Below are 229,472 nucleotides of genomic sequence, written 5' to 3'. Positions count from 1 at the left end.
CGTGCACCTGGGCCCAGCTCAGGACCACCGATGCGAAGGCCTCGTTGATCTCGACCACGTCGATGTCGCCGAGGCTCATGCCCGACCGCTCGAGCACCCGCTCGGTGGCTTGCACGGGGCCGTCGAGGTGGTAGTACGGTTCGGCGCCGACCAGCGCCTGGCTGACGAACCGGGCGCGCGGGGTGAGGCCGAGGGCCTTGGCGCGGTCGGAGTCCATGATGAGGACCGCGGCGGCGCCGTCGGAGATCTGCGAGGAGTTGCCGGCGGTGTGGATGCCGCCGTCCATGACGGGTTTGAGGCCGCTCAGCGATTCGAGGGTGGTGTCGCGCAGCCCCTGATCGCGGTCGACCTCCAGCGTCTCACCGGTGAGCTCGCCCTCCTTGGTGCGCTCGGGGGCGGTCACGGTGAGGACCTCGCGGTCGAAGCGCCCCTCGTCCCAGGCGCGCTTGGCGTTGGTCTGCGACCGCAGGCCGAGGGCGTCGACGTCGGCGCGCGTGATGCCGCGACGCTCGGCGATCCGCTCGGCGGCGGTGAACTGGTCGGGCATGTCGATGCTCCACGACTCGGGGCGCCGCGGGCCGGCGTGTGTGCCGACGTTGGCGCCCAGCGGCACATGCGACATGCACTCCACGCCGCAGGCGACGCCGACGTCGATGGTGCCGGTGGCGATGAGTCCGGCGACCAGGTGGTTGGCCTGCTGGGCCGAGCCGCACTGGCAGTCGATGGTGGTGGCGCCGGTCTGCCATGGGAGTCCGGCGTGCAGCCAGGCGGTGCGGGTGACGTTGTTGCCCTGCTCGCCGACCTGCATCACGGCGCCGCCGACGACCTGCTCCACGAGTTCGGCGTCGATTCCGGCGCGTTCGATCACGCCCCGCTGGGCGGTGCCCAGGATCTCCGCCGCGTGCAGGCCCGAGAGCCAGCCGTTGCGCTTGCCGATCGGAGTCCGGACGGCCTCCACGATCACCGGTACACCCATGCCACTTCCCTTCGACGAACGAGTCTCCATCAAACTAGAACAAGTTCTTGTTCACGTCTATCCAGTGTGGCAGAGTGTGACGTACGCAAATTGTAACGGGTTCTCGTTCGGCGGGAACTTGTTCACCGTTGAGAATCGAGGTGATGACGTGACTCAGGCGCAGAGTGTCGACGCGTCCGGCACGTGTCCATTCATGCACCAGGAAGGCTGGGACTTCACAGACCCGGACCTTCTGCTCGAGGGGATTCCCGTCAAGGAGTTCGCCGAACTCCGCAAGACGGCCCCCGTCTGGTGGAACGCCCAAGCTCCCGGAAAGGGCGGCGGCTTCCACGACGGCGGCTACTGGGTGATCTCCCGCCACGAACACATCCGTGAGATCTCGAAGAACGCCGACGACTGGTCGGCGGCCGAGAACGGTGTGATCATGCGCTTCGAGGACGACATGACCGCCGAGCAGATCGACGTCACCAAGTCGCTGCTCATCAACCACGACCCGCCGGACCACACCCGTCTCCGCAAGGTCGTCTCGCGTGCCTTCACCCCGAAGGCCGTGCACGCCCTGGAGGAGAAGCTCGACGCCGCGGCCCGCCGCATCGTCTCGGAGGCCGCCGCCACCGGATCGGGAGACTTCGTCCACCAGGTCGCCGTCGACCTGCCGCTCGAAGCCATCGCCGACCTGCTCGGCGTCCCCGCCGAGGATCGGACCAAGCTCTTCAACTGGTCCAACTCGATGATGAACGCCGACGACCCGGAGTTCACCGAGGACCCGCAGGTCGCGTCGATGGAGATCCTCGGATACGGCTACAACATGGCCGAAGAACGCCGCAAGTGCCCCGCCGACGACATCATCACCACGCTCATCGAGGCGGACGTCGACGGACACGGGCTCACCGAGGCCGAATTCGGCTTCTTCTTCATCCTGCTGACCGTCGCGGGCAACGAGACCACCCGCAACGCGATCACCCACGGCATGAACGCCTTCCTGGAGCACCCCGATCAGTGGGAACTGTTCAAGAAGGAGCGTCCGGCCACCGCGGTCGACGAGATCGTCCGCTGGGCGACCCCGGTGAACTGCTTCCAGCGCACGGCCAAGAACGACACGCAGATCGGCGGCGTCGACATCAAGAAGGGCCAGCGCGTCGGCATGTTCTACGGGTCGGCGAACTTCGACGAGGACGTGTTCGAGAACCCGTTCGAGTTCGACATCATGCGCGACCCGAACCCGCACGTCGGATTCGGCGGCAACGGCACCCACTTCTGCATCGGCGCCAACCTGGCCCGCATGGAGATCAGCCTGATGTTCAACGCCCTCGCCGACCTCGTGCCCGACATCACCAAGCTCGAGGCGCCGCGTCGACTGCGCCACGGCTGGATCAACGGCATCAAGGAACTCCAGGTGAACTACGGGAGCAAGGCGTGAGCGAGTCCCCGGCGTACCTGAACATCGATCGGGAGAACCACCCGGCCGTCTTGGCCGGGCGTCGATCCCGGGAAGCGGTCGAGGCGCGTGACAAGCAGGCGTGGCTCGACAACTTCGCGGCCGACGGATCCGTCGAGGATCCCGTCGGACCGTCGATGTTCGACGAAGAGGGCAAGGGTCACCGGGGCGCCGACGAACTGTCGGAGTTCTGGGACAAGACCATCGCGAACACCGAGAAGATCGACTTCCAGTTCGGCAAGGAGATCATCTGCGGTGACGAGGTGGCCTACATCGGCACGATCGTCACCCACATCGGCGGCCACATCAGCGAAGCCGAGGGCGTCTTCACCTACCGGGCCGACGCCGCCGGCGACCTCGCCGCACTCCGCGCGTTCTGGGAGGTCGAAGCGACGATGAAGTCGCTGCGCAAGGCCTGACCGGCAGGCATTGAGCCCGCGCATCACGCAACACGACAGCGCCGAAGAGACTCGTTCTCTTCGGCGCTGTCGTGTTGTCGCGGTCCCCGGCGATCACACGGCTAGCATGCGATCATGCGACGATTCCTCCTGCTCTCGGCCGGAGCGGCAGCCTGTGCCGCGGTACTCGTCGGCTGCGGCGCGGAATCGAGTCGGTCGGCGACACCCGCGACGCCCTCCGTCTCCTCCGGAGACGGCCCCGAATCGTCTGCTGCGCCGTCTTCTGCTGCGCCTTCTTCGTCGGTGCCATCGCCTGTGTCGTCAACGCAGTCGCCGACCAACCCGCCGGCGACCTCGATGCGTGCCGGGCCGCCCGCCGCTCGCGTCGCACCCGGCGAGCCGGTCAGCGGCGACGGCTACCTGCGTCCCGGAACGGCCGCCGAGTTCCAGTTCTCGGCGGGGTCGGGCAAGTGGCAGTGTGTGATCCGTGCTGCCGAAGCGGGCTGCACCGGAGAGGTGCCGGCCGGCGCCGATAGTGCGCTGCTGCCGCAGAAGCCGGACAGTGTCCGCGTTACCGCGGAAGGCATCGCGAGTTTCGAACCTGGCGGTGCCGCCGCATTCGGGTCACGTGATGCACAGAAACGACCGACCGCAGGCAAGGATCTGCCTGCCGGCCGGTCGATTCGCAACGGTCAGTTCATCTGTGCAGCAGTCCCCGCCGACGGGATCCAGTGCGAGACCATCTCGGGCGCGGACGGCTTCCTCATGTACCCGATGCGGTCGTGGCTCTGGTAGTAGCCCGCATCAGAGCTTGTCGGCCCCGGTCAGGTGTCGGACCCGGTCAGGTGTCGGCCCCGGTCACGGCTTGTCGACGCCCAGCAGCCACATCGAGAAGTACTGCGAGCCGCCGCCGTAGGCGTGCCCGAAGGCCTTCCGGACGTCGGGCACCTGGTGATCGCCGCCCTTGCCCATCACCTGGATCGCGGCCTCGGCACAGCGGATCATCCCGGAGGCGCCGATCGGATTGGACGACAGCACCCCGCCCGACGCGTTCACCGGCAGCTTGCCGCCGATCTCCGTCTCCCCGGCCTCGGTGAGCTTCCAGCCCTCGTACTCCGGTGTGAAACCGAGATTCTCCAGCCACATCGGCTCGAACCACGAGAACGGAACATAGATCTCCGCGGTGTCGACCTCCTCGAGCGGGTTCGTGATCCCGGCGTCGCGCCACAGCGCCGCCGACGCGTCCCGGCCGGCCTGCGGACTGACCACATTGCGATGCGAATACGACAACGGCTCGGTGCGCATCGCCGTCGCCTGCACCCAGGCGACCGACCGGCCCTCGGCGACCGCGTCGTCCGCGGTCCCCTCGTCGCCGAGCACCACCGCGCACGCGCCGTCGGACGACGGGCACGTCTCATCGAAGCGAATCGGATCCCACAGCATCTGCGAGGCCATCACGCTCTCGACGGTGATGTCGGGCTGATGCAGGTGGGCGAGTGGATTCTTGGCGCCGTTTCGGCGGTCCTTGGCCGCGACCATCGCGCCGATGTGCGCCGGTGCGCCCGAATTGTTGATGTACGCGCGCACATGCGGAGCGAAGAAGCCGCCGGCACCGGCACCGACCGGCATCGTGAACGGAACCGGAATCGACAGCGCCCACATGGCGTTCGACTCCGACTGCTTCTCCCACGACACCGCCAACACGCGACCGTGGACGCCGCTGCTCACCATCGAGCTGCCGACGATCGCCGTCGAGGCACCCACCGACCCGGCGGTGTGGACACGCAGCAGCGGTTTGCCGACGGCGCCGATCGCCTCCGCCATCGCCAACTCCGGCATCATCGACCCCTCGAACATGTCGGGGGCCTTACCGATGACGACGGCGTCGATGTCGGCCATCGCCAGCCCGGAATCCGCCAACGCGCGGTCGATGGCTTCGCGGACCATGCCCGCCATCGTCACGTCACCCCGTTTGGCGACGTACTTCGTCTGCCCCGTCCCGAGGACGGCGACGCGATTGCGGCTCATCAGTTCTCTCCTCCTGCGAGTGCGACGACCATGTTCTGCTGCAGCAGCGGGCCGGCGGTGGCGTGCGCGACGGCCGTCTCGGCGCGACCGGCGAGAATCTCGTGCGCCGCATATCCGATCCGCTGCAGACCCGCGGTGAACAGGGCGTTGGCCGCGAGAGCCCCGCCGGACGGATTGATGCGCGTGCGCTCGCCGAGACCGATCTCCCGCGCGACGATCAGTTCCTGATGCGTGTACGGGGCATGGATCTCGGCGACGTCGACATCCCGCGAGCGGTCCCCGAACGCGGTCGCCGCAGCCGTCGCCGTCGACTCCGAGCGGGTGAGGTCGCGGGCGCCGAAGTTCGGCGTCTCGATCCGGTGGTCCCAGCCGGTGATCCACGCGGGGTTCTCGACGAGTTCGCGAGCACGGTCCTCGGAAGCCAGGATCACCGCAGCCCCCGCGTCGGCGTACGGCGCGATGTCGTGGGCCCGCAGCGGATCCGCGACGTAGTCGGCCGCCAGCAGCTCATCGACCCCGACGCCGGAGCTCCGAGCGGCGACCGCCGCCATGTCGGCCTCGGTCCACGCGCCCGAATCCAGACCGGCACGCGCCTGCAGGCCGGCGAGCGACCGGGCGTCGGGCCACAGGGGAGCGACGTTGTAGGTGTCGGTCTGCATCGCCTGGACACGATCGGAGTCGCCCGCCGAGGCCTTGCCGAAGCCATAGGCCAGTGCCACGTCGACCTCGCCGGTCGCGATCTTGATCCACGCCTCGTACAGCGCCCACGCGCCGTCCATCTCGACATGCGACTCGTTGATCGGCGGCACGGCGCCGATCGCGTCGATCGCGGAGATGAACGAGAACGCACGGCCCGCCAGATAGTCCGACGAGCCGCTGCACCAGAAGTCGATGTCGGTGCGGTCGATGCCCAGATCGGTGTAGAGCCGCTGGAAACAGGGGACCAGCATCTCCACACCGTTGGTGGTGCCCGACGTCTCGGGGACGTTGGCGCTGTGCGTGAAACCCACGACGGCGATGCGTGGGAGGGATGACGTACTCATGTGCGGTGAAAATCCTTCCGAGGGCGGAGGCCCGAGGCGTCAGAGGTGGTTCCGGTACGACTCGAAGTCGGCATCGGGTTCGCCGTTCGGGGCGAAATGGCTGACGTTGCGCATCGTGTGATCCCACTCGGACTCCGGCCGCCACACGGCCTTCACCCGCATGCCCATGCGGACCTCCTCGGCGGGCACGTCGAGGATCAGGTGCAGGAACGGGATGTCCGCGCCGTCGAGCAGGATGTAGGCGGCCACATACGGCGGTTTGATCTGCTGGCCCAGGAACGGCACGTTGACGATGCAGAACGTGGTGACCGTGCCCGTGTGGGCGAGTTCCACGCGCTCGACGGTCGGGCTGCCGTCCGACGGACTCACATAGCGCGGCGGGAAGTACACCTCACCGGTCTGGACGCGGCCGCCGATGAACTTCCCGGCCTTGAGCCCCTCCAGGTACCAGGTCTCCGACTCGGTGGCCGAATGCATGATCGTCGTCGTGATCGGCGTCTCGGTGATGACGTTCCCGGCGTCGTCGACCGTCATCTCGCCCTCGGGTGCGGGGGCGGCCGACGGCGTGTCGCCGAGGCTGAAGTGCGCGATGTCGGTGATGACGCCGGTGCGCACGGTGTTCCACACCGCGTGCACGCGCGCGCCGACCGACATCTCGTCGGGACTCGCGGCGTCGACGGCGTGCAGCAGGGACGTGTCCGCGCCGTCGAGCCGGATGAGCGCGTAGGCGAACGGCCGCTGGAGCGGTTGCCCGTCGAGCGGTGTCGGCTGCCACGACCAGCTGGTCACGGTGCCCACCGTCGCGACCTCGACGATCTCGGTGGTGGGAGCGCCGCCGGCGGGATCGAACTCCGCGGGCGGCGTCGTCACGCGACCGTCCGATCCGCGACTGCCGACGATGCGGCCGTCGCGGAGGGCCAGCGCGAATTGGGAGAGGACGGGGCCCAGCGATCTCGTGTACGCGAATGTGTTGGTCAGCGGCGCCGACAGGATTCGTGACTCGGGTGCGGGCACCTGCACTTCGGGGACCGGATGAGTTGCACTAGTGGACACGCATCAAATAGAACATGTTCTAGTTACCCTTGGCAAGGGAACCACGAAAGGTGTCGGAATGAAACTGGGTCTGCAACTGGGCTATTGGAGCGCGCAACCGCCCTCCGGCGTCCCCGAACTCCTGCGAGCGGCCGAAGAGTCGGGCTTCGACTCGGCGTTCACCGCCGAATCATGGGGCTCGGACACCTACACCCCCCTCGCCTGGTGGGGAGCATCGACCACCACCCTGCGTCTCGGCACCGCGGTCTCGCAGCTCTCGGCGCGACCGCCGACGACCCTCGCGATGGCCGCCCTCACCCTCGACCACCTCTCCGGCGGACGCCACATCATCGGCCTCGGCGTCTCGGGACCGCAGGTCGTCGAGGGCTGGTACGGGCAGAGCTTCGCCCGGCCGCTGGCCCGCACCCGCGAATACGTCCGCATCGTCCGCGACGTCCTCGCCCGCGACGGCGCCGTCCACAGCGACGGCCCCCACTACCGACTGCCGCTCACCGCCGCCGACGGCGGCACCGGACTCGGCAAGGCCCTCAAACCGATCACCCACCCGCTGCGCGCCGACATCCCCGTCTGGCTCGGCGCCGAGGGCCCCAAGAACGTCGCCCAGACCGCCGAGATCGCCGACGGCTGGCTCGCGATCTTCTACACCCCGCGACTGGCCGGCATGTACGACGAATGGCTCGACGAGGGGTTCGCCCGCGACGGTGCGCGGCGCACGCGCGACGACTTCGAGATCGCGGCGACCGTCCAGTGCGTCATCACCGACGACGTGCCCGCCGCCATCGACCGATACCGGCCGTCGACCGCCCTGTACGTCGGCGGAATGGGCGCACAGGAGAAGAACTTCCACGCCGACCTGTACCGCCGCATGGGATACGGCGAAGCAGTCGACGACATCGGCCGCCTGTTCCGCGCCGGCCGGCGGGAGGAGGCCGTCGCCGCGGTCCCCGACGAGATGGTCCGCGAGACCATGCTGGCCGGCACCGCCGACGACGTTCGTGACCAGATCCGCCAGTGGGAGACCGCGGGCGTCACGACGCTCATGGTCACGGCGCGTGACGTCGACACCGTCCGACAGCTGGGCGACCTCGTCTGACGCCGGCGACCCGCCCGTCACCTGCGACCCCGCCCGTCACCTGCGGCGCCGACGATGGTCCCCGCGCGCGATCAGCTGCGCGAGGAGCGGCTCGACGACCTCCCACCGGTAGACCACCTGCGCGAAGGTGAGGCGCACGGGCGCGTAGCCGACCAGGCGGGCGCGCAGATCGCGGAGCCGGTCCGACTCGAAGGTCTCCGGATCGGAGTGATAGGCGTAGCCGTCGACCTCGACGATGAGGGCGTCGCCGATCAGGAGGTCCACCCGGCCGACGCCGTCGATGTACGCCTGCGGTCGGACCCGGAGGCGTGGACGTCGGGAGGTGAGGCGTACCCGCACCATCGTCTCGGTCCCCGATTCGGCACGACCGTCGCACCGCCCCAACGCGTCGACGATCCGGCGCGGAGCGTCCGAGAACAGGTCCGCCAGCTCGGCGGGAGTCACCAGGCGCAGGTGCAGCACCGAGTCGCAGACGACGATGAAGTCCTCGGTCGGCAGGCAGACCGCCGCGTGGCGCAACGCGGTCGGAATCCCGTCGACGGCACCGTCCTCGGCGGGCTGCCGGCCGAGGCACCGGCACCAGTCGCGGCGGGTGCGGCTGCGGGCGTCGTTGCCGCGGATGTGCAGGCGACGGCTCGGCGGCACCCAGACCCCGTGGGCGTCCAACGCCGATGCGCAGCTCACCACGCCGCCGGCGGCGACGGCCCGTACCACGCGGGGATCGGCGGCCCGCGTCGCGTACCACCCGTGCCGCAGCCGGATCAGACGTCCGTCGCGGATCGCCTCGTCGATCTCCCGGCGCGATGCCTGTTCGCGCAGCTGCCCCCAGCGATAGACCCCCGTGTCCATGCGGCCATGATGGCCGGATCGGCGTCGGGTCGGGTGAGTTCGCGCCGGCGTCGACGCATCTGTGGATAACGCTGCGAGCATTACCAACGCGTATATGAGTTCAATCGCGCCATAGGTGCTCTCACCGGCGTATACGCGTTGGTAATGCGCGCTGTCACTCGCCGGTGAAGGCCGGCTTCTCCTTGTTCGCGAAGGCGCGCGGACCGATCTTGGCGTCCTTGGACTGGAAGACGGCGGCGCCGAGCTCGGCGTCGATCCTGAACGCCTCCTCCTCGTGCATGCCCTCGCTGTCGCGGATGGTCTTGAGGATCGCCTGGACCGCGAGCGGGCCGTTGGCCGCGATCTTCTCGGCGATCTCGAGTGCGGCGTCGAGCGCCGTGCCGTCGGGGACCACGTGGCCGATGAGCCCGTACTCCTTGGCCTCGGGCGCGGTCACGTGTCTGCCGGTCAGCAGGATGTCGGCGGCGATCGTGTACGGGATCTGCCGGACGAGGCGGACGGCGCTGCCGCCCAGCGGGAACAGGCCCCAGCGGGCCTCGGAGACACCGAACTTGGCGCTCTCACCCGCCACGCGGATGTCGGTGCCCTGCAGGATCTCGGTGCCGCCCGCGATCGCCGGGCCCTCGACCGCCGCGATGAGCGGCTTCGTCAGCCGGCGGCCCTTGAGCAGTGCGGGGAGACGAGTGAGGTCCCAGCCGCCCTTGGCGAAGGAGTCGCCGGGGGCCGAGGAGTTCATCGCCTTGAGGTCGGCGCCAGCGCAGAAGTAGCCGCCCGCCCCGGTGAGGATCGCCACGCGGATGTCGGGGTCGGAGTCGACCCGATCCCACGCCTCCTCCATGATCCGCATCATCGGCCCCGACAGGGCGTTTCGCGCCTCGGGGCGGTTCATCGTCACGATCAGCACATGGCCGCGCTTCTCGACCAGGCATTCGGGCGCAGCAGAATCCGGCGCAGAAGTATCGGGTGCAGGGGTATCAGACACGGGGCTATCGGACACGCGGGGTCTCCTCATTCGCGAAGTTCTTGCCGGGAACAGTAACACGTTCTAGTTTTAGGGTATGGCCTTCACAATCGGCGACCTCTTCGAGCATGCCGTCGACCTCATGCCCGACCGCGTGGCACTCGAGTCCGGAGACCGTTCCCGCACCTACGCGCAGCTGGAGGCGCGAGCCAACGCGCTGGCGCACGCTCTCGGTGAGCTCGGTGTGCGGCCGGGCGACGGAGTGGGTCTGTACAGCAGGAACACGATCGAGTCCGTCGAGGCGATGCTCGCGATCTTCAAGGCTCGCGCGGTGATGGTGAACATCAACTACCGGTACGTGGAAGCCGAACTGGAGCACATCGTCACCGACTCCGGGATGCGCGTGCTCATCCACGAGGCGCAGTACACGCCGCGTGTGCTGAACGTGTTCTCGAAATCGCCGGCGGCCGTGACGCACCGGATCGTCGTCGACGACGAGAGCGGGGCGAGCGCGGGCGACGCGACGTCGACCGTCGGCGTCACCGGATTCGAGGACGCGATCGCCGCGGCGTCGCCGGACCGCGACTTCGAGGAGCGCACCGACGACGACCTGTACCTGCTCTACACCGGCGGCACCACTGGGAAGCCGAAGGGCGTCGTGTGGCGGCAGGAGGACGTCTGGCGCGTCCTCGGCGGCGGCATCGACTGGTACACGGGCCGGCCGATCGACGACGAGTGGGAGCATGCGCGCGTCGGCGCGGAGGCCGGACAGCTCGTCCGCTTCGCCATCCCGCCGTTCATCCACGGCGGCAGCCAGTGGGCGGTGTTCCAGTCGCTGTTCGCCGGCGGCAAGGCCGTCGTCTACCCGGAGTTCGATCCGTGTGAGGTGTGGCGCGCCGTGGAACGTCACGGCGTGAACGTCGTGTTCATCACCGGCGACGCGATGGGCCGGCCGATGATCGACGAGTTGGAGGCCGGCGACTACGACACGTCGACCGTGGTGTCGGTGGCGTCGTCGGCCGCCCTGTTCTCGCCCGCCGTGAAGGATCGCTACCTCGACTGCCTGCCCGATGCGGTGATCGTCGACGCCATCGGGTCGTCGGAGACCGGATTCGGCGGGATGGGGATGGCCGTCAAGGGACGCAGTCGGATGGGGGCGCCGACGGTGAAGGCCGACCCCGACACGCATGTGCTCGACGACGACGGCCGTCCGGTGGAGCCGGGGTCGCCGGTGATCGGTCGGCTCGCGCGGTCGGGACACATCCCCCTGCGCTACCACAACGATCCGGTCAAGAGCGCCGAGACGTTCGTGACCTACCACGGCGTGCGCTATTCGATGCCCGGAGATCAGGCGCGGGTGGAGGCCGACGGCACCATCACGATGCTCGGCCGGGGGTCGGTGTCGATCAACACCGGTGGCGAGAAGGTCTATCCCGAGGAGGTCGAGGCGGCGCTCAAAGGTCATCCCGACGTGACCGACGCGGTGGTGGTCGGTGTGCCCGACGACCGCTTCGGCCAGCGGGTGGCCGCAGTGATCGCGACCCGCGCCGGCCGGCGGCCGACGATCGACGATCTCGGCGCCGTGGTGCGCCGCGAACTCGCCGGTTACAAGGTGCCGCGCAGTGTGTGGTTCGTCGACGAGATGCGGCGGTCGCCCGCGGGCAAGCCCGACTACCGCTGGGCCGCCGAGATCACGGCCGCGTCGAGTCCCCATTCGACGACCTGACCCGACAGCACTCCCGAGACGACAGCACTCCCGAGACGACAGCGATCCCGAGGCGACAGCCTGCAGTACACGAACCCCGGACGATCCGGGGAGGACAGGACGAGGACATCCATGAAGACAGCACTGTGCGACAAGTTCGGGATCGAGTACCCGATCTTCGGTTTCACACCGAGTGAGGAGGTGGCGGCCGCGATCAGCCGCGCGGGCGGACTGGGCGTCCTGGGCTGCGTCCGATTCAACGAGCCCGACGAGCTCGACGGCGTCCTGGAGTGGATGCACGAGAACACCGACGGCAAACCCTTCGGCGTCGACGTCGTGATGCCGGCCAAGATCCCCACCGAGGGGTCCAAGACCGATCTGGACACGATGATTCCGCCGGAGCATCGCGCCTTCGTGGAACGCACGCTCGACGACCTCGGGGTGCCGCCGCTGCCCGACGGCGGCGACCGCGTCAACACCGGTGTCCTCGGCTGGCTGCACTCGGTGGCGCGTTCGCATGTCGACATCGCGATGGAGCACACCCGCAAGTACGGGCAGATCAAGTTGATCGCCAATGCGCTGGGGTCGCCGCCCGAGGACGTCATCGGCATCGCGCACGACAACGGTGTCGCGGTCGCGGCGCTGGCGGGGGCGAAGGAGCACGCCCTGCACCACATCGAGTCGGGCGTCGACATCGTCATCGCCCAGGGATACGAGGGCGGCGGACACACGGGCGAGGTCACGTCGATGGTGCTGTGGCCCGAACTGGTCGACGCCGTCGGCGAGGCGCCGGTGCTCGCCGCGGGCGGTGTGGGCGACGGCCGGCAGATCGCCGCCGCCGTGGCGCTCGGCGCCCAGGGCGTGTGGATGGGCACCTACTGGCTCACTGCGGCCGAGTACAACCTCGGCGCGCACCGGGAGGGGGAGCCGTCGACGGTGCAGCAGGCACTGCTGTCGGCGACCTCGCGCGACACGGTCCGGCGGCGGATCTACTCGGGTAAGCCGGCACGGCTGCTCAAGACGGCGTGGACCGACGCGTGGGACGCCGCCGACGCGCCCGACCCGCTGCCGATGCCGCTGCAGAACCTGCTGGTCGGGGAGGCGCACGCGCGGATCTCGGCGTCCGACGACCCGCGGGTCGTCGCGATGCCCGCCGGGCAGATCGTCGGACGCTGCAATTCGATCACCCCGGTCCAAGAGCTGGTCGACGGGCTGGTCGCGGACTACCGGGCGGCGGTCGAACGGATGAACGCCACCCTGCGGTGAGTCGCCGCGGCGACCTGGACCCCGCCCCTACCGCGGCGAGGTCCAGGTCGGTGCGCCGAGGGATGCGCTGAGCGCCGCCCGCGCGGTCTTGAACGTGGCGGTCTGCGGCAGGGCGTCGACCACCCACACCCGGGTGGGACGCTGTTTGACGCCGAGATCGGGCTGGGCGTCGAGGAAGGCCTCGAACGCCGCACGGTCCAGCCCCGACACCGCCGGTTCAGAGACCGCCGGTTCAGAGACTGCGGGATCAGAGACCGCCGGTTCAGAGACGACGAGGGCCGCGCCGACCTCGTCGCCGATGTCGACGGGGACGCCGAACACCGCGACCTCGTCGATCGCGGGGTGCCGGAGCAGGATCTGCTCGATCGGCCGGGTGCCGAGGTTCTCACCGTCCACGCGCAGCCAGTCGCCGGTGCGGCCGGCGAAATACAGGTAGCCCTCGTCATCGACCCACCCGAGGTCGCCGGTCCGGTACACGCCGCCCCGCATGCGTTCGGCGGTCGCCGCGTCGTCGCCGTAATAGCCGTCGAAGAGACCGGGCCCCGAGGTGTTGACGATCTCGCCGACGGTGCCCGGCGGGACGGGCTCGAGCGTGTCGGGATCGACGACGGCCACCGGATCGCGGAGCGGCCCCAGGGCTGCGTCGGGAGTGTCGGGGGTGCGGGTGACCGAGACGCCCGCCTCGGTGGAGCCGTAACCGTCGACGACGCGGGCACCGAACCGACGGAGGAACTCCGCGCGGTCGGCGGCCGAGGCCTCGTTGCCGTACATGATCCGCAGACCCAGCTCGGCGTCGTCGGGACGCTCGGGGGTCGCGAGGATGTAGTGCAGGGGTTTGCCGACGTAGTTGGCATAGGTGACGCCGTAGCGCCGCACATCGTCGCCGAATCCGCTCGCGGAGAACTTCTCGCGGAGCACGAAGGACGCCCCGGCCGCGGCCGCCACCGACCACCCCGCGATGAGCGCGTTGGAATGGAACATCGGCATGGAGATGTGGGCGACGTCGTCGGCGCCGAGCCCGAACCGGTCGGCGAGCATCACTCCCGGGGCCGCGAACTTCCGCTGACTGCACTGCACGGCCTTCGGGTCGCCGGTGGTTCCCGAGGTGAAGATCAGCATCAGCAGATCGTCGGGCGCCACGGCGTCCGCGCGGGCGTCGACGGCCGCCTCGCGATCGATCATCGCCGCCCATTCGGGGCCGTCGACGTCGACGACCGGGACGGGCGAGCCCGCCAGCGCATCGCCGGCAGCCCTCGAGGCGAGCACCAACTGGCAGTCCGAGCGGCGGACGTCGGCGAGCAGTGCGTCGCCGCGCCGAGTGTCGTTGAGACCGACGAGGACGAAGCCGCCCAGTGCCGCCGCGCAGAACAGGAAGCTGAACTCGGGCACGTTGGGCAGCAGCACCCCGACGTGCGGCGGGCGGTCCGGGTCGAGTCGGTCGCGCAGTGCCGCGGACCGTCGGCGGGCCTCGGCGATGTGGTCGCGCCAGGAGACGAACCGGTCGCCGAAGTGCAGTCCGCGGTCGGTCACGTCGGCCAGCGGCGCCAGCAGTTCGGCGACGGTGCGGGCGTCGGTGACGGCGGGCGCGGGGCTCACGGGGGCACGCGAGGTCACCGGATCACACGCCGTGGAGGCCGACGCCGAGTTCGTCGAGCACCGCGGGCGCGCTGCCCAGGGTGAACTCGTTCTGCTTGGCGCGCAGGAAGTAGCGGTGGACCGGGTGGCTGGTGTCGAGGCCGACGCCGCCGTGCACGTGCACCGTCGTGTGCCCGACCCGGTGGCCGGCTTCGGCGGCCCAGAACTTCGCCACCTGGACGGCGGCGTGCCGCTCGTCGGCGTCGGCGGGGGAGTGACCCGACAGCAGCCACGCCGCCTGGGTGACGGTGAGGGCGAGCGCCTGGGCGTCGATGTATCCGTCGGCGAGACGCTGGGCGACGGCCTGGAACGAGCCGATCGGCCGCGAGAACTGTTCGCGTTCGCGCGCGTACTGCGCGGTAGCCGCGAGCGCGGCGTCGACCACACCCGACTGTTCGGCGGCCACCCCGAGCCGCAGCAGGTCGAGGGCCTCGGCGACGGTCGCGGCGCCGCCGCCCAGGATCTCGTCGGCGCCGACGTCGACGGCCGAGAACTCGACGGTGTGGATGGGGGTCAGGCCGGTCGCGGGGGTCTCGGTGATCTCGACGCCGGCGCGGTCGGCGGGGACGGCGACCACGACGACCCCGTCGGGGCCGGCGGCGACGGTCAGCAGCACGTCGGCGGCCGCGGCGTAGGGGACGTTCACCTTCGTGCCGTCGAGCCGGAAGGCGTCGGCCGCATCGGTGGCCGGGGCGGTGGTCGACAGGGCGGTGGCGGGATCGGCCGGATCGTAGCGCCCGTCCTCTTCGACGGCGGCGGTGAGCACGGTCGATCCGGCGACCGCGCCGGCGAGGAGTCGGTCGCGCAGGGCCGCGGTGGCGTGAGCGGCCAGCAGCGGCACACCGGCGACGGCGTGCGGACCGTACGGGATGCGGGCCAGCGCGCGGCCGAACTCGGCGGCGACGGCGGTGGTCTCGATGGTCGTCAGGTCGGCGCCGTCCACGGATTCCGGCGCCGCCAGTCCGAGGAGTCCGGCGGCCGCGGCCTCCGACCACAGGGTGTCGTCGATCGGCGCCCGCTCGGTCTCCAGGGCGGCGACGCGGTCGGCGGGGGAGATGCGCGCGGTGATGTCGGCGGTGAGGCCCGCGAGATCGGTCGCCGCTTCGGTGGGGGTGAAATCCATGTCGTGATGTCCTTATTTCCGTGCCGCTGAATCTCTGGGCCGCTGTGGTTCTGTGCTGCTGTGGCTCTGGGGCCGTTCAGCGGCGGGCGGGTGGCAGCTTCAGCGCCAGCATGCCGATGATGTCGCGTTGGATCTCGTTGGTGCCGCCGCCGAAGGTCAGGATCAGCGAGGTGCGGGCGAACCGCTCCACGCGGCCGGCGAGGTGGGCTCCGGGGCTGTTCTGACGGAGCGTGGCTGCGGGGCCGACGACCTCCATGAGCAGGCGGTACGCCTCGGTCGCGAACTCGGTGCCGAAGACCTTGGTCGCCGATGCGTCGGCGGGCGACGGGGATCCGCCCGAGGCCGCGATGGATGCGATCTTCCAGTTCACGAGCTTGAGGAATTCGACTTTGGCGTGCACGCGGGCGAGGTTGGCGCGGACCCACGGCTCGTCGATCGGGCGTCGTCCCCCGACCCGCGTCTCGGCGAATTCGACGGTCTCGCGCAGTGCGGTCTGGATGGGGGCCGCGCTGCACAGGGCGACGCGTTCGTGGTTGAGCTGGTTGGTGACCAGCCCCCAGCCGCTGCCCTCCTCGCCGACCCGGTTCGCGACCGGTACGCGCACGTCCTGGTAGTAGGTGGCGCTGGTGTCGACGCCCGACATGGTGTGCACGGGCGTGTACGAGAAGCCGTCGGCGGTGGTCGGGACGATGAGCATCGAGATGCTCTGGTGTTTCTTGGCCTCGGGGTCGAGGTCGGTTCGGCAGGCGAGCCAGACGTAGTCGGCGTAGGGGATCAGCGAGGTCCACATCTTCTGCCCGTTGACGACGTACTCGTCGCCCTCGCGGACGGCGGAGGTCCGCAGCGATGCGAGGTCGGTGCCGGCGCCGGGCTCGGAGTAGCCGATGGAGAAGTGCAGGTCGCCGGCGGCGATCCGCGGCAGGAAGAAGTTCTTCTGCTCGTCGGACCCATAGTGCATGATCGTCGGCGCCACCGAGTTGATGGTGAGGAACGGGACCGGAGCTCCGGCGATCGCAGCCTCGTCGGTGAAGATCAACTGGTCCATCATCGATCGGTCGGCGCCGCCGTATTCGGTCGGCCAGCCGAGGGCCAGCCATCCGTCGCGTCCCATCTGGCGGACCACGTCCCGGTAGGCGTCGCCCTCGCCGAGTTCGCCGTCTCCGCCGGTCAGGGCCGCACGACGTTCGGGTGTCATGAGTGCGGTGAAGTAGTCGCGCAACTCGCGACGGAGTGCCTCCTGCGCATCGGTGTAGGCGATCTGCATCTGTTCTCCTCGGCCCTGTGCTTCCCTAGTATTGAAACACGTTCTAACGTGTAGGCGATGGACCCGTCAATCTGTCCGGGCCCCGAGCGGAGGAGGAACTCATGCGCATCTCATGCGATTACGATCTGTGCGAGTCGAATGCCGTCTGCGTCGGCATGGCGCCCGATGTCTTCGAACTCGACGACGACGATAACCTGCTGATTCTGCAGGACGATGTCGACGAGGCGCGTCGCGAGGAGATGCGGCAGGTCGTCGCGAGCTGTCCGCGGTCGGCGTTGTCGATCGTCGACGAGTGAGCACGAGTTCTTCCCGATCGCTATCGCGGTCGGGAAGAACTATGTTAGAACAAGTTCTACTTATTGACGGAAGGGAAGACACGTGGGTCAGTCGCTGGACGGACGGGTAGCCGTCGTCACCGGTGCGGGAGCAGGTCTGGGCAGGGCCGAGGCCATCGGACTCGCACGCGACGGGGCGAAGGTCATCGTCAACGATCTCCAGAGCGCTCTGGACGCCAGCGACGTCATCGACGAGATCGCCGGACTCGGCGGCACCGCCGTCCCCGTGGCCGGCGACATCGCCGACTCGGCGACCGCCGCCGAGATCATGCGCGTGGCCACCGGCGACCTCGGCGGCCTCCACGTCGTCATGAGCAACGCGGGCATCACCCGCGACGCCATGCTGTTCAACATGACCGACGACCAGTGGGATCTGGTTCAGCGGGTCCACCTGCGCGGCCACTTCCTGCTCAACCGCAATGCCGCCGCCCACTGGCGCGCCGAGTCCAAGGAGGCCGGCGCCCCGGTCTTCGGTCGACTCATCAACACCTCGTCGGAGGCCGCGCTGCTCGGCGGGGCCGGGCAGGCCAACTACTCCGCCGCCAAAGCCGGCATCTCGATGCTCACCGTGTCGGCGTCGCGCGCCCTGGCGCGCTACGGAGCGACCGCCAACGCGATCTGCCCGCGAGCCCGCACCGCGATGACCGCCGAGGTGTTCGGCGAAGCGCCCGACGACGCGGTCGACCCCCTGTCGCCCGATCACGTCGTGACGCTCGTCCGCTACCTCGCGAGCCCCGAGGCGCAGAACGTCTCCGGCCAGATCTTCGTGGTCTACGGGCCGAAGGTGAGCCTCATGGCCGCTCCCAAGGTCCGCGAGGTGTTCGCCGCAGACGGCGACCAGTGGTCCCCGGAGGAGCTGGGGGAGACGCTGTCGGCCTACTTCCAGTCGCCCGAGGACATCGGATCGTTCTCGGCGTCGGATCTGATGGACTGACGGATCCCATGAACTGACCGATCATTTTGTACCGAGTACCCACGTGAACCGACTGCACAGGGGTATGAAGATTCTGCCCGGTGATTACCCGGGGCGCAGTCGCCAGTACGTGATACGTTGCCAAGCACACAAGCGGGAGGAGGGGTTTTGTCGAGTAAGCTCGCTGCCCCGATGAACGGTGTGGGTGAATTCGTCTCCCTGGGAGTCGAATCCGCCCGCGAGCTGTTCCGACGACCCTTCCAGTGGCGTGAGACCATCGAGCAGTCGTGGGCCATCGCCCGCGTCTCCCTGGTCCCCACCCTCCTCGTCGCGATCCCGTTCACCGTCCTGGTGAGCTTCACCCTGAACATCCTGCTGCGCGAGATCGGCGCACAGGATCTCTCCGGCGCCGGTGCGGCGCTGGGCACGATCACCCAGATCGGCCCCATCGTCACGGTCCTCATCGTGGCCGGTGCGGGCGCCACCGCCATCTGCGCCGACCTCGGCGCACGCACCATCCGCGAGGAGATCGACGCGCTTGAGGTGCTCGGCATCAACCCGGTGCACCGGCTCGTCGTCCCGCGCGTGGTCGCCTCCACGGGTGTCGCGCTGCTGCTCAACAGCCTCGTGTGCACGATCGGCATCGCCGGCGGCTTCGTCTTCTCGGTCTACCTGCAAGACGTCAACCCCGGCGCGTTCATCGCGAACCTGACCCTCCTCACCGGACTCGGCGAGCTCGTGATCTCCATGATCAAGGCGGCACTGTTCGGTCTGTTCGCCGGACTCGTCGGCTGCTACCGGGGACTGCACGTGAAGGGCGGGGCCAAGGGCGTCGGGGACGCCGTCAACGAGACCGTCGTCTACTCGTTCATGGCGCTGTTCGTCGTGAACGTGGTGGTCACCGCGGTCGGTCTCAAGGCGACGATGGGATAACGCGATGGTCCTGCCAGGTACGACACGACTCCTCACCGCCCGCGTGGCGCTCAAACGCGCCGGCGAGGACTGGAACAAGATCGGCGATCAGGCCCTGTTCTACTGGGACGCCGTCGCATCGATCCCGCGCGCGCTCCGCCTCTACAAGAAGGAGACGCTGCGGCTCATCGCCGAGATCTCGATGGGCACCGGCGCCCTGGCGATGATCGGCGGCACGGTCGTGGTCGTCGGCTTCCTGACGCTGTTCACCGGCGGCACCATCGCCGTCCAGGGCTTCAACTCGCTGGCCAACATCGGCGTCGAGGCCCTCACCGGCTTCTTCTCGGCGTTCATCAACGTGCGCATCGCGGTCCCGGTGATCGCGGGCATCGCCCTGGCCGCCACCATCGGCGCCGGCGCCACCGCTCAACTCGGCGCCATGCGCGTCAGCGAGGAGATCGACGCCCTCGAGGTCATGGCGATCTCGTCGGTGCCGTACCTGGTGAGCACCCGCATCATCGCGGGCCTCGTCGCGATCATCCCGCTGTACTCGCTGGCCGCGCTCGCCTCGTTCCTGGCGAGCCGGTTCGCCACGGTCGTCCTCTACGGCCAGTCGTCCGGCGTCTACGACCACTACTTCTCGACGTTCCTCATCCCGTCGGACATCCTGTGGTCGTTCGTCCAGGCGATCTGCATGGCCGTGGCGGTCATGCTCATCCACACCTACTACGGCTTCAACGCATCCGGCGGCCCCGTGGGCGTCGGCGTCGCGGTCGGCAACGCGGTCCGCGCGTCGCTGGTCGTCGTCGTCGTGATCACCCTGCTCACGTCGCTCGCGATCTACGGGGCCGACGGCAACTTCAATCTGGCGGGCTGATCGGATGGCACAGAAGAAGTCGCGCGGGCGCGGACACGCCGACGGGATCCGGAAGCTGGCCGCCGTCATCATGGTCGGCGTTCTGGCCGGCATCGTCGCGCTCGCCTCGGGGCAGTTCCTCGGCTGGTTCGCCGACACCACCACGGTCACCCTCGTCGCCCCGCGCGCGGGTTTGGTGATGAACCCCGACGCCCGCGTGAAACTCCGCGGCGTCGAGGTCGGCCGCGTCGCGTCGGTGAAGAACGACGGCGACCACGCCCGACTGACCCTCGACATCCGCAGCGGCGACCTGTCGCGGATCCCGTCGAACGTGACGGCCGACATCAAGTCGAACACCGTCTTCGGCGCCAAGGCCGTCAACCTGGTGATCCCCGACGAGGGGCCGAAGGGCACCATGCGGGCCGGCGACGAGATCGGCACCGACCACGTGGTGGTCGAGCTCAACACCGTCTACCAGCAGCTGGTCACGGTGCTCGCCCGGATGGAACCGGAGAAGCTCAACATCACGATCGGTGCGATCGACCAGGCGCTCTCGGGCAAGGGCAAACAGATCGGCGACTCGCTGGTCAAACTCACCGACATCCTCGGCAAGACGAACCCGCACCTCCCCGAGCTCAACAAGCTGCTCCGCGAAGCCGCGGGCGCCACCGACGTGTACGCCGACGCGATGCCCGACCTCATGCGGGTGATCGACAATTCGACCGTCGTCGGCGAGACGCTCGTGGACAACGCCGCGAACCTCGACGCCCTGCTGATCAACGTGACCGGGATGGCGAACACCGCCAACGGCGTGCTGGCGCCGTCGAAGAAGAAGCTGATCTCCACGCTCAGCGACCTGAACCCGGTCACCAAACTCCTCGGCCGCCAGGCCCCCGGACTGCGCTGCTTCATCACCGGCGCCTCCGACGCCACCGACATCTCGACCCCGCTGCTCGGCGGACGGAACGGGAACCTGCTCCTCGACGCGGGCCTGATCCCCGGTCAGGATCCGTACAGCTTCCCCGAGGACCTCCCCGAGGTCCGCGGCGACGGACCGCCGACCTGCCAGGCCGGGCTCTCGGACATCCAGTCCAAGGAGCACATCAAGTTCTACGTCGTCGACAACGCGCCCAAGCCGTACCAGCCGCGGACCACCGCGAAGGCCGACCCGCGCAAGATCTTCAACCTGCTCTTCGGAGGTACCCCACGTGGATAGTCGCGCACGCGCGTTCCGCGCAACCATCATCAAGCTGGGGAGCTTCGTCGTCGCCATGATCCTGGTGCTCACCGGGCTGGTGCTGGTGTTCAGCAAGTACCAGGGCGGCAGCTCGGATCAGTACTCGGCGATCTTCACCAGCGCATCGTCGATGAAGGGCGGCTCGCCGGTCAAGATCGCAGGCGTTGAGGTCGGCTCGGTGAAGTCGGTCGAGGTCACCGGCGACAACAAGGCCCGTGTGACGTTCACCGTCGACGAGACCTACCGGCTCCCCGAGTCGACCGAGGCGATGGTCCGTTACGAGAACCTCACCGGCGACCGCTACCTGGAGATCTCACCGGGGACCGGCGACTTCACGAAGACCCTCGCCGCCGGCGACGAGATCCCCGACTCGCGGACCTCGCCCGCCCTCGACCTCGACAAACTCCTCGGCGGCTTCAAGCCGCTGCTGCGCACGCTCGACGCCGACGAGGTGAACGAGCTGTCGTCGGCACTCGTCGCCGCGTTCCAGGGGCAGGGCGCCGGGCTCAACAACCTGCTGGCGAGCACCGCGAAGTTCACCGACACCCTCGCCGACCGCGACGAGCTGATCGGGTCGGTCATCGACAACCTCAACGCCACGCTCGGCACCCTGGAAGCCGATCACAAGGGTCTCGATCAGAGCGTCGACCGCATGCAGCAGCTGATCTCGGGACTGTCCGGCGACCGCACCGTGCTGGGCGACGCCGTCACCGAGGCGTCGAAGGCCACCACCGGACTGGCCGGACTGCTGGAGAAGACGCGGCCCGACATCAAGGGCGCGGTGACGGCCCTCGGCCGGACCAGCGAGCAGGCGCTCAAGGCCGAGCCCTTCATCCGCAACCTGCTGGGCCGCCTGCCGGGCGACTTCAAGAAGCTCTCGAACCTCGGCAGCTACGGCGCATGGCTGCAGATCTACTTCTGCCGCATCCGACTGCTCCTGCCCGGACCGGGCAACAGCCAGTACTACTTCACCGCCATCGATGCGACGGGTGACGCGACGACCGCCGGAGGGAGGTGCTCGAATGACTGACATCGCCGGCGGCGCGCCGAAGAAGCCGCGCCGACACCGCGCCGGACGGCCCAAATACCAGGTCGGCATCATCGGTGTGCTCATCACCGCGATGGTGGTCGTCGTCGCGATGAACATGGACCGCATCCCGTTTCTCAGCGAGGTCAGCACCTACAGCGCCGATTTCGACGACACCGGCGGACTCGAACTCGGCGACAACGTGATGGTCGCCGGCGTCACCGTCGGCGCGGTGGAGGGCATCGCGCTCGCCGACACCGGCGACGGCACCAAGGCGCGGGTGACCTTCCGACTCAACGACACCATCGAGCTCGGCGACCGTTCGCGCGTCTCCATCAAGAGCGAGACCGTGCTGGGGCGCCGCAACCTGACCGTCACGCCGCTCGGTGCCGAACGCATCAAGCCGGGCGGACACATCCCGGTGGAGAACTCGACGTCGCCGTACACGCTGACCGACGTCCTCGACGATGCGACGCAGACGTTGAAGGACACCGACACCGACGAGATCAACAAGGCGCTCGAGACGCTGTCGGACACCTTCTCCAAGACGCCGAAGAACATCCGCGGCGCAGTCGACGGCGTGGCCCGGCTGTCGAAGTCGATCGCCGACCGCGACCAGGCGCTCAACGACCTGCTCGGCAAGGCGCAGGGCGTCACCGAGATCGTCGGTGAGCGCAGCAAGCAGATCCGCACCATGCTGATCGACGCGAACATGCTGCTCGGCGAGATGAACGTGCGCCGCGAGGCGATCCGCCAGCTGATCACGGGGACCAAGAACGTCACGGCCGAGCTCACCGGTTTCGTGGAGGACAACAACGAACAGCTCCGTCCGGTCCTGGACAAATTCGGTCGGGTGCTCGACATCCTGAACGACAACGAGGAGAACTTCGGCAAGGCGATCGACAACCTCGGCCCGTACGCGAACATCCTCGGTGAGGCCGTGAGCTCCGGCCCGTACTTCTCGTCGCTGGTCGGCCTGCCGACGTTCGGCGACTACATGGGCACCTTCATGCGGATCCTCAAGAAGAAGTACCCGGAGGCGGCACGGTACTTCTACGAGTTCTCCGGCAACCCGATGTTCCCGAAGAACTGGGGTCCCGCACCGGACCTCGGCTCGCCGGATGTGAAACGACCGCCGCCGGAGCGCAAGTACCCGCCGCCGTCGGTGCCGTCGAAGCCGACCGGCCAGTACAAGGCGCCGAAGCCGAGCAAGGGACAGGGAGGCTGACATGCGGATCTCACGTGGCATCGTCGCCGCCGTCGCCGGCGTCGTCGTGGTCTGCCTCCTCGTGGTGGGCGGATTCTTCATCGTCCAGAAGGCCACCACCAACACGGTGGTCGCCTACTTCAAGTCGGTCACCGGCCTCTACCCGGGCGACGCCGTCCGGGTGATCGGGGTCCGCGTCGGCAAAGTGGAGTCCATCGACACCCGCCGCTCGGACGTCAAGGTGTCGATGCGCATCGACTCGGGCGTCGACATCCCGGAGGATGCGCGCGCAGTGATCGTGGCGCAGTCGCTGGTCTCGGGCCGGTTCATCCAGTTGACCCCGGTGTACTCCGAGGGCGACAAGCTGCCCGACGGGGGAGCGATCCCGATGGAGAACACCGCCGTCCCGATGGAGTGGGACGATGTGAAGAAGCAGCTCGACGAGCTGTCGGACGCCGTGGGCCCCAAGGGCGACGGCGGACCGATGGGGGCCGACAAGGGCACCGCGGCGCGAGCTCTCGACGTCGCCCACGACAACCTCGACGGCAACGGGCGCGCGATGGCCGAGTCGATCAAGCAGATGTCGGCGGTCATGGGCACCCTCTCGGACAACCGCAACGACGTCTTCGCGACCATCAAGAGCCTCCAGAAGCTCACCGAGCAGCTCTCGACGAGCCATGAGCAGCTGGTGCAGTTCAACGGTCGGATGGCCAGCGTCAGCAGCGTGCTGTCGGGCAGCGCCGACGATCTCGGTGACGCGATGACGAACCTCAACGAGGCCATCGGCGAACTCGAGGGGTTCCTCGACGCCAACTCGACGGCGGTCTCCGACACCGTCGAGAAGCTCGCGCAGATGACCTCGACGCTCAAACGCAAGGACGAGCAGCTCCGCGGCCTCCTGCACTCGGCGCCCAACCAGCTGGCCAACTTCTTCAACATCTACAACCCGCTCACCGGATCGCTCGACGGCGTGTTCGGCCTCGGCATGGGCAACAACCTCATCACCATGCTGTGCGGGTCGATGGCGTCGACGAAGCGTCCCGGCGACACCGAGAAGGACATCGAGGAGTGCGTCGACCTGCTGGCGCCGATCATGAAGGACATCGCGGTGAACTACCCGCCGTTCATGTCGAATCCGGTGATCGGCAAGGTGGCCGATCCCAGTCAGATCACCTACCAGAATCAGGACGTGAAGCGCAGGGCACAGCAGGGGGTCCGCGATCGGGACGCCGCGAGCCGCGCGGCGGTCGGCGATCCCCTCAAGCGTCTCCTCGTCCCGTTCGGAGGTGAGGGCTAGTGAGGTTCAAGCGTGTCGTCGCGACCCTCGGTGTCGCGACCCTCCTGGTGATCCCGGTCGCCGGATGCAGCGGTGACGTGATCTCGTCGATGTCGTCCATCGGCGCGCAGGGCACCGGCTCGGACGCCTTCGAGATCACCGCGGTCATCCCGTCGGCGGCCGGACTGGTGCGGAACGCGCCGGTGATGATGCACGACACCACGGTCGGCAGCATCGGCGACATCCGGATCAAGGACTGGAAGGCCGAGGTCGTGATGCGCCTCAACGCCGCCACCGAGGTCCCCGAGGGCTCCCACGCGATGGTCGGCATGACCAGCGTTCTGGGGTCGTCGCACATCGCGATCGTCCCGCCCGAGCATCCGGCCGGCGGACTGCTGGGCGACGGAGGGCGGCTGGCCGCCCCGGAGTGCCCGGAACAGGAGAACATCGCGCAGCCGAAGGGCAAGCGGATCGCGGACGTCAACGCGGCCCAACAGGTGGACGCGTGCATGTACCCGACCACCGAGCAGGTCCTCAGCTCGCTGTCGGTGGTGCTCAACGGCGGCGGCATCTCGCAGGTCGGCGATGTGACCCACGAGCTGAGCGAGGTGTTCGGCGGCAACGGGGACACGCTCAAGAAGCTCGTCCCGCGACTCAACACCCTCGTCGCCGACCTCAGCTCGCAGACCGACCACATCATCGCGGCCACCGAGGGTCTCGATCGGCTGTCGGCGACGATGAACGCACAGACGCCCACCATCGAGCGGGCGCTTAAGGCGGGGCCGGAGATCCTGCAGCTGCTGGTCGACCAGCGTGACAACCTCACCCGAGCGATGAAGAGCGTCGGCGAACTGTCGTCGACGGCCAACGACATCCTCGACGCGAACCGTGCCGACATCGAGACCATCATGCCCAACATGCGCAAGCTGATGGAGCAGCTGTCGATGACGGGTCCGGCGCTGAGCAACTCGCTGCGGATCCTGTTGACGTTCCCGTTCATCGAGGAGCTGATTCCGACGGTCGTGAAGGGCGACTACGTGAACTCCGATCTGGTGCTCGACCTCACGGCGGGTCGTCTGGCGAAGACGATGGGCGTGTCGGTCGGCATGAAGGGGCCGGAGAAGGTCGTCGGCAAGGCCGCGGGCGGATCCAAGCACGGCGGCGATCCGTTCAAGGATCCGCTGACGCGGGGCACTCAGCGGAAGCAGAGCAACCCGAGCAACCCGACGCTGGAGGACCTCCTGCCGAATCTGCAAGGCGGCAAGTGACATGAAGATCACCCGTTTCGTCCGGATGCAGCTCATCGTGTTCAGCATCGTCACGGTGGTGTCGATGGTGGCGATGGCCGTGTTCTACATCCGCATCCCGCAGATGGTGGGCATCGGCAGCTACACCGTGAACCTGCAGCTGCCGGCCAGCGGCGGTCTCTACGAGAACGCCAACGTGAGCTACCGGGGTGTGGACGTCGGCAAGGTCTCCGGGGTCCGGCTGACGCCCGACGGCGTCTCGGCGAGCCTGCGGATCAACTCGTCGACGACGATCCCGAAGGATTCGGCGGCCTCGGTCCGCAGCGTGTCGGCCGTGGGTGAGCAGTTCGTCGAGTTCACGCCGCCGGAGAATCCGTCGGACGACGATCTCGTCGACGGATCGACGGTGCAGACCAAGGACATCCCGGTCGAGATCTCCAAGATGCTCGATCAGGCCGACGCCCTGTTGAACGCGGTGAGCGACACCAAGCTCCGCGAGGTGATGGACGAGGCGTTCACGGTCTTCAACGGCAACGGTGACGAACTGCAGCGCCTCATGGATTCGATGACGCTGTTCGTCGGCTCCCTCGACAAAAACGTCGACTCGGTGATCGATCTGGTCCGTCAGGCCGGACCGATCCTGGAGACGCAGACCCGGACGGCCGGCGAGATCCGGTCGTGGACGTCGAGTCTGACGAAGGTCACCGATCAGCTGCGGGCGAGCCGACCGGACATCACCGACATCCTGGCCGACGGTCCGGGGGTGGCGGCGCAGAGCCAGCAGCTGTTCGAGGATCTGAACCAGTCGCTTCCGCTCGCGATCTCGAACCTCCAGGTCGCCGCGCGGACCCAGTCGGTGTATCTGCCGAATCTGCAGCAGATCATCGTCCTGTACCCGCGGGTGCTGTCGGCGCTGATCACGGCCATCAACACGGGTTCCAACCGGCACGGTCCGAATGTGAACTTCACGCTCGGCTTCCAGGATCCGCCGACGTGTACGGTCGGGTTCATGCCGACCGACGAGTGGCGGTTCCCGTCGGAGCAGGATGCGCGGGATCTCCCCTCCGGTCTGCTCTGCCGACTGCCGCAGGATGCGCAGGCTTCGGTGCGCGGCGCCCGCAACTTCCCGTGTGTGGAGTTCCCGGGCCGTCGCGCCCCGACACCCGCCGAATGTCGGACCGGGTTCGTCCCGTCGAAGCGCGACAACGTCGCCCTGCCGAACGGGTTCCCCGGCACGGATCTGCCCAAGCAGCCGGCGGGCGAGGTGGTCCCCGGAACGCCGTCGGACTACGACAGTTCGCCTGCGGTCTACGCGACCACCTACGATCCGGAGACCGGCCGGTTCGTCGGACCGGACGGCAAGACGTACACGACCGATGCCAACACGAAGTCGCGGGGTCAGAACAAGAAATGGTACGACCTGATCACGAAGACGGTGGAGTCCTGAACGAGGACGAGACCGCACCGGCGCGCCCGGAGGTCCGCCGCAGCAGTCCTCTCGGCCGCGTGAGGCGACCGAAGAAGACGCAGGCGAAGTCCGAAGCGGACGCACCGGAGCCCGACGAGACCGAGACCGACGAGAGCGAGCCCGACGAGGGCGGGACCGATCAGACCGGGGCAGATCAGACCGGGGCAGATCAGACCGACACGGCCCAGACCGACACCGCCGAGACCGACACGGGCGAGACCGACACGGGCGAGTCTGGGACCGGTGAGTCCGGGCCCGACCCGGAGGAGCTCTCGGCGAACGCGGGATACCGCGAGCGCCGCCGCGCCAACGCGGTGGTCCGCCGGTCCGCCGGGCGGGGCTCGCTGACGCCGGGCGGGGCCGTCGCCGTGGTGGCCTCCGCACTGGGTGTGCTCGTGCTCGTGGCCGGCATCGTGCTGTCGGTGGTGTTCGTCGTCCAGTACGACCGCATCCAGGACAAGGAGCGGCTGCGGGCCGAGTACTCGTCGTTCGCCCAGCAGATGGTGGTGTCGATGACGACGCTGACGTCGTCGAACGCCGATCAGCTCGAGAAGAACCTCACCGACAAGACGAGCGGTCGGGCACGACAGATGTTCGAGGAGAACATGAAGGCCATCACCGAGATGGCGCGGCGCGACGATTCGGTGAGCACCACGACGATCGTCAGCGACGCGGTCTCGAAGGCCGACGACAACGAGGGCTCCGTGCTGGTGGTGTTCGCCTGGGAGGAGCACCCGCGGGACGATCCGAAGAACACGCAGTTCGAGACGTTCCGTGCACGTGTGGACATCACGCGGATCAACGGTGAGCTGAAGATGACGTACTTCGATTGGGTGGCGTGATGAAGAAGCTGGCGAAGTGGCTGGTCCCACTGTTCGGCATCCTGGTCATCGCGTCGGTGGCGACGGCCGTGGTCCTGGGGGTGCGGATGGTCAACGCGAAGGCCGCCGAGAACGCGCGCGACGACGCGAAGAGCGCCGCGGAGTCGATCGTCACCGACATGTTCGGATGGAATCCGAAGAACATCGACTCTCACGTGACCGCGACGATGAACCGGCTTCGCGGAGCGGCCAAGAAGGAATACGAGAAGAACGTCATCGAGGGTCGCGTCGTCGAGGGCATCAAACGCAACGGTGTCAACACGGCGATCACGATCCAGGGTTCGGGCGTGGTGACGAACACCAAGGACACCGCGAAGGTGCTCCTGTTCATCAACCAGTCGTCGACGCAGCACGACGTGTCCGAGGTGCAGCTGACCAAGAGCCGGCTGCTGCTGACGATGAGCAAGGACGACGGCGAGTGGGTCGTCGAGGGGCTCGACGTGCTGGAGGACGATTCACTGCAGAAGAAGCTGCAGGAGGTCGATGAGAAGCCGTCGAACGCGGTGCCGATCCCCTCGGAGGGCAAGCCCCGACCCAGCGAGGAACCCCAGCCCAGCGAGGAGCCCCAGCCCAGCGAGGAGCCCCAGCCGGGTACTCCCTGACTCCGGCTGCTGACTCCGGCCCCGAACTCCGAACAGCAGTCCGCCCCGCGAACCGATCGGTTCGCGGGGCGGACTGCTCGGGTGTGCCGACTGCGGGTCGGTCGGGAAGGGTCGGTCGGGAAGGGCCGGTCAGGAAGGGCCGGTCAGGAGGTGTAGCCCATCGGCATCAGGATGGCCTTGTGCTCGAGGTAGCTCTCGAGGCCCTCGCGGCCGTTCTCCCGGCCGATGCCCGACTTCTTGTATCCGCCGAAGGGGGACGACGGGTCGATCGCGTACCAGTTGATGCCCATCGTGCCGGTGCGGATCTGCTTGGCCACCTCGACGCCCTTGTCGACGTCGGCGGTCCACACCGAACCGGCCAACCCGTAGTCGGAGTCGTTGGCGATGGCGATCGCCTCATCGAGGGTGTCGTAGGCGATCACGCTGATGACGGGGCCGAAGATCTCCTCGCGCGCGATCGTCATGTCGTTGGTGACGCCGGTGAAGATCGTCGGTCCGACGAAGTTGCCGGTGCCGACCTCGGGTGCGGGCACCTCGAGGACGGCGGTGGCGCCTTCGGCCTTGCCCTTCTCGATGTATCCGGTGACCTTCTCGTGCTGTTTGGCGTTGATGATCGGCCCGACCTTGGTGTCGGGGTCGTCGGGCATCCCCGGGGTGAACGTGGATGCGACGGCGACCATCGCCTCGACGACCTCGTCCTGCTTGTCGCGCGGCACCAGGACGCGGGTCTGCGCCACGCACGCCTGACCGGAGTTGAGGATGCCGGAGAACACGAGCATCGGCGCGCTGGCCGCGATGTCGGCGTCGTCGAGGACGATGGCGGCCGATTTGCCGCCGAGTTCCAGCGAGCACCGTTTGAGCTGGTCGCCGCAGCGGGCGGCGATGGTGCGGCCGGCCGCGGTGGATCCGGTGAACGTGATCTTGTCGACGTCGGGGTGGTCGACGAGCGCCTGTCCGGTCTCGACGCCGCCGGGGACGATGGAGATGACGCCCTCGGGCACACCGGCCTCGGTGAAGATCTCCGCGAGGAGGTTCGCGTTCAGCGGGGTCTCCGGGGCGGGTTTGAGGACGATCGAGCAACCGGCGGCCAGCGCGGGCCCGAACTTGTTGCAGAACAGGAAGAGCGGGACGTTCCACGCGATGATCGCGCCGACCACGCCGACGGGTTCGCGGACCACGAGGGTCTCGCCGAACAGTCCGGTCCGCTTCTCCTCCCACGTGTACTCGTCGGCGGCGTCGGCGTAGGCGCTCAGGCAGCCGGTGCCCGCGAGCTGCTGGAGGGTCGCGACGTCGCCCGGGGTGGCCCCCATCTCGGCGGAGACCAGTGCGCCGATCTCGTCGCCGCGTTCGTTGATGAGGTCGGCGGCCCGGCGGATCACCGCAGCTCGCTGAGCCGGCGGGGTGTTGCGCCAGACCCCGGAGTCGAACGATTCGCGGGCCGCGCGGACGGCGGCGTCGACGTCGGTGGCGTCCGCGGACGGCACCGATCCCACCTTGTCGCCGGTGGCAGGCGAGTGGACCTCCAGCACCTGCGTGGAGTGCGGGTCGACCCACTTGCCGCCGATGTACAGCGCGGTGGTCTCGATGGGCTCGGGCATACGTGCTCCTCGTCTCGGTGAAGTCTCTCCACCGATGCTAGAACACGTTCTAGAAACTGGCGAGGATTCTCGCCTAGTCGGCGGCCTTCGGCGGCACGTCGAGAACCACCTCGAACTCGAGGAGTTCGGCCCCCGACGCCACCGGCTTCTTCGAGCTCTTGTGCGCGGCACGGGCGTCGCCGCCGGCCCACGCCTCGTAGCTCGCATCGTCGTCCCAGTGGGTGACGACGAAGTACCGGTCATCGCCCTTCACCGGACGCAGCAACTGGAAGCCGCGGAAACCCGCGGCCTCGTCGACCACACCCGCGCGGGCGGCGAAGCGCTTCTCGAGTTCGGGGCCCGCCTCGGCGGGAACGGACAGGGCGTTGATCTTCACGACAGCCATACCGCCCACACTACTGTCGACGGGCGACGATCGTTAGGGTCGAACAGCGTGAGCGCAGACATCCGACCGGGCGGCGTGGGCCTGCTCGACTACGGCGGCGCCGGCCGCGGCGCCGGGGGCGCCGGCGCCATCATCCTGCTGCACGGGCTGATGGGCCGCGGGCGGACGTGGCGCAGACAGATCCCCTGGCTGCGCCGATACGGCCGCGTCTTCACCTTCGACGCCGCATTCCATCAGGGCGTGGACCACCGCTCCGCGCCGGCGGCCGACGAGCTGTCCACCGAACGATTCGTCGCCGACGTCGCCGAACTCATCACCTGGATCGACCGCGGCCCGGCCGTCCTCATCGGGCACTCGATGGGCGGACTGCACGCCTGGTGCACGGCCGCCGCCTACCCCGAGCTCGTGGAGGCCGTCGTCGTGGAGGACATGGCCCCCGACTTCCGGGGCCGCACCACCGGCGACTGGACCCCCTGGTTCGAGACCTGGCCCGACCGCTTCGCCGACGAGGGTGAAGCCCTCGCGATGTTCGGCGACGTGGCCGGCCGCTACTTCTACGAAGCCTTCGACGACGGCCGACTGCACGGGAGCCTCGAGGTCTGGCAGGCGATCGCCGACGAATGGGGACGCCGCGACTTCTGGGCCGAATGGGACGCCGTCGCGTCGCCGACGCTGCTGCTCGAAGCCGAGTACGGGGTGACCCCCGAGGGCCAGATGGCGCAGATGGCGAGCCGCGGCCGCCAGGCGGACCGCCCCGAGTCGGCGTACCTCCGGGTGGCCGGTGCCGGACACCTGCTGCACGACGACGTCCCCGACGTGTACCGCGGCGCCGTGGAGGCCTTCCTCAGCTCTCTCCGGCGAGGGTGAACAGGCCGTCGTCGGTCACCTCGACCAGGCCGTCGACCAGCAGGGAGTCCAGTGCTCGCGCCCGCTGCCCGGGATCGCGCTCCCACGCGAGATCGAGGGCGGCGCGCTCCACCGGCCCCGACGTGTCCCGCAGCACGTCGAGGAGCCGTCCCCGCGCCTGGCGGTCGGTGCCCTCGTAGCGTGCGGTGCGCCGCGGCGGACCGTCATGCGCCGGCCTCCCGCGACGCACCCACTCGCAGGAGGGCTCCAAGGGGCACTGCTCGCAGCGCGCCACGCGCGCCGTGCAGACCAGCGCCCCGAGCTCCATCAGCGCGGCGCTGAACCGCGGCGCGGTCGCCGCGTACGCACCGTCGGCGTCGCGCGGGAGCAGTGCTTCGGCGTCGGCGAGATCCCGCCGCGCCGGGTTCGCCGGCTCGGCGCGGCCGTGCACCGATCGCGCGATCACCCGACGCACGTTGACGTCGACGACGGGCACCGGGCGACCGTAGGCGAAGCAGGCGACTGCGCGCGCCGTGTACTCACCGATCCCCGGCAACCCGAGCAGCACGTCGACGTCGTCGGGCACGGTGTCGTCGAACTCCTCGGCCAACACCCGCGCGCATTCGTGCAGCCGCAGCGCCCGCCGCGGATAGCCGAGCCTGCCCCAGGCGCGGACCACCTCGCCCGGAGTCTCGGCGGCGAGCGCCGACGGCGTCGGCCACCGGGCCATCCACCGCGTCCACGGCTCGACGACCCGGGAGACCGGGGTCTGCTGCGACATGATCTCGCTGACCAGGATGTGCCATCCCGAGAGACCCGGCTCACGCCACGGCAGGTCGCGTTCGGCGGACCCGAACCATTCCAGGAGTGTGACCGGTGGCATAGTGACTTTCATGGAGAACTTAACACCAGCGCAGGCATGGCAAGTGATCAAAGACGGCAACGCACGGTTCGTGGCCGGTGAACCTCAGCATCCGCACCAGGATATCGCCGAACGCACCGCGCTGGTGGGCGGCCAGTCCCCGCACGTCGTGCTCTTCGGCTGCGGCGACTCCCGACTCGCCGCCGAGATCATCTTCGACCAGGGCCTCGGCGACATGTTCGTCGTCCGCACGGCCGGCCACGTCCTCGACGAAGCGGTCATGGGCACGATCGAGTTCGGCCCCGACGTCCTCGACGTCCCGCTCATCGTCGTACTCGGCCACAGCAGCTGCGGCGCCGTCGGCGCCACCATGGAGGCCCTCGACAACAACACCCTGCCCAACGGATACGTCCGGGCCATCGTCGAGAAGGTGACCCCGAGCATCCTCGCGGGCCGCTCCGAGGGCATCAGCGACTACTACGGATTCGTCGGACGGCACGTCAAGGAGACCGTCCACCTGCTCATGCAGCGCAGCCGCGTGATCGCCGAGCGCGTCGAGGCAGGCACCCTCGCCGTCGTCGGCCTCACCTACAAGCTCGAAGACGGCCGCGTCGAACTCGTCGACGCCGTCGGCGACATCGGTGACGCGACCCTCAACTGACCCGAAACGATCCCTGATCGGGCCGGAATCCCGGCAGAACAGCAGGTAATCGCCGACACGCCGCGTCGCCCGGACCCTCCGCGGGGTCGGGCGACGATACCGTTGAGGGCGTGATCGAACCACAAGGACCACTGCCCCCCGAGGTGTACTGGCGCCGACGTCTGCTCGCCGGCGCCGTTGTCGTGGCGGCGGTCATTGCGGTCATCATCTTGATCGTCGCGTTGAGCGGACGGTCGGGCGACGACTCCGACACCCAGAGCGCCGCCGCGACCTCCAGCACCCAGAAACCCGCCGGCCCCGCGAACCCGTCCGACCCGGCGCAGCCGAGCGAGTCCGCGCCGAGCAGTGAGGCGCCCAGCGGCGGCGGTGACCACGGCGGCGGCGGTGACCCGAGTGCGCCGCCCGCCCCGCCGTCGACTCCGGCGCCCGCCGACGGCGGCGGCCCGGCCACCTGTGCCGACCAGAGCCTGTCGGTGGTCCTCTACACCGACAAGCCCACCTACAGCGTCGGCGACAACCCGGTGTTCACGATCGTCACCACCAACGGCGGCCTCGCCGAGTGCTCGCGAGACGTCGGCAAGGCGGCGCAGAACGTGATCGTCCGGACACTCGACGGCAGCCGCACCCTGTGGGCCGCGCAGGACTGCGCACCCGACCCGACGGTCGACGTCCAGGTGCTGCAGCCCGGTCAGCAGGTCAGCGACACGATCACGTGGTCGGGCACCACCAGCAGTCCCAAGTGCAAGAAGAAGCGCGTCCAGGTGGTCCCGGGCGGCTACCAGGCCACCGCGAAGGTCGGGGAGCGCGAGTCGGCGCCGATCACCTTCAACATCGTCGCGCCCGCCGAGCCCGGCGGCCAGTAGACGACTGAGGCGGCACTAGTCGAACCGCTCCAGGCTGCTCTCGGCCAGGCGGGACAGTCCTTCGCGGATGTGGCGGGCCCAGATGCTCCCGATCCCCTCCACGGACTGCAGGTCGGCCGCACTGCTGGCGAGCAGCGACTGCAGCGTCCCGAAGTTCCGGACCAGCCGGTCGATGTGCCCGAACTGGAGACGGGAGATGCGGGCCAGGAGCCGGTAGCCGCGCGGACTCATCGCAGTGTCCTGCGAGTCGAGCGACGTCGGGTACCCGAAGGCCCCCGCGACCATCGTGAGGTCGAGCAGTTCGGCGTCCGACAGGGACTCCACCGCTTCGAGGATCTGCCGCACCTGTTCGGTGCTCGCCGGCTCGGGGCTCGCGTGGTAGTCGCGAACCAGCAGTTCGCGCATCGTGTCGTTGTCGCTGATGAGCTCCTCCAACTGGAGCGCGACCTGGCGGCCGTTGACACCGAGTTCGAGGACGTACTCGGCGATCTCCACCGAGACGCGGCGCACCATCTCCATCCGCTGAGCGGCGCTCATCGCATCGCGGAGCAGCACGTAGTCCTCGATCTCGGCGCGTGAGAGCTGGCTGCTCACCTCGTCCAGGCGCGACTTGTAGCGTTCGAGCGTCGCCAACGCCACATTGGCGCGCGACAGGATCGCATCCGGATTCTCCACCACCCGCCGCTGGCCCGCCACGTAGACGCTGACGATCGACATCGACGAGCTCACCGAGATCACCGGGACGTCGGTCTGGATGGCGGTGCGCTCGGCGGCACGATGCCGGGTGCCGGACTCCTCGGTGGGGATCGACGGATCCGGCACCAGTTGAACGTTGGCCCGGACGATCCGCGTTCCGTCGGCGGACAGGACCACCGCACCGTCCATCTTCGCCAGCTCCCGCAGTCGCGTCGGCGCGAATTCCACATCGAGATGGAAACCGCCGTCGCAGATCCGCTCGGTGTCCTCGTCGTAGCCCAGGACGATGAGGGCGCCGGTGCCGCCGCGGAGGATTCGTTCGAGACCGTCGCGCAGCGCCGTCCCCGGTGCCACGCGGCGCAGGGCCGAACGAACCCGCTCGGCCCGCGCCGGGTCGAGCAGGGCAATCTCCTTCATGGCGGTCCTCACCTCGCTCGGGGGCGCCGAGCGGTAGCCGATCTGGTCCCGACTAGCGTAGCTGTCCGTGAAGACCTCATTCGTGCTGCCCGACGACCTGGAGCCCCTGACCCGCCACCCGAAGGCGACGCCGCCCGGCCGACGCATCGACCTGCACCACAGCATGTGCTACGGCTGCGGCAGGGACGTCCCGGCCGGGCTGCACATCGACGTCTTCGCGGGCGAAGGGCTCACCGTGGACGCCCGGATGGACGTGGTCGACCGCATGCAGGGCGGACCCGGCGTGATCCACGGCGGCGTCCTGGCGGCGGCGTTCGACGAGGTCATGGGCACCTCGCCGCTCATCACGGGCCTCCCCGTCGTGACCGTGCACCTGGAGATCGACTTCGCCGCACCCATCCCCCTCGGCAGCACCCTCCAGTTCCACGGCGAGGTGCTCGGCCGCCAACGCCGCAAGGTCTACACCCGCGCCGTCGCCCACTTCGGCGATCGCGACCAGCCGGTCGCGGCGGCCCACGCGGTCTTCGTCGTGATCGATCTCAAGGAGCACTTCGCCGACTACCTCGACAAGCGTGTGATGCCCTCCGACGTCTGAGCCGGATCCGCGCCGTCGCACCGGTCAGGTCAGAACACGGCAGGGCAGAACACGGCAGGTCAGAACGGGGTGCGGGTGGGGACCGGTGCGAGGCGTGACAGTGCGGCCCGCTGCGCCTCGGCGAGGTCGGAGACCCGGCTGATGCGCAGACCGCGCGGCAGCTCCTCGTCGGTGCCGGCGGGGATGATCACATGCCGGAAACCCAGGCGCGCGGCCTCGGCGACCCGCCGGGCGATCGACGGCACCCTGCGGACCTCACCGGCCAGACCGACCTCGCCGATCGCCACCGTGGTCGACGGGATCGGCTTGTCCTGGTCGGAGGAGAACACGGCCAGAAAGATCGCCAGGTCCGCGGCGGGCTCGGTGACCCGCATCCCGCCGACCGTCGACGCGTACACCTCCTTGGTGCCTGCCGCCACACCGGCGTGCTTCTCGGCCACGGCGAGCATCATCGCCACCCGCGCCGAGTCGAGTCCGGAGACGGCGCGCCGCGGCGAGCTCATCTGCGTGGTGTTGAGGAGCGCCTGGATCTGGCCGACCATCGCGCGCCGACCGTCCATCGCGACGAGGGTCGCGCTGCCCGCGACCTCCGACGGGTGCTGGTGGACGAAGATCCCGGACGGGTCGGGCACCTCGTGGATCCCGTCGGATCGCTGCTCGAAACAACCGACCTCGTCGGCCGGGCCGAACCGGTTCTTGATGCCGCGGACCATGCGCAGCGACGAATGCCGGTCGCCCTCGAACGCGAGGACGACGTCCACCAGATGCTCCAGTGACCGGGGGCCGGCGACATTCCCGTCCTTGGTGACGTGGCCGACGAGGATCACCGCGACCCCGCTGGACTTGGCCAACGACACCAGGGCCGTGGTGACCGCGCGGATCTGAGTGACGCCGCCGGTCACACCGTCTGTGCCCGAGGCGACCATCGTCTGTACGGAGTCGACGATCAACAGTGTCGGCGAGACGGCCTCCACGTGGCCGAGGACCGTCGCCAGATCGGTCTCCGCGGCGAGGTAGATGTTCTCGTCGACGGCGTCGGTGCGTTCGGCCCGCAGGCGAACCTGTCCGGCCGACTCCTCGCCCGTCACGTACAGCGCGGTGCGGTCCTGTGCGGCCCAGTGCTTCACGGTCTCGAGCAGCAGCGTGGACTTTCCGACGCCGGGTTCACCGGCCAGCAGGATCACCGACCCCGGGACGACACCGCGACCCAGGACGCGGTCGAACTCGCCGATCCCGGTGGGCTCGGCGCCCGCCGTGGCCGCCGACACCTCGGTGATGCGTGTCGCCGGATGCGACGGCGCCACCGATGCGGTCCCCGTGGATCGGGTCGCAGCGGCGGGCGCCGACTCGGCGATGGTCCCCCATTCACCGCAGTCGGGGCAGCGCCCGAACCACTTGGGGACCTGATGCCCGCACGCTGAACAGCGGAAGACCGCTTTCGGTTTAGCCACGGGTCAACTGTAGGCAGCGCCTACGACACCGGTGCCCGATCAGTGGCCGCCGATCAGTGCTCGCCGTCGGCCTGCATGTCGCGGACGACGTCCTGGCGATCGTCGAGGGTGCCGCCGTCGACGGGAGTCCCGACCGTGGTCTTCACGGTGTCGAGCGGCTTGCCCCCCAGGTCGAGAACGGTGAACTCGAAGGTGACCGGGACGGTCAGACCGGCCGCGACGGTGTCACCGGCGCCAGTGAGCTGGACGTCGAAGCGCGCGATGTCGTCGTCGTCGGGGTCGACGTTCGACGGGACGCCGGCGGTCAGGGCCTGTCCGGGGCCGATCCGACGCGGGTCGGCCGAGGCCTTCTGTCCGTCGGCGGGCTTCGGGTCGGTCACCTGGATGCTGCCGGTGGGGACGCTGATCCGGTCGAGCCGGACCATGCGGCTCGGGCTGTCGTTGGCGATCGTGAACGACAGCTTGAAGGGGCCGCCGTCGCCGAAGATCTTGTCGGCCTTGTCGACCGGGTACAGCACGTGCACGTTGCGAACCGCGATGGTGCCGTTGGAGACCTGCTCGCCGTTGAACTGCGACGGCGCCAACTTGATGGTTCCGCTCGCCCCGTTGACGGCGGGTTCCTGGTTGGCGGTCTGCGAGATCTTGCCCGCACCGCAGGCCGTGGTGCCCAGCGCGATGGCGACTCCGAAAGCGCCGACGGCAGCGGCCGAGGCCAGACGGCGGGTGGACCGATTGAGCACTGACACCATTTCCTCCGGGTGGTCGTCGCATTGTCCGCGCGTCGGTGCGGACTCCTCACTACGCAGCGTAGTGGGCGGTGCCGAGAAACGGTTCCCCGGGTCGCCCGATCGCCTCGATAAGCGTAACGCCGTCGCGGCCTCGCCGGGCCGGGCAACGGTACTTCCGTAGCAGGCCGCTATGCGGGCCAATACCCGCGTTCACCTGCTGGCGTCCCGTTGACCTGCACCGTTGGTTAAAGCCCGTGGTGAGCCCCGTGTTAGACTGGTTACATTCGAAAGGGGCAGTGGACATTGAATTTCAAAGTTGGCGACACCGTCGTGTATCCCCATCACGGTGCTGCTCGAGTCGAAGACATCGTCGTGCGGAGCATCAAGGGTGAAGACGTCGAGTACCTGGTTCTCAAGGTTTCCGACGGTGACATGACGGTACAGATCCCGTCCAGCAAGCTCGATTACGTGGGCGTGCGCGACGTGGTCGGCCAGGAGGGCCTGGATCAGGTCTTCGAGGTGCTTCGCGCACCGCACACCGAGGAGCCCACCAACTGGGCCCGTCGTTTCAAGGCCAATCAGGAGAAGCTGATCTCCGGCGACATCATCAAGGTGGCGGAGATCGTCCGCGACCTGTGGCGTCGCGAGCAGGACCGCGGGCTGTCCGCGGGTGAGAAGCGCATGCTGACCCGCGCCCGGCGCGTGCTGGTGGACGAACTGTCCCTCGCTCAGCACACGAACGACGAGAAGGCCGACAGCATGCTCGACGAGATCCTCGCGACCGCTTCCTGACGCTCAAGAGCAGACGCTGAAGAACTCCCATCGCGTAGCCGCGCTGATCCCGGCAGCGGGATCGGGCACTCGCCTCGGCGAGTCGATCCCGAAGGCGTTCGTCGACATCGACGGCGTCACCCTGCTGGAGCTCAGCGCGGCTGCTGCGCGTTCGTCGGGGGTCGTCGACCGGCTCGTGGTGATCGTCCCAGCCGAACTCGAATCCCGTGCAGCGCAACTGGTTCCCGACGCCGACGTGGTCGTCGGGGGCGCCGAGCGGAGTGACTCGGTGCGCGCCGGACTGGCTGCGGCCGCCGACGCCGACCTGATCCTGGTGCACGACGCCGCCCGCGCGTTGACGCCGCCGACGCTGTTCGCCGAGGTGGTCGACGCGCTGTCCGCCGGCCATCCGGCCGTGGTCCCCGGCATCCCGGTGGCCGACACCCTCAAACACGTCGACGCCGACGGCACCGTCCTGGACACCCCCGACCGGGCGCCGCTGCGCGCGGTCCAGACCCCGCAGGGTTTCGACGCCGCCCTGCTGCGCCGCGCCCACGCCGGCGGCGGTGACGCCACCGACGACGCCGGCCTCGTGGAGGCGATGGGCGTGCCGGTGCGGGTTATCGCCGGCGACCACCTGGCGTTCAAGATCACCACCCCGTTCGACCTGACCACCGCCCGACTCCTTCAGGAGGCACGACGATGACATCAGAAGTAAGAGCGGCGACATCAAGAGCTGCGACATCAAGAGCTGCGACATCAAGAGCTGCGACATCAAGCGAGGCGTCATCGAGGCAGGTCGGGCCGGTGGGACTGCGGACCGGCATCGGCACCGACGTGCACCCGATCGAACCCGGCCGTGACTGCTGGATGGTCGGGCTGCTGTTCGACGGCGCCGACGGCTGCTCGGGGCATTCGGACGGCGACGTCGGCGTCCACGCACTCTGCGATGCACTGCTCTCGGCCGCCGGTCTCGGCGACGTCGGCGCCGTGTTCGGGGTCGGTCGACCCGAGTGGGACGGGGTCACCGGCGCGACCATGCTGACGCACGTCGTCGGTCTCGTCGACGCCGCCGGCCTGACCCCGGTCAACGCCGCCGTGCAGGTGATCGGCAACCGGCCGCGGATCGGACCGCGTCGCGACGAGGCGCAGCGCGTCCTGTCCGAACTGCTGGGCGCACCGGTGTCGGTCTCGGGCACCACGAGCGACGGACTCGGCCTCACCGGCCGCGGTGAGGGGATCGCGGCCGTGGCCACGGCACTCCTGTGGCTCAAGTAGAATCGCAGGCCGTGACTCTTCGCCTGTACGACTCCGCCACCCGCGAGGTACGCGACTTCGTTCCCCTGCGACCCGGAACGGCGTCGGTGTACCTCTGCGGCGCCACGGTGCAGGGAGTCCCGCACATCGGGCACGTCCGCAGCGGCATCGCCTTCGACGTGTTGCGCCGGTGGCTCGAACACCGCGGCCTGGACGTCCTGTTCGTCCGCAATGTGACCGACATCGACGACAAGATCCTGACCAAGGCCGCCGACGCCGGCCGGCCGTGGTGGGAGTGGGCCGCGACCCACGAACGCGAGTTCACCCGCGCCTACGACCGGCTGGGTGTGCTGCCGCCGTCGGCCGAACCGCGCGCCACCGGCTTCATCACCCAGATGGTCCAGTACATGGAACGGCTCATCGAGCGGGGTCACGCCTACACCGCCGACGGCAACGTGTACTTCGACGTCCGGAGCCTCCCGGAGTACGGCTCGCTGTCGGGTCACCGCCTCGACGACGTCCACCAGGGCGAGAGCGCGGGCACCGGAAAACGCGATCCCCGCGACTTCACCCTGTGGAAGGCCGCGAAACCCGGCGAACCGTCGTGGCCGACACCGTGGGGCGACGGCCGACCCGGCTGGCATCTCGAATGCTCGGCGATGTCGACCACGCTCCTCGGGGCCGAATTCGACATCCACTGCGGCGGAATGGATCTGATCTTCCCGCATCACGAGAACGAGATCGCGCAGAGCCGCGGCGCCGGCGACGGTTTCGCTCGGTACTGGCTGCACAACGGCTGGGTGACGATGAGCGGCGAGAAGATGAGCAAGTCGCTCGGGAACGTCGTCGCGATCCCGGCCATGCTGCAGCGGGTCCGCGCCGTCGAACTGCGCTACTACCTCGGCAGCGCGCACTACCGGTCGATGCTCGAGTACTCCGACGAGGCGCTCGTCGAAGCCGCCGCCGGCTACCGCCGCGTGGAGTCGTTCGTGCACCGCGTGGCCGAGCGGGTCGGGGACGTGACCGTCGGCGAGGTGACCGACGATTTCGCCGCCGCCCTCGACGATGATCTCGGGGTGCCCGCCGCGCTGGCCGCGGTGCACAACGCCGTGCGTGAAGGGAACACCGAACTCGAAGCGGGACACGGGGACCGGGCCCGGGAGATCGCGGGGCGCGTCCGCGCGATGACCGGCATCCTCGGCACCGATCCGCTCGATGCACAGTGGGCCGAGGCCGGCGCGGGCGACGCCGCCGACGCCGCCCTCGACGTCTTGGTGCGGGCCGAGCTCGACCGCCGTGCCGCCGCCCGCGCCGACAAGAACTGGACCGTGGCCGACGAGGTCCGCGATCGACTGGAGGCCGCGGGCATCGAGGTCACCGACACCCCCGACGGAGCGCAGTGGGCGCTCGCAGCGAAGGAACACTGATGGCCGGGAACTCACAGCGGCGGGGCGCCGTCCGTAAATCCGGAAGCAAGAAGGGGCAGACCGTCGGTTCCGGCGGCCAGCGTCGGCGCGGCCTCGAAGGTCGCGGCGCCACCCCGAAGGCCGCCGACCGCGTCTATCACCCGGCCCACAAGAAGTCCAAGGAGAAGGCCAAGTCGGCGCCCGGTGCTCGGCGCAGTCACCGAAAGTCCGAGGACGGCCCGGAGTACGTGGTCGGCCGCAACCCGGTGGTCGAATGCCTGCGCGCGGAGGTGCCCGCCACCGCGTTGTACGTGATGTCGACCGTCGGCGCCGACGAGCGCGTCAAGGAGGCCGTGCACACCGCGGGCGACCGCGGGATCGCGATCCTGGAGGCCTCCCGCGCCGAACTCGACCGCATGGCCCCCAACGGGCTGCATCAGGGGTTGGCCCTCCAGGTCCCCGAATACGAGTACGCGCACCCCGACGACCTGATGGCCGACGCGCTGGCGTCGCCGAACCCGCCGCTGCTCGTGGCGCTCGACAACATCACCGATCCGCGGAATCTGGGTGCCGTGATCCGCAGTGTCGCCGCGTTCGGCGGCCACGGGGTGCTGATCCCGCAGCGGCGCAGCGCGGGGATGACGGCCGTCGCCTGGCGGACCAGCGCGGGCGCCGCCGCCCGCCTTCCGGTCGCGACGGCACCGAACCTCACCCGCACCCTGGTCTCCTGGGGCAAGCAGGGAGCACAGATCGTCGGCCTCGACGCCGACGGCGACGTCTCACTCGACGACTACGACGGCACCGGCCCCACCGTGATCGTCGTCGGTTCGGAGGGCAAGGGCCTCTCGCGGCTGGTGCGGGAGAACTGCGACTCCGTCCTGTCGATCCCGATCGCCGGCCGGGTGGAGAGCCTCAACGCCTCCGTCGCGGCGGGCGTGGTGCTCGCCGAGTTCGCTCGGCAGCGTCGCACTCAAAAATAGGGTCGAACTCAAGAATAGGGTCGAACTCAAAAATAGGGTCGAACTCGATAAAAGGGGTCGAACTCAATAGAAGGAGTCGGCCTTGCTCTGGGACGATTCGCCGGACGTCGATCGGTGCCGGGATCGGCTAACGGTAGACGTTGATCGAGGAGAAACTCCCGTCTACGCCGCATCCACTCGCTTCGCGCAGTCGGTAATCCGCCATGAGGCCCCCGGATTCGAGGTCGCCGGTGATCTCCGGTGAGAGGGCCGACCTGGGGATGATCCCGTACACGATCCGGTCTTCCGACAAGTCGATGCAGACCGCAGTGACTATCGAATCACCGGCTCGGGAGATGTCGTCGAACTTCCGTTTGCTTCCGTCTGTGCTGTAGGCCCGGGGAGGCTTCGCCGACAGATTGGCGGGGAGGGTGTTGTCGACGCTCGGCTGACCTATCTCGTCATCGACAGCGGCCAAGCTCTTTCCGAGAAGGTCGTCGATCGACAGTTCGCGGGTCGGGCGTTGAGGTGTGACCGATATCGACTCGGCTTCAGGACCTGGATCCTCCGGCCCGGATGCCACAAGGGGAGACACGCCGATTCTCCAAACCAAGGCCGAGAACAGTATCAATAGGATGACGATCCCGGCCGTCCAGCGCTTCGGGTGACTGTTCATCGGGGGCTGCTCTCGGATCACGGCGACGTCGTGCTTGGCTCGCACGTTAATGGCGGTAGTGAGTCCGTCGTCCGGTACGGTTTGGTGGTGGTGGGCTGAAAAGCAGTGTTTTAGTTTGGTATTGCTGGCGCCAGAATCTCTGCAACAGAACGGGTTCGGGTGCAGGCGTCCCAGTCCTTTGGAGTATCGGATGGGACGGAATACATCACAGACGCGGTGCCGTATGTTGTTCCCCACCGTATTGTGCAGCCGGGATGGCGCAGCCCTGAGTCGTAGTAGTATTGGATGGCGGTGCGCGACGCGATGACGATCGTGCTCGGATTATCGTCCTGCTTGGCCTCGACGGTCTCCTGGAATGAGGTTATGCTGGTTGATACGCTGAAGGATCCGTCCCAGGGTGTGACTCCTTCTGAGTAGCCGCAGAACCGCCACCACTCGGTGTCGATTAACTTGCCCTCGGGTTCGAGGTCTGCACGTTCGACAACGCTTTTGGGGATATCGCAGGGGTTCGGTATCTGGTCGCTGGTGAGCGGGTTTCTGTTGGCGGGGACGATGCTTGTCCCTTCCGGCCCGAGCATTGCTTCTCGCTCGTTCGCTACGGGGTGGCCGGCGGTGCTGCATCCGGCCGTCGTGACGATGCTTAAGAGTGCTGCCACGAACAGCATTCTTCGGCGGTTGGTGGAACTGGTCATCGACGGTCCTCCCGGATCATGGCGACGTTTTTTGATTAGGGTGTTGATGGCCGTTATGAGGCTGTCGTTCGTTACAGTTCTGTTGAGATCCGCTTGGAAGTCGGCCGTCTGAACCGCACCGGGTCTGATGGAGACCCGAGGATATCGGATTCCAACCAGCGCCTGCTCGGCCGGTTTCGTAGTGTAGAACGTTTCTTCGAACTCTGCTGGTGGTACGTCGACGGGGTAGCCGTGCAGGCGGTTGTGGTTGTGCCAGTGGACCCGACTCGGCGTGGCGAGTTCGGACTCCTCGACCGCCCTCCAGGGCCGTCCTTCACGCGCGGGCCCACGGATCAGTTCGGCCGCGTAGTAGCCGTTCACGGTCGCAGCGAGCGTTACCGTACGAATCACTCACGTACGTTGAAGCAGACGTGTGTTGAAACAGACGTGGGTTGAAGCAGACGTGGGCCACCCCGTCCCGGTCGACACGAACGTCAGGGCGGTGACCCATGGCTGATTCGATCCCTTCGATTTGCATCAGCCGCGCGATCTGGTCTCGGCGGATCTCATGACCAGTGTGGCGGGCGGCCTTCCGGATCTGCCAGGTGCCGTAGACCCGGAAGTCGTCCTCCCGCGCCTGCCGCACGAACAGCCTGTTCGCAGCGTCGCGATGGGCACGGGCCGACAGCTGACCACATCGTCGCAGTTGGCATCGACAACCGTGCCGTGCTCGGTGTCCACCCCCCGGGGTCCGCTGATCGATGTACCCGATTCTGTCGTTCAGGTTCCGTTCACTATCGTGTAAGGAATGTCTGGAGGGAACTCGGTGCGCTCGGCGTGGGCGCGAGTGCGCACGGGCGAGCGGGTCGAGTTCTCGGGCGCCGTCTGGGCGGGGCTCGTCGGCGTCCTCGTCGCGTTCATCCTCCTCATCGAACTCGTCGCGAACCTCAACGACATCCACGGTCCGCTCTACCTCCTCGGCCGCGACTTCATCGGCCGCCCGCGCATCGGCGAGATCAAGATGGCGGGCCTGCTGCTGGCGCTGATCTGCATGCCGTCCCGATTGCGCCTCCCCGTCCTCGGTTCGGCGGTGGCGCTCGAACTGATCTGGAACTCGCAACGCTGGATCGTCGGTCATCCGGGAACCATCGGCAACGGCATCCTGTTCGTCCTCGTCGGCACGGCCGCCTTCGCCGCCTGGCGACTCCACGGCGCAGAACGCGCCACCACACTGAAGGCCGTCGGACTGGGCATGCTCCTGATCACGATGGGGCGCGTCGGCGACGTATGGCTGGTGCTGTCGACCAAAGCGAGCCCCGAAGTCCTCGACGAGTACGTCGAACTCGCCGACCGGGCCCTCGGCAGCCCGGCGTGGGCATTCGGCACCGTGGTCTCCGACCACGCGTGGATGGCCGAGATCCTGTCCAAGGTGTACGTGTACCTGCCCGTCGGCGCCGCCATCATCGCGTTCTTCCAACTGCGCAACAGTGCCCGCGACGGCTTCCCACGACACCACATCATCCGGACGTTCCTCCTCATCGGCCTCATCGGTCCGGTGGTGTACTTCCTGTTCCCCGTCGTCGGCCCGACGTACGCGTTCGGCCACGAGATGGTCGGCGCCGGCTGGCAAGACGTGTGGCCGCTGCAACTACCGGTCATCGGCGACCCGGAGTCGCTGTACTTCAACCAGATCATCGCCCGAAACTGCATGCCGAGTCTGCACACCGCGTGGGCCATGTCGATCTTCCTGCACGGGTGGCGCGGATCTCGGGCAGCCAAGGTGTTCGGCACCGTGTGGCTGTTCTGCACGATCTCGGCGACCCTCGGCTTCGGCTTCCACTATGCGATCGACGTCCTGGCCGGCATCATCTTCACCCTCACCCTCGAGGCCGCGTTGACCCGACCCGAACTCGGGTGGGGCCGCCACCGGGTGTCGGTGATCGCCTTCGGCGCCGCCGCGTTCACCGGGATGCTGCTGGCGACGCGCTACCTCGCGGTCGAGATGTCCACCAGCGGTGTCCTCGGCGGCGTCTCGCTGATCGTCGTCGTGCTGGCGATGGCGGGAGCGTTCCTGACGATCGAACTGCATCCGGGGCGCGGCGAGTTCGCCGGACCTCCGCTGGACGTCGGCGACCGGCGCAGCCCACGGGAACTCGTTCACGACGCCACTCGGACGGCGGGACAGGCGTTGGCGGCCGTCTCCCGCGAGGCCGAGAAGACCACCCACCGCAAGTAGCATGGATCGCGTGGCAGACAGAGCGCGCGTCATCGATCTCAACGCCGATCTCGGTGAGGGCGTCGGCGACGACTCCGCGATGATCGACCTCGTCACCAGCGCCAACATCGCCTGCGGATTCCACGCGGGAACCCCCGCCGACCTGGCTGCGACATGCCGCGACGCCGTCGCCGCCGACGTCCGGATCGGCGCCCAGGTGTCGTACCCCGACCGCGCCGGATTCGGCAGGCGCTTCATGGACGTCGCACCCGCCGACCTGGTGGCCGACGTCCTCTATCAGATCGGTGCGCTCGCGGCGCTCGCCGAAGCCGCCGGCGGACGTGTGACGTACGTGAAGCCGCACGGTGCGCTCTACAACGCGATCGTCCACCACGAGCGGCAGGCCGACGCGGTCGTCGAGGCCGCGAGAACGGCGGGGCTCGGGCTGATGTGCCTGCCGGGGTCGGAGGCGATGGGCCGCGCCCGACGGGCCGGGGTGCCGGTGATCGCCGAGGCGTTCGCCGATCGCGGCTACACGCCGCAGGCCACCCTGGTGCCGCGGGGTGAGCCCGGCGCACTGCTCACCGATCCCGACGAGATCGCACGCCGAGTGGTGCGCCTGGTCGAGACGGGCGTGATCGACGCCGTCGACGGGACCCCGATCGAGATCGACGCCGACTCGGTGTGCCTGCACGGCGACACCCCGGGCGCGGTCGAACACGCCCGACGCGTACGGGAAGCGCTGGTCGAAGCGGACGTCCGCGTCCGCGCCGCACCGTGAATCGCCGGGCCGCCGGGGTCGTCGCCGGTTTCGGCGCCTACGGCATCTGGGGTCTGTTCCCACTGTTCTTCGACGCCCTCCGCCCGGCGGGCCCGTGGGAGATCCTCGCGCACCGCATCCTGTGGACGCTCGTCGTGTGCGGCGGCCTGCTGCTGGTGATGCGCGACTGGGCGTGGATCGCTCCGCTGCGCCGCCAACCGAGACTCGTCGCCGGCGTCACCGCGGCCGCGCTGCTCATCGCGACCAACTGGGTGGTGTACGTCGCCGCCGTGACATCCGGCCACACCAGCGACGCGGCACTCGGATACTTCCTCAACCCGATCGCGACCGTCGGACTGGGCGTCGTCGTCCTGGGCGAACGGCTGCGACCCCTCCAGTGGGCCGCCGTCGGAGTCGGACTCGTCGCGGCCGTCTACCTGGCGGTGGCGGGCGGCTCATTCCCCACGGTGTCGGTGACCCTCGCGGGGTCCTTCGCCCTGTACGGGCTCGTGAAGAACAAGGTCGGCGCCCACCTCCCGGCCCTGCACGGACTCACCCTCGAGACGGCGGTCCTCGCTCCGGCAGCCGCCGTGGTCCTGGTGATCGTCGGCGTCACCCCCGCGGGACTGGCCTTCGCCGCCCACGGGGCCGGCCACACCTGGCTGCTGGTCTCGTCGGGCGTGGTGACAGCTGTTCCGCTGCTGCTCTTCGCGACAGCAGCACGGCGAATACCGCTGGTGACCGTGGGTCTCATTCAATTCATCACGCCCATCCTGCAGCTGCTGTGCGCGGTGCTGCTCCTCGGCGAACACCTCCCGCCGCAGCGGTGGATCGGGTTCGGCATCGTCTGGGTGGCGTTGCTCGTGCTGACCGCAGACAGTCTCCTGGCGGCACGCGCTCGCCGAACCGGGGGCTCGCGGACCCTGACCGCGAAATAGGGGCGGGCATTAGGGTCGGGGAATGGCAGTAGCGAATACCGTGGTGCAGACCGCGGACGGAGTGGTCGACGGCAAGCGTGGGCGGGGCGGCCGCCGCGGCACGATCTCGTGGCGCGGCATCCCCTTCGCCGAACCCCCGGTGGGGAAGTACCGGTGGCGTGCACCGAGGCCCGTCGAACCGTGGCCGGGCGTCCGCGAATGCCACGACTACGGGTATGCGCCGATCCAGGAGAAACTGTTCACCGCCCGCGGTGCCGGACGGTTCCAGCCGCGTAGCGAGGACTGCCTGACGCTCAACGTGTTCGCGCCCGAGTCGGCCTCGACGACCCCGCGCCCCGTGCTGGTGTTCATCTACGGGGGCGCCTACATTCTGGGCGGCACGTCGACCCCGATCTACGACGGCTCGTATCTGGCGCGGGCGCGCGACGTCATCGTCGTGACGCTGAACTACCGATTCGGGCCGTTCGGCTTCCTCGACCTGAGCTCGTACTCCACCCCGGAGCGCCAGTTCGATGCGAATCCCGGACTCCGCGACATGGTCGCCGGACTCGAATGGGTGCAACGCAACATCGCCGCATTCGGCGGCGACCCCAACCGCGTCACCGTCTTCGGTGAGAGCGCGGGCGGGTCGGCCGTCACCGCACTGCTGGCGACACCGGCCGCCGAAGGATTGTTCTCGGGGGCGATCGCGCAGAGCCCGGCCCTCGATCTGGCGGTCGGTAAGGATAACGCCGACCTGTTCGCCGACGAGTTCGTGCGACTTCTCATGGATCCGACTAGGCGTCGGGGTGCGGAGCGTGACGAGGAGCCGCTCGATCCGGAGACGGTGGCCCGCGTGGTCGACGGTGCCGGACCCCTCGACCTGCTGCGGACGGGAAACAAGATGATGGGCTTCGCGCGCGGCGCCCAGACCTCGGATCCGATGCCGTTCGCCCCCGTCGCCGACGGCGACTATCTGCCGCTCCTCCCGATGGAGGCGGCCCGACTCGGGCGGACCCACGCGGTCCCCACGATCATCGGCAACAACCGCGACGAGGGTGAACTGTTCGCCAGGTTCTGGAACATCCTGCCCGACGCTGGCACGTACCTGGTCGGTGTCGACGATCAGGAGACGGTCGAGGAACTCGAACGCCTCTACCCGGGCCGCGGTGACCGGGTCCGGCTCTCGGCCGACGCGACGTTCTGGATTCCGACGACGATGTTCGCCGGCTATCACAGCGCCCACGCGCCGACCTACGTCTACCGCTACGACTATGCGCCGACACTGTTGAAGGTCGGCGGCATCGGCGCGACTCACGCCACCGAGCTGTTCGCGGTGTTCGGGATCTACCGCGACCCGATCGGCGCCGGCCTCGCCGCAGCCGGCAGCTGGCGGTCGACCAAGCGGATCACCGCGACCATCCAGGGACTGTGGAGCTGGTTCGCGCGCAGCGGTGAACCGTCGCCGTCGTGGCCTCGATACACCACCGACAACCGGGCGGTGATGGTGATCGACGATCCGACGCGCGTCGAGATCGACCCCGACGGCGTCAAGCGCCGTGCCTGGGAACGAGTGCACCGCGAAGTGCGCGCCGGCGTCGGACGGGTGCCCGGTGCCGGCATCACCGGCGGTTCCGGCGCCGGAAGTCGGGGATGAGACGAGGCGCCGCCGCCGGGACCGTGGTCGCCGCCGTGACCCTGGTCGCCATGACCGTTGCGGCGTGCGGCACCGACGCGGCCGACGATGTGACCGCACCGACGACGCGGGCATCGGCCTCAGAGTCCGTCCCACCCACGTCGAATCCAGCGGCTTCCAGTGCGACCCCCTCGACTACGCCGGTGCTTCCGCCGCCGTACATCGCGTCCTTGTCGTGGGTGCAGACGGAGGTCGGGCCGAGCCTGCAGATCGTGCCGACGCGCAACGGCCGTGACGTCTCGTCGCCGACGGCGGGCGATGAGGCGTGGCGCGAAGTCCTCGACCGCGAACCCGGGGCCGACACCCCGGGGATGAAGGAACAGTTCGACTGTCACTGGACGTTCGCCCGCCTCATCGATCCCGAGAAACCCAGTTGGAACCTGGAACCCGACCGTCCAGTGGTCTCGCCCGATGAGATGATCGCGACCAGATGCAACCCGGGAGGTCCCGAGGAGTGACCCGGTGGCGCCAGGCGGCCGGGTTCAGAAGGGCGGGGCGGGTCAGAAGGGCGGCAGGTCGTCGTCGGTCGAATGGAGTGCGGCGAGTGCTTGGTCGGTTTCGCGGTGGCGGCGGTTGATCGCCCGTTGTTGCATCCGGTATCGGTGTTTGGCCTCGAGGCGGGTGCGTGTGCGTTTTGGTGCGTTCTCGGCGTGTCCGGTTGTTCGGCGTGTCGCGTTGGCGGGATCGCCGTCCGGGTCGTCCGTGGTCGGGTCGCTGTGATCGCAGGGTAGGAGTCCGAGTTCGGGGAGCAGCCAGGTGTTGGCGGCCTGGCGGCGGATGGTGATGCCTTCGGGGGTGGTGATCTCGGTCCAGACGATGCCGTGGGCGTCGGTGATCTGGTCGTCGAGCCAGCCGCGGGTGTGGGTTTTCAGTCCGTGGTGGAAGCGGCACTTGGGGTTGAGGTTGCATGCACACGTCGGCCCACCCGAACCCGGATCGGCATGGTTGTACTCGGTGACATGATCCAGATCGCACCGCCACGCCGGTCGATCACACCCGACCCACGAACACGTGCCGAACAGGCCCCGCACCGCCGTGTCTAAGACGGCGGTGGGTCGGTACGGGTTGCCGCGTTGCGCGGTGCGGTCCAGGAGCCGACTGAGGTCGAGGTCTCGGGTGACCGCGTCGGGGCGTTTCGCTAAGTCTCGGGCGTGGGCGGCGGAGATGGGTCCGTAGCCGTCCAGGAGTGCCGGTGTGTCGACGGTGCCGTCGAGGGTTTCTTGGCGGACCACGACGTGCAGGACGATGCTCGCACACCGCGCCGCCACATCGTGATCGGAGAGCTCAGCGGCACAATCGGGGCGTTCGCACGCGCAGACGAACGGGGTGCCGGTCAGGCGGGCGACGGCCGCATCAGCGCGTCGTTCTCCTTTGGTGCGCGGATCGTGGCGGCACACTCCGGCGATGACCGCATCGATGGTGTCCTTGCACAACACCGCATCTTCGGTGGAGGTGGTGATGATCAGGTCGGAGACCGTATCGGTCACCGGTGCGACGAGGACCTTTTTCTGGGCGCGGGTGTCTTCGCGGGTGGTGGTGACCGCGTCGGGGTCGTGTGCGGCCACGATGTGGGCGATGGTGTTCTCCACCCGCCGTGCGGTGAGCCCGCCGATGATCGTGAGGCGGCGAGCGGCTTCGGTGTCGATGAACGCCAGGAGATCGGGATCCTCGATGAGGGCGGTTTGTTCGATGGCGCGGCGGAACCAGAACGGTGTCAGGACCCCGTCGCGCAGGAGGCGGCCGATGGCCGGGATGCGGTCGAAGCAGGCGAGGGACTCATCGACGAAGCGTTCGGCGGTGCACTGCCGCACTCCGGCCACCACCGCGTAGGAGGCGGCGACCTGACACAGCGGATCATAAAGCCGCGTGAACACATCACCGCCCCCGTCCCCGGCGGCATCGGCAGCGGTGTTGGCGTCGGCGGCAGCATTCGCCTCGGCGATCCGGTCGCTGGCCAGGTCGTAGATGGCCCGATACCGGTGCCAGAGGACCAGGCCGTGGAAGGAGTCGGCGCGGGCGGCGAAGAGCATCATCGCCGCATCATCACGCCCAGCATCTCCGGCACCCTCGGCGCCCTGACCGCCCCCGGCTTCTGCCCCATCCTCGGGGTCCGCTGCGCGGCCGGCCGCTCCGGCGGGTCGGGGGAGTCGGATCACCAACTCCTCATCGGTGACCGTCACCGACGGTTCCGCCAACTCGCCGGGCCCACGCAATGCCGGACCGGGACCGGGGTTGCCCGGTCCGGGCGGAAAGATCATCGTCGCGGTCATGGCGTCCTCCCCGAAACTTCCGATCACGTTGGCCGTGATCTCGAACTCGAACCATCTCGAACTCATGTTCGATGATACTCGCGGGGTCGGACAATTCGGGTTCTGTTCGCGATCGGCTGACGCGAGCCCGGTGCGGCCGGTCGCTAATCCCGCGCGCGCAACCCGATGATGCGGCAGACCACGTAGATTGCGAACGAGATGGTGGTCACCAGGACCGAGACGGGGAGTTCGGGAGCCAGCGAGGCGATGAGCCCGCCGACTGCCGAGACCTCCGCGAACACCACCGACAGGATCAAGACGGTCGTGGGGTTCGCCGAGAGCCGAGCGGCCGCAGCGGCCGGGGTGATGAGCAGGCTCATCACCAGCAGCGCGCCGATGATCTGCACCCCCTGCGCCGCCGCCAGCCCGACGAGGATCGCGAACACCACCGCGATGGCGCGGACCGGGACACCCGAGGCCGCCGCCACCCGCGGATCGAGGCTCGCGAACAGCAGGGGACGATAGATCGCGGCGAACACGACGAGGATCACCGCAGCGGTGATCGAGACGGCGATCAGCCCCTCGCGGCCCACGCTGACGACCTGGCCGGTGAGAAGAGAGAAGCCCGTCCCGACGCGGCCGTACAAGCTCAGGAACAGCACGCCGAGACCGAGGCCGAAGGCCATCACGGCGCCGATCACCGAATCGCGTTCACGCGCCCGGTTGCCGAGTACACCGAAGACCGCGGCGGCCAGGACGGCGCCGACGATCCCGCCGACGTTGACGCTCACGCCCGCGAGCAGCGCGGCTGAGGCGCCGGTGAACGACAGTTCGGCGGCGCCGTGCACGGCGAAGCTCATCTGCCGCGCGACGATCATCGGGCCGAGTACGCCGCCGATGAGGCCGAGCAGAGCCAAGGCGATGAGCGACTCCTGAACGAAGCCGCGCGAAAGCAGGTCGGCGGTCTGCGAGTAGTTCCAGAAATCACCGAGATCGGCCGCGAGGACCACGGCACCGTCGGTCACAGGTCGTCTCCGGCCACCGCGAACCCGGCATCGGTGCCGAGCGCGTCACCCGGGTAGGGGTGCGTGTCGCAGTGGTGGTCGTCCTCGCCGCCGAGGACGACGAGACGACCGCCGATCCGCAACACCTCGACCGGACTGCCGTACAGCTCGGTGAGGGTGCGCGAGGTCATCACCTCCTCGACCGCGCCGATGCGGAACGAGCCGCCGGCCAGGTACAGCACGCGGTCGACGAAAGGGAGGACGGGATTGAGTTCGTGGGTGACGAACAGTATCGCGGTCGCGCTGCGTGCGCGGCGGGCGTCGAGGAGGTCGACGACGCGGCGTTGACTCGACAGGTCGAGGCTCGCCAGCGGCTCGTCGCACAAGAGGACGGACGGGTCGCGGGTGAGGGCCTGGGCGATCCGCAGACGCTGCTGCTCACCACCCGACAGCAGTCCCAGCGGACTGTCGGCGAACTGCTCGGCACCCACCTGCGCGATCGCCGAGTCGACGAGCGCGCGCCGACGTCCGCGCCCGCGGAACCCGAGGCCCCAGGAGGCGCCGTCGACGCCGAATCCGACCAGGTCGCGGCCGCGAAGCATCATCGAATCGGAGTCCTCCGCATGCTGCTGGGGCACGTAGCCGATGTCGCCGCGATGCTCGACGGTCCCGGTCGACAACGCCGTCTGACGCAGGATGGCCCGCAGCAGCGAGGTCTTGCCCGACCCGTTCGGCCCGAGCACCGCGATGAACTCGCCGGGATGGACGTCCAGGTCGAGGCCGCCCCACAGGGCGCGGCCGCCGAGGTCGAGGCGCGCATCACGCAGACTCACCACCGGTGTGCTCATTTCTCGAGCGCCTCGGCGAGTTCGCGGATCTGGCCGCCCTGCCACGCCAGGTAGTCGGTGACCCCCTCGGGGAGGGTCTCGCTGAAGCGGACGACGGGGACCGATGCGCGCCGGGCGGTCGCCATCATCTCGCGGGTGACGGGGTCGACGGCCTGCGTGTTGTAGATCATCGCCGCGGCGCGATGCGAGGTGAGCAGATCCTCGAACGTCGCGCGGTCGGCGGCCGACGGCGACCGGCCCTCCTCCACGGCGTCGACGAAACCCGCGGGGGCGGCGTCGACGAGGCCGGCGTCGCTCAGGAGTGCGGCCGCCAGCGGCTCGGTGGAGACCACGCGGGTGTCGCGGTGCCGGTCGGCGATCCCGGTGAGCTGCGCGCGCAGGCCGTCGATGCCGCGAACGAACTCGTCACTGCGATCGGTGTAGTAGTCGGTGTGCTTCGGGGCGACCTCGCCCAGTTCGCGCGCCACCGCCCGGGCGGTCTCGGCGACGGCCTGCAGGTCGTAGAAGACGTGCTCGTTGCCGCGGTCGGCGTCCGACCGGACATCGGCGGCGACCACCCGCGCGCCACGGGCGTCGGCGGCCGCGGTCTCCATGAACTGGTCGTAGTGGCCGCCGTTGAGGACCAGAACGTTGGCGTCCTGCACGCGGGCGGTGTCGGCACTCGACGCCTCGTACTCGTGGGGGTCGCCGTCCGGCGACGAGTAGAGGGCCTCGACGTCGGCATGCTCGCCGCCGACGGCGTCGGCGACGGCGGCCCACACATCGGTCGACGCCACCACGACGGGGGTGTCGGTGGGGGCGGGCCCGTCGGCCCCGCTGCACGCGGTCGCGACGATCGCCGTCGTGGCGGCCAGGGTGGCCAGGAGTGCGCGGTGTGCGGGGCTCGGGTTCGGCATGGCGGAGCCACTCTCTCGGAGACGATGGAATCGGCGATAACGACAATCGAGGATAATGAAAACCGTTACCGGGAGAGTGTAAAACAGCGCATTCCGCATTGTCGAAACAATGCCCACCTGCGCATACGTCGGACGTCACCGGACAGGCCGACGGCGTGCCGTCGAACTACCGGAACGCTGCGGGCGGCGCCACCAGATAGGGGATCGCGGCGACGTCGGAGTCGAGAGTCGTCACCTTCCAGCCGCTGCTCGTCCGCGTCACGCTCGCGCCGACCGCGTGGACCTCCGGCAGCTTCGCGTGGGTCACGGCCGCGAGGACTGTCGCATCACGTCCCGCCCTGCGGTATTCGACGGGCACGTGCAGGGTGGACGGGCCCCGCCGCGCTCGGTTGACCCGAAGCTCCGCGGCCATCGGCTCTGCGGGCCCGAGGGAGTCGCGGTGTGCGACGCCCGCCGTGCACGCACGGATGCGGTCGACGTCGGCGGCGTCGATTGCGCGGAACAGCTTCTGCACCGCCGCCACCGGCGTCGCGGCCCGACACGACCCCGCCGCCGCGGCCGCGTCACCCGCCGCGAACCCCGATGCGATGCCCGCTCCCGTCACCAGCGTCGCGCCGACGGCCACGGCCCTGGCGATCCGCCTCCCCGCAGCGATCCGCCTCCCCGCAGCATGCCGGCGCCCGACGGTCCCGATGATGATCCCCATGTCTTTCCCCCTGAGTCGTATGTCCCGAAGTCGTATGTCCTGAGCCGTGCGATCCGCGCTGCCGCAGCGGGCATGACCGAATCAGACGATATGCACTGAGTGACTCTTCTCCGCCGACGATGAGTTGTCAACGGTCGTCGCCCGCCCGCCCCCCGCCCGCCCGCCCCCCGTCGCCCGCCCCCCGTCGCCCGCCCCTCGTCGCCCGCCCCTCGTCGCACTGACGCGACATTCATTACTGTGGACGCATGACCGTACGCCCAGTGCCGAGGCGCATCGCGCTGATCTCGGTGCACACGTCCCCGCTGGCGCAGCCGGGAACCGGTGACGCGGGCGGGATGAACGTCTACGTCTGGCAGACCGCGACCCGGTTGGCTCGCCGCGGCATCGGGGTGGAGATCTTCACCAGGGCCACGGCGTCGACCGACGTCCCGGTCGTCGAGGCGGCCCCCGGGGTCACGGTGCGCAATGTGGTGGCCGGCCCGTTCGACGGTCTCGACAAGCGTGACCTCCCCGGTCAGCTGTGTGCCTTCTCGGCGAACGTCCTGCGCGCCGAGGCGGCACAGGAGCCCGGCTACTACGACCTGATCCACTCGCACTACTGGCTGTCCGGGCAGGTCGGCTGGCTGGCCCGCGACCGCTGGGGCGTGCCGCTCGTGCACACCGCGCACACTCTCGCCGCCGTCAAGAACGCCTCCCTGGCCGCCGGCGACGCCGCCGAGCCGATGCTCCGGGTGGTGGGCGAGCAGCAGGTCGTCGACGAGGCCGACCGGCTGATCGCGAACACCGCCACCGAGGCCGACGCGCTGGCGGACCTGTATGGCGCCGACCCGACCCGCATCGACGTCGTGATGCCGGGTGCCGACCTCGACCGCTATCTCCCGGGCGACCGCGCCGCCGCCCGCACCGAACTGGGCCTCGACCCCGACGACGTCCTGGTGACGTTCGTCGGTCGGATCCAGCCGTTGAAGGCGCCCGACGTCCTGCTGTCGGCGATGGCGCCGCTGCTGACCGGCGACTCCGCCGGGAGGCTGCGCGTCCTGGTGGTCGGCGGGCCGTCCGGCAACGGTCTGGCGCGCCCGACGTCGCTGATCGACCTGGCCCGCGACCTCGGGATCGCCGACCGCGTCGACTTCCTGCCCCCGCAGCCGCCGGAACGGCTCGTGCACGTGTACCGCGCCGCCGACCTGGTGGCGGTGCCGAGCTACTCGGAGAGCTTCGGGCTGGTGGCGGTGGAAGCCCAGGCGTGCGGGACGCCGGTGGTCGCCGCGCACGTCGGCGGACTCGGCGTCGCCGTCGACCACGGCCGGACCGGGCTGCTGGTGGACAGTCACGAACTCCCGGCGTGGACCGAGGCCCTCGGCTCCCTGCTGGCCGACCCGGACCGGCGAGCGCGGATGGGGGCGGCGGCCGCGGTCCACGCACAGCGCTTCTCCTGGGAGCACACCGTCGACGCGCTGCTCGAGAGCTACGCCCGCGCGATCACCGCAAGTGACGAGAGCACCGGACCCGATGAGGGGCGCTTCGCGATGCGCCGCTGGAGGAACAGAACGAGGATGATGGCGTGAACCCCGACGAGACGATCGACGCACTGGCCGCGGCCCTGGACGAGACCGGAATCGACTACGCGAGGAAGTCGACCGGCGGTGCGAAGTCGGAGCACTTCGTCTTGGAGTTGCCCGGTGAACGCAAACTCAAGACGACGGTCCTGCTGACGGCCGGCGGTCACGGTGTGCGGGTGGAGGCGTTCGTGTGCCGTCGGCCCGACGAGAACATCGAAGCCGTCTACCGGTATCTGCTGAAGCGGAACCGGCGCCTGTATGCGGTCGCCTACACCCTCGACAACATCGGCGACATCTACCTGATCGGGCGGATCTCGCTGGACGCCCTGACGCGCGCCGAGGTCGACCGGGTGCTCGGTCAGGTCCTCGAGGCGGCGGACGGCGACTTCAACCAGATCCTCGAGATCGGTTTCCTCACGTCGATCAGACGCGAGTGGGCGTGGCGGCGGGCGCGGGGCGAGTCGATGCGCAACCTGGAGGCGTTCGCGCACCTCATCGACGAGGATGATCTGCCGGAGATCGCACCCCTGGACGATCCGGACGCCGAGCCGGTCTGGTCGGTCGACGACGCCGGTTCGCGACCGTCGTAGGGGCCGACGCAGGGACCCGCGCAGGGACCGTCGCGGGGGTCGTCGGCGCGGGGTCGGGTACGGTGAGCCCGGAACGACCGTGACAATGGTCGTTGACACTGTTCCTTGACTCCGAAGGTGATCATGAGCTTCTCCTCCCCGTACCCCGACGTCGTCGTCCCCAACGTCAGCGTCTACGAGTACCTGTTCGGCTCCCTGACGGAGACCGACCTCGACCGCACCGCGCTCATCGACTCCACTTCGGGCGCCACCACCACCTACCGGCAGCTGGTCGGCCAGATCGACGCCGCCGCGGGCGCGGTCGCCGCGCGCGGACTCGGCGTCGGCGACGTCGTGGCGATCCTCTCGCCCAACATCCCGGCCTTCGCGACCGTCTTCCACGGTGTGCTGCGCGCCGGCGCCACCGCGACCACGCTCAACGCCCTGTTCACGGCGCCCGAGGTGGCCAAGCAGCTCGTCGACTCCGAGGCGCGGCTCCTCATCACGATCACCGCCCTCGCCCCCGCGGCACTCGAAGCGGCACGCGAGGTCGGTCTCGCCGACGACGCCGTGGTGATCCTCGACGGCGACGGTCTGGCCGCCGACGGGCACCCGAACGCCGCCGACTTCCTCGGCGGCGGTCACCGCGCCCCCGACGTCGACTTCGACCCGGCCACCCACATCGCCGTGCTGCCCTACAGCTCGGGCACCACGGGCAACCCCAAGGGGGTGAAGCTCAGCCACCGCAACCTGGTCGCCAACGTCGCCCAGATCGAGCCGCTCAACGGGATGACGTCCGACGACGTCGTGCTCGCCGTGCTGCCCTTCTTCCACATCTACGGGATGACCGTCCTGCTCAACGCAGCCCTCAGGGCCCGCGCATCCCTGCTGGTGATGCCGCGGTTCGACCTCATCGCATTCCTCGAGAGCGTGCAGCGGCACAGGATCACGTACGCGTTCATCGCCCCGCCGGTGGCCGTGGCCCTCGCCAAGCACCCGATCATCGACGAGTACGACCTGTCGTCGATCCACACGATGCTCTCGGGCGCCGCGCCGCTCGACGAGGAACTGGGCAACGCCGTCGCCCAGCGCCTCGACCTGCACATGCTGCAGGGCTTCGGGATGAGCGAGCTGTCGCCGGTGAGCCACATCATCCCGTTCGACGGCGGTGTCGGCACCCGCGGGGTGCGGGCCCCGCTGTCGTCGGTGGGCTGGGCCGTCCCGAACACCGAGAACCGGATCGTCGACCCGGCGACCGGCGCCGACGTCGACATCCCCGCCGACGGCGTCTCGGCGCCCGGCGAGCTGTGGGTGCGCGGACCCAACGTGATGGTCGGCTACCTGAACAACGACGCGGCGACCGCCGAGACCATCGTCGACGGCGACTGGCTGCGCACCGGTGACATGGCGACCGTCGACGCGACCGGCTGCGTCACGATCGTCGACCGCCTCAAGGAGCTCATTAAGTACAAGGGCTACCAGGTGCCGCCGGCCGAGCTGGAGGCCCTGCTGCTGACGCACCCGCAGATCGCCGACGCGGCGGTGATCGGCGTCAACGACGCCGACGGCGAGGAGATCCCGAAGGCGTACGTCGTCGCCCAGGACGGTGCAGAACTCAGCGAGGACGATGTCATCGCGTTCACCGCCGAGCGGGTCGCGCCGTACAAGAAGGTCCGCGCCGTCGAGTTCATCGACGCGATCCCGAAGTCGTCGGCGGGCAAGATCCTCCGGAAGGATCTGCGCCGGTAGACGCACGTGTCGGCCGCCGCCGACCCCTGTGGGAAGATGTCTCGCATGAGCAACGGCACCCTCATCCTGATGCGCCACGGCGAGAGCGAATGGAACGCGTCGAACCAGTTCACCGGCTGGGTCGACGTCGCACTGACCGAGAAGGGGCGGGCCGAGGCGGTTCGCGCCGGTGAGCTGCTCGTGGAGCACGACCTGCTGCCCGACGTCCTCTACACGTCGCTGCTGCGTCGGGCCATCGTGACGGCGGAGATCGCGCTCGAGACCGCCGACCGGCACTGGATCCCGGTGGTCCGCGACTGGCGGCTCAACGAGCGGCACTACGGCGCGCTCCAGGGGCTCGACAAGGCGGAGACGAAGGCGAAGTACGGCGACGAGCAGTTCATGCTGTGGCGGCGCAGCTACGACACCCCGCCGCCTGCCATCGAGGCGAACGCCGAATTCAGCCAGGTCGGCGATCCGCGCTACGCGGACATCGACGTGCCGCTCACCGAGTGCCTGCTGGACGTCGTGACCCGGTTGATCCCGTACTACCACGAGGCGATCGAGGCGGACCTGCGTGCGGGCAAGACCGTGCTGGTCGCCGCGCACGGCAACTCGCTGCGTGCGCTCGTCAAGTACCTCGACGAGATCTCCGACGCGGACATCGCGCAGCTCAACATCCCGACCGGGAACCCGCTGCGCTACGACCTCGACGAGAACCTCCGGCCGGTGACGCCCGGCGGCGTCTACCTCGACCCGGAGGCGGCGGCCGCGGGTGCGGCAGCCGTTGCGGCGCAGGGAAACAAGTAGTGCGCACTCCTGTGGCCTGAGATACATTGGAGTCATGGCTGACGCGACTCTCGAGGTGACCCATCTGACGGAGCAGGAGCGCTACCGAGCGGACCTGTCCGAGGCTGAGGACGGCCCCGTGGAGGCCGGTTACATCGACTACACGCAGGACGGCGACCGCATCGCGCTCACCCACACCGTGATCTACGAACGTTTCGGCGGCCGCGGTCTGGCCGCGCAACTGGTGAAGTCGGTCCTCGACGACGTCCGGGCCGCCGGACGCACCGTGGTGCCGGTGTGCACCTACGTCCAGAAGTACATCGAGAAGCATCCCGAGTACTCCGACATCGTCGCGAGCTGAGACGCGAGCGTCGGCCGCAGTTCCACTTGACCGCAGTTCACTCGACCGCAGTTCACCTGACCGCAACCCAGGCGAACCGGATGTGAACGCACTCCCAACTGTGGCGGCCCGCGCTGCGAACTCTCGGCGACCATCGTAGGATTCGGGTGTGTCAGTGACAGTTGGGGGAGCAGAGCGGCGGGAGTGCCGAGCGCGGTGAGTCCTGGATCGATAGACCCGACCCGGCCGCGATCGTCGAGCATCGACGATCTGGTCTATGTGGGCAACGCCGACTCGCGGTCGGACCTGCTGGCACTCCTCATCGCATACACCGAGACCGGTGCGATCGTCGTCGACGAATTCCACACCATCGTCCTCTACAACAAGCGCGCCGTGGAACTCGGCATGCTCCGCGACACCCTCTCGGACGGCGTCGCCGAGGCGGTCACCGAGGTCTTCGTCACCGGTATCGACCGCCATTTCGACTTCGTGCCGCCGCATTCGTCGCTGGGCTTCCTCTCGACCGGCCGCACCGCGCCCCGCGCCGTCGAGAACGTGCGATGCGTCGCGCGGCTCGCCGAGTACGGCGGGGCCCGGTACTCGCTGGTGTACGGCGACGACGACTCGACGAACCAGCGCGTGGAGGCGACCCGCCGGGACTTCGCCGCCAACGTGTCCCATGAGCTCAAGACGCCCCTGGGGGCGATCAGCCTGATGGCCGAGGCGATGCTCGAATCGCGCGACGACCCCGAAGCCGTCGAGCACTTCGGCCGCCGCGTCCTCAAGGAGGCGACGCGGATGGGGTCGCTGGTCAACGAGCTGATCGGACTCTCGCGACTGCAGGAGGGGCGCATCCCCGACTTCCAGGAGATCGACGTCGACGGCGTCGTCGAAGACGCCGTCTCCTCGGCGGGCGTCTCCGCGGAGGTCGCCGAGATCGACCTGGTGACCGACGAGCCGAGCGGACTGCACATCCTCGGCGACCGGACCCTCCTGCTCACCGCGCTGTCGAACCTGCTGGTCAATGCGATCAACCACTCGCCGACGGGCGAGGTGGTCTCGGTCAGCCGCAAGACGGTGACCGTCGACGAGCAGGAGATGGTGGCGATCGCCGTCACCGACCGCGGCATCGGCATCGCACCCGCCGACCAGCAGCGGGTCTTCGAACGCTTCTTCCGCGTCGACAAGGCGCGGTCGCGAGCCACCGGCGGGACCGGACTCGGTCTGGCCATCGTCAAACACGTCGCCGCCAGCCACGGCGGTCACATCGGGCTGTGGAGTCGCCCCGGAACCGGGTCGACCTTCAGCCTGTACATCCCCATCGACTCGCCGTCGCACCACGACACGGAGTCGACGAACCAAGAGGAATCCACGAGTTGACGCACGTACTGATTGTCGAAGACGAAGAGTCGCTGGCCGATCCGCTGGCCTTCCTGCTCCGCAAGGAGGGCTTCGAGGCGAGCATCGTCAACGACGGCTCGCAGGCGCTGGCGACGTTCGAGCGCGTGAACCCCGACATCGTCCTTCTCGACCTCATGCTGCCGGGCGTCTCCGGCACGGAGATCTGCAAGTCGATCCGCGCCAAGTCGCAGGTCCCGGTGATCATGGTGACGGCACGCGACAGTGAGATCGACAAGGTCGTCGGGCTCGAGCTCGGTGCCGACGACTACGTCACCAAGCCGTACTCGGCGCGTGAGCTGATCGCTCGGATCCGGGCGGTCCTGCGTCGCGGCGGTGTGGTGGCCGACGACGAGGACGCCGCCATCGGCGTGGTCGAGGTCGGTCCGGTCCGGATGGACGTGCAGCGGCACACGGTCACCGTCGCGGGCGACGATGTGACGCTGCCCCTCAAGGAGTTCGACCTCCTGGAGTATCTGCTGCGGAACTCCGGCCGCGTGCTCACGCGCAGTCAGCTCATCGACCGGGTGTGGGGCGCCGACTACGTCGGCGACACCAAGACGCTCGACGTGCACGTCAAGCGACTCCGTTCGAAGGTCGAACCCGATCCGTCGCAGCCGCGGCATCTCATCACGGTCCGCGGACTCGGCTACAAGTTCGAGCCCTGAGAAGTTCGAGCCCTGAGCTCAGAGCTGCTCGTATTTGATGTCGGTGGCACGCCGCTCGGTGGCCGCCGCCGTCGCCGGGTGAACGGCCACCAGACCGAGGTCGGCGCGCAGGCGGCACGCCTCGGCGAGGAGCTCGTAGGCGGGTTCGCCGATCAGCGCGATCAGCTCGGGCCGGTACGACTCGTAGACGCGGCGCGCACCGGTGTGCGCGTCCGGTGAGCCGGAGCAGTACCAGTCGAGGTCGTGGCCGCCCTCGCCCCAGCCGCGGCGATCGAACTCGGTGAGCGTGGTCCGCAGGACCTCGCTGCCGTCGGGGCGTTCGACGTCCTCCTGCTCGCGGCGCAGGGGGAGCTGCCAGCACACCTCCGGCTTCACGGTGAGCGGTTCGATGCCGCGCCGCAGAGCCATCGAGTGCAGGGCGCAACCCCGGCCGGCCGCGAATCCGGGGCGGTTGAGGAAGATGCACGCGCCGTCGTGCAGTCGGGTCTTGAGCGCCGGCTCAGAGCCGGAGTCCCCCGCCGCGTCCCCTGCCGAATCCCCTGTGTCGGGGTCGTCGACCTCCTCCAGGTATCCGCCCGCGCCCAACGGGTCGTCGGCCGAGCCCTCGGCGTGGAACTGCCAGTCGTCGGCGGTCAGCTGCGCGACGCCGGCGGCGAGGTTCTCGCGGTCGGCGTCGTCACTGAGGTACGCACCGTGGGTGCAGCAGCCGTCCGATTCGCGGCCCGCGATGATCCCGCGACACGCCGGAGTGCCGAACACGCAGTTCCAGCGGGACAGCAGCCAGGTGAGGTCCGCGCGGATGATGTGCTCGGGGTCGTCGGGATCGGTGAACTCGTACCACTCGCGGGGAAAGTCCAGCGGTACCTCGGGGGCGGGGGTGTCCCGTCTCGTCACGGTCCACCTCCTCTCTCGTCGGGCGCCCGTTCTCACCGGTACACGGTAGCCCCGCTCGCGTCGCGCGGGTTCGCACAGTACGTTTGATCGGGTGCGACTAGGAGTGCTCGATGTGGGCAGCAATACCGTGCATCTGCTGGTGGTCGACGCGCACCGGGGCGGCCATCCGAGCCCGATGAGCTCCACCAAGGCGGTGTTGCGGCTCGCCGAGGAGATCGACGACACCGGCCGGATGCGGCAGTCGGGAGCCGACGCGTTGACCGCGACGGTGGAGGACTTCACGCGGATCGCGGTGGCGTCCGGATGCCAGCAGGTGATGGCCTTCGCAACTTCCGCGGTACGCGACGCGACCAACTGTGACGATGTGTTGGCGCAGGTCGAGGCGGCATCGGGGACCGAGATCCAGGTGCTCGAAGGCGTTGACGAGGCGCGTTTGACGTCGTTGGCGGTCCGCCGCTGGTACGGCTGGAGCGCCGGCCGCATCATGTCGTTCGACATCGGCGGCGGCAGCCTGGAGATGACCAACGGGGTCGACGAGGAGCCCGAGGTGGCGCTCTCGCTGCCGCTCGGCGCCGGTCGTCTCACCCGCGAGTGGCTGCCCGGCGACCCCCCGAGCAAGAGGCACGTCTCGGTGCTCCGCGACTGGCTCGACGCCGAGCTCAAACCCGTCGCCAAACAGTTGCGGGCGCCGGGGAAGCCGGATCTCGCGGTCGGGTCGTCGAAGACGTTCCGGTCGTTGGCTCGACTCACCGGCGCCGCCCCGTCGGGGGCGGGACCGCGGGTGCGTCGGACCGTCACCGCCAACGGTGTGCGCCAGCTGATCGCCTTCATCTCGCGGATGACGGCGTCGGACCGGGCCGACCTGGAGGGGGTGAGCGCCGACCGCGCCGGTCAGATCGTGGCGGGTGCGCTCGTCGCGGAGGCGGCGATGCGAGCGACCGGAGTCGATACACTGGAGATCTGTCCGTGGGCTCTGCGGGAGGGCGTCATCCTTCGGCGCCTGGACGCCGAGCCGGCCGGGGCCATGGTGACCACCGGCTGATCAGCCGACCAACAGGGGTGCCGAGGGAATATGGCGAAGGATTCCGACTCGCGGGGACGCCGCATCAGCGTGTCCGAGCTGATCGCGCGCGCCGACGAGTCGTCGGCGTTCCCCAAGGCGTCGCCGCTCGATGTGGAGCGCCCCGCCGGGTCCGACGGCCGAGGCGCCGACACCCGCGACACTCCGCGGCGTTCGCGTCGGCGGGCGGTGGGTGCGAGCGGGATGCCCGCGCACCCCGAGCCGGCGCAGCCCGAGCCCGCGCCCCCCGCGGATCAGGAGCCGCGGGAGGTGCAGGATCCGCGGGAGGAGAACGCCAACGCGGTCACCGGGATCATCCCCGTCGTCACCGACGACGTGCGCCCCGTGGACGGTGACGACATCGTCGGCTACCATCTGCCGCCCGCGGAGATCCGCACGTCGTCGGCCGCCGACGAGCTGGATTTCTTCTCGACGGTGAACACCCCGAACACCCGGTCGGCGGAGCCCGAGGACGACGTCGCGGACGCCGCGCCGCTGACGCGGGCGCCGCTCTGGGGTGTCGATGACGTCGGAGCCGTGAGCGACGCCGTCGACACCGTCGACCCGGCCGCACCGGATGCCGTCGACGACGATGACGTGCCCGCCGGCGGCCTGCTCGACGACGGCCTGCTCGAGGATGGACTGGCCGACGACGGACTGGCCGACGACGGACTGGCCGAGGATCGACTGCCCGACGACGGCCTGCTCGACGACGGGCTGGCCGCCGACGACGCTGCGACCAAGACCAAGACCAAGGCGAAGACCAAGACCAAGCCGAAGACCAAGGCGAATGCGAAGACCAAGACCAGGGCGAAGAAGCAGAAGACCCCGAAGGAACCCAAACGCTCGACGAAGCTCAAGAGCCGGGTGAAGCCGGACGCGCAGAAGCGGGCGAAGCCCGCGAGGATCGAGCCCGGCACCCGCGCCGCGATCATGGGTTGGCTGGCGTTCGCCGGCGAAGTGATCCTCGGCCTGGCGATCGGGGCCGGACTGTTCTGGGGCTTCACCGAACTGTGGAAGCGATACATCTACCTGGCGTTGATCCTGGCGGTACTGGTGATCTTCGCGATCGTCACGTTTGCGCACATCCTGCGTAAACGCGATCTGGCGACGACCCTCCTCGCACTGGGGGTCGGCATGCTCGTGACGATCGGCCCGCTGGTCCTGCTGGCGGCCTGAGCGTGTCGTCACTGCAGTTTCCGATCCCGGTGGGCCTCTCGACGGCCTCGGTGTACCCGCAGAACACCGAGGCGGCGTTCCGGTACGCCGCCGACCTGGGATACGACGGCGTCGAGTTGATGGTGTGGGGCGACGCGGTCAGCCAAGACGTGGCGCACGTCGCGCACCTGTCGCAGCAGTACCAGATGCCGGTGCTGTCGGTGCACGCGCCGTGCCTGCTCATCTCCCAGCGCGTCTGGGGCCGCGATCCGGTGGTGAAGCTTCGGAGGTCGGTGCAGGCCGCCGAGGAGCTGGGGGCGTCGACGGTGGTGGTGCACCCGCCGTTTCGCTGGCAGCGCGAGTACGTCCGCGTCTTCGACGATCTGGTCGGCGAGCTGGAGGCGTCGTCCGACGTCGCGGTGGCCGTGGAGAACATGTTCCCCATGCGCGCCGATCGGCTGTGGGGCGCCGGCGAGCGCTCCGCTGCGCGGATGGCGTCGCGCGGCGGGCGCCCCGGGCCGAGCGCGTCGGCGTTCGGCAAGTCGATCGACCCGACCGAACACGGATACGACCATTACACGCTCGATCTGTCGCATGCGGCGACGGCGGGCGTCGATGCGCTTCGCATGCAGAACCGGATGGGGGAGGGGCTCACACACCTGCACCTCACCGACGGGACCGGAGCCGCGCACGACGAGCACCTGATTCCGGGCGACGGGTCGCAGCCGTGCATCGAGATCTGCCGGAATCTCGCGGCGAGCGACTTCGCCGGGGCCGTCGTCCTCGAGGTGCACACGGCGTCCGCCCGGACCAGGAATGAACGGGCGGCGATGCTCGTGCGATCGTTGGAGTTCGCGCGCACCCATCTGGAGCGCGACACGGCGAGAACAAAGGAAGTGCAGACGGATGTCGACTGATCTGGCCCACCTGGTCGATCTGGCCCCGACCGGGAGGGCCGACGGTGGGCGCGCGGCCTACCGCACGACCATCAGCCCCGTGTTCACCATCGGCGACAAGGTGCACGGCGGCAGCATCCAGATGATCGTCGCCGAGGCCGCGCGGCGTGCGGTGCACGACCTGGGCGGAGCCGACCGCGACGGTGTCACGGCCCTCGCGATCGCCAGCGACTTCCTGGCCGCGCCCGACCCCGCAGACGTGGACGTCGAGGTGACCCTGGTGAAGACCGGGCGGACGGTCTCGCTGGCACGCGTCGACGTGGTGCAGGGCGGGCGGACCGCGGTGACCTCGACCGTCACCCTCGGTCGCCTCGACACGGGCGAGCCGGTGCATCGGGGCGCCAACCGCGCCTCCGATCTGCCGGTGGAGCCGCCCGCCGACATCCCGGACATCTACACCACACCGGTCGGCCAGGTCGTCCACCTCGGGCAGGCCATCGAGAACGTGATCCTGCTCGACGAGTTTCCCGCGCTGCGCGGTGAGACCGGTGAACCCGTCGTTCGCGGGTGGACTCGACCCCGCGACGCCGACGATCTGCCCGACGTGGTCCGCGCCGGCTATCCGATCCTCGTCTGCGACCTGTCGCCGCCGGTGGTGATGAACCTCGGGATGTTCGGCTGGGCGCCGACCGTCCAGCTGACGACCTACCTGCGGCGGGTGCCCGCGCCCGGATGGCTGCGGTTCGCGGCGTCGTCCACCGAGGTCGGCGCCGGGATGTTCGCCGAGGACCACGTGGTGCTCGACTCCACCGGGGCGCTGGTGGCACAGTCGCGGCAGCTCGCGTTGATTCCGGCCGAGTCCCGTCCGTGACACGGCCGCGTCGGCCGTCAGCTCCCCCCAGATACCCGCATCTCCCAGATACCCGTATTCATGAAAGGCAGTGATCGCACATGACCGAGCGCGTCGCGATTATCGGCGGTGGCAAGATCGGTGAGGCCCTGCTCGCCGGGTTGATCAAATCCGGCAAGCCGGCCCGCGATCTCGTCGTCGCCGAGAAGTCCGCGGAACGGTCGGCGGAACTGACCGGCGACTACGGCATCCGCGTCACCGACGATCTGGCCGACGCCGTCGAGGGTGCGCGGGTGGTCTTCATCGCGGTGAAGCCCGACGCCGTCGACCAGGTTCTGCAGAAGCTGTCGGTGACCGACGACGACGGTGAGAGCGAACGGATCACCGTCACGCTGGTCGCCGGCATCCCGACGAGTCGTTACGAGTCGGCCCTGCAGGCGGGGTCGCCCGTGATCCGGGTGATGCCGAATACGCCGATGCTGGTCAACGAGGCGATGTGCGCGGTCAGTCCGGGTCGGTACGCGGAGGACGAGCAGGTCGACCTCACGGTGCGGCTGCTCGAGAGCGTCGGCAAGGTGACGGTGGTCCCGGAGAAGCTGATGGATGCGGTCACCGCGATCTCCGGATCGGGGCCCGCGTACTTCTTCCTGATGGTGGAGGCGATGATCGACGCCGGCGTCTCGCTGGGACTCACGCGTCCGCAGGCGTCGGAGCTGGCCATCCAGACCGTCCGGGGTGCGGGCGCGCTGCTCAGCGAGTCGGGGCTGTCGCCGGTGGAGCTCAGGGCGGCGGTCACCTCGCCCGGCGGTACGACGGCGGCCGCTCTGCGGGAGTTCGAGCGGGCGGGCCTGCGGCATGCGGTGAACGAGGCCGCATTCGCCTGTGCGGAAGTGAGCGCGCGCACTGCACGTCGAGTCGAAGTTGAGAGTTCTGGGAAGGGTGTGCAGCTCGGTGTGGAAACGGCGAGCGAGACACAATAGCGCCCGGGCCTGCGATTTCGTGGGATCGTCGGCGGTGTCGGCGGGTCCGATGAGAGGAAATTCGCCACTCACGTCGCACTTTTCACACCTGCCACGCTAGGCTGCTAGCAGCACGTACGTGTCTGATGTCCGCAGGAGGGGAAGCCTGTGGCCACGATGCGTGCACTTAAGGTTGGTATTTTCATGGCTGCAGCAGATAAGCCTGCCGAGCGGAACGACTTCGCGGACCGCGGCGTCGGCAACTCCTCGGCAACCCAGTTCCTGACCGTCGCCGAGGTCGCATCCCTGATGCGCGTCTCGAAGATGACCGTCTACCGGCTCGTGCACAACGGTGAGCTCCCGGCCGTCCGCGTCGGCCGCTCCTTCCGCGTGCACGCGAAGGCCGTCCACGAGTACCTCGAGACGTCGTACTTCGACGCAGGCTGACCTTCGACGAGGGTTGACCTTCGACGCGGGCTGACCGGGCCCCATCGCCGCGAGAACCCCTGAGGACCCGACGGGTCTCCAGGGGCTCTCGGCATTGGAGGGGCGCCGACCCCGGGGTGCGAATTCGCCTCGAGTTCATCGGATCGGTAGCATTATCGGTCAGGTCGCTGTCGCCCGAGCCCACGCTCGTAGTCGGCGACGGCCCGGCGTGCGTCTTCGGGCCAGGCCCCAGGAGATTTCGCCACCTGAGATTTCTTCAGTACCGATCGTGAGGGAGAACCAATGGGTTCCGTTATCAAGAAGCGCCGCAAGCGCATGTCGAAGAAGAAGCACCGCAAACTGCTTCGTCGCACGCGAGTCCAGCGTCGCAAACTCGGCAAGTGATGCTCCGAACCCGCCCCACCGGGGCGGGTTCGCTGCTTCGCGTGGCGATAGGCTGAAACCATGACCGAAACCGCCCCACGCTCCGTCCTGGTGACCGGGGCGTCCACGTTCCTCGGCGGATACCTCGTGGCGCGACTGGCGGCCAACCCCGACGTCGAACGGGTGGTCGCCGTCGACTCGCGCGTCCCCACCAAGGATCTGATGCGCCGCATGGGGCGCGCCGACTTCCTTCGCCTCGACATCAGACGACCCGCCGTCGCCAAGGCGATCGCCCAGTACGACGTCGACACCGTGGTCCACGCCGCGCCGTCCATCATGGACAGCGCCGAACACTCCGCGGCCATCAAGGAGCTGAACGTCGTCGGAACCATGCAGGTGGCCGCCGCCTGTCAGCGGAGCCCGTCGGTGAAACGCCTCGTCCTGCGTTCGAGTGCGATGGTCTACGGCGCCGGCCCCAGCGATCCCGGGTTCTTCACCGAGGGCACTCCGGCGCGACGGGAGCCGCGCAACGGGTACGGGCGCGATCTGATCGACATGGAGGGCTACGCGCGCGGCCTGTCGCGCCGACGGCAGGACGTCGAGGTCTCGATCCTCCGCTTCCAGTCGATCCTCGGCCCGCGCATCCGCACCCGGATGAGCGCCTACCTCTCGCTGCCGGTGGTCCCCACCGTCTTCGGCTTCCAACCCCGCCTGCAGTTCCTGCACGAGGAGGACGCGCTGGCGGCGCTCGAGCACGCGACCCTCGAACCGCGGCCGGGCACCTTCAACGTCGCCGGCGACGGCGTCGTGACGCTCTCCCAGGCGGTGCATCGCGCGGGCCACGTGGAACTCCCCGTCCCCCAGGGCCTGATCTCGCCGATCGTCGGGGTCCTGCAGAGCTCGCGGCCCGGCATCCGGTCGGAACAGGCGCCCTATCTGACGTACGGGCGCGTCCTGGACACCGCGCGGATGCGGTCGGAACTCGGCTTCGAGCCGCGGTACACCTCGCTGGAGACCCTCGACGACTTCATCGACCGCGGCCGCACCGAGCCCGTCATCACGGCCGACGCGTGGGACGGGTTCGCCCGCCGCGCAGTCGCGGCGGCGACGGCCCTGCAGTAGCCCGTCCCGCTGCGATCCGCCGCTGCCCGTACTATGGAGATGGCCCGGGTGAGAACCCGACAGACGAAATCGACCGGTGAGGCGGGGGTGTGACATGGCGGCTGCTCAGAAGCCGGGAGACGCGCGGACCGCGAAGGTGATCGCGCTCTACACCGACCCGACCGCGCATCGCGGTGCACCGGCCGGACACCCCAACACCGACGGATTCGGTCGACCGAGCGCCGAGGTGACGCCCATCCACGAGGGCATCGACCTGCACGACGAGCCGTCGCCGCCAGTGACGCCCGTGCGGAGTTCGCCGCTGTTCAGCCTCGGCGGGATCCGCGGCGCGATCGCCGACTCCCTGATCGCCACCAGCGGTTTCATTCGTGAACGCATGACCGGCGACTACTGCGTCGACGAGTTCGGGTTCGACCCGCACTTCGTCGAATCCGTGTGGTTCCCCGCAGTGCGCCAGGTGTACGAGAAGTGGTTCCGCGTGGAGGTCAGCGGGATCGAGAATCTGCCCGCCGAGGGGGCCGGGCTGCTCGTCGCCAACCACGCGGGCAGCATCCCCATCGACGCCGTCATCACCTCGCTGGCCGTTCGCGACAACCATCCCGGCGAGCGCTACCTCCGCATCCTGGCCGCCGACATGGCGTTCGAGACGCCGGTCGTCGGCGACCTCGCACGCCGGATCGGCGCCACCCTCGCGTGCAACGACGACGCCGAGGCGCTGCTGCGCAGGGGAGAGCTGACGGCGGTCTGGCCCGAGGGATACAAGGGCATCGGCAAGCTCTACAAGGACCGCTACAAGCTGCAGCGGTTCGGTCGCGGCGGATTCGTCACGACGGCCCTGCGGACCGGCGCCCCGATCATTCCCGTGTCGATCGTCGGCTCCGAGGAGATCTACCCGATGGTCGCCGACCTCAAACCGCTCGCCCGGACGCTCGGACTTCCGTATTTTCCGGTGACACCGCTGTTCCCGTGGCTCGGGCCGCTCGGCGTGATCCCGCTGCCGTCCAAGTGGCACATCCACTTCGGCGCGCCGATCAGAACCGACGGATACGACGACGCCGCGGCCGACGACCCGATGGTCGTCTTCGACCTCACCGATCACGTCCGCGAGGAGATCCAGCAGACGCTGTTCCGGATGCTGAGCCGTCGCGGCAGCGTCTACCTCGGCTAGCGCAGACCGGACTGGGACAGACCGGACTGGGTTTACTGCTTGGGCAGATGGCGCAGGGCGCGGGAGGCCAGTGCGGCCGCGCCGCCCGCCGCACCGAGCACCGCCGCGGTCTGCGCACCGTACTTGGCGGCCTTGCGCGCGGTCCGGAAGTCGTACTGCTCCCACCCGCGCACTCGCGCGACCTCGCGCAGGTCGGCGTCGGGGTTGATCGCCACGGCCGTGCCGACCAGCGACAGCATCGGCACATCGTTGTGGGAGTCGGAATACGCGGTGCACCGTTTGAGGTTCAGCCCCTCGCGGACCGCGATTGTCCGGACGGCGTGCGCCTTGCCCGGACCGTGCAGGATGTCGCCGACGAGCCGCCCGGTGAACACGCCGTCGACGCTCTCGGCGACCGTGCCGAGGGCGCCGGTGAGCCCGAGGCGCTTCGCGATCGTCTGAGCCAGTTCCACCGGGGTGGCCGTGACCAGCCACACCTGCTGTCCGGCGTCCAGATGTCGCTGGGCGAGCGCGGCGGTGCCCGGCCAGATCTTGTCGGCGATGTACTCGTCGTAGATCTCCTCGCCGAGCCTGACGAGTTCGGCGGTCTCCCGGCCCGCGATGAACGACAGCGCCATGTCACGCCCCTGCGCGACGTCGTCGGCGTTCTCCCGGCCGGTGATCCGGAACTTCGCCTGCTGCCAGGCGACGCTCATGATGTCGCTGTACGAGAAGTAGTCCCGCGACGCCAGACCGCGCGCGAAGTGGACGATCGACGCGCCGTGCACCAGGGTGTTGTCGACGTCGAAGAATGCGGCGGCGGTGAGATCGGTGACCTGACCGGCCCCCGAGTCGGGGATGCGGGCGCGCAGGGACTCGATCGCCGCGGTCGCCGACGCCTCGCCGGCGAGCGCCTGGCGCAGTTCCGTGGCCGTCTGACGGAATCGTCCCGCACGCTCGGTGATCCACATGCCGATGCGGTGCAGTTCCTCGTCGATATCCTCGTCCGCCGTGGCGGCGCGATCGGCCGATCGGGCGCCGGGTCGCCGCAGGAGGGCGCCGTCGCGGTCCTCGTGGATCTCGTCGCCGTGGATGTCATCGTCTGCGAGGTCGAACTGCTCCGCCGCCAACTCGGCCGCCTCGGCCTCGTGAGCCTCGGCGGCCTCGGCAGCCTCGGCAGCCTCAGCGGCGTCCGGGTCGGCGGCGTCCGGGTCGGTGAACTGCGCGGCGTCCGACTCGGACGGGTCCATCGAATCGCGGCCCACGGGCCACCTCCTAGCGCGGTTGGACGATCGGGCCCCAGCCTATCGCGCCGGTGGGACCGATGACGGCGTGCGCGATCCGCGTCACCGACCGCACCGACGGCGTGCGCCGTCCGCCCGCCGGGACTCGTAGACTCGCCGGTGTGGGACATGCAGTGGAACTGATGACGCGCGCCGGATGTTCGGCGTGCGCCGCAGCCGAGTCGACCCTGCGGCGAATCCTCGCGGACTACGGGCTCGAACCCCAGGTCGTCGACGTCGACGAGCGAGCCGCAGCCGGTGACGTCCTGCTGCGCGCCGAATACGGCGATCGGCTGCCCGTCGTGGTCCTCGACGGTGCGGAGCACTCGTACTGGGAGGTCGACGAGCCGCGCCTGCGAGCCGACCTGACCGCCGCGCGGTGACCGCGTCGAGGGGGAGGGGCGTGCGAACGTCCACGGCGTTGCTCTAGCCTGGAACCATTCGACGAGTCGTCGGCGGATGGTCTGCAGGCGTGCGCGATGTCCGGGGCGAACCGCGGACGGGAGGCTGTTGTCAGTGAGTGTCTTGTTGTTCGGCGTGTCCCATCGCAGTGCCCCCGTCTCCGTGCTCGAACGACTCGCCGTCGCCGACGACCAGCGCGGCAAGCTGATCGACGACCTGCTCTCCACCCGCACCGTCTCCGAGGCGATGATGGTCTCGACCTGCAACCGCGTGGAGATCTACGCGGTGGTCGACGCCTTCCACCCCGCGCTCGACGCCGTGGGCCGCGTCATCGGCGACCACAGCGGACTGTCGGTCGCCGAACTCACCGGCCACGCCTACGTCCGCTACTCCGAGGCGGCCGTGGAACACCTCTTCACCGTCGCCGCCGGACTGGACTCGATGGTCGTCGGCGAACAGCAGATCCTCGGACAGATCCGCGGCGCCTACACCGACGCCGACGCCAACCGGACGGCCGGCCGCACCCTCCACGAGCTCGCCCAGCAGGCATTGCGCGTCGGCAAGCGCGTGCACACCGAGACCGGGATCGACCGGGCCGGCGCATCGGTCGTCTCGGTCGCCCTCAACCGGGCTTCGACGGTCCGCGGCGAGCACGCCCCGCTGCGCTCGGCCGTCGTCCTCGGCGCCGGCGCGATGGGCTCGCTGGCGACCAGCGCGCTGGCGGGCGACGGGGTCGCCGACATCACCGTCGTCAACCGGACGGCCGAACGCGCCGCCGACGTCGCGGCGTCGGTCGCCGAGAAGTACACGGTCGCGGCGCGCGGCACCACCTTCGACGGCGTCGCCGAGGCGATGGCCGACGCCGACATCGTCGTGACCTGCACCGGTTCGGTGACCGCCGTCCTCGGCGTCGGGGAGATCCACTCGGCGCTGGCGGCGCGCACCAATCCGGCACCGCTGATGATCTGCGACCTCGGGCTCCCGCGCGACGTCGACCCGGCCGCGGCACGACTGCCGAACGTGCACATCATCGACATCGAGGGGCTCCGCGGGGACGAGCAGACCCGGGCCGCCGAGGCCGATGCGCTCGCCGCGCGCGCGATCGTCGCGAGCGAACTCGCCGACTACCTGTCCGTCCAGCGTCAGGCCGAGGTGACGCCGACCGTCGCCGCTCTCCGGCAGCGGGCCGCCGACGTCGTGGAGGCCGAGATCCTGCGGCTGGCCGGACGGCTGCCCGACCTCGACGACACCCAGCGCGACGAGGTCGCCAAGACGGTGCGCCGCGTCGCCGACAAACTGCTCCACGCGCCGACCGTCCGCGTCAAACAGCTGGCGTCGTCGGGACGCGGCGACCACTACGCCGAAGCGCTCCGCGAACTGTTCGAGCTGGCGCCGGGCGCCGCCGAATCGGTTGCGGCCCGCGGCGTCGGCGTCGACGAGGACACCTGAACCATCCTGGTCTCGGCGCCCGCCGGACCCGCGCACACACACGATTGAGCGCGACGACATCGTTCGCGCCGACAACAGAGAGTGGGACGAGAGCACCGTGACGGACTCCACCGGGAACCGTGACATCATCCGGATCGGCACGCGGGGATCGCTCCTGGCGACCACCCAGGCCCAGGGCATCGCCGACCGCCTGATCGCCGCCGGACATCCGGCCGAGCTGGTCATCATCACCACCGCCGGTGACACCTCGACGGCGCCGGTCGCGCAGATCGGTGTCGGCGTCTTCACCACCGCGATCCGAACGGCGTTGCGGGAGAACGAATGCGACGTCGCCATCCACTCCTACAAGGATCTGCCGACCGCGCCGGAGCCGGACATCGCGCTCCCCGCGGTGCCGACCCGCGTGGACTACCGGGACGCCCTGGTCAGCAGGGGCGACAAGGTCCTCGGCGAGCTTCCCCCCGGGTCGGTGATCGGCACCTCGTCGCCCCGTCGGGCCGCGCAGCTTAGAGCACGGGGTCTCGGTTTGGAAATCCGCCCCCTACGAGGCAACCTAGATTCTCGGTTGGGCAAAGTCGCGAGCGGTGAGCTGGACGCGATTGTGGTAGCCCGTGCCGGACTGGTGCGGATCGGTCGAGCCGATGTCGTCACCGAGGCGCTTGACCCCCTGGTCATGCTGCCCGCGCCGGCACAGGGTGCCCTGGCGGTGGAATGCCGCTCCGACGATGCCGAACTGGTGAGAATTCTCGCCGAGTTGGACGATCCGTCCACCCGCGCAACGGTTGACGCCGAGCGTGCGGTACTCGCGGCCCTCGAGGCCGGGTGCACCGCTCCGGTCGGTGCGCTGGCCGAGGTGGTCGAGTCGATCGACGACGACGGGCGCACCTTTGCCGAGCTGTCGCTCCGCGCAGTGGTCGCGGCCGAAGACGGATCCGAGGAGATCCGCGCGTCGGCGGTGGGCCCGGTGGATCGGGCCGCTCAACTCGGTACGGATCTCGCCGCCGAACTGCTTGAGCTCGGCGCCGCCGCTCTGGTCCCCAAGGGGGCGTAGGGCGCACGGCCGGACTCTCGCAGAGGAGGACCTTCATCGCGCGCAGCGCGGTGGGAACGAACTGCAGCCCCGGGGGCGGGGCAGGAGAGTGCGAGAAGCATGAGCCGTACGAAGAAGGTTAACCCCGGCCGGATCCTGTTCGTGGGGTCGGGTCCCGGGAATCCGGATCTGCTGACCGTGCGAGCGCAAGACGTCCTGGTGAACGCGACATCCGCGTACGTCGATCCGGACGTCCCCGCCGGCGTCCTGGCCGTGATCGGTGCCGCGCACGCCGCCGCCGAGCCCGCGCCGACCCGCGCGGGCCGAAAGGCGGCCGCCGAACAGGCCGCGGCGGCGCCCGACGTCATCAAACCTGCGCTCGGCGATCCCACGCAGGTCGCCAAGACCCTCGTCGCAGAGGCGAAGACCGGCGTCAACGTGGTCCGCGTCGTCGCCGGCGACCCGATGTCTTCCGACGCCGTGCTCGCCGAGGTGACGGCGGTCGCCCGCACCAGCGTGCCGTTCGAGGTGCTGCCCGGAATCCCGGCGGCCTCGGCGGTCCCCAGCTTCGCGGGGATGCCGCTCGGCTCGGGCCACACGGTGGCCGACGTCCGGGGCGACGTCGACTGGTCCGCCCTGGCCGCAGCACCCGGACCGCTGGTGCTGCACGCCACGTCGAGCCACCTGGCCGAACTGGCGAGCGCCCTCACCGAACACGGTCTGGCGCCGCAGACGCCGGTGGCGATCACCGTCAACGGCACCACGTGCTCGCAGCGGACCATCGAGGCGACGCTGGCGACGGCGAACGAGATGGGCAACGCCCTGACCGGACCGCTCGTCGTGACCGTCGGCAAGATCGTCGGCCGCCGCAACAAGTACTCGTGGTGGGAGTCGCGGGCCCTCTACGGCTGGACCGTGCTGGTGCCGCGGACCCGGGAGCAGGCCGTCGACATGAGCGAACGGCTCGTCTCGCACGGTGCCATCCCCAAAGAGGTCCCGACCATCGCGGTGGAGCCGCCGCGAAGCCCGGCGCAGATGGAACGCGCAGTCAAGGGCCTCGTCGACGGCCGGTACCAGTGGGTGGTCTTCACCTCCACGAACGCGGTTCGCGCCGTGTGGGAGAAGTTCGAGGAGTTCGGGCTCGACGCCCGCGCCTTCTCGGGCGTCAAGATCGCCTGCGTCGGCGAGGGCACGGCCGCACGCGTGCGCGCCTTCGGCGTGGAACCGGAACTGCTGCCCAGCGGCGAACAGTCGTCTCTCGGGTTGCTCGAGGACTTCCCGCCCTACGACGAGGTCTTCGACCCCGTCGACCGCATCCTGCTCCCGCGGGCCGACATCGCCACCGAGACCCTCTCGGAGGGGCTGCGCGAGCGCGGCTGGGAGATCGACGACGTGACCGCCTACCGCACCGTCCGCGCCGCCCCGCCGCCCGCCGAGACCCGCGAGATGATCAAGACCGGCGGTTTCGACGCCGTGTGCTTCACCTCGAGCTCCACGGTGCGGAACCTGGTGGGCATCGCGGGCAAACCGCATGCGCGGACCATCGTCGCCTGCATCGGACCCAAGACGGCCGAGACGGCCGCCGAGTTCGGCCTCCGGGTGGACGTCCGTCCGGAGAACGCGTCGATCGTCGAACTGGTCGACGCCCTGGCCGCGCACGCGGCACAGCTGCGCGCCGAGGGTGCGCTGCCGCCGCCGCGCAAGAAGTCCCGCCGCTCGCGGTCGTGACGGAGACGCGCTGATGACCGGCCCGATCGTCCGACCCCGACGGCTGCGGCAGAACGCAGCGATGCGGCGGCTCGTCGCCGAGACCCGCCTGGATCCGGCGCAGCTGGTGCTGCCGATGTTCGTCGCCGACGGCATCGACGTCCCCCATCCGATCTCGTCGATGCCGGGCGTCGTCCAGCACACGATGGACTCGCTGCGTGCGGCGGCCGCCGACGCCGTGGACGCCGGAGTGGGCGGGCTGATGCTGTTCGGCGTCCCGCAGGAGTCCGACAAGGACGGCGACGGATCGGTCGGCGACGCACCCGACGGGATCCTCAACCGCGCGCTGACAGCGTTGCGCGCCGACCTGGGCGACACCACGGTCCTGATGGCCGACACCTGCCTCGACGAGTTCACCGACCACGGACACTGCGGCGTCATCGACGGGCGCGGACTGGTCGACAACGACGCCACGCTCGAACGCTACCGATCCCTCGCGGTCGCGCAGGCCCGCGCCGGCGCCCACGTCGTCGGCCCGAGCGGGATGATGGACGGGCAGGTCGCCGCGATCCGCGACGCCCTCGACGCCGACGGGTTCAGCGACACCGCGATCCTGGCGTACACCGCCAAATACGCCTCGGCGTTCTACGGTCCGTTCCGCGAGGCCGTCGGGTCGTCGCTGACCGGAGACCGTCGCACCTACCAGCAGGATCCGGCGAACCGTCTGGAGTCGGCGCGCGAACTGCTCGCCGACCTCGACGAGGGCGCCGACATGGTGATGGTGAAACCCGCCATGAGCTACCTCGACATCGTCCGCGACGTCGCCGACCGCACGGACGCCCCGGTGGCGGCCTACCAGGTCAGCGGCGAATACGCGATGATGTCGGCGGCTGCCGAGCGCGGATGGATCGACTTCGACGCCGCCGTCGACGAGTCGGTCCTGTCGATCGCGCGGGCCGGCGCATCGATCATCCTCACCTACGCGGCACCGCAGGTGGCACGTCGGCTGGCCGCCCGTGATTAGGCTGGACGCATGACCGGTCCGCACCTCCCGACGTCGCAGCACCCGGGGCCGACGCCCCCGGGCGCGCCCGAAGCCCGCCCCGAACGGCCCGACACCATCACCCTGGCCCTCCAGTTCTGGGTGGCGATCATCGTCTTCGAGATCGCCTCGAGGATCGCCGACTACGGTGCCATCTCCGAGGAGATGCGGCGGATGGCGAAGCAGATGACCGAGAAGTCCGGCGACCAGCAGCTGCTGGACAACCTCGACGTGCTGATCGTCGTGTCGTTCGCCATGTCGATCGTGCTGCTGACGCTGCTCGCGGCCGCACTGATGTGGGGCACGTGGTCGGGTTACAACTGGACCCGCCTGCTGCTGGGCTGGCTGAGCGCCTTCGTGGTCGTGCAGTTGGCGTTCGGGATCTTCGGACTGTTCTCCGACGACGGACCGGAGATGTCGACGTGGTCGATGATCCCGGCCATCCTCGGCGGCGTGTGCGCGGTCGGTGCGCTGGCGACCCTCATGCACCGCGACAGCACGGCATATTGTCGCGAGGTCGCTGCACACCGTGCACGTAAAAGGCAGAATGGCGTTCGATGATCGACATCGCTCCCCGACGCAGACCGCAACGGCCCGACCCCAAGGATCGGCCGAAGCTCGTCGTGTGGTCGCTGCGACTGTGGTTGATCGCCGGCAGCCTGCTGGTCACCCTCGGCGTCCTGGGCGTCCTCGTCGACACCTTCTTCACCTCCGGCTTCGATTTCGGCGTCGTCGGCATCGACATCCTCATCGTCCTGCTCGGCGCCTTGTACTACGTGATGGGCGCCAACAGCTACCGCGGCGTCCTGCAGTGGCGTTCGTCGTTCTCGGCGCTCACCTGCGTGGTGGTCCCGCTGGTGCTGGCGATGGCGATCGGCTTCGGCGCGTCCGCTGGGATGTGGGGGCTGTGGCTCGTCCTGGTGGCCGCGGTCATCGGGCTGGCCGGGACCTACCTCGCGTACCGTCCGGCGGCCGACCGGTGGTTCCGGTGCCAGCTCGGCGACTGTGACGACGCGACGGACGACGCGACGGACGACGAGACGGACGCGAGATCGTGAGCGGCGGCGACACCGACGACACCGACGATCCGGGGCAGACCCTGCTGTACGAACCCGGCGGCAAGTGGTGGGTCGTGGCGATCGGTCCCGTCCTGATCGCCGCGATCCTCATCCTCGAGATCACCGGCGGCGGCGCGATCCACTGGGAGGTCTTCACCTTCTTCGGGGTGATCCTCGTCGGCTTCTCGGTCCTGCAGGTGGTGGCGGCACGCAAACACGTCTCGGTGCACCTCACCGAGACGACGCTGCGCGAGGGCACACAGACCATCAAGATCAGCGAGATCGTCAAGATCTTCCCGGCGAACACCGGCCCGGAGGCGCGCGACTGGGAGAGCGCCCCGGCGCTCGGCGAACTGCACGCGGTGCCGCGTCGACGCAAGGGCATCGGACTCCGACTCCAGAACGGCAAGCTCGTTCAGGCGTGGGCCCGCGACGGGGAGCGTCTGCGCACCGAACTGACCGAGGCGCACCTCGCGATCACCATGGGCCTCGCGCCCAAGGGGTCGTCGGACACGAAGGGGCGTTCCTGACCGGTGCGTGAGCCGAGCCCGTCGTCGCATCCGCCGCGCTCCGCGGTCAGAGGTGCGATCGTCGCCGGTTCGGCGGTGGTGGTCGTCCTGATCGTCGTGCTCGCCGGGGTCCTGTGGGTGAGCGGCTCGACCGACGACGCGTCGGGCGGCGGCGGGCAGGACGGCGGTGGGGAACAGGCGGACGCCACCGGATCGCGGCGCCCCCTGCTCGTGCACCTCGGCGACAGTTACGCCTCCGGCGCCGGAACGCAGCCGCTCGTCGAGGACTCGCCGCTGCTGTGCCAGCGGTCGCAGCGCAACTTCGGGGAGCTCGTCGCCGCGCGCGGACGGATGCGGATCGTCGACGCGTCGTGCGCGGGAGCCACCACGGGACACCTGTACGACGCGCAGTACGACGGGGTCGACGGCCAGCTCGAGGCCCTGGACCCCGACGCCGCCGTCGTCACGCTCATGCTCGGCGGCAACGACTCGGCGATGTTCTCGACCATCGTCGGCGAATGCTCGCGTGCGGCCCGCGACGATCCGGCAGGCGACCCGTGCCGGCGCGCCCTGGGCGACGAACCGCTCGGTGAGATCGACCGGGTCACCGGTCCGAACCTGGAGCGCGCACTGCGCGAGGTGCGCGGCCGCGCACCGAGAGCCCGCGTCGTGATCGCCGGGTACCCGTGGCTGATCGGCGAGCACGCGTGCCGCCCCGCGGTCCAGATCGCCGACGGCGACGTCGCCTACGTCCGTGCGCTGCAGCGACGGCTCAACAGGGTCGTCCGCGCCGCCGCGGACGCCGCCGGCGCAATCTACGTCGACATGTCGCGGGCATCGGTGGGGCACGACGCGTGCGCCCCGAAGCCCCGCCGGTGGATCGAACCGCAGATCGGCGCCGACTCCGCGATCGTCCTGCACCCCAACGAGTCCGGCCAGCAGGCCATCGCCGACGCGGTCGCCGCGGCGCTCGGTCGGTGACCGCGAAGGTCGCGAACCCGGCATCGCCGGTGTGACGGAGTCGGCGGCGATTGGGCCGTGGGGCCCGCATTTGGAACACTGGATGTCATGGCCGCACTCGGAGACCTGCCCGTCCAGGACACAACTGTCAGCGCAGAACTCTTCGACCGAGCGGGACGAGCGATCCCCGGCGGTGTGAACTCGCCGGTCCGCGCGTTCTCCGGGGTCGGCGGAACACCGCGTTTCATCGCCGAGGCCGCCGGCTGGCGACTCACTGACGTCGACGGCAACGACTACGTCGACCTCGTGTGCTCGTGGGGTCCGATGATCCTCGGGCACGCGCACCCCGCCGTCGTCGACGCCGTCGCCCGCGCCGCGCGCACCGGACTGTCGTTCGGCGCCCCGACGGCGTCCGAGGTCGAACTCGCCGAGGAGATCATCGACCGGGTCGACCCGGTGTCGCGGGTCCGCCTGGTGAACTCGGGAACCGAGGCGACCATGTCGGCGGTCCGCCTGGCCCGCGGCTTCACCGGCCGCTCCAAGATCGTGAAGTTCGCCGGCTGCTACCACGGCCACGTCGACGCGCTGCTCGCCGACGCCGGGTCGGGAGTCGCGACCCTCGGGCTGCCGACCTCGCCGGGGGTGACCGGCGCCGCGGCGCACGACACCATCGTGGTGCCCTACAACGACCTCGAGGCCGTGTCGGCGGTGTTCGCCGAACACGGCGACGACATCGCGGCGGTCATCACCGAGGCCGCCGCGGGCAACATGGGCGCCGTTCCCCCGGTTCCCGGATTCAACGAGGGCCTGCGCGCCGTGACCGCCGACCACGGCGCGCTGCTCATCATGGACGAGGTGATGACGGGCTTCCGCGTGAGCCCCGCGGGGCACTACGGCCTCGACGGGGTGGCCGGCGACCTCTACACGTTCGGCAAGGTGTGCAGCGGTGGACTGCCCGCAGCGGCGTTCGGCGGTCGCGCCGACGTCATGGACCGCCTCGCCCCGGTCGGCCCGGTGTACCAGGCGGGCACGCTGTCGGGGAACCCGGTGGCCGTCGCCGCCGGACTCGCCACACTGCGCACCGCGACCGCCGACGTCTACACGGCGCTCGACGCCAACGCCGACCGCCTCGCCGGACTGATCGGCGACGCGCTGACTGCCGCGGGCGTGCCACACCGCGTGCAGAAGGCAGGCAACCTGCTCAGCGTCTTCTTCACCGACCGGCCCGGCCCGGTGGTCGACTACGACGCCGTCAAGGCCACCCAGACCTGGCGTTTCGCCCCCTTCTTCCACGCGCTGCTGGCGCACGGCGTGTACGCGCCGCCCAGCGCCTTCGAAGCGTGGTTCGTGTCGGCGGCCCTCGACGACGAGGCCTTCGCGCGCATCGCCGACGCACTGCCGGCGGCCGCCGCCGCAGCCGCCGCTGCTCGTGATCCCCGGGAGGAGACCCGATGAAGACGATCGTCCACCTCATGCGTCACGGCGAGGTGCACAACCCGGAGGGGGTCCTGTACGGCCGCCTGCCCGGCTACCGGCTCTCCGAGACCGGTCGCGCGCAGGCGCGGGCCGTGGCGGAGTCGCTCGCCGATCACGACATCAGCCACGTCTTCGCCTCACCCCTGCAGCGCGCGCAGGAGACCGCGACGCCGATCGCCGAGACCCACGGGGTGCAGATCAGCACCACCGACGACCTCATCGAGGCGGACAACCAGTTCGAGGGCCTCAAGGTGGCCGTCGGCGACGGCGCCCTCGGCAAACCGCGCCACTGGTTCAAACTCCGCGACCCGTTCACGCCGTCGTGGGGTGAGCCCTACATCCAGATCGCGCACCGGATGCTGGCGGCCGCGAACTGCGCCCGCGACGCCGCCCGCGGCCACGAGGCCGTGTGTGTGAGCCACCAGCTCCCCGTGTACACGCTCCGCCGGTTCCTCGAAGGCCAGCGGCTGTGGCACGACCCGCGGGTCCGGCAGTGTTCGCTGGCCTCGCTGACGTCCCTGATCTACGACGGCGACGCCCTCGTCGACATCGTCTACTCGGAGCCCGCAGGCGCCTCCGACCCGCGCATCACCGGGGCGTGAGGACAGTGTCGTCACTCCGTCGAAGGCTCGGTGCCCTGGTGGGCGCGGTCGCGGTGGCGGCCACCGCGCTGACCGGATGCGCGACCGGCGATGACGCCGTCGCCACCGGAAACGGCAACCAGTTCGTCTCACCCGACGGGAAGACCTACCTCGAGTACGGGCCCGGTGACCGCAAGGACATCGGGGACGTGCGCGGCGAGAACCTCCTCGGCGGCGAGGACGTGTCGCTCGGCGACTACCGCGGCAAGGTCGTCGTCGTGAACATCTGGGCCTCGTGGTGCCCGCCGTGCCGCAAGGAGTTCCGCGAACTGGAGAAGGTCTACCAGGAGACCAAGGACTCCGGTGTGCAGTTCGTCGGCATCGACTTCCGCGACAGCCGGTCGACCGCCCAGGACTTCGTCCGCGACCGCGGCGTGAGCTACCCGTCGATCTACGACTACGGCGGCGCCAGCCTCGCGGCGCTCGGCACCCCGGTGGGCGTGGTGCCCACCACCGTGGTCCTCGACCGCGAGCATCGGGTGGCCCGCGTGTACCTGCGTGCGATCACCGAGGACGAACTGCGCGACGCCGTCGTCGCCGTGGCCGCCGAGGAGGCACCGGGCCGATGACCACGATGGTCCTGGCCGACCTGGGCGGCACGTTCGCGGGCACCGTCGCCTCCGGCGCGCTGATCCCGGCGATCGGGATCAGCCTCCTGGTCGGACTGATCTCCTTCGCGTCACCCTGCGTCGTCCCGCTGGTGCCCGGTTACCTCTCGTATCTGGCCGGACTGGTCGGGGCGGAGGCCCCGGCGGTCGGTGTCGGCGAGGGCCGCAAGACCGGCCGATGGCGGGTCGGCGGCGCCGCGGCGCTGTTCGTCCTCGGCTTCACGATCGTCTACGTCCTGGCGAGCGTCACGATCTTCGGCGTCACGTCGGTGTTCCTCGACGCCTCGCGGCTGGAGTGGATGCAGCGCATCGGCGGAGTGATCACCATCATCCTGGGTCTGGTGTTCGTCGGGATGGTCCCGTTCCTGCAGCAGGATCGTCGACTGACGCCCAAGCGGTACACCGGTGTCGTCGGTGCGCCGATCCTGGGGGCCGTCTTCGCCATCGGGTGGATCCCGTGCAGCAGTGCCACGCTCGGCGCCGTGCAGATGCTCGCCCTGAGCACCAGCGGCCCGTCGGCGGCGCGCGGCACCGTGCTGGTCATCGCCTACTGCCTGGGGCTGGGCATCCCGTTCATCATTCTGGCGTTCTCGTCGGCGTGGGCCGTGCGCAGCCTCGGATTCCTGCGCCGCCACGCGCGCACCGTCCAGCTCATCGGCGGCGCGATGATGATCCTCGTCGGTGTCATGCTGGTGACCGGATGGTGGAACGAGGCCGTCAACTGGATCCGCCTGGAAATGTTCGCCGACATCACGCTGCCGATCTGAGTGTTCCGCCGATCTGAGTGTTCCAATGACTTCGAGTGACCGATTCGAGTGACCCCGTGAAACAGAATCTCTTCTCACGACTGGTCGTGACCCCGCTTCGCAAGGCGTGGCGCGGCCTGACCTCCATGCGGACGGCGCTGGCGCTGCTCTTCCTGCTCGCGCTCGCCGCGATTCCCGGCGCGCTGCTGCCGCAACGGGACCTCAACGAGGGCAAGACGCTCGAGTACATCGCCGACAAGGGCACCGTCGGCGAGTGGATGGACCGCCTCCAACTGTTCGACGTGTTCTCCTCGTCGTGGTTCACGGCGATCTACGTCCTGCTGTTCGTCTCGCTCGTCGGCTGCCTCACCCCGCGCACGTGGGAGCACTACAAGGCGCTGCGGACCGCGCCGGTCAAGGCGCCCCGCAACCTGCGCCGGATGCCGCGCCACATCTCCGAGACCGTCGACGGCGAACCCGAGCTGATCGCCGAGCGCATCGAGAAGAACCTGCGCGGCTGGCGGACGACGGTCCGGACGGTGGAGCCGTCGGACCGGTATCCGCGGGGCGCGGTGGAGGTGTCGGCCGAGAAGGGGTACCTGCGCGAGTTCGGCAACCTCGTCTTCCACTTCGCGCTGCTCGCACTGCTCATCACCATTGCGGTCGGCAAGCTGTGGGGTTACGAGGGCACCCGCAGCCTCGTCGCCGACGGAGAGCAGGTCATGTGCAACACGTCGACCGCCGTGTACGACTCGTTCCGGTCGGGGGCGATGGTCGACGGCACCGGGATGGACCCGTTCTGCATCCGCGTCGATCACTTCGACGCCGACTTCCTGCCGAGCGGACAGCCCGCGATGTACGACGCGAAGATGCGGTACACGACCGACGTCTCCGCACCGCCCGACGAATGGGACACCACGCAGGTCCAGGTGAACCGGCCGCTGCGGATCGCCGGCAGCCGGGTGTACGTGCTCGGCAACGGGTTCGCCCCCACCTTCACGGTGACCTTCCCGAACGGTGAGAAGCGCACCGAGACCACGGTGTTCGTCCCGCAGTCGACGGAGACGATGCTCTCGGAGGGCGCGGTCCGTTTCGACACGCCGGCCGGCATGTACCCCGATGAGGATCAGCGGCGTAAGCACCAGGTGGCGCTCGAGGGACTGTTCGCACCCGATGCGGTCTTCCCGCAGGAGGGTCTGTTGGACTCGGCGTCGCCGGTCCCCGACAAGCCCTACGTCGCGGTTCGCATCTACGAGGGCGACACCGGTCTGGACACCGGTCGGCCGCAGAACGTGTACACCCTCGACCAGCAGCTGATCGACCAGGGGCGACTCAAGCAGCGGACGTCGGTGAACCTCGCACTCGGCGAGCAGACCGCGCTGCCGGACGGGGTCACCGTCCGGTTCGACGGCTACCAGCGCTGGGTCTCGATCCAGGTCTCCAACGATCCGGCCCAGACCGGTGTGCTGATCTCGGCGATCGCGATGGTCGTCGGCCTGGTGATCTCGTTGATGATCCGGCGTCGCCGGATCTGGGCGCGGATCACACCTGGTGCCGACGACGATGAACGACGTAGTGTAGTAGAGGTTGCCGGGCTGGCCCGCACGGATCAGGCTGGCTGGGGCGACGGCTTCGAGGAGCAGGCACGCGGTCTGTTCGCCGACGGCCGCACCGAACGGACCAAACTGTGATGGCGGACCACGCTCCGATGGGCGATGAGATGAGGATCGGTTCATGAACGACTCGGCCGGATACGTCAACGAGACGCTCGCGCGATACTCGGACTGGCTGTACGCCACGAGCATCACGGTCTACGTGATCGCCATGGTGCTGTTCCTGATGGCGCTCGGCGCCGCGCGGTTCGCCCGCATCGGCGCCCGCGAGACGCAGGCCGAACTGGTCGGCGCCGGCACGGGTGCATCGCGCGGATCCGGCGGCACGGCCGTGGACGATCGCGTACCCGGGCGGGTGTCCGGTCCGCAGGACCGCGTCTCGGCCGGCGAACGTCTCGGGTCGATGGCCTTCGCGGTCATCATCGTCGGCCTGGTCGCGCACATCGGATCGGTCGCGACCCGCGGCTTCGCCACCGATCGCGCCCCGTGGGGCAACATGTACGAGTTCATCTCGCTGACCTGCCTGGCAGCCGTCGTCGCGGGCGTCGTCTTCCTCCGCAAACAGCAGTGGCGGCCACTGCTCAGCTTCCTGCTGATCCCGGTGGTCCTGCTGATGTTCATCGGTGGGAAGTTCCTGTACACGCAGGCCGCCCCCGTGGTCCCGGCGCTCAAGTCGTACTGGCTGGCCATCCACGTCTCGATCATCTCGATCGCCACCGGCGTGCTCTTCGTCGCCGGCGTCGCCAGCGTGCTGTACCTGGTCAAGAACCGCTGGCCGTCCCTCGGCTCGGACGAGTCCGCGACCGGTGCCGGCGCGTTCTTCCGTCGACTGGTGGACCACCTGCCCAGCGCCGAAGCGCTCGACAAGGCCGCCTACCGGTGCACGGTGATCGGCTTCCCGCTGTTCGGCATCGGCATCATCTGCGGCGCCATCTGGGCGGAGGCGTCATGGGGCCGGTTCTGGGGTTGGGACCCCAAGGAGACGGTGTCGTTCATCGCCTGGGTGATCTACGCCGCGTACCTGCACGCCCGCGCCACCGCGGGCTGGCGCAACGCGGCGGCCTGGATCAGCGTCGCCGGATTCGTGGCACTGCTGTTCAACCTGTTCATCATCAACCTGGTCGTCTCCGGCCTGCACTCGTACGCCGGACTCTGACACAGGAGACCCCGATGCGGGGGTCGGGAGACCGGCGCGGATTCAGCGGTCGTCGAGGCTGCGCAGGAAATCCGGATCGTCGTCCGGCCCGCGCGGCGCCACCCGGCGCCGCGGCGTGATCGACGGCTCCTGCTGGTCGTGCGCACGAGTCTGGACCAGGCGCCACGAGATGTAGACGGTCGCGGCGATGATCGCGATCGCGAACAGATAAGCCATGGGTCCGGCACCTCCTCGACCCCCACGGTACCCGGATCGGGAGGACGCCGGGGCGGCGGTCAGGAGCGGTTCAGCAGCTCCACGACGTCGGCCTCGCGGAAGCGGCGATGGCCGCCCGGGGTGCGGATCGACTTGAGGACGCCCGAGGACGCCCACCGGGCCACCGTCTTGGGGTTCACGTTGAACATCGCGGCGACCTGACCGGGAGTCAGGTTGTGCTGCGTCGCCATCGCCGGAGTGATCATCCCGGCGTTGTCGGCGGCGTTGTCGGCGAGTGCGGTCATGGAGACTCTCCTCATTTCGTGCGGTCACCGGTGACGGGGGGCGTGTCGCCGGTGACTCCACAGATACACGCGAATGTGCCGGTTGCTCGAACAGTCAGGCGTTGGTAAAGAGTCCGTAATGCCCGATGAGGGGCCAATGGCCCGGTTGGGCGCCCTGTCCGGACCGGTCGTCCGAACGGGGTATTCGCTGGTGGGGCCCCGGAGTCGTTACTCTGGTGGCATGACTGACTCGCGTCCCGAGAACGGTGCCGTCCCGGCGTCGACCAAGAACCTCGTCCTCGCGCTGCTGGCGTACACCGTGGCGCGCATCGCGCTGGTCGTGGCGATCGGCGCGGTCATCTTCTACGGCGGCAGAGCAGTCGGCGTCGACGTTCCGTTCGTGGCGGCCGCGGCCTTCGGCGTGCTGGTCGCACTGCCGCTCGGCCTGCTCCTGTTCAAACCCCTCCGACTGCGGGTCAACGCGCAGATCGCCGCGGTGGACGCCCGCCGGCAGGCACAGCGCGACGACCTCCACGCCCGACTCAGCGGCCGCGAGAACTGACCGTGACCCGCGTCGTCGAACGATCCGCCGACCGCGACTGGGCCGATCACGCGGTCCAGGTCATCGACGCCGACGCCCGACGCAGCGCCGACACCCACCTGTTGACGGTCGATCTCCCCGGTTGGGCCGCGGACGCGGGGATCGACCTGTACCTCAAAGACGAGTCGACGCACCCCACCGGCTCGCTCAAACATCGGCTGGCGCGGTCACTGTTCCTGTACGGCCTGGTGAACGGGTGGATCGGTCCGCAGACGACCGTCATCGAGGCGTCCTCCGGGTCGACCGCCGTCTCCGAGGCCTACTTCGCGAAGCTCATCGGGGTTCCGTTCATCGCGGTGATGGTCGCCGGGACGTCGCCCCGCAAGACGCAGTTGATCGAGGCGCAGGGCGGCACCTGCCACTTCGTCGACTCGCCGTCGGAGATCTACTCGGTGGCCCAACGGCTCGAAGCCGAACTCGGCGGCCACTTCATCGACCAGTTCACGATGGCCGAACGCGCCACCGACTGGCGCGGGAACAACAACATCGCCGAATCGGTGTTCCGCCAGCTGGAGCTCGAACGGCATCCGATCCCGGCGTGGATCGTCGTCGGCGCGGGCACCGGAGGAACATCGGCCACCTTCGGCCGATACATCCGCTACCGGCGTCACCCCAGCAGACTGTGCGTGGTGGACGTCGAGAACTCCGTGTTCCTGCCCGCCTACGAGAGCGGAGACGGGTCGCTGACCTCACCGACGGCATCGCGCATCGAGGGGATCGGCCGTCCCCGAGTGGAGCCGTCGTTCGTCTCCCAGGTGATCGACCGGATGGTCGGAGTGCCCGACGCCGGGTCGGTGGCCGCGATGCGGTTCCTCAGCGAGAAGTTGGGCCGTCGCGTCGGCGGCTCCACCGGCACCAACCTGTGGGGCGTCTGCTCGGTGATCGCCGACATGGTCGCCGCCGGGCAGTCCGGCAGCGTCGTAACGCTCCTGTGCGACGACGGCGACCGATATGATCACACCTACTTCAACGATCAATGGGTCGCCGAGCAGCGCCTCGATCTCGCACCGCCCACGCGGGCGATCGAGGAGTTCTGGGCGACGGGGGTGTGGGCCGCGCCCTGACGCGCGCCGGATGAGGAGTGCACAGGTGGCCGTCGTCGACGCCGTGGACCTGGTTCGCGAGTATCGGATGGGCACCGAGACGGTGCGGGCGCTGGACGGGGCCTCGCTGAGTCTCGACGGCGGGCAGTTCGTCTCGGTCGTCGGCCCGTCCGGTGCGGGCAAATCGACCCTCCTGCACATCATCGGGGCCCTCGACACCCCGACCTCGGGCACCATCTCCGTCGACGGCACCGACCTGGCGGACCTCTCCGACGACGAGTCCTCGGCGTTCCGGCGTCACCGCGTCGGTTTCATCTTCCAGTTCTTCAACCTGGTCCCGACCCTGTCGGCGTGGGAGAACGTCGCCCTGCCGCGGCTCCTCGACTCGCAGTCGCTGCGCAAGGCGCGGCCGCGGGCCGTCGAACTCCTCGACCGGGTGGGCCTCGGCGGTCGGGTCGACCACCGGCCGTCGGAACTGTCGGGCGGCCAGATGCAGCGGGTGGCGATCGCCCGATCGCTGATGATGGATCCGACGATCCTGCTGGCCGACGAACCCACCGGAAACCTCGACTCCGCGACCGGCGCAGACGTGCTGGCCCTCCTCGCCGAAGTGGCGCACGACGACCCCGACCGCCTCGTGCTCATGGTGACCCACGACGATGCGGCCGCGCAGGTCTGCGACAGAGTGGTCACGGTCCGCGACGGCAGGATCGCCGACTGACATGGGACGAGCCGGCATGAGGGGACGCGCATGATCGGGGCAGGCCTCACGCGCGTCCGGATCCTCAACCTCCGCGAACTGGCCGGGCACCGACTCCGGGTGCTGACGTCACTGGTGGTCGTCGTCGTGTCGTCGGCGCTGCTGGTGGCCGTGCTGGGCACCTACGGGTCGATGTCGGAATCGGTCCGGGTGTTCGACGAGGCGATCTCCGGTGACGCCACCGTCGAGGTCGCGGGCATCACCGACACCGGGGTCGACGCATCGCTGGCCGGCGAACTGCGTCGCGAGGTCCCCGACGCGGCCGCGGTGGTGCCGCTGGTGCGCAGCACCGTCGTCATCGACGACCGGCCGACGCTGCTGCTGGGGTCGGACTTCAACGTGACCGCGCTGTCCGGCGACCTGCGCCGCGCGGTCGAGGGCTCCGGCGACGAGTTCTCCACCGACCGCACGGACGACGGCATCCTGGTCGGCGCCGCGACCGGACTGCACCGCGGCGACCACGTGACGATCGCAGGCGTCGACGTCGAGGTCCTCGGGGTGGTCGACGACGCCGCCGGGGTGCTCGGCGGCCGCTTCGTCTTCGCCTATCTGGGATTGGCGCAGCGGCTCGCGGGCCTCGACGATGCCGTCGACTCACTGCTGATCGTCCCCGAGAGCGGGGTGGGGAAGGCCCAGCTGACCGACGCGGTCCGCGACGCCGTCGGCGGTCGCGCCGCGGTGCTCGACCCCGACTTCCGCGTCAAGCAGACGGAGGTCGCCGCATCGGTGACCCACGACTCGACGCTCCTGGTGTCGATGGTGTCGCTGGTCATCGCGGCGTTCCTCGTCTTCAACATGATGAACATGGCCGTCGCCTCGCGCCGCCAGTCGATGGCGATGTTGCGGGCCCTGGGCGCCCGACGTCGCCACCTGGTCGGCGATCTGCTCGCCGAGGCAGCGGTCCTCGGCCTCGTCGGCGGGGTGATCGGCGTCCCGGTGGGGATCGTCATCGGACGGTGGATCCTGGGTCGACTCCCGGACTCCGCCGACTCGGTCGGGATCCCGATCGGCTACCACCTGCCCGCATATGCGCCGGTCGCCGCGACTCTCGCGTGCGTCGCCGCCTGCGTCGGAGCGACCGTGCTGGCGGCACGATCGGTCTTCGCGGTGGCCCCGGTGGAGGCGATGGTGCCCGGCGCCGCAGCCGACTCCAAGCCGCCGGCGGCCGGGCTGCTCGCGGTGAGCGGCGTGCTGGGAGCCGCCCTGCTCGCGGGGTCGTGGGTGATGACCGATGTGGTCGAGGGGCGCGGCGCGATCCTGGCGGGCGCCGTCTACGCCGCCGGTGCGCTGCTCGTCTGCTTCGCGGCGACGACCCTGCTCGTGCGGGCCGTGGTGTTCGTCGCGTCCCGCTGGTCGGGGCCGGGGACGCTGGCGGCGGTGAACGCCGAGCGGGCGCCCCGACGGGTGTGGGCCACGGTGATGACGGTGACGGTGGCCGTCGCCGTCGGCATGGGCATCTCGGGATCGCTCGACAATCTCGTCGGTTCGATCGGGCATTCGCTCGACGGACTCGACGACCCCGACTTCTACGTGTCGTCGCGCGGTGCCGACGAAGTGCCCCTGGGGCCGGCGCTCCAACCGGAGGTCGCCGACGAGGTCCGCGCGGTGCCCGGCGTCCGCAGGGTGGTCGGCGGACAGTGGGCGTCGGTGAACGTGGGCGACGCCCGCGTCCTGCTGCAGGGGCTGACACCGGGCGCGTCGGCGCCCTTCCTCCGCAAGGCGTCCGACGATGCGGCCCGCCAGACGATGGCCGGCGACGGCATCCTGCTCTCGACGGTGCTCGCGCGGCTGCTCGACGTCCACACCGGCGACACCGTGCGCCTCGCGACGCCCACCGGATATCACGAGGTGGTGGTGCGCGACACGGTCGACTACGTCTCGATCGACTCGGGTGTCGGCGCCATCGCCGACGAGCGGTTGGCGCAGTGGTTCCACCGCGACGGCGACACCTACCTTCAGGTGATGCTCGAACCGGGCGCGGATCGCGATGCGGTGCGCGGTGCGCTCGAACAGATCGCAGCGGCCCATCCGGGGCAGGGCGACCGGCCCGTGCGGGTCTACACCGGCCCCGAGGCGCTGCGGGCCACACAGCAGATGGCCGAGCAGTCCGGCGCGTTCACCGTCGCCATCCAGTGGGTGGTCGCCGGTGCGGCCGCGATCGCACTGCTCAACACGCTCCTGCTGTCGGTGTTGGAGCGGCGTCGCGAGTTGGCGGTCCTGCGCGCGATGGGGGCGTCGCGACGCTTCATCTCACGGATGGTGGTCGGCGAGGCCGCCGCGATCGCGGTGGTGGGTGCGGCGGTCGGCGTCCTGATGGGGGTCGGCCTGCACCTGTCGGCCGATCGGATACTCGCCGAGACGACGTCGATCGACATCGTCTTCTCCATGGACGCGTCGTCGGCGGGGTACGTGGTGGTTCCGGTGGTCCTGTGCCTCATCGGTGCCGCGGTGCCGGCCGTCCGGGCCGCGCGGATGGGCATCTCGGCGTCGCTCGTCGAAGACTGACGGCGCCCGCCCGGACGGGATCCAGTCAGGACAGGGCGAGCCCGACGGCCGTCGCGAGGGCCCACACGAGCATCGCGATGCCCGTCAGTGCGAGAACCGCGATGAGATCGCGGCCCAACGCGCCCCCGCGGACCACGCGGACCGGCTTCACCAGCGGGATCACCGCCAGCAGTCCGGCGGCGGCGCCGGGCGCCGCGACAGTCATGGCGAGCGTCGCGACCACCGGGACGGCGGCGAACGCGGTATACAGATCGCGGGTGCGGGCGTCACCGAGCACCACGGCGAGCGTCACCTTCCCCGACTCGGCGTCGGTCGGGATGTCGCGCAGATTGTTCGCCACCAGCACCGCGCTCGACAGACTGCCGACCCCCACGGCGCAGGCGACGCCGAACCAGTCGACCCGGCCCGCGGTGACGAACTGGGTGCCCAGGACCGCGACGGGACCGAAGAACACGAACACCGCCAGCTCGCCGAGCCCCTGATAGCCGTACGGGCGCCGGCCTCCGGTGTAGAACCAGGCACCGGCGATGCAGACCGCACCGATGACGACCAGCCACCAGGCCGTCGAGATCGCCAACACCAGTCCGCAGACGGCGCCGACCCCGAGCGCGCCGAACGCGGCGAGCCGGACGGCGGCGGCCGACGCGGCACCCGACCCGACGAGCCGCATCGGCCCCACGCGGTCGTCGTCCGTGCCGCGGACGCCGTCGGAGTAGTCGTTGGCGAAATTCACGCCGATGATGAGTGAGACCGACACCGCCAACGCCAACGCCGCGCGCCACCAGCTGACGCCGTCCCCGACATGCCATGCGGCGCCGGTGCCGACCACGACCGGTGCGATCGCGTTGGGGAGGGTGCGCGGACGTGCGCCTTCGATCCATTCACTCACGGTTGCCACCGGCCCATCATCCCATCGACGGACCGGTGTCCTCCGATCGGACGTCACCGCGTTCTGGACTTATGCGACATCGGTCCGCCGTGATCGGATGTTCTCGGTCGTCGGCGGGGTGTCGGCGCAGCCCGCGAGAGGGAGAGCACCGTGAGACGCACCGCCGCCACATCCATCGCCGCATGCGGAATCGCACTGTCGACGGCGGCGGGCCCCGCCCTCGCCGCAACGCCCGCGGCCGTGGGCGATCTGGTCGCCGGTTCGATCGTCAGCGCGGAGCAGCCGGCGCCGGCGGGCACGCACGATTCGCTCGTCGACATCCTCGGCGACGGTGTCCGCGAGTCACTGGTGGTGGTCACCCCGGGGACCGACGACACCAGGCACCCGCGGATCGACGGACTGGTGGGGGAACGGGAGAGCTACTTCGTGAACTATCCGGAGTCGTTCGCGCCGATCATCTCCGGAAGGTCCGGCAGACTCCTGCCCTTCCTCGCACCGAGCTACGACGCGTCGGCCACGGTGGCGAAGGACCGGAACCTCGAGGTGATGAGGGCGTTGGCGGCCGCCGACACGGCGGTGGTCTACACCGGCTACTCGCAGGGCTCCGACGCACTCGGCGCCGCCGCCGAGCAGGCCGCGGCCGCCGGGCTCCTCGGCCCGAACGACACGGTCCTGCTCGTCTCCGATCCGCGCGGACCGTGGGGAGTCAAGTCGCGCCTCGGCCGGGTCCCCCTCGTGGGGGCCGCGATGAGCGTCATCGGCGTCACCGACGACGGTGCCCGGAACCCGAAGGACACCGGGGACGCGCGGGTGGTCCACGTGATCGTTCAGGGCGACCCCGTCGCCGACTGGCAGTGGAACCCGTACCGGCCCGCGTCGTCGCTCCTGGTGAACGCGGCGGGCTTCCTCGCGATCCACTCGGGTACCGGACCGTACACGTACGCGCGCCTCGACACCCTGGAGGCCAGGGCGCCCGTACGGACGCTCTACAGCGCCGAGGGGAACTCCGAGTACCGGATCTACGACACCTACCATCCGCTGGCACTGCTGAATGCGATGATCTTCGACGCCGTCGGGGTACCGGTGAGCGAGAAGACCCTCGACCGGTGGGATCGTGCCGCCGACGCCTTCTACCCGATGCGGGAGCTCACCGCGGAGACCGCCGATCCGGCGGTCGCGGTCACCGCGCAGCCGGATGCTGCCCACGAGAGCGAGACCCGTGAGGACGAGGCGGGGGACGAGGGATCGGATGCCGCAGAACCCGATGTTGCAGAACCGGATGTCGCAGAACCCGATGCCGTAGAGCCGGATGTCGTAGAGCCGGATGTCGCAGAGCCGGATGCCGTAGAGCCCGATGCCGCAGAACCGGATGCTGCAGAACCGGATGCTGCAGAGCCGGATCCGATGGCGAAGGCAGTCCCCGAGCCCGCCGCTCCGGAGACCGCTGCAGCCTGACGGGACCGATCAGGAGAAGCGGCGTCGCAGCGCGCGCCGGTCGACCTTCCCGGGACCGCGGAGCGGCAGATCCGGAACGATGACGATCGAGCGGGGCGCGGCGTGGCGACCCAATCGTTCGGCCACATGGGTGCGGACGGTCTCCGGCGCCGGTTCGGGAGCCCCCGCCCGCACCACGAGCGCTGCGGCGACCCGCTCGCCGAGCGTCTCGTCGGGCACGCCGAACACCGCGCATTCCGCGACCGCGTCGAGCTCGTCGATCACCGCCTCCACCACCTGCGGCACCACTGTCAGGCCACCCGACGAGACGGCCTCGTCGGCGCGGCCGACCACGCGGAGCACACCGTCGACGATCACCCCCAGATCGTCGGTGCGGAACCAGCCGGGTTCGGCGAACGCCGGATGGTCGGGCACGCTCCGGTAGCCGAGCGCCAGGGTTGCGCCGCCGAGCGCCACACGACCCACGCCGCTCTCGTCGGGATCGTCGATGCGCATCCGCGTCCCGGGCAGGGCGACGCCGTCGTAGACGCAGCCGCCCGCCGTCTCGCTCATGCCGTACGTGCGGACGATGGACAGACCGGCGTCGACGGCGCGTCCGAGCAACTCGGGTGAGGTGGCGCTGCCGCCCACCAGAATCGCGTCGAGACCGCGGAGCGCCGCCACCGCGTCCGGGTGGTCGAGTGCCCTGCGGAGCTGGGCGGGCACCAGCGAGGTGTACCGGCGGGGCCCGGCGATCCGGTCGATCGCCTCGGGCAGATCGCCCGGATCGAAGCCGCCGCGCAGGTCGATCACGACGGGCATCGAACCCGCGGCCAGAGAACGCAGCATCACCTGCATCCCCGCGATGTGGTGAGGGGGCAGGGCCAACAGCCAGCCGCCCGGACCGCCGAGGACCCGGGCCGTCGCATCCGCCGACGCCCGCAGCGAGTCCACGGTGTGCACGGCACCCTTCGGGGTGCCCGTGGTGCCCGACGTCGAGACCACGAGAGCCGCCCGGTCGTCGATGGGGTCGCCGACGCCCAGCGCCGAGGTGAGACGGTCGGCGACCGGCGGATCGTCGGTCGGCAGCGGAAGATACGCGACGTCACCGTCGAGCAGCGCGGACAGCGCGCGTTCGGCACGGAGGACGGCCGGGCCGGCGGGCAGGGGGAGCGGGTGCAGGACTTTCAGGACTGGTCTCCCGCATCGTCCGGACGCTGCGCACGCGGCGCGAGGGGATCATCGTCGAACGGCCAGTCCGCGGCCTCCAGCGTGTGGCGGACCCGGGCCACGTCCTCGTCCCGAGGCAGTTCCTCGGTGATCTTCGAGATCTCGACGCCGGCGTCGATGCGGCTGATCGGCTCATCGTCGGCGTTCTGCGACAGTTCGGCGGCGACCTGGGCGATCTCGTCGTCGGTGAGCTGCCGCCGCAGCAGCGCGAACAGCGGGAGGTAGTCGCCGTGTGGAACGCCCTGGGGATATCCGGCGCGCAGCCAGTCGACGATACCGCGCAGAAACGAGGGGCGATCCATGACGGCGGTCAATCCGCGGCGATGACGTGATCGGTGAGCGGCCAGCCGGCGGCCGCGAGACGGGCCGCGACCTGACGGGTCTCCTCGACCGACGGCGCCTGCTCGGTGACCGAGTGGATCGCGTCGCGGATCCGCTCCGGGGTCGCGGGCGTCTCGGTGCCGTGCTCGAGGGCCAGTGTGAGGACGATGTCGGTGATCTCCGACTCTGACAGAACCGGGGTCAGCAGCGCCAGGAGCGGCGGGTAGTCGGCTGCGGGGACCCCATCGGGGTACCCGGCGCGAATCCACCTGATGACGTTGTCGAACAGCGATGGTGCCATGGGTGTTCTATGCCTTTCGGATCGTCGCGACGATCATCATTTCTTGTAGGCGAAGTCGGGGAAGATCTTGAGGTCGAGGTAGTAGTTGAGCGTCTGTCGGGTGACCCACAGGATGCCGACGACGATGACCACCGCGACGAGGCCGATGACCGCGTAGCCGACGATGCGGAGCGTCTGGTTCGGGGCCCTGCCGAGGTCGCCGTGGCCGGCGGCCTCCAGGCGCATCCCGATCGCGAACAGTGCCGGCAGGCCGGCACCGAGCAGCAGGCCGGCGGCGAGGACCTTGGTGATGGCGGAGACGATGTCCATGACGTGTGTGCCTTTCGAGAACTCGGATCAGGCCTGGGTGGAGGCGTCGCCGGCGGCGGGGACCGGTGAGTCGGTCTCCTCGTCCCATTCGGCGTTGACGTTGCTGTGGTCGACCTTCTGCTTCTGCGCGCGGAAGTACATGTAGGCCGAGAGTGCGGCCAGGATCCCGAAGATCACGATGGCGCCCGGGGCGCCGCCGATGAGATGGGCGATCCAGAAGCACAGCGCACCGACGAGTGCGGCGGCCGGGAGCGTGGTGAGCCAGGCGATGACCATGCGGCCGGCGACGCCCCAGCGCACCTCGGCGCCCTTCTTGCCGAGACCGGTGCCCAGGATCGATCCGGTCGCGACGTGCGTGGTCGACAGGGCCATGCCGGCGACCGACGAGGTGAGGATGATCGCGGCCGACGATGCCTCGGCGGCCATGCCCTGCGGGGCCTTGATCTCCACCAGACCCTTGCCGAGGGTGCGGATGATGCGCCAACCGCCGAGCCAGGTGCCCAGGGCGATGGCCGCGGCACAGGTGAGGACCACCCAGAACGGCAGACCGTGGGCGACGCTCGCCGAGTCGAGGTGACCGGTGGCGATGAGGGCGAGCGCGATGACGCCCATCGTCTTCTGCGCGTCGCCGGTGCCGTGCGCCAGCGAGACCAGGGAGGCGGACGCGATCTGCCCGGTGCGGAAGCCCTTCTCCTTGCGGTGCTCGGCGATGCCGTTGGTGATCGCATAGATGAGGAGCGTGCCCACCGCGGCGACGACGCAGGCGATGACCGGGGCGAAGAGCGCCGGGACCACGACCTTCGCGAGGATGCCGTGCCAGTTGATGCCCGAGGTGCCGATGGCCGCGAGCCCCGATCCGATGAGACCGCCGAACAGGGCGTGCGACGAGCTCGACGGGAGCCCGAACAACCAGGTGAACAGATTCCACAGGATGGCGCCGATGAGACCGGCGAAGATGATGATCAACGCGGTGTTGGCGTCGAGGTTGTCCAGCAGCTGACCGGCCTCGGGCCCCTCGGTGGCCTGGATCTTGAGCACGTCCTTGGTGATGGTCGCGGCGACCTCCACCGAGAGGAATGCGCCGACCAGGTTGAGGATCGCGGAGAGGCCCACCGCCACTTTGGGCTTGAGGGCGCCGGTGGCGATGGAGGTGGCCATCGCATTACCGGTGTCGTGGAAGCCGTTGGTGAAGTCGAAGCCGAGCGCGGTCACGATCAGCAGCACCAGAATGAGCATCTCTGCGGTCATGACCATAACTATGGAGTGCCGACGGTAGTCGACGTCAAACCGATGTGACGCAGTCTTTTGAGCGTTGACCTGCGGATTTGTCGAAATCCCGCGCTAATTAACGGAAAGTTCACCCTGCGGTGTCTCGCCGGCCACCGGCGGTTGCCGAAAGTTGGGAAAGTCGTGGTGGAGGCCATGTGGACGGCAGGTGAACTCCCGGGTCGGCGCGCCGGGGTGCGCGGCCGGGTTCGCGCCGGTCCCGTCGGCGGTGTGTGCCACAATTCGCATATGACGATGACGCTGGGCATGCCGATCAACTATGCGGGCGACTTCCGCGAGACCATCGATCATCTGCGGGACTTCGAGTCCGTCGGGGTGGCGCGGGTCGCCGTGCCCGAGGCCTACAGTTTCGACGCGGTGAGCCAGCTCGGCTACATCGCGGCCCGGACCGAGTCGATGGAGCTGCAGACCGGGATCCTCCCGATGTACTCGCGGACGCCGACGAACCTCGCGATGACGGCCGCCGGTCTCGACTACATCAGCGGCGGGCGTGCGGTGCTCGGCATCGGGGCCTCGGGACCGCAGGTCATCGAGGGCTTCCACGGGGTCAAATACGACTACCCGCTGGGGCGCGCGCGGGAGAACGCCGAGATCTGTCGTGCGGTGTGGCGGCGTGAGCGCGTCGAGCACCGCGGCAAGCACTATCAGCTTCCGCTCACCGAGGCCGACGGCGGCAGCGGTCTGGGCAAGTCCCTCAAGATCATCAACCATCCGGTCCGGGAGCGGATCCCGATGCTCCTCGCCGCGATCGGCCCCAAGAACGTGGCGCTGGCGGCGGAGATGTTCGAGGAGTTCCAGCCGTTCCTGTATCACCCGGACCACGTCGACGCCGCGTTCGGCGAGGCGTTGGCCGCGGGTCGCGCCAAGCGTGACCCGTCGCTGCCGGAGCTGCGCGTCGTGGTGCAGGCCAGCGCGTTGATCAGTGAGGACGCCGACCAGATCGCGAATGCGCGTAATACCGTCCGCCACCATGCCGCCCTCTACATCGGCGGGATGGGTGCGCGCGGCAAGAACTTCTACAACTCGCTGGTGCAGCGGTACGGCTACGTCGAGGAGGCCGCGACCATCCAGGACCTGTATCTGGACGGTAAGAAGGTCGAGGCGGCTGCGGCTGTGCCGGACGAGCTGATCGACGCGATCAGTCTCATCGGTCCGCGGTCGCGGGTCGCCGAGCAGATCGAGGCGTTCGCGAAGTCGGGCGTCGGCGTGCTGCTGGCCTCACCCGCCGCCGGTGAGCATCGTCAGCGGGTCGAGGACATGCGGGTGCTGCGGGAACTGATGGCCTGACCGCGAGGTCGGGGAGGGGAGTATCACTGTGGGGGAGTTGTCGTGGTGGCATCTGATCTTCGTCGTCACGGTCGTCGCCGTCGTGGGTCTCGTGGTCGCGGCGTTGATTCGCGCCGGCGGTCGTGACTCGGAGGATCCTCGTGTGCGGCGTCGGCGTGCCGAGGACTGGTCGGCGTCCCTGCTCGGTGTGATGACGTTGCTGACGGGCCTGCAGATCGTGGGGTCGGCCGATGCGTCGTCGCCGAGCGACGCCATCGGCACACCGATCATGTTCGTCGTGTTGAACCCGGTCTGGATCGTGGCCATGTGGTTCGCCGTGTACCGGACCGGCTGGCGTGGCGGGGTGATCGCGGCGTGGGCGGCCAGCCTGCCCGTCGCCGCGATCGTCGCCAACGTCGCCGCCTATCACCTGCACCCCGCGGTGGGAGTGGTGATAGGAGTCGTCGTGATGGTCGGCGTGTGGGCGACGGTGCTGTCCAACCCGGCCCGCACCGCCGCCGAGGACCATGTGGCCGATCGGTAGACGCGTGGCTCAGTGAAACGGGGAGCTGGTCTAGACGGTATGGAGTGACGCTCGGCATTGGTCGGGGGTTGCGGGCCGGGGCCTCACGCACAAAGACTCGTGGGTTACCGAGCAGGTGTCCCTGTCCGGCCTATCCGACGTTGTGGGAGGCCCCGGTGTTTTCAGAGCGTACGAGTGTAGGACTCGATGTGCCCGCATGATCTGTCACGGCAGCGGCCGATCGACAGCGTCACAGGCGAGATTGACCCCGGATTATGCGTATGTCGGGTCGTGCTTGAAGGAGCTCGCCGGGCCAGTCGCGGTGGCTTATGAGGCAGGCCCGACTGGATTCGGGCTGTGTCGGCACCTCACGGCTGAGGGAAGTCGGTGCGAGGGGGCGGATCTCGCCGCGTTCATCAATTGGGGACCTCTTCGAACTGGCCAGCCAGTTCGTGAAAGAGTTGTGTTCCAAACTCTAAGCCGGTAGTCACTATCCAGAGGCTACTCGCAGGGACCCGTAGCGCCCGCCCGGGGTTTTCGTATAGGTCGATAACTAGAAAGTTGAAACCTTCTGAATCCAGCGCATGTGCATCTGCCAAAAGTACCGCAGGGTATGACCCATCGGGAAGATTGATGATATCAGCGATTCTTTCATCGACCGATTTTCCGTTCGTGGTTGGCAGGGAATCTACAGCCTCATCAAGGGAAATATCACGGTATTGGATGTCATCGACTATTTGGAGACTCGCTGAGAATGAGTCCGTAGGAGTCGGGCCAGCGTGGTATGTAGCAACTGCAGCGTCCCGCGCAGCTTCCCACTTCTCCTGGTCTGAAAAGTCTGACCTTATGAGCGGGATATCTCCACCTGGGGGGAAGCTAAGCTTTCGTGCCATGAATTAAACCTTCGAGCTGTGAGCAACAACTAAGAGGTTACATTGTAACCTTCGCCGTCCATTATACGGTTGAGCTGAACGCTCATGCGTGATGCGCCCCTGCGAGTTCTGCTCCGACGTTAGAACCCAGGCCATCCCGTCAGGACTTCTACCTCATTCTATGGAGGGAGCGAAGGGATATTCTCCGCACGAATTATTCGGAGGTGTCGGTCGGGGCAAGGATGTGGGGCAATGGAAGGACCTATTGCGTGCAATCACTGCCGAGTTGGTATCGCTTGCGAGCAACGTGCAGCCAAGCTCCGCAGCTTATTGTCTCTTGTGGAACAACTTTGACGATCAATTGTTCATCTTTGTACTTGAAGTGTGAACACGGTATCAGGGCATTAACTGGATCGTTGCCGCGCCAACTGCAATCTGATTCGTCATGTACTGTGCAGTCCGTATTCTTCGGAGTCAAAAGTCGAGCAAGCACACCGTCTAAGCGCCGCCGACGCTACCGTCGACAGCAGGAAGACCCACAGGATATTCCACGCCAAGACATTCAAGACTTCCTGACTTGTGTGGCCCGGGTAAACTCGGTAGGCCAGCCATGGCTAGGCGAAGGTGGTGAGCCGCTAGCGGATCCTCCAAGGCATGGACTGATCTGGACAAACCCGAAAACAGGTAGGTCTGCTGTCATTTCTCTCAGCCCGACTAATGCTCTCGTGACTGCGTTCACTGTCGGTGACGGAAAAGACTTGGGGGGCGTGCTGCATGACACGGAATAGAATGGTCATTTTGATAAGTATTGTCGTAGCGTTGTGTGCATCTATAGCCGCTTGCACGAAAGATGGTAGCGAGGAGATTGAAATGTCAACCAGGTCGAGCTCTCCCGCGCTGAGAATGGCGCCTCAGTCGATCGCCACGGATGTTTCTGTAGTCGTTTCGGCGCTGTCGCATCATCCTGACGATATACCGGTCGACCAAACGTATATTATTGGAACGCTCCATAATAAATCGGACTCGGTATACAAGATGGGTACGGAGGCAGCGTACTTCACGGTCTCGGGCGGCAGGCGGATCAATGCGTCTGACGTGTTGCCGGGCAAAGGGGTCGACCCGGGATTTCAGGGGAATGTGACTTGGCAGTTCGACTGCAACCGGAACGAGCTGAAGGATGCCACGCTGACCATCGAAAGGGTTCAGTGGTCGGGTGACTTCACCAAGCTGCCCGAACCCGGTCTGCCCAGATTATCTTCGACGCCTCCGTCCAAGTAGGCGGTCGAGGGACTCGCTCTGACTCATCGGCTTCTCCCGACCCACGAGCAGCCGATTTGTGCGCCGGTTCTGCCCTCGGGAGATGCCTATGCCGAGCGGCGGTCCGGGCGGCGTGCTGGAACGGAGCAGCCCCCTGGGGATATGAGAATGGCCCCGGACTGCCGTGTAAGGGGGATCTCGGGGCCGTTGCGTGGGCGGCCAGCCTGCCCGTCGCCGCGATCGTCGCCAACGTCGCCGCCTATCACCTGCACCCCGCGGTGGGAGTGGTGATAGGCGTCGTCGTGATGGTCGGCGTGTGGGCGACGGTGCTGTCCAACCCGGCCCGCACCGCCGCCGAGGAGCATGTGGCCGATCGGTAGACGCGTGGCTCAGTGAAACGGGGAGCCGGTCTAGTAGTAGTACGGGAACGGCTCCCAGTCGGGGTCGCGCTTCTCGAGGAAGGCGTCACGGCCTTCGACGGCCTCGTCGGTCATGTACGCCAGTCGGGTGGCCTCGCCGGCGAAGACCTGCTGTCCGGTCAGCCCGTCGTCGGCGAGGTTGAACGCGAACTTCAACATGCGCTGCGCGGTCGGCGACTTGGAGTTGATCGTGCGCGCCCACTCGATCGCCGTGCCCTCCAGTTCCGCGTGATCGACGACGCGGTTCACCGCGCCCATCCGATGCATCGTCTCGGCGTCGTAGGCCTCGCCGAGGAAGAAGATCTCACGCGCGAACTTCTGTCCGACCTGCTTGGCGAGGTAGGCGCTGCCGTATCCGGCGTCGAAGCTGCCGACATCGGCGTCGGTCTGCTTGAACCGGGCGTGCTCGCGCGAGGCGAGAGTCAGGTCGGCGACCACGTGCAGCGAATGACCGCCACCCGCCGCCCAGCCGTTCACCACCGCGATCACGACCTTCGGCATGGTGCGAATCAGCCGCTGCACCTCGAGGATGTGCAGGCGGCCGCCCTCGGCCTTGACCCGGGCCGCATCGACGCCGTCGACGGTCGCTCCGGTCACGTCGGAGTCGTGCGTCGTCGCGTAATGGTAGCCGCTGCGTCCGCGGATCCGCTGGTCGCCGCCGCTGCAGAACGCCCACCCGCCGTCCTTCGGCGACGGACCGTTCCCGGTCAGCAGCACCGTCCCGACGTCGGGGGAGCGGCGCGCATGGTCGAACGTCCGATACAGCTCGTCCACCGTGTGCGGACGGAACGCATTGCGGACCTCGGGACGGTCGAAGGCGATGCGAACGATGCCGTTGGCGCGGCCCTCCCCGACATGGCGGTGATAGGTGACGTCGGTGAGGTCTTCGAAGCCGGCGACGGGCTTCCACTGGGTTTCGTCGAACATGGTGACGAGCGTAGTCAGTACCGTCGACACCATGACCGCCCACTGGAACCACAACGTGGCGTACCACGAGGAGCTGGTCGCAGCCGCAGCGCGGAGTCGGGGGCTCGTCCTCGACGTCGGATGCGGCGACGGACGACTGCTGGAGCGGTTGTCGACGGTCGCCGACCGCGTCGTCGGGATCGACCCAGACGAGACGGCGATCGCACGGGCGCGTGGGCGGACGGCCGACCGGACGAACGCGGAGGTGATCGTCGGCGACATCATGGCAGCCCCCGAACTCGTGGCCCGGCAGTTCGATCTCGTCGTGTGCATCGCCGCTCTCCACCATCTGCCGCTGCGGGCGGCACTCGAACGGCTGCGAGCACTCGTCGCGCCCGGCGGCGAACTCCGGATCATCGGTCTCGCCGCGAACAGGAGCGTCGGCGACTGGCTCGTGTCGGCGGCACTGGTCGTCCCCGTGCATGTGATGAGCCTGATCCGCGGTGAGTCGACCGACGACGCGATGGTGACCGCACGGCCGCACGAGTCGCTCGCCGAGATCCGGCGGGCCGCCGCGACGACGCTGCCGGGCAGTCGACTCCGACGGCGCCTGTACTTCCGCTACTCGTTGACCTGGACCGACCCGGGCTGACCGGGATCAACGCGCGCCGCCCACGGAACAAAAATTGCAGTAGTGCTCACAATAGGGGATCTGGCATCGACGGGAACCTACTATTTGCACAGTTCCAATGTTAGATTCGATAACTGAGTGCTACTCATATTCCAGTAGTGACAAACGACTGTAGGAGAAACTGTGACGGACCAGCCGGTGTTGGTGTCGGTGAATCGGGGCGTCGGCCACCTGCTGCTGAACCGCCCGAAAGCGATCAATGCGTTGACCCACGAGATGGTCGAGATCATGACGGCCGCACTGCGCGAGTGGCGCGACGACGACGCCGTGCACGCCGTCGTCCTGTCGGGTGCCGGCGAACGCGGCCTGTGCGCCGGCGGCGACATCGTGTCGATCCACCGCGACGCCAAGGCGCTCGTGGAGGCCGACGCCGACGACGCAGCGGCCGCAGCCTGCCCGTCGGCATCGTTCTGGCGCGAGGAATACCAACTCAACTCCGAGATCGCGAAATACCCCAAGCCGTACGTGGCGATCATGGACGGCATCGTGATGGGCGGCGGCGTCGGCGTCTCGGCCCACGCCAACACCCGCATCGTCACCGACCGCACACGGCTCGCCATGCCAGAGACCGGGATCGGCTTCGTCCCCGACGTCGGCGGCACCCACCTGCTCTCGCACCTGTCCGACGGTTTCGGCGTCTACCTCGGGCTGACCGCCTCGTCGATCACCGGCGCCGACGCCGTCGCCCTCGGGATCGCCGACCACTACGTCCCGTCGGCCGACCTGGACGCATTCGTCACCGCGATCGGCGAGACCTCGGTCGACGAGGCACTGGCCGCTCACGCGCAGGCGGCGCCCGCCTCGGACCTGTGGGCCCAGCGCGACTGGATCTCCCAGGCCTTCGACTCCGACGACGTCGCCGAGATCATCGCCCGATGCGAAGCCCACGGCACCGAGGTCGCCGCCGGCGTCGCCGCCACACTCCGTGCGAAGAGCCCCACCACCCTGTCGGTGACCCTCCGCGCCCTGCGTGACCCGCTGGCCACACTCGACGACACCCTGCACCGCGAATACCGCGTCTCGCTGCGGTGCGTCCGCAGCCACGACATGGCCGAAGGGATCCGCGCCCAGGTGATCGACAAGGACCGCACACCCGCGTGGAATCCGGCGACGCTCGACGCCGTGACCACCGCCAGGGTCGACGAATTCTTCGCACCGCTCGGCGACCTCGAACTGACCATCACAGAACCCGGCGCCTGAGCGCCCCGCACGAGAGTTAGGGACACACATGACCGACTACCAGACCATCCTCACCGAGACCGACGGCCGCGTCGCCGTCATCACCCTCAACCGGCCGAAGGCGCTCAACGCGCTGAACACCGAGCTCATGGGCGAAGTCGTCGCCGCAGTACAGGCATTCGACGCCGACCCCGAGATCGGCGCCATCGTCCTGGCCGGCTCGGAGAAGGCGTTCGCCGCCGGCGCCGACATCAAAGAGATGGCGTCCAAATCGTTCAGCGACGTCGCCGGCGAACAGTTCTTCGGCGCATGGGACGAGCTGGCGCGCGCCCGCACCCCGATCATCGCCGCCGTGTCGGGCTACGCACTCGGCGGCGGCTGCGAACTGGCGATGCTGTGCGACATGATCATCGCCGGCGACAACGCACGCTTCGGCCAGCCCGAGATCAACCTCGGCGTGATCCCCGGCATCGGCGGCTCGCAGCGCCTCACCCGCGCCGTCGGGAAGGCCAAGGCCATGGACCTCATCCTCACCGGCCGCCAGATGAAGGCCGACGAGGCCGACCGCCTCGGACTCGTCTCGCGCGTGGTCCCCGCCGACGAGGTCCTCGGGACCGCCCGCGACGTGGCGGCCACCATCGCAGCCAAGTCGTTCATCTCCGCGTCGTACGCCAAGGAGGCCGTCAACCGCGCCTTCGAATCGGGACTCACCGAAGGCGTGCGCACCGAGCGCAGCCTCTTCTACTCGCTGTTCGCCACCGCCGACCAGACCGAGGGCATGAACGCCTTCGTCGAGAAGCGTGACCCGAACTTCAGCCATCGCTGACCGCGAGCCACCACCGCCGGCACCGGGTCGCAGCGAACGGACCCGGGCCGCGGTGCGCGCCGCCGCCGCCGAATGCTTCGCCGAGTCGGGCTTCCAGGCGGCGACGACCGCGGAGATCGCGCGCCGCGCCGGGGTCGCCGAAGGCACGGTGTTCGGTCACTACACCAACAAACTCGGCCTGCTCACCGCCGTCACCCGCGAGTTCTACGACGACCTGCAGCGACGCGGCGAACAGATCGCCGACGACACGGGGGCGACACCCGCCGAGCGACTCCGCCGACTCGTCAACGACTGGTGCGCCGTCATGGCCCGACAGTGGGACCTGGTCCAGGTCTACATCCACACCGCGCAGGCCTTCGGCGGGACCGAGCTGGCGGAGGTCGTCATCGCCGCCAACCGTCGGTACACCCGGCTCTACACCGCAGTGATCGACGAACTGCGGCAAGCCGGCGACCTGTCGACCGACCTCTCGGCGAACCTCGTGCGCGACATGATCTTCGGCACCCTGGAACACACCGCGCGCGGCCAACGCTATGCGGGCAGGTCCGTCGACACGATCGAGACCGGCCGACAGATCCTCGACCTGCTGCTCGGCTCCGGCGGGGGGACCGGCGGTCGCCTGGCGGCCATCGAGGCCAAGATCGACATCCTGCTCGAAGAACGATCGAACGCGGTGGATACGGTGAACGAATGAAAGGTGCACCGCAGCAGGAATGGAACGTCCCGGCCACCGAGGAGTCGCCCCACGAGGGCGGCTTCCGCGCCGAGGTCGACGTCACCGTCGACCGCGGCGGCCCCCGCTACGGCGAGATGATCGAGCAGGTCCGCACCTTCATGGACAAGGTCCGGTACGCGTGCCCCACCCCGGAGATCGCCGACGAGGTGATCGCCGACCTGGCCAAACTCAACGCCAAACTCGACGCCGTGCAAGTCGACGAGTGGACGTCGCCGTCCGGAACACGCGTCGACCTCGAATCGCGCGGCAACATCACCCTCCCGCCGTACGAGGTGCTCGACGGCGGTCCCGACGGTGTCGAGGCCCGCGTCACCTTCCGCGACTTCCACCTCGGCGGCAACGGTGTGGCCCACGGCGGTCACGTCGCCGTCGCGTTCGACGACCTCGGCGGCATGGCCGCCGCGCTCAACGTCCACGGCATCGCCCGCACGGCATACCTGACGGTGCAGTACCGCAGCCTGACCCCGCTGAACACGCCGCTGCAGATGCGGACCCGGGTGGACCGCAGCGACGGCCGCAAACTGTTCGTCGTCGGCACCCTGCACGACGGCGACCGACTCTGCGCCGAGATGGACGGCCTGTTCATCGCACTGCGGCCCGGCCAGGCCTGAGCGCGGCGGGTCGCCGATCCCCCGGCGGCCGCGCTCAGGTGAGCTCGTGCGCCTCGACGACGAAACCCGCCGTCTGCAGCCGGTCGACGAGAACGTCGCCCATCGCCACGGCGGGCGTCAGCACCCCCGACCGGTCGGGCAGTGCATCGCGGTCGAGCGCCAACGCCAGCGCGCTCTCGCCGAGCATCACCGCAGTCGCCTTGTAACCGGGATCGCCGTGCGCGCGCATCTGCGAACGGTAACGACGCCCCGACGTGGTGGTCGTGAAGGTCTGGGTGACGAAGTTGCCCGTCTCCCGTGTCCGGTCGCTCGGGCCGCTGCCGGGTTTGGGCAGGACCGCGTCCAGGACGCGACGGGTCGGGGCAAAACTCATCGCGCCGAGGAATACGCCGGTACCGACCGTGACGACACCCGCGAGCGCCGCCGACAGACCGGGCACTCCGCCGACCGACATCGTCTCCTGATAGCGGAAACCGTCACCGTATGCGCCGTCGAGGAGGAAATTCGACCGCCGGACCACGCGAGTGTTGTACGACGCCATGAAGAACGGTGCCAGCGTGCCGCGGAGACTCGGGTCGACGCTGCTCGCATCGACCGGGGTCATGTCGCCGGGTTCGGAGTTGATGCTCGCGCGCGGCACGTCGCCGGCGCCGCCCGACAGGGCCTGCGGGTTGAGCAGCAGGCGTCGGACCTCGCCGTCCTTGGCCATCTCGGCGAGCGCCCGCACCGAGTCGACGGTGCCGCCGGAGACCCCGCCGCGCAGCGACGTGACCACCATCGTGGTGTCGGTCATCTCGCCCGCGCCGTCCGCGGTGATCGCCCGGTGCAGGAGATACGCGCCCAGGTCGGACGGTACCGAGTCGAAACCGCACGAGTGGACGATCCGGGCACCCGACGACCGGGCGACGTCGTCGGCCTTGTCGATGGAGTACCGGACGAAGGGCACCTCGCCGGTCAGGTCCACATAGTCGGTGCCCGCGGTGGCGGCGGCGATCACCATGTTCTCCCCGTACCGCATGTACGGGCCGACGGTGGTGCACACGACCTGCGTGCGCTCGCACAGGGCGTCGAGGGTCGACGGCGTCGATGCGTCGGCGACGATCAGCGGCCACTGCGCCGCGACGTCCCCGAGCCGACGTCGGACGGCGGCGAGCTTGGTCTCTGACCGCCCCGCCAACGCGATCCGCGTGCCTGCGGGCGCGCGGTCAGCGAGATGCGCGGCGGTGAGCTCGCCGACGAACCCCGTTGCTCCAAAGACGACGATGTCGAATTCGCGACTCATGGCCTCGACCCTACTGCTCGTCGACCGCTCGGGTCAGTTCCGTGCCGCTCCGAGATGGATGGCGCCGAACGGTCGTGGCGTCCCCTCGGCGTAGAAACGGTCGAGGTCGACGATCTCCCAACCGGCCTCCTCGATGAGCGTCGAGACGTCACGGGTGAGATGGCAGCCGCCGGCGAAGCGCCGCTGAAAGGGCTCGAACCGTCGCTGCGACCGCCGGACGGCGGCGTCGGGAGCGCGGCCGTGCTCCAGGAACGCCAGAGTCCCGCCCGGGCGGACCACGCGCCGCAGTTCGCCGAGCGCACGCGGCAGATCGGGAATGGTGCACAGGGTGAACGTCGAGAGCGCGCAGTCGAAGGCGTCGTCGGCGAACGGCAGATCGCTGCCGTCGAGCCCCGACCGGTCGATCGGCACCGCGGACGAGGAGACGAGCTCCCGGCCCAGACGCCACGCGGTGTCGTTGGGCTCCACGGCGGTCACGCTCGTCACCGCGGCCGGGTAGAGACCCACGTTGAGCCCCGACCCGAACCCGACCTCGACGACGTCGCCGTACAGCGGCCCGCACGCACGACGACGCAGCGGAGTCATCATCGGCAACCCGCAGGTACGACGGATGATCCGCGGCAGCACACGATCGGAGTAGAAGCCCATGCTCGGATCGTAGAGGGTGCCGCATAGGGTTTGTAGCCATGAATCCGTCCACGTTGCAGGCGACCGTGATCGTCGACGAGATGATCCGCGGCGGAGTCACCGACGCCGTCCTGTGCCCGGGGTCGCGGAATGCGCCGCTGGCCTTCGCACTGCACGCCGCCGACGCGGAGGGACGACTGCGTCTGCATGTCCGCATCGACGAGCGGTCCGCGGGTTACCTCGCGCTCGGGCTGGCGGTGGCGGCCGGGGCGCCCGTGCCGATCGTCATGACCTCCGGAACCGCCGTCGCCAACATGGGGCCCGCGGTGTTCGAGGCCAACTACGCGCGCGTGCCGCTGGTGGTCGTGAGCGCCAACCGCCCGTACGAACTGCTGGGGTCGGGCGCCAACCAGACCATCGAGCAGTTCGGGATGTTCGGCACCCAGGTGCGGGCCGCGATCAGCCTCGGACTCGCCGAGGAGGACCTCGACACGAACTCGCAGTGGCGGTCGGCCGTGGGGCGCGTGCTCGCCGCGGCGCGCGGCGCGCGGACCGGCAACGCCGGTCCCGTCCAATTCGACATCCCGCTGCGCGAACCGCTCGTCCCCGACGTCGGCGACCGGCCCGCATCCGATCCGGCGGCGGTCGGGGACGGCCGGTTCGCCGGCCGCGCCGACGGCGCCCCGTGGACCCTCGCGCCCGTCGCCAGACTCGACGTCCCCCTGGAGATCGACCTCTCGCGCGACACCGTGGTCGTCTCCGGACACGGCGCCGGGGCACACCCCGAACTCGCCGCCCTCCCGACCGTCGCCGAACCCACCGCACCGCGTCCGGCCACCGGATTGCACCCGCTGGCGCTGTCGGCGCTGTCGCCCCAGCAGGCGATCATCTGCGGCCGCCCGACCCTGCACCGCTCGGTGTCGAAACTCCTGGCCGACCCGGCCGTCGACGTGTACGCCCTCACCACGGGACCGCGCTGGCCCGACGTCAGCGGCAACGTGCGCGCCACCGGGACGCGGGCCGTCCCGACCGGACTGCCGCAGCACCGCTGGCTCGACGAGGCGGCGGCCCTGCACGGCCGGGTGACCGCGGCCGTCGCCGACGAACTCGAGGTGCCGGGCCCCGCCACGGGACTGCACGTGGCGCGGACCGTCGCCGCGGCCACCGCTGCCGGCGACACCCTGGTGCTGGGAGCGTCGAACCCGATCCGCGACGTCGCCCTCGCCGGAGTCGTCGCCGACGGGGTGCGGGTGCTCTCCAACCGGGGGGTGGCGGGCATCGACGGCACCAACGCCACCGCGATCGGCGCCGCCCTGGCGTCCGCGTCGGGTCGCACCGTCGCGCTCATGGGCGACCTCACCTTCGTGCACGACATCACCGGGCTGGTCATCGGTCCCGACGAGCCCCGGCCGACCGACCTGCGGATCGTGGTCGCCAACGACGACGGCGGCGGCATCTTCGGGCTGCTCGAACAGGGCGACCCGCGCTTCGCGCGCGACGAGTACGCCGGGGCCTACGAGCGGATCTTCGGCACCCCGCACCGCACCGACCTGGCGGCACTGTGCGCGGGCTGCTCCGTTCGGCATCGCGCGGTGACGGTGAACGACCTGCCCGCCGCCCTGAACAGCCCGGCCCCCATCGGCGGCATCGAGGTGATCGAGGTCCGCACCGATCGGACGCGACTGCGCGATCTGCACGCCGCGATCGCGGCCCGGCTATCCTGATCAACCATGACCCGGACCCTCCAGCGACGCATCCAGATCGTCCTCGCCCTGGTCTTCGTGCTGGTGACGCTGATCGGTGCGGTGATCGTGGCGGGCGCCTACCGCAACGACGCCAAGATCGACGCCAACAAGGCGACCGCCGTCGCCGAGGTGATCTCCGCCGACCGGCTGCACGCCGCCGTGAACTTCGTGACACCCGACGGGGTGCTGCGCAATCCGAAGCTCGGCCTGCTCTATCCCACCGACCTGTCGGCGGGTCAGCGGATCCTCGTCGACTACGACGCGACCGACCCCGACACGCTCGCGCGGCCGGTCGGTCGCGACGCACAGCTGTCGGTCGTCCCGGCCGTCTCGATCGTCGGCGCCGGATGGGCGCTGGTCCTGATCCTCATGGTCACCGTCGCCGAGGTCGGTCGACGCACTCGCGCCGCCGACGAGGCGCGCGACTAGCCTGGTGGGCATGACTGACGACACCGGCGCCGGGACCCGCGCGACCCTCGACAAGGACCCGGCCGAGGTCGCCGAGATGTTCGACGGCGTCGCACGCCGGTACGACCTCACCAACACGGTGCTGTCGTTCGGGCAGGACCGACTCTGGCGACGGGCCACCCGCGCGATGCTCGAACTCAAACCCCGCGACGTGGTGCTCGACCTCGCGGCGGGCACCGCGGTGTCGACCGTCGAACTGTCCGTGTCCGGCGCGACGTGCGTGGCCGCCGACTTCTCGCTGGGCATGCTGCGCGCCGGAGCCGACCGGACCGTGCCGAAGGTGGCGGCCGACGCCCTGCACCTGCCGTTCGCCGACGCCTCGTTCGACGCCGCGACCATCTCCTTCGGCCTGCGGAACGTCAACGACGTCGACCACGCGCTCCGCGAGCTGTATCGCGTCGTCAAACCCGGCGGGCGCGTCGTGATCTGCGAGTTCTCCACCCCGACCCTCGCGGCGTTCCGGACCGTGTACATGGAGTACCTGATGCGAGCGCTGCCCGCGGTGGCCACCAGGGTGTCGAGCAACCCGTCGGCGTACGTCTACCTGGCCGAATCGATCCGGGCGTGGCCCGATCAGGCCGGGCTCGCCGAGCGGATCGCCGCCGCGGGGTTCGCCGACGTCCGCTGGCGCAATCAGACCGGCGGCATCGTCGCCATCCATCGTGGCGAGAAGCCCCGCGCCTGAGTGAGCCGACGCCCGGGACCCCGAGCACCTCACCGGAACGGTGGACGGTCCTCCAGCCCGGCGGTGACGCGGCCCGCGCTGCGCCACGCGCGGGCGATGACGTCGCTGTCGTCGGGCGTCAGCAGGTTGCCCATCACCCGGACCACGGTCGACATCAACCGCGCCGACCGGATGCCCGGACGGCCGAGGATCGGCACGGTCTGGGGGACGGTCAGCAGACCCGCCGCCCGGCGCGCCGCAGCGAACGCGTGACCGTACTCCGCGGTCAGCGCCGCGGGCCACGCGTCGGTGTAGTCGCCGGCGGCGCCGAGCAGGTCGACGGCCATCGTCGCCGTCTCCAGCGCGTAGTCGATGCCCTCGCCGTTGAGCGGGTTCACACACGCCGCGGCATCGCCGATCAGCATCCAGTTGGCGCCCGCGACCCCGCTGACCGCTCCGCCCATCGGCAGCAGCGCCGACGTGATGCTCCGGGGTTCGCCGCTGATGCGCCAGTCGTCGGCGACCATCGAGGCGTAATGACGCAGGATCGGCCGCAACGCCATCGACGCGGGACGCTTGGCCGTCGCGAGCGCGCCGACCCCGACGTTCGCCGTACCGTCGCCGAGGGGGAAGACCCAGCCGTATCCGGGCAGGAGGGTCCCCTCCGGGTCGCGGAGCTCCAGATGCGAGCCCATCCACTCGTCTCGCGACCGCCCCGAGTCGACGTACGAGCGGGCGGCCACACCGAAGGCCGTGTCCCGATGCCAGGTGCGGCCCAACGACCGGCCCAGCCCCGAGCGGACGCCGTCGGCCACGATCACGTCGCGGACCCGGATCGCGGCGCGCTCCCCGTCGCGGACCACCGTCACCGACTCGATGCGTCCGCCGATCAGCTGGGCGCCGACGGCCTTGGTCTCCGACATCATCCGGGCGCCGCACTGCACCGCGAACCGGCGGACGGCGTCGTCGAACTCGGTGCGGGCCACCGCGCTGCCGTACGCGCCGAACCGGTCCGAGCCGGGCCACGGCACGCGCTGCCGGGTCCCCCAGCCGTTGAGTTCCAGGCCGCGGATGCGCGGACGGTCGGCGAGGAACTCGCCCATGCCGAGCCGATGGAGGCCGGCGACGGCTCGCGGGGTGAGGCCGTCGCCGCAGGTCTTGTCGCGGGGGAATCGGGCGGCGTCGGCGAGGATGACGTCCATTCCGCGGGAGGCGGCGTGCGCGGCCGCGGCGGCGCCCGCGGGACCCGCACCCACCACGAGGAGGTCGGCGGAGTCGGCGGGGGCATCGCCGGAGGTTGTGCTCGTCACCCGACCAGTATGTCTGTCGTCGTCAACCGTTAGGCTGCTGGTGTCGTCGAACGCCGAATCCGCGGCGGATCGACCACCGAACGGAATGGGTCAGACAACGTGAAGTCCACTTTCGCCGGACTCGAACTCGGCACGGGCGAGTTCGCAGCGCAGGTGCGTTCGTCACTCGAGCGCGTCGAGGATCTGTTGATCAGCGAACTGTCGTCGGGCGACGACATCCTGGTCGAGGCCGCCACGCATCTGGCGAAGGCCGGCGGCAAGCGGTTCCGCCCGATGTTCGCGATCCTCGCATCGCATTTCGGCGACCGCCCGGGCTGCGATGAGGTCATCACCTCGGCGACCGTGCTGGAGATGACCCACCTGGCCACCCTGTACCACGACGATGTGATGGACGATGCGCCGCTGCGTCGCGGCGCGCTGAGCGCCAACGCCCGCTGGTCGAACTCCATCGCGATCCTCGCCGGCGACTTCCTCTTCGCGCGTGCCTCGCACCTGGTGTCGACGCTCGGGCCGGAGGCGGTCCGCATCATCGCGGACACGTTCGCCGAACTCGTCACCGGGCAGATGCGCGAGACGGTCGGCGTCTCCGCGGGCGGCGATCCGATCGACCACTACCTCAAGGTGGTCTGGGAGAAGACCGGTTCGCTGATCGCGACCGCGGGCCGCTTCGGCGCCTACACCGCGGGCGCCGACGAACACACGGTCGAGACGCTCGCCCGCCTCGGCGACGTCGTGGGCACCGCGTTCCAGGTGTCCGACGACATCATCGACATCACGTCGGTCACCGGGGAGTCGGGGAAGACGCCGGGCACCGATCTGCGGGAGGGCGTGCACACCCTGCCGGTTCTGCTGGCGCTGCGCGGCGACGGTGAGGACGCCGCGCGGCTGGCGTCCCTGCTGCTGGACCCGGACACCGGGGCGGCCCTCGAGCTCACCGACGACGACGCCGTCGCCGAGGCGCTCGAGCTGCTCGTCGCCTCGGACGGGATGGCGCAGGCCCGCCGGCGTCTCGACGAGATGGCCGCCGAGGCCGCGGGGCTGCTCGACACGCTGCCCGCGGGCGATGCGCGCGAGGCGTTCGCGTCGCTGGTCCGCTACACCGTCGACCGCGTCGGCTGACCCACCCCTGTCCCGCGTCAACCACCCCTCCCGCGTCAACGGGGAGCAGCCGCGGCCGTTCGACCGTCCGCGGCTGTGCTCGGCTGACGCAGGAACCCGGGAGTGACGCGGGAACCGGTGGTGCGGGAACTCGGGGGCGCGGTTCGACGTTTCACTCGTGACAGCGTTTTCTGCTAGCGAGGTGGCATGCACTTCAACGGACTCAAGACGGCGGCCCTGATGGGGCTGATGTCGGCGATCATCGTCGGCATCGGCGCCGCATTCGGCAACCGTCTGATCCTCATCGGGTCCATCGTCCTGGCCGTCGCGATGAACGGGTACGCGTACTTCAACAGCGCCAAACTCTCGCTGCGCGCGATGCACGCGCAACCGGTCACCGAAGTGCAGGCGCCGGCGCTGTACCGGATCGTGCGCGAACTGGCGACCGACGCGCACCAGCCGATGCCCGCGCTCTACATCAGCCCCACCGAGTCGCCCAACGCCTTCGCGACCGGCCGCAACCCGAAGAACGCGGCCGTCTGCTGCACATCGGGGATCATGGACCTGCTCACCGAACGAGAACTGCGCGCGGTCCTCGGCCACGAACTGTCGCACGTCTACAACCGCGACATCCTGATCAGCTCGATCGCCGGAGCGATGGCCGCGGTCATCAGCGGACTGGCGAACATGGCGATGTGGATGGGCATGTTCGGCGGGAACCGCGACAACGGACCCAGCCCGATCGCGATGATCCTCATCGCGGTCCTCGGTCCCGTGTCGGCGATGGTGATCCAGATGTCGGTGTCGCGGGCTCGGGAATACCAGGCCGACGCCTCGGGCGCCGAACTCACCGGCGACCCCCTGGCGCTGGCGTCGGCGTTGTCGAAGATCTCCGGCGGCATCGCGGCCGCGCCCCTCCCGCCGACCCCCGAACTGGCCAACCAGTCGCATCTGATGATCTCCAGCCCGTTCCGGGCTGGGGAGAAGCTGTCGCGATTCTTCTCGACGCACCCGCCGACCGCCGACCGCATCGCGCGTCTGGAAGAGATGGCGCGCAACGGCGGCCAGCGGTACTGACGTTCAGCGGTTGTCGACGGTCAGCGGTTGTCGACGGTCAGCGGTAGTTGACGAACTGCAGGGCGATGCCGAAGTCCTCACCCTTGAGCAACGCGATGACGGCCTGAAGGTCGTCACGCTTCTTCGATGAGACGCGCAGCTCGTCCCCCTGGATCTGCGCCTTGACTCCCTTCGGCCCCTCGTCGCGGATCTTCTTCGAGATCTTCTTGGCGTGCTCGGAGTCGATGCCCTGGACGAGTTCGCCTGTGATCTTGAAGGTCTTGCCCGACGCGACCGGCTCGCCCGCGTCGAACGCCTTGAGGGAGATGTCGCGGCGGATCAGCTTCTCCTTGAACACCTCCAGGCCGGCGAGCGCGCGCTCCTGCGCGTCGGAGGTGAGGACGATCTTGTCCTCACCAGACCACTCGACGGTGGTGTTGGTGCCGCGGAAGTCATACCGCTGCGAGAGCTCCTTACCCGCCTGGTTCAGTGCGTTGTCGACCTCCTGGCGGTCGATCTTGCTCACGATGTCGAACGATGAGTCAGCCATGCCCTCACCCTACAGTGCGCTGAACTGGTGATTTGCATCCGTCGGGGGACGTCGTCGTATTATGGTTCCCGTTGCTTTCGAGGCCGCGCACCCGTGTGCGGCGGCGTCGAGGAACGGCGACACGGCAGATTGCCCGAGCGGCCAAAGGGAGCGGATTGTAAATCCGTCGCGAAAGCTTCGAAGGTTCGAATCCTTCATCTGCCACTGCGGACTCGTACGGCGTCGCCGCGGTGAGACCAGTGCTTTTGGTCAAAGCCGAGGCCGCTGTGTAAGCTCGCTGAGGCTCTTCGGAACGGAGTGATCCGATCCGGGTGCACGCCCCCTTAGCTCAGTCGGCAGAGCGTTTCCATGGTAAGGAAAAGGTCGACGGTTCGATTCCGTCAGGGGGCTCGCTCGGTCCGGGCCGCCCAGGCGGTCGGGGCTGAACAGCAAGGCGGTGTAGCTCAGCTGGTTAGAGCGCACGACTCATAATCGTGAGGTCGGGGGATCGAGTCCCCCCACCGCTACACATCCTCGAGCTCGGCTTCGAGCCCGAACACCGCCTACGCCGGTGGGACTGCGGGCCTCAAAGCGTGGGTCCGAAGAACTGCAAGACGCGAAAGTAGGCAACAACGTGGCTTCGTCAACCGATGTGCGGCCCAAGATCACCTTGGCGTGTGAGGTGTGCAAGCACCGCAACTACATCACCAAGAAGAATCGTCGCAACGATCCCGATCGTCTCGAGATCAAGAAGTTCTGCCCGAACTGCGGCAAGCACGAGAACCACAAGGAATCGCGCTGACGCGTCGCCACTGCGCCGCCACCCGAAGCGGGTGGCCGGCATAGTGGTGCGGCCGTGACGGCCGACAGACCTGTACCGAAGCGGGACAGCTCACAGTGTGAGTTGTCCCGCTTCTGCATTGTCCTCGGGCCGGCGGGGGCGCAGAATCGTCTGGTCGAATCGTGAGTGTGAGCGGCAGGTGGATGCCGCGCGAGAGGTGTGTGGAAGATGACGGCGATCGTCGATGAATGCGATGCGCAGACAATCTCGGCCATCGAGGCCCTGCAGTCCGGAGAGTTGACGGCGCAGGAGGTCGCCGAGCACACGAAGTCGTTGGTGGGCTTCACCTACACGGTGGACGACTACTACGAGGTCGGACGCCAGGAGATCCGCAAGCACGCGCGCGCCGTCCAGGACGATCACCCCGTCTACTGGGACATCGACGCCGCCGTGACCGCCGGCCACGAGACGATGATCGCCGCGCCGACCTTCGTGTCGGTGCTCGGGCTGATCGCGCAGCGACGCCTCTTCGAGGACGTCATCACCGGCTACGACATGTGGCAGATCATGCAGACCGACCAGCGTCTGGAGTTCCACCAGCCGATCCGTCTCGGCGACCGCCTGGTGTGCGACGTCTCGCTCGAATCGTTCCGGCAGTCGATGGGAGCCGATCTCCTGGTCAGCAAGAACATCATCTGGAACCAGTACGACGAGCCGGTCATGACCACGCACACGTCGGTGGTGGCGCGGGCCGCCGCGGACGTCGACCCGGATCTGGTGGCCACCCTCGGCGACGTGATGATGCACGTCGACTCGACGCCGGCCGTCGGGAAGACCGTGTTCGGCCCGTTCGACCGGTACGACGACCCCGACCCCGCGGTGGAGCCCAAGGCGTACGGCGCGATCGACTTCGACACCCTCGAGGTCGGCCAGGAGCTGCCGGTGGTCACCAAGTCCCTGACTCTGGGGAACCTCGTCAACTATGCGGGCGTGGCGGGCGACCCGAATCCGATCCACTTCTCGCCGGAGGTGGCCCGCGCGCTCGGACTCGAGAGCGTGGTCGCGCACGGCATGCAGACGATGGGGCTCGGGGCGAGCGTGCTCGGCGCCTTCGTCGGCGACCCCGGAGCGATCTACGAGTACAACGTGCGTTTCACCAGCCCGGTGTACGTTCCCCCGGTGGGGGCCGCGCACGTCGACTTCACCGGACGGATCAAATCGCTCGACCCGGAGACGCGACGCGGCGTGATCGCACTCGTCGGCAAGCAGGGCGACCGCAAGATCTTCGGTCGGGCGCAGGCGAAGGTCCAGTTCAACTGACTTCGCTGCGTGCGAGTTGGGGCGAGCGGCGGCTTTGCTCTACACTGACTGAGTCTGATGTTCTCTCGACTTGCGCGCTGCCCTGAGGGTGGCGCGTTGGTGTTGTTAGGCTCGGACACGTGCGGGTCGACGGGTCCGCGCGAAGGGGCGTAGCTCAACTGGCAGAGCAGCGGTCTCCAAAACCGCAGGTTGCAGGTTCAAGTCCTGTCGCCCCTGCCCATCGGGGCACCAGCAGACGAAGGGATCGGTGAGAAGGTGGCCAAGCGTGATCGCAAGGCTCCCGGCGTCGATGACGATCAGGTGATCGACAACGACGACCTGGAACAGTCCGACGCCACTGAACTGCGTCCCAGCGGCAAGCGGTCGGCCCGTGGCCGTCGCGCGGCGGGCGCCGGTTCGGCCACCGCCGTGGCCGACCGGACCAGCACCCGCACGACGACGGAAGCGAGCACGACGCGCAACCCGTTCATGCGGATCTGGATCTTCCTGAAGCAGGTGATCTCGGAGCTGCGCAAGGTCATCTGGCCGACGCGCAACGAGATGATCACCTACACGATCGCGGTCTTCGTGTTCGTGGTGATCCTGACGGCGATCGTCTCGGGACTGGACATCGGCTTCGCCAAGCTGACTCTGCTGGTGTTCGGCTGACAGGCATGACAGCGGGCTCACCGGCCCGAGTGACCAACGAAGGAGCGTGGGGCAGTGAGCACCCCGGAGAATGAGATCGAATCGCCGGAGACCGGTGACGCGACCCCCGAGGCCACGCAGGCAGAGGTCACGCAGGACGGGGTCACGCAGGACGGGGTCACGCAGGACGGGGCGAGCGACGCCGGTGCCGACACCGCTGCCGCCGACGACACCGTCGCGGCGGACGCCGAGGGCGAGCAGGAGTCGGAGCAGGAAGTCGACCCCGTCGCCAAGCTGAAGGCCGAACTGCGCCGCGCGCCGGGTGACTGGTATGTCATCCACTCCTACGCGGGGTACGAGAACAAGGTGAAGACCAACCTCGAGACCCGCGTGCAGAACCTCGACGTCGGCGACTACATCTTCCAGGTGGAAGTTCCCACCGAAGAGGTCACCGAGATCAAGAACGGTCAGCCGAAGAAGGTCAACCGCAAGGTCCTTCCCGGCTACATCCTGGTGCGGATGGATCTCAACGACGAGTCGTGGAGCGCCGTCCGCAACACCCCGGGCGTCACCGGTTTCATCGGTATGACGACGTCGCGCCCGTCGCCGCTGTCGCTCAAGGAGGTGCTGCAGTTCCTGCTGCCGCGCGCCGAGGTCCGCAAGGCCGAGGCCGCCAAGGCCGCGGCCGCCGCGGGCGAGAGCGTCGAGGCTGCCGCCGCTGCGGCGGGCAACCTCGTCGAGGTCGACTTCGAGGTCGGCGAGTCGGTCACCGTCATGGACGGGCCGTTCGCGACCCTGCCCGCGTCGATCAGCGAGGTCAACACCGAGCAGCGCAAGGTGAAGGTGCTGGTGTCGATCTTCGGCCGCGAGACGCCGGTCGAGCTCGGCTTCAACCAGGTCGAGAAGCTCTAGGCTCCCGACCGGCACAACGAGACTTCCGCGTATCCAGCGTGCGCGGATCTGTAGGAAAAAGGACAAGAGAGATGCCTCCCAAGAAGAAGAAGATCGCCGGGATCATCAAGCTCCAGATCCAGGCGGGCCAGGCCAACCCGGCGCCCCCCGTGGGTCCGGCGCTCGGTCAGCACGGCGTGAACATCATGGAGTTCTGCAAGGCGTACAACGCGGCGACCGAATCGCAGCGCGGCAACGTCATCCCGGTCGAGATCTTCGTGTACGAAGACCGCTCGTTCGACTTCAAGCTGAAGACCCCGCCGGCGGCCAAGCTGCTGCTCAAGGCGGCCAATCAGCAGAAGGGCTCGGGCGAGCCGCACGTCAACAAGGTCGGCAAGGTGACCATGGACCAGGTCCGTGAGATCGCCAAGACCAAGGCCGAGGACCTGAACGCCAACGACACGGACGCCGCCGCGAAGATCATCGCCGGCACCGCACGGTCGATGGGCATCACGGTCGAGGGCTGACGGCTCCGCCGGACACATCACCGAACACCTGTGGGAGGGCCGCGCTCGGCCCAGTCACCACTGACTCCCGTATCGACGGGGAGAAGGAACAGAGCACCATGAGCAAGAACAGCAAGGCCTACCGGGCCGCCGCAGAGAAGATCGATCGCGACAAGCTCTACAGTCCGCTGGAGGCTGTGGAACTCGCGAAGGAGACGTCGTCGAAGAACACGGACTCCACCGTCGAGGTCGCCGTCCGCTTGGGCGTCGACCCGCGCAAGGCCGACCAGATGGTCCGCGGCACCGTCAACCTGCCGCACGGCACCGGTAAGACGGCGCGCGTGATCGTGTTCGCCGCCGGCGACAAGGCCACCGAGGCCGCGGCCGCGGGCGCCGACGAGGTGGGCGCCGAGGACCTGATCGAGAAGATCCAGGGCGGTTGGCTCGACTTCGACGCCGCGATCGCGACGCCGGATCAGATGGCGAAGGTCGGCCGGATCGCCCGCGTTCTGGGCCCGCGCGGACTGATGCCGAACCCGAAGACCGGCACCGTGACGATGGACGTGACGAAGGCCGTCAACGACATCAAGGGCGGCAAGATCAACTTCCGCGTCGACAAGGCCGCGAACCTGCACTTCGTGATCGGGAAGGCGTCGTTCGACGTCGCCAAGCTCGCCGAGAACTACGGTGCCGCGTACGACGAGATCATGCGCGCCAAGCCGTCGGCGGCGAAGGGTCGCTACGTCAAGAAGGTCACCGTGTCGACCAACTCGGGCCCGGGCATCCCGGTGGACCCGCAGGTCTCACGTAACTTCACCGAGGTCCCGCAGGCCTGATCCGCCGGACCCGATCTCTCGGGGCGGCTTCGATCAGATCTCACAGGGCGCCTCCCGCACATGCGGGAGGCGCCCTGTGGTTTTCGGCGGTGCTGTGGTTTTCGGCGGTGCTGTGGAGTGTCGGTGCTGTGGAGTGTCGGTGCCGAGGCACGTCTTGACGCGGGTGTGATCCAGGTCTAACGTTCTTACTCAATTGTAAGGTTACTAACGAGTAATGTAGCGGGAGGGGACGGTCGACGATGAGAGTGTCAACCCGGTGGCGCGGCGCGGTCGCCGCGGCCTCGGCGATCACGATGCTGACCGTGCCGCCCGCCGTCGGGCCCGCACAGGCGGCGCCGACCGCGGCATCCGCCGCCGACATGGCGCAGCAGCTCACCGACTACATCAACGCCGGCTCCCCCGACGGACGCCGGGCGGTCAACGGACTCGCCACGGACGCCGACTGGACCGGACCCACCCGGAAGCTGCCCCCGATCCCGCCGACCGTCGGCGTCGGGCCCCGGCAGCGCGGCTTCTGGCCCGCCTTCGCCTACAGCCAGGTGCACCCGCGGGTCGCGCCCCCGGGTGCCAACGACTGGAACTGCAAGCCCAAGGCCGGACAGAACCCCGTCGTCCTCCTGCACGGCACCTGGGAGAACGCCTACGACAACTGGGCGGCGTTCGCACCCGCGCTGAAGAAGGCGGGATTCTGTGTCTTCACGCCGAACTACGGCCGCACCGACCTGCTCGACGTCGGCGGCCTGGGCACCGTGTTGCCCGGGGCCAACGGCGTGGCGAAGGTCAGCCGCTCGGCAGAGCAGATCGATCCGTACATCACCAAGGTGCTCGCGAAGACGGGCGCCGAGAAGATCGATCTCATCGGGCACTCCCAGGGCGGGCTTCTCGGCCGCTACTGGATGAAGCGGTGGAACGGGCATCGCAAGGTCGACGAGTTCATCAGCTACGGGGCCACCAACAACGGGACCACCCTCCTGGGCATCGGCGCCCTCGGGCGGGGGATCAACAACATCGGGATCGACGTCCTGGCGCCGGTGACCCTGCTCGTCGGATCGGCGGGGATCGACCAGACCGTCGATTCGCCGACCGTGAAGTATGTGAACAACCGGCCGCCCTACCGCGACCCCGATCAGCGGCGGATCTACCCGGATGTCGACTACACGATCGTCGGCTCCCGGTACGACGAGGTCACCACGCCGTACGACCTCACGTTCATCCGCGGCTACCGGAACGTCAGGAACATCACGCTGCAGGACGGCTGCGAGGCCGACACGTCCGATCACGTGTCCATGTCGTACTCGCCGCGAGCGGTGTCGATCGCGCTGCGCACCCTGGACCCGAAGCGGTTCGACGCACTCACCTGTGCGGGCAACCCCTGGTTCTTCAGCTTCTGACGCCGATGCCGAGACGGCGGCCCGGGGCCCGCCGCCGGAGATCGTCGCCGCCGGGGAGCTGTGCGATGCTCTATTCGTGACACCGCCGCCCGAACACGAGACGACGCGTGACCCGAGCGTCCGCGCGGAGATCGTGACCGGCGTGCGGCTGTCGCTGCCTGCCGGACTCGGCATCGTTCCGCTCGGCATCGCCTTCGGGCTGCTGGTGATCCAGCACGGGCTGTCCTGGTGGGTGGCGCCCGCACTGTCGTTCATGGCCTACGCGGGGTCGTTGGAACTGCTGCTGGTCGGCATGATCGCGACCGTCACGCCGGTGGCGACCATCGCGTTGACCACACTGCTGGTCAACTTCCGGCACGTGTTCTATGCGCTCTCGTTCCCGCTCCGCGTGGTCCGCGGACGGCTCGCGCGGTTGTACTCGGTGTACGCGCTGACCGACGAGACGTACGCGGTGACGGCGGCCGCGCCCGGAACCTGGACCCACCCGCGTCTGCTGGCCGCGCAGGTCGCCCTGCAGGTGTACTGGGTGGGCGGCGGTCTGCTCGGGGTGCTGATCGGCTCGCTGCTCTCCGGTCCGATCGAGGGCCTGGAGTTCGCGCTGTGCGCGCTGTTCATCACCTTGACGCTCGACGCCTGCCGGACCCGGGCCCAGGTTCCGTCGCTGCTGCTGGCCGGTCTGGCGTTCGGGTTCGCACTGGTCCTCACGCCGGACGCCGTGCTGTTCACGGCCATGGCGGTCTTCGTGGGTCTGCTCGTGGTGCGGTACGTCATCGAGCGGGCGCGGGGAGCCGACGGGATGCGAGATTCGGATGCCTGAGACGACCTACCTCGTCGCGGTGCTGGTGACCGTCCTGTTCATCACCTTCGCGCTGCGTGCACTCCCGTTCGCGGTGTTGGCGCCGCTGCGTCAGTCGCGGGTGCTCATCACGCTGTCCGCCTGGCTGCCCGCGGGCATTCTCGGGATCCTCGCCGCATCGACCCTGCAGTCGACGTTCGACACCGACGGGCGCGTCGGGGCGGCCCTCGTCGCGGCGGCGGTGACCGTGGTCGTCCACCTCGGGTGCGGGCGTCGCACGCTGCTCAGCGTCGGACTCGGGACACTCGCCTACGTCGGTCTGCTGGCCCTGCTCTGACGGTGACGCCGTGCGGATGGCGGGATGATCCTTCCTGTGGATGGCGGGATCGGCCGTCGCGTCCCACCCGATTAGCCTTGGGGCATGCGCGACGACAAACTGCTCACCAAGATCGGCGGACTGCTCCGGCAGGCCGAGGGGACCGACAACGAGCACGAGGCCGAGGCGTTCATGGCCGCGGCTCAGCGACTGGCGACCGCGGCGTCGATCGACCTCGCCGTGGCGCGGGCGCACGATGCCGCCGCCCGGGCCGCGGCCGCCCCGATCACTCGGCGCATCGAGATCGGCGCCGCCGGCAAACGGGGCCTGCGGACCTACGTCGCCCTGTTCGTACAGATCGCGCAGGCCAACGACGTGACGTGCGATGTGGCGTCGAATTCGACGTTCGTCCTGGCCTACGGGTTCGCCGCCGACATCGACGCCTGCGAGGCCCTGTACACGTCCCTCGTGGTGCAGATGGTCGCCGCGAGCGACGCCTACCTGAAATCCGGTGCGTACCGGGGACAGACCTCGCGCCAGGTGGTCACCTCCACGCGGGGGTTCGTCCGCCGCCGGGTGGTGCAGGAGAAGCAGTTGGCGCCGATCACCGCCCGCCTCAACTTCCAATCCGCGTTCGCCAACAGGATCGGCGCCCGCCTCCAGGAGGCGCGTGACGAACAGCGTCGCGAGGCCGACAGTCGCGACACCACGGCATCGACCGCACTCGCCTTGCGGGACAAGGAGATCGAGGTTCGCGACTACTATCGGACCGCGTCGACGGCCCGCGGCACGTGGCGGGCGAACCGCTCGTCAGCCGGGTATTCGAGCGCCGCGCGCGCCGCGGGGGACCGTGCGGGACGACGCGCCCGACTGGGTGCCGACCCCGAATTCGGCGGGCCCCGCGGCGCCATCGAACCGTGAGCCGAGACAGCACCCGGTCGCGGGTCTACGAGGCCGAGGCGATGATCCGCCGCCTGTTCGACAGAGCAGGCGGCGCCCACACCGTTCAACTCGCGGGAACCGAGCTGACCCTCCCGCCGGAGGGACGGTTCGGTTCATCCGACGACGTGCGGAGCTATGTGGAGCGGGTGCGGCGGATGCCGGCGATCACCGAGCGGTTCGAGCGGGCGGTGATGCCGGTGGCGGTCCGGAGCAGGCGCGGCGATCGCGCCGCCCACTACGAGCGGGAGGGGGCGACGATCGCGGTCCCCGACTCCGCAGACGGCCGGTGGGCGCTGCGGGAGACGGTCGTCCTGCACGAACTGGCCCACCACCTCGATCCGCTGGCCGATCCACCGCACGGCCCGGTGTACCTCGCGACCCTGGTCGACCTGGTGGACGCCGTCCTCGGACCGGAGGCGGCCCTGGTGTACCGCGTCATCCTGGGTGACTTCGGGCTTCGGCTGTCCTGAGGGCCCCGGCTGTCTGGGGGCTCCGGCTGCCTGGGGGCTCCGGCTGTCCTGGGGGGTCAGGAGGTGGGGGCGACGTACCGGTGCGGCGGGAACACGTCGGCGCCGAGGTCGCCGTCGGTCTGGAACGTGAGGTAGCTGGGTTTGCCCGGGTCGAGCACCAACTGCTGGCGGCGACCGCGCGCCTTGATGAGGTCCGGGACGATCGTGAGGTACCGCGGCACACTGGCCGCGTACACGTCCACCCGCAGGCGATGCCCGGGCTGCAGGACCGCGTCGGTCGGCACCAGGTCGACGTCGATCCGGATCGGTTCGTCGGCGGGGACCGGGAGACGCCGCTCCCGGGTGAGGAAGTGGTATGCGTCCAGCAGGACGCCGTCGTCGGTGTAGGTGGAGCGTTCGGTGTCGAGCGCCCTGTTCGAGGCGGTCAACGCCCCGTTGGTGAGGACGGTCGACGTGCCGTCCGGAGCCACGTCGTTGATCGTCACCGCCCAGATCCCCTCGTGGGCCGTGGTCGAGACGTTGAGCCGCAGGTTCATCTCACCGGAGAGCTGCGTCGGCGTCGCGACCGGTTCGCTGGTGAACGACAGCCCCGACTCCTCCTGATACCGGGCGTCGGTGGTGAACCGCTCGCCGAGGACCATCGTCAGACCTGCGGTGACCTGCGAGACGTCGCGTGAGGCGAAGCCGTTCAGGCTCGGGCGGATCCGCAGCGACCGGCGCCGGGAGGCCGGGGCGGCGCGGAGGCTGCCGTCGTGCTGCGCGTGGGCCGCCGTCCCGGTGGGCTCCTCGCTGAGGAACAGTCGCCGCGGGGCCACCTCGCGCCGCGGGAACGACGGACCGCACGACCAGCCGCCGCCCTGCTGCTCGAGGGTCACCGGACCGTACTCGTCGATGCCGTTCTCGACCCCCTTGAGCCAGCGGTCGAACCACGCACGCTGCAGCACGTCGAGCCGAGGCGGCGTGTACTCGCGCTCGTGGTCGCACCCGGGGTCGAGGTGATAGCCGTCGGCGATGAGCGCCTGCTTGCGACCCGGCTCCAACTGGAGCTTCCGGTACACGCGGGTGGCGCTGCGACCGAACAGATCGTGCCAGCCGCCGACGGTGAACGTGGGACAGACGATGTTCTCGACCACCGGATCGCGCTCGGTGAAGTAGGGGTCGTCGAAGATCCGCTCGTCGCGCGCCGTGAGGAAGCCCCACAGCAGTGACGGGATCTCGGTGGCCGGGGACAGGATGCGGGATGCGGCCCAACGATAGGCGTCGCCGCGGATCAGGTCGGCGACCGCGGTCGCCGGATTCGGCAGCCACTTGAGTCCGTTGACCAACGCCAGCCACAGGGGGATGAAGGCCGACGGCATGCCGCCGGTGATGTAGATGTCGCGGACCACGTCCTCGCTGCCCTCGACGGCGAACACGGCCTTGAGCGCCTCGGGGCGGTGACTCGCGGTCTGCAGCGAGTTGATCGCCGAGTACGACCAGCCGGTCATGCCGACGGCGCCCGAACACCACGACTGCTCGGTGATCCAGTCGATCACCTCGACGCTGTCGAGCTGTTCGCGTGCGCTGAGGATCTCCCACTTGCCGTGCGAGGAGCCGGTGCCGCGGACGTCGACGAGCACCTGCACGTATCCCGACCGCACGAGGTTCCGGTTGATGCCGAAGACGTCCCACAGGCCCTTCGAGAAGGTGCGGGTGAGGCGCGAGACGCCGGCGAGCGATCCCTCGTCGGTGGTCAGGGTGGCGCTGGCGGTCTGGACGGCCGATCCGATCACGGGGGCGTGCAGCAGATGGTCGATGCCGTCGAGGACGGCGCGGTTGTACGGGTTGACGTTGAGGATCGCCGGGAACGGGGTCCGCACCGGGAGGCCGAGTCGATTGGCCGGCCGGACGATGGTGGCGCGCAGTCGGACGCCGTCGCTCATGGTGAGGGTGACGCTCCGGTCGATCGCGACACGGGGATAGGTCTTGGGGCCGTCGACGGCGCGACGCCATTCGAGACCGGCGACGCCGCCCGCGGCATCGCGGTACTCGGGTGCGGGGTGCAGAGGACCCGGGGCGCGAGTCTGCCGAGCGGCGCTGTCCTCACCGTGCGCATCGAAGTCGCCGGCGTCGTATTGGAGCGTCATACTCGGTCCCCTTTGCAGTCGACGGAGGCCGGTGTGGCCTCCGGTCTCCGTGACGTCGCCTGTGTGCTGTGTCACGCGAACCCCTCTCAATCTAAAACGATCGAGTACCAGATTGTTAATCCGGGGTTGCCGAACCGATGTGCTCCGTTGACCCCGTCGTGATGGCGACGGCCGCCTCGAGCAGGATTCCGGCCGACACCTGGACCGACAGATCGCGTTCCGGGACCCGGGAGGACGCGACGGCGCCGCCCACCTTCCGCGCGGCGGGCCCCCGGCCGTCGGGCAGTCGAGCCGGGACGTCCCACGACGCGCCGAACAGCGGGAGCCCGTCGGCGTCGACCGCTCGGTTCGACCACGCCGCATCCGCGCTCGCCAGGACCGGGCGGGCGGCGCGGTCGCGGAGTTCGCCCGCCCCGGGGGCGTCCGCGGGCAGGTCGGTGGCGACCAACGCCAGATACCGCGCCAGGATCCCGGCGAACAGGCCGCCGTCGCCGCCGCCCGCTCCGCGGATGACGCCGTCGGTGGTCATCTCGGCCGTGACGGCGGTGAGCAGCGAGTCGATGCGGTCGAGGTGCCTTCGGTCGCCGGTGAGCCGGTGGGCCTCCACCTCGGCGCCGAGGGCGACGCCCTGGCAGTAGGTGAACACGGCGTCGTCGAGCTCGGTCTCGCCGTTCGCCCGAACCCAGCGTCCGTCGGCGATGAGCCCCGACGGAAGGCGCAGCTCGTGATCGATCCAGTCGGCCGTCTCCACGGCGCGCTCGCCGTGACCGGTGCGGGCCAGCAGGATCGCCGCCGGTCCGTTGGCGGGAGCGTTGAAGAAGGTGTCCGTGGTCCGCCAGGGGATCCCGCCCCCGATGTCGGGACGCCAGGCGTCGAGCATCGTCGAGGTCAGGGTGCCGATCGCGCGCGAGTGATCGGGATCGAGCTCCGGCGGGACGATCCGGTCGAGGCGCTCGGCCGCCAACCCGAGCCACGCCATGTCGTCGTAGTACTGATTCGTCCACCGGAAGCCGTTGCGCAACCAGATGCTGCGCAGGAGGCGGGCGGCGGTGACGCCGACGTGATCCTCGTGCCGGTGGTGGAAGCCGTCGACCAGCAGGTCGACCAGGTGCGCCTGCCACCAGAGGTTCCACGACGCGGTGAGGCGCGTCCGCGACAGCGGGCGTCCCGGCCGCGGCCAGGCCACCCCGCCGATCCGGGTGAACGGAACCCACCCGCCGAGGCGGCGAAGATGACGCGAGGCGATGGCCTTCTGGGCCGCGGCCGCACGCTGTTGAACGGATTTGGTGTCGCCGGTCATGGCGGTTACCCTATTAGCCGGTGCGGTGAGTCCGTCTCACCGCGTCAGTTCAACCAGAGACCGTTGGTCGTCGGACATGTTCCGATCGAAGGCCCGACGAGAGTCGGCGGCCCACGCAGGATGGACGTGGTGAGACCGGGAACGGTCTCGTGACGACATGGTCGTCGTGCCCCTGTGCGCCCCGTGCTCCTGCGCGGGGCGCTTCACTCTTCTCGGGGCCGACTCGATCGAGCCGCCCGCCTCCCAACGCAGATGTCTGGACAGCAGTGTCCGGTACGTGCCGGGCATGACGAATGTGACACGAGAGGAGGCGAAGTATGGCTAACGCTGAAAAGGTCTCCGCAGTCGCGGAGATCGTCGATCAGTTCAACGGCGCCGATGCGGCAGTGATCACGGAGTACCGCGGTCTGTCGGTGCCGCAGCTCCAGGAGCTGCGTCGTTCGATCGGCGAAGGCGCAACCTACTCCGTCGCCAAGAACACCCTCGTCAAGCGTGCCGCCGCAGAGGCGGGCGTTGAGGGTCTCGATGACCTGTTCATCGGTCCGACCGCGATCGCCTTCATCGAAGGCGAGCCGGTGGTGGCCGCCAAGGCGATCAAGAAGTTCGCCAAGGACAACAAGAACCTGGTCATCAAGGGCGGCTACATGGACGGCCGTGCGCTGTCCGTGGCGGAGATCGAGCAGATCGCCGACCTGGAGACCCGCGAGGTCCTGCTGGCACAGCTGGCGGGTGCCATGAAGGGCAACTTGGCAAAGGCCGCAGGGCTGTTCAACCAGCCTGCGTCGCAGGTCGCGCGTCTCGCGGCGGCCCTGCAGGAGAAGAAGGACGCTGCCGGCGACGCCGCGTAACCGTTCGGATGCTCCACCCACGGCTTCCGGCCCGGCTCGGCCGACGGTCGCCGACACACCCCATGAACCAGCCTGCACCGCAGGCGCCCCCGCCCGGCGGGGACTCAAAGGAAGGACGCCATCATGGCGAAGCTCACCGCTGACGAGCTCATCGAGCAGTTCAAGGAACTGACCCTGCTGGAGCTCAGCGATTTCGTGAAGAAGTTCGAAGAGGTCTTCGAGGTCACCGCGGCCGCTCCGGTCGCCGTTGCCGCCGCGGGTGCCCCGGCTGCCGGCGGCGCTGCCGAGGCCGCCGCTGAGCAGGACGAGTTCGACGTCGTGCTCGAGGGCGCGGGCGACAAGAAGATCCAGGTCATCAAGGTGGTCCGCGAGGTCGTGTCCGGCCTGGGCCTCAAGGAGGCCAAGGATCTCGTCGAGGGTGCCCCGAAGGCACTCCTGGAGAAGGTCAGCAAGGAAGACGCCGAGGCCGCCAAGACCAAGCTGGAAGAGGCCGGCGCCTCCGTCTCGCTCAAGTGACCGTCTCGCTCAAGTGAGAATCGGCTCCCGGTGGGGAGCCTGCCGCCCACGGCGGCGAAACGATGCGGCCCGCGGGGATCATCCCCGCGGGCCGCATCGTGTTCGGCGGGGACTGCCCGCGGTGCCTGCCGGGGTCGTTTTGTGAGCACGGTCTCGAACGGGGAGGGCCGTCGCTTTGGACCACCCGGGTTCTTTGGGTATTCTCAGGCCACCGAGATGTTACTAACGGGTACAGGAAGCGGCCGGGGTCGTCGGAGGCGACCTCGACTGTGTCCCACGCCTGGTAGTGCGTTAGAGTGACCGCAGCCACAAAGGGCGCATCGGAGTGAGCGGCGGCTGACTCTTCGGGTGGGACGGCGACTGTCGCCCCGCCTTCTCGGTACATGAAAGGTCTGGAGGGACACTGTGGGTGTTGAGGTCAAAGTCGAAGGGCTCACCAAGTCGTTCGGCTCACAGAACATCTGGCGAGACGTATCGCTGGCCCTGCCCGCGGGTGAGGTCAGTGCACTGCTCGGTCCGTCGGGCACCGGTAAGTCGGTGTTCCTGAAAACGCTGATCGGCCTGCTGCATCCGGAGCAGGGGTCCGTCGTCATCGACGGTACCGACATCACCGAGTGCTCCGCCAAGGAGCTCTACGAGATCCGCAAGCTGTTCGGCGTCCTGTTCCAGGACGGTGCGCTCTTCGGTTCGATGACCCTCTACGACAACATCGCCTTCCCGCTTCGCGAGCACACGAAGAAGAAGGAAGACGAGATCCGTCGCATCGTCATGGAGAAGGTGGAGCTGGTCGGTCTGGCCGGCGCCGAGGGCAAGCTCCCCGGCGAGATCTCCGGCGGTATGCGCAAGCGTGCGGGCCTCGCCCGCGCCCTGGTCCTCGACCCTGAGATCATCCTGTGCGACGAGCCGGACTCCGGTCTCGACCCGGTCCGCACCGCGTACATCTCGCAGCTGCTGATCGACATCAACGCCGAGATCGACGCCACGATCCTCATCGTCACGCACAACATCAACATCGCCCGCACGATCCCCGACAACATCGGCATGCTGTTCCGCAAGGAACTGGTCATGTTCGGCCCGCGCGAGCAGCTCCTCACCTCCGATCAGCCGGTCGTCAAACAGTTCCTCTCCGGTGACCGTTTCGGCCCCATCGGCATGTCCGAGGAGAAGGACGACGCCACGGCCGCGGAGGAGGCCAAGATGCAGGCGGCGGGCATCTCGGGCGGCGGCACGAAGGACGACTTCTCCGAGATCATCCCGCAGGTGCAGCCGAACCCGAACATGCCGGTCCGCAAGGCCGCGATCCGTCACCGCGCGAACGTCCTGTCGATGCTGCCGTCGCTGCCCCCGGGCGCGCAGGAGGCCATCCGCAACTCGATCGCCGAGGAGGACGCGCGCGGTGCCGAACTGCCCGACTCCAATGCGACGCTGGTGGCCCTGGCCGCAACCGATTTCAGCAGCGCCGACTCCATCGCGCAGGCTCAGGCGCAGGCGACCACCCAGGTGATCGATCGTCCGACGGACGTCATCGACACCCCGACCGAGGTCATGGAGACCGGGGGAGACGAGGCGCACACCGAGCCGATCGACACGTCGGCCATCGAGCGCAACGTCAACCGTGACGAGTCAGACGGACAGGGGAGTAACCAGGCATGACAAGTGCCGCCACGCGCGGTGTCGACAAGGTGGCGACTGCCGGTGAGGGTGCACTCACCCAGACCGGCAACATCGTTCAGCTGTTCGTCGACGTCGCCCGCCAGACATTCGTGCGACCGTTCCAGTTGCGCGAATTCATTCAGCAGGCCTGGTTCATCGCCAGCGTCACGATCCTGCCGACCGCGCTCATCGCGATCCCGTTCGGCGCCATCGTCTCGCTGCAGACGGGCTCGCTGATCAAGCAGCTCGGCGCCGAGTCGTACACCGGTGCGGCGTCGGTGCTCGTGGTGGTTCAGCAGGGGTCACCCCTGGTGACCTCGCTGCTTGTGGCGGGAGCCGCCGGCTCCGCGGTGGCGGCCGACCTCGGCTCGCGGACCATCCGCGAGGAGATCGACGCCATGGAGGTGCTGGGCATCAACCCGATCCAGCGGCTCGTGGTGCCGCGCGTGCTGGCGATGGTGCTCGTGGCGATGCTGCTCAACGGTCTGGTCGCCGTCGTCGGCATCGGTGGCGGCTACTTCTTCAACGTGGTGGTCCAGGGCGGTACGCCCGGTGCGTACCTCGCCTCGTTCGGCGCGCTGGCGCAGCTGCCGGACCTGTACGTCTCGACCTTCAAGGCGATGGTCTTCGGTGTGATCGCCGGTGTGATCGCCGCCTACAAGGGTCTCAATCCGAAGGGCGGCCCGAAGGGCGTCGGCGACGCGGTCAACCAGTCCGTCGTCGTGACCTTCCTGCTGCTCTTCTTCGCCAACCTGATCATCACTGCAGTCTTCCTGCAGATCGTCCCGCCGAAGGTAGGTTAGCGATGACTCGTGGTGTGACGATCGCGAAGAACCGGCCCGAATACATCCTGTACGAGACGCGCAAGCAGCTCGGCAAGCCGCTCAAGGTGCTCGACGGCGCCGGCGAGCAGATGTCGTTCTATGCGCGGGCACTCGCGTGGATCCCGAAGACGCTGATCCACTACACCCGCGAGGTCCTCCGGCTGCTGGCCGAGGTGGCCTTCGGCTCCGGTGGTCTGGCGGTCATCGGCGGCACGGTGGGCGTCATGGTCCTCATGTCGGGCTTCACCGGCGTGGTGGTCGGCATCCAGGGTTACGCCGCCCTCGATCAGATCGGTTCCCAGGCCCTCACCGGATTCCTGTCGGCGTACGTCAACACCCGCGAGGTGGCGCCGCTGGTGGCCGGACTGGCCCTGTCGGCGACCGTCGGCTGCGGCTTCACCGCCCAGCTGGGCGCCATGCGGATCTCCGAGGAGATCGACGCACTCGAGGTGATGGCCGTCCCGTCGATCCCGTTCCTGGTGAGCTCGCGCGTGATCGCCGGATTCATCGCGGTCATCCCCCTGTACGTGCTGGGGCTCCTGGCCGCCTATCTGGCGTCCCGAACGGTCAACACCGTGTTCAACGGGCAGTCGACGGGTTCGTACGATCACTACTTCAACCTGTTCCTGCCGCCGATGGACGTCCTCTGGTCGTTCGGCAAGGTGTTGATCTTCGCCTTCGTGATCATCCTGGTCCACTGCTACTACGGCTACTACGCGAGCGGCGGCCCCGCGGGCGTCGGTGTGGCCGTGGGGCACGCGGTCAGAACAGCGCTGGTCCTCATCGCGGTGATGGACTTCTTCCTGGGCCTGGCGATCTGGGGTACGACGACCTCGATCCGAGTGGGAGGTTAAGGGAAACGTGGGGACCACTGTGAAACGCAGGCTGCTCGGTCTGCTGTTCTTCGTCGTCGTGATCGGCCTGCTGGCCGTCTCGGTGCTGAAGTTCCGCGGCACCTTCGACGACTACGCGATCGTGACGCTCAAGACCGACGACGCCGGTAACGCGTTGGTGCAGAACGCCGACGTCAAGGCCAACGGCGTGGTCGTCGGCACCGTGAAGAACGTCGACGTCAAGACCGGCGGCCAGGTCGTCGTCGAACTCGGCATCAAGCCCGACCAACTCAAGAACCTGCCGTCCAAGACGACGGCGCGCGTGCTGCCCAAGACGCTCTTCGGCGAACGCTACGTGGCACTGCAGGTGCCGACGAACGTCTCGTCGACCCTGCACGACGGGTCGGAGATCCACACCGACAAGAAGGGCAACTCCAAGGAGGTCGAGGATCTCTTCGACGCTCTGATGCCGGTCATCGAGGCGATCCCGCCGCAGGATCTCAACGTCACGCTCACGTCGATCTCGCAGGCGATCGGCGGTAACGGCCAGCAGCTCGGCGAGACGATCGACCGTCTGGACACGATCTTCCGTCGCGTGAACGCGAACATGGACGATCTGCAGGGCACGATCCGGGGGCTGGCGAGCTTCTCGCAGACGTACGCCGAGGCCGTCCCGAGCATCATCGACGCGCTCGACAACCTGCGGATCACGGGCAACACGGTCGTCGAGCGGGAGGGCGACCTGCGCTCGACCATCGAGACGGTCGGCGTCGCCGCCGTCGACGGCACCAAGTTCCTGAAGAAGAACAAGAAGGACATGGTCGATCTGTTCGTCGACTCCGAGGGCTTCCTCAAGGGGCTCGCGCAGCAGTCGCCGACCTTCGGCTGCATGTTCAACAACTTCGCGACGATCATCCCGAAGACGGGGGCGATCGTCGGCAAGGGAACGAAGAACCCGGGCGTGCGCGTGAACCTGCAGTTCGTGAACCCGCGCGGCCGGTACCTGCCGAACCAGGACGAGCCGCGCATGCTGTGGCGCGAGCCGCCGGCCCGGTGCTACGCGCCGGCCACCAACGGCAGGCCGTTCCCGCAGTACCCCGGTGGCGGCATCCCGGACGGCTCCTACCAGCCGCCGTCGCGCAACGCCGGCCCGAGCACCTGGCCGGATCTGCCGCAGCCGCAGTTCAGCGCCATGCCGGGTGCCGGAGATGACGACTACGAGGCCAAGCTGCGGACGATCTACGCCGCCTCCTCGGGCACCCGCCCCGAAGAGGTCCCGTCGTGGGTCGTCGGCGTCGGAGCAGGATCCCTGCAGGGAGCACAGGTGACCATCAAATGAGGGGAATGATCGCACCCCTGGTGAAGCTGGTGGTGTTCGCGCTGATCACGGTCTTCGCGACCGCCATGCTCGGCCTCACCATCGCCAACGCCGGAGCCGGCGGCAAGACCGGCTTCCAGGCGGTGTTCGACGACGCCGCCATGCTGAACCCCGGTGACGACGTCCGCATCGCGGGTGTCCGTGTGGGACAGGTGGAGTCGGTGGACATCCACGACCGCAACAAGGCGCTCGTGAAGTTCACCGTCGACCGCGACACCCTCCCGCGCGGCGCACAGCTGTACATCCGCTACCGGAACCTCACCGGTCTGCGGTACATGGCGGTCGAGCGGGGCCCGGGCCAGGTGAACGACACGGTCGGCAAGGGGCACCTCTTCGAGAACACGCCCAAGCACACCAGCACCCACCCCGCGGTGAACCTCACCGAGCTGTTCAACGGTTTCCGGCCGTTGTTCAAGCAGGTGACGCCCGAGGACATGAACAAGCTCGCGGAGACCGTGATCAAGGTCTTCCAGGGCGACATGGACACCACGATCAGCCAGCTGATCAGTGAGACCTCGTCGCTGACGAACTCGCTCGCGGACAAGGACAAGGTGATCGGTGAGATGATCACCAACCTCACCAAGGTCCTCGACACGGTGAACCGGAACGACGACGAGTTCACCAGCCTGCTGGTGAACACCGAGAAACTGGTGACCGGTCTGGCCGCCCAGCGCGACTCGGTCGGCTCGGCGATCAGCTCGGTGTCGAACCTGACGACGGTGACCGGGTCGATCCTGAGCAAGACGCGGCCCGCCATCCAGGGCGACATCGCCGGGATCAAGTCGCTGTCGGATCAGCTCAACACCCGCACCGACGACATCGAGCAGATGCTGACGAACCTTCCGGTGAAGCTGCAGAAGATCGGGCGCGCGGCCACCTTCGGCTCGTGGTTCCAGTTCTACCTCTGCGGAATCGACGTCGTCGCAGGCAACGGCAAGTCGACGCTGCTCACCCAGCCGGTGGTGCCGCTGCCCGACATCAACCACGTCCTGTACACGAGCGCCGCGACGCGGTGCTGGGCTGACCAGAACCCCGGGTGACCATGACTGAGCAGACGAACACCCCCGATACGGCACCGGAGAATCCGGCGCCGAAGAAGAGCCGTCGATTCGCCGGGCGACGGAGCGCGACCAGCATCGGTGCGCTCGGCCTGGTGGTCCTGATCATGATGGCCGTCTCGTCCTTCTACCTGAAGGATCTGCCGCTGCTGGGCGCCGGCTCGCAGTACACCGCGCAGTTCAGCGAGGCCGCCGGACTCAAGAAGGGCAACGAGGTGCGCGTCGCCGGCGTCAAGGTCGGCGAGGTCACCAAGGTGTCGCTCAACGGCGACAAGGTCGATGTCGGCTTCCGCGCGAACAACACGTGGATCGGGGACCAGACGCAGGCGTCCATTCAGATCAAGACCGTCCTGGGGCAGAAGTACCTGGCGTTGAACCCGCGGGGCAGCGAGCTCGCCGATCCGCGCGAGACGCTCACCGACACGGTCTCGCCGTACGACGTGATCGAGGCGTTCTCCGATGCCGCCGACCAGATCGAGAACGTCGACACCGACAAGGTGGCGACGTCGCTGCGGAAGCTGTCGGACGCCTTCTCGGGGACGGCTTCGGACATCGGCCCGTCGCTCGAGGGCATCGCCCGACTGTCGAACACCATCGCCAGCCGGGACCAGGAGGTCCAGAAGCTGCTGAAGGCGACCAAGGAGTCGTCGAAGATCCTCGCGGACCGGAACGAGGAGTTCACCCGACTCATCGCCGGTGCGGGCGTCCTGCTCAAGGAGCTCAACGGTCGGCAGAAGGACATCTCGGCACTGCTCGCGAGCACGACGACGCTGAGTAAGGCGCTCACCGGGATCGTGCGCGACAACGAGGAGCAGATCGGTCCGGCCCTGGAATCGCTCAAGGGCGTCACCGACATGCTGACCAGGCAGAACAAGAACGTTCGCGATTCGCTGACGTATATGGCGCCGTTCTACCGCCTGTACGCGAACGTGCTCGGCAACGGCCGCTGGTTCGAGTCGGCCGTGACGAACATGCTGCCGCCGGCGCTGCCGCAGCAGAACACCACGCGGCCGCCGAACATGCAGAAGAATCTCACTAACGGCGGAACGGGGGCCGGCCGATGACGGCGTCGGATGGGAAGTCCGCTCTGTTGAGCAAGCGCAACATCGTCTACATCGCGCTCGGAGTGATCCTGGCGTTGATCCTGGCCGGCGGCGGCTGGTGGGCGTCCACGCTCATCGGCACCACCAAGATCCGGGCGACGTTCGCGAGCACGGTCGGCATCTACGAGGGCAGCGACGTGCGCGTCCTCGGTGTCGACGTCGGCAAGGTGACGAAGGTGGAGCCGCAGGGCGAGACCGTCGAGGTGCAGATGCGCGTCAACCGCGGCGTGAAGCTGCCGGAGAACGTCGGTGCGGTGCAGATCATCCCCTCGATCGTCGCCGACCGGTACGTTCAGCTCACGCCCGCGTACTCCGGCGGTCCGGAGGCCGGCAGCGACATCACGCTCACCGAGAAGCAGACCAAGGTCCCGGTCGAGATCGATGCGATCTACAAGAACCTGCAGAAGCTGTCGAAGTCGTTGGGCTCCGAGGGCGCCAACAAGCCGGGCGGACCCGAGAAGAAGGGCGCCGTCAACGAGTTCGTCGACACGTTCGCCAAGAACCTCGACGGCAACGGCGAGAAGCTGGGCGCCGCGATGGCGAACCTGTCGAAGGCCGCGAACACGCTCTCGGACGGGCGTGGGAACCTGAGCGACACCATCAAGAACCTCGACGTGTTCGTCGGGGCGCTGCGGGAGAACGACGCCCAGGTGCGCCAGTTCAACACGCAGATGGCGTCGTTCAACACGTTCCTGGCCGACGAGCGCAAGCAGCTCGGGGCGGCACTCGAATCGCTCTCGTACGCACTGGGCGATGTCGCCGGATTCATCTCCGACAACAACCAGCGGCTCGGTGACGCGATCCGCGATCTGCTGCCGACCGGACAGGCTCTGCTCGACAACAAGGATCACCTGCTGGAGATCTTCACGGTCCTCCCGCTGGCCATCAGCAACCTGATCAACTCCTACGACGCGGAGTCCGGCACCGTCGCGATGCGTCTGAATCTGACCGATCTTCAGGATCCGCTGGGAGCGCAGTGCCGCTTCCTGGATCTGGGCAACCTGCTTCCCGGCAATCCGCTGGCGAAGGACTTCAGCAAGAAGATGCGGCCGGTCCTCGACAACTGCAAGGGCGTCGCGAAGCAGATCACCGACGGTGTGCTCGAGCCGACGCTTCCGATCCTTCCGTTCGGTCTGCTGAGCGGTAAGAAGCAGCAGAAGCATCCCGCACCGGGAACCAACCCGGGCAACCCCGACAAGCGACTCCCCGGAGGCCAGCGATGAAGGCGAAGCTGACGACGCGAGCACGCGCCGCCGCTGTCGGCGCAGCGCTCGCAGCGGTTCTCACCATGACCACGGCGTGTTCCGGCATCCAGTCGGTGCCGCTGCCCGGTGGCGTGGACGTCGGTGACAACCCGCGCGAGTACAAGATCGAGTTCGCCAACATCCTCGACCTGGTGCCGCAGTCGGTGGTCAAGATGGACGGCATCCCGGTGGGGCAGGTGACCAAGGTCGAGGTGCCCGAGGGCAGCTGGGACGCCGTGGTCACCGTCAAGGTGAAGAACTCGGTGGACCTGTCCGACAAGTCGCAGGCCAAGATTCAGCAGACGAACCTCCTCGGTGAGAAGTTCGTGGCCCTCTCGGAGCCCGACGGCATCACGCCGGCGGAGCCGAGGCAGCCCGAGGCCCGCATCATCAAGACCGATCGGACCCGGACGACGACCGACATCGAGCAGTTGCTCGGCGCGCTGTCGATGCTGCTGAACGGCGGCGGCATCAACCAGCTCGAGCCGATCATCACGTCGCTGAACACGGCCCTCGGTGATCGACCGGACACGGTCGCGTCGCTGCTGCGCGAGTCGGAGAAGCTGATCGGCAATCTCAACGATCAGCGTGACGACATCATCCGGGCGATCGACGGCGTGAGCCGCCTGTCGGACCGCGCGAACCGGCAGACCGACCAGATCGAGCGGATCCTCGACCAGCTTCCGGCGGGTATCAAGGTGCTCGAGGAGCAGCGCCCGCAGTTCGTGGACCTGCTCACCAAGCTCGACGATCTCGGCGAGGTCGGTACCGACATCCTCGGCAAGGCCCACAAGCAGATCATCACCGACCTGCGTGCGCTGCGACCGATTCTGTCGGAGCTGGCGAAGTCGGCTCAGGACGCCGTGACCGCGGCGCCGTTGATGCTGACCCACCCGTTCCCCGACGACCTGCTGCCGGGTTTGATCGGCGACTCGACGAACCTGTTCATGACGCTCGACTTCCGTCTGCTGAATCAGCTCGAGGCGCTCGGCGTCGGGCAGGGCGATCCGAAGTACCAGGCGCCGAAGGTGCGTCCGCCGAAGGTCGATCCGAGCAACCCGTGGATCAACGGGAACGGCCCGCGGCACGGCTGGCCGACGATCTCGCTGCTGCCGCCGGCGCCGAACTCGAAACCGGGGCCCAACACGCCGCCGTCGGGTGGGACCTACCCGATGAACCCGAAGAAAAAGAAGAAGTCGTCGAAGAAGAGTCAGTACGCGGCGCTCCCCTCGGGGGAGGCCTCGTTCCTCGACGGTCCGCTCGGTCTGCTCGTCGGAGGTGAAGACCAGTGACGACACGTCTGGTCAAGATTCAGCTGGTGGTCTTCGTGATCATCGGCGTGCTGGCGATCGTCTACACGGGCGCCAAGTACGCACGTCTGGATCAGCTGGTGGGCATCTCCACCTACAAGGTCACGATGAAGATGAAGGACGCCAGCGGCGTCTTCGAGAACGCCGAGGTGACCTACCGCGGTGTTCCGGTCGGACTCGTCGGCGACATGAAGATGGTGCCCGACGGTGTCGAGGTCACGCTGAACATGAAGTCCGGTGCGCCGAAGGTGCCCGCGTCCGCGAAGCCGGTGCTGGCGAACCGCTCGGCCATCGGCGAGCAGTTCATCGACCTGCAGCCGGTGTCGAATGCGGGCCCGTACCTGAAGGACGGTTCCACGCTCACGGACGTCGCGACGCCGCCCAAACTGCAGAACGTCATCGCCGACACCATCGATCTGACGAAGACGATCCCGGTCGACAAGTTGAAGACGGTCGTCACCGAGCTCGGTAAGGCGTTCAACGGTCAGGGCGACAACCTGACCCGACTCGTCGACTCCCTCGACAAGCTGTCGCAGGAGGGCGTCAAGAACCTCGATCCGACGATCTCGCTGATCAAGAACTCGAACACCGTGCTCGGCACGCAGGCCGAGCAGTCCGACGAGATCCTGGCGTGGTCGAAGAACATCGAACTGGTCACCGCTCAGTTGGCGGCGTCGGATCCGGCGGTCCGCCGCATCCTGTCGGACGCTCCCGGTGCGGGCACGGCGGTCTCGGAGTTCCTGCGCGACAACGGTGACGACGCGACCAAGCTGATCCATCAGCTCGGTGCGACGTTCCATCACGCGGAACCCGCGTCGTTCACGACCGGCATGACGTTCGCGATGCTCTCGGCGCTGTCGGCGGGCAGCCACAGCGCGGCGCCGGGCGACGGACAGATCCACTTCGGCATCGTATTGGAGACGGGTAACCCCGCGAGCTGTACGCGCGGTTACGAGTCGACCGAGAAGATGATCGCGGACATCAAGAAGAAGAATCCGGACTTCGACATCAACTACGACGACTTCCCGTTCAACACGGCCGCCAACTGTGACGTCCCGGTCGGCAGCCCGACGGACGTCCGCGGTGCGCGCCGTGCGCAGCTGGCGAACCCGGATATGGATCAGCCGTGGGACAACACCCCGAAGAAGGATCCGGACAAGTTGAACCTCAATCCGATCGCGACCCAGCTCGCGGCCCTGATGGGTGTTCATCCGAAGTGATCTCCGCACCGATCCGCCGCGGCGTCACAGTGGCGGCGGATTGGTACGGGGCCCACGTGATGACTACAGTTGCGCTCGATGACACACGATGAGGACGGCACGCCCGACGAGGCGGTGACTGAGGAGTCGGTGACGACGAGCGCGGCGACCGATGACGCGGTGACCGAGCAGTCGGTGACTGAGGAGCCGGTGACTGAGGAGTCGGTGACCGGGGAATCAGGCGCCGGGGAATCAGAGACCGCAGCCGCTGACACCGCAGCCGCTGACGCCGTCGGCGACGAGGCCGTGACCGCTGAGTCGGCCGTCGACGAGGACGCCGTCGCCGAATCGGGTGCGGAGCCGGTCGCCTCGGCGCGCAGTCCGCTGGCGTCGGCGGCCCTCGCAGTCGCGGTCGCGGCGCTCGTCGCGGCCCTGGTGTGCGTCGGCTACTTCGGTTACACGGGTATCCGCACCTACACCACGGAGGCGCACGCCGAACAGGTCCGCACCGGTGCCGTCGACGGCGCCGAACAGGCCATCGTGAACAGCCTGACGGTCGACACCTCGCAGCTCGACGAGTGGCGCAAGCGCGTGCGCTCGTCGTTCACCGGAGAGGCGCTGCAGCAGGCGCTGAGCGCAGACATCACCAAGATCGTCGAGGCCAACGGCGCCAAGGAGGCGCCCAAGCTGAAGGTCAAGATCGTGCGCAGCTCGGCGACCGAGGTCGACGCCGACAACGACACCGCGGTGGTCCTCGTCCTGTCGACGGCCAGTTCGTCGGCCGACCCGAGCAATGTGCTGCCGCAGTCGAACCTCGTGACGATGGTCGACGACGACGGCACGTGGAAGGCGTCCAAGATCGTGGCGTTGACCGGCATCGAGTACGACGAGGGCAACTCGCCCGTCGTGCCGAACCCGGAAGGGGGGAACTGATGAGCACCGGACGCCCACGGAAGACCGGCGCGACCGGCGGCCCCAAACGCACGCCCCGCGTCGCGGGCCGCAATTCGCCGCGGGTCGGCGGAGTGCACGGCGACGACACCGCACGCACCACCCGGATCGCTGACGAGGCGCCCGCCGATACGCGAGCCGCCGCACGCGGCACGGTGTCGGGGGTGGAGCGCAAACGTCGCGCGGCCGCCGCCGCGCGGGAGGCCATGGCGCGGCGCTCCAAGGCCGCCGACCGCGAGCCGTCGGTCAACGGAACCGGCCGCACCTACCTCCTCGCCGGAATCGTCGCCGCCGTCGCCGTCGTCCTGGCCGCCGTCGCCGCGGTCCTCGGACTGCATCCGGGGGCGGGGGTCACCGAGAACAAGGCGTTCGTCGACCAGGGGGAGACCGATCGGGCGTCGGCGTTCGCGAAGACCGCCGTGTGCACGCCGTTCGCCTACGACTACCGCGATCTGGACAAGTCCGAGCGGGCGTTCAACGAGCAGTACGCCGGCGAGGCCTTCGAGGAGTTCCGCGACTACTTCCCGACGCTGAAGAAGACGATCGTCCAGGCCAAGTCGACGTCCGACTGCCGCGTCGACGTGGTCGGCATCCAGGATCTGACCGAAGACCGGGCCGTCGGGCAGTCGTCGATGATCGTCAGCGTCAACGGGCAGGCGGCGCCACCCGAGAGCAGCCAGTTCTTCGTCCAGTTCACGCTGGAGAAGAACGACGACGATCAGTGGCGCGTCACGGAGTACGCGCAGCTGTGACCCGTGGGGCGAGTTCGGCGAATCACTGAGAATCGGCGCGTTTCGCTTGACGTGAGACGTTCGGCGGGTCACTCTGTGACAAGCTGATTGTCACAGGTAGGCAGCCTCGGACAATCCCCCGCCGTCGGGTCTTTCCAGATCTGTCGATCATCTGATACAGTTGGACGTTGCGCTGGCTGCCTCCTGTCCGCTGATCGATCAACCTTCCAGCCATTCCCTCGGGGGAGTGGTTCTCGGGGTGTGACGCGATTGCGTTCCGTAGCACGCCATCGCAGGCCGAACGGCCACGCACCGAGAAACTTCGTGTTGGAAGGACGCATCTTGGCACTCGACCGCCAGTCCACCTCAACCACAGCGGGTATGATCCCGGGCGCGCCACATCGCGCCTCCTTCGCCAAGATCGACGAGCCGCTCGAGGTTCCCGGCCTGCTCGATCTGCAGCTGGACTCCTTCGACTGGCTCGTCGGCAGCCCGGAGTGGCGAGCAAAGGCGATCGAGCGAGGTGAGGAGAACCCGGTCGGTGGACTCGAAGAGGTCCTCCGCGAGCTCTCGCCCATCGAGGACTTCTCGTCCTCGATGTCGCTGTCCTTCTCCGATCCGCACTTCGACGACGTCAAGGCGTCGATCGACGAGTGCAAAGACAAGGACATGACCTACGCGGCGCCGCTGTTCGTCACCGCGGAGTTCATCAACAACAACACCGGTGAGATCAAGTCGCAGACCGTCTTCATGGGCGACTTCCCGATCATGACCGACAAGGGCAGCTTCATCATCAACGGCACCGAGCGTGTCGTGGTGAGCCAGCTGGTCCGCAGCCCCGGCGTGTACTTCGACGCCTCCATCGACAAGACCACCGAGAAGACCCTGCACTCGGTCAAGGTGATTCCCGGTCGCGGCGCGTGGTTGGAGTTCGACGTCGACAAGCGCGACACCGTCGGCGTCCGCATCGACCGCAAGCGTCGGCAGCCGGTCACCGTCCTGCTCAAGGCACTCGGCATGACCAACGAGGAGATCGCCGACCGCTTCGGCTTCTCCGAGATCATGATGTCGACCCTCGAGAAGGACGCCACCACCAACCAGGACGAGGCGCTCCTGGAGGTCTACCGCAAGCTGCGTCCGGGCGAGCCGCCGACCAAGGAGTCGGCCGAGAGCCTGCTGGAGAACCTGTTCTTCAAGGAGAAGCGCTACGACCTCGCGCGCGTCGGCCGGTACAAGATCAACAAGAAGCTCGGCCTCACCGACAACCCGATGACCGGCGAGCCGACGCTCACGACCGAGGACATCATCGCCACGGTCGAGTACCTGGTGCGCCTGCACCAGGCGGACCCCAACGTGACCACCACGATGACCGTCCCGAACGGTGTCGAGGTGCCCGTCGAGGTCGACGACATCGACCACTTCGGAAACCGTCGCCTGCGGACCGTCGGCGAGCTGATCCAGAATCAGATCCGCGTCGGCCTGTCGCGGATGGAGCGCGTCGTGCGTGAGCGCATGACCACCCAGGACGCCGAGGCGATAACGCCGCAGACCCTGATCAACATCCGCCCGGTCGTGGCGGCGATCAAGGAGTTCTTCGGCACCAGCCAGCTCTCGCAGTTCATGGACCAGAACAACCCGCTGTCCGGTCTGACCCACAAGCGTCGTCTGTCGGCGCTGGGCCCCGGCGGTCTGAGCCGTGAGCGCGCCGGCCTCGAAGTGCGCGACGTGCACCCGTCGCACTACGGCCGCATGTGCCCGATCGAGACGCCGGAGGGCCCGAACATCGGTCTCATCGGCTCGCTGTCGGTGTACGCGCGGGTCAACCCGTTCGGCTTCATCGAGACCCCGTACCGCAAGGTCGTCGACGGCGTCGTCACCGACGAGGTGGCGTACATGACCGCCGATGAGGAGGACCGCTACCTCATCGGTCAGGCGAACACGAACTACGCCGCCGACGGCACCATCACCGACGAGCGCGTCCTGGTCCGCATCAAGGGCGCCGAGGTGGAGTTCGTCCCCGCCCAGTCCGTGGAGTACCTCGACGTCTCGCCGCGCCAGATGGTGTCGGTCGCGACCGCGATGATCCCGTTCCTGGAGCACGACGACGCGAACCGTGCGCTCATGGGCGCCAACATGCAGCGTCAGGCCGTTCCGCTGGTCCGCAGCGAGTCGCCGCTGGTCGGTACCGGCATGGAACTGCGTGCCGCCGTCGACGCCGGCGACGTCATCGTCACCGGCAAGACCGGTGTGGTGGAGGAGGTCTCGGCCGACTTCATCACGATCATGGCCGACGACGGCACCCGCGACAGCTACCGTCTGCGGAAGTTCGAGCGGTCGAACCACGGCACCTGCGCCAACCAGGTCCCGATCGTCGACGAGGGACAGCGCGTCGAGGCCGGCCAGGTCCTCGCCGACGGCCCCTGCACCGATCAGGGCGAGATGGCGCTCGGCAAGAACCTGCTCGTGGCGATCATGCCGTGGGAGGGCCACAACTACGAGGACGCGATCATCCTGAGCCAGCGTCTCGTCGAGGAGGACACCCTCACCTCGATTCACATCGAGGAGCACGAGATCGACGCCCGCGACACCAAGCTCGGTGCCGAGGAGATCACCCGCGACATCCCGAACGTCTCCGACGAGGTCCTCGCCGACCTCGACGAGCGCGGTATCGTCCGCATCGGTGCCGAGGTCCGCGACGGCGACGTGCTGGTCGGCAAGGTCACGCCGAAGGGCGAGACCGAGCTGACCCCGGAGGAGCGGCTGCTCCGCGCGATCTTCGGCGAGAAGGCGCGCGAGGTCCGCGACACGTCGCTCAAGGTGCCGCACGGCGAGACCGGCAAGGTCATCGGCGTCCGCGTGTTCAGCCGCGAGGACGACGACGATCTGGCTCCGGGCGTCAACGAACTGGTCCGCGTCTACGTGGCCCAGAAGCGCAAGATCCAGGACGGCGACAAGCTCGCCGGCCGTCACGGCAACAAGGGCGTCATCGGCAAGATCCTCCCGCAGGAGGACATGCCGTTCCTGCCCGACGGCACGCCGGTCGACATCATCCTGAACACGCACGGCGTCCCGCGTCGTATGAACATCGGCCAGATCCTGGAGACGCACCTCGGGTGGGTCGCCAAGGCCGGCTGGAACATCGACACCGCGCAGCTCGAGGAGGAGTGGGCCAAGCGCCTGCCCGCCGACATGCACTCCGCGGAGCCGAACACCAACACCGCGACGCCGGTGTTCGACGGCGCCAAGGACGACGAGCTGGCCGGTCTGCTCGGCAGCACCCTGCCGAACCGCGACGGCGAGCGGATGGTCGACAGCGACGGCAAGGCCGTGCTGTTCGACGGCCGCTCCGGTGAGCCGTTCCCGTACCCGGTGGCCGTCGGCTACATGTACATCATCAAGCTGCACCACCTGGTCGACGACAAGATCCACGCTCGGTCGACCGGACCGTACTCGATGATCACGCAGCAGCCGCTCGGCGGTAAGGCGCAGTTCGGCGGCCAGCGCTTCGGCGAGATGGAGTGCTGGGCGATGCAGGCGTACGGCGCCGCGTACACGCTCCAGGAACTCCTGACCATCAAGTCGGACGACGTGGTCGGCCGCGTGAAGGTCTACGAGGCGATCGTCAAGGGCGAGAACATCCCCGAACCGGGCATCCCGGAGTCGTTCAAGGTGCTCCTCAAGGAGCTGCAGTCGCTGTGCCTCAACGTGGAGGTCCTCTCCAGCGAGGGCACCGCGATCGAGATGAGCGACTCCGACGACGAGGATCTCGAGCGCGCAGCGGCCAACCTCGGCATCAACCTGTCGCGCAACGAGTCCGCCACGGTCGACGACCTCGCGAACTGACCCTCACCACTCACGACGGGGTTCGCCTCGGTGAACCCAGAGAGCTCTGAAAGGTAACACGTGCTCGACGTCAACTTTTTCGACGAACTGAAGATCGGTCTCGCCACGGCCGACGACATCCACAACTGGTCGTACGGTGAGGTCAAGAAGCCGGAGACCATCAACTACCGCACTCTCAAGCCGGAGAAGGACGGCCTGTTCTGCGAGAAGATCTTCGGACCGACTCGCGACTGGGAGTGCTACTGCGGCAAGTACAAGCGCGTGCGCTTCAAGGGCATCATCTGTGAACGCTGCGGCGTCGAGGTGACCAAGGCCAAGGTGCGCCGCGAGCGCATGGGCCATATCGAGCTGGCCGCGCCCGTCACGCACATCTGGTACTTCAAGGGTGTGCCGAGCCGGCTGGGCTACCTGCTCGACCTGGCGCCGAAGGATCTCGAGAAGATCATCTACTTCGCCGCGTACGTGATCACCGCCGTCGACGACGAACTGCGTCACGCGGAGCTCTCGACCCGCGAGGCGGAGATCGGCGTGGAGCGCAAGGCGATCCTCGACGACCTCGAGACCGCGCTCGCCGAGCGGCAGCAGAAGCTCGAAGCCGATCTGGCCGAGCTCGAGGCCGAGGGCGCCAAGGCCGACGCCAAGCGCAAGGTCCGCGACGCCGCGGAGCGTGAGCTCAAGCGGATGCGCGACCACGCCAACCGCGAGGTCGAGGCCCTCGACGAGATCTGGGACAAGTTCACCAAGCTGGCTCCCGGCGAGCTGATCGTCGACGAGCGCCTGTACCGCGAACTCGAAGACCGGTTCGGCGAGTACTTCACCGGTGCGATGGGCGCCGAGGCCATCAAGAAGCTCCTCGAGACCTTCGACATCGAGGCCGAGGCCGAGTCGCTCCGTGAGACGATCCGCAGCGGCAAGGGCCAGAAGAAGCTGCGCGCGCTCAAGCGACTCAAGGTGGTCGCCGCGTTCCAGCAGTCGGGGAACGATCCGCAGGCCATGGTGCTCGACGCCGTGCCGGTGATCCCGCCGGAGCTGCGTCCGATGGTGCAGCTCGACGGCGGACGGTTCGCGACGTCCGACCTGAACGACCTGTACCGGCGCGTCATCAACCGCAACAACCGTCTCAAGCGTCTGATCGACCTCGGTGCGCCCGAGATCATCGTGAACAACGAGAAGCGGATGCTGCAGGAGTCGGTCGACGCCCTGTTCGACAACGGCCGTCGCGGCCGCCCGGTCACCGGACCGGGCAACCGCCCGCTGAAGTCGCTCTCGGATCTGTTGAAGGGTAAGCAGGGCCGGTTCCGCCAGAACCTCCTCGGCAAGCGCGTCGACTACTCGGGCCGTTCGGTCATCGTCGTCGGCCCGCAGCTCGCACTGCACCAGTGCGGTCTGCCGAAGCTGATGGCGCTGGAGCTGTTCAAGCCGTTCGTGATGAAGCGTCTCGTCGACCTGAACCAGGCGCAGAACATCAAGTCCGCCAAGCGCATGGTGGAGCGTCAGCGTCCCGCCGTGTGGGACGTCCTCGAAGAGGTCATCGCCGAGCACCCGGTTCTGCTGAACCGTGCGCCGACGCTGCACCGTCTGGGCATCCAGGCCTTCGAGCCGCAGCTGGTGGAGGGCAAGGCCATCCAGCTGCACCCGCTGGTGTGTGAGGCCTTCAACGCCGACTTCGACGGTGACCAGATGGCCGTCCACCTGCCGCTGAGCTCCGAGGCGCAGGCCGAGGCACGGATCCTGATGCTCTCGAGCAACAACATCCTGTCGCCGGCCTCGGGTCGCCCGCTGGCCATGCCGCGTCTGGACATGGTGACCGGTCTGTACTACCTGACCACCCAGAAGGACGGACTGCCCGGCGAGTACACCCCGGCCACCGACAGTGATGTGGAGCGCGGTGTGTACTCGAGCCCGGCCGAGGCCATCATGGCCGTCGACCGCGGCGCGCTCTCGATCCAGACGAGCATCAAGGTGCGGCTCACCGAGCAGCGCCCGACCGCCGAGATCGAGGCCGAGCAGTTCCCCGACGGCTGGACCCGTGGACAGCCGTGGGAGATCGTCACCACGCTGGGTCGCGTGCTCTTCAACGAGCTGCTGCCGCGTGACTACCAGTACATCGACGAGCAGATGCCGAAGAAGCGTCAGGCCGTGATCATCAACGATCTCGCCGAGCGCTACCCGATGATCGTCGTCGCCCAGACCGTCGACAAGCTCAAGGACGTCGGCTTCTACTGGGCCACGCGATCGGGCGTCACGGTCTCGATGTCGGACGTGCTCGTGCCGCCGGCGAAGGCCGAGATCCTGGAACGCTACGAGGAGCGTGCCGACGGGCTGGAACGCAAGTTCCAGCGCGGCGGTCTGACGCCCGACGAGCGTCGTGACGCGCTCGTCGAGATCTGGAAGCAGGCCACCGAAGAGGTGGGTGCGGCCCTCGAGGCGTACTACCCCGACGACAACCCGATCACGATGATCCCGAAGTCGGGTGCGACGGGCAATATGACCCAGGTCCGCAACCTGTCCGGCATGAAGGGCCTGGTGACGAACCCGAAGGGCGAGTTCATCCCGCGTCCGATCAAGTCCTCGTTCCGCGAGGGCCTGACCGTCGCCGAGTACTTCATCAACACGCACGGCGCCCGCAAGGGTCTGGCCGACACGGCGCTGCGCACCGCCGACTCGGGGTACCTGACCCGTCGTCTGGTCGACGTCTCGCAGGACGTCATCGTCCGCGAGACCGACTGCGGCACCGAACGCGGCATCATCGTGCCGCTCGGCGAGAAGCAGGCGGACGGCAGCATCATCCGTGACCCGCACGTCGAGACCTCGGCGTACGCTCGCGCGCTGGCCGCCGACGCCATCGCCGAGGACGGCAGCGTCGTCGTCGAACGCGGTCACGACCTGGGCGATCCGGCCATCGAGGCGTGCCTCGCGGCGGGCATCACCGAGGTCAAGGTGCGGTCGGTGCTGACCTGTGCCACCGGCACCGGCGTGTGCGCCTACTGCTACGGCCGCAGCATGGCGACCGGCAAGCTGGTCGACATCGGCGAGGCCGTCGGCATCATCGCCGCCCAGTCGATCGGTGAGCCCGGCACGCAGCTGACGATGCGTACGTTCCACCAGGGCGGCGTCGGTGAGGACATCACCGGCGGTCTGCCGCGAGTCACCGAGCTGTTCGAGGCCCGTGTCCCCAAGGGCAAGGCTCCGATCGCCGAGGTGTCGGGACGGATTCGCCTCGAGGACGACGATCGGTTCTACAAGATCACGATCATCCCGGACGACGGCAGCGAAGAGGTCGTGTACGACAAGCTGTCGAAGCGTCAGCGGCTGCGGGTCTTCAAGCATGAGGACGGCAGTGAGCGTCTGCTCGCCGACGGAGACCACGTGGAGGTGGGCCAGCAGATGCTCGAGGGCGCTGCCGACCCGCACGAGGTGCTCCGCGTGATGGGCCCGCGCCAGGTGCAGATCCACCTCGTCAACGAGGTTCAAGAGGTGTACCGCAGCCAGGGCGTGTCGATCCACGACAAGCACGTGGAGACCATCGTCCGGCAGATGCTCCGTCGCGTGACGATCATCGACTCCGGTGCGACCGAGTTCCTGCCCGGTTCGCTCACCGAGCGCGCCGAGTTCGAGGCCGCCAACCGTTCGGTCGTCGAGACCGGCGGCGAGCCGGCGTCGGGTCGTCCGGTCCTGATGGGCATCACGAAGGCGTCGCTGGCCACCGACTCGTGGCTGTCGGCGGCGTCGTTCCAGGAGACCACGCGAGTGCTGACCGATGCGGCCATCAACAGCCGCAGCGATCGACTCGTCGGGCTCAAGGAGAACGTGATCATCGGTAAGCTGATCCCGGCCGGTACCGGCATCAACCAGTACCGCAACATCGAGGTCCAGCCGACGGAGGAGGCCCGCGCAGCGGCCTACGCTCTGCCGACGTACGACGACACGTACTACAGCCCGGACGGGGCGTTCGGGGCGCCGAGCGGCGCCGCGGTCCCGCTGGACGACTACGGTTTCGGCGGCGACTTCCGCTGACGAGTCAGAGAACAGGCCCCGCCTCCCGTGAAGGGAGGCGGGGCCTGATCCTTTTTGGCCTGATCCTTGTGGACCGGACTCGCGTCGGGTCTGCCGCCGGCCGGCCGGCTCAGACGCCGATGGCGCGGGCGATCATCGGCCAGGAGGCACGGAAGTCGGCGTAGAAGAGGCCCCAGGTGTGCACGCCGTCGGGACGGTGGATGAAGCGGTGTGGAATGCCCAGACCGTTCAAGCGTCGTGACATGGCCGAGGTGCACTGCAAGGCGATGGCCTCCATCGCGTTGCCGCCGACGAGCCCGAACCCGTTGCGCAGCGGGTCGCCGTCGACGGGACCCGGGAGGCCAGAGCCCGCAGACAGGAAGATCGTCTTCCCGCGCAGGCGGCCTGCGTTGATGATCGGATCGTGGCGTACCCAGTCGGCACTGCCGGGCGGGCCCCACATGTTGAGGACGTTGCCGCCGCCTCGCGCCGGAATCGCGGTGGCCGCAGCCAGTCCGAGGGGATCGGTGGCGCCCGGGCAGCCGCTGTAGGCGGCGACCGCTCGGAACAGGCGCCCCGAACGCTCCGCGAGCGTCAGTGCCGGTCCCGCCGACATCGAGACGCCGGAGAGGGCGTTGACGCCGTTGGTGCGGAAGTGCTGGTTCACCGCCGCCGGCAGTTCGCGGGTGAAGAAGGTCTCCCACTTGTTGACCCCCAGTGCCGGATCGGGACGCTGCCAGTCGCTCATCATCGAGAAGCGGCCGCCGATCGGGAGGACCACGTTGACCCGTCTGGTCGCGAAGAACCGCTTGATGGGCGTGTTGTTGTACCAGGAGATGCCGTCCTCGGCTCCGCCGGCACCCGGGAGCATGTAGAACGTCGGCAGGCCGGCCGGAGCACCCGGCGGATGCAGCACGTGGCTGCGGATCCAGCGGTGCATCGACGGGGAGTACACCGAGGCGAGGCTGACGGTCGGGCTGATCGAGGTCACCGAGACGCGCGGGTCGGCGTTCGCGGCGGGCGCGAACGGCGTCAGCAGGGAGGCGGCGACCGCGGTCACCGCGGCCAGGACCGCGAGGAGTCGTCGCCGCGGTCGGAGCGCGCCGAACGGTCGGTGTGCAGCCGGTGATTTCACGGTCTTGAGAGTACGGAGCGAGGCGGTGACGTGCGAGATCGCCGGGCCGGGCCGTTGCCGAATCGATAGCGCCCCGTGTCGTTCACTCCATGCGGGGTGGAGCGATTCCGGCCGATCGGGCATGCAGGTCGTGGATCTCGTCGAGCAGCTCGTCCGCCGGACCGGACACGGGTACGTCGGGAGCGACGGCGTTGACCGGAAGGGGGAGCACCGGGGCGGGCGGCAGTCCCCACTGCTCCCGCCACGCGGCGAGCTGTTGTGAACTCGCGACGTACACGATGCGGCCGAGACCCACCCAGGCGTGCGCCGCCGCGCACATCGGGCAGTGCTCGCCGGAGGTGTAGACGGTCGCCGCCGCGCGCTGTTGCGGCGCCATGTTCTCCGCGGCCCACCGGGCGATCGCGAACTCGGGATGCCGGGTGTGGTCGCCGCCGCCCACACGGTTGACATCCGCGTAACGGACGTCGCCGGACTCGTCGACGATGAGCGAGCCGAACGGCTCGTCGCCGTCGTCGAGGGCCTCGCGGGCGAGGGTGAGACACCGGCGGAGGTGAACCAGATCCGCCGACGACGGGGCGGTGATCGGGGCTGACATGCCTCGACCGTACATCCGGTGCTCGACGCGCGTCGGGCGGTGGGTGATGAAGCCGGGACGCCATGGAGTTTCGAGATCGACGTCGCCTGCGGTCACTCAGAGGCCACGCCGCGTATGCGGCAATGCGGGTGACGCTCCCATACCGGACCGATCCCGACGGGAGTTGTGCATATTCGCAACATTGGGCTGTCGGGTATCCGCGTACTTTCGGATCCATGTTCAAACCGGCCGCCGATACATCGGCATCACGTCACGGGGGAGCGGCGTCCATCGCATCCGGTGTCGATCGCGCGCTGGGATCCCTCGGGTTGCGCATGACGGCTGCGATCTTGCTGACGGCGCTGACAGTCGTACCCGCAGCCGGAGCGACCGCTCATGCTGCGCCGCGGTCGAGATCGGCCGCCGTACCTGATTGGCAGAAGTACGAACCGCTGTCGTATGACACCGCACCGCCGTCCCCGGGAATGGAGGCGAGAACAGCGACGCCGGCAGACACTGCACTCGGTCGGCTGAGTGGCCAGGCCGATATAGCATGGTGGCTGTTAAAGAATCCGCGAAATCCGCGGGAGTTCTTGGGCTTGATAGATGCGGAACCGCTGTGGCCTGCACTGAACGTCGGGTCGTCGGGGCCCATGGTATGGACGTTCTTGAGGATGCCGTACACGTCGGCACCGCAGTTTCCATTCCTCAACGGGATGTTCGCCTTGAAAAAGGGTCTTCCCGCAACGCCGTGGCCGGGAGTGGCGGTTGGTGACGGGAAGCCCGGACTTCGTTCGTCGAGTTTGAACATCAACTACGACTCGGTCTCGAACACCTGGCAGGTGAAGGGTAGATCACCACTCGCAGAAGCCGACTTCACGGCGGACCATATTTTTCCGGGGGACTACTATCACATTCCTGTCGGAGGGCCGAACAGCGGGACCGAGCCGACCAACGTCGATGCGGTCATCAATAGTGAGCTTCACGGAACTGTATCGCTCAACGGTCGCACAATAAATGTGGATGGATGGCGCGGAGAGTACAGCAGACTGAACATGTTCCCCAGCATAATGAACAGCGTGTTGAACCCGGCTACCTCATGGCGTGGTTGGGAATTCGACGACATCCTCGAACCCGACGGCGGCGCATCCCAGTTCTTCGGAATAATTAATGCTCAGGGGCGGTATAGTGGAATGCTGATCGATGCGCGACCGGAGCGGCAGCGGATGTGTAGTAAAACCACACTGAAATTCGGCGACTACAGCTATGGTCGTGGACTGATTCCGGATATCACCCCGCCGTTTCGTGGCTACCCGATTCCGGGGTGGGTGAAAGTGACGTGCGCACCCGGTTCTGAAGAGCCGGGTATGTCGAAAGTCTTCTACCCGCAGAGTCACGACTACATCCCCGGGGGAGTGCTGAGCATCGCTGAGGTTCCGGCGTCGACCGGCCCCGGATCCTTCGGGACCTACGAGCACACGCGGTTCGCCACATTCACCTTCGCAAACTACTTGCGGAGCCTCGGGATCATCAAAAAGTAGACGGAACATTTCTGAAAAGCGACGTCGATGCTTTAGGAGGTCCCGAATGGCCATCGGAAACTCACACGACGGTGAGATCTCTCGCCGGGCCTTCATCGTGGGTGCGGGTGCGACGGCCGCGTCCGTCGCGGCATTGGGTCTGGCGGCGCCTTCGGTGTCCGCCGCACCGCGGGCTCGTCGCCGTGTCGCGGTCTTCGGTGGCGGACCGGGTGGCCTGACGGCAGCGCAGGAACTCACCGAACGGGGTTTCTCGGTGAGTGTCTTCGAGCGGCACGCGGTGCTGGGTGGGAAATGTCGGAGTCAACCGGTGCCCGGCACGGCATCCGGCGGTCGACAGGGCCTGCCGATCGAGCCGGGGCTGCATGTGCTCTACGGGGGATACCCTCACATGAACCCGATGTTCGAGCGAATACCCTTGTCTCGCAGGGGGTCGGTACAGGACAACATCCTCAAAGTCCAAGCCGACGACATGGGGTTTGTGGTGCAGTTCGTGACCAGTCTGCTGAAGGCGGTGACGCCGCGCAAGGGGTTCGACATTCGAGAGGCCGCGATGGTCAAGGCTCTTTCGAGCTTCGCCGCGGAGCTTCCTCAGGTCAATCCTGCGGACGTCGCTCTAATCGTATCGAAGATGATGGCCATCATCACGAGCGGAAAGAGGCGGCGATCTCAAGTCCTGGAGAATGTCAGCGTGCCGCAGTTCACGGGTGCTGAGAAGCTGGATCCGTTTACGAGCTTCGTGTGGGATGAGGCCTGGGGGCAGTTCGGCAATGCGCTCGACACGGTCAGTGCGAAAGCGATGGCCAACGGTCTTCTGCGAATATCGGGTTGGTTTGGGACTGAGGGGTTGTACGACCAGCGGTTGATGGGTATATTCTCTGCTCCCACCAACGATGCTCTCGTGCGCCCATGGCGTGAATACCTCGAGAAACGTGGTGTTCGATTTCACACGGGTCAACGCTTGGTCAGGCTTGCGTGCTCGGCCAAGACCATCGATCGAGCATTTGTGAGAGACTCCGCTGGGAGAATTTCTGCTGTGGATGCCGATTGGTATGTGCTTGCGATGCCGCCTGATAAGTGTGCCACGGTGATGAATCCGCAGATCCTCTCGGCCGATCCGAGGTTGAGTGGCCTGGCGAAATACGGAAAAGAGCCGTTCGCTGCGGTTCACCTCTTCTACTACAAGCGTCCCGATCTCGTCGCGCCCATGCTGCACTCTCGGTGGTTCTGGGCAGCATTTGAGTATTCAGATCTGTGGCCGTTCACCTTTTCCGACTATTATGGCGATGGAAAGGTTCGTGACTATCTCACCGTGGACGTCGGTCAGGTTCAACGCAAGGGTCTTCTCGGAAAACGAATTCCGCAAATGTCGAGTAAAATGGAATACCTTGACGAGATGAAGGCGCAGTACGGGAGGTTCGACATCGATATCGCTCGCGGTCTCGCCCGTTTTGAGCTCGGTCCGCAGTACCAGTTCGGTCGAGACGGAAGAATAGTGAATGACGAACCCTGCTTCACGCATCCCGTCAGCGGCTACAAGTACTTCCCCAACAACGATGCGAGGAAGATAGGCAACCTGTTCTTCGGATCGTCGTGTGCGATGACCAGTACGGAGGCGGACTGTGTCGACTCCGCCGTCGAGGGAGGTAGACGGGCAGCGAATGCGATCCTTGACGCGGCCGGTTCGAGTGCGTCACCCGCGTGGGTTCGCGCCTTGGAAGAGCCGTCGCCGCTGTTCCGCCCGTTCTGGGACGAAGACGATCGTCGGTACGCCGCGGGTCGGCCCAATCTGTTCGACGTCGTGAGCCCGTACAGGGCATAGCCCGCAGGAGGCCGTCGACACGTGGTACGTCACCCGTGAGGGCACGCGTGAGGCAGTAGCGTCGGGCGGTGGGTCAGCGAGGGATGCGCAGCGAGGTCATGGCGCCGTCGGGGTCGGCATCGAGGCCGACCCGATCCCAGGGGACGCCGACGCCGACCACGGCATAGGCGGACGTGGGGAAACGATCGATGGTCGCTCCCGGATCCAGGGTCAGAGCAGTCTCGGGCAGCCCGGGGAAGTGCCCGACCACCAGCACCACCGAGGCGTCGCTCGGCGCATCGATCCGTAGCGTCTCGAGAATCGTCCACGGCGTGGCGCCGTACAGATCGGCGACGAACCGGGCCGGGGCCTCGACCCCCGTGCGGTCCAGGGTCTGCCGGGTCCGCACGGCGGTGGAACAGAGGACGGCGTCGACGTGCAGTCCGTCGGCCGCGAGCCATTCACCGGCGAGCGCCGCCTGCCGCAGACCTCGCTCGTTCAACGGCCGGTCGTGATCGGCCACCCCCGCCGGGTAGGCCGACTTACCGTGGCGCAGGAGCACCAGGGTCCGATCGGGAACCGCCGGCACCGTCACGCCGCCCCGTGCGCGCCGCCGCGGGCCGACGCGTGCGTCAGCGCCCGCAGGAGCTGGGCGGTCTCCCGCCAGGCCGAGGCCTCCTGGTGGTAGTACGCGTGCCCCTCGGAATCGTCGTCGGCGAGAGCCTCGTCGGCCAGCGCGTCGAGTTCCATCACCTCGTCGATGCATCGCGTCGTGAGGACCGAGAGGCGTCGCCCCGCGCAGGCGTCCGCGACCTCCTCGGCCGTCAGTGTGGTGAGCCGTTCGAGCTCGCTGCGATAGGTCATGGTGACACCGTAGAACGACCCTCCGACGAACTCGCGCCGACGCGCGGCACCGCACAGTGACCAGCAACGCACGGGAGCATCGCGCCCGCGGCCGCCGCGAGCACTAATCTGAAGGGGATGCATACCTGGGCCCCGATCCTGCTGGCGATCTCCGCCGCGGTGCTGATCGCTGCCGGGACCGTCGTCCGGCAGCGGGCGTCCTGCGCCAACGGGGCCATCACCGCGGGCTGGTGGCTCGGCGCCGGCGTCGCCTTGAGCGGGTTCGTGCTGCAGGCGGTGGCGCTGGGACTGGGATCGATCCTCGTGGTCCAGCCGCTCGTCGTGCTCGCCGTCCTCTTCGCCATCCCGATGGAGGCGTGGCTCGACCGACGCAGGCTCGCGCGGGTCGAGGTCGTGTGGGGGACGGTCCTGGTCGCGTGCGTCGCGGCCTTCCTGGTCCTGGCACGACCGGTGGCGTCCGACCGGCGGCCCAACATGTTGATCATGATCTGCACCGTCGGCGGACTCATCGCCGGGCTGGTCGCCCTCGTGGTGCTGGCCGAACGAGTCCGCAGCGCCCACTTCCGCGCCCTGTGCTACGGGCTGGCGGCCGGTGCACTGTTCGGCGTGTCGGCGCTCCTGGTCAAGGCCGTGTCCCTCCGAGTGGTCCACGACCCCATGTCGACCTTCGGGCGCACCGACCTCTACCTGCTGATCGTGGTCGCCGTGTTCGCGGTCGTCGCACAGCAGCGGGGATTCGGCGCAGGCGATCTGCAGACCTCGTTCCCCGCCATGAACGTCATGGAACCCACCGTGGCGATGCTGCTCGGGGTGCTGCTGCTCGGCGAGAACGTGTACGTCGGCGCCCCCTCGGCGACCTTCCTCGTGATCGTCGCCGCCCTGGCGGCGGTGGCGGTCGTCAAACTGGCCAAAGACGCGGCCGTTCGCGGTCGTCCGCCGATCCCCGACGAGGAACAGGTCCCCGTCGGCGACGACTGAACCCGGCGTCAGGCCTCGTCGATGAGCGCCGGCAGACTCTCGGCCCACTCGGCGGCGACCTTCGTCGGCTTCACCGTGCTCGAGGCGTCGTGCCGGAAGTGCTCGCCGACCTGGACGGCACCGAGCGCGGTGAGCTTGCCGGCCATGATCTCCCCGCCGCGGTTGTAGGTGTCGCCGTAGACGGAGTCGCCCAGACCGAAGACCGCGAACCGCAGGCCGGAGAGGTCGGGCTCCTCCTCGTCGAGCTCATCGGCGAACGGGAGAGCGCTCGACGGGAGTTCGCCCTCGCCGTAGGTGGAACACACGACCACCAGGAAGTCCGCCGGATCGAGGTCCTCGGCGGCGAATTCGGCCATGTCGTAGATCGACGGATCGTGATCTGCGGCCAGCACGTCGGCGATCGCGTCGGCGACGAGCTCACCGGTACCGGTCTCGGTGCCGTAGAGGATGACAGCTGCCATGGTCGTGAATCTCCTGGGGACGGTCGACGACGGGGTTCGACGACGGGGATACGGTATCGCAGTCGTTTTCGCGAGGTCGAGCCCCTCGGGTCCGAATCACGCGGGGCCTCGTCGTCGCCGCTGCGACGGCTACTGTTCCCACTAGAGTTGGTCACATGGACCGGAGCCGGTCGCAGGAACCGGCGGTTCGAGGACCGACCGGAACGCCGGGAAGGGGACAGATGGCGACGCGCATCGACAGCTGGGTGTGGTCGGTACGGCTCACCAAGACCAGGTCGGCCGCAGGCGCCGCGTGCCGTGCCGGTCACGTTCGACTCAACGGGGTCGCTGCGAAACCCGCGGCGACCGTCTCGGTCGGCGACCGGGTGACCGTCCGCCTCGGCGGCACGGAGCGGATCGTCGAGGTCACGCGGTTGATCAGCAAGCGCGTCTCGGCGCCCCTGGCTGCCGACTGCTACATCGACCACAGTCCGCCCCCGCCGCCCCGCGAGGTCCGCGCGGCGGTCCCGCGCCGCGACCCCGGTGCGGGACGACCCACCAAACGCGAACGCCGTCAGATGGAGCGCTTCCGGGCCGGTCTGGCCCTGATCGTCGCGGTCGCGACGGTCGGCCTGCTCGCGGCGTGCGGCTCCGGGGAGGACGAGTCCGCGTCGGCGACCACCGAGACCCCGACGGCGGGTTCGGGGCCCACCTTCGAGCGATGCGGCGGCCTCACGACCGAGGACGTCACCGAGATCTCCGGGATGCGGGGACTGCGACTGATGGTCGACAACACGTCGGTGTGCGAGTGGCGCCGTGATTCGGCGCGGGAGGAGACGGTGTCGTTCAACTGGTACCGGGGGTCGCCGATCGGACGTGAGCGCGGCACCGAACAACTCCAGCGCGACAGCACCCGCGACTACGAGGTCGACGGGCATCCGGGATTCATCGCAGCGCACGCCGGCGGGATCTGCGAGACGGGAATCTCCTGGGACGCGGACTTCATCGAGATCTCGGTGGCCGCACAGAGCTCCGACGGCACTGGTCCGAGCAAGGACATCGACGCACTGTGCGCGGTCACCAAGCGGATCACCGAGAAGGTCGTGAGGGGGGCGAAGTGAACACAGGCTCCGAAATCGCCGCGCGGGGACTCGCCGGCCGCGGCCGGCGGGTGCTTCTCGCCGTCGCCGCCGCGCTGGCGATCGCGGTGATCGCCTCGGCGTGCACGGTCGACGGGCAGGCCGTCCGCGAGGGCCGCGTGCCCGGCGGCACCACCGGCGAGGTCGACACCGACCAGTTCGAGAACCACCTCCTCGAGTGCGAGGTGGTGTCGCCGGGACAGGTCGCGAAGGCCGTCGGCGGATCCCTGGCGCGCCGGACGTTCTCCGGGGCGATCTGTCGGTGGATCGTCTCGCCCGGCGACGTCGACGTGACGTTCAACTGGTTCGAGTGGGGCGACTACAACCTGGAGAAGGAGACCGCCCAGAAGCTGGGATTCACCACGGAGAACGTCACGGTGCGCAGCCAGAGCGCGTTCACCCAGCGGGACCCGGCACGGCCGAACGTCTGCGCCGTGACGGCGAAGTCGCCGCGCGGCGGGATCTACACGTGGTGGGTGGAGCCGAGCGGCGACGCCGCCGGCGGCGACCCGTGCGCGGCCCCGACGACGTTGATGGAGCTCGTCCTCACCGGCGCCTACTGAGCGTCCGCGGGGGATCGCCCGGCCGATCGCCCCGCCGCCTCGTCCCGCGGGATCCGGCCGACGGAGACCGAGGCCGCGACCACCGGCGCGTCGTCGCCGGGGATCAGCAGCCACATCAGCAGGACGTCGTCGTGACGCACGCGGCGCACGGTGACCGGTGTCCCCGGCGTGACGGGGCGCAGATACTCGATGACCGCCCGGTGCGGTCCGGCCACGAGATCGGGGTGATCGACCAGCTCGTCCTCCACCGCCTCGAAGTAGGCGGCGTTGTTGAGGTGTTTGAACGGGTCGAAGTCGGTGCTGCGGAGGACGTGGTCTCGGTCGGGAAGCGCCGTCTCGGCGGGATCGGGCGCTGCCGCGGGGTTCATCGACCGCCAGCGGAGCCGGTGCTCGTCGGTCATGCCGGTGAGCGTCTCCATCGCCAGATCGCTGATGCGCGAGGGCATGCCCCGGTCGTTGACGTTGATCCAGAACGCGACCGTCTCGATGTGGCCGTCGGGGCGTGGTTCGGGGTTGAACCGGTTGGTCTCCGTGCGTCCGAACAGGCTCACCCGCATGTCGGTCCAGCGGGTCGAGAGCGCGCCGCACCAGCGTTCCACTCGGAAGTCCGACGGCCAGGTCAGCGGGACCAGCACGTCGATCACGGTGCGACGGATGATCCAGAACGGATCGGTGTCGGCGAACGGCAGCACGGCGATGTTGTCGTTGGCCGCGTCCTGCAGATACCGCGCGACGGCGTCGAGTCTGACGCGCATGTCCTGGTCGACGTCGCCGGTGCGGACGCGGTAGTCCGCGTCGAAGAATCGGGCTCCGGGCTTGCGGTCGGGAAGCGCCGCGTACGGCACCGGTTCGGTCATCTCGAGGATCTCCCGTCACCCCGTATGGTGGCTGCGGTTCGTGCGACCGATCCGGAGACGATCGGGGTCGGCCGTCTCGGACTGTGACGTGGAATACGGTACCCTCAGAGAGAATTAGAACACGTTCACCCTTGGCGATGGAGGGAAGATTCCGATGGCGCATGTGATCACGCGGGCCTGCTGCAACGACGCTTCGTGCGTGGACGTCTGTCCGGTCAACTGTATTCACCCGACGCCCGACGAACCGGAGTTCCTGACCGCGGAGATGCTGTACATCGATCCCGAGGCCTGCATCGACTGCGGCGCGTGCATCGACGAATGCCCGGTGAGCGCGATCTACCCCGACGATCAACTGCCCGCCAAGGACGAGCCCTTCCTCCAGATCAACGCGGACTACTTCAAAGACCACGACGCCGACGGCGGGCTCGTCCGCCACCCGAAGCCGCCCAAGCTGCCCGACGCCCCGCTGCGCGTCGCGATCGTCGGTGCGGGACCCGCGGCGTTCTACGCCGCGCAGGAACTCGTGCGCAAACAGCAGATCAGCGTCGACATGTACGACCGTCTGCCGACGCCGTACGGGCTGGTGCGGGCGGGCGTCGCCCCCGATCACGCGCAGACCAAGGGCGTCGAGAACACCTTCGCCGCCGTCGAGAAGAAGGCGAACTTCACCTATCGGCTCGGCGTGGAGGTCGGCGAGCACATCACGCTCGCCGAACTCCGCGAACGATACGGCGCGGTGCTCTTCGCGAGCGGGGCGGCCCACGACCGTCGACTCGGGGTGCCCGGCGAAGACCTGCCGGGGTCGATCTCGGCCACCGAGTTCGTCGGCTGGTACAACGGCCACCCCGACTGGGTCGACCTGCGGTTCGACCTCTCCAGCGAGACCGCGGTGGTCATCGGCAACGGCAATGTGGCGCTCGACGTGGCGCGGATTCTGGTGACCGACCCCGACGAGTTGGCCACCACCGACATCGCCGACCACGCGCTCGAGGTCCTCCGCGCCTCCAACGTTCGCGAGGTGGTCGTGCTGGGTCGACGCGGCATCGAGCACGCGGCGTTCACCAACGGCGAGTTCCTGTCGTTGCGCGACACCGAGGGCGTCGACGTGGTGATCGATCCCGACGAACTGGTCCTGAGCGAGGACGCGGCCGCCGCGTTGGACGACGACTCCCTCGACTCGGTGATCGCCACCAAGATCCGACTGGCCCGCGAGTTCTCCGAGGCCCCGCAGACCGAGGGCAACCGCCGCATCGTGTTCAAGTTCCTCTCGGCGCCCACCGAGATCATCGGCGGCGACGGCGACCGGGTGAGCAGCGTGACCGTCATGCGCAATCGATACGTCGACGGCGGTGTGGAGGCGACGGGGCGGACCGAGTCCATCGCGACCGGCATCGCGCTGCGGTCGGTGGGCTACCGGGTGGAACCGCTCACCGACCTCCCGTTCGACGAGGAGCGGTCGGTCGTCCCGAACGTCGACAGCCGGGTCCTGGACGCGCCGGGCGGCGACCCGATCCCCGGTGTCTTCGTGGCCGGCTGGGTCAAGCGCGGCCCCACCGGCGGCATCGGACGCAATCGGATGTGCGGTGAGGAGGCGGCCGCATCGATCCTCGCCGATTTCGCCGAGGGCGTCCTGCCCGAACCGACGGTCGACCCCGCGGACGTCACCGACCTGGTCGCCGGCCGCGGTGCCCACCCCGTCGATCTGGACGGGTGGAAGCGGATCGATGCGGCCGAGCGCGAGGCGGGCGCCGGACAGGGGCGCCGTAGGGTGAAGTTCGTGTCTGTCGACGAGATGAAGTCCGTCGCCGGCGTTCCGGCGACGGCGGGCGAAGCGTAGTGCGGATCGCACTGCTCTCGTATCGCAGCAAACCGCATTGCGGGGGCCAGGGAGTCTACGTCCGGCATCTGTCGCGCGAACTCGTCCGCCTCGGACACGAGGTGGAGGTGTTCTCCGGGCAGCCGTACCCGGAGCTCGACGACGGCGTGCGACTGACCAAGGTGCCGAGCCTGGACCTGTTCGGCGAACCCGAACCGTTCCGCACCCCGCGCCCGAGCGAGATCCGCGACTGGACCGACGTGCTCGAGGTGCTCGCGATGTGGACGGCGGCGTTCGGTGAGCCGCTGACCTTCAGTCTGCGGATGGCGCGGGTCCTGCGTTCGCGACGCGACGACTTCGACGTGGTGCACGACAACCAGTGTCTCGGCTACGGGCTGCTGTCGATCAAACGGCAGGGTTTTCCGCTGGTGGCGACGATCCACCACCCGATCACCCGCGACCGGACGCTCGCCGTGCGTGCCGCGAGGGGACTGGCGAAGATCAGCGCCTGGCGCTGGCACTCGTTCCTCGCGATGCAGGGCAGGGTCGCACGGCGGATCCCGTCACTGCTGACGGTCTCGCGGAGCAGCGAGGACGACATCCGCGACGCGTTCCGGGTGCGGCCCGGAGCGCTGGCCACGATCCCGCTCGGTGTGGACGTCGACCGGTTCGCGCCGTCGGCGACCACGACGCCCGGGTCGATCGTGTGCGTCGCGAGTGCCGACGCCCCCCTCAAAGGCGTCTCGTACCTTCTGGAGGCCGTCGCGAAGGTGGGTGCCGAACGTCCGGTGCACCTCACTCTCGTCTCGAGACTCGATCCGGACGGCCCGTCGGCGCGACTGATCGACCAGTTGGCCATCGGCGACCGCGTCACCGTGGTCTCGGGGCTGGACGACGACGAGTTGGCAGGTGTGCTCGCCGATGCGGAGATCGCCGTCGTTCCGTCGCTCTACGAGGGATTCTCGCTGCCGGCGGTGGAGGCCATGAGCTGCGGGGTGCCGCTCGTCGCGACGCGCGCCGGGGCGATCCCGGAGGTCGTCGGCGACCGCGAGGAGGCCGCGGTCCTCGTGCCGCCCGCGGATGCGGGCGCGTTGGCGCAGGCCCTCCTCGAACTGCTCGACGATCCGGACCGCCGACGACGGCTGGGTCACGGCGGTCGGCTGCGGGCCGTGGAGCGGTACAGCTGGTCGGCCGTCGCGCGCGCTACCGCCGATCGATACCGGGCCGCGATCGACGCGGGTCCCGACGCGACTGCGAGGAGCGAACAGTGCTGACCGTCGACTTCGACCGGCTGGCCGTGGGGCCGGGAGTCCGCGCGATCGACATCGGGGCCGGACAGGGGAGGCACTCGTACGAGATGCTGCGGCGCGGGGCCCGGGTGACGGCGTTCGATCAGAACGAGAAGGACATGGCCGACGTCGCCGAGATGTTCGGTGCCCTGGACGCTGCGGGGGAGGTGCCTGCGAGTGGAGTCGGGACCACCCGCGTCGGCGACGCCCTGCAGCTGCCGTACGACGACGGCGTGTTCGACGTCGTCCTGATGTCGGAGATCCTCGAGCACATCCCCGACGATGCGGCGGCCATCGCCGAGATGGTCCGGGTTCTTCGTCCCGGCGGCGTGGCCGCGGTGACCGTCCCGCGGTACTGGCCGGAGAAGATCTGCTGGGCGTTGTCGGACGCGTATCACGAGGTCGAGGGCGGCCACGTCCGGATCTACCGGGCGTCGGAGCTGACGGCGGCGCTCGTCGGTGCCGGACTGGAGGTCACCGGGTCGGATCACGCGCACGCGCTGCACGCGCCGTACTGGTGGCTCAAATGCGCGGTGGGTGTCGAGAACGACGGGAACCCGCTGGTCCGCGGGTATCACCGGCTGCTGGTGTGGGACATGATGAGCAGACCGTGGGTCACCCGCGTCGGCGAACAGCTGCTCAACCCGGTGGTCGGCAAGTCGGTCGCCATCTACCTGCGTAAGCCGGAGGGATAGTCGTGGCGGTCCCGTCGATCTCGGGTGTGCTGACGCGCGAGCAGGTGCGGGCCACGGGTGCCGCGATCCGTGACATGCAGGAGGGCAGCGGTGCGCTGCCGTGGTTTCCGGGCGGCAAGACCGATCCGTGGGATCACGTGGAGTCGGCGATGGCGCTGTCGGCGTCGGGGTTCGTCGCGGCCGCACGTGCGGCGTACGAGTGGTCGGCGCGCACGCAGCGGGACGACGGGTCGTGGCCGCTGGAGTTCCGGTCGGGCCGTGTCGTCGATCCGGGGGTCGACAGCAACTTCTGCGCGTACATCGCCGTCGGCGTGTGGCACCACTATCTGATCACCGACGACGAGGCCTTCCTGCTGAGCATGTGGCCGTGTGTGCGGGCCGCGCTCGACCGCGTCCTGCTGTTTCAACGCGTCGACGGCGCCTTCCGCTGGGCGGCCGACTATCGCACGGGTGCGATGTTCGACGACGCGCTCATCACGGGCAATGCGAGCATCTACTCGGCACTGTGCTGCGGGCTGCGGATCGCCGACGAGGTGGGGGCGGACGCCGGTTCGTGGGCGGATGCGCTGGGGCGTCTCGCGGGGGCCTTCGCCGTCTCGGACGAGGTCTTCGTCGCGCCGGGGGAGCATTCGATGGACTGGTACTACCCGGTTCTCGGCGGTCCGGTCCGCGGTGATGCCGGCCGTGCGCTGCTGCGAGCCCAGTGGGATCGGTTCGTGGTGCCGGGGCTGGGGGCGCGGTGCGTCGGTCATCGTCCGTGGGTGACCGGTGCCGAGACGAGCGAGCTGGCGATGGCCTGTGAGGCGGTCGGTGACGTGAGTCGTGCGGCGGAGCTCGTCGCCTCGATCCAACATCTGCGCGATCCCGACGGGTCGTATTGGACGGGGCTGGTCTTCGCCGACGGCAAGCGGTGGCCGGTGGAGCGGAGCTGCTGGACGTCGGCGGCGGTGATTCTGGCGGCCGATGCGATCAGTCGCGCCACGCCGGGCGGTGGGATCTTCGCCGAGCTGGACCGGATCGCGGTCCCTGCCCTCGAACCTTAGCTAGACTGGTGTCCAGTCAATAGTCCATCATTGGTCGGCAGGCCATCGACGAGTCGCGGAGGGCGATGTGGATTACGGAATCGTGCAGTTCACCAGCGACCGGGGACTGCGTGCGCAGGACCTCGCTCCACTGATCGAAGACGCGGGCTTCGCCGCCTACTACGTGCCCGAACACTCGCACATCCCCACGCGGCGCGAAGCCGCCCATCCCCGCACCGGTGACGCCTCACTGCCCGACGAGCGCTACACCCGGACCCTCGACCCGTGGACATCGCTGGCCGCGGCGGCAGCCGTGACCTCCCGCATCGAACTGTCGACCGCCGTCGCACTGCCGGTGCAGTCCGATCCGCTCACCCTCGCCAAGACCGTCGCCACCCTCGATCACCTCTCGCGCGGCCGGGTCGCCCTCGGCGTCGGATTCGGATGGAACCTCGACGAGCTCGCCGACCACGGCGTCCCCGCCGGGCGACGCCGAACCATGCTTCGCGAATACCTGGAGGCCATGCGCGCACTGTGGACGCAGGAGGAGGCCGAATACCACGGCGAGTTCGTCGACTTCGGTCCCAGCTGGGCGTGGCCCAAACCGTCGCGCACCATCCCCGTCCAGGTGGGGGCGGCCGGGACCGAGAAGAACTTTCGGTGGATCGCACGGAGCGCCGACGGATGGATCACGACGCCGGGGGAGACCGACATCGACGATTCGGTCGCACTGCTGGCGTCGATCTGGGCCGACGCCGGCCGCGAGGGGACCCCCGCGATCACGGCGCTGGACATCCGCCCCGACGCCGACCGACTGGCCCACTGGGAGGAGATCGGCGTGACCCGCGTGCTCTACGGGCTTCCCGACGAGGACGTCGACACCGCGCGGGCGTATCTGGAGAAGCTCGCCGGACGGGTCGGTCTCCAGCCCCCGATCAGCCGCTGCGGGTGAGCACCCGCAGCGAGCCGTGGGCCGCCGATTCGGTGAATCGACCCGACTCCAGGGCCCGACGGTAGATCTCGTACGGCGGTCGGCCGCCGTCGGCGGGATCGGGGAAGACGTCGTGGATCAGCAGGGCGCCGCCGCGGCGCACCCAGCGGGCCCACCCGTCGTAGTCGTTCTGCGCCGCCTCGAGCGAGTGCCCGCCGTCGATGAACACGAAGTCGACCTCGCGGCCCCAGACCCGCGCGGCGGCCGTCGACGGGGCGACGAGAGCGAGCACCGTCTGCTCCAGGTCGGCGTCGAACAGGGTCCGGCGCAGCCGAGCGGCGGTGTCGAGCAGGCCGCTGTGCGGATCGACGAGGCCGGCGTCGTGGTACTCCCAGCCCGGCTGATGCTCCTCCGAACCGCGGTGATGGTCGACGGTCACCACCAGGGCGTCGTGCTCCTGCGCGGCGGCGCCGAGGAACACCGTCGACTTGCCGCAGTACGTGCCGATCTCCACGCCGACGCCCACCGCGTCGTCGGCCGACAGGCATGCGGCGGCCGCCGCGTACAGGGCGTGCGCCTCATCGAGCGGCATGAATCCGGGGGCGTCCCGCGCCACCCGCAACCGCTCGTCGGACAGCCCGGTCCCGTTCTTCTCCTGTGCCATGAATCGATCGTATAGACACCTGTCCGACGGCTACGGTGGACCTCATGAAGGCACAGGTGTTGATTGCGGAAAGCGGACCGGAAGGGCTGGCGCTCCAGGACATTCCGACCCCGGAGGTGCATCCGGGACAGTATCTCGTCGACGTCCGGTCCTGCGGCGTCTGCTTCCCCGATCTGCTGATGAGCCGCGGCGAGTACCAGCTGCGTCCACCGCTGCCGTTCACCCCCGGCACCGAAGTCGCCGGCGTGGTCAGCGAGGCCCCCGAATCGGGCCGGTTCGCCGTCGGCGACAACGTGGTCGTCGCCTCCATGCTCGGCGGCTTCGGCGAACAGGTCGCCGTCACCGAACAGCAGTTGTTCCCGCTGCCCGACGAGTTGACCTTCGACGAGGGCGCCGCCCTCGGGATCAACTTCCAGACCGCACTGTTCGCGCTGACCATGCGTGCGAACCTGCAGCCCGGCGAGACGGTCGGCGTGCTCGGGTCGGCCGGCGGGATCGGCGTCGCGTCGATCATCGTCGCCAAGGCCCTCGGCGCCCGCGTGATCGCGGTGGTGCACCGCACCGGCAACGACGAGATGCTCCGCGGACTCGGCGCCGACGAGGTGGTGTCGCTCACCGACGGATGGAAGGACCGGGTCCTGGAACTCACCGACGGCGGCGTCGACGTGATGATCGACCCGGTCGGCGGCGACGTGTTCGACGAGGCGCTCCGGGCCGTCGCCCCCGACGGCCGCTTCGTCGTCATCGGATTCGCGGCCGGCGGCATCCCGACCGTGAAGCTCAACCGGGTGCTGTTCCGCAACATCGCGGTGGTCGGGGCCGCATGGGGCGAGTACATCCGGACGCACCCCGACGTGCCGGGCCGACTGCATCAGCGTATCGTCGACCTCGTGCGCGACGGTATGCGGCCGCCGGTGAACCACGTCTACGACCTGGCCGACCTCCCGACGGCCCTCACCGACCTCGCCGAAGGGCGGGTGCGGGGAAAGGCCGTCGTCCGAGTCTCGTCCTGATCGCCGGTCAGGCGATGTCGAACAGTGCCGCGGCGTTGTCGTGGAGGACGCCGCGCAACCAGTCGTCGCCGAGGTCGAGGCGGACGCAGGCGTCCAGCGCGTGCGCATAGCCGTACGGGATGTTGGGGAAGTCGCTGCCGAACAGGATCTTGTCGCCCAGGTCGCGAACCCTCCCCAGCTCGGCGGGTGGGAACGGCGCGTCGCGTTCGGAGAAGTCGGTGAACGACATCGTCGTGTCGAGGCGCACATTCGGATACCGCTCGGCGAGGTCGAGGAACTCGGTGTACTCCGGGGTCCCCATGTGCGCGACGATGAGCGGCAGCGTCGGGAACCGTGCCAGCAGCGTCTCGATGCGGCCGGGGCCGGTGAACTCACCCGGGGCCGGTCCCGAACCGCAGTGGATCACCACGGGGACGCCCGCATCGTCGATGACGCCCCACACGCCGTCGAGCAGCGGGTCGAGCGGCGAGTACGCACCCACCTGGATATGCGATTTGAACACCCGGGCGCCGGCCTCGACGGCGGCCGCCGTGTACTCCGCGGCCCCGTCCTCGGGGTAGAAGGTGGCCGTGTGCAGACAGTCGGGGTGCGCGGCCGCGAACTGCGTGCCCCATTCGTTGAGCCACTGCGCCATCTGCGGTTTGTGCGGGTAGATCATCGACGAGAAGGCGCGCAGCCCGAAACGGCGCAACGTCTCGACGCGCTCGTCCTCCTCGGCCCGGTAGGTGATCGGCCACTCCCGGCCGAGCATCGGGCCCGCGGAGTCGAAGTACGCCCAGACCTTGTCCATGACCCGTCGGGGCATGAAGTGGGTGTGGACGTCGATCAGTCCGGGGAGTCCGAGGTCCTGCCAGAGCGCGCGAACGGCGTCGGCTTCGGCGGCCGAGAACGGTGCTGCGTCATGGTCGTCGCACATGGCCCCGACCGTACCCGTGGGTCGAGACCCCCGAAGGCGAATTGCTGAACGAGTGCTTACTCGGCCGTCGGGGCGGTGCCGAGCGCCTCGCGGATCTGCGCCGCCGACGGCATGTCCTTGGGGGCGATCATGACGGCATCGGCCTCGACGGTCACCCCGTCGGCGTCGGCGATGGTGCCGCGGACGAACTTCTTCCGCCCCTCGGTGCGGATCACCTCGGCGCGCAACCACACGCGCCCCAACGCCGTCGGACGGACGTACTTGACCGTCAGGGTTCCGGTGAAACACGGCATGCGGGTCGTCATGGTCGCGGCCTCGCCGACGAGCTGGTCGAGCAGCAGTGCGGCGATCCCCCCGTGCACCCGTCCGGCGGGCCCCTCATACGCCGCCCCCAGCTCCACCTCCGCGGTGGCCGCGCCGTCCGCGTGCACCACCCGCATCGGCGGTGCAACGGCATTGCGCGCCCCGACGGCGGCATTGCCCCACGGCATCCCCGTGAGGTCGCGGGTGAACGGCACCCCGTACGCGCCCTCCTTCTGCCGGACGCGCAGCGCGTCGACGACGGCGTCGATCCGACCGCGTGCCGCCAGCAGATCGGCGTCGTCGACCTCCGTGCGGATCACGGCGTCGATGAGATCGCGGACGGAGTCGGCGAGAGGCTCGACGATCGACAGCCGCCGGTCGACCTCGGCGGAGTCGATGTCCTCCAAACGGAAATCCATGACCACATCTCCTATGCCGTCGGACCGCGCGTTGGCAAGTCGAGGCTCATTTCCGGGCGCGGCGATGCTGTTTGATCACCTCGCCGAACATCATCGTCATCTTGGTGCCCAGCGGCCAACCGACGTAATAGCACAGGAACAGACCGATCTCGTCGAGCTCCTCGGGGGTGAGCTCCCCGTTGCCCAGCGCCGCACCCGCCTGGATCTCGGCGACATCGGTCATCCCGGTGGCGGCCAGAGCCCCGAGGAGCAGGAGCCTGCGATCGCGATGGGTGAGCCCCTCGCGGCTCCACACCTCGCCGAACACCTGGTCGGCGGTGTGGGCGAAGAAGTCGCCCGGACCATCGGACATCTCCCAGCCGTACACCTCCGACATCACAGCCAGGCCCGCCCGGCGCCTCTCGGTCATCGGAGACTCGTCGCTGCTCTCGGGTGTCGCCGCGTCGTCCGTGCTCATCGTTCTCCTTCGGTGTGGGGGACGCCGAGTCCGGCGGCCAGGTCGGTGCGCGCCCTCCGAGCGAGGGGCAGGTCGACGCCGAGGACATCGGCGGCGGCCAGCGCGAGGTCGAGGTCCTTCTCCCCGAGATCCCGCACATGGGTGAAGACTCCGTGCCAGAAGTCGTCCTCGGCGATCGGCGCCGTCGTCTCGCGGAGCATGATCGCTCCCGCACCGCCGGTGATCTCGTCGGTGTGGCGGACCACGCGGCCCAACTTCTGCAGGTCGATGCCGGCCGCCTCGGCGAGGCGGGCCGCCTCGGTGGTCGCGGTGAACGACACGAAATGCAGCAGATTCCGCGCGAGCTTCATCCGGGTGCCGTCCCCCGGGGCCGGACCGGCGTGCACGATCAGGTCGCCGGCCGGTGCCAGGGCCCGCTTGGCGCGGTCGTACGCGGCGCGGTCGCCGCCGATCATGATCGCCAGACGGCCCTGCTGGGCCCCGGGCGCGCCGCCGGAGATCGGAGCGTCCAGGAGGATCACGTCCCGGTCGGCGCAGCGGCGGGCCTCGTCGGCCGCCGTCTGCGGTGAGATCGTCGAGTGCACGGCGATCATCGAGCCCGCCGCCAGGTGGGGCAGCAGACCGTCGACGACATCGTGGACCTGGACGTCGTCACGGACGCAGACGCTCACCAGATCGCTGGCGCCCGCGAGCGTCCCGAGGTCGGCGGCGGCGACTGCCCCGGCGTCGACGGCGGTGGCGACGGCGTCGGCGGAGACGTCGAAGACCGTCACGGCGGACTCAGCGGCGAGGCGGGCAGCCATCGGACCGCCGATGTTGCCGAGCCCCACGTAACCGAGGCGCAGGCCGTCGCTCATGAGCGGATGACCTGTCCGCCGTCGACGTTGAAGATCTGCCCGGTGATCCACGACGCCTCATCCGAGAGCAGGAACAGGCACATGCCGACGAGGTCGTCCGGGGTGCCGAACCGTTTGATGGGCAGCTTGCCGACGATGTCGTCGACCATCTCCTTGGGGGTGGTGCTGCGGGTGGCCTCGGTGTCGATGGGGCCGGGGGCGATGGCGTTCACCCGAATGCCCTGTCCGCCGAGCTCCACGGCGAGCTGCTGGGTGAGGCCGTTGATCCCGACCTTGGCCAACCCGTAGAACCCGCTGTACAGCCAGGCCGCGGTGGACGACTGGTTGACGACGGCGCCGCCGCCGGTCATGTGCGGATAGCACGCGCGGGTCACGTTGAGCGCACCGTCGAGATTGACCGCCATGAACTTCTTGTAATAGTCCCAGGGGACCGTGATGAGGAAGTCGAGCTTCATGCCGCCGTAGATCGCGGCGTTGTTGACCAGCAGGTCGATGGAACCGCGGTCGTCGACGACCGCGGCGGCCAGTGCGGATGCGGACTCGGGATCGGCGACGTCGGTCCGGACGTACCGTCCCCCGATCGACTCGGCGACGGCCCGACCGGCCTCGTCGTTGACGTCGGCGACGACCACGCGCGCGCCCTCCGCCGCGAGCGCGCGGGCGTACGCCTCGCCGATGCCTCCGGCTGCTCCGTGACGATGGCGGTCTTGCCGTCGAATCTGGTCGTGTTCACGTGATCTCCCTGTGCGATCGCAGTTGTGTGGGGTTGCAGTTCTGTGGGGTTGCAGTTGTGTGGGGGTGTAGTTGAGTGGGGTGAGCGAGGTGGTGGGCCGCGCGGCGCCGGTCAGCCGACGGGGGTCGCGACGGCCTTCGTCTCGAGGTACTCGGCGAATCCGGCGACGCCCATCTCGCGACCGATGCCGCTCTGCTTGTATCCGCCGAACGGGACGTCGGCGCCGTACCAGATGCCGCCGTTGACGCCCATCGTCCCGGTGCGGACCCCGTTGACCACGGCGTCGATCCGGTCGGGGTCGGTGCCCCACACGGCCCCCGAGAGTCCGTAGGGGGAGTCGTTGGCGATGTCGATCGCATCGGAGTCGCCGTCGTGCCCGATGATCACGAGGACGGGGCCGAAGATCTCCTCCCGAGCGACGCGCGAGGAATTGTCGAGCCCCGAGATCAGCGTCGGCTCGATGTAGAAGCCGGTCGACCGGTCGGCCGGCCGGACGCCACCGGTCTCGATGACTCCGCCCTCGTCGCGCGCCAACTGCAGGTAGCCCTCGACCCGCTCGCGCTGGCGGGCCGAGATGAGGGGGCCGCACATGGTGCCGGGGTCGGTGGGGTCGCCCGCGCCCAGGGCGCGGAGCGTGCCCGCGGTCGCGGCGATCGCCTCGTCGAGCCGCTCCCGCGGAACCAGCAGCCGGGTCGTGATGGCGCAGCCCTGCCCGGCGTGGGTGAGGACATTGATCGCGGCCATCGAGCACGCGGCGGACAGGTCCGCGTCGTCGAGCACGATGAACGCCGATTTGCCGCCGAGTTCCAGGAACACCTTCTTGAGCGTCGGCGCGGCGGCGGACATGACCTTCCGCCCGGTCTCGGTGGATCCGGTGAAGGAGACGATGTCGACGCGCGGGTCGGTCGCCAACTGCTCACCGAGAGCGTGATCGGTGGAGGTGACGATGTTGATGACGCCCGGCGGGAAGTCGGTCTCCTCGGCGATGACCCGCCCGACGAGCGCGGCGCACCACGGGGTGTCCGGTGCGGGTTTGAGGACCACCGTGCATCCGGCGGCCAGGGCGGGGCCGATCTTGGCGAAGTTGATCTGGTGCGGGAAGTTCCACGGCGTGATGGCGCCGACGACGCCGATCGCCTCGGCGCGCAGTTCGCGGCGGTTCGGGATCCCCATCGGGGTGGCCTCGCCCAGGTCGGTCACCCACGCGTAGTTCTCGGCGAGGTCGGCGAAGTAGCCGAGATCGGTGATCGGCCCCTCCAGCTGGGGGCCGCTGGTGAGGAACACCGGGCAGCCCACCTCGGCGACGGTGAGCTCGCGGAGCTCGTCGATGTGGGCGCCGAGCGCATCGCGGAGCTGACGCAGGCAGCGGGCGCGCAGCGCGTGGTCGCGGGACCAGTCGGTGGTGTCGAAGGCGCGCCGTGCGGCGCCGATCGCGGCGTCCATGTCGTCGACGGTGCCCTGTGCGGCCTGGCCGATCGTCTCCTCGGTGGCGGGATTGACGATGTCGAAGACGCCGCCGGCGCCGGGGACGAGACGGCCGTCGACGAGCAGTTCGCTGGCGGTGTCGGGACGCAGTGTCGACTGCGGTGCGGTCATGTTCGGAACTCCATCTGGACAGGTGTCTGGACTTCGGTTCAACCGTAGAGTAGCGTCCGTCACATGTCCACCCCACTCGGCGCCGAACCGGCTCGCCTGCAGACCGAGTCGACACGCCGCCGCCTGACCCCGGCCCAAGCCGAGCGGATCGCCACGATGGTCGACGCGGCCGTCGAGATCCTCGCCGCCGACGGCTTCGACGCCATGTCGGTACGCGACGTCGCCAAACGCGCAGGCGTCGCACCGGCCACCGCATACACCTACTTCAGCTCCAAGAGCCACCTCGTGGCCGAGGTGTTCTGGCGCCGCCTCGCCGCCGGCGTCCCCCACGCCGACCCGACCCTGCCCGCGGCCGCACGGGTCGCCCAGGTGCTGCGCGCCGTGTCCCTCGTCGTCGCCGGCGAAGGACAACTCGGCGGGGCCGTCACCGTCGCCCTCCTCGGCAACGACCCCGACTCCGAACACCTCCGCTGGAAGATCGGCGGATTCATCCACGACCGGCTGGCCGCGGCCGTCGGCGACGACGTCGACGATCCCGACGCGATCGTCGACGCCCTCCAGATGCTCTACGCGGGCGCACTCGTCACCGCGGGCATGGGCCACCTCACCTACGAAGCGACCTCCGAGCGGCTCGTCGCCGCCGCCACACGACTGATGGGAATGAGAGAGTGACGATCGCAGAGACCGGCATGCAGGAATCGATTCCATTCGACCCCTACGACTACGACTTCCACGAGGACCCCTACCCGACGTACGCGCGGCTGCGGGCCGAAGCCCCCGTCTACCGGAACACGGTCGCGGACTTCTGGGCCCTCGCCCGCCACGACGACGTCGGCGACGCCTTCCGCGACAACACCCGACTGTCGAACAGCTGGGGCGTCTCGCTCGACCCGGCCGCCTACAACCCCCACGCGGAGAAGGCGATGAGCTTCCTCGCCATGGACGACCCGCGCCACCTCCGCCTCCGAAAACTGGTCTCCAAGGCCTTCACCCCGCGCCGCGTCGGCGAACTGGCACCCCGAATCGCCGAACTCACCGAGAAGCACTGGGCACGCTGCCTCGAGATGGGCGAATTCGACTTCGTCCACGACTTCGCCGGACTGCTGCCGATGGACGTCGTCTCCGAACTGCTCGGCGTCGCCGAATCCGACCGTGCCCACCTCCGGACGCAGTCCGACCTGCTGATCCACCGCGAAGACGGCGCCACCGACCTGCCGGAAGCCGCCGTCCACGCCTACCTGGAACTCCACGGGATCTACAGCGACCTGCTGGCCCACCGCAAACGCAACCTCGGCGACGACCTCGTCTCGGCGCTCATCGGCGCCGAACTGACCGACGACGACGGTCGACCGACCGCCATGAGCGATGAGGAGATCATCGGATTCCTCATGCTCATGGTGGTCGCAGGCAACGAGACGACCACCAAGCTGCTGGCCAACTCGGTGTACTGGGGCCACCGGAACAGCGACCAGATCGCGCCGATCCACGCGGCCGTCGGCGACGGCGCCGACCCGGTCGAAACGGTGAAGGACTGGGTGCAGGAGACCCTGCGCTACGACACGTCCACCCAGATGCTCGTCCGTCGGGTGATCGAAGACGTCGAATTCGGCGGACACACCATCCCGGCCGGCGACCGCATCCTGCTGCTCGTCGGATCGGCGAACCGCGACGAGGAGGTGTTCGGTCCCGACGCCGACCGGTTCCGCATCGGCCGCGACAGCGCCCGAACCATCCTCTCGTTCGGGCTCGGAACGCACTACTGCCTCGGCGCACACCTGGCGCGGCTCGAAGCCGACCTGGGCCTCGGCGAGATCGTCCGCACCGTGCGCCGCTTCGACGTCGACGTCGACCGGGCCCAACGCGTCCACTCGGTCAACGTGCGCGGCTTCGCCGACCTCCCGATGACCGTGGAGGCACGATGACCTTCGCGCCGCACCCGGACCGTCGACCGGCCCTCGTCGCCGGAGCCTCCTCGGGGATCGGGGAGGCCACGGCCCGCGCGCTCGCCGCCGCCGGACACCCGGTCGCCCTCGGCGCACGCCGCCTCGAGACGTGCCGGCGCATCGCCGACGAGATCGTCGCCGCAGGCGGTGAAGCCGTCGCCGTGCCACTCGACGTCACCGACGACGACTCGGTGACCGCCGCCGTCGCCGCCGCCGAGGACCGGCTCGGCGCCCTCGACGTCGTGGTGACCGGCGCCGGCGACCTCGCCATCGGCCGCGCCCACGAGATGCCCGTCGACGACTGGGCCGCCCAGATCGACGTCCACCTCGTCGGCGCCCACCGCATCTACCGGGCCGTCGCGCCCGCGATGATCCGACGCCGCCGCGGCGACATCGTCTTCATCAGCTCCGACGTCGTCGCGCACCCCCGGCCGTGGTCGTCGGCCTACGTGGCCGCCAAGTACGGCGTCGAAGGGCTGGCCGCGACCCTCACGATGGAACTCGAGGGCACCGGTGTGCGCGCCGGCCTCGTGCGACCCGGACAGACGCTCACGGGCATGGGGATGAACCTCGACCAGAAGCAGACCGAGGCGATGCTGAACGACTGGATCGCCTTCGGACTGGCCCGGCACGGCAACTTCCTGACCCCCGACCACCTCGCCTCGGCGGTGCTGTCGATGGTGTCGATGCCGCCGGGCGCGCACATGCGCGCCGTCGATGTGGAAGCCGAGGGAAAGCTCACCGCACGCGACGAAGGAGACAGCCGATGAGCGCACGCACCGACCTGACCGCCGCCGACATCAGGGTGTCCGGCGGCGACGGCGAACACGGACATCTCGACGAGATGGCGAGCGACCCGATCGGACTGTTCCAGCGGGTCCGCGACGAACACGGCGACATCGGCGTCTTCCAGCTCGCCGACCGCGAGGTGTTCCTCGTCAGCGGCGCCGCCGCGAACGAGGAGTTCTTCCGTGCCCCCGACGAGGTGCTCGACCAGGCGGCCGCATACCCGTTCATGACCCCGATCTTCGGGGAGGGCGTCGTCTTCGACACCAGCCCCGAGCGCCGCTCCGAGATGCTGCACAACCAGGCCCTCAAGGGCGCCCACATGAAACAGCACGCGGTCACCATCCCCGACGAGGTGGAGACGATGATCGCCGACTGGGGCGAGGAGGGCGAGATCGATCTGCTCGACTTCTTCGCCGAACTCACCCTCTACACGTCGTCGTCGTGCCTCATCGGCCGGAAGTTCCGCGCCGAGCTCAGCGCCCACATCGCGCACCTGTACCACGATCTGGAGAAGGGCACCGACCCGATCGCATACGTCGACATGCACGCCGACATCGAGAGCTTCCGCCGCCGCGATGCAGCCCGCGCCGAACTCGTCGATTTCATCGGCGGCGTCCTCGACCGGCGGATCGCGAACCCGCCTGCGGACAAGGAGGACCGCGACCTCCTCGACGTGCTCGTCTCGTTGAAGAACGACGACGGCTCGCAGATGTTCAGCGCGGACACCGTCACCGGGATCTTCATCTCGATGATGTTCGCCGGCCATCACACCACCTCCGGCACCGCCGCGTGGACGCTCATCGAACTGCTCCGCCACCCCGACCACCTCGCCGAGGTCGTCGACGAGCTCGACGAGATCTACGCCGAGGGCATCGCCTACTCGTTCGCCGCGATGCGCCAGATCCCGAAACTGGAGGGCGCCATCAAGGAGGCCCTGCGACTGCATCCGCCGCTCATCATCCTCATGCGGCTCGTCCAGGAGGACGTCGACGTCGCCGGCGTGACCGTCCACAAGGGACAGTCGATCGCGGTGTCCCCCGCCGTGTCGAACCGGTTGCCCGAGGACTTCCCGAACCCCGACGACTTCGATCCGCAACGGTACGACGAATCGCGCCAGGAGGATCTGGTCAACCGGTGGACGTGGATCCCGTTCGGCGCCGGCCGCCACCGCTGCGTCGGCGCCCAGTTCGCCATGATGCAGCTCAAGGCGATCTTCTCGGTCCTGTTGCGCAACTACACCTTCGAACTGGCGCAGCCGTCGGAGACCTACCGCAACGACCACTCCAAGATGGTCGTCCAACTGCAGCAGCCGTGCCGGGTGCGGTACCGGCGGCGACCGCTGCCACGAGGGGAGGCCTGATGCGCATCGAAGTGGATCTGGACCTCTGCCAGGGGCACGGCATGTGCGAACTCGAAGCCCCCGACGTCTTCGAGGCCGGTCGCGACTCGGTGACCGTCCTCGAATCCGAACCCGACGAATCACGGCGCGCCGACGTGGAGGCCGCCGTCCGATACTGCCCGACGCGGGCCCTGACCATCGTGGAGGAATGACATGGCGTTCGACCGTGCCGAACTGGAGGAGATGAAGCGACGGTGGCTCGAGGCCAACGTCGCCGCGGAGAAGGCGGGCGACTGGAGACCGCTGGCGGACTTCTACACCGCCGACGCCACCTACGGGTGGAACTACGGCCCGGAGAAGGACTTCATGGCGGTGGGCCGCGACGAGATCCGCGAACTGGCCCTCGGGCAGGAGATGGAGGGACTCGACGGCTGGAACTACCCGTACCGGGCGTGGGTCGTCGACGAGCAGACCGGCGACATGATCGGCTTGTGGCAGCAGATCAACGAGGCGACACGGGCCGACGGATCCCACTACGCGGTGCACGGGCTCGGCGGGAGCTGGTTCCGGTACGCGGGCGACTACCGGTTCTCGTGGCAGCGCGACTTCTTCGACTTCGGGAACGTCTCGGCCCTGTTCCTGGAGATGCTGACCGACAAGGTCTGCAGCGACGGGATGCTCGCTCGGATCGAGCGGTCGGCACCCGGCACGCTCCCGGGCTGGTATCCGCGCGGCGAGGCGCCGGTCGGTCTGTGGGACATGCCGTGACCACGCTGATCGGGCTGGGGCATGCGCGGCTCGCGCGCCTCGTCCCCGAGTCGCTGCTGTCGGGTCAGCTCATCGACCGGTCGGGGATGGCGCATCTCATCACGGCTTTCGGCCGCGAGGGCATGACGCAGGTGGCGATCGAGGAGTGGATGGCCGCGAGCCCGGTCTACACCGGGCGCATGCGGGCGGCGCTCGGGATCGACGGCGACGGCGTGGAGGACATGTTCAAGTGCCTTCAGCTCGACATCGGGGCGCCACCGCAGTTCATGGACTTCCGCTTCCGCATCACCGACCGCTATCACGGCGCGTTCGTCCTGGATCACTGCGGCGCCCTGCTCGACGTGGAGCCGATGGGCGAGGACTACGTGACGTCGATGTGCCACGACATCGAGGACCCGACGTTCGATGCGACGGCGATCGCCACCAATCGGCGGGCGCGGATCCGTCCCGTTCACCGACCGCCGAGGATGCCGGCCGACCGGACTCCGCACTGTGAGTGGACGGTCACGATCGAGCCCGACCGGGAGGAGCTTCCGCTGCCGCGCGTCACCGAACCGGTCCTCGAGACGCGTGCCGCGTCGGTGGTGCTCAGTCCGATCGATCCCGCCGACGAGGGCCGTTCCGACTACCGGGGGCCGCTGGTCGAAGACCTGGTCTTCGCGGAGTTCTCGTCGTCGGCCCTGGTCCGGATCGCCGAGGAGGTCGCGGTGGCCCACCAGCTGTTGGCGATCGGCTTTCAGCTGTCGGTGCTGCGGCGCACCGACCCCGCATCCGCCGACGACATCCTCGCCCGGCAGCTCGTCGGGATCGCGGGGATCACCGCCGAACGGCTCGCCGCGGCGTTGTTCGACGGCCGGTCGGACGCCCGAACTCTCGCCGACGTGCTGTCGGTGCATCCGGTGTTCGGGCCGGTCCAGTACACGGGTGTCGTGGCGCGAGCCGGTGATGACGGTGTGTCCGTGCGGATTCCGCGGACGTCGGCGGCTGTGGAGGATGGCGCGTGGATGCGGCTGCTCGCCGAGGGGCGGCTCGACGCCCTGCAGGCGGCGGCGACCGCGGTCGACCCCACCTGGGTGATCGCCGACAGTCGTGTCGACGGAGACGATCTCGTCGTCGACTTCGGCCGCGGCGATCCCCTCCCGGAGTCCGGGGAGGTCGCGATCGTGCGGTTCTCCGGCGGCTCCGACTTCACCTTCGCCGATCGCGGGCCGTCGCGACCGCTTCCGTTGACGGTGCTCTGACGCGTACCGGGCCGGTTCGGCCGAGACCCGTCAGGAATGCAGCGAGGATCGGCTGGACCGGGGACGCGGGATCGATGGCGACCCGGTGGAAGATGAGCGACTCGGTGAGGGTGATGACGGAGTCGATCGCCGCGTCGGTGGCGTCGATGCCCGCCTGGGTCAGGGCGGGAGCGATCACGCGACGGGCAGCGGTGTTCACGGTGGATCCCGTGGTCAATGCCTGCTTCAGGCCGGGGTGCCCATCCAATTCCAGAATGAGGGAGTACCGCGCCCGCATGTCGTCGGCACGTGCGGTCAGCGAATCGATCAGTGAGGCGAGGATGCGAGCGAGGTCGACGGTGCCGATCTCACCGGTGTCGTCGACGATCTGGTCGATGAGCGCGGCCGTGGACGCGGTCTCGTCGACGGTGCGTGCCGACAGCGTGTCGACGATCAACGTGAGCAGGGCCTCTCGCGTGCGTGCGTGGTAGGACGTCGACCCCGGCGGGATTCCGGCGGTTCGATCGACCGACCTGTGGGTCAGTGCGCGCACTCCTTCGCGGGCGATGATCCGGATCCCGGCTTCGGCGATGAGTTCTCGCCTGTCCGAGCCTGGCGGCGTGGGCATGGTGTGAGTCTACGGATGCAATCTACCTCTACAGGTGTAGAGTGGAGGTGTTCCCATCCACCGAGGGAGTGCCCATGCACATCGAATTCGTGCCCGACGTCGATGTCTATCCGTTCACGTCGCGATGGTTCGACTCATCGGTCGGTCGGGTGCACTACATCGACGAAGGTGAAGGCCCGGTGATCATCCTCTGCCACGGTGCGCCGACGTGGAGCTTTCTGTACCGGCACGTGGTCACGGATCTCGCCCGGTCCTTTCGGTGCATCGCGATCGACAATCCCGGATTCGGATTGTCGGACCGGCCAGACGGCTTCACGTACGAGATCTCCGCTCTGTCCGGAGTGGCCGGGGAACTCATCGACCACCTGGATCTCGATGACATCATCGTCGCGGGCCACGACTGGGGCGGTCCGATCGGGCTCGGGGCTGCGGTGCGACGTGCTGACCGAGTCCGCGGCGTCGTCGCGATGAACACGATCTTCTGGCCGGTGGAGGCCTTGGCGAACCGCGTTTTCAGTGCGGCGATGAGCACGGGCCCGATGCAGAAGGCGATAGTCGACCGCAATCTGCTCATCGAGAGGGTGCTGCTGCCGGGCCTGCGCGGCACCATCACGGAGAGCGAGGCCGACCACTACCGCGCCGTGCAGCCGAACGCCGAAGCGCGCGTCGCATTGGCCGTGATGCCGCAGCAGATCCGCAAGGCCCGGCCATTTCTCTCGGACCTGGCTCGAGAGGTTCCGCACCGTCTGGGCCATGTCCCCGCGGTGGCGGCGTGGGGGATGAGAGACAGGGTCTTCCGTCCCGCGGATTGTCTACCGCGGATCGCCGAGACGTTCGCCGACGTGACGATGACCGAGGTGCGCGATGCCGGTCACTGCGTCACCGAGGATGCTCCCGGCATGGTCGCGACGGCGATCAGAGCCCGGTTCGGCTGATGATCGTCCCCCTGAGCAGTCGCCGCGGACATATCGTCCGCGGCGGCCCGTGTCGGGGACGTTCGTTTCGGGAGGTCGGTCAGAGGTCGAAGCGGGCGTCCGCGGTGGCGCGGCCGAGCAGCTGGTCGCCGTCGTACATGCGGGCGTCGACGATCGACAGCCGGCGGCCGAGTTTCACCGGCGCCGCCTCGACGCGGACGGAGCGACCGTCGACCGCGGGGGAGCGGAGGAACTCGCACGTGAAGTCGATGACCTGATAGTCGCCGCCGGCGCGCACCTGCTGCTGCGCCGCGAGCGAACAGCTCTGGGCGAGCATCGCCGCGATCACGCCGCCGTGCATCGTGCCCATGATGTTCGCCATCCACGGCGCCGTCGCATACGTCATCGACAGGGAGTCGTCGACGCGGACGATCGACGCGCCGAGCGCCTCGGCGATCGGACCGATCGGCAGCTCACCCCGCATGATCCCGGTGACGACCTCCCCGCCCGACAACGATGAGTCGGGGCGAGGCAGGACGAGTCCACCGTCGACGGCCTCCGGCAGCGGGATCTCGAGATCGCCGTCCGTCACCGCACGGCCCACCCGAACGTTGCGCGCGGTGCCGACACACAGGGTTCGCCCCCGCTCGCCGGTGATCGTCACCGACGTCGTCCCGTACGCCGGATCCATCATGCGCAGGTCGGCCCGCGCCGACAACACCTCGTCGACGGCCGGCCGATGGAGCATCGACATCGACAGGCGCGACTGCATCGACGATGCGCCGGTGTCGGCGAAGAAGAAGGGCAGCCCACCGATGTCATCGAAGAGGACGGTGAGGGCGGGCACCTCGATGACGCCCCGATGATCGGTGAGCCGCGCCCCGAGCCGCTGCGTCATCTCCGGATCCGCACCGTCGGGTCCGCGGCCGATCGCGAAGAGCGTGAACGGGTCGGTGGCCTCAACCGAGGTGCTGAACGTCATGGCTACACGTCCTACCAGCAGCAGCGTCGAACCGCGAAACCGTCAGCCGACGACCAGATGCCAGAGACCGTCCGGGCCGGCCGCAGCCGCCGCATCGCCGACCACTCGATCCCAGTGCGCCACCGACCCGTACTCGCCGCGCCACACCAGGGCGGCGCGCGTGAACCGATGCAGAGAATGCTCCCGCGTGGTGCCGATGGCGCCGTGCACCTGATGCGCCCCGCGCACGACGCTCGACGCCGAATGGCCGACGCACGATCGGGCGACGGCGACCAGAAGAGGCAGACGCTCCGAACCCCAGTCGGTGCGGACCGCCTCGGCCAGCGCGGCCTCGGTCGCCGAACGGGCCAGGGCGCAATGCGCCGCGATGTCGGCGAGCAGATGCTGCACCGCCTGGAAACGGGCGAGCGGCCGACCGAACTGAGTCCGCGCGCCGGCATGCTCCACCGAAAGGGCCAACGCCGCATCGAGCGCCGCACAGGTCTGCACCGCCCGCGTCAACGCCGCCGCCGACCGCGCCCGCTCCAACCCCGCCGCGTCGAGACCAACCGCGTCGAGACCCGCCGCCCGACTCGCCGACACGTCGAAGGCGACGGTGTCCCGGGGCTCGCCGAGCACATTCGCGGTGCGCTCGACGATCCGGTACCGGGACGCATCCGCATCGGCCACGAGATGTCCGTCTCCGGCGGGCCACACGACCACGATCCGCTCCGCATCGCGTCCCCACGGGACACCGCGCGCCACGCCGTCCGCGTCGGCGAACGCGACGGTCCGCAACCGCGCATCGGCAGGCTCGGCGATCAGCGTCCGGGCGATCAACGCGTGTTCGGCGATCGGCGCGCGGACGCCCTCGGTCGCGGCCCGCGAGAGGATCTCGGCGGCGTCGAACCACGTACCGCCCTCCTCGCCGATCAGGTCGCCGACCCCGAGCCCGGTCAGTCGCGTCCACAGCGCGTCGTCGAATGCGCCGGCGCGACACGGGGCGTCGGCGGGCTGCGCACCGAACACGGCGGTCGCCACTTCCGCCAGTGCGGGATCGGCGCCCGGGATCATCGCGTTCATCGGGCCCCCAGTCCGCGGGCGATCACGCCGCGCAACACCTCGGTCGTGCCGCCGCGAAGAGTGAAACCGGGGCGCTGATCGAGGGCGGCCGTCACCGCCGCCGGAAGCGGGACGCCGCCGAACGGACCGGTCGGGTCGCCGTGCAGGGCGGCGGCCTCGGCCACGTCGCCCTCCAACTCGGTGCCGAGCACCTTGACGACGGCGGCGGGGACATCGGCGGGCTCGCCGCGCTGAAGGGCGCCGGCGACCGCGGTCGACATCTGGTGCAGGGCCGCCGTCCGGGCCACCAACGCACCGGTCGACGCCGCATCCGCACCCGACTCGACGTTCGCGGCGAGGACGCCGAAGGTCGACAGGAATCTTTCCGGCCCGCTGCGTTCGAAACTCAACTCCGACGTCACCTGCGTCCAGCCACGGCCGATCTCACCGAACACCATGTCGTCGGGCACGAGGACGTCGTCGAGGAACACCTCGTTGAAGTGATGCGCACCGTTCATCGAGACGATCGGCGAGACCCGCACCCCCGGTGCCCGCAGATCGACGATGAACTGGCTCAGGCCGTCGTGCCTGCGCTCCGGATCCACCGGCGCGGTGCGGGCCAACGCGATGAACGCGTGGGCCCGGTGCGCACCCGACGTCCACACCTTGGTTCCGTTCAGTCGCCACCCGCCGTCGACGCGGGTCGCACGCGTGCGCACGCTCGCCAGATCGGAACCCGACTCCGGTTCGCTCATCCCGATGGCGAAGTAGACCTCCCCGGCGACGATGCCCGGCAGGAATCCGCGACACTGGGCATCGGTGCCGTACTTGAGCAGCGACGGCACGATCTGGCGGTCGGCGATCCAGTGCGCGGCGACCGGCGCCCCGACGGCGAGGAGCTCCTCGGTGACGACGAACCGCTCCTCGAAGCTCCGACCGTGGCCGCCGTACTCGACGGGAACGGTCATCCCGATCCAGCCGCGCTCGGCGAGAGCGCGGGTGAAGTCCTCATCCCACCCGGTGAGCCACGCGTCGACCGCCGTGGGCGACCCCGGTGCCGGGAGTCGGTCGGCGACGGAGGCGAGAAAGGACCGGACCTCGGCGCGCAGCGACGCGTGGTCGGAGTCGTCGCCGGCCGGCGGGACCAGGCGGATCACCGTGTCCGCCAGCGGTCGAGGCGCTGCTGATGTTCGGGGTCGCGGTGGGCGAGGGGCTGCATCGCGGCGGCCATGCCGAGGACGGTCTCCAGGGGCGAGGTCCGCGACTCCTGAAGCAGTCGTTTGGCCATGCGCAGCGACTCGGCGGGGTTGCGGGCGATCCGGTCGGCGAGGTCGTTCGCGGTCCGGATCAGGTCGTCGTGGGGCACCACGCGGCTGACCATGCCCCACTCGTGGGCGGTGGCGGCGTCGATGCGGTCGCCGGTGAAGGTCATCTCGGCGGCCCGCTCGTAGCCGACGGCCCGCGGCAGGAACCAGGTGCCGCCGTCGCCGGGGATGAGCCCGAGTTGGACGAAGCTCTCGGCGAACGACGCCTTCTCGGAGGCGATGCGGATGTCGCACATGAGCGCCAGATCGCATCCCGCACCGACGGCGGCGCCGTTGACGGCGGCGATGATCGGCACCTCCAGGCGGGCCAGCGCTCGCGGCACCCGCTGGATGCCGGATCCGTAGGCCCGGCGTTGCGCGCGGGCGTCGACGCCGAACATCCCGCGCTCGTCGGCCATCTCCTTGACGTTGCCGCCGGACGAGAAGATCCGGCCGGCGCCGGTGAGGATGATCGCTCGCACGTCGAGGTCGTCGCCGACGGTGTCGACCGCGGATTCCAGGGCGCGGACGAAGGCGACGTCGGTGATCGCGTTCCCGGTCTCGGGCTGGTTGAGCGTCCAGGTCTGGACGGCGCCGGAGGTCGTGACGAGCAGGGGGTCGGACATGGACGGGCTTCCTCTCGGGGACGCGGTGCGCGGATCGGACCGAATGCACTGTGGCACCGAACTCCACTGTGGCAGAGCCGTCTCGATCTCACCCGGGTCTCGCGGTGCGGCGTCGCCGAACGCTGGAAACAATCATGCGCGCTTGATTTGTTTTGGCGGGTGTGTGACGCTGATCCCATGGCGATAGTCGACGAACTGGTCTCCGCCCTCGCAGCCGAATCGGACGCGCTGGACGACATGGTCGCGAACCTGCCCGCCGAGGCCTGGTCCACTCCCACTCCGGCGGAGGGCTGGACCATCGCGCACCAGATCGGGCACCTGCTGTGGACCGACCGCGTCTCGCTGCTGTCGATCACCGACGCCGACGCATTCACCGGCGTTCTGCGCGAGGCGATGGCCGACCCCACCGGATTCGTCGGCGCCGCCGCCGAGGTCGAAGCGGCGCGATCCCCCGACGATCTGCTCGCCGACTGGCGACGGACCCGCGCGAGGCTCGGCGGGGCGCTGGTCGCGGTGGAGCCGGGGACCAAGCTCACCTGGTTCGGGCCGCCGATGTCGGCGGCGTCGATGGCGACGGCCCGAATGATGGAGACCTGGGCGCACGGACTCGACGTGGCCGACGCACTGGGTCTCACGCGACCCGAAGGCGATCGCATCAAGAACGTCGTGCATCTCGGTGTGCGCACGCGCGACTTCGCGTACCTGGTCAACGGGCTGACCGCCCCCGAAGCGGAGTTCCGTTTCGAGATCACGGCGCCGTCGGGAGTGCTGTGGACGTGGGGACCCGAGGACGCCACCGACGTGGTGCGCGGGCCGGCCGTCGACTTCTGCGAGCTGGTGACCCAGCGCAGGGCGCCCGGCGACCTCGACCTCGAGGTGATCGGCGACGACGCGCAGCAGTGGGTGCAGATCGCGCAGGCGTTCGCCGGGCCGCCCGGAACCGGTCGCGCGGCCCAGACCTGAGAACCCAGACCGCCACGGCTTCAGCTACCCAGTCACGAGTGAGGAGTGAGGATGTCCGACACCTCGAATCCCATCCGGATCGGCAACGTCTCCGGCTTCTACGGCGACCGCTTCGGTGCGGTCCGCGAGATGCTCGAAGGCGGTGACCTCGATGTCATCACCGGCGATTATCTGGCCGAGCTGACCATGCTCATCCTCGGTCGCGACCGCATGAAGAACCCCGACCTCGGATACGCGAAGACATTCCTGCGGCAGATGGAGCAGAACCTCGGGCTGATCGCCGACAAGGACGTCCGCGTGGTCGTCAACGCCGGCGGACTCAACCCGCACGGTCTGGCCGTCGCGCTCCGCGAACTGGCGGAGCGGCTCGGCGTCCCCACCCAGGTGGCGTTCGTCAACGGTGACGACATCGTGGACCGGGCCGACGAACTCGGCCTCGGCACGCCGATCGCCGCCAATGCCTACCTCGGCGGATTCGGCATCAAGACCGCGCTCGACCGCGGTGCCGACATCGTGGTGACCGGTCGCGTCACCGACGCCTCGCTGGTGGTGGGGACCGCGGCGTCGGCGTTCGGCTGGGGGTACGACGATCTCGACCAGTTGGCGGGGGCCGTCGCCGCCGGTCACGTCATCGAGTGCAGCGCTCAGGCGACGGGCGGCAACTATTCGTTCTTCACCGAGATCCCCGACATGGACCGACTCGGGTTTCCCATCGCCGAGGTGCACGCCGACGGCAGTTCGGTCATCACCAAGCACGACGGCACCGGCGGTGCCGTCCGCATCGGGACCGTGACCGCGCAGCTGCTCTACGAGGTCGCCGGACCGCGGTACTACAACCCGGATGCGACGGCCCGACTCGACACCGTCTCGCTGAGCGAGGAGGGGCCCGACCGGGTGCGGATCTCGGGCGTCCGCGGTGAGGCGCCGCCGAAGGATCTAAAGGTGTCGCTGAACCATCTCGGCGGCATCCGCAACGAGTTCGAGGTGGTTCTCACCGGTTTGGACATCGAGGCCAAGGCCGAGTTGTTCCGACGCCAGTTCGAGGCGGCGCTCCCCGAGCGGCCGGCTGAACTGTCGTGGGAGCTCGTGCGTCTCGACCGACCCGACGCCGACACCGAGGAGAAGGCGAGCGCCATGCTGCGTTGCGTGGCGCGCGACCCGGACCCGGCGAAGGCGGGCCGCCAGTTCAGCGGTACGGCCGTGGAGCTGGCGCTGGCCAGCTACCCGGGTTTCACGCTCACGGCGCCGCCGGGGAACGGCTCGCCGTACGGTGTCTTCGAGCCCGGATACGTGGACGCGTCACTCGTTCCGCACCGCGTCAATCAGCCCGACGGAGTGAGCGTCGCCATCGAGCCGTCGCCGTTGCGCACCGATCCGATCGTCGACGAGAGCGTGCCGGCCGCGGCGGCCGGCACCGACTGGGGGCCGACGGTCGACGCCCCGCTCGGCGCCGTGGCCGGCGCCCGGTCCGGTGACAAGGGCGGCAGCGCGAACATCGGCCTGTGGGTCCGCAGCGACGAGGAGTACGCGTGGCTGGACGAAACCCTCAGCGTCGAGCGGCTGGGCGAACTGCTTCCCGAGGTCGCCGAGCTGACGGTGCACCGGTACCCGCTGCCGAACCTGCGGGCCGTGAACTTCGTGATCGAGGGCGTCCTCGGCCGGGGTGTGGCCGAGAACGTCCGCTTCGATCCGCAGGCGAAGGGCCTCGGCGAATGGCTCCGCTCCCGCGTCGTGGCGATCCCCGCCCGCTTCCTCGACCGCTGAGCTGAATCAACACTGAGCCGAATCAACACTGAGCCGAATCAACGCTCACCCGCACCAACGCTGATCCGCATCAACCACCGCTTCAATCGAAGGGAACCGACACGTGCCCATCGCCAGTGACATCTGGGACTCACCCGAACGCCGCGAACTCCGCAGCACGATCGCAGGATTCGCGCAGCGGCACATCCTCCCGTACCAGGACGACTGGGAACGGGAGGGCCTCATCGGCCGCGAGACGCACCGCGCCGCAGCCGAACTCGGACTCTTCGGACTCGGGGTGCCCGAGGAGGTCGGCGGCAGCGGAGGCGACCTGATCGACGCCTCGATCCTCGCCGAGGAACTGCACTACCGGGGCGTGGCCGGCGGAGTCTTCGCCTCGCTGTTCACCAACGGGATCGCGCTGCCGCACCTCATCGCGGCCGGCGACCCCGCCCAGATCGACAAGTGGGTGCGCCCGACGCTCGCCGGCGAGCTGATCGGCAGCCTCGGCATCACCGAGCCCAGCGGCGGAAGCGACGTCGGCCATCTGCGGACGACGGCCGTCCGCGACGGCGACCACTACGTGGTGAACGGCGCCAAGACCTTCATCACCTCGGCCGTCCGCGCCGATTTCGTGGTCACGGCCGTCCGCACCGGCGGGTCGGGTGCCGCGGGAGTGTCGCTGCTCGTCATCGAGAAGGGCACGCCCGGCTTCGAGGTCGCCCGCAAGCTGGAGAAGATGGGCTGGCTCAGCTCCGACACCGCCGAACTGTCGTTCACCGACGCCCGCGTTCCGGTGGCGAACCTGGTGGGCCCCGAGAACTCGGGGTTCGCGCAGATCGCGCAGGCCTTCGTCACCGAGCGGGCGGCACTGGCCGTCCAGGCGTATGCGTCGGCGCAGCGGTGCCTCGACCTCACCCTCGAGTGGGTCCGGAACCGCGAGACCTTCGGCCGCCCCCTCATCAGCCGGCAGTCGGTGCAGGACACCGTCACCGAGATGGCCAGGCGCGTCGACGTGGCGCGCACCTACACGCGCGCGGTGATCGAACGCCGGGTGGCGACCACCACCGGGATCGGCGGACAGAAGCCGGTCGCCTCGGCGTCCGACGACCTCATCGCCGAGATCTGCTTCGCCAAGAACACCGCCGTCGAGGCGGGCGAATGGGTGGCCAACAAGGCCGTCCAGCTGCACGGTGGCATGGGGTACATGCGCGAATCGGAGGTCGAACGCCAGTACCGCGACATGCGCATCATCGGCATCGGCGGCGGCACCAACGAGATCCTGACCGGCCTGGCGGCCAAGCGCCTGGGCTACCAGGCCTGACGACGAGAGACCTGATGACGGGAGATGTGAGATGACAGTGTTGCGGAGCAAGATCGACACGTCGTCCGAGGAGTTCTCGGCGAACGTCGAGGCGATGAACGCCAAGCTCGCCGAACTCGACCTCGAGTTCCGGAAGGTGCTCGACGGCGGCGGTGAGAAATATGTGCAGCGGCACCGCGACCGCGGCAAGCTGACGGCGCGCGAACGCATCGAACTCCTCATCGACGAGGACTCCCCGTTCCTGGAACTGTGCCCGCTGGCCGCATACGGATCGCAGTTCACCGTCGGCGCGTCGGTCGTCGTCGGCATCGGCGTCGTCGAGGGCACCGAATGTCTCATCGTCGCCAACGATCCGACCGTCAAGGGCGGTACCTCGAACCCCTGGACGCTGCGCAAGACGTTGCGGACGAACGACATCGCTCGCCAGAACCGACTCCCGGTGATCTCGCTGGTGGAGTCCGGCGGCGCCGATCTGCCGACGCAGAAGGAGGTCTTCGTTCCCGGCGGACGGATGTTCCGCGATCTGACGCAGCTGTCCGCGGAGGGCATCCCGACCGTCGCGCTGGTCTTCGGCAACTCCACGGCGGGCGGCGCCTACATCCCCGGCATGAGCGACCACGTCGTGATGATCTCCGACCGCTCGAAGGTCTTCCTCGGCGGACCGCCGCTGGTGAAGATGGCGACCGGTGAGGAGAGCGACGACGAGGAGCTCGGCGGCGCCGCGATGCACGCCCGCATCTCGGGCCTCGGCGACTACCTGGCCGCCGACGAGCAGGACGCCGTCCGGATCGGCAGACGGATCGTCGCGCGACTCAACTGGCGAAAGCAGGGGCCCGGGCCGGTCGCCGAATCGGTGGAGCCCCGGTACAGCCCGGACGAACTGCTGGGCATCGTGCCGCCCGACCTCAAGGTCCCGTTCGACCCGCGGGAGGTGATCGCGCGGGTGGTCGACGACTCCGACTTCGATGAGTTCAAACCGGAGTACGGCGCGTCCCTGTGCACCGGGTGGGCGCGGATCCACGGCTACCCGGTCGGCATCCTCGCCAACGCGCAGGGCGTGCTGTTCTCGCAGGAGGCGCAGAAGGCCACGCAGTTCATCCAGCTGGCCAACCGCAGCGACACACCGCTGATCTTCCTGCACAACACCACCGGATACATGGTCGGCAAGGAGTACGAGCAGGGCGGCATCATCAAGCACGGATCGATGATGATCAACGCGGTCTCGAACTCGACGGTCCCCCACATCTCGATCCTCATGGGGGCGAGTTACGGTGCGGGCCATTACGGGATGTGCGGTCGCGCCTACGATCCGCGTTTCCTGTTCGCGTGGCCGAGCGCCAAGAGCGCGGTGATGGGGGCCCAACAGCTCGCGGGCGTCATCTCGATCGTCTCGCGCGCCGCCACCGAAGCCCGCGGAGGCACGGTCGACGAGGAGGCCGATGCGGGCATGCGCGCCATGATCGAGGCGCAGATCGAAGCGGAGTCGGTGCCGATGTTCCTGTCGGGGATGCTCTACGACGACGGCGTCATCGATCCGCGTGACACCCGCACCGTGCTCGGCCAGGCGCTCTCGGCGATCGCGTCGGCGCCGGTGGAGGGCACCGCCAACTTCGGCGTCTTCCGGATGTGAGGAACCAGATGACTACCACCACAACGTCCACGACAACACCAACGACTACGTCCACGACAACACCAACGACTACGTCCATGACGAAGCCCGCCGCCGGGTCGCCTGCGATCACCCGCGTGCTCGTCGCGAACCGCGGCGAGATCGCCTGCCGCGTCTTTCACACCTGTGCGGCGATGGGCATCGGCACCGTCGCCGTCTACTCCGACCCCGACGCCGACGCGCCGCATGTGCGGGCCGCCGACGTCGCCGTCCACCTGCCGGGGTCGACGTCCGCGGAGACCTACCTGCGCGGCGAGAAGATCATCGCGGCGGCGCAGGCGGCGGGCGCCGACGCCGTCCACCCCGGGTACGGCTTCCTCTCCGAGAACGCCGACTTCGCGCGCGCGGTGATCGACGCCGGTCTGACCTGGATCGGTCCGCCGCCGGCAGCGATCACCGCGATGGGATCGAAGGTCAACGCCAAGGAGCTCATGGCCGCGGCCGGGGTCCCCGTGCTCACCGACATCGACCCCGATGCGGTCACCGCCGACGATCTGCCGCTGCTCATCAAGGCGTCCGCGGGCGGCGGCGGACGCGGAATGCGCATCGTCCGAGAGCTCAGCGAACTCGCCGACGCCGTCGCCGCGGCGCGGCGGGAGGCGGAGTCGGCGTTCGGCGACCCGACCGTCTTCTGCGAACCGTACGTGGAGCGGGGCCACCACATCGAGGTCCAGGTGATGGCCGACCAGCACGGCGAGGTGTGGGCGGTCGGCGAACGCGAGTGCTCGATCCAGCGACGCCACCAGAAGGTGATCGAGGAGGCACCGGCACCGCTGGTGGAGCATGTCGGCGGCGACATGCGCGAGCGCCTGTACTCGGCGGCGCGATCGGCGGCGTCGTCGATCGGCTACACCGGTGCGGGCACCGTGGAGTTCCTCAGCGACGGAGCCGGCCGCTTCTACTTCCTGGAGACCAACACCCGGCTGCAGGTGGAGCACCCGGTCACCGAGCTCACCACGGGCGTCGACCTGGTGGAGTGGCAGCTGCGCGTCGCGATGGGTGAGGCGTTGCCCGCCGACGCCCCGGCCGCCTCCGGACACGCCATCGAGGTCCGCCTGTACGCCGAGGACCCGGCGGCCGACTGGCAGCCCCAGTCGGGCACCGTGCGAACCATCGATCTACCCGCCGACACCCGGTTCGGCCTCCTGGAGCGGCCGGGAATCCGCGTCGACTCGGGTGTCGCCGACGGCAGCGAGGTCTCGACGTTCTATGACCCGATGCTCGCCAAGGTGATCTCGTGGGCGCCGGACCGGCGTCGCAGTGCGGCGATGTTGGCCCGTGCCCTCGCCGACGCGCGAATCCACGGGCTCGTCACCAACCGCGACATGCTGGTGAACACCCTTCGCGAGGAGACCTTCCTGTCGGGAGACACCGACACCGCCTACCTCGACACCGTGGGGCTCGACCGGCTGGCCGCCCCGTTGGCCGACGACGCCGCGACGGCGGCCGCGGTGGTCGCTGCGGCCCTCGCTGACGCGGCCCGCAACCGTCGAGCAGCGCGGGCGGTCGGCAGCCTCCCGTCGGGGTGGCGCAACCTGCCGTCCGGGTACCAGAGCAAGTCGTACACGCTGCCGACCGGTGACGAGACGACCGCTCGCTACCGGTACGTCCGCGGGGTGTGCGAGCTGCCCGATCTGCCCGGGGTGGAGGTGGTCGACGTGTCCCCGGACGCGGTCGTCGTCCGTGACGGCGCACTGACCCGGCGGTACGCCGTCGCCGTCCACGATGACCCCGTCCACGATGACCCCGTCCACGATGACGAGGTGTACGTCGACTGGCCCGGCGGATCGGTCGCACTCGTCCGGGTGCCCCGGTACATCGACCCGGCCGCCGTGGAGCGTCCGGGATCGCTGCTGGCGCCGATGCCGGGGTCGGTGATCCGCGTGGCGGTCGCCCAGGGCGACCGCGTCAGTGCCGGACAGCCGCTGCTGTGGCTGGAGGCGATGAAGATGGAGCACACCATCGCCGCGCCGTCCGACGGCGTCGTCGCCGTCCTCGCGGTCGAGGAGGGACGCCAGCTCTCGGTGGGCGACGTTCTCGCCGTGATCGAGGCGGACGACGCCGGGGCCGGCGAGACGGCATGACGGGACGGACCGTCCCGCGAACCACATGAACGAACCACGAACCGTAGGCGAGGAGCATCCATGAGTTTCATCGAGACCGAAGAGCAGACCGCACTCCGTGAGGCGGTGGCGGCCCTGACGACCAAGTACGGGCACCAGTACTTCACCGACTGTGCGCGGCAGGGCCGCAAGACCGACGAACTGTGGGAGGAGGCCGGTCGCCTCGGTTTCATCGGCGTCAACCTTCCCGAGGAGTACGGCGGCGGTGGCGCCGGGATGTATGAGCTCGCGATCGTCATGGAGGAGCTCGCGGCCGGCGGCAGCGGACTGCTGATGATGGTCGTGTCGCCGGCGATCTGCGGCAACATCATCGCCCGCTTCGGTACCGACGAGCAGAAGCAGCGGTGGATCCCCGGCCTCGCCGACGGCTCGATCACGATGGCGTTCGGCATCACCGAACCCGACGCCGGGTCGAACTCCCATCAGATCACCACCACGGCGGCGCGTGACGGCGACGAGTGGGTCCTGAACGGGCGCAAGGTGTTCATCTCGGGCGTCGATCAGGCGCAGGCCGTGTTGATCGTCGCCCGGACCGAGGACTCGAAGACCGGACGTCTCAAGCCCGCACTGTTCATCCTCCCCACCGATGCGAAGGGCCTCGACGCCCAGGTGATCGAGATGGAGATGGTGAATCCGGAGAAGCAGTTCACGCTGTTCCTCGACGATGTGCGGTTGCCGTCCGACGCCCTCGTCGGCTCGGAGGACGCCGCGCTGAGCCAGCTGTTCGCGGGGTTGAATCCCGAGCGGATCATGGCGTCGGCGTCGGCAGTCGGCATGGGGCGGTTCGCGCTGGATCGTGCCGTCGAGTACGCCAACGACCGCACCGTGTGGAAGGCGCCGATCGGCGCACACCAGGCGATCGCCCATCCGCTGGCGCAGGGCAAGATCGAATTGGAGATGGCGAAGCTGATGATGCAGAAGGCCGCCACCCTGTATGACGCCGGCGACGACTGGGGTGCGGCCGTGCCCGCCAACATGGCGAAGTACGCGGCCGGTGAGGCTGCGGCGAAGCTCGTCGACCAGGCCGTCCAGACGCTCGGCGGCAACGGGCTCACGGTGGAGTACGGGCTTGCGGCGATGCTGCCGCTGTCGCGTCTGACCCGGATCGCGCCGGTGAGCCGTGAGATGATCCTCAACTTCGTCGCCCAGACGAGCCTCGGACTGCCGAAGTCGTACTGAGCCCCAACAGCCTTACGTCCCAGCAGCTTTTCGTCCCAGCCGACTCTCGTCCCAGGAGGGCCCATGTCAGATGATCCCGTGGTGCGGACCGAGCTCGACGCCTCGGTCCTCACCGTCACGCTCGACTCGCCGGCGAACCGGAATGCACTGAGCTCGGTCCTCGTCGCCCAGGTGCGGGCGGCGTTCGACTCCGCTGCGGACGACGCGGTCCGCGCCGTCGTCCTCACCCACACCGGCGGGACGTTCTGCGCCGGTGCCGATCTGGGGGAGGCGTTGCGGCGGGGGCTGAGCCCCGAGGAGGCCACCGAGGAGGGCGGCCGGGCGATGGTCGGGCTGATCCGCGGCATCGTTCAGCTCGACAAGCCGGTCGTCGTGGTGGCGGACGGTCATGTCCGTGCCGGCGGGTTGGGGCTGGTCGCGGCGGCCGACGTCGCACTGGCGGGGCCGTCGGCGACGTTCGCGCTCACCGAGTCGCGGCTCGGCCTCGCGCCTTCCATCATCTCGATTCCCCTGCTGGCGAAGATGACGGCGCGAGCGGCGGGCCGGTACTTCCTCACCGGTGAGCGGTTCGACGCCGACGTCGCTGCTCGGATCGGCGTGGTCACGTCGGCGTCGGCGACGACGGAGGAGCTCGATGCCGATCTCAACGCCGTGCTGGAGGGGATTCGGAAGGCCTCGCCGCAGGGGCTGGCCGCGAGCAAACGACTCACGACGGCCGCGCTGCTCGACGGTTTCGACGAGGCCGCCGCCGCCCGCGCGGCGGAGTCGGCGGCGTTGTTCGGGTCCGATGAGGCGAGGGAGGGCATGACGGCCTTCCTCGGGAAGCGTCGGCCGGAGTGGGACACTAGTCGCCAGTGAACGCACCAGTCCGCGAACCACAGCAGGACCGCTCCCGGGCCACCCGGGAGCGGCTGTTGGCGGCGACCGTCGAGTTGTTGGCGACGCGGGGCTGGGCCGCGACGACCGTGGCGCGTGTCGCCGAGGAGGCCGGCGTCTCCCGCGGTGCCGCGCAGCATCACTTCCCGACGCGGGAGGCTTTGTTCCACGCGGTCATCGAGGAGATGTACGAGACGATGACCGCGGAGGCCGCGGCGTCGATCGGCGACATCCCGACCGGACCCGACCGGGTGGCCGCGGTCGTCGATCAGGCGGTGTCGATCTATACGGGGCCGCCGTTCAAGGCGGCACTTCAGGTGTGGGCCGCTGCGGCCTCCGACCCCGCGCTCGGCGATGTGATCCGTCCGCTGGAGGCCAAATTGGGGCGGGCGGCCCATCGGTTCGTCGTCGCCGGCCTCGACCCCGACGGGACCCGACCCGAAGCACACCGTCTGGCCCAGATCACCCTCGACCTGGCCCGCGGGTTCGGGCTCGCGGACACGCTTACAGACGACTCCCGCCGTCGAGCGGGCGTCGCCGCCGCATGGGTGCAGCAGGTGAAAGCCGCCCTCGGACAGTAGAGGGTCACCCCGGTGGTGGGTCGGGGTCCGTGGTCGGGAGCAGTTCGGCGTGGTGGATGGTGTTGATCTGCCACCGGTGTGGTCCGCCGGTGCCTGTTGTGGTTGGTGTGGTCGGTCGCCAGTGGACGCGTCCGGTGTGGGGGCCGGTGGCCGCGATGCGGGTTTCCCATTGGCCGGGTGCGGTGCCGACGGTGCGGTTGTGGCTGCCGCAGGCGGCTCCGAGGTGGTCGATGTCGGTGGGTCCGCCGTCTTGCCAGTCCGGGAAGTGGTGGGCCTCGGTCCGCGCGAACGGGGCTGCGCAGCCGGGGGCGGTGCAGCCGCGGTCCCGCGCGAAGAGCATCAACCGTTGCGCACGGGAGGCCAGGCGCCGCCCGCGTCCGAGATAGAGGGGCTCGCCGGTGGTGTGGGCGAACACTGCCAGGTGCGGGGTCGCTGCGGCGGCCAATCGGACCAGTTCGCCGATCGGTACCCGTGTCCCGGTGGCGGTCAACGCGATGCCGGCGTGGGCCGCCAACTCGGCGTCGGTGATGGTGACGACGAGTTCGGAGCGCAACGACCCCGACCCCGACGTCGGGGTGTTGGATTGTTGGCGGGCGAGGATCAGGAGGGCGTGCAGGGCGTCGTGGTTGCGTTGCATCGGGGTGCGGTCATCACGTTCGGCCGCCGCGGCCACCACGGCCGGGTCAGCTGATTCGACGGCTCCGGTGGGTGAGGCGGGGTCGTCGGGGTTGTTCATGCCCGGGGCGGCCCAGGACTGCAGCATGATCTCGAGGTCGGCCCGCAGTCCCGGGGTGAGGTGGGTGCGGAGTTTGCTCATCAGCTGGCGGTCTTGGGGCATCAGGGCCAGGCCGCGCAGGCGGCGGCGGTCGCGGTCGTCGGTGAGCTGCCCATCAGGATCCAGATGGGCCAGGAGACGCACACCGGCAGTACGGACGCCGGCGGGGGTCAGGGTGCGGGCCACGGCCGCCAGTTGGGCTTCGGCACCCTCGCGCACGTCGGTGGTGACGGCGGCGGGGATGCGGGTCAGGACGGCGTCGATCTCCAGGACGTGATCGACCCCGATCGCCCCGTCGCCCACCGCGTCGGCCGTCGCGGGACACCGCGGAGACAGGGTTTGACCTTGCATGCTGGTGAATCGTCCGATCGCCGCGGCGGCGACCCGGCGACGGCGGGCGGCGCCGTCTCCGACCCGCAGACCACCGGACAGATACGCGTGCAACGACAGGTAGCCGGCCGTGCGGTAGGCACCCCGATCGGAGATCTCCACCAGGACGGCCGCGTCGGCGGCATCGAACCGGCGCCGCGCCTGCTCCAACGACTCCGCGGCCGTCAACAACTCACCCTCGGTGGATGCGGCCAGCGGTAGTGCGGCCAGCTTCACCGCGACCGCGTTCGCGACGGCGGCCAGGGCGACCGGATCATTGGGCAGCAGGGCGTCCAGGTCGGGTGAGGGCGGCTCGGCGATGATCGTCGTCACGACCCTCACCCCCTAGCGTGTTCCTGCAGCTCATCGCTGCTATTGAAGCTGTGACACGACACTAACAAGACCCTCCGACAAAACGGACGTCCGAACGCCGGCCACCCCGACGACCTTCGACGCAATGGAACCGCGGGCCCGCCGGAGGGGATCATCGGCGGACCCGCGGCGTCTGTGGCGGGGTCAGGTGTGCACGATCACTGCACGGTCACGCGTGCATGATCACCCCGCGCATGTTCTTTCCGTTGCGCAGATCGTCGTACCCGGTGTTCACGTCCTCGAGCGAGTACCGCTGGGTGACGAGCTCGTCGAGCTTCAACTCGCCCGCGTCGTACAGCCTCAGCAGCTTGACGATGTCGTACTGCGGATTCATCGAGCCGAACAGAGTGCCCATGATCGTCTTCTGGTTGAGCGTCAGATCGGCACCCGACACCTGGACGGTCAGCTTGGCCGGATCGGCGAGACCGGTGATGACCACCTTTCCGCCCTTGCCGATCACGGCCGTCGCGGCCTGAACCACCGGCACGTCGACCGTGCCGACGAGGATCAGTGCGGCGTCGGCGCCCTGGCCCCACGTCAGCTCGGTGACCTTCTCCTGAGCCTCCTCGGCGGTGGCGAAGGCGTGCGTGGCACCGAACTTGAGAGCCTCGGTGCGCTTCATCTCGATCGGGTCGACGACGACGACGTACTTGCAGCCCGCCGACACCGCGCCCTGCACGGCATTGATGCCGAGGCCGCCGATCCCGTAGATGACGGCGGTGTCGCCGGCACGCAGATTGCCAGCGTTGACAGCGGTTCCCCACCCCGAGGGGACACCGCAGCCGACGAGGACCGCGGTCTCCAACGGCAGCCAGTCATCGACCTTGACCACCGAGTGCTGGGAGATGGTGGCGTACTCGGAGAACGTGCCGAGCATGCACATGGCGCCGAAATCCATGCCGTCCCCGTGAAAGCGGAAGGTCCCGTCGGGCATCGCACCCTCGAGGATGGTCGCGCCCATGTCGCAGAGGTTCTGGCGGCCGGTGGAGCAGTAGCGGCACGTGCCGCAGTTCGGGATGAAGCTGCACACCACGTGGTCACCCGGCTTCACCTTGGTGACGCCCGGCCCCACCTCCTGAATGATCCCCGACCCCTCGTGACCGCCCACGATGGGGTAGCGGGGCGGCAGATCGCCGTCGGTGAGATGCAGGTCGGAGTGACACAGGCCGGCGGCCGTGTACTTGATGAGGACCTCGCCCTCCTTGGGGCCGTCGAGTTCGAGTTCCATGATCTCGAACGGTCGACCGGCTTCGAGGAGGACTGCTGCTTTCGTCTTCATGGGGTTCCTTTCGGGTGGCCCGCGACGGGCCCGGGTGGAATCGGGATAGCGGGAAGGGAGGGAGCGTGGTCGTCGGCGAGCGCGTCAGAGCGCGATGTTCACCGACTTGGTCTGCGTGTAGAGGTCGATGGCCGAGTCGCCCAGTTCGCGGCCCCACCCCGACTGCTTGAATCCGCCGAACGGGAGGGCGGTGTCGAAACCGTTGTACTGGTTCACCCACACCGATCCCGCCTGCACGCGGGCCGCGGTGCGGTGGGCCTTCGAGAGGTCCTTGGTCCAGATCCCGGCGGCCAGTCCGTAGATCGAGTCGTTGGCGGCCGCGGCGATGTCGTCCTCATCGTCGAACGGAAGCGCCGCGACGACCGGCCCGAAGATCTCCTCCTCGACGATCGAGAACTCGGGCTTCACGTCCACGAACACGGTCGGCTCGATGAAGTAGCCCTGATCGCCCCACCGGTTTCCGCCGGTGAGTGCGCGGGCGCCGTCGGCCAACCCCTGCTGGATGTAGCTGTTGACCCGATCGAACTGCTCCTGCGAGACCAGCGGACCCAATTCGGTGGTCGGATCGAGGCCGGGGCCGATCTTCGCCTGCGCGGCGGCGTCGGCGACGGCCTGGGTGAACTCGTCGAAGATGCTGCGCTGCACGAACAGGCGAGTGCCCGCCACGCAGCACTGGCCGTGGTTGAACATCCACGCGGCCACCGACCCGGCGACGGCTGCCTCGATGTCGGCGTCGGCGAAGACGATGTTGGGGCTCTTGCCGCCGAGCTCCAGCGACACCTTCTTCAGGTTGCCGGTGGATGCCTGGACGATCTTCTTTCCGACCTCGGTGGATCCGGTGAACGCCACCTTGTCGACGCCGTTGTGCGCCGACAGTGCGGCACCGGCGTCGCCGAAACCGGTGACGACGTTGACCACGCCGGGCGGGAAGCCGGCCTCCTCGAAGACCGCGGCCAGCATCAGTGCGCTCAGGGGCGTCTGCTCCGCCGGTTTGAGGACGACGGTGTTGCCTGCGGCGAGTGCCGGGGCCAGCTTCCACGTCGCCATCAGGATCGGGAAGTTCCACGGCACGATCTGCCCGCACACGCCGATCGACTCGCGGCGGGTGTAGGCGTGGAAGTCGAGGTCCGGGCTCGCGAACGGCATCGACGGGGTCACCGAGGAGCCGGTGATCTTGGTGGCCAGACCCGCGTTGTAGCGCCACACGTCGGCCGACCATGCGACGTCGACGGCAGTCGCGATCGCGACGGACTTCCCGTTGTCGAGGGCTTCGAGCTGGCCGAAGATCTCGGCGCGTTCGGAGAGGATGTCGCCCACGCGCCAGATCAGACGCTCGCGCTCGTTGGGTCGCATCCGGCCCCACGGGCCCTCGTAGGCGGCGCGGGCGGCGGCGACGGCGCGGTCGATGTCGGCGGCCTCACCGTGCGGGACGTTCGTGATGATCTGACCGGTCGCCGGATCGTGGGTGGCGAACGAGCGCCCCGACGCGGCGTCGACCCACTGACCGCCGATGAGCATCTGACGATCGCGGGAGACGAAGTCGGCGACCTCGGGAAGCAGGGTGGTGTCGAGCGTGGCGGTCATGGGGCCTCCTGTGATGCGGGTCGAAACGAAGCGTTCAAGTGATGTGCGCCACGTTTGGTGGCGTGCTTCCTTTATCCCCGGTTTCGGCGGCCCCGCCGTGTCCGGAAACTGAACAGTGCGACTGAACAGGTGGACGATCCGGCGGTCGACTCGCGGTCAGCGGTTGATGCCGAGGGCCCGGATCCGGGCGTACAGGGTGGTGCGGGAGACGCCGAGCGACTTCGCGGCGTGCGATTTGTTACCGCCACTCGCATCGAGCGCCTCGATGATCGCCTGCCGCTCGGCCTGCTCCATGCCCATGAGGCGTGATGCGCGGCTGCTGCTGCGGTAACCGTCGGGCAGGTCGGCGGCCGCCACCTGCCGACTGCCGCGGGCGAGGGCGACGGTGGCGGCGGCGTCGAGCACGATGCCGAGTTCGGTGAGGTTTCCCGGCCACTCCTGGGAGGCGAGGGCATCGGCCGCGTCGGGCGCCAGCCGCAGGGCCGGGTCGATCGCCGCCAGCAGTCGGTGGCTGAGCGCGGCGAGCTCTCCGGTGCGCTGCCGAAGCGGGGGGAGCGTGACGCGGCGCCGGCAGCAGGCGACGGTGGCGGCGAGCACCGGTGCGGCGGCCGTCGGCGGCTCCGAGACGAGGACGATCGGCGGCGACGACGGATCGTCCGCGGCCAACGCGGCCTGGGCGAGTCGCATCGAGCGGTCGTCGAGCAGGTCCGCGCCGTCGACGATGAGTCCACGCCCCGCGGACCGGGCGCGGCGGACCGCCCCGGCGAGGTCGGGACCGGAGCCGTCCAGGAGCGCCGACGCGACGTCGACCACCACGGCATCGGGCAGCAGGCTGCGGGCGTGGGTGGAGCGGCCGGTGCCCGGCTCACCGCACACCGCCACGGTCTGGGCCGTCCGGGGCGGCGCGGCGGCCGCGACGGCGTCGACCTCCGGAACGGCCACGCGCGGACGGATGTGGAAGACCGCGGCATGTCGGACGCCGTCGACGCGGTCGACCCACACGTCGGCGTCGAGCCCCGAGACGAGGGTGACCGTGCGTTCGGCGTCGGACGTGTCGGTGACCATCGTCCGGAGCGTTCCGAAGTCGCCGGGTGCGAGCAGTTCTGCGGCCAGGGCGTTCGTGAGCTGGAGGTCGTCGCCCACGGCGGCGATCGCGATGTCGCGGCGGGTGGATGCGCGGTGGAAGTGGGCGATCACCGCGCGGTGATCGGAGTGCGAGCGGTCGCGGAGCCGTTCGGCGATGTCGTCGACGAGGCCGCGGATCAGCGGAACCGACAGCGGGTTGACCTGCGGGGCGACCTCGGTCATGCAGATGATTCCGGCGAGCCGGCGCGTGGCGGGGTGGATGATCGGCCGGCCGAAGCAGCTGAGCTTCTTGAACTGCTCGAGGTAGTGCTCGGTGCCGTTGATGATGAGGTCGCCGCGGACCTCGGCGGTGGTGCCCAGCGCCGTCGTGCCCATCTGAGATTCGTCGAAGGCGGCGCCGCGGATCACGCCGGCCTGCTCGAGGCGCCCCTCGAGGGTCGTCCCGGCCGTGACGCGCGACACCATCCGGCACTGACTGTCGACGAGCAGCAGTGCGGTGTCGGTCCCGGTGAGGATGGTCGCGGCCCGTTCGAGGACGGGGCGCGCGGCGTCGAGCAGCGGGTCGGCGGTCTCGACGTCGTGCAGGAGCGGTTCGGGACGGGCGTCGGGGCGCAGGCCGGCGCGGCCGGCGCGCTGCCACGCGGCGGCGATCACGGGACGCTGGGGGAGCTCGGCTCGCACGACTCCACTGTGGCATGGATCACCGTCCGAGTCGATCGGGTCGCCCGTGCGGGGTCTCGATGCGGCCCGGCTACGGTGAAGCCATGCGAGTGGCGACCTGGAATGTGAACTCGGTGCGGCAGCGTTCCGCCCGACTGCTGCCGTGGCTCGACGAACGGGAGCCCGACGTCGTCTGCCTGCAGGAGACCAAGGTGTCCGACGAGGTGTTCGCCGCCGAACTGGGTGACGAACTGGCGGCGCGGGGGTACCGGTTCGCGCACGCCGGCCAGGGGCAGTGGAACGGTGTCGCGCTCCTGAGCCGGGTGGGTCTCGACGATGTGCGCGTCGCCTTCCCCGGCGTCCCCGGCTTTCCCGACCCGGACGGCGAGCCGGAGGGGCGCGCGGTGTCGGCGGTCTGCGACGGGGTTCGCATCCACTCGGTGTACGTGCCGAACGGACGCAGCGTCGACTCGGATCACTACCGGTACAAACTCGCCTGGCTGTCGTCCTTGCGCGACGCGGTCGCCGGGGAGGCGGACACGACGATGGTGTGCGGCGACTACAACATCATCCCCGCCGACGCGGACGCCTTCGATCCCGAGGCGTTCGTGGGCCACACGCATGTGACGGCACCCGAGCGGCAGGCGTTCGCCGATCTGGTGGATCTGGGGCTTCGCGACGTGGTCCGCGACCGGTGGCCCGACGAACGGATCTACACGTACTGGGACTATCGGGCGGGCATGTTCCATCGTGACCTGGGGATGCGGATCGACTTCATCCTCGCCGGCGGTCCGGTGGCGCAGCGGGCACGCGCCGCCTGGGTGGACCGCAAGGCCCGCAAGGGCACCAAGCCGAGCGATCACGCCCCGGTGATGGTCGATCTCGACACCGCGCCGGACGGCGATGTGGGGCCGATGGTGCCGCCGCCGTCGCGACCCGCGTCCGTCGCGCCCGGATCGGTGACGCTGCCGCACTCGGTCGCCGACTGAACGCTCTGACTGATCCGGGGCGGTCCGGCCGGCCCGTCAGCTGCGGCCGAGCTGGTGGGCCAGACAGTCGCGGAGTGTCGGTCGGCGGAAGTGGTGTCCGCGCGCCGACAGTGCGTCCGGGACGGCCCGTTGGTCGGCGAGCGCCAGCTCACGGGCGCCCTGAGCGCCGAGGATCAGGCGCGGTCCGAAGGCGGGAGTGGGGAGCACGGCGGGACGGCGCAGGACGGCGCCGAGCGTTCGCGCGTACTCGTCGGCGGTGACCGGCGTCGGTGCGGTGGCGTTCACCGGGCCGGACAGCGAGTCGTCGAACAGCACCCGGTGATAGACGTCGACCAGATCGTCCAGGTCGATCCACGAGAGCCACTGCTCGCCGCTGCCGAGTCGGCCGCCGAGCCCCAGGGTGAACAGCGGACGCATGAGGCGCAGGGTGCCGCCGAGAGGGCTCTGCACGATGCCGGTGCGCACGGTCGCGGTGCGCAGACCGGCGCGGTGAGCGGGTTCCGTGGCCTCCTCCCAGTCGGCGACCACGCCGGCCAGGAAGTCGTCGCCCGCGGACGCCGTCTCGCCGAGGAGTTCGCCGGGGCGGTCGTGTCCGTAGACGCCGACCGCGGAGGCGCACGCGAACACCGCGGGGCCGTCGGTCGCGTTCGCCGCGGCCTGCGCGAGCAGGCGGGTCGGTTCGACGCGACTGTCGCGGATCGCGGCGCGGTGCCGGGCGGTGAAGCGGCCGGCGATCGGGGCGCCGGCGAGGTGGATGACGGCGTCGACCCCGTCGAGCAGTCCGTCGGCCGGGGCCGCGGGATCCCAGGTGCGCTCGCCGGGCCCGGTCGCGGCTCGACGCACGAGGCGGATCACGCGGTGCCCGCCGCCGGTGAGGAATGCGCAGAGCTGGGTGCCGACGAGTCCGGTGGCTCCGCTGACCGCGATCACCGACGGTCCGAGCCCGTGTTCGCGGGCCGTCCGGTGGGCGGCGAGGTCGTCGGCCACCTGGCGGTGTCGGAACCGGAAGGTGGCGCGCAGCGCCCGGGCGGGCACCGCGGTGCGAACCGTGTCCGTCATCCGGGTGCCGCACGCGCCGTCGGCGGTGAAGACGTGTTCGTGCCGCCACGGTCCGGCGAGTGCCGGCGGCAGGCTCCGCACCCCGTCGCGTACCCGTTCGTCGGCGAACCGGTGGTCGGGGACGAAGGCGTCGGGGTCGTGGCGGGCCGGCCAGCGGAGCCCGAGCGGGAGGCCGAGTAGGGCGCGACCGTCGGCGAGGGAGTCGGCTTCGGCGAGTGGTCGCATCGGCTGCCACGGCGGGATCAGCCGGGTGAGCGCCCCGGGGCGGCCGTGCCAGGCGAACACCTCCGCGATCGGTTCGTCGACGACTCCGGTGACGGTGATGCCCATCGGATCCTCCTGTCGCGGCCTGTGCGCCGCGGCGTCGTGGGTCAGACGACCCGTTCCTCCCCGAGGGTCCGTTCCTCCCCGAGGAGCTGGTCCTCCAAGTATCGCGGACGGCAGATGAACCAGGCGCCGACGAGCATCACGCCGACGGTCGCGGTGAGGAATCCGAAGGGTACGGCCCAGCCGCCGGTCGCATCGTGCAGGACGCCGAACAGGAGGGGGCCGGCGCAGGCGAGCAGGTATCCGACGCCCTGGCCGAAGCCGGAGATCGACGACGATCCGGCGCTGGTGCGGGTGCGCAGGTTGATGAGGGTGAGGGCCATCGGGAAGGTGGTGGGCCCGATGCCGCAGAACAGTGCCCACAGCCACGGCGCGGTCAGCGGCGCCCACAGGAACCCGGAGAAGCCGACCAGCCAGCACAGGCCGAACAGGATCGCGAAGGGGAAGGGGTTGGCGAAGCGGGCGCACAGCGTGGGGGCGACGAGCGTGCCGATGAAGCCGACGGCGGAGAAGACGGCGACCGTTGTCCCGCCGAGGGACTCGCTGCCGCCGGCGTCCTCGATGATCGACGGGATCCAGGTGAACATGGCGTAGGTCATCAGGGACGTCATGCCGAACATCAGCGCCAGGCCCCAGGCGATGGATCCGCGCCAGACGGGCAGGCGGGTGTCGGGTGCCGCCGCCGGCCGGGCGTCGGCGGGCAGGTCGGCCATCGACCGCCGGGTGCGCACGCGTTCCCGCACCACCCACACCCACGGGAACACGGCGAGCAGGGGGACGAGCGCCCACATGCCGAGCGACCAGCGCCAGTCCGCCGCGTCGGCGGCGGGGACGGCGACGGCGGCCGGGATGATGGTGCCGAGTTGCACGAAGGTGATGTAGACGGTGCTGACCGTCGCGATCCGATCGGTGAAGTAACGCTTCACCAGCGGCGGGATGAGGATGTTGCCGACGCCCATGCCGAACAGTGCGATGCACGAGGTGATGAGCAGCGACCACACGTCGGTCGCGAACGATCGGGTCACCAGGCCCACGCCGGTGAGGATCACGGCGACGAAGGTGAACTGTTCGATCCCGAATCGTCGGCCGAGTCCGGGGGAGAGGACGCCGGCGAGCCCGAACATCAGTGTCGGGAGCATGCCGATGACGCCGTTGACGGCCGTTCCGAAGCCGATGTCGTCGGAGATCCGGCCGAGCAGCGGGGTGATGGATGTGACGGCGGTGCGCAGTGAGAACGCGAAGACGATGAGCGCGATCAGGACGATCGCGCGGCCGCGCCACACGTGGGACGGGATCGCCGACCTGTTCTGCGTTGCGCCGGCTGCGGTGGGGTGGGGCGTCGTCATTCCATGAATCGTAGGATGAATGGTCCTATTTGGGCAATGTGATCTACACTCGCGGCATGCAGACGGTGAAGCGCCAGAGTCTCATCGCGCAGGTGACCGGCCAGTTGCGGGCCGAGATCGCCTCAGGTCGCTGGGCACTCGGGGAACGCATCCCGACCGAGCCGGCGCTCTGCGAGATGACGGGTACGGCGCGCAACACGGTGCGCGAGGCGGTGCAGTCGCTCGTCCACGCCGGTCTGCTCGAGCGCAGGCAGGGGTCGGGGACCTACGTGGTCGGCACCGACGAGCAGGAGGTCGCCTTCAGCGACTTCTTCGCCACCGCCAATCGCCGGGATCTCCTCGAACTGCGCGAGGCGTTGGAGGTGAACGCCGCCGGACTGGCGGCCGCACGGCGTGACGACGCCGACGTCGCGGCGCTGCGCGAGTGTCTGACTCGCCGCAACCGGCTGTGGCGGCCGACCTCGGTGGACGACGCCGACTCGCGGGAGGAGGCGGCCGGCGCCGACGCCGATCTCCATCGGCTCGTGGTCGCGGCCAGTCACAACGCCGTGTACCTCGAGTTCTACGACCTGCTGCTCCCCGCGCTCCGGACGATGATCGCCCAACGGCACATCGGCGTCGGCCGGTCCCACGAGGCGATCCACACGGAGTTGGTGGACGCCGTGATCGCCGGCGACGCCGCGGCGGCCCGGGCGGCCGCCCGCGACCTGCTCGCCGACGTGCACGAGGCGGGCTGACGGCGCCGGGCGGCGAACCGGTCACGTGACGTTCGTCGCGACGTGTCAATGATTTTGACCGCTGTAAATCCTGGCGGTAAAGTATTTCGTCGGCGCCTTGCCACGCTCGGTGCTGCTCACCTGCCAGTCCTCCGCGGAGGGCGGCCGGTGGTCGAATCGTCCTGCGAGAGCGGTCGTCGAGTCGGGGAGGAGAGCCTGTCCGACACGCCCGACCTCGGGTGGAGGATTCAATCCTGACCTGCATAAACGTGCGGGTGGGGCGAGTTGCGGAAGTCGGACGCCACCGTGCGGGTCGATTTGCCCGGAGCACAAACCGCGACACCACAACACAGACCGGTGCGAGCCGGTCGTCGAGGAGAAAGAACTCAGTGCCAACTATCAACCAGCTGGTCCGCAAGGGCCGCAAGGACAAGCCGTCCATCAAGAAGACGGCCGGACTCAAGGGGAGCCCGCAGCGTCGTGGCGTGTGCACCCGCGTCTACACCACCACCCCGAAGAAGCCGAACTCCGCGCTCCGCAAGGTCGCCCGTGTGCGCCTGACGAGCGGCGTCGAGGTCACCGCCTACATCCCCGGTGAGGGCCACAACCTGCAGGAGCACTCGATGGTGCTCGTCCGCGGCGGTCGCGTGAAGGACCTCCCCGGTGTCCGCTACCGCATCATCCGCGGTTCGCTCGACACCCAGGGTGTCAAGGACCGCAAGCAGGCTCGCAGCCGTTACGGCGCCAAGAAGGGAAGCTAAGCCATGCCACGTAAAGGACCCGCTCCCAAGCGCCCGCTGATCAGCGACCCGGTCTACGGCTCGCCGCTGGTCACCCAGCTCGTCAACAAGATCCTGCTGGACGGCAAGAAGTCGACCGCCGAGCGCATCGTGTACCAGGCCCTCGAGCAGGCACGCGAGAAGACCGGCACCGACCCGGTCGTCACGCTCAAGCGTGCGCTGGACAACGTCAAGCCGACCCTCGAGGTCAAGAGCCGCCGCGTCGGCGGCGCCACCTACCAGGTGCCCGTCGAGGTCAAGCCCGGCCGTGCCAACACCCTCGCACTGCGGTGGCTGGTCACGTTCAGCCGCCAGCGTCGCGAGCAGACGATGGTGGAGCGTCTCGCCAACGAGCTGCTCGACGCGTCGAACGGTCTGGGCGCCTCGGTCAAGCGACGCGAGGACACGCACAAGATGGCCGAGGCCAACCGCGCCTTCGCCCACTACCGCTGGTAACACTGCACCGCAGGGCTGCTTCTGCTGGAGGCGGCTCGGCGACGAACGCACAGGGCCCGGACCCGGGTGCGCACATGCGAACCCGGTCCGGTCCGCCCGGGCGGGACCCGGCCGTCGCCGCACAATCAGACAGAATCAGTCACTCGATCTCCGAAGGAACGTAATGGCACAGGAAGTGCTCACCGACCTCAAAAAGGTCCGCAATATCGGCATCATGGCGCACATCGATGCCGGCAAGACCACGACCACCGAGCGCATCCTCTACTACACCGGTGTGAACTACAAGATCGGTGAGACCCACGACGGTGCCTCGACCACCGACTGGATGGAGCAGGAGAAGGAGCGTGGTATCACCATCACCTCCGCCGCCGTGACCTGCTTCTGGGAGAACAACCAGATCAACGTCATCGACACCCCGGGCCACGTCGACTTCACCGTCGAGGTGGAGCGTGCGCTCCGCGTGCTCGACGGTGCCGTCGCCGTCTTCGACGGCAAGGAGGGCGTCGAGCCCCAGTCCGAGCAGGTCTGGCGACAGGCCACCAAGTACGACGTCCCGCGCATCTGCTTCGTCAACAAGATGGACAAGCTGGGCGCCGACTTCTTCTTCACCGTCCAGACGATCATCGATCGCCTCGGCGCGAAGCCCCTCGTCATGCAGATCCCGATCGGTGCGGAGGACGCCTTCGACGGTGTCATCGACCTCGTCGAGATGCGGGCGCTGACCTGGCGCGGAACCACCGAGATCGGCACCGACGCCACCGTCGAGGAGATCCCGGCCGAGCTGGCCGACAAGGCCGCCGAGTACCGCGAGAAGCTGCTCGAGACCGTCGCCGAGTCGGACGAGGACCTCATGGAGAAGTACTTCTCCGGCGAGGAGCTCACCGTCGAGGAGATCAAGGGTGCCATCCGGAAGATGACCGTCAACTCCGAGGTCTACCCGGTGTTCTGCGGTACCGCCTTCAAGAACAAGGGCATCCAGCCCGTCCTCGACGCCGTCGTCGACTTCCTGCCGAACCCGCTCGACATCGGTGAGATCTCCGGCCACGCCGTCGGCAACGAGGAGGAGGCCCTGGTCCGCAAGCCGGCCAAGGACGAGCCCTTCTCGGCGCTGGCGTTCAAGATCGCCGCGCACCCCTTCTTCGGCAAGCTCACCTTCGTGCGCGTGTACTCGGGCGAGGTGGAGCCGGGCACGCAGGTCCTCAACGCCGTCAAGGGCAAGAAGGAACGCGTCGGCAAGCTCTTCCAGATGCACGCCAACAAGGAGAACCCGGTCGACAACGCGGTGGCCGGCCACATCTACGCGATGATCGGCCTCAAGGACACCACCACCGGCGACACCCTGTGCGATGCGCAGGCGCCGATCGTCCTGGAGTCGATGAGCTTCCCGGACCCGGTCATCGAGGTCTCGATCGAGCCCAAGACCAAGTCCGACCAGGAGAAGCTCGGCACAGCGATCCAGAAGCTGGCCGAAGAGGACCCGACCTTCACGGTCAATCTCGACGAGGAGACCGGCCAGACCGTCATCGGCGGCATGGGCGAGCTCCACCTCGACATCCTCGTGGACCGCATGAAGCGCGAGTTCAAGGTCGAGGCCAACGTCGGCAAGCCGCAGGTCGCCTATCGCGAGACGATTCGCAAGACCGTCGACAAGCACGAGTTCACCCACAAGAAGCAGACGGGTGGCTCGGGCCAGTTCGCGAAGGTCATCATCAAGCTGGAGCCGCTCGTCGACGCCGAGGACGGCGCGACGTACGAGTTCGACAACGCGGTCACCGGTGGCCGCGTGCCGCGCGAGTACATTCCGTCGGTGGACGCCGGCGCCCAGGACGCGATGCAGTACGGCGTTCTGGCCGGTTACCCGCTGGTCAACCTGAAGGTCACCCTCCTCGACGGTCAGTACCACGACGTCGACTCCTCGGAGATGGCCTTCAAGATCGCCGGCTCGCAGGCCCTCAAGGAGGCCGCGAGGATGGCACAGCCCGTCATTCTGGAGCCGATCATGGCCGTCGAGGTCACGACTCCGGAGGACTACATGGGTGATGTCATCGGTGACCTGAACTCCCGCCGTGGCCAGATCCAGGCCATGGAGGAGCGCAGTGGTGCGCGAGTCGTCAAGGCTCAGGTGCCGCTGTCGGAGATGTTCGGCTACATCGGAGACCTTCGGTCGAAGACTCAGGGCCGGGCTAACTACTCCATGGTTTTCGACTCGTACGCCGAGGTTCCGGCGAACGTGGCGAAGGAGATCATCGCGAAGGCTACGGGCGAATAGTTTCGCTCGACCGCTTTGGCGGACCTCGTGCCCGGGGCGACTATCGTATCGGCGCACACAAACGAATAAGGTGGACGGCCAGTACCCGGCTCACGCCGGGGCCGGCCCGACGCCGAAACTGAAATACTGCTCCTGCCGACGGCAGGAAGTGACAAACCCACTGCCGGGAACCACCCGGCAGCGACAACAGTCCAGGAGGACACAAGTGGCGAAGGCGAAGTTCGAGCGGACCAAGCCGCACGTGAACATCGGCACCATCGGTCACGTCGACCACGGCAAGACCACCACCACGGCAGCCATCACCAAGGTGCTCGCCGATCAGTACCCGGATCTGAACGCGAGCTTCGCGTTCGACCAGATCGACAAGGCGCCTGAGGAGAAGGCTCGTGGTATCACGATCAACATCTCCCACGTCGAGTACCAGACCGACAAGCGCCACTACGCGCACGTCGACGCCCCGGGTCACGCCGACTACATCAAGAACATGATCACCGGTGCCGCCCAGATGGACGGCGCGATCCTCGTCGTGGCCGCCACCGACGGCCCGATGCCGCAGACCCGCGAGCACGTCCTGCTCGCCCGCCAGGTCGGCGTCCCCTACATCCTCGTCGCCCTCAACAAGGCCGACATGGTCGATGACGACGAGATCATGGAGCTCGTCGAGATGGAGGTCCGCGAACTGCTGGCCAGCCAGGACTTCGACGAGGAGGCCCCGGTCGTCCCGATCTCGGCGCTCAAGGCGCTCGAGGGCGACGAGAAGTGGGTCAAGTCGGTCCAGGACCTGATGAAGGCCGTCGACGACTCGATCCCGGATCCGGTCCGTGAGACCGACAAGCCGTTCCTGATGCCGGTGGAGGACGTCTTCACCATCACCGGTCGCGGCACCGTCGTCACCGGCCGTGTCGAGCGCGGTGAGATCAACGTGAACGCCGACGTCGAGATCGTCGGCATCCGCGAGAAGAGCACCAAGACCACCGTCACCGGTATCGAGATGTTCCACAAGCTCCTCGACTCGGCTCAGGCGGGCGACAACGCCGGTCTGCTGCTCCGCGGTCTCAAGCGCGAGGACGTCGAGCGCGGCCAGGTCATCGTTGCTCCGGGCACCACGACCCCGCACACCGAGTTCGAGGGTCAGGCCTACATCCTGAGCAAGGACGAGGGCGGCCGTCACACGCCGTTCTTCAACAACTACCGTCCGCAGTTCTACTTCCGTACCACGGACGTGACCGGCGTCGTGACCCTCCCCGAGGGCACCGAGATGGTCATGCCGGGCGACAACACCGAGATGAGCGTCGTGCTCATCCAGCCGGTCGCCATGGACGAGGGCCTGCGCTTCGCGATCCGCGAGGGTGGCCGCACCGTCGGTGCCGGCCGCGTCACCAAGATCATCAAGTGATCTCTGCTCTGATCTAGCATCAGAACTCGGCGAAGCCCCGCTTCCGACTCCGGTCGGGGGCGGGGCTTCGTCGTGTCCTCACCGGATCGGGGGCGGCTCGCCCGGTCAGGCGCGTCGGAGCTCGGCCCGCAGATGGTGGGTCATCGGGATGTCGGCGAACGCCATCCACAGGTCGTACTGCAGGGTGTCGCCGTCGATGCGCCACCGGCGACGGACCGAGCGGACGTCTTTGGCGTCGGGCGACACCCCGAGGTCGTGCTCGTCGAAGTCGAGGAGACTGCCGTCGCCCGAGGCGCGGTGGATCTCGGTGAATCCCGTCGGCTGCGTGATGAGCAGTTCCACGCCGTCGGCGACGGGCCGCAGGTAGCCGACCTCCGTGTGCAGGGCGCGACCGTCATCGCCCGCCCGGGTTCGGGAGCGGTAGCTCAAGAAGGGCTTGCCGGGGACCTCGGTGAGCTCGATCTCCTCGGTGTAGGTGAAGTCGTCGATGGTCGGGTAGTGGCCCTCGCCGGGGCCTCGCCAGAGGCCGGCGAACGTCGCGAGAGAGCGGGGTGCGGTGGTCATGGGGCCACCCTAGTTCGAGCCGGCCCCCGACACGTCGAGCCCGCCGTACCGGCGCGCGAACACCCCGCCCGCCGCGGCGAGGTCCGCTGCGGGGCCGCATTCGACGATCCGGCCGCCGTCGAGGACCGCGACGCGGTCGGCGAGGGAGAGCGTCGAGATCCGGTGCGTCACGACGATCGTCGTGGTGCGGCGCCTGAGCTCGTCGAGGCCGCGAGCGATCAGCAACTCCGAATGGGGGTCCGCGGCGCTGGTCGCCTCGTCGAGGATGAGGATCCGCGGTCGCGCGGCCAGCGCCCGGGCGACGGTGATCATCTGCTTCTCCCCGGCACTGAGTCGTTCGTCGTCGTCGGACACCTCGGTCCGGGCGCCGTTGGGGAGCGAGGCGAGGATGTCCGCCACCACGGGCAGCGGCGGGATGTCGCCGTCGGGTGCGCCCAGCGCGATGTTCTCGCCGGCCGTCCCGCTCATGAGCCACGGCTCCTGGGTGACGACGGCCGTCATCGATCGGATCTGCGACCTCGACCAGTCGGCCACGTCCTCGCCGTCGACGAGGATGCGGCCCGAGTCGGGGTCGGCGAACCGGGTGAGGAGCGTGGTGAGCGTCGTCTTCCCCGACCCGGTGGCGCCGACGAGGGCCAGGGTCTCACCCGGGTGCACGTGGAGGGTGACGCCGTCGATCACCGGGGCGCCGTCGTCGTAGGCGAAGCGGACGTCGTCGAAGACGATCGTCGGCGGTGCCGCGTGGCGGCCCGACGGGACGACCGGATCGTCGTCGACCGCGGGCGACTGCTCGTCGGGCTGGTCGAGGAACGTCCGGACCCGGCGCAGGGAGACCAGGCCGGACTGGATCCGGGGCAGCATCGACGCCAGCTCGGTCGTCTGCGACGACAGCTGTTGGGCGTAGAGGACGACGGCCTGCAGGGCGCCGAGGGTGATTGCCCCCTCGAGCATCTGGAGGGCGCCGAGCACGGCGATCGCGACGAAGACCAGCGCATTGCACAGTGTCAACAGCGGTCCGGCCGCGCCCGACCAGCGTTGGGAGATCTTCATGGAGCGGGCCAACCGGCCGTTGATCTCGGCGAACTGTGCGTTGCGGACGTCCTGGGCCTCGTAGGCGACGATCATGTCGCGTGCCGAGAAGCTGTCTTCGACGTCGGCGGTGAGTTCGGCGTTGACCTGCCACATCGCGGTCATGTGCGGCTGGGCGCGGCGCACGACGAATCCCGCGACCACGGCTGTCACCGGGATCGCGATGAAGACGATGAGCGCGAAGAACCAGCTGATGACCAGCAGTGCCACGGCGACGGTGAGGATCGAGAGCAGGACCACCGGTAGCTGCACGAAGATCGGTCCGACGACGGTGGCGATGTTGTCGATGTCGGCGGTCGCCATCGCCAGGACGCGGCCGCGTCGGCCGCCGGTGACCTCGCCGACGGGCAGTCGGTACAGCTTGGCGTCCACGCGGGACCGCAGCCGGCGGACGGCGTCGGCCACGCGCGCGTTGAGGATGAGGCCGCCGGTGGCGCGGGCGGCGAAGACGCCGGCGATGAGGAGGCACGCGATGATCGTCCAGAGGACGAGGGCGTCCCAGTCGATGCCCTGGCCGGGGACCGCACCGCTGGTCTCGACGACGTTGGCCAACGATCCGTCGCCGCTGTCGCGCAGCTGCGTCGCGGCTTCGGGGAGCGTCACTCCGTCGGGGAGTCGGGCGCCGATCGCGCCCACGAAGACGAGGTCGGTGATCTTGGCGAGGACCGTCGGGATCGCGACGGTGCCCGCGGCCGCCAGCACCGCGAACACCACGGACGCGTACACGCCGGGGCCCACGAGGCGACGGATCGTGCCGACGGCCCCGCTCATCGGCCGCCCCGGCGCACGGCGCCCGGTCCAGTGACCCGAGAACGGGTGGCCCGGGTCTGGGTGGCGAGGGTCTGGGTGGCTCGAGTCTGGGTGATCCGCTGTGCATCGGCGAGGTCGAGGTACACCTGACTGCGCCCGAGCAGATCCCGGTGGCGACCGACGGCGGTGAGGGCGCCGCGGTCGAGGACCGCGATCACCGGGGCGTCCTCGATGAGATCGATCTGCCGGGTGGCCACCACGAGCGTGGTGTTCGGCAGCAGGCCGCGGATGCCGGCGAGCACCGCGTGCGCGGTCTCGCGGTCCATCGCGGAGAAGGCGTCGTCGAGCAGCAGCACGTCGGGGGTGCGGACGATCGCTCGCGCCACGGCCAGCCGTTGCCGCTGACCGCCCGAGAGGTTCGAGCCGCCCTGGGCGATCTCGAGATCCAGACCGCCGCGCGCCGCGACGTCGTCGGCGAGCCGGGCCGCCCGCAGGGCCTCCCACAGGGCGTCGTCGGCGGCGTCACCCGCGAGCCGCAGATTGGAGCGGACGGTGCCGGCGACGATCTGACGACCGCTGACGAGGGCCACGCGGTCGCGGAGGTCGCGGACCGCCCAGTCCGCGACCGACAGTCCGGCCACCCGCACGGTTCCCGCGGTCGGCGCGATGAGGCGCGGCACCGTGCGCAGCAGTGTCGACTTGCCGCTCGACGTGCCGCCGACGACGGCGGTCGTGGTCCCCGGCGGGCAGCGCAGTGTCACCGAGTCGATCGCGGGATTCTCGGCGCCCGGATAGAACAGCGACACGGCGTCGAACGAGACCTCGGGCAGTCCGTGCGCGGGGACGTCGCCTATCGCGGGGTCCTCGGTTGCCAGGTCGAGCACCTCGGCGATGCGCGTCGCACTGGCACGGGCCCGGGGGAGCACGGTCACCAGGGGCATGAACAGGGAGATGCCGGTCGCGACCTGACCGAGGTATCCGGTGAACGCGATGAGCGTGCCGATGGTGACCGACCCCGACTCGATGAGGTCCGCGCCCCACAGGAGGGTGATCGCCGACGCGATTCCGGTGAGCGCCGTGGTGCCCGGACCCAACAGCAGTTGGCGGGCTCCCACGGTCCGCGACAGCCGCGTCAGCGCGGCGTTGTCCGCGTCGAACCGGTCGCGGGACTCGCTTTCGCGGCGGAACGCACGGATGGTGTGCATCCCCGACAGCTGTTCGCGCAGCATGCGGTTCACCCGGTCGACGGCGCGCTGCCGCCGGGCGGCGAGCGGGGTCACGGTCGCGATGAACACCCCGACGCACACGCTGATGAGGACGGCGGTCACCGCGATGACCGGTGAGAGCCGCAGCGACTCGCGCAGTGAGAGCACCACGGCGCCGACGGTGACGATCGGTGCGGCCAGCGACAGCGTGGTGGCGACGAAGACGGCCTGGCTGATGACGGCCACGTCGGTGGAGGTGCGCGACAGGAGGGAGTGCGTGCCGATGGCGTGATGGTCGGCGCTGCTCACCCGGCCCAGATGGCGGAACACGCGGTCGCGCAGGTCGGCGGCGGCGTCGGCCGAGAGATTGGCGCCCGCGACGATCCCGCCGAACGACGCCAAGGCGCTCACGGCGGTGGCCGCCAGCAGCACGACGCTCATCGAGCGGACGTAGCCGACGTCGCCGGCGACGACACCGTTGTCGACGATGCGGGCGTTGATGGCCGGCTGCGCCAGCGTCGCGGCCATCGCGGCGAGCTGGGTGAGGGCGATGGCCGCGACGGTGAGGCGGCGGGTGGCCAATGCGCTGCGGACCAGCCCGGCGAGCGCGGGACGTCCCGGTCGGGCATCGGGCCTTGCGCTCACTGTGCGGGACTCCCTGTCGACGTGCGATCCGAATGCGACGGCGACGGGCGCCGTGATCTGCATGACATTCAATCAGGCGCGGGCGGGTCCGGGAGCCCGGGGCGGGACTAATCTGGTGTCGATGCGGATTCTTCACAGTGACGATCCGGCGCTGCCGGATCTCGCGGTCGACCTCGCGGGCGATCCGGCGGGCGCGACGCCGGTGCTGCTCGTCCACGGGATGGGCGGCGACCATCGGACGTGGCGTCGGGCGGTCGCCGCGCTGCGTGCCGCGCGACGGCCGACGATCGCCGTCGACCTGCGCGGGCACGGTCGCAGCGGACGCTCCGCGGAGTATCGCCTCGACGACTTCGCCGACGATCTGGGCCGCGTGGTCGACGGGGTGTGCGGGGGCCGGGTCGACGTCGTCGGGCATTCGTTGGGTGCGCACGGCGCCGTGCGGTTCGCGATGCGGCGGCCGGAGACGGTGCGCCGTCTCGTTCTCGAGGAGGTCCCGCCGATGCCCTTCGACGACGGCGACGTCGCCGAGCGGATCGCGCCGTCGGCGTCGCTGGGGGAACGGATCCGGGGCGTGGGCGCGCTGTTGGCCGATCCGCGACCGGCGCTGCGGATGCACCGCGGGTTGCCCGATGCGGTGCTCGCGCAGTTTCAGACGCCCGATCCGCAGTGGTGGGACCGGCTGGCGGCGGTGAGGTCACCGACCCTGGTGATCTCCGGCGGGCGGCGCAGCTTCCTGCCGCCGCGGCATCTGCGGCGAGTCGCCGACGCGATGCCCGCCGGACGATTCCTCACCGTCGAGGCCGGGCACAGCGTCCACCGTGATCGCGGCCGGGAGTTCGTCGCCGCGATGCTCGCGCATCTCGAGCAGTGACGCCGACGCGAGCAGTGACGCTGACGAGCTGCGGGGCGATCAGACCGCCGTGTTGTGCAGTGGCCGCGGATCGACGCCGGTCCGCCGCCAGCCCTCGACCGCCCAGGGGAGGTAGAGCATCCTCAGCGGCAGTCGGTTGAACAGCGGATTGCACGCCCGCATCACCGAGGCGAACCGGTCGAAGCGCCGCTGACGGCGGTCGTTCCACTCCAGCTCGCAGACCTCGCGCATCTGGGGCGGGAGGGTGCCGATGACGATCGTCTGGACGGTGGAGTTCAGCGGTCGCGAGGCGATTCGCCACAGCGGTTTCGGCATCCACGATGGTCCGGGGAGTCCCTTGCGCAGGTATCCGGTCGCGTACATGATCGTCTTGGTGGGGACGAACCTGTCGCACATCTGCTCCCAGTACTCGCAGAACTCCTCGTAGGTGTCGGGTTGGCTGCGCGCCGACACTCCGTACAGCTGGTACCAGGTCTTCGACTCCTCGAAGATCTGCGCCTTCTCGGCGTCGGAGAGCCGCCGGATGAAGGTGTCGGTGATCGTCAGCACCTGATCGACGAACGTCGCATGAGCCCAGTAGTACAGCTCGGGGTTCAGTGCGTGGTACCGAGACCCGTCGCTGATGGTGCCTTTGATGTCGCGGTGGAAGTCGCGGACGCGCCGGCCCCATTCGTGGGGTTGATCGGAGTAGACGGTCCGCATGATGGGCGGCCCCGACCGGCGTGCGCGGCCGAGGAAGTCCGAGAAGATCACCGAATGGTCCTCGACGCCCTTCGCGAGCTGTTCGATGCAGTTCTCGGTGCCTGCGAGGCGTTGGAATCCCAGGACGCCGCGGATGTCGCCGTAGAACTTCCACACCAGTGAGTCGGCACCGAGCCGCAGCTCGATCGAATCGATGTCGACGTACGACGGCTCCGCCTCGCGGATGCCGGTCTCGAACTCGTTCAGCGTTGTCATGGTGCGACTCTAACCCCAAGTTGGAACAAAAGTAAATATTTGTTCCAACATTGCCGCATCCTCGCCTCGGCCGACTCTGCGGTACGCGGGGATACGCTGGTCGCATGGTCTTCTCACAACCCACCGGTCGTAACAAGCAGTCGCCGTTCGGCACGTCCGACGATCGCAAGAAGGAGGTGCCGACCTTCCGCGTCGCGCCGAAGACCCCGCCGCCGCCCGCCATGCCGTCGGCCGACGATCTCCTCGAGACCGCGAAGGTCGTCGCACTGCCGATGCGCACCGGGTTCCGGGGGGTCACCGTCCGCGAGGCACTGGTCTTCCAGGGGCCCGCGGGCTGGGGCGAGTTCGCGCCCTTCGTCGAATACGACGACGCCGAGTCCAAACTGTGGCTCGCGGCCGGGATCGAGGCGGCCTACCTCGGGCCGCCCGAGCCGGTCCGCGAGGACGTCCCCGTCAACGCGACGGTCCCGGCGGTCCCCGCCGACGAGGTGGCGTCGATCCTCGCGCGCCACCCCGGGGTCGACACCGCCAAGGTGAAGGTCGCCCAGCGCGGGCAGACGCTGGCCGACGACGTGGAGCGAGTCGCCGCCGCCCGCGAGATCGCCGGCACGGTCCGCATCGACGCCAACGGCGGGTGGACGGTCGCCGAGGCGGTGGAGGCGATCGCGGCGATCGGCGACGTGGAGTACGTGGAACAGCCGTGCCGCACCGTCGAGGAGCTGGCGGAGGTCCGGCGCGCCGTGACGGTCCCGATCGCCGCCGACGAGTCGATTCGACGTGCGGGCGACCCGATGCGCGTGGCGAAGCTGGGGGCCGCCGACATCGCGGTGCTCAAGGTGGCGCCGCTCGGCGGAATGCGCGCCTTGCTCGCGCTCGGCGCGAAGCTGCCGATGCAGGTGGTCGTGTCCAGCGCTCTGGACACGGCGGTCGGCATGGCGGCGGGGGTGTCGGCGGCGGCCGCGGTGCCCTACCTCGACCATGCGTGCGGGTTGGGGACCGGCGAACTGTTCGAGCGCGATGTGGCGGCGCCCTTCCCGATCGTCGACGGCCGGGTGACGCCGCGCATCGTCGCCCCGGACGACGATCTGCCCGTGGCGTCGCCGGAGCGGACGCGTTGGTGGCACGACCGCCTCAGGCGCTGTCACTCCCTGCTGGTTCCGCGCTGAGGGGTGCTGCGCTAAGGAGTCCAGCGCTGAGGGGTGCTGCGTGGGAAGGCTGTGCGCGGGTTGCGCGGGACGATTCTCGAAATCCGTCGCAACGCACTCTAGACACAGATCAAATAGTTTGTTCCAATCAAGGTGTTGTCCGCATCACAGGAGGTGCGGTGTCACCGAGGAGGAACGATGGTTGCCACATTCGCCCAGCCGGAGGCGGGCAGTGATCTGCGGGCCGTACCGCTCAGCACGAAGAACGGTGTCCTCGAGATCCTCTCGATGCGTCGCGACCCGTTCGCCTTCGCCGAGGCCAAGCGGGTCGAATTCGGCAGGGTCTCGGCCCTGAGCGCGTTCGGGATCAAGATGGTGACAGCGTCCGGCCCCGACGCCGCCAACGAGATCCTGATGAACAAGGACCGCGCGTTCGCCAACGCTCCGGCCTGGAGCTACTTCATCGGCCCGTTCTTCAACCGCGGCATCATGCTCCTGGACTTCGAAGAGCACCGACATCACCGGCACATCCTGCAGCAGGCGTTCACCCCGAAGGTGCTGACCGGGTACATGGACGAGTTGCAGCCGATGGTCGCCGAGCGCATCGCGGCCTTCCCGACGGGGCGGGTCCGGATGCTCAGTGAGTTCAAGCAGCTCACCCTCGACGTCGCGCTCGAGGTGTTCCTCGGCATCGAACTCCCCAAACACGAGGCCGATCGTCTCAACAAGGCGTTCATCGAGACGGTCCGTGCCGGGGTGGCCTTCGTCCGCAAGCCCGTCCCCGGCGGACGCTGGTGGAAGGGTCTGCGGTCGCGCAAGATCCTCGAGGACTTCTTCTACGAGCACATCCCCGCCAAGCGCGCGACGCAGACACCCGACCTGTTCTCCGTGCTCTGCCACGCCGAGAGCGACGACGGGCACACGTTCACCGACGAGGACGTCGTCAACCACATGATCTTCGTCCTCATGGCGGCGCACGACACGTCGACCATCACCATGACGCAGATGGCGTACCACATGGCCAAGCATCCCGAATGGCAGGAGAAGGCCCGGGCCCAGGCGTTCGAGTTCGACGAGAACCTGACGTACGAGGACCTCGGGAAGCTTGACGTCATCGACGTCATCATGAAGGAGTCGCTGCGCATGTGTCCGCCGGTCCCGGCGCAGCCGCGGATGGCGATCAAGGACACCCAGGTGCAGGGCTACTACATCCCCGAGGGCACCTTCGTCGTGGTGCCGCAGCTCGCGAATCATCGTGACGCCGAGTACTACACCCATCCGGACGTCTTCGACCCCGAACGCTTCTCGCCCGACCGCGCCGAGGACAAGGGACACCGGATGGCGTGGATGCCCTTCGGCGGCGGCGTCCACAAGTGCATCGGCCTGTACTTCGCGCAGATGGAGATCAAGACGATCCTGCATCACCTGCTGCGGACGTACGAGTGGTCGGTCCCCGACGACTACCGGATGCCGATGGACTACAGTGCGCTGCCGGTGCCCAAGGATCGGCTGCCGGTCACGATGCGTCGCCGGTAGTCGTGCCCGCCGTACGCAAAGCGCGGATCACGGCGTCGGTCGGCGAACAGGAGCGTGACATCCTGGCGGCCGCGGCCGCCGAGTTCACCGAGGTCGGGGTCCGGCGCACGTCGATGGACGAGGTCGCCGGCCGGGCGGGCGTGAGCCGGTCGACCCTCTACCGACGATTTCCGAACAAGGACACGCTGTTCGTCGCCGTCGCGCACGACACCTTCGAGACCACGATGCGCCGGATCGAGGACGTCATCGCCGGGCTGCCGCCCGCGGCGGCCGTGGTGGAGGCGTTCGCGGTCGGCGCCGACATCGTTCACACCGATCCACTGCTGCGCCGGATGGTGCTCGAGGACCACGCCGTCCGCGACCTCACGGCATCGGTGAGCTCGTTGTTCATCGAGATGGTGACGGCGCGGATCGCGGCGACGCTGCGCGTCGCCGGTGCGGTGATGGACGACGACGACCTGCACGAGGCCGTCGAGATCCACGTCCGGCTCGTCATCTCGTACATGGAGACGCCGTCGTCGGATCCGGACCGGCAGAGTCCCGCGGCCGTCCGACGGTTCGCCGAGAAGTTCCTCGCCCCCATGATTCACTGACCGCCCAGCTTCACTGACCGCCCAGCTTCACTGACCGCCCAGCTTCACTGAAACCCCTGTTCTCGGTGGCCCCGTCTGCCGTGATCGCGGCAGTCCAGCCCACCTACCACCCCGGGAGTCCCCAACCATGTCCCTGCTCACCCCCGTCCTGAACGCTCGCGCCCGACGGCGCAACGAACGCCTCCGGGCGTCCCTGACCGGTCGCGTCGTTGCCATCACGGGCGGCGCGCGCGGCATCGGCTTCGAGGTCGCCTCCGAACTCCTCGCCGCGGGCGCCCGCGTGGCGATCGGCGACATCGACGTCGACGCCGTCGAGAAGTCCGCGGCCGACCTCGGCGTGGAGGGCCTGCCCCTCGACGTCACCGACGGCGCATCGTTCGAGAGCTTCCTCGATGCCGTCGAGGAGCGTGTCGGTCCGGTCGACGTCCTGGTCAACAATGCCGGGATCATGCCGGTCGGACCGTTCCTCGACTACCGGGAATCGCTCATCCGCTCGACGATCGAGATCGACCTGCTGGGGGTGATCCTCGGGAGCCGCGCGGCGGCGCGCCGGATGACCGACCGCGGCCACGGGCGGATCGTCAACATCGCGTCGGTGGCCGGACGGCTCCCGACACCGGGTCTGACGGTCTACAACGCGGCGAAGGCCGGCGTCATCGAGTTCTCCGAAGCGCTCGACTCCGAACTCGAGGACCGCGGGGTGCGGGTGTGCACCGTGCTGCCGACGTTCACCAACACCGGACTCATCGACGGGCTCGCGACCAATGCGATGGTCACCTCGGTCGACACCGATGTCGTCGCCCGCGAGGTGATCGCGTCGATCGCCGACTCGCGCTCCACCGGGCGTCTCCGGGTCGCGGCGCCGCGGACGATGGGCTGGGTCAACGTCTACCCGATCCTGCCGAGACCGGTGAAACGCGCGATCCTCCGCGGGACCGGGTCGGGCCGCATCTTCCTGAATCCCGATGCGAAGTCGCGGGCCGCGTACTCCTCGAGGATCGGCCAGAGCTGAGCGCAAGACATTAGGGTCGGACGCGTGGGTGAACGAGACTCGACTCCGCGGAGCGACCTGGCGCGCTGGCGCCGTGCACGCCGAGAGGTCCGGCGCGCGCGCGATCGCGTCCGCGACGCCGAAGCCGCCGAAGGGCTGCGTCCGACCATGTCGCGTCGGACCACGACCGTCGCGGTGGTGATCGCCGCAGCGCTGGTGGGCACCGCCGCGTGGGCCGTCTGGTTCGCGGCCTCGGCGCCCGACCGTCACAGCGATGACGACTACCTGCGGGCGGCGACGCAGGAGGTCGAACTGCTCGTGACCGCCGATGCCGACGACCCGGACCGCGCGCAGCGGATCCTGTCCCGCGCGACCGGACCCTTCCGCGACTCGTTCGCGCAGTCGGCCGACGCCTACACCGAGTACATCCGGCAGTCGGGCGCCGAGGGCGACGGCGAGATCGACGGCGCCGCGGTGGCCGGCCGGTCGTTGCGGGGCGCCCAGGTCCTCGTCGCGGCCAGCGTGCAGGTCCGTACCGCCGACGGCGACCGTGACTCCGAACCGGTCCAGCAGCTGCGTCTGCGGGTGACGGTGGTCCCCGAGGACGGCGAGCTGAAGGTCGCCGGGCTGGTGCTCGTCGGATGAGCGGGGTCGCGCAGCGCGTCGTCGCGCACCTCGAGCGACCGATGGGGCGCCTCGGCGTCGCGGTCCGGGTGGTCGTCGCGATCGGCATCGTGGCCGCGGCCCTGTCGTGGTGCATCGTGGCGCTCGGTGATCGAACCGCGGAGATCGGCGACGCCGACGCCCGCTCGAGCCTCCACGATCGGGCCGGACAGATCGTCACCGACGTCTTCTCGGTGGATGCGCGATCGTGGGAGTACGACCGCCGCAAGGCTCGCGAGAAGGTGGCGCCGCCGCTGTCGAAGTCGTCGAGCCGAGCTCTCGCCTCGCCGCCGCCGTCGGGCGTGGGGGCGATCAGCTGGGTGCCCGAGCACGTCGCGGTGATCTGGGCCGATGACAGCGCGGGCGAGGTGCTCATGGTGGTGCGGGCCGCCGTCACCTCCCGGTCCGGGCACGTGCAGACCGAGATGAAGTCGGTGCAGGCGAGCTTCGTACGGCCGGGTGACCGCTGGCTGTTGAGTGGAGTGGAGGAGTTGCAGTGACCGATCCCGCTGGGGCCTCGCGACGGCTGACGCTGGCGCGTGAGGAGTATGCCGCCGCGGTCGCCGAGGAGGAACGGGCGCGGGTGGCCGCCGGACCCGCAGCGCGACGCCGTTCCCGGCGGCGTGCGGCCGGCGTGCGACTGGCCGTCCTCGCCGCGGTGATCGCCGCGGCGGTGATGGCGGGCGTCGCGGGCTGGGCGCAGAGCAGCGGTTCGTCATCGGTGGAGGCCGCCGCCCGAGCGGACGCCGCCCGCCGTGCCGCGGACGAGGCCGTCACCGTGATGCTCACCGCCGATCCCGCGCACCCCGACGAGTACGTGCGGACGGTGCGCGCGGTGACCACCGGAGACCAGCGTTCGCGGGTCGACCGCACGGCCGCCGACCTCCGCGACTTCGTCGCCGGTCAGCCGAGCCGGATGTCGGGGCGGATCCTGTCGTCGGCGATCGTCGACGAACCCGGCGTCGATGCGGGGGCGGCGACGGGCGGGGCGGCCACGGACGGGGAGGTGACGGTGCTCCTCGTCGTCCAGGCCAGCCGGCCCGAACTGGTCGGCGGCGAGGCGCGGGGCAACCGGGTCGGGCTGACCGTGACGATGGTCGACCGCGACGGCAGGTGGCTCGTGAACAGGGCGGAGGCCGTGTCGTGATCGGGGCGCGTTGGGGCCGGCGGTGGTCGGACCAGGTGCGGCGCGATCGGCGCCGGCAGCTCGGCTGGGTCGCGGTGGTGCTGGTGGCCGCGGTGGTGGCGGTGGCCGGCGTGCTCGTCGGCCGGGCCCTGCGTGACGAGCCGGCCCCGCGGCATCCGGAGGCCACCGCGGCCGCGATCGACGCGGTGACCGCCGTCATGACGTTTGCGCCCGACGACTCGGCGGCCGACCGTGCGGCCGTGGAGCGGCGGCTCACCGGGACGCTGGCGGCCGACTACGCGAGTCGCGGCGCCGACGTCGTCTTCCCCGAGGCGACGGCGTCGCGGATCGCGATGACGGCGACGGTCACCGGTGCGGCGCCGGAGTCCGCCCATGACGGGCGAGTCCGCGTGCTGATGTTCGTCGACCAGGAGGTGACGGTGGGCCAGTTGCGCGACCGACCTTCCCGAACCGGTGTCGCGCGGTGGGCGACGATGGTTGAATTCGATGACGGCTGGCGATTGGAACGGCTCGAATCCGTTTCGCCGCAATGAGATTGCGGTCGGTCGCAACGAGATTGCGATCGATCGCGACGAGATCGAGATTGACGAGGTGTGATGAAGTCACCGGTGGTGATCGTGGGGGCTGGACTCGGGGGCGTGCGGCTGGCGGAGAATCTCCGCAACGGCGGACATGCGGGGCCGGTGACGATGCTCGGTGCCGAACCCCATCCGCCGTACGATCGGCCGCCGCTGTCGAAGACCGTGCTCACCGGGGTCGATGAGCGGGTGGACCTGAAGCCGGCCGACTTCTTCGCGGACGCGGACATCGACCTGCGGACGTCCACGCGGGTGACGGCGGTCGATCCGGGGACGCACACCGTCACCGTCGAGTCCGGCGCCGGCATCGAGCGCATCGAGTACGGGACGCTGGTGCTCGCCACCGGTCTCGTCGCCCGTCGCTTCCCGGGCACCGACGGGGTCGCCGGAGTGCACGTGATCCGCACCGTCGACGACGCGCTGGCGCTGCGCGACGCGATCGGCTCGGCGTCCCGTGTCGCGGTGATCGGCGCGGGTTTCATCGGTTGCGAGGTCACGGCGAGCCTGCATTCGCTCGGGGTCCCCGTCACGCTGATCGAGCCGACGCCCGCACCGTTGTCCGCAGCGCTCGGCGTCACCGTCAGCGAGATGGTGACGCGACGCCATCGCGAGGCGGGCGTCGATCTGCGTGTCGGCGTCGGTGTCGACGAGGTGCTCGTCGCGGACGGCCGCGCGTCGGGGGTGGCCCTGTCCGACGGGTCGCGCGTGGCGGCCGATCTGGTGGTGGCCGGCATCGGCGGCTACCCCGACCTCGACTACCTGGCGGGATCGGGGATCGAGATCGCCGACCGCGCATCGGGAGGCGGCGTGGCCTGCGACGGTGTGGGGCGCACGTCCGTGCCCGACGTCTACGCGGTGGGCGACTGCGCCAACTGGCACGACGCCGACGGGACCCCGCACCGCGTCGAACACTGGACCCACACCGTCGACCATGCGGCGCTGACGGCGGCGCATCTCCTCGAGCACGCGATCACCCACCAGGTGGTTCCGTACTTCTGGAGTGACCAGTACGGCCTCAAGTTTCAGATGCTCGGGTCGCCGCGCGCCGACGACGAGGTCCACGTGGTCGACGACGACGGGCGCAAGTTCCTCGCGTACTACTCGCGCGAGGGACTGCTCACCGGGGTGGTCGGCGCCGGCCGCGTCGGCAGACTGATGAAGGCGCGCCAGTACCTGGTGTCGCCGACCCCGATCTCGACGCTCCTGGACTGATCGGCGCCCCGCGGCGGACGGCGAGCGCCAGGCCGATCAGGGGGATCTGCAGTGGCAGGCGCCCCCACGCGAGCCATTTCATGGCCGCGCTCTGGTTCACCCAGAGTCGGATCATGTTGACGTTGGCGGGGAAGACCGCGACGAACAGGGCGGCGGCGAGGCCTGCGGCGCGGCGGCGGGTCCGCGGTGCCAGCACCGCGGCGCCGAGGGCGATCTCGGCGGCGCCGGACGCGTGGGTCCATGCGCGCGGCTCACCGGGCAGTTCGTCGGGCACGATCGAGTCGAACGGCTTGGGGGCGACGAAGTGCAGGACTCCGGGGACCAACAGGATCAGGGACAGGACGCGGGCGAGGCGGTCGTTCGACATGCCGTCAGTCTAGGTCCCCGGCGGATCAGAACTCGATCTTGAGGTTGTCCGAAGTCGGCGTGGCCTGGCAGCCCAGGATGTAGCCGTCTTCGATGTCGTCGGGATCGAGGGCACCGGTGACCGCCATGTCGACCGAGCCCTCGACCAGGGTGCAGGCGCACGAGCCGCACTCGCCCTCCTGGCAGGAGTACGGGGCGTCGAGGCCGGCGGCGAGCATGATGTCGACGAGAGTGCGCGAGCGAGGCCAGCTGAGCGTGTGGGTCTCTCCGTCGAGTTCCACCTCGACCTCGGCGGCCGCGGCGGCCTCCTCCTCGGAGACCTCCTCGAGCTCGATGTCCTCGAACGGATCGCCGGAGAGCGAGTTGTAGATCTCGGTGTGCACGTCGCGGTGCTCGAACTTCGCCTTGGCGAGGCCTTCGTGGACGGCGTCCATGAAGGGGCCGGGACCGCACACGTAGGCGCTGTGCGTCCGCGCCATCGGCGCGAAGAAGGTCGCAAGGGTCCGCGCGGTCGGCAGGCCCTGCACCGACTCCAGCCAGTGGACGAGCGTGAGGCGGCCGGGGTGCTTGGCCTGCAGGGTCCGGAGCTCCTCGGCGAAGATCACCTCGGTCTCGCTGCGGTTGGCGTAGAAGAAGGTCACCGGGCCGGTGCCGTCGGCCAGCGCGTGTTTGAGGATCGACATCACGGGGGTGACACCCGACCCGGCGGCGATGAGCAGCAGTGGGGCGTGGATGTTCGCGGGCGTGAACTGACCCGACGGCGGCAGCGCCTCGATGAGGGTGCCGGCGGCGAGGTTGTCGCAGATCCAGTTGGAGCCGTAGCCGTCGGGGGTGCGCTTGACCGTGACCTTGGGGCGCGCATCGTGGCGGGGCGCCGACGAGAGCGAGTAGCACCGTGCCACCGAACCGGTCCGGTCGCTGGGGATGCGGAGGGTGAGGAACTGTCCGGGGAGGTAGTCGGCGAACTTGTCCGAATGGAGTTCGGGGATGTCGAAGACGATGGAACGCGCGTCGGCGGTCTCGTCGATCACCTCGGCGACGGTCAGGATCGCGCTTCGCGTGCTGTGCGGGGTCAGCTCAGTCATCCGGTGACTCTCTGTGCAATCGGGCCGGCGCGAAGCCGGACAAACTAGAACGTGTTCTACATCAGGGTAGCAGCGCCATCGAGTGTGGCACAGGCGCCGGCGCCCGGATCACCCCGCCGTCAGCGACGACACGCCCGCGATCAGGATGTCGCCGCCGGCGCCGATCAGGTCCGTGAGGTCGGCGTCGGGTTCGTGGAGCCACTGCTCGTAGGCGGCCAGGGCCACGCCGAGCGTCATCCACGCGATCGTCTGCGGGGTGTGCGACTCCGGGGTCGACCCCAGTCGGGCGGCGCAGTGCTCGGCGATCACCTGTCGCCAGTCGGCGTACATGAGCATCGAGTGCGCCTGCAGGGCGGGGACCCCGAGCAGGAGTGTCATCCGGCGCCGATGCTCGGTGACCTCGGCCTCCCCGACGGTGTTGAATGCGATCAGGGCGTCGCGCAGTTGGCGGCCGAGCGGAGCGTCGGCGCTGGCGCGCAACAGGTCCCGCAGGCCGTCGAGATGCTCGTCGAACTCACCCCACGGCAGGGAGTTCTTGGAGGGGTAGTAGCGAAAGAGGGTCCGGCGGGCGATCCCCGCCGCCGCGGCGATGTCGTCGACGCTGGTCTCGTCGAAGCCGTGCTCGGTGAACAGATCGATGGCGATGCTGCTCAGCCGGCCGCGAGTCGTCGCGGCCGGACGTCCGCTCAGCACCCCGCCGCGTGCGGCTCTGGACATCTTCGCCCCCTCGTGTCGTGACCTCCCGGCGCCGTTCTCGATGTGATCGCCGGGACGTAATCGCCGGTCATCGATGGTACGGGAGATCGATTTCACTGAACCACTGGTGATTATGCACCCGGTGCCATTATGGTGTGAACCGAACCACATCAGTACCCGTGAAGGAGGTTGGTTCATATGGCCGAGCAGGCTGATTCGACTCAGCAGGATCTGGTGGCTGAGTCGCTGGTGGAGGAAGTGTCCATCGACGGAATGTGCGGCGTCTACTGATGGCGACGGCATCACCCCTTGCTTCCGGCGGCTCGGCCGCCGGAAGCAAGGCCTTCGACACCGCACGCGCATGGCGGCTCAACCCCAAGGTCGCACTGCGGCCCGAGCCGTTCGGCGCCCTCCTGTACCACTTCGGAACTCGCAAGCTCTCGTTCCTGAAGAACCTCGTCGTCGTCGATCTCGTGCGCTCCCTCGCCGACCATCGCAGCGCGGACGATGCGCTGGCGGCCACCGGGATCGCCGACGCCGACCGTCCCCCGTACCTCCAGGCGCTCGCATCGCTGAGCGCCTCCGGGATGATCGTCCCGGTCGACGACCAGCCGTCCCCGACATCGGAGTGATTCTGTGACCACCCTGGAAACCCGGCCCGCCACCGAGGATCTCGGTATGCCATCGACCACCCCGCCGCTGAAGGTCGGGCGCCTCGTCGACCAGTTCGAGCGCGGCCTCGACGCGCCGATCTGCCTCACCTGGGAGCTGACCTACGCCTGCAACCTGGCGTGCGTGCACTGTCTGTCGAGCTCGGGCAAACGCGACCCCCGCGAGCTGTCGACCGAGCAGTGCAAGGCCATCATCGACGAGTTGCAGCGCATGCAGGTGTTCTACGTGAACATCGGCGGCGGCGAACCGACGGTGCGACCGGACTTCTGGGAGCTCGTCGACTACGCCACCGACCACCAGGTGGGCGTCAAGTTCTCCACCAACGGTCTGCGGATCGACGAGCAGGTGGCGCAGCGACTCGCCGCGTCGGATTACGTGGACGTGCAGATCTCGCTCGACGGAGCGACCGCCGAGGTCAACGACGCGGTGCGCGGTCCCGGTTCGTTCGACATGGCGGTCCGCGCCCTGGAGAACCTGAAGAACGCCGGTTTCACCGATGCCAAGATCAGCGTCGTCGTGACCCGCCACAACGTCTCGCAGCTCGACGAGTTCAAAGCGCTGGCCGACGGCTTCGGCGCCACCCTGCGCATCACCCGACTGCGCCCCTCGGGTCGCGGGGCCGACGTCTGGGACGATCTGCATCCGCTTCCGGAGCAGCAGCGCGAGCTGTACGACTGGCTCGTGGCGCACGGCGATCGTGTGCTCACCGGCGACTCGTTCTTCCACCTGTCGGCGTTCGGTGAGGCCGGTGGATCGCTGCCCGGGCTCAATCTGTGCGGCGCGGGTCGCGTGGTGTGTCTGATCGACCCGGTCGGCGACGTCTACGCCTGCCCGTTCGCGATCCACGAGAACTTCCTGGCGGGCAACGTCACGACCGGCGGCGGCTTCCAGGAGATCTGGCAGAACTCGGAGCTGTTCACCGATCTGCGTGAGCCGCAGAGCGCCGGTGCGTGCAGCAGCTGCGCGCACTTCGACGCCTGCCGCGGCGGGTGCATGGCGGCCAAGTTCTTCACCGGGCTCCCGCTCGACGGACCGGACCCGGAGTGCGTGCAGGGCTACGGCGAGGAACTCCTCGCCGGTGAACGGACCATGCCGACGGCCAACAAGGATCATTCGCGGGGCGTACCGCTGACGCTGATGACCCGGCCGCCCTCGCGCGACTGCGATGAGAACCCGCTCGCCGGGTTCACCCCCTGACCGTTCGACCCCGCTGTTCGACAACCCTTACTGTTCGACAACCCTGACTGTTCGACGAAGAGAGATGCTCCCATGTCCAAATTCTCCGAGGTGATGGAGAAGAACCCGTGGCGCCGTAATCCGTGGTTCGAGACCGTGCTCGAAGCGCAGCGGCGTGCGCGCAAGCGGCTGCCGAAGTCGGTGTACTCGTCGCTGGTCGCCGGAACCCAGGGCGGCGTGACGCTCAGTGACAACATCGACGCCTTCTCGGAGCTGGGGTTCGCGCCGCACGTCGTCGGCGTGAAGCCCGAGCGCAACCTCTCGACGCGGGTGATGGGGCAGGACCTGCCGTTCCCGGTGATGATCTCGCCGACCGGCGTGCAGGCCGTCGACCCCGACGGCGAGGTGGCGGTCTCCCGGGCCGCTGCGGCGCGCGGGACGGCGATGGGCCTGTCGAGCTTCGCGAGCCGGCCCGTCGAAGAGGTCACCGCCGTCAACGACAAGGTGTTCTTCCAGATCTACTGGCTCGGTGACCGCGAGGAGATCCTGGAGCGCGCCCAGCGTGCGCGTGAGGCCGGCTGCAAGGGGCTCATCGTCACGACCGACTGGGTGTTCAACGTCGGCCGCGACTGGGGGTCGCCGGACATCCCGGAGAAGGTCGATCTGCGGGCGTTGGCCAAACTGGCGCCGGAGATCGCGGTCCGGCCGCGGTACGCCCTCGACTGGATCCGCGACGGCCGGGTGCAGATCCCGGATCTGTCGGCACCCAACCTCGTCGATCGCGGTCAGCAGGGGCCGACCTTCTTCGGCGCCTACGGTCAGTGGATGAACACGCCTCCGCCGACGTGGGAGGACCTGCAGTGGCTGCGCGAGCAGTGGGACGGCGAGTTCATGGTCAAGGGCATCACCCGGCTCGACGACGCCAAGCGCGCGGTCGACATCGGGGCCACGGCCATCTCGGTCTCGAACCACGGCGGCAACAACCTCGACGGCACCCCGGCCACGATCCGTGTGCTGGGACCGATCGCCGACGCCGTCGGCCGGGATCTGGACGTGCTGCTCGACGGCGGCATCCGTCGGGGCAGCGACGTGGTCAAGGCGCTCGCACTCGGCGCCAAGGCGGTGATGATCGGCCGCGCGTACCTGTGGGGACTCGCGGCCAACGGTCAGGCCGGCGTGGAGAACGTCCTCGACCTCATGCAGATGGGCGTCGACTCGACCATGATGGGGCTCGGGCGGGCCGACGTCGCGGACCTCTCGCGCGAAGATCTGATCATCCCCGACGGATTCGAGCAGGTCTTCGGCGCGTAGCGGCGGTTCAGACCTTCGAGTGGCCCATGTCGATCTGGAACTCGGCGCCGGTGACGGACTTGGCGGTCGCGAGGTAGAGGACCGCGTCCGACAGGTCGTCGAGGGAGGCGACGGGGTAGTGGCCGAGCAGCGACGGGAAGTGCATCCCGTAGTCCTCGAAGGCCTTCATCGCGGAGGTGTCTTCGAGGCCCATCGGGGTGTGGACGGCGTACGGGTGCACGGTGTTCACGCGGATCCTGCGCGGTCCCAGTTCCTTGGCGGCGGTCTGGGCCAGACCGCGCAGGCCGAATTTGGAGGCCGAGTACGACGCCTGCACGGGCATCGCCTTGAGTCCGGCGACCGATGAGATCACCGTGATGCTCCCGCCGTTGCCCGCTTCGAGCATCGCCGGGATGGCGGCCTTGAGGGTCTTCCAGGTGCCGACGAGGTTGACGTCGACGACGTCGGAGAACTGTTCCTCGGAGAGTTCCCAGGTGAGGCCCCAGGTGAGGATGCCGGCGTTCGCGACCACGTGGTCGAGTCGACCGAAGCGCGCCGTGCCCTCGGCGATGAGCTCCTGCTGGAAAGCGAGGTCGCGGGT

The 229,472-nt window shown here is 68.9% G+C and carries 225 protein-coding genes, 4 tRNA genes and 2 pseudogenes (2 of these 231 only partly in view); 158 read left to right on the top strand and 73 right to left on the bottom strand.

From position 1 onward, the window contains the following. Positions 1-976, bottom strand: partial view of a steroid 3-ketoacyl-CoA thiolase gene (locus tag G528_RS0101760; RefSeq protein ID WP_026917470.1) — the 5' portion only. Its footprint begins 188 nt before the window's first position; only the first 976 of its 1,164 coding nucleotides appear in the window; the start codon lies at positions 974-976; the stop codon falls past the left edge of the window. A 193-nt stretch (positions 977-1,169) separates the two neighbouring features. Here G528_RS0101760 and G528_RS0101755 point away from each other — a divergent pair, with 193 nt between their 5' ends. The 3 genes from G528_RS0101755 to G528_RS0101745 all read left to right on the top strand — a co-directional run bounded on the left by G528_RS0101755 (position 1,170) and on the right by G528_RS0101745 (position 3,607). Beyond that, positions 1,170-2,396, top strand: a complete 1,227-nt coding sequence (locus G528_RS0101755; RefSeq protein ID WP_084637971.1) for a cytochrome P450 — start codon at positions 1,170-1,172, stop codon at positions 2,394-2,396. After that, positions 2,393-2,833, top strand: a complete 441-nt coding sequence (locus G528_RS0101750) for a nuclear transport factor 2 family protein (protein ID WP_026917468.1) — start codon at positions 2,393-2,395, stop codon at positions 2,831-2,833. The genes G528_RS0101755 and G528_RS0101750 overlap by 4 nt, the downstream gene beginning before the upstream one ends. 294 nt (positions 2,834-3,127) lie before the next feature. Next, entirely contained in the window at positions 3,128-3,607 is a 480-nt protein-coding gene (locus tag G528_RS0101745; RefSeq protein ID WP_026917467.1) for a hypothetical protein, read from the top strand. Between the two features lie 63 nt (positions 3,608-3,670). Here the strand turns inward: G528_RS0101745 and G528_RS0101740 are convergent, their stop codons facing one another. Genes G528_RS0101740 through G528_RS0101730 form a run of 3 tightly spaced genes read right to left on the bottom strand, consistent with a single transcriptional unit; the run spans position 3,671 to position 6,936 of the window. Next, positions 3,671-4,840: a thiolase domain-containing protein gene (locus tag G528_RS0101740; protein WP_026917466.1), complete on the bottom strand. Its 1,170-nt coding sequence runs from the start codon at positions 4,838-4,840 to the stop codon at positions 3,671-3,673. Next, on the bottom strand, positions 4,840-5,883 hold the full coding sequence (locus tag G528_RS0101735; protein ID WP_026917465.1) for a thiolase domain-containing protein: 1,044 nt from the start codon (positions 5,881-5,883) through the stop codon (positions 4,840-4,842). The genes G528_RS0101740 and G528_RS0101735 overlap by 1 nt, the downstream gene beginning before the upstream one ends. A gap of 39 nt (positions 5,884-5,922) precedes the next feature. Beyond that, positions 5,923-6,936, bottom strand: a complete 1,014-nt coding sequence (locus tag G528_RS0101730) for a Zn-ribbon domain-containing OB-fold protein (RefSeq protein ID WP_026917464.1) — start codon at positions 6,934-6,936, stop codon at positions 5,923-5,925. Positions 6,937-6,994: 58 nt separating this feature from the next. Between G528_RS0101730 and G528_RS0101725 the strand changes: the two genes are divergently transcribed. Continuing rightward, positions 6,995-8,029 carry an LLM class F420-dependent oxidoreductase gene (locus G528_RS0101725; protein WP_026917463.1) on the top strand — a complete coding sequence of 345 codons (1,035 nt, stop codon included), beginning with the start codon at positions 6,995-6,997 and terminating at the stop codon, positions 8,027-8,029. Between the two features lie 36 nt (positions 8,030-8,065). Here G528_RS0101725 and G528_RS16070 read toward each other — a convergent pair whose 3' ends face one another. Together G528_RS16070 and G528_RS0101715 are read right to left on the bottom strand one after the other, a co-directional pair. Beyond that, positions 8,066-8,878, bottom strand: a complete 813-nt coding sequence (locus tag G528_RS16070) for a hypothetical protein (protein WP_035718532.1) — start codon at positions 8,876-8,878, stop codon at positions 8,066-8,068. Positions 8,879-9,032: 154 nt separating this feature from the next. Further along, positions 9,033-9,890, bottom strand: a complete 858-nt coding sequence (locus G528_RS0101715; protein ID WP_281170322.1) for a crotonase/enoyl-CoA hydratase family protein — start codon at positions 9,888-9,890, stop codon at positions 9,033-9,035. Between the two features lie 46 nt (positions 9,891-9,936). Between G528_RS0101715 and G528_RS0101710 the strand changes: the two genes are divergently transcribed. Further along, the gene (locus tag G528_RS0101710; protein WP_026917461.1) at positions 9,937-11,565 is read left to right on the top strand and encodes an acyl-CoA synthetase; all 1,629 of its coding nucleotides are present in this window, start codon (positions 9,937-9,939) and stop codon (positions 11,563-11,565) included. 111 nt (positions 11,566-11,676) lie between these two features. Continuing rightward, positions 11,677-12,810 (top strand): NAD(P)H-dependent flavin oxidoreductase, encoded by a 1,134-nt coding sequence (locus G528_RS0101705; RefSeq protein ID WP_026917460.1) that lies wholly within the window; start codon positions 11,677-11,679, stop codon positions 12,808-12,810. A 27-nt stretch (positions 12,811-12,837) separates the two neighbouring features. Here the strand turns inward: G528_RS0101705 and G528_RS0101700 are convergent, their stop codons facing one another. The 3 genes from G528_RS0101700 to G528_RS0101690 form a co-directional block, all read right to left on the bottom strand. Continuing rightward, on the bottom strand, positions 12,838-14,406 hold the full coding sequence (locus tag G528_RS0101700; protein ID WP_026917459.1) for an AMP-binding protein: 1,569 nt from the start codon (positions 14,404-14,406) through the stop codon (positions 12,838-12,840). A 22-nt stretch (positions 14,407-14,428) separates the two neighbouring features. Beyond that, positions 14,429-15,568: an acyl-CoA dehydrogenase family protein gene (locus G528_RS0101695; protein ID WP_026917458.1), complete on the bottom strand. Its 1,140-nt coding sequence runs from the start codon at positions 15,566-15,568 to the stop codon at positions 14,429-14,431. Between the two features lie 76 nt (positions 15,569-15,644). Next, positions 15,645-16,832 carry an acyl-CoA dehydrogenase family protein gene (locus G528_RS0101690; protein ID WP_026917457.1) on the bottom strand — a complete coding sequence of 396 codons (1,188 nt, stop codon included), beginning with the start codon at positions 16,830-16,832 and terminating at the stop codon, positions 15,645-15,647. Positions 16,833-16,933: 101 nt separating this feature from the next. Here G528_RS0101690 and G528_RS0101685 point away from each other — a divergent pair, with 101 nt between their 5' ends. The 12 genes from G528_RS0101685 to G528_RS16065 all read left to right on the top strand — a co-directional run bounded on the left by G528_RS0101685 (position 16,934) and on the right by G528_RS16065 (position 28,793). Beyond that, positions 16,934-17,128 carry a ferredoxin gene (locus tag G528_RS0101685; protein WP_026917456.1) on the top strand — a complete coding sequence of 65 codons (195 nt, stop codon included), beginning with the start codon at positions 16,934-16,936 and terminating at the stop codon, positions 17,126-17,128. A gap of 82 nt (positions 17,129-17,210) precedes the next feature. Beyond that, positions 17,211-18,101, top strand: a complete 891-nt coding sequence (locus tag G528_RS0101680) for a 3-oxoacyl-ACP reductase (RefSeq protein WP_026917455.1) — start codon at positions 17,211-17,213, stop codon at positions 18,099-18,101. A 147-nt stretch (positions 18,102-18,248) separates the two neighbouring features. Continuing rightward, complete coding sequence (locus G528_RS0101675; RefSeq protein WP_026917454.1) at positions 18,249-19,013, top strand: MlaE family ABC transporter permease; 765 nt, start codon at positions 18,249-18,251, stop codon at positions 19,011-19,013. Positions 19,014-19,017: 4 nt separating this feature from the next. Beyond that, on the top strand, positions 19,018-19,869 hold the full coding sequence (locus tag G528_RS0101670; protein ID WP_026917453.1) for an MlaE family ABC transporter permease: 852 nt from the start codon (positions 19,018-19,020) through the stop codon (positions 19,867-19,869). A gap of 4 nt (positions 19,870-19,873) precedes the next feature. Then, entirely contained in the window at positions 19,874-21,064 is a 1,191-nt protein-coding gene (locus tag G528_RS0101665) for an MCE family protein (RefSeq protein WP_026917452.1), read from the top strand. Continuing rightward, complete coding sequence (locus tag G528_RS0101660; protein ID WP_026917451.1) at positions 21,057-22,115, top strand: MCE family protein; 1,059 nt, start codon at positions 21,057-21,059, stop codon at positions 22,113-22,115. The genes G528_RS0101665 and G528_RS0101660 overlap by 8 nt, the downstream gene beginning before the upstream one ends. Then, positions 22,108-23,340 (top strand): MCE family protein, encoded by a 1,233-nt coding sequence (locus tag G528_RS0101655; protein WP_026917450.1) that lies wholly within the window; start codon positions 22,108-22,110, stop codon positions 23,338-23,340. Before G528_RS0101660 ends, G528_RS0101655 begins: the two co-directional genes overlap by 8 nt. A 1-nt stretch (position 23,341) precedes the next feature. Beyond that, positions 23,342-24,616, top strand: coding sequence for an MCE family protein (locus tag G528_RS0101650; protein WP_026917449.1), 1,275 nt, complete (start codon positions 23,342-23,344; stop codon positions 24,614-24,616). Further along, complete coding sequence (locus G528_RS0101645) at positions 24,616-25,863, top strand: MCE family protein (protein ID WP_026917448.1); 1,248 nt, start codon at positions 24,616-24,618, stop codon at positions 25,861-25,863. Before G528_RS0101650 ends, G528_RS0101645 begins: the two co-directional genes overlap by 1 nt. Position 25,864: 1 nt before the next feature. After that, positions 25,865-27,289: an MCE family protein gene (locus G528_RS0101640; protein ID WP_026917447.1), complete on the top strand. Its 1,425-nt coding sequence runs from the start codon at positions 25,865-25,867 to the stop codon at positions 27,287-27,289. A gap of 59 nt (positions 27,290-27,348) precedes the next feature. Beyond that, positions 27,349-28,152, top strand: coding sequence for a hypothetical protein (locus G528_RS0101635; protein WP_156890319.1), 804 nt, complete (start codon positions 27,349-27,351; stop codon positions 28,150-28,152). Further along, positions 28,152-28,793 (top strand): hypothetical protein, encoded by a 642-nt coding sequence (locus tag G528_RS16065; RefSeq protein ID WP_051198167.1) that lies wholly within the window; start codon positions 28,152-28,154, stop codon positions 28,791-28,793. Before G528_RS0101635 ends, G528_RS16065 begins: the two co-directional genes overlap by 1 nt. A 143-nt stretch (positions 28,794-28,936) precedes the next feature. On the opposite strand, the gene G528_RS0101625 is transcribed toward G528_RS16065, so the two are convergent. Together G528_RS0101625 and G528_RS18690 are read right to left on the bottom strand one after the other, a co-directional pair. Continuing rightward, a complete protein-coding gene (locus G528_RS0101625; protein ID WP_026917445.1) occupies positions 28,937-30,391 on the bottom strand; it encodes an aldehyde dehydrogenase in 1,455 nt (484 codons plus the stop codon). Between the two features lie 73 nt (positions 30,392-30,464). Further along, positions 30,465-30,776, bottom strand: a complete 312-nt coding sequence (locus G528_RS18690; protein WP_026917444.1) for an antibiotic biosynthesis monooxygenase family protein — start codon at positions 30,774-30,776, stop codon at positions 30,465-30,467. Between the two features lie 48 nt (positions 30,777-30,824). Here G528_RS18690 and G528_RS18685 point away from each other — a divergent pair, with 48 nt between their 5' ends. After that, positions 30,825-31,643, top strand: a complete 819-nt coding sequence (locus G528_RS18685; RefSeq protein WP_026917443.1) for an alpha/beta fold hydrolase — start codon at positions 30,825-30,827, stop codon at positions 31,641-31,643. Here G528_RS18685 and G528_RS0101610 read toward each other — a convergent pair. After that, the gene (locus G528_RS0101610) at positions 31,621-32,505 is read right to left on the bottom strand and encodes an HhH-GPD family protein (RefSeq protein ID WP_281170321.1); all 885 of its coding nucleotides are present in this window, start codon (positions 32,503-32,505) and stop codon (positions 31,621-31,623) included. The two genes, G528_RS18685 and G528_RS0101610, sit on opposite strands and share 23 nt — an antisense overlap. Positions 32,506-32,515: 10 nt before the next feature. Between G528_RS0101610 and G528_RS0101605 the strand changes: the two genes are divergently transcribed. Then, positions 32,516-33,145, top strand: a complete 630-nt coding sequence (locus tag G528_RS0101605) for a carbonic anhydrase (protein ID WP_026917441.1) — start codon at positions 32,516-32,518, stop codon at positions 33,143-33,145. 110 nt (positions 33,146-33,255) lie between these two features. Beyond that, the gene (locus G528_RS0101600) at positions 33,256-34,008 is read left to right on the top strand and encodes a hypothetical protein (protein WP_026917440.1); all 753 of its coding nucleotides are present in this window, start codon (positions 33,256-33,258) and stop codon (positions 34,006-34,008) included. Positions 34,009-34,023: 15 nt separating this feature from the next. Here the strand turns inward: G528_RS0101600 and disA are convergent, their stop codons facing one another. Beyond that, the gene (gene disA / locus G528_RS0101595; protein ID WP_026917439.1) at positions 34,024-35,121 is read right to left on the bottom strand and encodes a DNA integrity scanning diadenylate cyclase DisA; all 1,098 of its coding nucleotides are present in this window, start codon (positions 35,119-35,121) and stop codon (positions 34,024-34,026) included. A 67-nt stretch (positions 35,122-35,188) separates the two neighbouring features. Here disA and G528_RS0101590 point away from each other — a divergent pair, with 67 nt between their 5' ends. Continuing rightward, a complete protein-coding gene (locus G528_RS0101590) occupies positions 35,189-35,716 on the top strand; it encodes a PaaI family thioesterase (protein ID WP_026917438.1) in 528 nt (175 codons plus the stop codon). Between the two features lie 59 nt (positions 35,717-35,775). Here the strand turns inward: G528_RS0101590 and radA are convergent, their stop codons facing one another. Together radA and G528_RS0101580 are read right to left on the bottom strand one after the other, a co-directional pair. Next, complete coding sequence (gene radA / locus G528_RS0101585) at positions 35,776-37,167, bottom strand: DNA repair protein RadA (protein ID WP_026917437.1); 1,392 nt, start codon at positions 37,165-37,167, stop codon at positions 35,776-35,778. A 53-nt stretch (positions 37,168-37,220) separates the two neighbouring features. Then, positions 37,221-37,916: a copper chaperone PCu(A)C domain-containing protein gene (locus G528_RS0101580; RefSeq protein ID WP_051198166.1), complete on the bottom strand. Its 696-nt coding sequence runs from the start codon at positions 37,914-37,916 to the stop codon at positions 37,221-37,223. 282 nt (positions 37,917-38,198) lie between these two features. On the opposite strand from G528_RS0101580, the gene G528_RS0101575 reads away from it, so the two are divergent. The 5 genes from G528_RS0101575 to rlmB all read left to right on the top strand — a co-directional run bounded on the left by G528_RS0101575 (position 38,199) and on the right by rlmB (position 42,309). Then, positions 38,199-38,687, top strand: a complete 489-nt coding sequence (locus G528_RS0101575) for a CarD family transcriptional regulator (protein WP_026917435.1) — start codon at positions 38,199-38,201, stop codon at positions 38,685-38,687. A gap of 16 nt (positions 38,688-38,703) precedes the next feature. Then, positions 38,704-39,372: a 2-C-methyl-D-erythritol 4-phosphate cytidylyltransferase gene (gene ispD / locus G528_RS0101570; protein ID WP_026917434.1), complete on the top strand. Its 669-nt coding sequence runs from the start codon at positions 38,704-38,706 to the stop codon at positions 39,370-39,372. 107 nt (positions 39,373-39,479) lie between these two features. Then, the gene (gene ispF, locus G528_RS0101565) at positions 39,480-39,944 is read left to right on the top strand and encodes a 2-C-methyl-D-erythritol 2,4-cyclodiphosphate synthase (protein ID WP_026917433.1); all 465 of its coding nucleotides are present in this window, start codon (positions 39,480-39,482) and stop codon (positions 39,942-39,944) included. Positions 39,945-39,955: 11 nt separating this feature from the next. Then, positions 39,956-41,350 carry a cysteine--tRNA ligase gene (gene cysS, locus G528_RS0101560; RefSeq protein ID WP_026917432.1) on the top strand — a complete coding sequence of 465 codons (1,395 nt, stop codon included), beginning with the start codon at positions 39,956-39,958 and terminating at the stop codon, positions 41,348-41,350. Continuing rightward, entirely contained in the window at positions 41,350-42,309 is a 960-nt protein-coding gene (gene rlmB / locus G528_RS0101555) for a 23S rRNA (guanosine(2251)-2'-O)-methyltransferase RlmB (RefSeq protein WP_026917431.1), read from the top strand. The genes cysS and rlmB overlap by 1 nt, the downstream gene beginning before the upstream one ends. A gap of 127 nt (positions 42,310-42,436) precedes the next feature. Here rlmB and G528_RS0101550 read toward each other — a convergent pair whose 3' ends face one another. From G528_RS0101550 to G528_RS18770, 3 genes and pseudogenes are all read right to left on the bottom strand, one after another. Further along, positions 42,437-43,009, bottom strand: a complete 573-nt coding sequence (locus G528_RS0101550; RefSeq protein ID WP_026917430.1) for a hypothetical protein — start codon at positions 43,007-43,009, stop codon at positions 42,437-42,439. Between the two features lie 65 nt (positions 43,010-43,074). After that, the gene (locus tag G528_RS18930) at positions 43,075-43,629 is read right to left on the bottom strand and encodes a DUF3558 domain-containing protein (protein WP_425402204.1); all 555 of its coding nucleotides are present in this window, start codon (positions 43,627-43,629) and stop codon (positions 43,075-43,077) included. Between the two features lie 171 nt (positions 43,630-43,800). After that, a pseudogene (locus tag G528_RS18770) lies at positions 43,801-44,326 on the bottom strand (hypothetical protein); the annotation flags it as partial. Positions 44,327-44,443: 117 nt separating this feature from the next. On the opposite strand from G528_RS18770, the gene G528_RS0101540 reads away from it, so the two are divergent. The 5 genes from G528_RS0101540 (at position 44,444) to G528_RS0101520 (ending at position 49,681) form a co-directional block, all read left to right on the top strand. After that, positions 44,444-45,871 carry a phosphatase PAP2 family protein gene (locus tag G528_RS0101540; RefSeq protein WP_084637969.1) on the top strand — a complete coding sequence of 476 codons (1,428 nt, stop codon included), beginning with the start codon at positions 44,444-44,446 and terminating at the stop codon, positions 45,869-45,871. A gap of 1 nt (position 45,872) precedes the next feature. After that, positions 45,873-46,631, top strand: coding sequence for a LamB/YcsF family protein (locus tag G528_RS0101535; protein ID WP_035718529.1), 759 nt, complete (start codon positions 45,873-45,875; stop codon positions 46,629-46,631). After that, positions 46,628-47,548 carry an EamA family transporter RarD gene (gene rarD / locus G528_RS0101530; protein WP_026917426.1) on the top strand — a complete coding sequence of 307 codons (921 nt, stop codon included), beginning with the start codon at positions 46,628-46,630 and terminating at the stop codon, positions 47,546-47,548. Before G528_RS0101535 ends, rarD begins: the two co-directional genes overlap by 4 nt. A 22-nt stretch (positions 47,549-47,570) precedes the next feature. Then, the gene (locus G528_RS16060) at positions 47,571-49,184 is read left to right on the top strand and encodes a carboxylesterase/lipase family protein (protein WP_084637968.1); all 1,614 of its coding nucleotides are present in this window, start codon (positions 47,571-47,573) and stop codon (positions 49,182-49,184) included. Between the two features lie 182 nt (positions 49,185-49,366). After that, positions 49,367-49,681: a DUF2599 domain-containing protein gene (locus G528_RS0101520; protein WP_342663099.1), complete on the top strand. Its 315-nt coding sequence runs from the start codon at positions 49,367-49,369 to the stop codon at positions 49,679-49,681. A gap of 42 nt (positions 49,682-49,723) precedes the next feature. Here G528_RS0101520 and G528_RS16055 read toward each other — a convergent pair whose 3' ends face one another. From G528_RS16055 to G528_RS0101495, 5 genes are all read right to left on the bottom strand, one after another. Continuing rightward, on the bottom strand, positions 49,724-51,559 hold the full coding sequence (locus G528_RS16055) for a DUF222 domain-containing protein (protein ID WP_245569640.1): 1,836 nt from the start codon (positions 51,557-51,559) through the stop codon (positions 49,724-49,726). Positions 51,560-51,636: 77 nt separating this feature from the next. After that, complete coding sequence (locus tag G528_RS0101510) at positions 51,637-52,497, bottom strand: metal ABC transporter permease (protein ID WP_026917424.1); 861 nt, start codon at positions 52,495-52,497, stop codon at positions 51,637-51,639. After that, a complete protein-coding gene (locus G528_RS16050) occupies positions 52,494-53,324 on the bottom strand; it encodes a metal ABC transporter ATP-binding protein (RefSeq protein WP_035718526.1) in 831 nt (276 codons plus the stop codon). Before G528_RS16050 ends, G528_RS0101510 begins: the two co-directional genes overlap by 4 nt. Beyond that, positions 53,321-54,220: a metal ABC transporter solute-binding protein, Zn/Mn family gene (locus G528_RS0101500; protein WP_026917423.1), complete on the bottom strand. Its 900-nt coding sequence runs from the start codon at positions 54,218-54,220 to the stop codon at positions 53,321-53,323. Before G528_RS0101500 ends, G528_RS16050 begins: the two co-directional genes overlap by 4 nt. Before the next feature lie 166 nt (positions 54,221-54,386). Then, the gene (locus G528_RS0101495; protein ID WP_026917422.1) at positions 54,387-54,926 is read right to left on the bottom strand and encodes a hypothetical protein; all 540 of its coding nucleotides are present in this window, start codon (positions 54,924-54,926) and stop codon (positions 54,387-54,389) included. A gap of 245 nt (positions 54,927-55,171) precedes the next feature. Between G528_RS0101495 and mshA the strand changes: the two genes are divergently transcribed. From mshA to G528_RS0101460, 7 genes are all read left to right on the top strand, one after another. Further along, entirely contained in the window at positions 55,172-56,491 is a 1,320-nt protein-coding gene (gene mshA, locus G528_RS0101490) for a D-inositol-3-phosphate glycosyltransferase (protein ID WP_026917421.1), read from the top strand. Continuing rightward, a complete protein-coding gene (locus G528_RS0101485) occupies positions 56,488-57,075 on the top strand; it encodes a type III secretion system chaperone family protein (protein ID WP_026917420.1) in 588 nt (195 codons plus the stop codon). The genes mshA and G528_RS0101485 overlap by 4 nt, the downstream gene beginning before the upstream one ends. A gap of 123 nt (positions 57,076-57,198) precedes the next feature. Continuing rightward, complete coding sequence (locus tag G528_RS0101480; protein ID WP_026917419.1) at positions 57,199-58,803, top strand: AMP-binding protein; 1,605 nt, start codon at positions 57,199-57,201, stop codon at positions 58,801-58,803. 36 nt (positions 58,804-58,839) lie between these two features. Then, complete coding sequence (locus G528_RS0101475) at positions 58,840-59,592, top strand: phosphoglyceromutase (RefSeq protein ID WP_211220584.1); 753 nt, start codon at positions 58,840-58,842, stop codon at positions 59,590-59,592. A 34-nt stretch (positions 59,593-59,626) separates the two neighbouring features. Then, positions 59,627-59,932, top strand: a complete 306-nt coding sequence (locus G528_RS0101470; RefSeq protein WP_026917417.1) for a GNAT family N-acetyltransferase — start codon at positions 59,627-59,629, stop codon at positions 59,930-59,932. 240 nt (positions 59,933-60,172) lie between these two features. Next, positions 60,173-61,291, top strand: a complete 1,119-nt coding sequence (locus G528_RS0101465; RefSeq protein WP_245569650.1) for a sensor histidine kinase — start codon at positions 60,173-60,175, stop codon at positions 61,289-61,291. Further along, a complete protein-coding gene (locus G528_RS0101460; RefSeq protein WP_026917415.1) occupies positions 61,288-61,977 on the top strand; it encodes a response regulator transcription factor in 690 nt (229 codons plus the stop codon). Before G528_RS0101465 ends, G528_RS0101460 begins: the two co-directional genes overlap by 4 nt. A gap of 18 nt (positions 61,978-61,995) precedes the next feature. Here G528_RS0101460 and G528_RS0101455 read toward each other — a convergent pair whose 3' ends face one another. Continuing rightward, positions 61,996-62,871, bottom strand: coding sequence for a DUF3109 family protein (locus tag G528_RS0101455; RefSeq protein ID WP_026917414.1), 876 nt, complete (start codon positions 62,869-62,871; stop codon positions 61,996-61,998). Between the two features lie 91 nt (positions 62,872-62,962). Between G528_RS0101455 and G528_RS0101450 the strand changes: the two genes are divergently transcribed. The 9 genes from G528_RS0101450 to G528_RS0101410 all read left to right on the top strand — a co-directional run bounded on the left by G528_RS0101450 (position 62,963) and on the right by G528_RS0101410 (position 70,894). After that, positions 62,963-63,913: a Ppx/GppA family phosphatase gene (locus G528_RS0101450; protein WP_035718524.1), complete on the top strand. Its 951-nt coding sequence runs from the start codon at positions 62,963-62,965 to the stop codon at positions 63,911-63,913. Between the two features lie 30 nt (positions 63,914-63,943). Next, positions 63,944-65,110, top strand: coding sequence for a GtrA domain-containing protein (locus G528_RS18765; protein WP_026917412.1), 1,167 nt, complete (start codon positions 63,944-63,946; stop codon positions 65,108-65,110). 2 nt (positions 65,111-65,112) lie between these two features. Then, positions 65,113-66,006 carry a sugar phosphate isomerase/epimerase family protein gene (locus G528_RS0101440; protein ID WP_026917411.1) on the top strand — a complete coding sequence of 298 codons (894 nt, stop codon included), beginning with the start codon at positions 65,113-65,115 and terminating at the stop codon, positions 66,004-66,006. Next, a complete protein-coding gene (locus G528_RS0101435) occupies positions 65,996-66,856 on the top strand; it encodes a thioesterase family protein (protein ID WP_026917410.1) in 861 nt (286 codons plus the stop codon). The genes G528_RS0101440 and G528_RS0101435 overlap by 11 nt, the downstream gene beginning before the upstream one ends. Positions 66,857-66,936: 80 nt before the next feature. Continuing rightward, positions 66,937-67,815 carry a pyrroline-5-carboxylate reductase gene (gene proC / locus G528_RS0101430; RefSeq protein ID WP_026917409.1) on the top strand — a complete coding sequence of 293 codons (879 nt, stop codon included), beginning with the start codon at positions 66,937-66,939 and terminating at the stop codon, positions 67,813-67,815. Positions 67,816-67,998: 183 nt separating this feature from the next. Beyond that, positions 67,999-68,241, top strand: a complete 243-nt coding sequence (locus tag G528_RS0101425; protein ID WP_026917408.1) for a helix-turn-helix domain-containing protein — start codon at positions 67,999-68,001, stop codon at positions 68,239-68,241. 282 nt (positions 68,242-68,523) lie between these two features. Then, a complete protein-coding gene (locus G528_RS18115; protein ID WP_003402602.1) occupies positions 68,524-68,625 on the top strand; it encodes a 30S ribosomal protein bS22 in 102 nt (33 codons plus the stop codon). A 60-nt stretch (positions 68,626-68,685) separates the two neighbouring features. Then, complete coding sequence (locus tag G528_RS0101415; RefSeq protein ID WP_026917407.1) at positions 68,686-69,726, top strand: NAD-dependent epimerase/dehydratase family protein; 1,041 nt, start codon at positions 68,686-68,688, stop codon at positions 69,724-69,726. A 94-nt stretch (positions 69,727-69,820) separates the two neighbouring features. Further along, on the top strand, positions 69,821-70,894 hold the full coding sequence (locus G528_RS0101410) for a lysophospholipid acyltransferase family protein (protein ID WP_026917406.1): 1,074 nt from the start codon (positions 69,821-69,823) through the stop codon (positions 70,892-70,894). Positions 70,895-70,926: 32 nt separating this feature from the next. Here the strand turns inward: G528_RS0101410 and G528_RS0101405 are convergent, their stop codons facing one another. After that, the gene (locus G528_RS0101405) at positions 70,927-72,138 is read right to left on the bottom strand and encodes an HAD family hydrolase (RefSeq protein WP_026917405.1); all 1,212 of its coding nucleotides are present in this window, start codon (positions 72,136-72,138) and stop codon (positions 70,927-70,929) included. 161 nt (positions 72,139-72,299) lie between these two features. Between G528_RS0101405 and G528_RS0101400 the strand changes: the two genes are divergently transcribed. From G528_RS0101400 to ccsB, 15 genes are all read left to right on the top strand, one after another. Then, a complete protein-coding gene (locus tag G528_RS0101400) occupies positions 72,300-72,539 on the top strand; it encodes a glutaredoxin family protein (protein WP_035718627.1) in 240 nt (79 codons plus the stop codon). A 133-nt stretch (positions 72,540-72,672) separates the two neighbouring features. Next, the gene (locus tag G528_RS0101395; protein ID WP_026917403.1) at positions 72,673-74,007 is read left to right on the top strand and encodes a glutamyl-tRNA reductase; all 1,335 of its coding nucleotides are present in this window, start codon (positions 72,673-72,675) and stop codon (positions 74,005-74,007) included. Between the two features lie 97 nt (positions 74,008-74,104). Beyond that, the gene (gene hemC / locus G528_RS0101390) at positions 74,105-75,058 is read left to right on the top strand and encodes a hydroxymethylbilane synthase (protein WP_026917402.1); all 954 of its coding nucleotides are present in this window, start codon (positions 74,105-74,107) and stop codon (positions 75,056-75,058) included. 99 nt (positions 75,059-75,157) lie between these two features. Continuing rightward, positions 75,158-76,765, top strand: a complete 1,608-nt coding sequence (locus tag G528_RS0101385; protein ID WP_026917401.1) for a bifunctional uroporphyrinogen-III C-methyltransferase/uroporphyrinogen-III synthase — start codon at positions 75,158-75,160, stop codon at positions 76,763-76,765. 13 nt (positions 76,766-76,778) lie between these two features. Beyond that, a complete protein-coding gene (gene hemB / locus G528_RS0101380) occupies positions 76,779-77,768 on the top strand; it encodes a porphobilinogen synthase (protein WP_026917400.1) in 990 nt (329 codons plus the stop codon). Between the two features lie 9 nt (positions 77,769-77,777). Next, positions 77,778-78,347, top strand: coding sequence for a hypothetical protein (locus tag G528_RS0101375; protein ID WP_026917399.1), 570 nt, complete (start codon positions 77,778-77,780; stop codon positions 78,345-78,347). Then, positions 78,344-78,844: a hypothetical protein gene (locus tag G528_RS16045; RefSeq protein WP_051198164.1), complete on the top strand. Its 501-nt coding sequence runs from the start codon at positions 78,344-78,346 to the stop codon at positions 78,842-78,844. The genes G528_RS0101375 and G528_RS16045 overlap by 4 nt, the downstream gene beginning before the upstream one ends. Continuing rightward, on the top strand, positions 78,841-79,374 hold the full coding sequence (locus G528_RS16035) for an EbsA family protein (RefSeq protein WP_245569639.1): 534 nt from the start codon (positions 78,841-78,843) through the stop codon (positions 79,372-79,374). The genes G528_RS16045 and G528_RS16035 overlap by 4 nt, the downstream gene beginning before the upstream one ends. A gap of 3 nt (positions 79,375-79,377) precedes the next feature. Next, positions 79,378-80,334, top strand: a complete 957-nt coding sequence (locus G528_RS0101360; protein ID WP_245569638.1) for an SGNH/GDSL hydrolase family protein — start codon at positions 79,378-79,380, stop codon at positions 80,332-80,334. An 87-nt stretch (positions 80,335-80,421) separates the two neighbouring features. Then, positions 80,422-81,768, top strand: a complete 1,347-nt coding sequence (gene hemL, locus G528_RS0101355) for a glutamate-1-semialdehyde 2,1-aminomutase (protein ID WP_026917397.1) — start codon at positions 80,422-80,424, stop codon at positions 81,766-81,768. After that, the gene (locus G528_RS0101350) at positions 81,765-82,391 is read left to right on the top strand and encodes a histidine phosphatase family protein (RefSeq protein ID WP_026917396.1); all 627 of its coding nucleotides are present in this window, start codon (positions 81,765-81,767) and stop codon (positions 82,389-82,391) included. Before hemL ends, G528_RS0101350 begins: the two co-directional genes overlap by 4 nt. A gap of 5 nt (positions 82,392-82,396) precedes the next feature. Beyond that, on the top strand, positions 82,397-82,999 hold the full coding sequence (locus tag G528_RS0101345) for a TlpA disulfide reductase family protein (protein ID WP_084637967.1): 603 nt from the start codon (positions 82,397-82,399) through the stop codon (positions 82,997-82,999). Next, positions 82,996-83,805 (top strand): cytochrome c biogenesis CcdA family protein, encoded by an 810-nt coding sequence (locus G528_RS0101340; RefSeq protein ID WP_026917394.1) that lies wholly within the window; start codon positions 82,996-82,998, stop codon positions 83,803-83,805. Before G528_RS0101345 ends, G528_RS0101340 begins: the two co-directional genes overlap by 4 nt. 56 nt (positions 83,806-83,861) lie before the next feature. Further along, the gene (gene resB / locus G528_RS0101335; protein ID WP_245569637.1) at positions 83,862-85,475 is read left to right on the top strand and encodes a cytochrome c biogenesis protein ResB; all 1,614 of its coding nucleotides are present in this window, start codon (positions 83,862-83,864) and stop codon (positions 85,473-85,475) included. A 43-nt stretch (positions 85,476-85,518) separates the two neighbouring features. Beyond that, complete coding sequence (ccsB, locus tag G528_RS0101330) at positions 85,519-86,553, top strand: c-type cytochrome biogenesis protein CcsB (protein WP_026917392.1); 1,035 nt, start codon at positions 85,519-85,521, stop codon at positions 86,551-86,553. Positions 86,554-86,595: 42 nt separating this feature from the next. Here the strand turns inward: ccsB and G528_RS18595 are convergent, their stop codons facing one another. Continuing rightward, positions 86,596-86,769: a hypothetical protein gene (locus tag G528_RS18595; RefSeq protein WP_169515208.1), complete on the bottom strand. Its 174-nt coding sequence runs from the start codon at positions 86,767-86,769 to the stop codon at positions 86,596-86,598. A gap of 59 nt (positions 86,770-86,828) precedes the next feature. Continuing rightward, positions 86,829-87,053: a BldC family transcriptional regulator gene (locus G528_RS0101320; protein WP_026917391.1), complete on the bottom strand. Its 225-nt coding sequence runs from the start codon at positions 87,051-87,053 to the stop codon at positions 86,829-86,831. Between the two features lie 220 nt (positions 87,054-87,273). Between G528_RS0101320 and G528_RS0101315 the strand changes: the two genes are divergently transcribed. The 4 genes from G528_RS0101315 to G528_RS0101300 are packed head-to-tail and all read left to right on the top strand — an operon-like array spanning position 87,274 to position 91,941. Next, positions 87,274-87,594, top strand: coding sequence for a DUF4229 domain-containing protein (locus tag G528_RS0101315; RefSeq protein WP_026917390.1), 321 nt, complete (start codon positions 87,274-87,276; stop codon positions 87,592-87,594). Continuing rightward, positions 87,591-88,697, top strand: coding sequence for an L-cysteine desulfhydrase Cds1 (gene cds1, locus G528_RS0101310; RefSeq protein ID WP_026917389.1), 1,107 nt, complete (start codon positions 87,591-87,593; stop codon positions 88,695-88,697). The genes G528_RS0101315 and cds1 overlap by 4 nt, the downstream gene beginning before the upstream one ends. A 10-nt stretch (positions 88,698-88,707) precedes the next feature. After that, complete coding sequence (locus G528_RS0101305; protein WP_035718522.1) at positions 88,708-89,397, top strand: ABC transporter ATP-binding protein; 690 nt, start codon at positions 88,708-88,710, stop codon at positions 89,395-89,397. A 30-nt stretch (positions 89,398-89,427) separates the two neighbouring features. Further along, positions 89,428-91,941: an ABC transporter permease gene (locus tag G528_RS0101300; protein ID WP_026917387.1), complete on the top strand. Its 2,514-nt coding sequence runs from the start codon at positions 89,428-89,430 to the stop codon at positions 91,939-91,941. A gap of 25 nt (positions 91,942-91,966) precedes the next feature. On the opposite strand, the gene G528_RS0101295 is transcribed toward G528_RS0101300, so the two are convergent. Beyond that, a complete protein-coding gene (locus tag G528_RS0101295) occupies positions 91,967-92,839 on the bottom strand; it encodes a 1,4-dihydroxy-2-naphthoate polyprenyltransferase (protein WP_026917386.1) in 873 nt (290 codons plus the stop codon). 141 nt (positions 92,840-92,980) lie between these two features. Between G528_RS0101295 and G528_RS16030 the strand changes: the two genes are divergently transcribed. Then, positions 92,981-94,285 (top strand): PE-PPE domain-containing protein, encoded by a 1,305-nt coding sequence (locus G528_RS16030; RefSeq protein ID WP_211220583.1) that lies wholly within the window; start codon positions 92,981-92,983, stop codon positions 94,283-94,285. A gap of 9 nt (positions 94,286-94,294) precedes the next feature. On the opposite strand, the gene menE is transcribed toward G528_RS16030, so the two are convergent. From menE to G528_RS0101265, 5 genes are read right to left on the bottom strand one after another with little or no spacing between them, the layout of a single operon-like run. Then, entirely contained in the window at positions 94,295-95,455 is a 1,161-nt protein-coding gene (menE, locus tag G528_RS0101285; RefSeq protein ID WP_084637966.1) for an o-succinylbenzoate--CoA ligase, read from the bottom strand. Further along, entirely contained in the window at positions 95,452-95,796 is a 345-nt protein-coding gene (locus G528_RS16020) for a DUF3349 domain-containing protein (RefSeq protein ID WP_035718521.1), read from the bottom strand. Before G528_RS16020 ends, menE begins: the two co-directional genes overlap by 4 nt. A gap of 8 nt (positions 95,797-95,804) precedes the next feature. After that, positions 95,805-96,116, bottom strand: a complete 312-nt coding sequence (locus G528_RS0101275) for a DUF3349 domain-containing protein (RefSeq protein WP_026917384.1) — start codon at positions 96,114-96,116, stop codon at positions 95,805-95,807. A gap of 36 nt (positions 96,117-96,152) precedes the next feature. Continuing rightward, positions 96,153-96,425 carry a hypothetical protein gene (locus G528_RS0101270; RefSeq protein WP_026917383.1) on the bottom strand — a complete coding sequence of 91 codons (273 nt, stop codon included), beginning with the start codon at positions 96,423-96,425 and terminating at the stop codon, positions 96,153-96,155. 27 nt (positions 96,426-96,452) lie between these two features. Beyond that, positions 96,453-97,673 carry an inorganic phosphate transporter gene (locus tag G528_RS0101265; RefSeq protein ID WP_026917382.1) on the bottom strand — a complete coding sequence of 407 codons (1,221 nt, stop codon included), beginning with the start codon at positions 97,671-97,673 and terminating at the stop codon, positions 96,453-96,455. 273 nt (positions 97,674-97,946) lie between these two features. Here G528_RS0101265 and G528_RS0101260 point away from each other — a divergent pair, with 273 nt between their 5' ends. Beyond that, complete coding sequence (locus G528_RS0101260) at positions 97,947-98,999, top strand: LLM class F420-dependent oxidoreductase (RefSeq protein ID WP_425402203.1); 1,053 nt, start codon at positions 97,947-97,949, stop codon at positions 98,997-98,999. 28 nt (positions 99,000-99,027) lie between these two features. Then, on the top strand, positions 99,028-99,522 hold the full coding sequence (locus tag G528_RS0101255; RefSeq protein ID WP_026917380.1) for a hypothetical protein: 495 nt from the start codon (positions 99,028-99,030) through the stop codon (positions 99,520-99,522). Between the two features lie 395 nt (positions 99,523-99,917). Here the strand turns inward: G528_RS0101255 and G528_RS18350 are convergent, their stop codons facing one another. Continuing rightward, a complete protein-coding gene (locus tag G528_RS18350; protein WP_156890316.1) occupies positions 99,918-100,394 on the bottom strand; it encodes a DUF6924 domain-containing protein in 477 nt (158 codons plus the stop codon). 849 nt (positions 100,395-101,243) lie between these two features. Here G528_RS18350 and G528_RS18345 point away from each other — a divergent pair. Beyond that, positions 101,244-101,651: a hypothetical protein gene (locus tag G528_RS18345; protein WP_156890315.1), complete on the top strand. Its 408-nt coding sequence runs from the start codon at positions 101,244-101,246 to the stop codon at positions 101,649-101,651. A 389-nt stretch (positions 101,652-102,040) separates the two neighbouring features. Here G528_RS18345 and G528_RS0101245 read toward each other — a convergent pair whose 3' ends face one another. Beyond that, positions 102,041-102,976 carry a 1,4-dihydroxy-2-naphthoyl-CoA synthase gene (locus tag G528_RS0101245; protein ID WP_035718520.1) on the bottom strand — a complete coding sequence of 312 codons (936 nt, stop codon included), beginning with the start codon at positions 102,974-102,976 and terminating at the stop codon, positions 102,041-102,043. A 31-nt stretch (positions 102,977-103,007) separates the two neighbouring features. On the opposite strand from G528_RS0101245, the gene G528_RS0101240 reads away from it, so the two are divergent. The 5 genes from G528_RS0101240 to G528_RS0101220 all read left to right on the top strand — a co-directional run bounded on the left by G528_RS0101240 (position 103,008) and on the right by G528_RS0101220 (position 106,998). Next, positions 103,008-103,607 carry a class I SAM-dependent methyltransferase gene (locus G528_RS0101240; protein WP_026917378.1) on the top strand — a complete coding sequence of 200 codons (600 nt, stop codon included), beginning with the start codon at positions 103,008-103,010 and terminating at the stop codon, positions 103,605-103,607. Between the two features lie 162 nt (positions 103,608-103,769). After that, entirely contained in the window at positions 103,770-104,846 is a 1,077-nt protein-coding gene (locus G528_RS0101235) for an enoyl-CoA hydratase/isomerase family protein (protein WP_051198162.1), read from the top strand. A gap of 28 nt (positions 104,847-104,874) precedes the next feature. Beyond that, positions 104,875-105,651 carry an enoyl-CoA hydratase gene (locus G528_RS0101230; RefSeq protein ID WP_026917376.1) on the top strand — a complete coding sequence of 259 codons (777 nt, stop codon included), beginning with the start codon at positions 104,875-104,877 and terminating at the stop codon, positions 105,649-105,651. After that, complete coding sequence (locus G528_RS16015; protein WP_245569636.1) at positions 105,626-106,345, top strand: TetR/AcrR family transcriptional regulator; 720 nt, start codon at positions 105,626-105,628, stop codon at positions 106,343-106,345. Before G528_RS0101230 ends, G528_RS16015 begins: the two co-directional genes overlap by 26 nt. Continuing rightward, entirely contained in the window at positions 106,342-106,998 is a 657-nt protein-coding gene (locus G528_RS0101220) for a PaaI family thioesterase (protein WP_026917375.1), read from the top strand. The genes G528_RS16015 and G528_RS0101220 overlap by 4 nt, the downstream gene beginning before the upstream one ends. Before the next feature lie 34 nt (positions 106,999-107,032). On the opposite strand, the gene G528_RS0101215 is transcribed toward G528_RS0101220, so the two are convergent. Together G528_RS0101215 and G528_RS0101210 are read right to left on the bottom strand one after the other, a co-directional pair. Continuing rightward, complete coding sequence (locus G528_RS0101215; protein ID WP_026917374.1) at positions 107,033-108,280, bottom strand: saccharopine dehydrogenase family protein; 1,248 nt, start codon at positions 108,278-108,280, stop codon at positions 107,033-107,035. A gap of 33 nt (positions 108,281-108,313) precedes the next feature. Continuing rightward, complete coding sequence (locus G528_RS0101210; RefSeq protein WP_026917373.1) at positions 108,314-108,928, bottom strand: class I SAM-dependent methyltransferase; 615 nt, start codon at positions 108,926-108,928, stop codon at positions 108,314-108,316. A gap of 38 nt (positions 108,929-108,966) precedes the next feature. Here G528_RS0101210 and menD point away from each other — a divergent pair, with 38 nt between their 5' ends. From menD to G528_RS0101195, 3 genes are read left to right on the top strand one after another with little or no spacing between them, the layout of a single operon-like run. Then, positions 108,967-110,631 (top strand): 2-succinyl-5-enolpyruvyl-6-hydroxy-3-cyclohexene-1-carboxylic-acid synthase, encoded by a 1,665-nt coding sequence (gene menD / locus G528_RS0101205; RefSeq protein ID WP_026917372.1) that lies wholly within the window; start codon positions 108,967-108,969, stop codon positions 110,629-110,631. Positions 110,632-110,637: 6 nt separating this feature from the next. After that, positions 110,638-111,081, top strand: coding sequence for a DUF3592 domain-containing protein (locus G528_RS0101200; protein ID WP_026917371.1), 444 nt, complete (start codon positions 110,638-110,640; stop codon positions 111,079-111,081). A gap of 10 nt (positions 111,082-111,091) precedes the next feature. Next, entirely contained in the window at positions 111,092-111,805 is a 714-nt protein-coding gene (locus G528_RS0101195) for a demethylmenaquinone methyltransferase (protein ID WP_026917370.1), read from the top strand. 29 nt (positions 111,806-111,834) lie between these two features. Here G528_RS0101195 and G528_RS0101190 read toward each other — a convergent pair whose 3' ends face one another. Beyond that, positions 111,835-113,094 (bottom strand): geranylgeranyl reductase family protein, encoded by a 1,260-nt coding sequence (locus G528_RS0101190; protein ID WP_026917369.1) that lies wholly within the window; start codon positions 113,092-113,094, stop codon positions 111,835-111,837. Positions 113,095-113,193: 99 nt separating this feature from the next. On the opposite strand from G528_RS0101190, the gene G528_RS0101185 reads away from it, so the two are divergent. Then, the gene (locus tag G528_RS0101185) at positions 113,194-114,213 is read left to right on the top strand and encodes a polyprenyl synthetase family protein (RefSeq protein WP_026917368.1); all 1,020 of its coding nucleotides are present in this window, start codon (positions 113,194-113,196) and stop codon (positions 114,211-114,213) included. Positions 114,214-114,399: 186 nt separating this feature from the next. Continuing rightward, the gene (gene htpX / locus G528_RS0101180; protein ID WP_026917367.1) at positions 114,400-115,269 is read left to right on the top strand and encodes a zinc metalloprotease HtpX; all 870 of its coding nucleotides are present in this window, start codon (positions 114,400-114,402) and stop codon (positions 115,267-115,269) included. 37 nt (positions 115,270-115,306) lie between these two features. Here htpX and G528_RS0101175 read toward each other — a convergent pair whose 3' ends face one another. Next, complete coding sequence (locus G528_RS0101175; RefSeq protein WP_026917366.1) at positions 115,307-115,798, bottom strand: YajQ family cyclic di-GMP-binding protein; 492 nt, start codon at positions 115,796-115,798, stop codon at positions 115,307-115,309. Between the two features lie 123 nt (positions 115,799-115,921). Here G528_RS0101175 and G528_RS0101170 point away from each other — a divergent pair. The 15 genes from G528_RS0101170 to G528_RS0101100 all read left to right on the top strand — a co-directional run bounded on the left by G528_RS0101170 (position 115,922) and on the right by G528_RS0101100 (position 124,653). After that, positions 115,922-116,002, top strand: a tRNA-Tyr gene (locus tag G528_RS0101170). A 113-nt stretch (positions 116,003-116,115) separates the two neighbouring features. Further along, a tRNA-Thr gene (locus tag G528_RS0101165) sits at positions 116,116-116,188 on the top strand. A 42-nt stretch (positions 116,189-116,230) separates the two neighbouring features. After that, positions 116,231-116,304 (top strand) — tRNA-Met (locus G528_RS0101160). Between the two features lie 107 nt (positions 116,305-116,411). Further along, the gene (gene rpmG, locus G528_RS0101155) at positions 116,412-116,579 is read left to right on the top strand and encodes a 50S ribosomal protein L33 (protein ID WP_026917365.1); all 168 of its coding nucleotides are present in this window, start codon (positions 116,412-116,414) and stop codon (positions 116,577-116,579) included. Positions 116,580-116,786: 207 nt separating this feature from the next. After that, entirely contained in the window at positions 116,787-117,878 is a 1,092-nt protein-coding gene (locus G528_RS0101150; protein ID WP_026917364.1) for a fused (3R)-hydroxyacyl-ACP dehydratase subunits HadA/HadB, read from the top strand. 143 nt (positions 117,879-118,021) lie between these two features. Then, a tRNA-Trp gene (locus G528_RS0101145) sits at positions 118,022-118,094 on the top strand. A 39-nt stretch (positions 118,095-118,133) separates the two neighbouring features. Further along, complete coding sequence (gene secE / locus G528_RS0101140) at positions 118,134-118,526, top strand: preprotein translocase subunit SecE (protein WP_026917363.1); 393 nt, start codon at positions 118,134-118,136, stop codon at positions 118,524-118,526. A 54-nt stretch (positions 118,527-118,580) separates the two neighbouring features. Next, positions 118,581-119,417 (top strand): transcription termination/antitermination protein NusG, encoded by an 837-nt coding sequence (gene nusG, locus G528_RS0101135; RefSeq protein ID WP_026917362.1) that lies wholly within the window; start codon positions 118,581-118,583, stop codon positions 119,415-119,417. Positions 119,418-119,488: 71 nt separating this feature from the next. Further along, positions 119,489-119,923, top strand: coding sequence for a 50S ribosomal protein L11 (gene rplK / locus G528_RS0101130; RefSeq protein ID WP_026917361.1), 435 nt, complete (start codon positions 119,489-119,491; stop codon positions 119,921-119,923). Between the two features lie 98 nt (positions 119,924-120,021). Continuing rightward, positions 120,022-120,738 (top strand): 50S ribosomal protein L1, encoded by a 717-nt coding sequence (gene rplA, locus G528_RS0101125; RefSeq protein WP_026917360.1) that lies wholly within the window; start codon positions 120,022-120,024, stop codon positions 120,736-120,738. 239 nt (positions 120,739-120,977) lie between these two features. Continuing rightward, on the top strand, positions 120,978-122,129 hold the full coding sequence (locus G528_RS16010) for an esterase/lipase family protein (protein ID WP_051198161.1): 1,152 nt from the start codon (positions 120,978-120,980) through the stop codon (positions 122,127-122,129). Between the two features lie 76 nt (positions 122,130-122,205). Continuing rightward, positions 122,206-122,946 (top strand): AzlC family ABC transporter permease, encoded by a 741-nt coding sequence (locus G528_RS16005; protein ID WP_051198160.1) that lies wholly within the window; start codon positions 122,206-122,208, stop codon positions 122,944-122,946. After that, positions 122,939-123,262, top strand: coding sequence for an AzlD domain-containing protein (locus G528_RS0101110; RefSeq protein ID WP_026917359.1), 324 nt, complete (start codon positions 122,939-122,941; stop codon positions 123,260-123,262). The genes G528_RS16005 and G528_RS0101110 overlap by 8 nt, the downstream gene beginning before the upstream one ends. A gap of 84 nt (positions 123,263-123,346) precedes the next feature. Next, positions 123,347-124,162, top strand: coding sequence for a DUF2786 domain-containing protein (locus G528_RS0101105; RefSeq protein ID WP_026917358.1), 816 nt, complete (start codon positions 123,347-123,349; stop codon positions 124,160-124,162). Beyond that, positions 124,159-124,653, top strand: a complete 495-nt coding sequence (locus G528_RS0101100) for a TIGR04338 family metallohydrolase (RefSeq protein ID WP_026917357.1) — start codon at positions 124,159-124,161, stop codon at positions 124,651-124,653. Before G528_RS0101105 ends, G528_RS0101100 begins: the two co-directional genes overlap by 4 nt. A 56-nt stretch (positions 124,654-124,709) precedes the next feature. Here the strand turns inward: G528_RS0101100 and G528_RS16000 are convergent, their stop codons facing one another. Both G528_RS16000 and G528_RS0101090 read right to left on the bottom strand, forming a co-directional pair. Continuing rightward, the gene (locus G528_RS16000) at positions 124,710-126,779 is read right to left on the bottom strand and encodes a CocE/NonD family hydrolase (RefSeq protein WP_051198159.1); all 2,070 of its coding nucleotides are present in this window, start codon (positions 126,777-126,779) and stop codon (positions 124,710-124,712) included. Between the two features lie 115 nt (positions 126,780-126,894). Continuing rightward, positions 126,895-128,079, bottom strand: a complete 1,185-nt coding sequence (locus G528_RS0101090) for a glycoside hydrolase family 76 protein (protein WP_026917356.1) — start codon at positions 128,077-128,079, stop codon at positions 126,895-126,897. A gap of 317 nt (positions 128,080-128,396) precedes the next feature. On the opposite strand from G528_RS0101090, the gene rplJ reads away from it, so the two are divergent. The 15 genes from rplJ (at position 128,397) to G528_RS0101010 (ending at position 149,587) form a co-directional block, all read left to right on the top strand. Beyond that, on the top strand, positions 128,397-128,927 hold the full coding sequence (gene rplJ / locus G528_RS0101085) for a 50S ribosomal protein L10 (protein WP_026917355.1): 531 nt from the start codon (positions 128,397-128,399) through the stop codon (positions 128,925-128,927). Between the two features lie 123 nt (positions 128,928-129,050). Next, complete coding sequence (rplL, locus tag G528_RS0101080) at positions 129,051-129,443, top strand: 50S ribosomal protein L7/L12 (protein ID WP_026917354.1); 393 nt, start codon at positions 129,051-129,053, stop codon at positions 129,441-129,443. 405 nt (positions 129,444-129,848) lie between these two features. Beyond that, positions 129,849-131,096 carry an ABC transporter ATP-binding protein gene (locus tag G528_RS0101075; protein ID WP_026917353.1) on the top strand — a complete coding sequence of 416 codons (1,248 nt, stop codon included), beginning with the start codon at positions 129,849-129,851 and terminating at the stop codon, positions 131,094-131,096. Further along, the gene (locus G528_RS0101070) at positions 131,093-131,899 is read left to right on the top strand and encodes an MlaE family ABC transporter permease (protein ID WP_026917352.1); all 807 of its coding nucleotides are present in this window, start codon (positions 131,093-131,095) and stop codon (positions 131,897-131,899) included. Before G528_RS0101075 ends, G528_RS0101070 begins: the two co-directional genes overlap by 4 nt. A 2-nt stretch (positions 131,900-131,901) precedes the next feature. Beyond that, positions 131,902-132,774, top strand: a complete 873-nt coding sequence (locus G528_RS0101065; protein WP_026917351.1) for an MlaE family ABC transporter permease — start codon at positions 131,902-131,904, stop codon at positions 132,772-132,774. A 7-nt stretch (positions 132,775-132,781) separates the two neighbouring features. Continuing rightward, positions 132,782-134,092: an MCE family protein gene (locus G528_RS0101060; protein ID WP_026917350.1), complete on the top strand. Its 1,311-nt coding sequence runs from the start codon at positions 132,782-132,784 to the stop codon at positions 134,090-134,092. Then, positions 134,089-135,171, top strand: a complete 1,083-nt coding sequence (locus tag G528_RS0101055; protein ID WP_026917349.1) for an MCE family protein — start codon at positions 134,089-134,091, stop codon at positions 135,169-135,171. The genes G528_RS0101060 and G528_RS0101055 overlap by 4 nt, the downstream gene beginning before the upstream one ends. A gap of 2 nt (positions 135,172-135,173) precedes the next feature. Next, a complete protein-coding gene (locus tag G528_RS0101050) occupies positions 135,174-136,253 on the top strand; it encodes an MCE family protein (protein ID WP_026917348.1) in 1,080 nt (359 codons plus the stop codon). Then, positions 136,250-137,515, top strand: coding sequence for an MCE family protein (locus G528_RS0101045; RefSeq protein ID WP_026917347.1), 1,266 nt, complete (start codon positions 136,250-136,252; stop codon positions 137,513-137,515). The genes G528_RS0101050 and G528_RS0101045 overlap by 4 nt, the downstream gene beginning before the upstream one ends. Continuing rightward, positions 137,512-138,828: an MCE family protein gene (locus tag G528_RS0101040; protein WP_026917346.1), complete on the top strand. Its 1,317-nt coding sequence runs from the start codon at positions 137,512-137,514 to the stop codon at positions 138,826-138,828. Before G528_RS0101045 ends, G528_RS0101040 begins: the two co-directional genes overlap by 4 nt. Beyond that, positions 138,825-140,066 carry an MCE family protein gene (locus tag G528_RS0101035; protein ID WP_026917345.1) on the top strand — a complete coding sequence of 414 codons (1,242 nt, stop codon included), beginning with the start codon at positions 138,825-138,827 and terminating at the stop codon, positions 140,064-140,066. Before G528_RS0101040 ends, G528_RS0101035 begins: the two co-directional genes overlap by 4 nt. Before the next feature lie 78 nt (positions 140,067-140,144). Next, a complete protein-coding gene (locus G528_RS17955) occupies positions 140,145-140,978 on the top strand; it encodes a hypothetical protein (protein ID WP_051198158.1) in 834 nt (277 codons plus the stop codon). Continuing rightward, a complete protein-coding gene (locus tag G528_RS0101020) occupies positions 140,978-141,748 on the top strand; it encodes a hypothetical protein (RefSeq protein WP_026917344.1) in 771 nt (256 codons plus the stop codon). The genes G528_RS17955 and G528_RS0101020 overlap by 1 nt, the downstream gene beginning before the upstream one ends. A 321-nt stretch (positions 141,749-142,069) precedes the next feature. Beyond that, a complete protein-coding gene (gene rpoB / locus G528_RS0101015) occupies positions 142,070-145,570 on the top strand; it encodes a DNA-directed RNA polymerase subunit beta (RefSeq protein WP_026917343.1) in 3,501 nt (1,166 codons plus the stop codon). Positions 145,571-145,630: 60 nt separating this feature from the next. Further along, the gene (locus G528_RS0101010) at positions 145,631-149,587 is read left to right on the top strand and encodes a DNA-directed RNA polymerase subunit beta' (RefSeq protein ID WP_026917342.1); all 3,957 of its coding nucleotides are present in this window, start codon (positions 145,631-145,633) and stop codon (positions 149,585-149,587) included. A gap of 109 nt (positions 149,588-149,696) precedes the next feature. Here G528_RS0101010 and G528_RS0101005 read toward each other — a convergent pair whose 3' ends face one another. Next, on the bottom strand, positions 149,697-150,701 hold the full coding sequence (locus G528_RS0101005; RefSeq protein WP_245569635.1) for an alpha/beta hydrolase: 1,005 nt from the start codon (positions 150,699-150,701) through the stop codon (positions 149,697-149,699). Positions 150,702-150,783: 82 nt separating this feature from the next. Beyond that, positions 150,784-151,296, bottom strand: coding sequence for a nucleoside deaminase (locus tag G528_RS0101000; RefSeq protein ID WP_026917340.1), 513 nt, complete (start codon positions 151,294-151,296; stop codon positions 150,784-150,786). Between the two features lie 215 nt (positions 151,297-151,511). Here G528_RS0101000 and G528_RS18340 point away from each other — a divergent pair, with 215 nt between their 5' ends. Continuing rightward, positions 151,512-152,816, top strand: a complete 1,305-nt coding sequence (locus tag G528_RS18340) for a hypothetical protein (protein WP_156890314.1) — start codon at positions 151,512-151,514, stop codon at positions 152,814-152,816. Between the two features lie 46 nt (positions 152,817-152,862). Continuing rightward, on the top strand, positions 152,863-154,635 hold the full coding sequence (locus G528_RS0100990) for an FAD-dependent oxidoreductase (protein WP_084637963.1): 1,773 nt from the start codon (positions 152,863-152,865) through the stop codon (positions 154,633-154,635). A 73-nt stretch (positions 154,636-154,708) separates the two neighbouring features. On the opposite strand, the gene G528_RS0100985 is transcribed toward G528_RS0100990, so the two are convergent. Both G528_RS0100985 and G528_RS15985 read right to left on the bottom strand, forming a co-directional pair. After that, positions 154,709-155,203 (bottom strand): SixA phosphatase family protein, encoded by a 495-nt coding sequence (locus G528_RS0100985; RefSeq protein WP_026917338.1) that lies wholly within the window; start codon positions 155,201-155,203, stop codon positions 154,709-154,711. Between the two features lie 2 nt (positions 155,204-155,205). Continuing rightward, the gene (locus G528_RS15985; protein WP_035718601.1) at positions 155,206-155,478 is read right to left on the bottom strand and encodes a hypothetical protein; all 273 of its coding nucleotides are present in this window, start codon (positions 155,476-155,478) and stop codon (positions 155,206-155,208) included. Positions 155,479-155,595: 117 nt separating this feature from the next. Here G528_RS15985 and G528_RS0100975 point away from each other — a divergent pair, with 117 nt between their 5' ends. After that, positions 155,596-156,456 (top strand): DMT family transporter, encoded by an 861-nt coding sequence (locus G528_RS0100975; RefSeq protein WP_026917337.1) that lies wholly within the window; start codon positions 155,596-155,598, stop codon positions 156,454-156,456. A gap of 8 nt (positions 156,457-156,464) precedes the next feature. Here G528_RS0100975 and G528_RS0100970 read toward each other — a convergent pair whose 3' ends face one another. Continuing rightward, complete coding sequence (locus tag G528_RS0100970; protein ID WP_026917336.1) at positions 156,465-156,917, bottom strand: flavodoxin domain-containing protein; 453 nt, start codon at positions 156,915-156,917, stop codon at positions 156,465-156,467. A gap of 221 nt (positions 156,918-157,138) precedes the next feature. On the opposite strand from G528_RS0100970, the gene G528_RS0100965 reads away from it, so the two are divergent. Together G528_RS0100965 and G528_RS0100960 are read left to right on the top strand one after the other, a co-directional pair. Beyond that, complete coding sequence (locus G528_RS0100965; protein WP_026917335.1) at positions 157,139-158,017, top strand: DUF3558 family protein; 879 nt, start codon at positions 157,139-157,141, stop codon at positions 158,015-158,017. Beyond that, the gene (locus tag G528_RS0100960) at positions 158,014-158,598 is read left to right on the top strand and encodes a DUF3558 domain-containing protein (protein ID WP_245569634.1); all 585 of its coding nucleotides are present in this window, start codon (positions 158,014-158,016) and stop codon (positions 158,596-158,598) included. The genes G528_RS0100965 and G528_RS0100960 overlap by 4 nt, the downstream gene beginning before the upstream one ends. Here G528_RS0100960 and G528_RS15980 read toward each other — a convergent pair. Next, complete coding sequence (locus tag G528_RS15980) at positions 158,592-159,455, bottom strand: acyl-[acyl-carrier-protein] thioesterase (RefSeq protein WP_211220582.1); 864 nt, start codon at positions 159,453-159,455, stop codon at positions 158,592-158,594. The genes G528_RS0100960 and G528_RS15980 overlap by 7 nt on opposite strands. Before the next feature lie 154 nt (positions 159,456-159,609). Between G528_RS15980 and G528_RS0100950 the strand changes: the two genes are divergently transcribed. The 5 genes from G528_RS0100950 (at position 159,610) to G528_RS0100930 (ending at position 165,229) form a co-directional block, all read left to right on the top strand. Beyond that, positions 159,610-161,292: an FAD-dependent oxidoreductase gene (locus G528_RS0100950; protein ID WP_035718518.1), complete on the top strand. Its 1,683-nt coding sequence runs from the start codon at positions 159,610-159,612 to the stop codon at positions 161,290-161,292. Next, positions 161,292-162,545 (top strand): glycosyltransferase family 4 protein, encoded by a 1,254-nt coding sequence (locus G528_RS15975; RefSeq protein WP_051198156.1) that lies wholly within the window; start codon positions 161,292-161,294, stop codon positions 162,543-162,545. Before G528_RS0100950 ends, G528_RS15975 begins: the two co-directional genes overlap by 1 nt. Next, complete coding sequence (locus tag G528_RS0100940) at positions 162,539-163,255, top strand: class I SAM-dependent methyltransferase (protein ID WP_026917332.1); 717 nt, start codon at positions 162,539-162,541, stop codon at positions 163,253-163,255. The genes G528_RS15975 and G528_RS0100940 overlap by 7 nt, the downstream gene beginning before the upstream one ends. Positions 163,256-163,257: 2 nt before the next feature. Then, the gene (locus G528_RS0100935; RefSeq protein WP_026917331.1) at positions 163,258-164,298 is read left to right on the top strand and encodes a glucosidase family protein; all 1,041 of its coding nucleotides are present in this window, start codon (positions 163,258-163,260) and stop codon (positions 164,296-164,298) included. A gap of 67 nt (positions 164,299-164,365) precedes the next feature. Further along, positions 164,366-165,229 (top strand): LLM class F420-dependent oxidoreductase, encoded by an 864-nt coding sequence (locus tag G528_RS0100930; RefSeq protein WP_026917330.1) that lies wholly within the window; start codon positions 164,366-164,368, stop codon positions 165,227-165,229. On the opposite strand, the gene G528_RS0100925 is transcribed toward G528_RS0100930, so the two are convergent. Further along, positions 165,213-165,872, bottom strand: a complete 660-nt coding sequence (locus G528_RS0100925) for a class I SAM-dependent methyltransferase (RefSeq protein WP_026917329.1) — start codon at positions 165,870-165,872, stop codon at positions 165,213-165,215. The genes G528_RS0100930 and G528_RS0100925 overlap by 17 nt on opposite strands. A 44-nt stretch (positions 165,873-165,916) precedes the next feature. Here G528_RS0100925 and G528_RS0100920 point away from each other — a divergent pair, with 44 nt between their 5' ends. Beyond that, positions 165,917-166,885, top strand: a complete 969-nt coding sequence (locus G528_RS0100920; RefSeq protein ID WP_026917328.1) for an NADPH:quinone oxidoreductase family protein — start codon at positions 165,917-165,919, stop codon at positions 166,883-166,885. A 7-nt stretch (positions 166,886-166,892) separates the two neighbouring features. Here G528_RS0100920 and G528_RS0100915 read toward each other — a convergent pair whose 3' ends face one another. The 6 genes and pseudogenes from G528_RS0100915 to G528_RS0100890 all read right to left on the bottom strand — a co-directional run bounded on the left by G528_RS0100915 (position 166,893) and on the right by G528_RS0100890 (position 172,166). Continuing rightward, positions 166,893-167,801: an amidohydrolase family protein gene (locus G528_RS0100915; protein ID WP_026917327.1), complete on the bottom strand. Its 909-nt coding sequence runs from the start codon at positions 167,799-167,801 to the stop codon at positions 166,893-166,895. Between the two features lie 56 nt (positions 167,802-167,857). Then, the gene (locus tag G528_RS0100910; RefSeq protein ID WP_026917326.1) at positions 167,858-168,523 is read right to left on the bottom strand and encodes a PaaI family thioesterase; all 666 of its coding nucleotides are present in this window, start codon (positions 168,521-168,523) and stop codon (positions 167,858-167,860) included. A 46-nt stretch (positions 168,524-168,569) separates the two neighbouring features. Continuing rightward, positions 168,570-168,932: a carboxymuconolactone decarboxylase family protein gene (locus G528_RS0100905; protein WP_026917325.1), complete on the bottom strand. Its 363-nt coding sequence runs from the start codon at positions 168,930-168,932 to the stop codon at positions 168,570-168,572. 44 nt (positions 168,933-168,976) lie between these two features. After that, positions 168,977-169,837, bottom strand: coding sequence for an NAD(P)-dependent oxidoreductase (locus tag G528_RS0100900; protein ID WP_026917324.1), 861 nt, complete (start codon positions 169,835-169,837; stop codon positions 168,977-168,979). Next, positions 169,834-170,570 (bottom strand): annotated as a pseudogene (locus tag G528_RS0100895) (SDR family oxidoreductase). The gene G528_RS0100900 and the pseudogene G528_RS0100895 overlap by 4 nt, the downstream one beginning before the upstream one ends. Before the next feature lie 111 nt (positions 170,571-170,681). Continuing rightward, a complete protein-coding gene (locus G528_RS0100890; RefSeq protein WP_026917322.1) occupies positions 170,682-172,166 on the bottom strand; it encodes an aldehyde dehydrogenase in 1,485 nt (494 codons plus the stop codon). Positions 172,167-172,229: 63 nt separating this feature from the next. Between G528_RS0100890 and G528_RS0100885 the strand changes: the two genes are divergently transcribed. From G528_RS0100885 to G528_RS0100855, 7 genes are read left to right on the top strand one after another with little or no spacing between them, the layout of a single operon-like run. Further along, positions 172,230-172,838, top strand: a complete 609-nt coding sequence (locus G528_RS0100885; protein WP_026917321.1) for a TetR/AcrR family transcriptional regulator — start codon at positions 172,230-172,232, stop codon at positions 172,836-172,838. A 17-nt stretch (positions 172,839-172,855) separates the two neighbouring features. Beyond that, positions 172,856-174,088 (top strand): cytochrome P450, encoded by a 1,233-nt coding sequence (locus tag G528_RS0100880; protein WP_035718591.1) that lies wholly within the window; start codon positions 172,856-172,858, stop codon positions 174,086-174,088. After that, the gene (locus tag G528_RS0100875) at positions 174,085-174,879 is read left to right on the top strand and encodes an SDR family oxidoreductase (protein ID WP_026917319.1); all 795 of its coding nucleotides are present in this window, start codon (positions 174,085-174,087) and stop codon (positions 174,877-174,879) included. Before G528_RS0100880 ends, G528_RS0100875 begins: the two co-directional genes overlap by 4 nt. Continuing rightward, positions 174,876-176,258 (top strand): cytochrome P450, encoded by a 1,383-nt coding sequence (locus G528_RS0100870; RefSeq protein WP_051198155.1) that lies wholly within the window; start codon positions 174,876-174,878, stop codon positions 176,256-176,258. Before G528_RS0100875 ends, G528_RS0100870 begins: the two co-directional genes overlap by 4 nt. Further along, entirely contained in the window at positions 176,258-176,449 is a 192-nt protein-coding gene (locus G528_RS0100865) for a ferredoxin (RefSeq protein WP_026917317.1), read from the top strand. The genes G528_RS0100870 and G528_RS0100865 overlap by 1 nt, the downstream gene beginning before the upstream one ends. A 1-nt stretch (position 176,450) precedes the next feature. Beyond that, on the top strand, positions 176,451-177,005 hold the full coding sequence (locus G528_RS0100860) for a hypothetical protein (RefSeq protein WP_026917316.1): 555 nt from the start codon (positions 176,451-176,453) through the stop codon (positions 177,003-177,005). Further along, complete coding sequence (locus G528_RS0100855) at positions 176,990-178,246, top strand: hypothetical protein (protein ID WP_026917315.1); 1,257 nt, start codon at positions 176,990-176,992, stop codon at positions 178,244-178,246. The genes G528_RS0100860 and G528_RS0100855 overlap by 16 nt, the downstream gene beginning before the upstream one ends. Here the strand turns inward: G528_RS0100855 and G528_RS15970 are convergent. Continuing rightward, positions 178,194-178,853 (bottom strand): TetR/AcrR family transcriptional regulator, encoded by a 660-nt coding sequence (locus G528_RS15970; RefSeq protein ID WP_169515206.1) that lies wholly within the window; start codon positions 178,851-178,853, stop codon positions 178,194-178,196. The two genes, G528_RS0100855 and G528_RS15970, sit on opposite strands and share 53 nt — an antisense overlap. A 74-nt stretch (positions 178,854-178,927) precedes the next feature. Between G528_RS15970 and G528_RS0100845 the strand changes: the two genes are divergently transcribed. Next, positions 178,928-179,788, top strand: coding sequence for an alpha/beta fold hydrolase (locus G528_RS0100845; RefSeq protein ID WP_026917314.1), 861 nt, complete (start codon positions 178,928-178,930; stop codon positions 179,786-179,788). 79 nt (positions 179,789-179,867) lie between these two features. On the opposite strand, the gene G528_RS0100840 is transcribed toward G528_RS0100845, so the two are convergent. From G528_RS0100840 to G528_RS0100825, 4 genes are read right to left on the bottom strand one after another with little or no spacing between them, the layout of a single operon-like run. After that, the gene (locus G528_RS0100840; protein WP_026917313.1) at positions 179,868-180,749 is read right to left on the bottom strand and encodes a PaaI family thioesterase; all 882 of its coding nucleotides are present in this window, start codon (positions 180,747-180,749) and stop codon (positions 179,868-179,870) included. Between the two features lie 42 nt (positions 180,750-180,791). After that, on the bottom strand, positions 180,792-181,811 hold the full coding sequence (locus G528_RS0100835; RefSeq protein ID WP_026917312.1) for an acyl-CoA dehydrogenase family protein: 1,020 nt from the start codon (positions 181,809-181,811) through the stop codon (positions 180,792-180,794). After that, entirely contained in the window at positions 181,808-182,959 is a 1,152-nt protein-coding gene (locus G528_RS0100830) for an acyl-CoA dehydrogenase family protein (protein ID WP_026917311.1), read from the bottom strand. The genes G528_RS0100835 and G528_RS0100830 overlap by 4 nt, the downstream gene beginning before the upstream one ends. Then, the gene (locus tag G528_RS0100825) at positions 182,944-183,720 is read right to left on the bottom strand and encodes a crotonase/enoyl-CoA hydratase family protein (RefSeq protein WP_026917310.1); all 777 of its coding nucleotides are present in this window, start codon (positions 183,718-183,720) and stop codon (positions 182,944-182,946) included. Before G528_RS0100825 ends, G528_RS0100830 begins: the two co-directional genes overlap by 16 nt. A 177-nt stretch (positions 183,721-183,897) precedes the next feature. Here G528_RS0100825 and G528_RS0100820 point away from each other — a divergent pair, with 177 nt between their 5' ends. From G528_RS0100820 to G528_RS0100785, 8 genes are all read left to right on the top strand, one after another. After that, a complete protein-coding gene (locus G528_RS0100820) occupies positions 183,898-184,683 on the top strand; it encodes a TIGR03084 family metal-binding protein (protein WP_026917309.1) in 786 nt (261 codons plus the stop codon). Positions 184,684-184,734: 51 nt separating this feature from the next. Then, positions 184,735-186,447, top strand: coding sequence for an acyclic terpene utilization AtuA family protein (locus G528_RS0100815; protein WP_026917308.1), 1,713 nt, complete (start codon positions 184,735-184,737; stop codon positions 186,445-186,447). Positions 186,448-186,550: 103 nt separating this feature from the next. Beyond that, positions 186,551-187,750: an acyl-CoA dehydrogenase family protein gene (locus G528_RS0100810; RefSeq protein ID WP_026917307.1), complete on the top strand. Its 1,200-nt coding sequence runs from the start codon at positions 186,551-186,553 to the stop codon at positions 187,748-187,750. A gap of 31 nt (positions 187,751-187,781) precedes the next feature. Continuing rightward, entirely contained in the window at positions 187,782-189,380 is a 1,599-nt protein-coding gene (locus G528_RS0100805) for an acyl-CoA carboxylase subunit beta (RefSeq protein ID WP_026917306.1), read from the top strand. Positions 189,381-189,457: 77 nt separating this feature from the next. Continuing rightward, positions 189,458-191,503: an acetyl/propionyl/methylcrotonyl-CoA carboxylase subunit alpha gene (locus G528_RS0100800; RefSeq protein WP_026917305.1), complete on the top strand. Its 2,046-nt coding sequence runs from the start codon at positions 189,458-189,460 to the stop codon at positions 191,501-191,503. A gap of 60 nt (positions 191,504-191,563) precedes the next feature. Beyond that, a complete protein-coding gene (locus tag G528_RS0100795; RefSeq protein ID WP_026917304.1) occupies positions 191,564-192,721 on the top strand; it encodes an acyl-CoA dehydrogenase family protein in 1,158 nt (385 codons plus the stop codon). A 63-nt stretch (positions 192,722-192,784) separates the two neighbouring features. Further along, entirely contained in the window at positions 192,785-193,579 is a 795-nt protein-coding gene (locus G528_RS0100790) for an enoyl-CoA hydratase family protein (RefSeq protein WP_026917303.1), read from the top strand. Then, on the top strand, positions 193,576-194,178 hold the full coding sequence (locus tag G528_RS0100785; protein WP_026917302.1) for a TetR/AcrR family transcriptional regulator: 603 nt from the start codon (positions 193,576-193,578) through the stop codon (positions 194,176-194,178). Before G528_RS0100790 ends, G528_RS0100785 begins: the two co-directional genes overlap by 4 nt. A gap of 4 nt (positions 194,179-194,182) precedes the next feature. Here G528_RS0100785 and G528_RS15965 read toward each other — a convergent pair whose 3' ends face one another. The 4 genes from G528_RS15965 to G528_RS0100765 form a co-directional block, all read right to left on the bottom strand. Beyond that, positions 194,183-195,655: an HNH endonuclease signature motif containing protein gene (locus tag G528_RS15965; RefSeq protein ID WP_245569631.1), complete on the bottom strand. Its 1,473-nt coding sequence runs from the start codon at positions 195,653-195,655 to the stop codon at positions 194,183-194,185. A gap of 208 nt (positions 195,656-195,863) precedes the next feature. Further along, complete coding sequence (locus G528_RS0100775) at positions 195,864-196,973, bottom strand: NDMA-dependent alcohol dehydrogenase (RefSeq protein WP_026917301.1); 1,110 nt, start codon at positions 196,971-196,973, stop codon at positions 195,864-195,866. A gap of 84 nt (positions 196,974-197,057) precedes the next feature. Next, positions 197,058-198,557 (bottom strand): aldehyde dehydrogenase family protein, encoded by a 1,500-nt coding sequence (locus G528_RS0100770; protein WP_026917300.1) that lies wholly within the window; start codon positions 198,555-198,557, stop codon positions 197,058-197,060. A gap of 156 nt (positions 198,558-198,713) precedes the next feature. Further along, positions 198,714-200,324, bottom strand: coding sequence for a helix-turn-helix domain-containing protein (locus G528_RS0100765; protein WP_026917299.1), 1,611 nt, complete (start codon positions 200,322-200,324; stop codon positions 198,714-198,716). An 83-nt stretch (positions 200,325-200,407) separates the two neighbouring features. Here G528_RS0100765 and G528_RS0100760 point away from each other — a divergent pair, with 83 nt between their 5' ends. Beyond that, the gene (locus G528_RS0100760) at positions 200,408-201,292 is read left to right on the top strand and encodes an exodeoxyribonuclease III (protein WP_026917298.1); all 885 of its coding nucleotides are present in this window, start codon (positions 200,408-200,410) and stop codon (positions 201,290-201,292) included. A gap of 36 nt (positions 201,293-201,328) precedes the next feature. On the opposite strand, the gene G528_RS0100755 is transcribed toward G528_RS0100760, so the two are convergent. Both G528_RS0100755 and G528_RS15960 read right to left on the bottom strand, forming a co-directional pair. Further along, on the bottom strand, positions 201,329-202,681 hold the full coding sequence (locus tag G528_RS0100755; RefSeq protein WP_026917297.1) for a TIGR01777 family oxidoreductase: 1,353 nt from the start codon (positions 202,679-202,681) through the stop codon (positions 201,329-201,331). 41 nt (positions 202,682-202,722) lie between these two features. After that, on the bottom strand, positions 202,723-204,024 hold the full coding sequence (locus G528_RS15960) for an MFS transporter (protein ID WP_051198154.1): 1,302 nt from the start codon (positions 204,022-204,024) through the stop codon (positions 202,723-202,725). A 56-nt stretch (positions 204,025-204,080) separates the two neighbouring features. On the opposite strand from G528_RS15960, the gene G528_RS0100745 reads away from it, so the two are divergent. The 5 genes from G528_RS0100745 to tuf all read left to right on the top strand — a co-directional run bounded on the left by G528_RS0100745 (position 204,081) and on the right by tuf (position 209,640). After that, positions 204,081-204,761 (top strand): FadR/GntR family transcriptional regulator, encoded by a 681-nt coding sequence (locus G528_RS0100745; protein WP_211220581.1) that lies wholly within the window; start codon positions 204,081-204,083, stop codon positions 204,759-204,761. 368 nt (positions 204,762-205,129) lie between these two features. Continuing rightward, complete coding sequence (gene rpsL / locus G528_RS0100740; RefSeq protein WP_026917295.1) at positions 205,130-205,501, top strand: 30S ribosomal protein S12; 372 nt, start codon at positions 205,130-205,132, stop codon at positions 205,499-205,501. A gap of 3 nt (positions 205,502-205,504) precedes the next feature. After that, positions 205,505-205,975 (top strand): 30S ribosomal protein S7, encoded by a 471-nt coding sequence (gene rpsG, locus G528_RS0100735; RefSeq protein WP_026917294.1) that lies wholly within the window; start codon positions 205,505-205,507, stop codon positions 205,973-205,975. 163 nt (positions 205,976-206,138) lie between these two features. Beyond that, positions 206,139-208,244, top strand: coding sequence for an elongation factor G (fusA, locus tag G528_RS0100730; protein WP_026917293.1), 2,106 nt, complete (start codon positions 206,139-206,141; stop codon positions 208,242-208,244). Between the two features lie 205 nt (positions 208,245-208,449). Next, positions 208,450-209,640: an elongation factor Tu gene (tuf, locus tag G528_RS0100725; RefSeq protein WP_026917292.1), complete on the top strand. Its 1,191-nt coding sequence runs from the start codon at positions 208,450-208,452 to the stop codon at positions 209,638-209,640. 105 nt (positions 209,641-209,745) lie between these two features. Here the strand turns inward: tuf and G528_RS0100720 are convergent, their stop codons facing one another. The 3 genes from G528_RS0100720 to G528_RS15955 are packed head-to-tail and all read right to left on the bottom strand — an operon-like array spanning position 209,746 to position 213,893. After that, a complete protein-coding gene (locus G528_RS0100720; RefSeq protein ID WP_026917291.1) occupies positions 209,746-210,204 on the bottom strand; it encodes a heme-binding beta-barrel domain-containing protein in 459 nt (152 codons plus the stop codon). Positions 210,205-210,213: 9 nt separating this feature from the next. Further along, a complete protein-coding gene (locus G528_RS0100715; protein ID WP_026917290.1) occupies positions 210,214-212,064 on the bottom strand; it encodes an ABC transporter ATP-binding protein in 1,851 nt (616 codons plus the stop codon). Beyond that, complete coding sequence (locus tag G528_RS15955; protein WP_245569630.1) at positions 212,061-213,893, bottom strand: ABC transporter ATP-binding protein; 1,833 nt, start codon at positions 213,891-213,893, stop codon at positions 212,061-212,063. Before G528_RS15955 ends, G528_RS0100715 begins: the two co-directional genes overlap by 4 nt. Before the next feature lie 121 nt (positions 213,894-214,014). Between G528_RS15955 and G528_RS0100705 the strand changes: the two genes are divergently transcribed. After that, entirely contained in the window at positions 214,015-214,764 is a 750-nt protein-coding gene (locus G528_RS0100705; protein ID WP_026917289.1) for an alpha/beta fold hydrolase, read from the top strand. A 39-nt stretch (positions 214,765-214,803) separates the two neighbouring features. On the opposite strand, the gene G528_RS0100700 is transcribed toward G528_RS0100705, so the two are convergent. After that, entirely contained in the window at positions 214,804-215,721 is a 918-nt protein-coding gene (locus tag G528_RS0100700; RefSeq protein WP_026917288.1) for an oxygenase MpaB family protein, read from the bottom strand. A gap of 104 nt (positions 215,722-215,825) precedes the next feature. Here G528_RS0100700 and G528_RS0100695 point away from each other — a divergent pair, with 104 nt between their 5' ends. The 9 genes from G528_RS0100695 (at position 215,826) to G528_RS0100655 (ending at position 223,586) form a co-directional block, all read left to right on the top strand. Further along, positions 215,826-216,887, top strand: coding sequence for an o-succinylbenzoate synthase (locus tag G528_RS0100695; RefSeq protein ID WP_026917287.1), 1,062 nt, complete (start codon positions 215,826-215,828; stop codon positions 216,885-216,887). Positions 216,888-217,064: 177 nt separating this feature from the next. Beyond that, a complete protein-coding gene (locus G528_RS0100690; protein ID WP_026917286.1) occupies positions 217,065-218,402 on the top strand; it encodes a cytochrome P450 in 1,338 nt (445 codons plus the stop codon). Between the two features lie 2 nt (positions 218,403-218,404). Further along, positions 218,405-218,995 (top strand): TetR/AcrR family transcriptional regulator, encoded by a 591-nt coding sequence (locus G528_RS0100685; protein WP_026917285.1) that lies wholly within the window; start codon positions 218,405-218,407, stop codon positions 218,993-218,995. A gap of 127 nt (positions 218,996-219,122) precedes the next feature. Next, a complete protein-coding gene (locus G528_RS0100680) occupies positions 219,123-220,007 on the top strand; it encodes an SDR family oxidoreductase (protein ID WP_026917284.1) in 885 nt (294 codons plus the stop codon). Positions 220,008-220,031: 24 nt separating this feature from the next. Continuing rightward, complete coding sequence (locus G528_RS0100675) at positions 220,032-220,631, top strand: hypothetical protein (protein WP_026917283.1); 600 nt, start codon at positions 220,032-220,034, stop codon at positions 220,629-220,631. Then, positions 220,628-221,149 carry a hypothetical protein gene (locus tag G528_RS0100670; RefSeq protein ID WP_051198153.1) on the top strand — a complete coding sequence of 174 codons (522 nt, stop codon included), beginning with the start codon at positions 220,628-220,630 and terminating at the stop codon, positions 221,147-221,149. The genes G528_RS0100675 and G528_RS0100670 overlap by 4 nt, the downstream gene beginning before the upstream one ends. Then, on the top strand, positions 221,146-221,796 hold the full coding sequence (locus tag G528_RS0100665; RefSeq protein WP_026917281.1) for a hypothetical protein: 651 nt from the start codon (positions 221,146-221,148) through the stop codon (positions 221,794-221,796). The genes G528_RS0100670 and G528_RS0100665 overlap by 4 nt, the downstream gene beginning before the upstream one ends. Next, the gene (locus tag G528_RS15950; protein WP_156890311.1) at positions 221,793-222,329 is read left to right on the top strand and encodes a hypothetical protein; all 537 of its coding nucleotides are present in this window, start codon (positions 221,793-221,795) and stop codon (positions 222,327-222,329) included. The genes G528_RS0100665 and G528_RS15950 overlap by 4 nt, the downstream gene beginning before the upstream one ends. A gap of 63 nt (positions 222,330-222,392) precedes the next feature. Next, complete coding sequence (locus G528_RS0100655) at positions 222,393-223,586, top strand: NAD(P)/FAD-dependent oxidoreductase (protein ID WP_035718516.1); 1,194 nt, start codon at positions 222,393-222,395, stop codon at positions 223,584-223,586. Here the strand turns inward: G528_RS0100655 and G528_RS0100650 are convergent. The 3 genes from G528_RS0100650 to mftR form a co-directional block, all read right to left on the bottom strand. Next, on the bottom strand, positions 223,492-223,953 hold the full coding sequence (locus G528_RS0100650) for a DoxX family protein (RefSeq protein ID WP_026917279.1): 462 nt from the start codon (positions 223,951-223,953) through the stop codon (positions 223,492-223,494). The two genes, G528_RS0100655 and G528_RS0100650, sit on opposite strands and share 95 nt — an antisense overlap. 25 nt (positions 223,954-223,978) lie before the next feature. Next, complete coding sequence (locus G528_RS0100645; RefSeq protein ID WP_026917278.1) at positions 223,979-225,037, bottom strand: ferredoxin--NADP reductase; 1,059 nt, start codon at positions 225,035-225,037, stop codon at positions 223,979-223,981. A 108-nt stretch (positions 225,038-225,145) separates the two neighbouring features. Beyond that, positions 225,146-225,754, bottom strand: a complete 609-nt coding sequence (mftR, locus tag G528_RS0100640) for a mycofactocin system transcriptional regulator (RefSeq protein WP_026917277.1) — start codon at positions 225,752-225,754, stop codon at positions 225,146-225,148. Between the two features lie 177 nt (positions 225,755-225,931). Here mftR and mftA point away from each other — a divergent pair, with 177 nt between their 5' ends. From mftA to mftD, 4 genes are all read left to right on the top strand, one after another. After that, on the top strand, positions 225,932-226,024 hold the full coding sequence (gene mftA, locus G528_RS0100635) for a mycofactocin precursor MftA (RefSeq protein ID WP_026917276.1): 93 nt from the start codon (positions 225,932-225,934) through the stop codon (positions 226,022-226,024). Continuing rightward, a complete protein-coding gene (gene mftB, locus G528_RS0100630) occupies positions 226,024-226,365 on the top strand; it encodes a mycofactocin biosynthesis chaperone MftB (RefSeq protein ID WP_026917275.1) in 342 nt (113 codons plus the stop codon). The genes mftA and mftB overlap by 1 nt, the downstream gene beginning before the upstream one ends. Before the next feature lie 4 nt (positions 226,366-226,369). Then, positions 226,370-227,602, top strand: coding sequence for a mycofactocin radical SAM maturase (mftC, locus tag G528_RS0100625; RefSeq protein ID WP_026917274.1), 1,233 nt, complete (start codon positions 226,370-226,372; stop codon positions 227,600-227,602). A gap of 72 nt (positions 227,603-227,674) precedes the next feature. Further along, positions 227,675-228,892 (top strand): pre-mycofactocin synthase MftD, encoded by a 1,218-nt coding sequence (gene mftD / locus G528_RS0100620; RefSeq protein ID WP_026917273.1) that lies wholly within the window; start codon positions 227,675-227,677, stop codon positions 228,890-228,892. Positions 228,893-228,899: 7 nt separating this feature from the next. On the opposite strand, the gene G528_RS0100615 is transcribed toward mftD, so the two are convergent. Beyond that, positions 228,900-229,472, bottom strand: partial view of a mycofactocin-coupled SDR family oxidoreductase gene (locus G528_RS0100615; protein WP_026917272.1) — the 3' portion only. The gene runs 228 nt beyond the window's last position; 573 of the gene's 801 nt are visible here — the last part of the coding sequence; its start codon lies beyond the right edge, outside the window; its stop codon occupies positions 228,900-228,902.

The sequence above is a fragment of the Gordonia shandongensis DSM 45094 genome (genome assembly GCF_000423025.1).
Taxonomy (GTDB): Bacteria; Actinomycetota; Actinomycetes; order Mycobacteriales; family Mycobacteriaceae; genus Gordonia; species Gordonia shandongensis.
The sequence above is the reverse complement of the archived record's forward strand: the minus strand, read 5'-3'. Positions and strand labels throughout refer to the sequence as shown.

Bases quoted from the DNA above. Each gene is read 5' to 3' on its own strand.
- G528_RS18345 (WP_156890315.1), top strand. From the start codon at position 101,244: ATGTCAACCAGGTCGAGCTCTCCCGCGCTGAGAATGGCGCCTCAGTCG.
- G528_RS18340 (WP_156890314.1), top strand. From the start codon at position 151,512: ATGTTCAAACCGGCCGCCGATACATCGGCATCACGTCACGGGGGAGCG.
- G528_RS0101320 (WP_026917391.1), bottom strand. From the start codon at position 87,053: ATGACCGCACTCGCCGACAACGCCGCCGACAACGCCGGGATGATCACT.
- G528_RS0101540 (WP_084637969.1), top strand. From the start codon at position 44,444: ATGTCTGGAGGGAACTCGGTGCGCTCGGCGTGGGCGCGAGTGCGCACG.
- G528_RS0101210 (WP_026917373.1), bottom strand. From the start codon at position 108,928: ATGGGCTTCTACTCCGATCGTGTGCTGCCGCGGATCATCCGTCGTACC.
- mftR (WP_026917277.1), bottom strand. From the start codon at position 225,754: ATGTCCAGAGCCGCACGCGGCGGGGTGCTGAGCGGACGTCCGGCCGCG.
- G528_RS0101495 (WP_026917422.1), bottom strand. From the start codon at position 54,926: ATGGGGATCATCATCGGGACCGTCGGGCGCCGGCATGCTGCGGGGAGG.
- G528_RS0101175 (WP_026917366.1), bottom strand. From the start codon at position 115,798: ATGGCTGACTCATCGTTCGACATCGTGAGCAAGATCGACCGCCAGGAG.
- G528_RS0100775 (WP_026917301.1), bottom strand. From the start codon at position 196,973: ATGAAGACGAAAGCAGCAGTCCTCCTCGAAGCCGGTCGACCGTTCGAG.
- rplJ (WP_026917355.1), top strand. From the start codon at position 128,397: ATGGCTAACGCTGAAAAGGTCTCCGCAGTCGCGGAGATCGTCGATCAG.
- G528_RS0100790 (WP_026917303.1), top strand. From the start codon at position 192,785: ATGTCAGATGATCCCGTGGTGCGGACCGAGCTCGACGCCTCGGTCCTC.
- G528_RS0101240 (WP_026917378.1), top strand. From the start codon at position 103,008: ATGACCGCCCACTGGAACCACAACGTGGCGTACCACGAGGAGCTGGTC.
- G528_RS0101605 (WP_026917441.1), top strand. From the start codon at position 32,516: ATGGAGAACTTAACACCAGCGCAGGCATGGCAAGTGATCAAAGACGGC.
- G528_RS0101270 (WP_026917383.1), bottom strand. From the start codon at position 96,425: ATGGACATCGTCTCCGCCATCACCAAGGTCCTCGCCGCCGGCCTGCTG.
- G528_RS0101580 (WP_051198166.1), bottom strand. From the start codon at position 37,916: ATGGTGTCAGTGCTCAATCGGTCCACCCGCCGTCTGGCCTCGGCCGCT.
- G528_RS0101435 (WP_026917410.1), top strand. From the start codon at position 65,996: ATGTCGACTGATCTGGCCCACCTGGTCGATCTGGCCCCGACCGGGAGG.
- mftD (WP_026917273.1), top strand. From the start codon at position 227,675: ATGTCCAAATTCTCCGAGGTGATGGAGAAGAACCCGTGGCGCCGTAAT.
- G528_RS0101020 (WP_026917344.1), top strand. From the start codon at position 140,978: ATGAGCACCGGACGCCCACGGAAGACCGGCGCGACCGGCGGCCCCAAA.
- G528_RS0101385 (WP_026917401.1), top strand. From the start codon at position 75,158: ATGAGCCGTACGAAGAAGGTTAACCCCGGCCGGATCCTGTTCGTGGGG.
- rplK (WP_026917361.1), top strand. From the start codon at position 119,489: ATGCCTCCCAAGAAGAAGAAGATCGCCGGGATCATCAAGCTCCAGATC.
- G528_RS18350 (WP_156890316.1), bottom strand. From the start codon at position 100,394: ATGGCACGAAAGCTTAGCTTCCCCCCAGGTGGAGATATCCCGCTCATA.
- G528_RS0100860 (WP_026917316.1), top strand. From the start codon at position 176,451: ATGGCGTTCGACCGTGCCGAACTGGAGGAGATGAAGCGACGGTGGCTC.
- G528_RS0101610 (WP_281170321.1), bottom strand. From the start codon at position 32,505: ATGCCACCGGTCACACTCCTGGAATGGTTCGGGTCCGCCGAACGCGAC.
- G528_RS0100760 (WP_026917298.1), top strand. From the start codon at position 200,408: ATGCGAGTGGCGACCTGGAATGTGAACTCGGTGCGGCAGCGTTCCGCC.
- G528_RS0101735 (WP_026917465.1), bottom strand. From the start codon at position 5,883: ATGAGTACGTCATCCCTCCCACGCATCGCCGTCGTGGGTTTCACGCAC.
- G528_RS0100705 (WP_026917289.1), top strand. From the start codon at position 214,015: ATGCGGATTCTTCACAGTGACGATCCGGCGCTGCCGGATCTCGCGGTC.
- G528_RS0100885 (WP_026917321.1), top strand. From the start codon at position 172,230: ATGTCCACCCCACTCGGCGCCGAACCGGCTCGCCTGCAGACCGAGTCG.
- G528_RS15985 (WP_035718601.1), bottom strand. From the start codon at position 155,478: ATGACCTATCGCAGCGAGCTCGAACGGCTCACCACACTGACGGCCGAG.
- G528_RS0100840 (WP_026917313.1), bottom strand. From the start codon at position 180,749: ATGACGTTCAGCACCTCGGTTGAGGCCACCGACCCGTTCACGCTCTTC.
- G528_RS16000 (WP_051198159.1), bottom strand. From the start codon at position 126,779: ATGACGCTCCAATACGACGCCGGCGACTTCGATGCGCACGGTGAGGAC.
- fusA (WP_026917293.1), top strand. From the start codon at position 206,139: ATGGCACAGGAAGTGCTCACCGACCTCAAAAAGGTCCGCAATATCGGC.
- G528_RS0100990 (WP_084637963.1), top strand. From the start codon at position 152,863: ATGGCCATCGGAAACTCACACGACGGTGAGATCTCTCGCCGGGCCTTC.
- G528_RS0100910 (WP_026917326.1), bottom strand. From the start codon at position 168,523: ATGGATTTCCGTTTGGAGGACATCGACTCCGCCGAGGTCGACCGGCGG.
- G528_RS15980 (WP_211220582.1), bottom strand. From the start codon at position 159,455: ATGACCGAACCGGTGCCGTACGCGGCGCTTCCCGACCGCAAGCCCGGA.
- G528_RS0101305 (WP_035718522.1), top strand. From the start codon at position 88,708: ATGAGGAGTGCACAGGTGGCCGTCGTCGACGCCGTGGACCTGGTTCGC.
- G528_RS18690 (WP_026917444.1), bottom strand. From the start codon at position 30,776: ATGGCTGTCGTGAAGATCAACGCCCTGTCCGTTCCCGCCGAGGCGGGC.
- G528_RS0101705 (WP_026917460.1), top strand. From the start codon at position 11,677: ATGAAGACAGCACTGTGCGACAAGTTCGGGATCGAGTACCCGATCTTC.
- G528_RS0101470 (WP_026917417.1), top strand. From the start codon at position 59,627: ATGGCTGACGCGACTCTCGAGGTGACCCATCTGACGGAGCAGGAGCGC.
- G528_RS0100965 (WP_026917335.1), top strand. From the start codon at position 157,139: ATGGCGACGCGCATCGACAGCTGGGTGTGGTCGGTACGGCTCACCAAG.
- mftA (WP_026917276.1), top strand. From the start codon at position 225,932: ATGGCCGAGCAGGCTGATTCGACTCAGCAGGATCTGGTGGCTGAGTCG.
- G528_RS0100975 (WP_026917337.1), top strand. From the start codon at position 155,596: ATGCATACCTGGGCCCCGATCCTGCTGGCGATCTCCGCCGCGGTGCTG.
- mftB (WP_026917275.1), top strand. From the start codon at position 226,024: ATGGCGACGGCATCACCCCTTGCTTCCGGCGGCTCGGCCGCCGGAAGC.
- G528_RS0100745 (WP_211220581.1), top strand. From the start codon at position 204,081: ATGCAGACGGTGAAGCGCCAGAGTCTCATCGCGCAGGTGACCGGCCAG.
- G528_RS0100880 (WP_035718591.1), top strand. From the start codon at position 172,856: ATGCAGGAATCGATTCCATTCGACCCCTACGACTACGACTTCCACGAG.
- G528_RS0101480 (WP_026917419.1), top strand. From the start codon at position 57,199: ATGAGCTTCTCCTCCCCGTACCCCGACGTCGTCGTCCCCAACGTCAGC.
- G528_RS0101410 (WP_026917406.1), top strand. From the start codon at position 69,821: ATGGCGGCTGCTCAGAAGCCGGGAGACGCGCGGACCGCGAAGGTGATC.
- G528_RS0101695 (WP_026917458.1), bottom strand. From the start codon at position 15,568: ATGGATTTCACCCCCACCGAAGCGGCGACCGATCTCGCGGGCCTCACC.
- G528_RS0100770 (WP_026917300.1), bottom strand. From the start codon at position 198,557: ATGACCGCCACGCTCGACACCACCCTGCTTCCCGAGGTCGCCGACTTC.
- G528_RS0101090 (WP_026917356.1), bottom strand. From the start codon at position 128,079: ATGACCGGCGACACCAAATCCGTTCAACAGCGTGCGGCCGCGGCCCAG.
- G528_RS0101245 (WP_035718520.1), bottom strand. From the start codon at position 102,976: ATGTTCGACGAAACCCAGTGGAAGCCCGTCGCCGGCTTCGAAGACCTC.
- G528_RS16055 (WP_245569640.1), bottom strand. From the start codon at position 51,559: ATGAGTTCGAGATGGTTCGAGTTCGAGATCACGGCCAACGTGATCGGA.
- G528_RS18115 (WP_003402602.1), top strand. From the start codon at position 68,524: ATGGGTTCCGTTATCAAGAAGCGCCGCAAGCGCATGTCGAAGAAGAAG.
- G528_RS0101045 (WP_026917347.1), top strand. From the start codon at position 136,250: ATGACGGCGTCGGATGGGAAGTCCGCTCTGTTGAGCAAGCGCAACATC.
- G528_RS0100970 (WP_026917336.1), bottom strand. From the start codon at position 156,917: ATGGCAGCTGTCATCCTCTACGGCACCGAGACCGGTACCGGTGAGCTC.
- G528_RS0101655 (WP_026917450.1), top strand. From the start codon at position 22,108: ATGACTGACATCGCCGGCGGCGCGCCGAAGAAGCCGCGCCGACACCGC.
- G528_RS0100800 (WP_026917305.1), top strand. From the start codon at position 189,458: ATGACGAAGCCCGCCGCCGGGTCGCCTGCGATCACCCGCGTGCTCGTC.
- rpsG (WP_026917294.1), top strand. From the start codon at position 205,505: ATGCCACGTAAAGGACCCGCTCCCAAGCGCCCGCTGATCAGCGACCCG.
- G528_RS16010 (WP_051198161.1), top strand. From the start codon at position 120,978: ATGAGAGTGTCAACCCGGTGGCGCGGCGCGGTCGCCGCGGCCTCGGCG.
- G528_RS0100720 (WP_026917291.1), bottom strand. From the start codon at position 210,204: ATGACCACCGCACCCCGCTCTCTCGCGACGTTCGCCGGCCTCTGGCGA.
- G528_RS0101665 (WP_026917452.1), top strand. From the start codon at position 19,874: ATGGCACAGAAGAAGTCGCGCGGGCGCGGACACGCCGACGGGATCCGG.
- G528_RS0101220 (WP_026917375.1), top strand. From the start codon at position 106,342: ATGAAAGGTGCACCGCAGCAGGAATGGAACGTCCCGGCCACCGAGGAG.
- G528_RS0100835 (WP_026917312.1), bottom strand. From the start codon at position 181,811: ATGAACGCGATGATCCCGGGCGCCGATCCCGCACTGGCGGAAGTGGCG.
- G528_RS0101715 (WP_281170322.1), bottom strand. From the start codon at position 9,890: ATGAGGAGACCCCGCGTGTCCGATAGCCCCGTGTCTGATACCCCTGCA.
- G528_RS0100900 (WP_026917324.1), bottom strand. From the start codon at position 169,837: ATGAGCGACGGCCTGCGCCTCGGTTACGTGGGGCTCGGCAACATCGGC.
- G528_RS0101000 (WP_026917340.1), bottom strand. From the start codon at position 151,296: ATGTCAGCCCCGATCACCGCCCCGTCGTCGGCGGATCTGGTTCACCTC.
- G528_RS16020 (WP_035718521.1), bottom strand. From the start codon at position 95,796: ATGGATCGCCCCTCGTTTCTGCGCGGTATCGTCGACTGGCTGCGCGCC.
- G528_RS0101425 (WP_026917408.1), top strand. From the start codon at position 67,999: ATGGCTGCAGCAGATAAGCCTGCCGAGCGGAACGACTTCGCGGACCGC.
- G528_RS0100875 (WP_026917319.1), top strand. From the start codon at position 174,085: ATGACCTTCGCGCCGCACCCGGACCGTCGACCGGCCCTCGTCGCCGGA.
- G528_RS0100920 (WP_026917328.1), top strand. From the start codon at position 165,917: ATGAAGGCACAGGTGTTGATTGCGGAAAGCGGACCGGAAGGGCTGGCG.
- G528_RS0100700 (WP_026917288.1), bottom strand. From the start codon at position 215,721: ATGACAACGCTGAACGAGTTCGAGACCGGCATCCGCGAGGCGGAGCCG.
- hemB (WP_026917400.1), top strand. From the start codon at position 76,779: ATGACCGGCCCGATCGTCCGACCCCGACGGCTGCGGCAGAACGCAGCG.
- G528_RS0101710 (WP_026917461.1), top strand. From the start codon at position 9,937: ATGGCCTTCACAATCGGCGACCTCTTCGAGCATGCCGTCGACCTCATG.
- G528_RS0100795 (WP_026917304.1), top strand. From the start codon at position 191,564: ATGAGTTTCATCGAGACCGAAGAGCAGACCGCACTCCGTGAGGCGGTG.
- G528_RS0100865 (WP_026917317.1), top strand. From the start codon at position 176,258: ATGCGCATCGAAGTGGATCTGGACCTCTGCCAGGGGCACGGCATGTGC.
- G528_RS0101230 (WP_026917376.1), top strand. From the start codon at position 104,875: ATGACCGACTACCAGACCATCCTCACCGAGACCGACGGCCGCGTCGCC.
- G528_RS0100870 (WP_051198155.1), top strand. From the start codon at position 174,876: ATGAGCGCACGCACCGACCTGACCGCCGCCGACATCAGGGTGTCCGGC.
- G528_RS0100715 (WP_026917290.1), bottom strand. From the start codon at position 212,064: ATGAGCGGGGCCGTCGGCACGATCCGTCGCCTCGTGGGCCCCGGCGTG.
- G528_RS16045 (WP_051198164.1), top strand. From the start codon at position 78,344: ATGATCGACATCGCTCCCCGACGCAGACCGCAACGGCCCGACCCCAAG.
- G528_RS15960 (WP_051198154.1), bottom strand. From the start codon at position 204,024: ATGACGACGCCCCACCCCACCGCAGCCGGCGCAACGCAGAACAGGTCG.
- G528_RS0100670 (WP_051198153.1), top strand. From the start codon at position 220,628: ATGAGCGGGGTCGCGCAGCGCGTCGTCGCGCACCTCGAGCGACCGATG.
- G528_RS0100915 (WP_026917327.1), bottom strand. From the start codon at position 167,801: ATGTGCGACGACCATGACGCAGCACCGTTCTCGGCCGCCGAAGCCGAC.
- G528_RS0100815 (WP_026917308.1), top strand. From the start codon at position 184,735: ATGTCCGACACCTCGAATCCCATCCGGATCGGCAACGTCTCCGGCTTC.
- G528_RS0101150 (WP_026917364.1), top strand. From the start codon at position 116,787: ATGACGGCGATCGTCGATGAATGCGATGCGCAGACAATCTCGGCCATC.
- G528_RS16060 (WP_084637968.1), top strand. From the start codon at position 47,571: ATGGCAGTAGCGAATACCGTGGTGCAGACCGCGGACGGAGTGGTCGAC.
- G528_RS0101685 (WP_026917456.1), top strand. From the start codon at position 16,934: ATGCGCATCTCATGCGATTACGATCTGTGCGAGTCGAATGCCGTCTGC.
- G528_RS0100820 (WP_026917309.1), top strand. From the start codon at position 183,898: ATGGCGATAGTCGACGAACTGGTCTCCGCCCTCGCAGCCGAATCGGAC.
- G528_RS0101215 (WP_026917374.1), bottom strand. From the start codon at position 108,280: ATGAGTCGCGAATTCGACATCGTCGTCTTTGGAGCAACGGGGTTCGTC.
- G528_RS0101050 (WP_026917348.1), top strand. From the start codon at position 135,174: ATGACTGAGCAGACGAACACCCCCGATACGGCACCGGAGAATCCGGCG.
- G528_RS18765 (WP_026917412.1), top strand. From the start codon at position 63,944: ATGGCGAAGGATTCCGACTCGCGGGGACGCCGCATCAGCGTGTCCGAG.
- G528_RS0101375 (WP_026917399.1), top strand. From the start codon at position 77,778: ATGACCGGTCCGCACCTCCCGACGTCGCAGCACCCGGGGCCGACGCCC.
- G528_RS0101265 (WP_026917382.1), bottom strand. From the start codon at position 97,673: ATGACCGCAGAGATGCTCATTCTGGTGCTGCTGATCGTGACCGCGCTC.
- G528_RS0100655 (WP_035718516.1), top strand. From the start codon at position 222,393: ATGAAGTCACCGGTGGTGATCGTGGGGGCTGGACTCGGGGGCGTGCGG.
- G528_RS0101260 (WP_425402203.1), top strand. From the start codon at position 97,947: ATGACGCTGGGCATGCCGATCAACTATGCGGGCGACTTCCGCGAGACC.
- htpX (WP_026917367.1), top strand. From the start codon at position 114,400: ATGCACTTCAACGGACTCAAGACGGCGGCCCTGATGGGGCTGATGTCG.
- G528_RS0101625 (WP_026917445.1), bottom strand. From the start codon at position 30,391: ATGCCCGAGCCCATCGAGACCACCGCGCTGTACATCGGCGGCAAGTGG.
- G528_RS0100905 (WP_026917325.1), bottom strand. From the start codon at position 168,932: ATGACCGAGAGGCGCCGGGCGGGCCTGGCTGTGATGTCGGAGGTGTAC.
- G528_RS0101195 (WP_026917370.1), top strand. From the start codon at position 111,092: ATGACTGACGACACCGGCGCCGGGACCCGCGCGACCCTCGACAAGGAC.
- rplL (WP_026917354.1), top strand. From the start codon at position 129,051: ATGGCGAAGCTCACCGCTGACGAGCTCATCGAGCAGTTCAAGGAACTG.
- G528_RS16070 (WP_035718532.1), bottom strand. From the start codon at position 8,878: ATGGACACGGGGGTCTATCGCTGGGGGCAGCTGCGCGAACAGGCATCG.
- G528_RS0101340 (WP_026917394.1), top strand. From the start codon at position 82,996: ATGACCACGATGGTCCTGGCCGACCTGGGCGGCACGTTCGCGGGCACC.
- G528_RS18595 (WP_169515208.1), bottom strand. From the start codon at position 86,769: ATGGCTTATCTGTTCGCGATCGCGATCATCGCCGCGACCGTCTACATC.
- G528_RS17955 (WP_051198158.1), top strand. From the start codon at position 140,145: ATGACACACGATGAGGACGGCACGCCCGACGAGGCGGTGACTGAGGAG.
- G528_RS0101670 (WP_026917453.1), top strand. From the start codon at position 19,018: ATGGTCCTGCCAGGTACGACACGACTCCTCACCGCCCGCGTGGCGCTC.
- G528_RS0101400 (WP_035718627.1), top strand. From the start codon at position 72,300: ATGACGCGCGCCGGATGTTCGGCGTGCGCCGCAGCCGAGTCGACCCTG.
- G528_RS0101200 (WP_026917371.1), top strand. From the start codon at position 110,638: ATGACCCGGACCCTCCAGCGACGCATCCAGATCGTCCTCGCCCTGGTC.
- G528_RS0101475 (WP_211220584.1), top strand. From the start codon at position 58,840: ATGTCTCGCATGAGCAACGGCACCCTCATCCTGATGCGCCACGGCGAG.
- G528_RS0101055 (WP_026917349.1), top strand. From the start codon at position 134,089: ATGAGGGGAATGATCGCACCCCTGGTGAAGCTGGTGGTGTTCGCGCTG.
- G528_RS18930 (WP_425402204.1), bottom strand. From the start codon at position 43,629: ATGCTGTTCGTGGCAGCACTCTTAAGCATCGTCACGACGGCCGGATGC.
- mshA (WP_026917421.1), top strand. From the start codon at position 55,172: ATGACCGTACGCCCAGTGCCGAGGCGCATCGCGCTGATCTCGGTGCAC.
- G528_RS0100890 (WP_026917322.1), bottom strand. From the start codon at position 172,166: ATGACCGCACCGCAGTCGACACTGCGTCCCGACACCGCCAGCGAACTG.
- G528_RS0100645 (WP_026917278.1), bottom strand. From the start codon at position 225,037: ATGACTGAGCTGACCCCGCACAGCACGCGAAGCGCGATCCTGACCGTC.
- G528_RS0101650 (WP_026917449.1), top strand. From the start codon at position 23,342: ATGCGGATCTCACGTGGCATCGTCGCCGCCGTCGCCGGCGTCGTCGTG.
- G528_RS0100695 (WP_026917287.1), top strand. From the start codon at position 215,826: ATGGTCTTCTCACAACCCACCGGTCGTAACAAGCAGTCGCCGTTCGGC.
- G528_RS0101740 (WP_026917466.1), bottom strand. From the start codon at position 4,840: ATGAGCCGCAATCGCGTCGCCGTCCTCGGGACGGGGCAGACGAAGTAC.
- G528_RS0101065 (WP_026917351.1), top strand. From the start codon at position 131,902: ATGACTCGTGGTGTGACGATCGCGAAGAACCGGCCCGAATACATCCTG.
- G528_RS15970 (WP_169515206.1), bottom strand. From the start codon at position 178,853: ATGCCCACGCCGCCAGGCTCGGACAGGCGAGAACTCATCGCCGAAGCC.
- G528_RS0101690 (WP_026917457.1), bottom strand. From the start codon at position 16,832: ATGCAGATCGCCTACACCGATGCGCAGGAGGCACTCCGTCGCGAGTTG.
- G528_RS0101315 (WP_026917390.1), top strand. From the start codon at position 87,274: ATGACTGACTCGCGTCCCGAGAACGGTGCCGTCCCGGCGTCGACCAAG.
- G528_RS0101350 (WP_026917396.1), top strand. From the start codon at position 81,765: ATGAAGACGATCGTCCACCTCATGCGTCACGGCGAGGTGCACAACCCG.
- G528_RS0100950 (WP_035718518.1), top strand. From the start codon at position 159,610: ATGGCGCATGTGATCACGCGGGCCTGCTGCAACGACGCTTCGTGCGTG.
- G528_RS0101725 (WP_026917463.1), top strand. From the start codon at position 6,995: ATGAAACTGGGTCTGCAACTGGGCTATTGGAGCGCGCAACCGCCCTCC.
- rlmB (WP_026917431.1), top strand. From the start codon at position 41,350: ATGGCCGGGAACTCACAGCGGCGGGGCGCCGTCCGTAAATCCGGAAGC.
- G528_RS0100680 (WP_026917284.1), top strand. From the start codon at position 219,123: ATGTCCCTGCTCACCCCCGTCCTGAACGCTCGCGCCCGACGGCGCAAC.
- G528_RS0101535 (WP_035718529.1), top strand. From the start codon at position 45,873: ATGGATCGCGTGGCAGACAGAGCGCGCGTCATCGATCTCAACGCCGAT.
- G528_RS0101275 (WP_026917384.1), bottom strand. From the start codon at position 96,116: ATGGCACCATCGCTGTTCGACAACGTCATCAGGTGGATTCGCGCCGGG.
- G528_RS16065 (WP_051198167.1), top strand. From the start codon at position 28,152: ATGAAGAAGCTGGCGAAGTGGCTGGTCCCACTGTTCGGCATCCTGGTC.
- G528_RS0101500 (WP_026917423.1), bottom strand. From the start codon at position 54,220: ATGCCGAACCCGAGCCCCGCACACCGCGCACTCCTGGCCACCCTGGCC.
- G528_RS0101300 (WP_026917387.1), top strand. From the start codon at position 89,428: ATGATCGGGGCAGGCCTCACGCGCGTCCGGATCCTCAACCTCCGCGAA.
- G528_RS0100805 (WP_026917306.1), top strand. From the start codon at position 187,782: ATGACAGTGTTGCGGAGCAAGATCGACACGTCGTCCGAGGAGTTCTCG.
- ccsB (WP_026917392.1), top strand. From the start codon at position 85,519: ATGAACGACTCGGCCGGATACGTCAACGAGACGCTCGCGCGATACTCG.
- G528_RS0100825 (WP_026917310.1), bottom strand. From the start codon at position 183,720: ATGTCCGACCCCCTGCTCGTCACGACCTCCGGCGCCGTCCAGACCTGG.
- G528_RS0101110 (WP_026917359.1), top strand. From the start codon at position 122,939: ATGCCTGAGACGACCTACCTCGTCGCGGTGCTGGTGACCGTCCTGTTC.
- G528_RS0100925 (WP_026917329.1), bottom strand. From the start codon at position 165,872: ATGGCACAGGAGAAGAACGGGACCGGGCTGTCCGACGAGCGGTTGCGG.
- hemL (WP_026917397.1), top strand. From the start codon at position 80,422: ATGGCCGCACTCGGAGACCTGCCCGTCCAGGACACAACTGTCAGCGCA.
- G528_RS0101105 (WP_026917358.1), top strand. From the start codon at position 123,347: ATGCGCGACGACAAACTGCTCACCAAGATCGGCGGACTGCTCCGGCAG.
- rplA (WP_026917360.1), top strand. From the start codon at position 120,022: ATGAGCAAGAACAGCAAGGCCTACCGGGCCGCCGCAGAGAAGATCGAT.
- G528_RS0101040 (WP_026917346.1), top strand. From the start codon at position 137,512: ATGAAGGCGAAGCTGACGACGCGAGCACGCGCCGCCGCTGTCGGCGCA.
- G528_RS0101640 (WP_026917447.1), top strand. From the start codon at position 25,865: ATGAAGATCACCCGTTTCGTCCGGATGCAGCTCATCGTGTTCAGCATC.
- G528_RS0100690 (WP_026917286.1), top strand. From the start codon at position 217,065: ATGGTTGCCACATTCGCCCAGCCGGAGGCGGGCAGTGATCTGCGGGCC.
- G528_RS16050 (WP_035718526.1), bottom strand. From the start codon at position 53,324: ATGAGCACACCGGTGGTGAGTCTGCGTGATGCGCGCCTCGACCTCGGC.
- G528_RS0101070 (WP_026917352.1), top strand. From the start codon at position 131,093: ATGACAAGTGCCGCCACGCGCGGTGTCGACAAGGTGGCGACTGCCGGT.
- disA (WP_026917439.1), bottom strand. From the start codon at position 35,121: ATGAAGGAGATTGCCCTGCTCGACCCGGCGCGGGCCGAGCGGGTTCGT.
- menD (WP_026917372.1), top strand. From the start codon at position 108,967: ATGAATCCGTCCACGTTGCAGGCGACCGTGATCGTCGACGAGATGATC.
- proC (WP_026917409.1), top strand. From the start codon at position 66,937: ATGACCGAGCGCGTCGCGATTATCGGCGGTGGCAAGATCGGTGAGGCC.
- G528_RS0101415 (WP_026917407.1), top strand. From the start codon at position 68,686: ATGACCGAAACCGCCCCACGCTCCGTCCTGGTGACCGGGGCGTCCACG.
- G528_RS0100755 (WP_026917297.1), bottom strand. From the start codon at position 202,681: ATGGGCATCACCGTCACCGGAGTCGTCGACGAACCGATCGCGGAGGTG.
- G528_RS0101755 (WP_084637971.1), top strand. From the start codon at position 1,170: ATGCACCAGGAAGGCTGGGACTTCACAGACCCGGACCTTCTGCTCGAG.
- G528_RS0100845 (WP_026917314.1), top strand. From the start codon at position 178,928: ATGCACATCGAATTCGTGCCCGACGTCGATGTCTATCCGTTCACGTCG.
- G528_RS0100650 (WP_026917279.1), bottom strand. From the start codon at position 223,953: ATGTCGAACGACCGCCTCGCCCGCGTCCTGTCCCTGATCCTGTTGGTC.